The 227555-nt window shown below is 70.5% G+C and carries 211 protein-coding genes, 2 pseudogenes and 1 riboswitch (1 of these 214 only partly in view); of the genes and pseudogenes, 118 read left to right on the plus strand and 95 right to left on the minus strand.

The window, feature by feature from the left end:
* Positions 1–770, minus strand: a 770-nt coding sequence (locus AW270_RS04780) for an ice-binding family protein (RefSeq protein WP_218009085.1), incomplete at its 3' end; no start/stop codon positions are given.
* Between the two features lie 357 nt (positions 771–1127).
* Here AW270_RS04780 and AW270_RS04785 point away from each other — a divergent pair.
* Positions 1128–1949, plus strand: coding sequence for a L,D-transpeptidase (locus tag AW270_RS04785; protein ID WP_174549841.1), 822 nt, complete (start codon positions 1128–1130; stop codon positions 1947–1949).
* A gap of 220 nt (positions 1950–2169) precedes the next feature.
* On the opposite strand, the gene AW270_RS04790 is transcribed toward AW270_RS04785, so the two are convergent.
* Complete coding sequence (locus tag AW270_RS04790; RefSeq protein ID WP_061290997.1) at positions 2170–2397, minus strand: hypothetical protein; 228 nt, start codon at positions 2395–2397, stop codon at positions 2170–2172.
* Positions 2398–3192: 795 nt separating this feature from the next.
* Positions 3193–3744 (minus strand): MarR family winged helix-turn-helix transcriptional regulator, encoded by a 552-nt coding sequence (locus AW270_RS04795; RefSeq protein WP_157521697.1) that lies wholly within the window; start codon positions 3742–3744, stop codon positions 3193–3195.
* 123 nt (positions 3745–3867) lie between these two features.
* Here AW270_RS04795 and AW270_RS04800 point away from each other — a divergent pair, with 123 nt between their 5' ends.
* Together AW270_RS04800 and AW270_RS04805 are read left to right on the plus strand one after the other, a co-directional pair.
* Positions 3868–4806 carry an alpha/beta hydrolase gene (locus tag AW270_RS04800; protein ID WP_061291000.1) on the plus strand — a complete coding sequence of 313 codons (939 nt, stop codon included), beginning with the start codon at positions 3868–3870 and terminating at the stop codon, positions 4804–4806.
* Positions 4807–4838: 32 nt separating this feature from the next.
* Entirely contained in the window at positions 4839–5585 is a 747-nt protein-coding gene (locus AW270_RS04805) for an SDR family NAD(P)-dependent oxidoreductase (protein ID WP_061291002.1), read from the plus strand.
* A 518-nt stretch (positions 5586–6103) separates the two neighbouring features.
* Here AW270_RS04805 and AW270_RS04810 read toward each other — a convergent pair.
* The gene (locus tag AW270_RS04810; RefSeq protein WP_061291004.1) at positions 6104–6937 is read right to left on the minus strand and encodes an SDR family NAD(P)-dependent oxidoreductase; all 834 of its coding nucleotides are present in this window, start codon (positions 6935–6937) and stop codon (positions 6104–6106) included.
* A gap of 196 nt (positions 6938–7133) precedes the next feature.
* Between AW270_RS04810 and AW270_RS04815 the strand changes: the two genes are divergently transcribed.
* Positions 7134–7793 carry a TetR/AcrR family transcriptional regulator gene (locus AW270_RS04815; protein WP_061291006.1) on the plus strand — a complete coding sequence of 220 codons (660 nt, stop codon included), beginning with the start codon at positions 7134–7136 and terminating at the stop codon, positions 7791–7793.
* Between the two features lie 578 nt (positions 7794–8371).
* Here the strand turns inward: AW270_RS04815 and AW270_RS04820 are convergent.
* A complete protein-coding gene (locus tag AW270_RS04820; RefSeq protein ID WP_063819093.1) occupies positions 8372–12961 on the minus strand; it encodes a ThuA domain-containing protein in 4590 nt (1529 codons plus the stop codon).
* A gap of 303 nt (positions 12962–13264) precedes the next feature.
* On the opposite strand from AW270_RS04820, the gene AW270_RS04825 reads away from it, so the two are divergent.
* From AW270_RS04825 to AW270_RS04835, 3 genes are all read left to right on the plus strand, one after another.
* Positions 13265–13621: a hypothetical protein gene (locus tag AW270_RS04825; RefSeq protein WP_061291007.1), complete on the plus strand. Its 357-nt coding sequence runs from the start codon at positions 13265–13267 to the stop codon at positions 13619–13621.
* Between the two features lie 70 nt (positions 13622–13691).
* Positions 13692–14156, plus strand: coding sequence for an SRPBCC family protein (locus AW270_RS04830; protein ID WP_061291009.1), 465 nt, complete (start codon positions 13692–13694; stop codon positions 14154–14156).
* 94 nt (positions 14157–14250) lie between these two features.
* Positions 14251–15087: a MerR family transcriptional regulator gene (locus AW270_RS04835; RefSeq protein WP_061291011.1), complete on the plus strand. Its 837-nt coding sequence runs from the start codon at positions 14251–14253 to the stop codon at positions 15085–15087.
* A gap of 18 nt (positions 15088–15105) precedes the next feature.
* On the opposite strand, the gene AW270_RS04840 is transcribed toward AW270_RS04835, so the two are convergent.
* The 3 genes from AW270_RS04840 to AW270_RS40445 form a co-directional block, all read right to left on the minus strand.
* A complete protein-coding gene (locus AW270_RS04840; RefSeq protein ID WP_061291012.1) occupies positions 15106–18264 on the minus strand; it encodes an ATP-binding protein in 3159 nt (1052 codons plus the stop codon).
* Between the two features lie 2 nt (positions 18265–18266).
* Positions 18267–20189, minus strand: a complete 1923-nt coding sequence (locus AW270_RS04845) for an ATP-binding protein (RefSeq protein WP_061291014.1) — start codon at positions 20187–20189, stop codon at positions 18267–18269.
* A gap of 78 nt (positions 20190–20267) precedes the next feature.
* Complete coding sequence (locus AW270_RS40445; protein WP_061291016.1) at positions 20268–20969, minus strand: BTAD domain-containing putative transcriptional regulator; 702 nt, start codon at positions 20967–20969, stop codon at positions 20268–20270.
* A gap of 171 nt (positions 20970–21140) precedes the next feature.
* Between AW270_RS40445 and AW270_RS42070 the strand changes: the two are divergent.
* Together AW270_RS42070 and AW270_RS04855 are read left to right on the plus strand one after the other, a co-directional pair.
* Positions 21141–21344 (plus strand): annotated as a pseudogene (locus tag AW270_RS42070) (AfsR/SARP family transcriptional regulator); the annotation flags it as partial.
* Positions 21345–21552: 208 nt separating this feature from the next.
* A complete protein-coding gene (locus AW270_RS04855) occupies positions 21553–23961 on the plus strand; it encodes an ATP-binding protein (RefSeq protein WP_218009086.1) in 2409 nt (802 codons plus the stop codon).
* Here the strand turns inward: AW270_RS04855 and AW270_RS04860 are convergent.
* The 4 genes from AW270_RS04860 to AW270_RS04875 are packed head-to-tail and all read right to left on the minus strand — an operon-like array spanning position 23952 to position 28107.
* Positions 23952–24905, minus strand: coding sequence for a hypothetical protein (locus AW270_RS04860; RefSeq protein ID WP_061291018.1), 954 nt, complete (start codon positions 24903–24905; stop codon positions 23952–23954). The two genes, AW270_RS04855 and AW270_RS04860, sit on opposite strands and share 10 nt — an antisense overlap.
* A 26-nt stretch (positions 24906–24931) precedes the next feature.
* Positions 24932–25723 carry a nickel/cobalt transporter gene (locus tag AW270_RS04865; RefSeq protein WP_157521724.1) on the minus strand — a complete coding sequence of 264 codons (792 nt, stop codon included), beginning with the start codon at positions 25721–25723 and terminating at the stop codon, positions 24932–24934.
* Between the two features lie 5 nt (positions 25724–25728).
* On the minus strand, positions 25729–26379 hold the full coding sequence (locus tag AW270_RS04870; RefSeq protein WP_061291023.1) for a hypothetical protein: 651 nt from the start codon (positions 26377–26379) through the stop codon (positions 25729–25731).
* 57 nt (positions 26380–26436) lie between these two features.
* Positions 26437–28107 carry a purple acid phosphatase family protein gene (locus AW270_RS04875; protein ID WP_218009087.1) on the minus strand — a complete coding sequence of 557 codons (1671 nt, stop codon included), beginning with the start codon at positions 28105–28107 and terminating at the stop codon, positions 26437–26439.
* 241 nt (positions 28108–28348) lie between these two features.
* Here AW270_RS04875 and AW270_RS04880 point away from each other — a divergent pair, with 241 nt between their 5' ends.
* Genes AW270_RS04880 through AW270_RS04890 form a run of 3 tightly spaced genes read left to right on the plus strand, consistent with a single transcriptional unit; the run spans position 28349 to position 29610 of the window.
* Positions 28349–28825: a hypothetical protein gene (locus AW270_RS04880; RefSeq protein ID WP_157521698.1), complete on the plus strand. Its 477-nt coding sequence runs from the start codon at positions 28349–28351 to the stop codon at positions 28823–28825.
* 54 nt (positions 28826–28879) lie between these two features.
* Positions 28880–29206 (plus strand): hypothetical protein, encoded by a 327-nt coding sequence (locus AW270_RS04885; RefSeq protein WP_061291026.1) that lies wholly within the window; start codon positions 28880–28882, stop codon positions 29204–29206.
* On the plus strand, positions 29203–29610 hold the full coding sequence (locus tag AW270_RS04890; RefSeq protein WP_061291028.1) for a MerR family transcriptional regulator: 408 nt from the start codon (positions 29203–29205) through the stop codon (positions 29608–29610). The genes AW270_RS04885 and AW270_RS04890 overlap by 4 nt, the downstream gene beginning before the upstream one ends.
* On the opposite strand, the gene AW270_RS04895 is transcribed toward AW270_RS04890, so the two are convergent.
* From AW270_RS04895 to AW270_RS04905, 3 genes are all read right to left on the minus strand, one after another.
* Positions 29603–30577: an RNA polymerase subunit sigma-70 gene (locus AW270_RS04895; RefSeq protein ID WP_061291030.1), complete on the minus strand. Its 975-nt coding sequence runs from the start codon at positions 30575–30577 to the stop codon at positions 29603–29605. The two genes, AW270_RS04890 and AW270_RS04895, sit on opposite strands and share 8 nt — an antisense overlap.
* Before the next feature lie 70 nt (positions 30578–30647).
* Complete coding sequence (locus tag AW270_RS04900; RefSeq protein ID WP_061291033.1) at positions 30648–32102, minus strand: endonuclease/exonuclease/phosphatase family protein; 1455 nt, start codon at positions 32100–32102, stop codon at positions 30648–30650.
* 127 nt (positions 32103–32229) lie between these two features.
* On the minus strand, positions 32230–33153 hold the full coding sequence (locus AW270_RS04905; RefSeq protein ID WP_061291035.1) for an SDR family oxidoreductase: 924 nt from the start codon (positions 33151–33153) through the stop codon (positions 32230–32232).
* 103 nt (positions 33154–33256) lie between these two features.
* Here AW270_RS04905 and AW270_RS04910 point away from each other — a divergent pair, with 103 nt between their 5' ends.
* Genes AW270_RS04910 through AW270_RS04925 form a run of 4 tightly spaced genes read left to right on the plus strand, consistent with a single transcriptional unit; the run spans position 33257 to position 37143 of the window.
* A complete protein-coding gene (locus AW270_RS04910; protein WP_061291037.1) occupies positions 33257–34090 on the plus strand; it encodes a helix-turn-helix domain-containing protein in 834 nt (277 codons plus the stop codon).
* Between the two features lie 34 nt (positions 34091–34124).
* Complete coding sequence (locus tag AW270_RS04915; protein WP_061291039.1) at positions 34125–34643, plus strand: PadR family transcriptional regulator; 519 nt, start codon at positions 34125–34127, stop codon at positions 34641–34643.
* Complete coding sequence (locus tag AW270_RS04920; RefSeq protein ID WP_082801300.1) at positions 34640–35326, plus strand: ABC transporter ATP-binding protein; 687 nt, start codon at positions 34640–34642, stop codon at positions 35324–35326. The genes AW270_RS04915 and AW270_RS04920 overlap by 4 nt, the downstream gene beginning before the upstream one ends.
* Positions 35323–37143, plus strand: coding sequence for an ABC transporter permease (locus AW270_RS04925; protein WP_063819094.1), 1821 nt, complete (start codon positions 35323–35325; stop codon positions 37141–37143). Before AW270_RS04920 ends, AW270_RS04925 begins: the two co-directional genes overlap by 4 nt.
* A 7-nt stretch (positions 37144–37150) precedes the next feature.
* Here the strand turns inward: AW270_RS04925 and AW270_RS04930 are convergent, their stop codons facing one another.
* Positions 37151–38023, minus strand: a complete 873-nt coding sequence (locus AW270_RS04930) for an NmrA family NAD(P)-binding protein (RefSeq protein WP_061291043.1) — start codon at positions 38021–38023, stop codon at positions 37151–37153.
* 104 nt (positions 38024–38127) lie between these two features.
* Here AW270_RS04930 and AW270_RS04935 point away from each other — a divergent pair, with 104 nt between their 5' ends.
* From AW270_RS04935 to AW270_RS04950, 4 genes are all read left to right on the plus strand, one after another.
* A complete protein-coding gene (locus AW270_RS04935) occupies positions 38128–39801 on the plus strand; it encodes an acyl-CoA dehydrogenase family protein (RefSeq protein WP_061291045.1) in 1674 nt (557 codons plus the stop codon).
* An 11-nt stretch (positions 39802–39812) separates the two neighbouring features.
* Positions 39813–40457 carry a 2'-5' RNA ligase family protein gene (locus AW270_RS04940; protein WP_218009088.1) on the plus strand — a complete coding sequence of 215 codons (645 nt, stop codon included), beginning with the start codon at positions 39813–39815 and terminating at the stop codon, positions 40455–40457.
* A gap of 97 nt (positions 40458–40554) precedes the next feature.
* Positions 40555–42792 carry a catalase gene (locus tag AW270_RS04945; protein ID WP_061291047.1) on the plus strand — a complete coding sequence of 746 codons (2238 nt, stop codon included), beginning with the start codon at positions 40555–40557 and terminating at the stop codon, positions 42790–42792.
* A 38-nt stretch (positions 42793–42830) separates the two neighbouring features.
* A complete protein-coding gene (locus AW270_RS04950; RefSeq protein WP_061291049.1) occupies positions 42831–43064 on the plus strand; it encodes a DUF3040 domain-containing protein in 234 nt (77 codons plus the stop codon).
* On the opposite strand, the gene AW270_RS04955 is transcribed toward AW270_RS04950, so the two are convergent.
* The 12 genes from AW270_RS04955 to AW270_RS05010 form a co-directional block, all read right to left on the minus strand.
* A complete protein-coding gene (locus tag AW270_RS04955) occupies positions 43061–43747 on the minus strand; it encodes a siderophore-interacting protein (protein WP_061291051.1) in 687 nt (228 codons plus the stop codon). The genes AW270_RS04950 and AW270_RS04955 overlap by 4 nt on opposite strands.
* 3 nt (positions 43748–43750) lie before the next feature.
* A complete protein-coding gene (locus AW270_RS04960; RefSeq protein ID WP_061291053.1) occupies positions 43751–44812 on the minus strand; it encodes a VWA domain-containing protein in 1062 nt (353 codons plus the stop codon).
* Entirely contained in the window at positions 44812–45774 is a 963-nt protein-coding gene (locus AW270_RS04965) for a VWA domain-containing protein (protein WP_061291055.1), read from the minus strand. The genes AW270_RS04960 and AW270_RS04965 overlap by 1 nt, the downstream gene beginning before the upstream one ends.
* Positions 45771–46631, minus strand: coding sequence for a DUF58 domain-containing protein (locus tag AW270_RS04970; RefSeq protein ID WP_061291057.1), 861 nt, complete (start codon positions 46629–46631; stop codon positions 45771–45773). Before AW270_RS04970 ends, AW270_RS04965 begins: the two co-directional genes overlap by 4 nt.
* Positions 46632–46634: 3 nt before the next feature.
* Positions 46635–47627, minus strand: a complete 993-nt coding sequence (locus AW270_RS04975) for an AAA family ATPase (protein WP_061291059.1) — start codon at positions 47625–47627, stop codon at positions 46635–46637.
* A 12-nt stretch (positions 47628–47639) separates the two neighbouring features.
* A complete protein-coding gene (locus tag AW270_RS04980; RefSeq protein ID WP_061291061.1) occupies positions 47640–48401 on the minus strand; it encodes a S1C family serine protease in 762 nt (253 codons plus the stop codon).
* 56 nt (positions 48402–48457) lie between these two features.
* Positions 48458–48763 carry a winged helix-turn-helix domain-containing protein gene (locus AW270_RS04985; RefSeq protein WP_061291063.1) on the minus strand — a complete coding sequence of 102 codons (306 nt, stop codon included), beginning with the start codon at positions 48761–48763 and terminating at the stop codon, positions 48458–48460.
* A complete protein-coding gene (locus tag AW270_RS04990) occupies positions 48760–49173 on the minus strand; it encodes a hypothetical protein (protein WP_061291064.1) in 414 nt (137 codons plus the stop codon). Before AW270_RS04990 ends, AW270_RS04985 begins: the two co-directional genes overlap by 4 nt.
* Positions 49174–49217: 44 nt before the next feature.
* Entirely contained in the window at positions 49218–49826 is a 609-nt protein-coding gene (locus AW270_RS04995; protein WP_061291065.1) for an HNH endonuclease family protein, read from the minus strand.
* 77 nt (positions 49827–49903) lie between these two features.
* Entirely contained in the window at positions 49904–50845 is a 942-nt protein-coding gene (locus AW270_RS05000; protein ID WP_061291067.1) for a M56 family metallopeptidase, read from the minus strand.
* Complete coding sequence (locus AW270_RS05005; protein ID WP_061291069.1) at positions 50842–51195, minus strand: BlaI/MecI/CopY family transcriptional regulator; 354 nt, start codon at positions 51193–51195, stop codon at positions 50842–50844. Before AW270_RS05005 ends, AW270_RS05000 begins: the two co-directional genes overlap by 4 nt.
* Before the next feature lie 10 nt (positions 51196–51205).
* Positions 51206–51793 carry a dihydrofolate reductase family protein gene (locus tag AW270_RS05010; protein WP_061291071.1) on the minus strand — a complete coding sequence of 196 codons (588 nt, stop codon included), beginning with the start codon at positions 51791–51793 and terminating at the stop codon, positions 51206–51208.
* Positions 51794–51946: 153 nt separating this feature from the next.
* Here AW270_RS05010 and asnB point away from each other — a divergent pair, with 153 nt between their 5' ends.
* Complete coding sequence (gene asnB / locus AW270_RS05015; protein ID WP_061291073.1) at positions 51947–53791, plus strand: asparagine synthase (glutamine-hydrolyzing); 1845 nt, start codon at positions 51947–51949, stop codon at positions 53789–53791.
* Here the strand turns inward: asnB and AW270_RS37505 are convergent.
* Entirely contained in the window at positions 53775–54332 is a 558-nt protein-coding gene (locus AW270_RS37505) for a hypothetical protein (RefSeq protein WP_157521700.1), read from the minus strand. The two genes, asnB and AW270_RS37505, sit on opposite strands and share 17 nt — an antisense overlap.
* 303 nt (positions 54333–54635) lie before the next feature.
* On the opposite strand from AW270_RS37505, the gene AW270_RS05020 reads away from it, so the two are divergent.
* The 4 genes from AW270_RS05020 to AW270_RS05035 all read left to right on the plus strand — a co-directional run bounded on the left by AW270_RS05020 (position 54636) and on the right by AW270_RS05035 (position 65497).
* Positions 54636–55442: a fimbrial biogenesis chaperone gene (locus AW270_RS05020; protein WP_061291074.1), complete on the plus strand. Its 807-nt coding sequence runs from the start codon at positions 54636–54638 to the stop codon at positions 55440–55442.
* Positions 55435–64311, plus strand: coding sequence for a DUF7927 domain-containing protein (locus tag AW270_RS05025; protein WP_157521701.1), 8877 nt, complete (start codon positions 55435–55437; stop codon positions 64309–64311). Before AW270_RS05020 ends, AW270_RS05025 begins: the two co-directional genes overlap by 8 nt.
* Positions 64312–64372: 61 nt before the next feature.
* Positions 64373–64885: a hypothetical protein gene (locus AW270_RS05030; RefSeq protein ID WP_218009089.1), complete on the plus strand. Its 513-nt coding sequence runs from the start codon at positions 64373–64375 to the stop codon at positions 64883–64885.
* A gap of 51 nt (positions 64886–64936) precedes the next feature.
* The gene (locus tag AW270_RS05035) at positions 64937–65497 is read left to right on the plus strand and encodes a DUF11 domain-containing protein (RefSeq protein ID WP_061291078.1); all 561 of its coding nucleotides are present in this window, start codon (positions 64937–64939) and stop codon (positions 65495–65497) included.
* Here the strand turns inward: AW270_RS05035 and AW270_RS05040 are convergent.
* Positions 65487–66086 carry a TetR/AcrR family transcriptional regulator gene (locus AW270_RS05040; RefSeq protein ID WP_061291079.1) on the minus strand — a complete coding sequence of 200 codons (600 nt, stop codon included), beginning with the start codon at positions 66084–66086 and terminating at the stop codon, positions 65487–65489. The two genes, AW270_RS05035 and AW270_RS05040, sit on opposite strands and share 11 nt — an antisense overlap.
* A 90-nt stretch (positions 66087–66176) precedes the next feature.
* Here AW270_RS05040 and AW270_RS05045 point away from each other — a divergent pair, with 90 nt between their 5' ends.
* The 4 genes from AW270_RS05045 to AW270_RS05060 all read left to right on the plus strand — a co-directional run bounded on the left by AW270_RS05045 (position 66177) and on the right by AW270_RS05060 (position 71937).
* Positions 66177–68207 (plus strand): MMPL family transporter, encoded by a 2031-nt coding sequence (locus tag AW270_RS05045; RefSeq protein ID WP_082801303.1) that lies wholly within the window; start codon positions 66177–66179, stop codon positions 68205–68207.
* Positions 68174–69205 carry an LLM class flavin-dependent oxidoreductase gene (locus AW270_RS05050; RefSeq protein WP_245674569.1) on the plus strand — a complete coding sequence of 344 codons (1032 nt, stop codon included), beginning with the start codon at positions 68174–68176 and terminating at the stop codon, positions 69203–69205. The genes AW270_RS05045 and AW270_RS05050 overlap by 34 nt, the downstream gene beginning before the upstream one ends.
* A 65-nt stretch (positions 69206–69270) precedes the next feature.
* Entirely contained in the window at positions 69271–70566 is a 1296-nt protein-coding gene (locus AW270_RS05055; RefSeq protein ID WP_061291082.1) for an FAD/NAD(P)-binding protein, read from the plus strand.
* Between the two features lie 108 nt (positions 70567–70674).
* Complete coding sequence (locus tag AW270_RS05060; protein ID WP_245674570.1) at positions 70675–71937, plus strand: glycosyltransferase family 4 protein; 1263 nt, start codon at positions 70675–70677, stop codon at positions 71935–71937.
* Here AW270_RS05060 and AW270_RS05065 read toward each other — a convergent pair.
* Entirely contained in the window at positions 71879–72763 is an 885-nt protein-coding gene (locus AW270_RS05065) for an RNA polymerase sigma-70 factor (protein ID WP_082801340.1), read from the minus strand. The genes AW270_RS05060 and AW270_RS05065 overlap by 59 nt on opposite strands.
* A 95-nt stretch (positions 72764–72858) precedes the next feature.
* Here AW270_RS05065 and AW270_RS05070 point away from each other — a divergent pair, with 95 nt between their 5' ends.
* Positions 72859–73917 carry an NAD(P)/FAD-dependent oxidoreductase gene (locus AW270_RS05070; RefSeq protein ID WP_061291086.1) on the plus strand — a complete coding sequence of 353 codons (1059 nt, stop codon included), beginning with the start codon at positions 72859–72861 and terminating at the stop codon, positions 73915–73917.
* Between the two features lie 208 nt (positions 73918–74125).
* A complete protein-coding gene (locus AW270_RS05075; protein WP_157521702.1) occupies positions 74126–77260 on the plus strand; it encodes a glycosyl hydrolase family 95 catalytic domain-containing protein in 3135 nt (1044 codons plus the stop codon).
* A gap of 48 nt (positions 77261–77308) precedes the next feature.
* Here the strand turns inward: AW270_RS05075 and AW270_RS05080 are convergent, their stop codons facing one another.
* Positions 77309–77917: a hypothetical protein gene (locus AW270_RS05080; RefSeq protein ID WP_061291088.1), complete on the minus strand. Its 609-nt coding sequence runs from the start codon at positions 77915–77917 to the stop codon at positions 77309–77311.
* 157 nt (positions 77918–78074) lie between these two features.
* On the opposite strand from AW270_RS05080, the gene AW270_RS05085 reads away from it, so the two are divergent.
* Positions 78075–80084 carry a sensor histidine kinase gene (locus AW270_RS05085; RefSeq protein WP_157521703.1) on the plus strand — a complete coding sequence of 670 codons (2010 nt, stop codon included), beginning with the start codon at positions 78075–78077 and terminating at the stop codon, positions 80082–80084.
* Positions 80081–80725, plus strand: coding sequence for a response regulator (locus tag AW270_RS05090; RefSeq protein WP_061291092.1), 645 nt, complete (start codon positions 80081–80083; stop codon positions 80723–80725). Before AW270_RS05085 ends, AW270_RS05090 begins: the two co-directional genes overlap by 4 nt.
* A gap of 6 nt (positions 80726–80731) precedes the next feature.
* On the opposite strand, the gene AW270_RS05095 is transcribed toward AW270_RS05090, so the two are convergent.
* Both AW270_RS05095 and AW270_RS05100 read right to left on the minus strand, forming a co-directional pair.
* Positions 80732–81709 (minus strand): aldo/keto reductase, encoded by a 978-nt coding sequence (locus tag AW270_RS05095; protein WP_061291094.1) that lies wholly within the window; start codon positions 81707–81709, stop codon positions 80732–80734.
* Positions 81710–81746: 37 nt separating this feature from the next.
* Positions 81747–82412: an HAD family hydrolase gene (locus tag AW270_RS05100; RefSeq protein WP_061291096.1), complete on the minus strand. Its 666-nt coding sequence runs from the start codon at positions 82410–82412 to the stop codon at positions 81747–81749.
* Between the two features lie 97 nt (positions 82413–82509).
* On the opposite strand from AW270_RS05100, the gene AW270_RS05105 reads away from it, so the two are divergent.
* Positions 82510–83091 carry an HNH endonuclease family protein gene (locus AW270_RS05105; RefSeq protein ID WP_061291098.1) on the plus strand — a complete coding sequence of 194 codons (582 nt, stop codon included), beginning with the start codon at positions 82510–82512 and terminating at the stop codon, positions 83089–83091.
* 73 nt (positions 83092–83164) lie between these two features.
* Positions 83165–83596, plus strand: a complete 432-nt coding sequence (locus AW270_RS05110; RefSeq protein WP_063819114.1) for an ester cyclase — start codon at positions 83165–83167, stop codon at positions 83594–83596.
* Here the strand turns inward: AW270_RS05110 and AW270_RS05115 are convergent.
* Positions 83583–84302, minus strand: coding sequence for a GDSL-type esterase/lipase family protein (locus AW270_RS05115; protein WP_082801305.1), 720 nt, complete (start codon positions 84300–84302; stop codon positions 83583–83585). The genes AW270_RS05110 and AW270_RS05115 overlap by 14 nt on opposite strands.
* Positions 84303–84351: 49 nt before the next feature.
* Here AW270_RS05115 and AW270_RS05120 point away from each other — a divergent pair, with 49 nt between their 5' ends.
* Positions 84352–85527, plus strand: coding sequence for a cytochrome P450 (locus AW270_RS05120; RefSeq protein WP_061291104.1), 1176 nt, complete (start codon positions 84352–84354; stop codon positions 85525–85527).
* Between the two features lie 23 nt (positions 85528–85550).
* On the opposite strand, the gene AW270_RS05125 is transcribed toward AW270_RS05120, so the two are convergent.
* A complete protein-coding gene (locus AW270_RS05125; protein ID WP_061291105.1) occupies positions 85551–86531 on the minus strand; it encodes a polysaccharide deacetylase family protein in 981 nt (326 codons plus the stop codon).
* Between the two features lie 201 nt (positions 86532–86732).
* Here AW270_RS05125 and AW270_RS05130 point away from each other — a divergent pair, with 201 nt between their 5' ends.
* A complete protein-coding gene (locus AW270_RS05130) occupies positions 86733–88733 on the plus strand; it encodes a cellulose binding domain-containing protein (protein WP_061291107.1) in 2001 nt (666 codons plus the stop codon).
* Between the two features lie 184 nt (positions 88734–88917).
* Here AW270_RS05130 and AW270_RS05135 read toward each other — a convergent pair whose 3' ends face one another.
* Positions 88918–89649 (minus strand): hypothetical protein, encoded by a 732-nt coding sequence (locus tag AW270_RS05135; protein ID WP_061291109.1) that lies wholly within the window; start codon positions 89647–89649, stop codon positions 88918–88920.
* 230 nt (positions 89650–89879) lie between these two features.
* Positions 89880–90596: an SDR family NAD(P)-dependent oxidoreductase gene (locus tag AW270_RS05140; RefSeq protein ID WP_061291111.1), complete on the minus strand. Its 717-nt coding sequence runs from the start codon at positions 90594–90596 to the stop codon at positions 89880–89882.
* Positions 90597–90667: 71 nt separating this feature from the next.
* Between AW270_RS05140 and AW270_RS05145 the strand changes: the two genes are divergently transcribed.
* Complete coding sequence (locus AW270_RS05145; RefSeq protein ID WP_061291113.1) at positions 90668–91543, plus strand: LysR substrate-binding domain-containing protein; 876 nt, start codon at positions 90668–90670, stop codon at positions 91541–91543.
* 37 nt (positions 91544–91580) lie between these two features.
* Here the strand turns inward: AW270_RS05145 and AW270_RS05150 are convergent, their stop codons facing one another.
* Positions 91581–92747 (minus strand): endo-1,4-beta-xylanase, encoded by a 1167-nt coding sequence (locus AW270_RS05150; protein WP_061291115.1) that lies wholly within the window; start codon positions 92745–92747, stop codon positions 91581–91583.
* Between the two features lie 252 nt (positions 92748–92999).
* On the opposite strand from AW270_RS05150, the gene metH reads away from it, so the two are divergent.
* Positions 93000–96536, plus strand: coding sequence for a methionine synthase (gene metH, locus AW270_RS05155; RefSeq protein WP_061291117.1), 3537 nt, complete (start codon positions 93000–93002; stop codon positions 96534–96536).
* On the opposite strand, the gene AW270_RS05160 is transcribed toward metH, so the two are convergent.
* From AW270_RS05160 to AW270_RS05195, 8 genes are all read right to left on the minus strand, one after another.
* Positions 96533–96913: a YybH family protein gene (locus AW270_RS05160; protein WP_061291119.1), complete on the minus strand. Its 381-nt coding sequence runs from the start codon at positions 96911–96913 to the stop codon at positions 96533–96535. The two genes, metH and AW270_RS05160, sit on opposite strands and share 4 nt — an antisense overlap.
* Before the next feature lie 4 nt (positions 96914–96917).
* Entirely contained in the window at positions 96918–97727 is an 810-nt protein-coding gene (locus AW270_RS05165) for a sigma-70 family RNA polymerase sigma factor (RefSeq protein ID WP_218009091.1), read from the minus strand.
* A gap of 45 nt (positions 97728–97772) precedes the next feature.
* The gene (locus AW270_RS05170) at positions 97773–98612 is read right to left on the minus strand and encodes a hypothetical protein (protein ID WP_157521704.1); all 840 of its coding nucleotides are present in this window, start codon (positions 98610–98612) and stop codon (positions 97773–97775) included.
* 84 nt (positions 98613–98696) lie between these two features.
* Positions 98697–99467, minus strand: coding sequence for a hypothetical protein (locus AW270_RS05175; RefSeq protein WP_157521705.1), 771 nt, complete (start codon positions 99465–99467; stop codon positions 98697–98699).
* Positions 99431–100204 carry a phosphoribosyltransferase gene (locus AW270_RS05180; RefSeq protein ID WP_061291127.1) on the minus strand — a complete coding sequence of 258 codons (774 nt, stop codon included), beginning with the start codon at positions 100202–100204 and terminating at the stop codon, positions 99431–99433. Before AW270_RS05180 ends, AW270_RS05175 begins: the two co-directional genes overlap by 37 nt.
* Positions 100201–101109 (minus strand): DNA-processing protein DprA, encoded by a 909-nt coding sequence (locus tag AW270_RS05185; protein WP_061291129.1) that lies wholly within the window; start codon positions 101107–101109, stop codon positions 100201–100203. Before AW270_RS05185 ends, AW270_RS05180 begins: the two co-directional genes overlap by 4 nt.
* A 58-nt stretch (positions 101110–101167) precedes the next feature.
* Positions 101168–101584 carry a hypothetical protein gene (locus tag AW270_RS05190; protein WP_063819095.1) on the minus strand — a complete coding sequence of 139 codons (417 nt, stop codon included), beginning with the start codon at positions 101582–101584 and terminating at the stop codon, positions 101168–101170.
* Entirely contained in the window at positions 101496–103196 is a 1701-nt protein-coding gene (locus tag AW270_RS05195; RefSeq protein WP_157521706.1) for a CopD family protein, read from the minus strand. Before AW270_RS05195 ends, AW270_RS05190 begins: the two co-directional genes overlap by 89 nt.
* Positions 103197–103538: 342 nt before the next feature.
* Between AW270_RS05195 and AW270_RS05205 the strand changes: the two genes are divergently transcribed.
* Complete coding sequence (locus AW270_RS05205) at positions 103539–103865, plus strand: hypothetical protein (protein WP_061291136.1); 327 nt, start codon at positions 103539–103541, stop codon at positions 103863–103865.
* 4 nt (positions 103866–103869) lie between these two features.
* Here the strand turns inward: AW270_RS05205 and mmuM are convergent, their stop codons facing one another.
* The 3 genes from mmuM to AW270_RS05220 are packed head-to-tail and all read right to left on the minus strand — an operon-like array spanning position 103870 to position 105940.
* The gene (mmuM, locus tag AW270_RS05210) at positions 103870–104688 is read right to left on the minus strand and encodes a homocysteine S-methyltransferase (protein WP_061291138.1); all 819 of its coding nucleotides are present in this window, start codon (positions 104686–104688) and stop codon (positions 103870–103872) included.
* Positions 104685–105488 (minus strand): GNAT family N-acetyltransferase, encoded by an 804-nt coding sequence (locus AW270_RS05215; protein ID WP_061291140.1) that lies wholly within the window; start codon positions 105486–105488, stop codon positions 104685–104687. Before AW270_RS05215 ends, mmuM begins: the two co-directional genes overlap by 4 nt.
* Complete coding sequence (locus AW270_RS05220; protein ID WP_061291142.1) at positions 105485–105940, minus strand: GNAT family N-acetyltransferase; 456 nt, start codon at positions 105938–105940, stop codon at positions 105485–105487. Before AW270_RS05220 ends, AW270_RS05215 begins: the two co-directional genes overlap by 4 nt.
* Before the next feature lie 18 nt (positions 105941–105958).
* Here AW270_RS05220 and AW270_RS05225 point away from each other — a divergent pair, with 18 nt between their 5' ends.
* On the plus strand, positions 105959–106684 hold the full coding sequence (locus tag AW270_RS05225) for a GNAT family N-acetyltransferase (RefSeq protein WP_061291144.1): 726 nt from the start codon (positions 105959–105961) through the stop codon (positions 106682–106684).
* Here the strand turns inward: AW270_RS05225 and AW270_RS05230 are convergent.
* Complete coding sequence (locus AW270_RS05230; RefSeq protein WP_061291146.1) at positions 106656–107768, minus strand: alpha/beta hydrolase; 1113 nt, start codon at positions 107766–107768, stop codon at positions 106656–106658. The genes AW270_RS05225 and AW270_RS05230 overlap by 29 nt on opposite strands.
* Positions 107769–107803: 35 nt before the next feature.
* On the opposite strand from AW270_RS05230, the gene AW270_RS05235 reads away from it, so the two are divergent.
* The 4 genes from AW270_RS05235 to AW270_RS05250 all read left to right on the plus strand — a co-directional run bounded on the left by AW270_RS05235 (position 107804) and on the right by AW270_RS05250 (position 111204).
* Positions 107804–108370, plus strand: a complete 567-nt coding sequence (locus AW270_RS05235; RefSeq protein ID WP_061291148.1) for a class I SAM-dependent methyltransferase — start codon at positions 107804–107806, stop codon at positions 108368–108370.
* Positions 108371–108593: 223 nt separating this feature from the next.
* Positions 108594–109394 carry a molybdate ABC transporter substrate-binding protein gene (gene modA, locus AW270_RS05240; protein WP_061291481.1) on the plus strand — a complete coding sequence of 267 codons (801 nt, stop codon included), beginning with the start codon at positions 108594–108596 and terminating at the stop codon, positions 109392–109394.
* 44 nt (positions 109395–109438) lie between these two features.
* Entirely contained in the window at positions 109439–110176 is a 738-nt protein-coding gene (locus AW270_RS05245; RefSeq protein ID WP_082801308.1) for an ABC transporter permease, read from the plus strand.
* Positions 110173–111204: an ABC transporter ATP-binding protein gene (locus AW270_RS05250; protein WP_061291483.1), complete on the plus strand. Its 1032-nt coding sequence runs from the start codon at positions 110173–110175 to the stop codon at positions 111202–111204. Before AW270_RS05245 ends, AW270_RS05250 begins: the two co-directional genes overlap by 4 nt.
* Here AW270_RS05250 and AW270_RS05255 read toward each other — a convergent pair.
* The 3 genes from AW270_RS05255 to AW270_RS05265 all read right to left on the minus strand — a co-directional run bounded on the left by AW270_RS05255 (position 111192) and on the right by AW270_RS05265 (position 114149).
* Positions 111192–112355 (minus strand): UDP-N-acetylglucosamine--N-acetylmuramyl-(pentapeptide) pyrophosphoryl-undecaprenol N-acetylglucosamine transferase, encoded by a 1164-nt coding sequence (locus AW270_RS05255; RefSeq protein WP_061291151.1) that lies wholly within the window; start codon positions 112353–112355, stop codon positions 111192–111194. The genes AW270_RS05250 and AW270_RS05255 overlap by 13 nt on opposite strands.
* Positions 112356–112427: 72 nt before the next feature.
* The gene (locus AW270_RS05260; protein WP_174549842.1) at positions 112428–113327 is read right to left on the minus strand and encodes a sporulation protein; all 900 of its coding nucleotides are present in this window, start codon (positions 113325–113327) and stop codon (positions 112428–112430) included.
* A gap of 45 nt (positions 113328–113372) precedes the next feature.
* The gene (locus AW270_RS05265) at positions 113373–114149 is read right to left on the minus strand and encodes an ion transporter (protein WP_061291153.1); all 777 of its coding nucleotides are present in this window, start codon (positions 114147–114149) and stop codon (positions 113373–113375) included.
* A gap of 114 nt (positions 114150–114263) precedes the next feature.
* On the opposite strand from AW270_RS05265, the gene AW270_RS05270 reads away from it, so the two are divergent.
* Entirely contained in the window at positions 114264–114896 is a 633-nt protein-coding gene (locus tag AW270_RS05270; RefSeq protein ID WP_061291155.1) for a LysE family translocator, read from the plus strand.
* Here the strand turns inward: AW270_RS05270 and AW270_RS05275 are convergent.
* On the minus strand, positions 114893–115441 hold the full coding sequence (locus tag AW270_RS05275) for an SDR family NAD(P)-dependent oxidoreductase (protein WP_061291157.1): 549 nt from the start codon (positions 115439–115441) through the stop codon (positions 114893–114895). The two genes, AW270_RS05270 and AW270_RS05275, sit on opposite strands and share 4 nt — an antisense overlap.
* Positions 115442–115449: 8 nt before the next feature.
* Complete coding sequence (locus AW270_RS05280; RefSeq protein WP_218009092.1) at positions 115450–116166, minus strand: SDR family NAD(P)-dependent oxidoreductase; 717 nt, start codon at positions 116164–116166, stop codon at positions 115450–115452.
* Between the two features lie 86 nt (positions 116167–116252).
* On the opposite strand from AW270_RS05280, the gene AW270_RS05285 reads away from it, so the two are divergent.
* The 8 genes from AW270_RS05285 to AW270_RS40455 all read left to right on the plus strand — a co-directional run bounded on the left by AW270_RS05285 (position 116253) and on the right by AW270_RS40455 (position 124303).
* Positions 116253–117863, plus strand: coding sequence for an ABC-F family ATP-binding cassette domain-containing protein (locus AW270_RS05285; RefSeq protein WP_061291161.1), 1611 nt, complete (start codon positions 116253–116255; stop codon positions 117861–117863).
* 75 nt (positions 117864–117938) lie between these two features.
* Entirely contained in the window at positions 117939–118730 is a 792-nt protein-coding gene (locus AW270_RS05290) for a hypothetical protein (protein WP_061291163.1), read from the plus strand.
* Between the two features lie 23 nt (positions 118731–118753).
* Positions 118754–119836 carry a saccharopine dehydrogenase family protein gene (locus AW270_RS05295; protein WP_061291165.1) on the plus strand — a complete coding sequence of 361 codons (1083 nt, stop codon included), beginning with the start codon at positions 118754–118756 and terminating at the stop codon, positions 119834–119836.
* A gap of 159 nt (positions 119837–119995) precedes the next feature.
* On the plus strand, positions 119996–120307 hold the full coding sequence (locus AW270_RS38485; protein WP_061291167.1) for a hypothetical protein: 312 nt from the start codon (positions 119996–119998) through the stop codon (positions 120305–120307).
* Positions 120304–121227 (plus strand): alkaline phosphatase family protein, encoded by a 924-nt coding sequence (locus AW270_RS05305; protein ID WP_061291169.1) that lies wholly within the window; start codon positions 120304–120306, stop codon positions 121225–121227. The genes AW270_RS38485 and AW270_RS05305 overlap by 4 nt, the downstream gene beginning before the upstream one ends.
* 66 nt (positions 121228–121293) lie before the next feature.
* On the plus strand, positions 121294–122577 hold the full coding sequence (locus AW270_RS05310) for an RNA polymerase sigma factor (RefSeq protein WP_061291171.1): 1284 nt from the start codon (positions 121294–121296) through the stop codon (positions 122575–122577).
* Complete coding sequence (locus tag AW270_RS05315) at positions 122549–123196, plus strand: hypothetical protein (protein ID WP_061291173.1); 648 nt, start codon at positions 122549–122551, stop codon at positions 123194–123196. Before AW270_RS05310 ends, AW270_RS05315 begins: the two co-directional genes overlap by 29 nt.
* A 57-nt stretch (positions 123197–123253) precedes the next feature.
* Positions 123254–124303, plus strand: a complete 1050-nt coding sequence (locus AW270_RS40455) for a C40 family peptidase (protein ID WP_218009093.1) — start codon at positions 123254–123256, stop codon at positions 124301–124303.
* Here the strand turns inward: AW270_RS40455 and AW270_RS05325 are convergent.
* On the minus strand, positions 124293–124775 hold the full coding sequence (locus AW270_RS05325) for an inorganic diphosphatase (protein ID WP_061291178.1): 483 nt from the start codon (positions 124773–124775) through the stop codon (positions 124293–124295). The two genes, AW270_RS40455 and AW270_RS05325, sit on opposite strands and share 11 nt — an antisense overlap.
* An 80-nt stretch (positions 124776–124855) precedes the next feature.
* On the opposite strand from AW270_RS05325, the gene dacB reads away from it, so the two are divergent.
* The 11 genes from dacB (at position 124856) to AW270_RS05380 (ending at position 134567) form a co-directional block, all read left to right on the plus strand.
* Positions 124856–126241 (plus strand): D-alanyl-D-alanine carboxypeptidase/D-alanyl-D-alanine endopeptidase, encoded by a 1386-nt coding sequence (gene dacB / locus AW270_RS05330; RefSeq protein ID WP_061291179.1) that lies wholly within the window; start codon positions 124856–124858, stop codon positions 126239–126241.
* A 23-nt stretch (positions 126242–126264) separates the two neighbouring features.
* Positions 126265–127356, plus strand: coding sequence for a zinc-dependent metalloprotease (locus tag AW270_RS05335; RefSeq protein ID WP_174549843.1), 1092 nt, complete (start codon positions 126265–126267; stop codon positions 127354–127356).
* A complete protein-coding gene (gene tilS / locus AW270_RS05340; protein WP_061291181.1) occupies positions 127353–128330 on the plus strand; it encodes a tRNA lysidine(34) synthetase TilS in 978 nt (325 codons plus the stop codon). Before AW270_RS05335 ends, tilS begins: the two co-directional genes overlap by 4 nt.
* 11 nt (positions 128331–128341) lie before the next feature.
* Positions 128342–128899: a hypoxanthine phosphoribosyltransferase gene (gene hpt / locus AW270_RS05345; protein WP_061291183.1), complete on the plus strand. Its 558-nt coding sequence runs from the start codon at positions 128342–128344 to the stop codon at positions 128897–128899.
* Between the two features lie 259 nt (positions 128900–129158).
* On the plus strand, positions 129159–131165 hold the full coding sequence (ftsH, locus tag AW270_RS05350) for an ATP-dependent zinc metalloprotease FtsH (RefSeq protein WP_061291185.1): 2007 nt from the start codon (positions 129159–129161) through the stop codon (positions 131163–131165).
* A gap of 5 nt (positions 131166–131170) precedes the next feature.
* Positions 131171–131755, plus strand: coding sequence for a GTP cyclohydrolase I FolE (gene folE / locus AW270_RS05355; RefSeq protein ID WP_061291187.1), 585 nt, complete (start codon positions 131171–131173; stop codon positions 131753–131755).
* A 93-nt stretch (positions 131756–131848) separates the two neighbouring features.
* Positions 131849–132706 (plus strand): dihydropteroate synthase, encoded by an 858-nt coding sequence (gene folP / locus AW270_RS05360; RefSeq protein WP_061291189.1) that lies wholly within the window; start codon positions 131849–131851, stop codon positions 132704–132706.
* Positions 132693–133133 (plus strand): nuclear transport factor 2 family protein, encoded by a 441-nt coding sequence (locus tag AW270_RS05365; RefSeq protein WP_061291190.1) that lies wholly within the window; start codon positions 132693–132695, stop codon positions 133131–133133. The genes folP and AW270_RS05365 overlap by 14 nt, the downstream gene beginning before the upstream one ends.
* 103 nt (positions 133134–133236) lie before the next feature.
* Positions 133237–133599 (plus strand): dihydroneopterin aldolase, encoded by a 363-nt coding sequence (folB, locus tag AW270_RS05370; RefSeq protein ID WP_061291192.1) that lies wholly within the window; start codon positions 133237–133239, stop codon positions 133597–133599.
* Complete coding sequence (gene folK, locus AW270_RS05375) at positions 133596–134096, plus strand: 2-amino-4-hydroxy-6-hydroxymethyldihydropteridine diphosphokinase (RefSeq protein ID WP_218009094.1); 501 nt, start codon at positions 133596–133598, stop codon at positions 134094–134096. The genes folB and folK overlap by 4 nt, the downstream gene beginning before the upstream one ends.
* Positions 134097–134105: 9 nt before the next feature.
* Positions 134106–134567: a DUF3180 domain-containing protein gene (locus AW270_RS05380; protein WP_061291196.1), complete on the plus strand. Its 462-nt coding sequence runs from the start codon at positions 134106–134108 to the stop codon at positions 134565–134567.
* A gap of 7 nt (positions 134568–134574) precedes the next feature.
* Here AW270_RS05380 and AW270_RS05385 read toward each other — a convergent pair whose 3' ends face one another.
* A complete protein-coding gene (locus tag AW270_RS05385) occupies positions 134575–135720 on the minus strand; it encodes an NADH-quinone oxidoreductase subunit D (protein ID WP_061291198.1) in 1146 nt (381 codons plus the stop codon).
* A gap of 37 nt (positions 135721–135757) precedes the next feature.
* On the opposite strand from AW270_RS05385, the gene AW270_RS05390 reads away from it, so the two are divergent.
* Positions 135758–136939, plus strand: a complete 1182-nt coding sequence (locus tag AW270_RS05390) for a cytochrome P450 (protein ID WP_061291200.1) — start codon at positions 135758–135760, stop codon at positions 136937–136939.
* A gap of 26 nt (positions 136940–136965) precedes the next feature.
* Here the strand turns inward: AW270_RS05390 and AW270_RS05395 are convergent, their stop codons facing one another.
* From AW270_RS05395 to AW270_RS05405, 3 genes are read right to left on the minus strand one after another with little or no spacing between them, the layout of a single operon-like run.
* Positions 136966–138138, minus strand: coding sequence for a cation:proton antiporter (locus AW270_RS05395; RefSeq protein ID WP_061291202.1), 1173 nt, complete (start codon positions 138136–138138; stop codon positions 136966–136968).
* A gap of 8 nt (positions 138139–138146) precedes the next feature.
* Positions 138147–138629, minus strand: coding sequence for a cation:proton antiporter regulatory subunit (locus AW270_RS05400; RefSeq protein WP_061291204.1), 483 nt, complete (start codon positions 138627–138629; stop codon positions 138147–138149).
* A gap of 5 nt (positions 138630–138634) precedes the next feature.
* Complete coding sequence (locus AW270_RS05405) at positions 138635–139570, minus strand: SAM-dependent methyltransferase (protein WP_061291206.1); 936 nt, start codon at positions 139568–139570, stop codon at positions 138635–138637.
* Between the two features lie 106 nt (positions 139571–139676).
* Here AW270_RS05405 and AW270_RS05410 point away from each other — a divergent pair, with 106 nt between their 5' ends.
* The 7 genes from AW270_RS05410 to AW270_RS05440 all read left to right on the plus strand — a co-directional run bounded on the left by AW270_RS05410 (position 139677) and on the right by AW270_RS05440 (position 147125).
* Positions 139677–140567: a Rossmann-like and DUF2520 domain-containing protein gene (locus tag AW270_RS05410; RefSeq protein ID WP_061291208.1), complete on the plus strand. Its 891-nt coding sequence runs from the start codon at positions 139677–139679 to the stop codon at positions 140565–140567.
* A complete protein-coding gene (gene panC / locus AW270_RS05415; protein WP_061291210.1) occupies positions 140558–141388 on the plus strand; it encodes a pantoate--beta-alanine ligase in 831 nt (276 codons plus the stop codon). Before AW270_RS05410 ends, panC begins: the two co-directional genes overlap by 10 nt.
* Positions 141389–141459: 71 nt before the next feature.
* Positions 141460–141879: an aspartate 1-decarboxylase gene (gene panD, locus AW270_RS05420; protein ID WP_061291212.1), complete on the plus strand. Its 420-nt coding sequence runs from the start codon at positions 141460–141462 to the stop codon at positions 141877–141879.
* A gap of 48 nt (positions 141880–141927) precedes the next feature.
* Positions 141928–144429, plus strand: coding sequence for an L-aspartate oxidase (locus tag AW270_RS05425; RefSeq protein ID WP_061291214.1), 2502 nt, complete (start codon positions 141928–141930; stop codon positions 144427–144429).
* Between the two features lie 7 nt (positions 144430–144436).
* Positions 144437–145219 (plus strand): type III pantothenate kinase, encoded by a 783-nt coding sequence (locus AW270_RS05430; RefSeq protein WP_061291216.1) that lies wholly within the window; start codon positions 144437–144439, stop codon positions 145217–145219.
* Between the two features lie 54 nt (positions 145220–145273).
* Positions 145274–146731 carry a bifunctional lysylphosphatidylglycerol synthetase/lysine--tRNA ligase LysX gene (gene lysX / locus AW270_RS05435; RefSeq protein WP_061291489.1) on the plus strand — a complete coding sequence of 486 codons (1458 nt, stop codon included), beginning with the start codon at positions 145274–145276 and terminating at the stop codon, positions 146729–146731.
* Between the two features lie 178 nt (positions 146732–146909).
* Positions 146910–147125: a LuxR C-terminal-related transcriptional regulator gene (locus tag AW270_RS05440; protein ID WP_030452964.1), complete on the plus strand. Its 216-nt coding sequence runs from the start codon at positions 146910–146912 to the stop codon at positions 147123–147125.
* On the opposite strand, the gene AW270_RS05445 is transcribed toward AW270_RS05440, so the two are convergent.
* On the minus strand, positions 147122–148093 hold the full coding sequence (locus AW270_RS05445) for a C40 family peptidase (RefSeq protein WP_245674571.1): 972 nt from the start codon (positions 148091–148093) through the stop codon (positions 147122–147124). The two genes, AW270_RS05440 and AW270_RS05445, sit on opposite strands and share 4 nt — an antisense overlap.
* Before the next feature lie 2 nt (positions 148094–148095).
* Positions 148096–148214: riboswitch (cyclic di-AMP (ydaO/yuaA leader) on the minus strand.
* A 178-nt stretch (positions 148215–148392) separates the two neighbouring features.
* Between AW270_RS05445 and AW270_RS05450 the strand changes: the two genes are divergently transcribed.
* The 9 genes from AW270_RS05450 to AW270_RS05490 all read left to right on the plus strand — a co-directional run bounded on the left by AW270_RS05450 (position 148393) and on the right by AW270_RS05490 (position 157346).
* Positions 148393–148902: an amino-acid N-acetyltransferase gene (locus AW270_RS05450; protein WP_061291491.1), complete on the plus strand. Its 510-nt coding sequence runs from the start codon at positions 148393–148395 to the stop codon at positions 148900–148902.
* Positions 148903–149101: 199 nt separating this feature from the next.
* Positions 149102–150238 carry an RDD family protein gene (locus AW270_RS05455; protein ID WP_082801344.1) on the plus strand — a complete coding sequence of 379 codons (1137 nt, stop codon included), beginning with the start codon at positions 149102–149104 and terminating at the stop codon, positions 150236–150238.
* A 187-nt stretch (positions 150239–150425) separates the two neighbouring features.
* The gene (locus tag AW270_RS41725; protein ID WP_082801315.1) at positions 150426–151169 is read left to right on the plus strand and encodes an RDD family protein; all 744 of its coding nucleotides are present in this window, start codon (positions 150426–150428) and stop codon (positions 151167–151169) included.
* 465 nt (positions 151170–151634) lie between these two features.
* A complete protein-coding gene (locus AW270_RS05465; RefSeq protein ID WP_061291224.1) occupies positions 151635–151976 on the plus strand; it encodes a histone-like nucleoid-structuring protein Lsr2 in 342 nt (113 codons plus the stop codon).
* A gap of 291 nt (positions 151977–152267) precedes the next feature.
* Positions 152268–154778 (plus strand): ATP-dependent Clp protease ATP-binding subunit, encoded by a 2511-nt coding sequence (locus AW270_RS05470; RefSeq protein ID WP_061291225.1) that lies wholly within the window; start codon positions 152268–152270, stop codon positions 154776–154778.
* A gap of 292 nt (positions 154779–155070) precedes the next feature.
* On the plus strand, positions 155071–155988 hold the full coding sequence (locus AW270_RS05475; protein WP_061291227.1) for a TIM barrel protein: 918 nt from the start codon (positions 155071–155073) through the stop codon (positions 155986–155988).
* Between the two features lie 78 nt (positions 155989–156066).
* On the plus strand, positions 156067–156528 hold the full coding sequence (locus tag AW270_RS05480) for an SRPBCC family protein (protein ID WP_061291229.1): 462 nt from the start codon (positions 156067–156069) through the stop codon (positions 156526–156528).
* Positions 156529–156536: 8 nt separating this feature from the next.
* A complete protein-coding gene (locus AW270_RS05485) occupies positions 156537–156887 on the plus strand; it encodes an ArsR/SmtB family transcription factor (RefSeq protein WP_061291493.1) in 351 nt (116 codons plus the stop codon).
* Positions 156888–156902: 15 nt separating this feature from the next.
* The gene (locus AW270_RS05490) at positions 156903–157346 is read left to right on the plus strand and encodes an SRPBCC family protein (protein ID WP_061291231.1); all 444 of its coding nucleotides are present in this window, start codon (positions 156903–156905) and stop codon (positions 157344–157346) included.
* Position 157347: 1 nt separating this feature from the next.
* Here AW270_RS05490 and AW270_RS05495 read toward each other — a convergent pair whose 3' ends face one another.
* Positions 157348–158214 (minus strand): HhH-GPD family protein, encoded by an 867-nt coding sequence (locus AW270_RS05495; RefSeq protein ID WP_061291233.1) that lies wholly within the window; start codon positions 158212–158214, stop codon positions 157348–157350.
* A 77-nt stretch (positions 158215–158291) separates the two neighbouring features.
* Here AW270_RS05495 and AW270_RS05500 point away from each other — a divergent pair, with 77 nt between their 5' ends.
* Positions 158292–158963, plus strand: a complete 672-nt coding sequence (locus tag AW270_RS05500; protein WP_061291235.1) for a hypothetical protein — start codon at positions 158292–158294, stop codon at positions 158961–158963.
* A gap of 10 nt (positions 158964–158973) precedes the next feature.
* Here the strand turns inward: AW270_RS05500 and AW270_RS05505 are convergent, their stop codons facing one another.
* Genes AW270_RS05505 through AW270_RS05525 form a run of 5 tightly spaced genes read right to left on the minus strand, consistent with a single transcriptional unit; the run spans position 158974 to position 162962 of the window.
* Complete coding sequence (locus AW270_RS05505) at positions 158974–159180, minus strand: helix-turn-helix transcriptional regulator (RefSeq protein ID WP_061291237.1); 207 nt, start codon at positions 159178–159180, stop codon at positions 158974–158976.
* Positions 159181–159189: 9 nt separating this feature from the next.
* The gene (locus AW270_RS05510; protein WP_082801316.1) at positions 159190–159594 is read right to left on the minus strand and encodes a hypothetical protein; all 405 of its coding nucleotides are present in this window, start codon (positions 159592–159594) and stop codon (positions 159190–159192) included.
* A 48-nt stretch (positions 159595–159642) separates the two neighbouring features.
* Positions 159643–160728, minus strand: coding sequence for a DNA integrity scanning diadenylate cyclase DisA (gene disA / locus AW270_RS05515; RefSeq protein ID WP_061291242.1), 1086 nt, complete (start codon positions 160726–160728; stop codon positions 159643–159645).
* Positions 160729–160787: 59 nt separating this feature from the next.
* A complete protein-coding gene (gene radA, locus AW270_RS05520) occupies positions 160788–162221 on the minus strand; it encodes a DNA repair protein RadA (RefSeq protein ID WP_061291244.1) in 1434 nt (477 codons plus the stop codon).
* A 39-nt stretch (positions 162222–162260) separates the two neighbouring features.
* The gene (locus AW270_RS05525; RefSeq protein ID WP_061291246.1) at positions 162261–162962 is read right to left on the minus strand and encodes a class I SAM-dependent methyltransferase; all 702 of its coding nucleotides are present in this window, start codon (positions 162960–162962) and stop codon (positions 162261–162263) included.
* Positions 162963–163015: 53 nt separating this feature from the next.
* Here AW270_RS05525 and AW270_RS05530 point away from each other — a divergent pair, with 53 nt between their 5' ends.
* The 6 genes from AW270_RS05530 (at position 163016) to AW270_RS05555 (ending at position 169376) form a co-directional block, all read left to right on the plus strand.
* Positions 163016–163870, plus strand: coding sequence for a sugar phosphate isomerase/epimerase family protein (locus tag AW270_RS05530; RefSeq protein WP_245674572.1), 855 nt, complete (start codon positions 163016–163018; stop codon positions 163868–163870).
* A 13-nt stretch (positions 163871–163883) separates the two neighbouring features.
* The gene (locus tag AW270_RS05535; protein WP_061291250.1) at positions 163884–164624 is read left to right on the plus strand and encodes a class I SAM-dependent methyltransferase; all 741 of its coding nucleotides are present in this window, start codon (positions 163884–163886) and stop codon (positions 164622–164624) included.
* Complete coding sequence (locus AW270_RS05540) at positions 164621–165205, plus strand: TetR/AcrR family transcriptional regulator (protein ID WP_061291252.1); 585 nt, start codon at positions 164621–164623, stop codon at positions 165203–165205. Before AW270_RS05535 ends, AW270_RS05540 begins: the two co-directional genes overlap by 4 nt.
* Before the next feature lie 69 nt (positions 165206–165274).
* Positions 165275–167389, plus strand: a complete 2115-nt coding sequence (locus AW270_RS05545; protein WP_061291254.1) for a (Fe-S)-binding protein — start codon at positions 165275–165277, stop codon at positions 167387–167389.
* 131 nt (positions 167390–167520) lie between these two features.
* A complete protein-coding gene (locus tag AW270_RS05550) occupies positions 167521–168306 on the plus strand; it encodes a hypothetical protein (RefSeq protein ID WP_245674573.1) in 786 nt (261 codons plus the stop codon).
* Positions 168303–169376, plus strand: a complete 1074-nt coding sequence (locus AW270_RS05555) for a glycosyltransferase (RefSeq protein WP_061291258.1) — start codon at positions 168303–168305, stop codon at positions 169374–169376. Before AW270_RS05550 ends, AW270_RS05555 begins: the two co-directional genes overlap by 4 nt.
* Positions 169377–169440: 64 nt before the next feature.
* Here the strand turns inward: AW270_RS05555 and AW270_RS39435 are convergent, their stop codons facing one another.
* On the minus strand, positions 169441–169602 hold the full coding sequence (locus AW270_RS39435; RefSeq protein WP_169807253.1) for a hypothetical protein: 162 nt from the start codon (positions 169600–169602) through the stop codon (positions 169441–169443).
* A 219-nt stretch (positions 169603–169821) separates the two neighbouring features.
* A complete protein-coding gene (locus tag AW270_RS05560) occupies positions 169822–171183 on the minus strand; it encodes a hypothetical protein (protein ID WP_063819097.1) in 1362 nt (453 codons plus the stop codon).
* Positions 171184–171295: 112 nt separating this feature from the next.
* On the opposite strand from AW270_RS05560, the gene AW270_RS05565 reads away from it, so the two are divergent.
* Entirely contained in the window at positions 171296–172456 is a 1161-nt protein-coding gene (locus tag AW270_RS05565) for a mannosyltransferase family protein (RefSeq protein ID WP_169807254.1), read from the plus strand.
* On the plus strand, positions 172419–172970 hold the full coding sequence (locus AW270_RS05570) for a gamma carbonic anhydrase family protein (protein WP_061291262.1): 552 nt from the start codon (positions 172419–172421) through the stop codon (positions 172968–172970). Before AW270_RS05565 ends, AW270_RS05570 begins: the two co-directional genes overlap by 38 nt.
* A 5-nt stretch (positions 172971–172975) precedes the next feature.
* Here the strand turns inward: AW270_RS05570 and AW270_RS05575 are convergent, their stop codons facing one another.
* Positions 172976–173776, minus strand: a complete 801-nt coding sequence (locus AW270_RS05575; RefSeq protein ID WP_061291264.1) for an alpha/beta fold hydrolase — start codon at positions 173774–173776, stop codon at positions 172976–172978.
* A 138-nt stretch (positions 173777–173914) separates the two neighbouring features.
* On the opposite strand from AW270_RS05575, the gene AW270_RS41730 reads away from it, so the two are divergent.
* Together AW270_RS41730 and AW270_RS05585 are read left to right on the plus strand one after the other, a co-directional pair.
* Positions 173915–176677, plus strand: a complete 2763-nt coding sequence (locus AW270_RS41730; protein ID WP_061291266.1) for a helix-turn-helix transcriptional regulator — start codon at positions 173915–173917, stop codon at positions 176675–176677.
* Positions 176678–176687: 10 nt separating this feature from the next.
* Positions 176688–177464 (plus strand): SDR family NAD(P)-dependent oxidoreductase, encoded by a 777-nt coding sequence (locus AW270_RS05585; RefSeq protein WP_061291269.1) that lies wholly within the window; start codon positions 176688–176690, stop codon positions 177462–177464.
* 112 nt (positions 177465–177576) lie between these two features.
* Here the strand turns inward: AW270_RS05585 and AW270_RS05590 are convergent, their stop codons facing one another.
* A complete protein-coding gene (locus AW270_RS05590) occupies positions 177577–177912 on the minus strand; it encodes a hypothetical protein (RefSeq protein ID WP_157521709.1) in 336 nt (111 codons plus the stop codon).
* Between the two features lie 112 nt (positions 177913–178024).
* Positions 178025–178372 (minus strand): hypothetical protein, encoded by a 348-nt coding sequence (locus AW270_RS38490; RefSeq protein ID WP_157521710.1) that lies wholly within the window; start codon positions 178370–178372, stop codon positions 178025–178027.
* 726 nt (positions 178373–179098) lie between these two features.
* On the opposite strand from AW270_RS38490, the gene AW270_RS05600 reads away from it, so the two are divergent.
* Positions 179099–180148: a coiled-coil domain-containing protein gene (locus AW270_RS05600; RefSeq protein ID WP_063819098.1), complete on the plus strand. Its 1050-nt coding sequence runs from the start codon at positions 179099–179101 to the stop codon at positions 180146–180148.
* Between the two features lie 280 nt (positions 180149–180428).
* On the opposite strand, the gene AW270_RS37520 is transcribed toward AW270_RS05600, so the two are convergent.
* The 3 genes from AW270_RS37520 to AW270_RS05610 form a co-directional block, all read right to left on the minus strand.
* Positions 180429–180647, minus strand: a complete 219-nt coding sequence (locus AW270_RS37520) for a hypothetical protein (RefSeq protein ID WP_082801318.1) — start codon at positions 180645–180647, stop codon at positions 180429–180431.
* Positions 180648–180787: 140 nt separating this feature from the next.
* Positions 180788–181540, minus strand: a complete 753-nt coding sequence (locus AW270_RS05605; protein WP_061291274.1) for a GntR family transcriptional regulator — start codon at positions 181538–181540, stop codon at positions 180788–180790.
* Between the two features lie 178 nt (positions 181541–181718).
* On the minus strand, positions 181719–182243 hold the full coding sequence (locus AW270_RS05610) for a VanZ family protein (protein WP_061291276.1): 525 nt from the start codon (positions 182241–182243) through the stop codon (positions 181719–181721).
* A 185-nt stretch (positions 182244–182428) separates the two neighbouring features.
* Between AW270_RS05610 and kynU the strand changes: the two genes are divergently transcribed.
* Positions 182429–183646 carry a kynureninase gene (kynU, locus tag AW270_RS05615; protein ID WP_061291278.1) on the plus strand — a complete coding sequence of 406 codons (1218 nt, stop codon included), beginning with the start codon at positions 182429–182431 and terminating at the stop codon, positions 183644–183646.
* A 20-nt stretch (positions 183647–183666) separates the two neighbouring features.
* On the opposite strand, the gene AW270_RS05620 is transcribed toward kynU, so the two are convergent.
* Together AW270_RS05620 and AW270_RS05625 are read right to left on the minus strand one after the other, a co-directional pair.
* A complete protein-coding gene (locus tag AW270_RS05620; RefSeq protein ID WP_061291280.1) occupies positions 183667–184068 on the minus strand; it encodes a ClpX C4-type zinc finger protein in 402 nt (133 codons plus the stop codon).
* Between the two features lie 27 nt (positions 184069–184095).
* The gene (locus tag AW270_RS05625; protein ID WP_061291282.1) at positions 184096–184458 is read right to left on the minus strand and encodes an MmcQ/YjbR family DNA-binding protein; all 363 of its coding nucleotides are present in this window, start codon (positions 184456–184458) and stop codon (positions 184096–184098) included.
* A gap of 70 nt (positions 184459–184528) precedes the next feature.
* On the opposite strand from AW270_RS05625, the gene AW270_RS05630 reads away from it, so the two are divergent.
* Positions 184529–184810 (plus strand): YiaA/YiaB family inner membrane protein, encoded by a 282-nt coding sequence (locus tag AW270_RS05630; protein WP_061291284.1) that lies wholly within the window; start codon positions 184529–184531, stop codon positions 184808–184810.
* Here the strand turns inward: AW270_RS05630 and AW270_RS37525 are convergent.
* From AW270_RS37525 to AW270_RS05665, 7 genes are all read right to left on the minus strand, one after another.
* Complete coding sequence (locus tag AW270_RS37525) at positions 184807–185988, minus strand: L,D-transpeptidase family protein (protein WP_157521711.1); 1182 nt, start codon at positions 185986–185988, stop codon at positions 184807–184809. The genes AW270_RS05630 and AW270_RS37525 overlap by 4 nt on opposite strands.
* Positions 185989–186246: 258 nt before the next feature.
* On the minus strand, positions 186247–187266 hold the full coding sequence (locus tag AW270_RS05640) for a polysaccharide deacetylase family protein (protein ID WP_061291288.1): 1020 nt from the start codon (positions 187264–187266) through the stop codon (positions 186247–186249).
* Between the two features lie 212 nt (positions 187267–187478).
* On the minus strand, positions 187479–188309 hold the full coding sequence (fdhD, locus tag AW270_RS05645) for a formate dehydrogenase accessory sulfurtransferase FdhD (RefSeq protein WP_061291290.1): 831 nt from the start codon (positions 188307–188309) through the stop codon (positions 187479–187481).
* Positions 188302–189168: a 2Fe-2S iron-sulfur cluster-binding protein gene (locus AW270_RS05650; RefSeq protein WP_061291292.1), complete on the minus strand. Its 867-nt coding sequence runs from the start codon at positions 189166–189168 to the stop codon at positions 188302–188304. Before AW270_RS05650 ends, fdhD begins: the two co-directional genes overlap by 8 nt.
* The gene (locus tag AW270_RS05655; RefSeq protein WP_061291294.1) at positions 189165–191273 is read right to left on the minus strand and encodes an NAD(P)H-dependent oxidoreductase subunit E; all 2109 of its coding nucleotides are present in this window, start codon (positions 191271–191273) and stop codon (positions 189165–189167) included. Before AW270_RS05655 ends, AW270_RS05650 begins: the two co-directional genes overlap by 4 nt.
* A gap of 7 nt (positions 191274–191280) precedes the next feature.
* Positions 191281–193206: a molybdopterin oxidoreductase family protein gene (locus AW270_RS05660; protein ID WP_061291296.1), complete on the minus strand. Its 1926-nt coding sequence runs from the start codon at positions 193204–193206 to the stop codon at positions 191281–191283.
* Between the two features lie 64 nt (positions 193207–193270).
* Positions 193271–194254 (minus strand): 2-dehydropantoate 2-reductase, encoded by a 984-nt coding sequence (locus tag AW270_RS05665; RefSeq protein WP_061291298.1) that lies wholly within the window; start codon positions 194252–194254, stop codon positions 193271–193273.
* A gap of 73 nt (positions 194255–194327) precedes the next feature.
* On the opposite strand from AW270_RS05665, the gene AW270_RS05670 reads away from it, so the two are divergent.
* From AW270_RS05670 to AW270_RS05705, 8 genes are all read left to right on the plus strand, one after another.
* A complete protein-coding gene (locus AW270_RS05670) occupies positions 194328–195521 on the plus strand; it encodes a molybdopterin molybdotransferase MoeA (protein ID WP_061291300.1) in 1194 nt (397 codons plus the stop codon).
* A 142-nt stretch (positions 195522–195663) separates the two neighbouring features.
* Positions 195664–197346 (plus strand): thiamine pyrophosphate-binding protein, encoded by a 1683-nt coding sequence (locus tag AW270_RS05675; RefSeq protein ID WP_061291302.1) that lies wholly within the window; start codon positions 195664–195666, stop codon positions 197344–197346.
* Positions 197347–197356: 10 nt separating this feature from the next.
* On the plus strand, positions 197357–198583 hold the full coding sequence (frc, locus tag AW270_RS05680) for a formyl-CoA transferase (RefSeq protein ID WP_061291303.1): 1227 nt from the start codon (positions 197357–197359) through the stop codon (positions 198581–198583).
* A 1-nt stretch (position 198584) separates the two neighbouring features.
* On the plus strand, positions 198585–200711 hold the full coding sequence (locus AW270_RS05685) for an acetate--CoA ligase family protein (protein ID WP_061291305.1): 2127 nt from the start codon (positions 198585–198587) through the stop codon (positions 200709–200711).
* Positions 200712–200946: 235 nt separating this feature from the next.
* Positions 200947–202353, plus strand: a complete 1407-nt coding sequence (locus AW270_RS05690; RefSeq protein WP_157521712.1) for an Nramp family divalent metal transporter — start codon at positions 200947–200949, stop codon at positions 202351–202353.
* A gap of 1 nt (position 202354) precedes the next feature.
* The gene (locus AW270_RS05695; protein WP_061291309.1) at positions 202355–202912 is read left to right on the plus strand and encodes a hypothetical protein; all 558 of its coding nucleotides are present in this window, start codon (positions 202355–202357) and stop codon (positions 202910–202912) included.
* A complete protein-coding gene (locus AW270_RS05700) occupies positions 202909–203931 on the plus strand; it encodes a TerC family protein (RefSeq protein WP_061291311.1) in 1023 nt (340 codons plus the stop codon). The genes AW270_RS05695 and AW270_RS05700 overlap by 4 nt, the downstream gene beginning before the upstream one ends.
* A gap of 63 nt (positions 203932–203994) precedes the next feature.
* Positions 203995–204594, plus strand: a complete 600-nt coding sequence (locus tag AW270_RS05705) for an SMI1/KNR4 family protein (RefSeq protein WP_061291313.1) — start codon at positions 203995–203997, stop codon at positions 204592–204594.
* A gap of 726 nt (positions 204595–205320) precedes the next feature.
* On the opposite strand, the gene AW270_RS38495 is transcribed toward AW270_RS05705, so the two are convergent.
* From AW270_RS38495 to AW270_RS05715, 3 genes are all read right to left on the minus strand, one after another.
* Positions 205321–205497: a hypothetical protein gene (locus AW270_RS38495; protein ID WP_157521713.1), complete on the minus strand. Its 177-nt coding sequence runs from the start codon at positions 205495–205497 to the stop codon at positions 205321–205323.
* A gap of 1158 nt (positions 205498–206655) precedes the next feature.
* Positions 206656–207384 carry a GntR family transcriptional regulator gene (locus AW270_RS05710; RefSeq protein ID WP_061291315.1) on the minus strand — a complete coding sequence of 243 codons (729 nt, stop codon included), beginning with the start codon at positions 207382–207384 and terminating at the stop codon, positions 206656–206658.
* Between the two features lie 139 nt (positions 207385–207523).
* On the minus strand, positions 207524–208717 hold the full coding sequence (locus tag AW270_RS05715; RefSeq protein WP_061291316.1) for an MFS transporter: 1194 nt from the start codon (positions 208715–208717) through the stop codon (positions 207524–207526).
* A 193-nt stretch (positions 208718–208910) separates the two neighbouring features.
* Here AW270_RS05715 and sucC point away from each other — a divergent pair, with 193 nt between their 5' ends.
* The 6 genes from sucC (at position 208911) to AW270_RS05745 (ending at position 215929) form a co-directional block, all read left to right on the plus strand.
* Positions 208911–210062, plus strand: a complete 1152-nt coding sequence (gene sucC / locus AW270_RS05720; RefSeq protein ID WP_061291318.1) for an ADP-forming succinate--CoA ligase subunit beta — start codon at positions 208911–208913, stop codon at positions 210060–210062.
* A gap of 13 nt (positions 210063–210075) precedes the next feature.
* Positions 210076–210945 carry a succinate--CoA ligase subunit alpha gene (gene sucD / locus AW270_RS05725; RefSeq protein WP_061291320.1) on the plus strand — a complete coding sequence of 290 codons (870 nt, stop codon included), beginning with the start codon at positions 210076–210078 and terminating at the stop codon, positions 210943–210945.
* On the plus strand, positions 210942–211736 hold the full coding sequence (locus AW270_RS05730; RefSeq protein WP_061291322.1) for a hydroxypyruvate isomerase family protein: 795 nt from the start codon (positions 210942–210944) through the stop codon (positions 211734–211736). Before sucD ends, AW270_RS05730 begins: the two co-directional genes overlap by 4 nt.
* Positions 211733–212602, plus strand: a complete 870-nt coding sequence (locus AW270_RS05735; protein WP_061291324.1) for a 2-hydroxy-3-oxopropionate reductase — start codon at positions 211733–211735, stop codon at positions 212600–212602. The genes AW270_RS05730 and AW270_RS05735 overlap by 4 nt, the downstream gene beginning before the upstream one ends.
* Before the next feature lie 14 nt (positions 212603–212616).
* The gene (gene gcl, locus AW270_RS05740; protein WP_061291495.1) at positions 212617–214323 is read left to right on the plus strand and encodes a glyoxylate carboligase; all 1707 of its coding nucleotides are present in this window, start codon (positions 212617–212619) and stop codon (positions 214321–214323) included.
* A gap of 67 nt (positions 214324–214390) precedes the next feature.
* Positions 214391–215929, plus strand: a complete 1539-nt coding sequence (locus AW270_RS05745) for an aldehyde dehydrogenase family protein (RefSeq protein ID WP_061291326.1) — start codon at positions 214391–214393, stop codon at positions 215927–215929.
* A gap of 435 nt (positions 215930–216364) precedes the next feature.
* On the opposite strand, the gene AW270_RS05750 is transcribed toward AW270_RS05745, so the two are convergent.
* Positions 216365–216934: a dihydrofolate reductase family protein gene (locus AW270_RS05750; RefSeq protein ID WP_061291328.1), complete on the minus strand. Its 570-nt coding sequence runs from the start codon at positions 216932–216934 to the stop codon at positions 216365–216367.
* Positions 216935–217047: 113 nt separating this feature from the next.
* Here AW270_RS05750 and AW270_RS42075 point away from each other — a divergent pair.
* From AW270_RS42075 to AW270_RS05780, 6 genes and pseudogenes are all read left to right on the plus strand, one after another.
* Positions 217048–217539, plus strand: a pseudogene (locus tag AW270_RS42075) (MFS transporter); the annotation flags it as partial.
* 98 nt (positions 217540–217637) lie between these two features.
* A complete protein-coding gene (locus AW270_RS05760; RefSeq protein WP_169807255.1) occupies positions 217638–218210 on the plus strand; it encodes an MFS transporter in 573 nt (190 codons plus the stop codon).
* Positions 218211–218272: 62 nt separating this feature from the next.
* A complete protein-coding gene (locus tag AW270_RS05765; RefSeq protein ID WP_061291334.1) occupies positions 218273–218527 on the plus strand; it encodes a hypothetical protein in 255 nt (84 codons plus the stop codon).
* Positions 218528–218586: 59 nt separating this feature from the next.
* Entirely contained in the window at positions 218587–219654 is a 1068-nt protein-coding gene (locus AW270_RS05770) for a glycosyltransferase (RefSeq protein ID WP_061291336.1), read from the plus strand.
* The gene (locus AW270_RS05775; protein WP_061291338.1) at positions 219651–220790 is read left to right on the plus strand and encodes a glycosyltransferase family 4 protein; all 1140 of its coding nucleotides are present in this window, start codon (positions 219651–219653) and stop codon (positions 220788–220790) included. The genes AW270_RS05770 and AW270_RS05775 overlap by 4 nt, the downstream gene beginning before the upstream one ends.
* Positions 220777–221721: a DNA polymerase domain-containing protein gene (locus AW270_RS05780; RefSeq protein ID WP_061291340.1), complete on the plus strand. Its 945-nt coding sequence runs from the start codon at positions 220777–220779 to the stop codon at positions 221719–221721. Before AW270_RS05775 ends, AW270_RS05780 begins: the two co-directional genes overlap by 14 nt.
* Positions 221722–221809: 88 nt before the next feature.
* Here AW270_RS05780 and AW270_RS05785 read toward each other — a convergent pair whose 3' ends face one another.
* Entirely contained in the window at positions 221810–223084 is a 1275-nt protein-coding gene (locus tag AW270_RS05785; RefSeq protein WP_082801319.1) for a carotenoid oxygenase family protein, read from the minus strand.
* Between the two features lie 89 nt (positions 223085–223173).
* Here AW270_RS05785 and AW270_RS05790 point away from each other — a divergent pair, with 89 nt between their 5' ends.
* Entirely contained in the window at positions 223174–223743 is a 570-nt protein-coding gene (locus AW270_RS05790; protein WP_061291344.1) for a PadR family transcriptional regulator, read from the plus strand.
* Here the strand turns inward: AW270_RS05790 and AW270_RS05795 are convergent.
* Together AW270_RS05795 and AW270_RS05800 are read right to left on the minus strand one after the other, a co-directional pair.
* The gene (locus tag AW270_RS05795) at positions 223723–224856 is read right to left on the minus strand and encodes a HEAT repeat domain-containing protein (protein WP_061291347.1); all 1134 of its coding nucleotides are present in this window, start codon (positions 224854–224856) and stop codon (positions 223723–223725) included. The two genes, AW270_RS05790 and AW270_RS05795, sit on opposite strands and share 21 nt — an antisense overlap.
* 2 nt (positions 224857–224858) lie before the next feature.
* Complete coding sequence (locus AW270_RS05800) at positions 224859–225347, minus strand: NUDIX domain-containing protein (RefSeq protein WP_218009096.1); 489 nt, start codon at positions 225345–225347, stop codon at positions 224859–224861.
* Positions 225348–225384: 37 nt separating this feature from the next.
* Between AW270_RS05800 and AW270_RS05805 the strand changes: the two genes are divergently transcribed.
* Positions 225385–225774, plus strand: a complete 390-nt coding sequence (locus tag AW270_RS05805; RefSeq protein ID WP_061291348.1) for a cadmium resistance transporter — start codon at positions 225385–225387, stop codon at positions 225772–225774.
* Here the strand turns inward: AW270_RS05805 and AW270_RS05810 are convergent.
* The 3 genes from AW270_RS05810 to AW270_RS05820 form a co-directional block, all read right to left on the minus strand.
* The gene (locus AW270_RS05810; protein ID WP_061291350.1) at positions 225752–226084 is read right to left on the minus strand and encodes a YnfA family protein; all 333 of its coding nucleotides are present in this window, start codon (positions 226082–226084) and stop codon (positions 225752–225754) included. The two genes, AW270_RS05805 and AW270_RS05810, sit on opposite strands and share 23 nt — an antisense overlap.
* Before the next feature lie 14 nt (positions 226085–226098).
* Positions 226099–227259, minus strand: a complete 1161-nt coding sequence (locus AW270_RS05815) for an NAD-dependent formate dehydrogenase (protein ID WP_061291352.1) — start codon at positions 227257–227259, stop codon at positions 226099–226101.
* A 102-nt stretch (positions 227260–227361) separates the two neighbouring features.
* Positions 227362–227555: the final stretch of a LysR family transcriptional regulator gene (locus AW270_RS05820; protein WP_061291354.1), read on the minus strand. It continues 724 nt past the right edge of the window; only the last 194 of its 918 coding nucleotides appear in the window; its start codon lies beyond the right edge, outside the window — the gene reads right to left on this strand; its stop codon occupies positions 227362–227364.

The following is a 227555-nucleotide window of genomic DNA, read 5'->3' on the forward strand; positions in this document are numbered from 1 at the left end:
GTCGGGGTCGGAGTGGGTGTCGGTGTGGGCGTAGGTGTTGGGGTCGGTGTGGGTGTCGGGGTGGGCGTAGGTGTTGGGGTCGGCGTGGGGGCGCAGATGGTTCTGGTGATGACGTTGTTGTCGAGGGTGACGGCGCCGTTGCGGGCCAGGGCGCGGCCCAGGATCGTGGTGCCGGTGGTCACGGTGATCGACGTCAGGGCCAGGATGTTGCCGACGAAGGTCGAGCCGGTGCCCAGCGTCGCGGAGCTGCCGACCTGCCAGAACACGTTGCAGGCCTGGGCGCCGTTGATGAGGTTGACCCTGGAGGCCGACGCCGTGGTGAGCGTCGAACCGATCTGGAAGATCCAGACGGCCGACGGGTCGCCCTGGGCGTCGAGGGTGAGCGTCCCGGTCAGCCCGGCCGAGGTCGTGGCGTTGTAGACACCCGCGACCAGGGTCTGCCCGCCGAGGTCACCGACGATGGGTGCGTCCGGAGCTCGTCCGGCGGCGTCGTTGTAGGCGGTGACCAGGTCGTTCTGGGCCTGGAGTGCGACGGCGTCGGCGGCGTGCTGGGCGCCGACGACGATGCCGGGCGGGAAGCCCGTGATCGCCGCGCCGGGGCTCACGCCCAGGTCCCCGGTGATCACGCTGGGGCCGGTGTTGGTGACCGTCTGACCACCCAGCACCGCGAAGGCGAGCGTCGTGCCCAGGCCCACAGGGGCCGGCGCGGCATCCGCGGAACGTGGCAGGGTGAAGAGCACGAGCAAGGGGGCGAGTACGGCGATTGCCACCACCCACAGGAATCCCGGTCGGCCTGGCAAGCGCCTGCGTACGTCTTTCACGCGAATGTCTCTCTCGTCGGCCGATGCCACAAATCGGTACTCCAGTGGCATTTGGGCGTTATGGAGTAGCCCGTACCAAAAGAACGCCATGTGGGGTAATGGACAATCGAAAGCTTACGTAGCAGGCGAAAGATTTTCCGAGCAGGAATCATCGGGACGATGAGAAGAACATCCCATTTCTCTGCCATGCGCATGGAAACCACGTGAAAGAAATGCAGGGCGGCTTCATGCCTGGTGCCGTATTCACCGGACTGCGGCCTAAACTCAGCCCTCCGAAGTCGGCTCCAGTGCCAGCGGGAGTTCTCCTTGCACGACAGAACCAGATGCGGTCGGCCGGGGAACGCGATCGCCGCCCTGCTCGTGACGCTGACCGTCGGCGCCTGCGGAACGACGGTCCGGACACCCCAGCCCGGCGCGGTCCCGGTGACGCCACCCGTCGTCCTGCCGGATCTGGTGCCGCCCGAGCGGATGGCGGGACTACCGCTCGCGACGACGTACACGACGATCCCGACCGCGCCCCGCGATCCGGCACCGGCCGATCCCACCAGCGGGCTGGTGCTTCACCCGTCCACGACTCAGGTGGTGTACGCCCACCCGGGCGGCCCGCCCGTGGCGAAACTCCCCGCGACCCAGCTCAAGAGCCCGACGTGGGTGCCGGTGATCGCGACGCAGCCGGGATGGGAGCAGGTGCTGCTCCCGAGCCGCCCGAACGGATCGACCGGATGGATCTACGTCGGCGGCGGCGGGGTGCAGAAGGCGCGCAGCCCTTATCGAGTGGAGGTCGAGACGGTCACGCGCACCCTGACCGTCCACCACTCCGGCCAGAAGATGGGGTCATGGAAGGTGGCCGTCGGCGCGCCCGAGACGCCCACCCCCACCGGCAGAACCTTCGTCCTCGCGGCGGTGTCACCGACCTATTCGGGCTACGGCTCCCTCGTCCTCCCCCTGGGAGCGCATTCGACCACCCTGGAGACCTTCGATGACGGGCCGGCGACCGTGGCCATGCATGGGTGGGAGGACCAGGAGATCTTCGGCCGGCCGATCAGCCACGGGTGCATCCGGCTACCCGACGCCGCGCTGCGCGTGATGTCCCGCGTCCCCCTGGGCACCGCCGTCCTCATCTCCTGACCATCGACGCGAGGGCTCCAAGGCAAGGCAACCGAGCGAAGTGAGCCGAGCGCCTGGCCCGCCTGCTCCGCGCACACGCCAACGACCCGTGCCTACAGCACTTGCGATCCCCGGAGACCCGGACGCGAAGCGAACGTTTAAGAGAGCGCTCCGATACACAGCCGGAAGCCAGGTCAGTACGCCCTATAAATCGACCTGCTTCGGAGCATTGTCTGCCCGGTTAGTCCGCCAAGCCATGGGCAATTTCGGCGACGACATCTCGGGCCGCCTGATCAGCCGACTGGTGCAGACGGTCGCGAAGGTTCATCTCCAAGATAACGTCGCCCTCGGCCAACTTGGCGGCCAGTAGTCGGGTTGCCTCCCGGGCCGCTGGCGCGACAGCCTTCTCCACCTGACTACGAATGATCATTTCCACGATGGGACTGGAGCGGGCGATGTCCTGCGCCATTTCCTTGAGGGGTCGATGCGGTCCGAAAGATGGCGGGATATCTGGGCCGGCGGGTGTGCTGGAGATCAAGAACCTGGCCAGGTGACTTACCTCGAACGGAAAGATCTCCGTCTTGATCCTGGACTTCCTCATGACCTTGCTGCAGTTGGCTGGTGCCGGCGTCGGTCTGTACACGCGCTGCGTCGCCGGGGCCCGGCTTTCGCTCTTAGGCCATGTCTGAGGTAGCGAACGCGGGCAGCGTGGCGGTTGCAGTTGTGGTTGCAGTCCGTCGGCGTCCGGGAGTGACCGTGACTGAACTGCACTGCGGCGACCAGCCCGGATGGACATGAGCGAACACCTGCGGATGGCCCGCTAAGGCCGATCTTGGAGCTCGTAATGCGTAGGTCTGGGGTTCGATTCCCCAAGGCGGCTCTTTCGGAATGGCCCGTGGTTGACGCCCCTTCGGGGCGGCTTTCACGGGCCGTTCCTCGTTTCTACGGGGGGCGACCCCCGGACCCCCGATACGAGAGGGCTGCGCCCCCTCGCGCTCCCCCTGGCCGCTTCGCGTCCTCGCATCGCTGGCGCTCTGGGCCGGCGAAGGGCTTCGCCCCTCGCGCTCCCTGACATGGCCTCGCTTCGCTCGGGCCGCACTCGCTTCGCTCGGCTTTGATCTTGGGCGGGCTCGCCGACAGTCCCAGGCTGGCCCGACCCCCGTCATCCCGACCGGCGAACGCACAGGCCTGAACCCCTCGACCGCCGCGCATCTACCGCGCCTTCGCCGACCACGAGGAGGCCCGGGCCCATCCACCAGATGACTCAGCGAGTAGCGCGCCGGTCCGTTTCCGCGGCTCGGCCATCTTCGGTAGAGGCGGCAAGTCGTCGGTCGCTGGGGCGGCGACCATCCGGTGCGTCTGTGGCCGACTCCAGTTTCTGCCAGATCCGTGTCAGTGCGGTGATGTCGTCAGCGTCGAGAGGGTCGGCGAAGAACTCCTTGACCGACTCCTCGAAGGTCCGCGCCACGGTCTGGACGTAGCGACGCCCCTCCTCGGTCAGGCTGATCATGGAGATCCGGCCGTCACCCTGGTTGGCGCCACGCACCAGGACGCCGTCGTCGATCAGGTCCTGGATCAGCCGGGACGCCCGGGTCGGGCTGACGGTGACGAGCTGGCTCGCCAGGGCGCGGACGGGCTGAGGTTCGAGGTCTTTCAGGCAGCAGAGGATCTCGTAGGCGCTGAACGACAGACGGTGGCGCTCCATCAGTACGGCCTCGATCCGGGAGCGCATGGCGGCCTGGGCGTACATCAGCCCGAACCAGCCGTCCTGTTCCGCCTGGGAGATGAGTGTCGATGTCGTCCGGGGCGCTTTCATGCGGTCCATTTTATCAGGTACGTGCGTCCCGGTTTAGGTGCGCGTGCACGCATCAGATAGTGTGCCGACATGAACCGGACTCACTGAAGATCCGACATCTCCCCACCCGACATCGGAGGAACAGTGCTCAACATCGACGACGAACTCGCCGGAGTGGTTGCCGCGCTCGCAGCCGCCATCCCACCCTCGCCGCCGGTCGTCGGCGACTGGCAGACCCGGCGGGCGACCATCGACGGCCTCTACAGTTGGCTGGCCGCCACTGCGACCAGCGACGATCGCGTCGAGGTGGTCGACTTCACCGTGCCGGCTTCGGATGGGCATACCGTCCCACTGCGCCTGTACAAGCCGCCGACCGTACCGAGCGTCCTTGTCGTCTACCTTCACGGCGGTGGTCTCATCGCCGGAAGCATCGACGGATACGACCATGTCTGCCGCCGCTACGCCGCGGAAGCCGGGGTCGCGGTCATCGCGGTCGACTACCGCCTGGCGCCCGAATCGCCCTTCCCGGCGGCCGTCGAAGACTGCGTCGCGGCGGTTCGGTGGACGATCGACCACGCTCGGGAACGCGTTCCCGGCGCCCGCGTCGCGATCATGGGCGACTCCGCCGGCGGTGGCCTCGCGGCGGCGACCGCACTCGCGTGTCACGAGCGGGCGATCGGGCCGCTGGCCGCCCAGATCCTCATCTACCCCATGCTCGACGATCGCACCGCACACGCCGCGGAGGATGTCGCGCCCTTCCTGACCTGGTCGGCCGGCGACAACATCACCGGCTGGCAGGCCTACCTCGGCGACCGGTACGGCACCGACGATGTGCCCGCGTCCGCTTCGGTCGCCCGGGCCGGTTCGCTGCGCGGCCTGCCGGCGGCCTACCTCGAGGTCGGGCAGCTGGACCTCTTCTGCGCCGAGACGGTCCTCTACGCGACGCGGCTCATGGAGCACGGCGTGGCGGTGAACCTGTCGGTGCGTCCCGGCGCCTTCCACGGCTTCGACCAGTTCGCACCCGACTCCCTCCTGGCCTGGAAAGCGTTCGCGGACCGCGTGGCTTTCCTCCAGAGCCTGTGACTTCCCGAAGACCACTCACGCAGGAGACACCCATGAAGATCAAGACAGCCCTTGTCACCGGCTCGACGAGTGGAATCGGGCGCGCCACCGCGCTCAAGCTCGCCCAGGACGGCGTCCGCGTCGTGGTCTCCGGCCGCGATGCCCAGCGCGGCCGGGAGGTGGTGGAACAGATCCGGGCCGGGGGAGGGACCGCCCACTTCATCGACGCCGACCTGTCTGAAGCGGGGTCCGCGGCGGAACTCGCGGCCAAGGCCACCGCGTTCGCCGAGTCCACCGGCGGATCTGTGGACGTCCTGGTGAACAACGCCGCGATCGGGGCCGGCGGGCCGACGGCCGGCACCGAGGAGCCGATTTTCGACAGAGTCCTGGCGACGAATCTGAAGGCGCCGTTCTACCTGGTCGCGAACCTGGCACCCGCGATGGCCGCACGCGGCGGCGGCGCGATCGTCAACGTGTCCACGCTGGCAGCCGAGCGGGCGCTCCCCGGTCTGGGGGTCTACGGGGCGAGCAAGGCGGCGCTCGACCTGCTGACCAAGAGCTGGGCGGCCGAGTTCGGCCCGGCCGGAGTCCGCGTGAACTCGGTGACCCCCGGCCCGACCCGCACGCCGGGATCCGAGGTCCTGGGAGACGGGTTGCGGCAACTGGCGGAGCAGGCTCCGCTGGGTTTCGTCGCCGATCCGGGAGACATCGCGGCGGTGATCGCGTTCCTTGTCAGCGAGGAGGCTCGCTTCGTCACAGGGACGGTGCTCTCCGTCAGCGGGGGCCGTACGGTCGTATGACGAATCGTGAGGGTCATCTCAGCTGAACAGGCTGGTCAGGTGGGCGAGGCGCCGGGCTACGGGGCGGCTCCACTGCGCCGTGATGCCACCAGTCGTTGCTCACCGACCACCAACGCGGCGGTGCGGCGGTCAGGTTGAGCGCGTCGTGACGGTCCAGGGATGGGGATGAGCTGGGGAAAGTAAGCCAACGCCCTGCCGGGCGTGACGCCATCGACAAGGCGGTCAATCTCCTGGCCGCGCACCAAAACGAGCAGGCTGGTGTCGGGTGAGCGAGCTGGCTCGACGCACCAGTCTGAACAAAGTCCACGGGTTTCGGGTGCTCGGGCGCGCTCGAACCCACCGGGATGGTCGACCGCGTACATCGGATCGAGAAGATGCTGCGCCGACTCGGCCGTGACACGCTGGGACATCGGACAGATGGCCCCCACGTCGCGGATCTTGATCGGGTGAGTGCCTTCTGGCAAGGGGGCGTGGCCGAGTAGCTTGCGCCACGACGCCCCCTTGCCCGCATTGGGAGCTCAGGCCGGCGACGCCCCCTGGGCGAGCCGGGCGAGGTGATCCCACTCCTCCCAAACGGCGAGCCGTCGCGCATACTCCGGCCGGACGAGGGCCAGCCCGTTCGCGCCGAAGAAGACGCGCAACGGCGGATGGGGGTCATCGGCCAGGGCGAGCATCGCCCGCCCGGCCGCCGCCGGGTCTCCCGGCGCGATCCCCAGGCCTTCGAAACCGGCCATCACCAGCGCGCGGGCGTGGTCGTATTCAGGCATCGCAGACGCCATGGTCCCCAGCTCGCTCGGGAACGTGAGCGGCTCCACGAGCGTCACCCGCACGCCATACTCCGCGACCTCGGCCGCCAGCGCCTGGCTCAACGCCTCCAGCGCCCACTTGGTCGCGTGATAAGTCCCCATGGTGGGAAGCGCCACGACCCCGCCCATCGAGGAGATCTGAATGATCTGGCCACCGCGGCGCTCCCTCATGCGCGGCACGACTGCTTGGGTCACGTAGAGGGCACCGAAATAGTTGACCTCCATCTGCTCACGGGCTTGTGCGGCGGTCACTTCCTCCACCGCGCCCACCACGGCCTGTCCCGCGTTGTTGACCAGGATGTCGATTCCGCCGAGCCGCTCTTCGGCCGCCGCGACCGCCCGGTGCACCGCGGCCTCGTCCGTGACATCGAGCTCCAGCGGAAGAACCAGGTCCCCGTAGCGCTCGACGAGCGAATCCAGTGCTTTGACGGAACGGGCGGTCGCGGCAACCCGATCGGCGCGAGAGAGGGCCGCTTCGGCCCATTGGGCTCCCAGGCCTCGCGATGCCCCGGTGATGAACCACGTCTTCGCTACGTGAGCTGGCATATCGGTGATCTCCCTTTGTTGTCATCGCCCGCGCGCCCTGGTCGCAATGGCGGCGATCGTGGAACTGGCCTGGCCTCGTCCGGCTGCGGATGCCGAAGACGGCCACGGCAACGTAACGGAGAGGTATCTCCGGTACGGTCACGCTAGCATAAGCGGAGAACCATCTCCGATTCCGGTGTGACGCCAGGGGAGCCGTATGGACGAGAACGCGACGAACCCGCCAGCTGATCAACGGGCCCGACGCAAGGACGCGAAGAGGAACCGCGCCGCGCTGATCGCCGCCGGCGCGGAGCTGTTCGACGCGGCCGGACTGATGCCGACGCTCGATGACGTCGCGCGACATGCCGGCGTCGGGGTCGGCACCGCCTATCGGCATTTCCCCAACAAGTTCGTCCTGGCGCAGGCCGTACTCGCCGAGACCATGGAGGCGATGCTCGAGGCGGCGGAGCGCGCGGCGGAGATGGACGACGCGTCCGCCGGGCTTGAGGCCTTTTTTGAGGCCGTGCTCGAACCGCAGGCGAACAAGCGCGCCCTGGGGAGACTTCTGCGAGGTGCGCCGAATTCAGAACTCGACGCCGACGGTTTCCAGAGCCGGATCGAACGCTGTATCGAGGCGCTCTTGCGGCGCGGGCGCGAACAGCGGGTGGTCCGCGCTGACCTCGTAGCCACCGACATCGGCGTGCTGATGTCGGTCATGACCCATCTGATCGAGACCTTCGGCGACGCGGATCCACAGCTGTGGCGGCGCCTGCTGCCGGTTGTCCTGGACGGTGTCCGGGTGGACGCGCCCACGCCGCTCGCAGGACCGCCCTTGAGCCGATCCGCGTTCCTCCAACGACTTGGGGGTCAGTCGTGAACGTCCTTAGGCGAGTCTCCGACGGTCGAACTTTCGCGCCGGACCTCACGTCGCAGCGAGGGCTCATGAAAGCAGTACGGGCCTGCCCGGCCAGGCAGGCCCGTACTGCTTTGTACGTCAGCGCAGCTTCCTTGGTCATTGGGGTGGCGACATGGTGTGGCGCTGGGTGACCCGGATGTCCGAGTGCCTGAGAACCTCCATGACCATTCTCATGTGGACGCCCATCTCGATCACCGGACACCGGCTTTCTGGAGGATCTCCTTCCACTCGTCCCAGTCGTGTCCGGGGATGACGCGCCGCCGCATCCGTCGGGCCCACGTGAACGCGAGATACCGCCGCTTCGAGAAGATTCGCGCTGCTCACGGGCTGGCGCAGGTGGCCGGTGTGCCGTTGGTCAGGAAGCTCAAGGTGGTGCTCGCGTTCGCGCCCAGTGAGCGGACGCCGAGTTCCCGCCTCCAGCGCGTCATCACGGGTGACCGACGCGAGCCGGACCGTCGCCATGGCTCACCGCCACCCTGCCCGCCCGCAGTGTCGGCTCCGGAGGGGACGGGCGTCGTCCCCTCCGGAGTCCGGGCGGCTTATGAGGCGTAGACCTCGAATTCCGAGACCTGGCCCGCGGGCCAGCCGGTGTTCGCGGTGATGGTCAGGCGCAGGTAGCGCCTGCTGGTGGCCGGGAACGTGATGGTGGCCGTGTTCCCTGTGGACGGGTTGAAGGTGTACGCCGCCGAACCGACGACGTTGGTGAAGGTGGATCCGTCGGTGCTGCCCAGGACGGTGAGCGTCTGGGTGCGGGTTGCCCAGGCGGTGGCCGGGGGCAGCTTGAGGACGACGCGGCCGACGCTGACCGAGGAGCCGAGGTCGACGGTGATCGACTGCGGGAAGGCGTTGTTGACCGACTCCCAGTAGGTGCCGGTGTTGCCGTCCACGGCGTTGCCGGACGCGTAGGTCTGCACGTGGCTGGTTTCGGTGGTGGGGCGGCCTTGCGCCAGGTTGCTGACGGGAACCGCAGTGCCGGTGCCGCTGAGAGCGACGGTCAGCGGGCCGTTCGGGTCATTACTGGCGATGCTCAGGGTGCCCGTGCGGGTGCCTGTGGCGGTCGGGGTGAAGGTGACGTTGACCGTGCAGGACGCGCCTGACGCCAGTGAGGCGCCGCAGGTCCTGGTCTGCGCGAAGTCGCCGGTGGTGGCGACCGTGCCGAGCGTCGCCGTCCCCGTGCCGGTGTTGGTGACGGTGACGGTCTGCGCGGGGCTGGGGCTGCCGACGGTCCTTGCGGCGAACGACAGGCTGGTGGGGGAGGCCGTCAGGGTCACGGTCGGCGGCTGGTCGCCACCGCCCGGGAAGATCTGGAACTCCGCGACCTGCGCGGCGGACCAGCCGGTGTTGGCGGTGATGTTCAAGCGGACGTACCGGGTGCTGGTGGAGGTCAGCGGGATCGTGACGGTGTTGCCCGTCGCGGGGTCGAAGGTGTACGGGGCGGACGGCTTGAGCGTGGTCCACGTCGTGCCGTCGGTGCTGCCCTGGACCGACAGGGTCTGGGTGCGGGTCGCCCAGGCCGCGGGCGGCGGCAGCTTCAGCGTGATCGAGCCGATGTTCTGCGTGGAGCGCAGGTCGGCCTGGAGCCACTGCGGGAAGGCGTTGTTCGCCGACTCCCAGTAGGTGGCGGTGTTGTCGTCGTTGGCGTTGCTCTGCGGGTAACCGCCGTTGGAGCTGCCGGCGGTCATCGTCGCGCCGAGGGCGAGGTTGGTGGTCGAGGTGACGCCGGTGCCGGACAGCGCCACCGACAGCGGGCCGTTCTCGTCGTTGCTCGCCACGGTGAGCGTGCCCGTGCGGGTGCCCGCCGCGGTCGGGGTGAAGGTGACGTTGACCGTGCAGGACGCCCCGGCGGCCAGGGATGCGCCGCAGGTGGTGGTCCGGGCGTAGTCGCCGGTGACGGTGACGCCGCTCAGGGTCGCGGCGGCGGTGCCGGTGTTGGTGACGGTGACCGCCTGGGACGGGCTGGTCGTGCCGGTGGTGCGCGACCCGAAGGACAGGCTCGCGGGGTTGGCGCTCAGGGTGACGCCGTTGAGGCTCCTGCTGACGAAGTCGGTCCAGTTGACGTTGATCAGCGCGCCGGTGCTGGTGCTGCCCGTCGGCCTGCGGACGACGAAGTACAGCGGCCCGCTCGTCGTGGGCGGACTGGTCAGCGTGACCGAGAAGTTCTGGTAGGTCTGCCAGCCGCCGGTGCCGGTCACCGTGGCCCTGCCCACCAGCGTGCCGCTCACCGATCCCGCCCGGATCTCGATCGTGCCTCCAGCCGAGCCCGAGGCCGCGCGGAAGGTCAGGCGCTCGATCGCCGACAGGTTGACCGGGTCGTGGCTCCAGTAGTCGCCGTCCTCGATGGCACTGATGTTGTGGAAGCCGCCCTGGGTGTCGGAGGTCGTCTCCACCCGCACGCCGGGGTCGCCGGCGCCGGTGCCGTCGGGGGCGCGTCCGGTCGCCGTGAAGAACTCGGCCTGCTTGTGCTTGGGCTGCAGCAGCACCTGGGTTCTGGTGGTCAGCGGGCCGGAGGAACCCGCGCCGCCTCGGTCGGTGTAGCTGGCCTCCAGCACGTAGAAGACGTTGTCGCCGTCGCTGTGCCCAGAGGACAGGGTGGTCTGGACGGTGCCCGAGCAGCCGGTGTACTGGTCGAGCGGGTGGCCGTGGGTGTCGTGCCCCAGGATGGCCTGGATCTTGACGTTCGCGCAGGTGATCGTGCCGTCTTCGGGGTCGGTGACCGTGGCGGTGAAGCCGACCCGGTCGCCGAAGTTGAAGAAGCTCCCGTTGGGGGGCAGGTTGATCGTCACGGTGGGCGCGGTGTTGCCCGCCACGATCGGCACGTTGGCGGTGGCGGTCGCGCCGCTCTGGTCCTTCACGGTCAGCACGGCGGTGAAGTTGCCCGCCGTGGTGTAGGTGCGGGCAGGGTTCGCCTCGGTGGAGTCGACGCTGCCGTTGCCGTCGAAGTCCCAGGCGTAGGTGAGCGGCGTCCCGTCGGGGTCGATGGATCCGGTGCTGGAGAACTGCACGGTCAGCGGCACGGGGCCGTTGGTCCTGTCGGCCTTGGCCTGGGCGATCGGCGCCCGGACGCCCTTCGTGTAGTCGATCCGGTAGATGCCGGAGTCGGCGTTGTTGCCGCCGAAGCCCGAGCCCCAGTCGATGACGTACAGCGCGCCGTCGGGGCCGAACTTCATGTCCATCGGCTTCTTGAAGCTCATCGTGCTCAGCAGGGGGTTGATGTCGACCAGTTGGGAGCCGTCGGCGCTGAGCTGGAAGGAGTACAGGCGGTTCTGGTTCCACTCACCGAAGACGGCCTTGCCGTCCCAGTAGGCGGGCCACTTGCGGGCCGACACCAGCGCCGGGTCGTAGCGGTAGGCGGGCCCCGCATGGGGTGCGCCGCCGCCGCCGAGTTCGGGGAACGCGGGGTCGGCGGAGTAGTGGTAGTAGACCGTGGCGGCCTTGGCCGCGGGCAGGTCGGTGATGCCGGTGTTGTTGGGCGAGTCGTTCTTCGGCGCGGCGCAGTTGAACGCGCCCTTGGACGTGTTCGTCGCGAAGTCGAAGTCGACGTAGGGCTTGTTGTTCCCGATGCAGTACGGCCAGCCGTAGAACCCCGGGCCGTTGAGGATGTCCCACTCGACGGTGTTCTCCGGGCCGCGGGTGGCGCTGGCCTGGCCGGCGTCCGGGCCGTAGTTGGCGACCAGCAGCTTGTGCGTCTTGGGGTCGATGCCGATCCGGAACGGGTTGCGCAGACCCATCGCGTAGATCTCCGGGCGGGTCTTCGGCGTGCCCGGCGGGAACAGGTTGCCCGAGGGGATGGTGTAGGTGCCGTCGGGCTCGGGGTGGATGCGCAGCACCTTGCCGCGCAGGTCGTTGGAGTTGGCCGAGGTGCCCTGGGCGTCCCAGCTGGACCGTCCGGCGCGCTCGTCGATCGGGGTGTACCCGTCGGAGGCGAAGGGGTTGGTGTTGTCGCCGTTGGCGAGCCACAGGTCGCCGGTGGCCTTGTCGAACACCATGCCACCGCCGTGGTGGCAGCACTCCGCCCGCTGGACCGGCACCTCCAGCACGACCTTCTCGGTGGCCATGTCGAGCGTCAGGTCCGCCTTGACGACGAAGCGCGACAGCCGGTCCACGGCGGTGGACGGAGGCGAGTAGTACAGGTACATCCAGCGGTTGGTGGCGAACGCCGGGTCGAGGGCCAGGCCCAGCAGGCCGCTCTCGTTGGCGTTGAAGACGTTCAGGTGACCGGAGGTGACCACACCGCCGCCCGGCCTGACCGCTTTGACGTCACCGCTCAGGTCGATGTAGAAGACGGTGCCGTCGGCGGCGACGTCCAGCATCATCGGGTTGGCGGTGTTGTCGTCGACGGTGACCTTGGCGAACGACGAGTCCAGGCTCGCCGAGCAGTCGGCCGGCACCACGCCCGCGGCGGTCTGCAGGCCGCCGAGCAGCATCTTCAGGAAGTTGGGCTCGGCGAAGGACTCGTCGGCGTGACCCAGCGCGGTGTACCACGAGCGGCCGCCGTCGTAGTTCTGGCACCAGCTGGTGGGGTGGTCGGCGCCCATCGTGCCGCCGCTGTAGGTGGTCTCGTCCAAGGAGGTCAGGACGTGGACCGCGCCGCGCGGGCTGGTGCGGAAGTCGTACCACTCATCGGTGCGCGTCCAGCGCGCGGGCAGCCCGGCGGTGGAGGGGTGGGCGGGGTCCTCGACCTTGAGGGTGGCCTGCTGCGGCGCGGGGTGCTGCTTGAAGTAGGCGCCGACCAGCTTGCCGTACCAGGACCAGTCGTACTCGGTGTCGGAGGCGGCGTGCACGCCGGCGTACCCGCCGCCGCCCTTGATGTACTGCTCGAAGGCGGTCTGCTGGGTGGCGTTCAGCACGTCGCCCGTGGTGGAGAGGAAGACCACGACCTGGTATCTGGCCAGGTTGGCCGTGGTGAAGGCGGCCGAGTCCTCGGTGGCGTCGACCGTGAAACCCTGTTCCTGGCCGAGCTGCCTGATGGCGGCGACGCCCGCCGGGATGGAGGTGTGCCGGAAGCCGGCGGTCTTGGAGAAGACCAGCGCGGCGAACGGCGGTCCGGCGGCGGCCTGCGCCGGGGTCACCTGCGAGGGAATGACGAGGGTGGAGACGAGCAGCAGCAGGGCGGTGAGAACTCTTCTCATGCCGCACCTCGCGCGCCGCGCGGGTGAACGTCCATGTGCATGTGCATGTCGACCTGACCTCACGCATAAGTCAGGCAAGGCGCGCGCCGCCACGCTGATTGCCCGGGGGGATGTACGAGGGTCGGAGTGTGCCGACTCCGTAGTGCCGTCGAACGGTTGTAGGGCGTGCCAGGAGCAGCACTTTTACGCGGCGGACGCTAGCCAATGCGGTTTTAACACGTTCATGCCGGGCGTGTACAGACGAGGACCAGGTGCGTCGTTTCTGCGTTGTTTAGCGCGGTGGCTGAGGGAAGGGGTTCGGACATGACGCCGCTGCCCCGCATTCTCGGAGCGATCACCGCGCTCTACTCGGTCGCGATCATCGTGCGGCCGAGGCTGCTGGCCCGCCCGTGCGGGCTGGTCGACAAGGAAGGCGAACCCCTGCCCGGGACCTCCACCCTGGTCGCCGCCGTGGGCGCCCGCGACCTGGCGATCGGCGCGGCCATGATGGCCGCACCCGAGGGGGCGGCGTTGCGCACGGCCATCGCCGCCCGGGTGGCGTCGGATTGGGGGGACGCGGCGGTGTTCGGCACCACGCTGCCCGACCCCGCCGCCCGACGGCGGGTCGCCGGCGTCGCCCTTGCCTGGGGCGCGGTCTGCGCGGTGAGCGCCTTCGTCTGATCCCTTGCCTGAGCAGGCCCTGTGTTCGCCCGCTCGCCACGATCGTCGCGACAAGAGGGGAACAACCTGTATGAGCTCCATCACCGAATCCGTCGACGTCGCGGTCCCCGTCAGGACCGCCTACGACCAGTGGACCCAGTTCGAGTCCTTCCCCCACTTCATGGAGGGCGTGGAGTCCATCACGCAGTCGGGCGACACCATGACCCACTGGAAGATCAAGATCGGTGGGGTGGAGCGCGAGTTCGACGCCCGCATCACCGAGCAGCACCCCGACGAGCGGGTGGCGTGGGAGTCGGTCGACGGCCCCCGGCACGCCGGGGTGGTCACCTTCCACCGCCTCGACGACGACCACACCCGGGTCACCCTGCAGATGGACACCGAGCCCGAAGGCGTGGCCGAGAACGTGGCCGACGCCGTCGGCCTGCTGACCCACCGGGTCAAGGGCGACCTGCGCCGCTTCGGCGACTTCATCGAGAAGCGGGGCGCCGAGACCGGCGCCTGGCGGGGCGAGGTCGACGGACCCCACCAGCGCTGACCTCCCTGAACCGGGCTTGGGCCGATACGCCGTCCAGAGCGGGCGTGCCGGCCCAGGCCCTCCCGCATGCCCTGGCGGGTGCCACCATAGGCGCGTGACACAGCCCACTTTCGCCGCCGGCGCGGTGGCGCGCCGGCTGGGCCTGCCGGTCTCCACGCTGCGCAGCTGGAACAACCGCTACGGCATGGGTCCGAGCGGTCACGAGCGCGGACGGCACCGCCGTTACACCGAGTCGGACATCGCCGCCCTGATCGTCATGCGACGGCTCATCGCCCAGGGCACCCCGCCCTCGGCCGCGGCCCGCGCCGCCCAGGGACGGCGGCCCCACGACGTCAGCCTGGACAGTGACCTGGTCGCCCGGCTCGTCGACGCCGCCCACCGGCTCGACGGCCACGGCATGCTCACGCTGATCGGCCGCGCCCTGAACGCCCACGGCGTGAGCGACACCTGGCAGCTCCTGTGCGTGCCCGCTCTCCACCGGGTGCAGGAACCGGTCCCCGGCCGGGGCGACTGCGTCGACGCCGAGCACCTGCTGTCGTGGTCGATCACCGCCGGCCTGCACCAGGTGGCCACCGCCGTGGCGGGGGCGCCGGTCGCGATGCTCGCCTGCACAGCGGGCGAACACCACGCCCTGCCGCTGGAGGCGCTGAACGCCGCCCTCGCAGAACGGGCCGTGCCCGCCGTCATGCTCGGCGCGGACGTGCCCGACCAGGCACTCGCCGACGCGGCCGGCCGGGTCCGGCCGAAGGTGGTGGTGCTGTGGTCCCACACCTCCGCCACCGCTTCACCCGTCGCGTGTACGGCTGCCGCGGGCGAGGGCGCCGTCGTGCTCGCGGCGGGGCCCGGCTGGGCCGGGAAGCGCCTGCCCGACGGCGTCGTCCGGGTGACCGGCCTCGCCCCGGCCGTCGACCGGATCACCGCCGCGGTCTGAGCGGTGGTCAGCCAGCCCTTATCTGGCGTGGGTGGGGAGCTCGGTGAGCAGGCTGTCGGCGCGTGCCGCGAACAGGTGGGCTTCCCGTTCCCGCGACAGGGTGAGCGCCCGGTGGGCGGTGCTCGTGGCGGCGACGACGTCGCCGCCGGCGTGGAACGACTTCGCGCGGATGAGGAGGACCAGGCCCTCCGCGTACCGCTCGCCGTAGGCGTCGATGAACCGCTCGGCCTTGTCCAGGGCGCACATCGCGGCCGGGACGTCGTCGGCGAGGAGGCGGACCTCGGCGAGGAGCGCGTACCAGGTGGCCAGGTTCGACCGGGGCGGGTCGACCAGGGTCGCCTCGATGATGCGCTCCATCTCCGTGGCCGAGATGATCGGGTCGCCTCCGGACATGGCCTGAGCCCACTGGCGGGCGAGGCGGGGATAGCTGCCGGAGAAGGTGAAGGAGAAGTCCGGGTCGGCGTTGATCGTCCTGTCGGCCGCGCGCAGGGCCCAGCCGGGGTCCGCCGCGACGGCGGCCGCGGTGACGGCGAACGAGCCCCAGATGCTGAGGGCGTAGGGGTCGTCCCCCGCGTCGAGTTCCAGCACGTCGAAGAGGTGGCGGGCGGCGGGCAGGTCGCCGTGGAGGGCGGTGTTGAGCGCCAGCATGACCGGGGTCGTCATCTGCAGCCGGTGGCGCAGCGGCTCGGTGTCCCTCTCGGCGCGGATGAGCGAGTCCGACCGGCTCAGGTTCCGATAGGCCTCGCCGATGTTGCCCGAGCTCCACTGGTGGACGCCCCACGCGTGGTGGCCGGAGGCCTGGACGACCACGTCGTCGGAGCGCTCGCCGTTCTCCAGCAGGCGGCGCGCGAGCCGCCCGGCGGCGTCGAGCTGGATGCCCTGGGCGTGCGCGAGGAAGCGGGAGATCAGGAAGCCGGTGGCCTCCCGTTCGCGGCCGAGCGAGCGGGCGAGCTCCTGGGCGCGGTCGAGATGGTCCTTGGTGGCGCCGACGAAACCGGAGTGGATGCCCGCGACCGCGGTCAGCTCGGTGAGCGCGGTCAGTTCGAGGTCGGGGAGCGCGGCGCCCCGTGCGACCTGGGCCGCGGTGCCGAGATGCTTCTCCGCCGTCTCGTAGGCGGACCTTCGCGCCGCGATGCGGGCCGCGACGACGAGCGCCTGCGCCGTCCGCTCGGGGTCGGCGAGCGGGCCGGCCGAACACAGGTGGTGGGCGAGCGCCTCGGCCGACGGCCCGGTCCGCGGGAGCGCGTCGGCTATGCGCAGATGCAGGCGGCTCGCCTGCGATCGGGACATCGCGCGGGCCACCGACTCGCGGACGAGGTCGTGCACGAACCGCCAGTCGCCCGGGGCGGCGCGGGGCATCTCGACCAGGCCGAGCGCTTCGAAGGCCTCCAGGCGGCGGAGGCACTGCGCCGTGTCGAGACCGGACGCGCTCGCCAGCAGGCGGATGTCGACGTCGCGGCCCATCAGCGCCGCGATCTCGATGAGGTGGCGGTCGTCGTCGTCGAGCCTGCTCGTCCGGTCGCGGACGATGTCACGGACCGTGGACGGGACGGCGGCCTGGGCCGCGACCTGGTCGGCCAGGTGACCCTCCTCGGCCAGGAACCTGGCGAGCTCCCGTACGAAAAGGGGGTTGCCCTCGGTGCGGGCCTGGATGCTCCGGGCGACGCCCGGGCTCGGGCACTGCCCGGTCTCCTGGTGGACCAGATCGGCGACGTCCTGGGGGCCGAGAGGGCCGAGGGAGATGCGCCGATGACGGTCGTGGCGGGCGACGGCCGCCAGCATGCGCCGCACGTGGGGGCCGGGCGTCGGCGCGTGGTCGCGCAGGGTGCCCAGCAGCAGGCTCCGGTCCGGGAGCGACTCGGCCAGCCGCGCGAACAGCGCGAGCGTGGCCTGGTCGGCCCAGTGGAGGTCCTCGATGACCACGATCAGGGGCCGGACCGCGGCGACCGCGCCGAACAGCGCGACGACGTCGCCGAACAGCCGGAACTGCGCGAAGGCGTCCGCTTTCGGCAGGGCGTGGGCCTCGCGGGCGGGATCCGGCAGCAGGTCGCCGAGCGCGGCGGTCCAGTGTGCCCGGTCCTTGTCCGGCAGGGCCGCGACCAGGGCCTCGGCGATCTGCACCCAGGGCCACATCGACGGGGCGCCGTCTCCGTCGTGGCAGCGTCCCCAGAGGGTGAGGGCGCCGTTCGCGGCGGCCTCGTCGGTCAGTTCGGCCAGCAGCCGGCTCTTGCCCACCCCGGGCGGGCCCTCGACGAGGACGATCTGGCCTCCGGCGTGACCGGCCGAGCCGACGGCCTGACGCAGGAGGGTGAGCTCCTCCTGCCTGCCCACGATCCGATCGGCCCGGGTGTCGGCGGGTTCCGGCGTCGCAGACGGCGCGTGGACGGCCCCGCCCTGCCCCAGCACGTGCCGGTGCGCCTCGCGGAGCGCCGGGCCGGGATCGACGCCCAGCTCGCCGGCCAGCCGTGCGCGCACCGTGTCGAACACCGACAGGGCCTCCGCCTGCTGTCCCGAGGCCGCCAGCGTGGTCATGAGCGTCGCCTGGACGGTCTCGTCGACGGGCGCGATCCACGCCGCCAGGCGCAGGGGTTGCAGGATGCGTCGGGCGTGGCCGTGCGGCACGAGGGCGTGAGCGGCCTCGACGCAGGCGTGGAGCAGTTCACGGTTGACCGAGGCGAAGAGCGGATAGGCGGCGGTGGTGAGGTCCAGCCCGTCACCGGCGGAGCCGCGCCAGCGTGACAGCGCGTCCTCGTAGGCGTCGGCCGCGTCCTCGATCCGACCGACGTTCATCGCCGCGCGGGCGACGCCGAGGAGCCGGCGGAACTCGGCCAGGTCGAGGGTCACCCGGCTGTCGTCGAACTGGTAGCCGCCGCCGCGGCGGTGGAGGTAGGAGCCGGGCGAGCGCGCGGGCACGTCGGGTTCGAGCAGCCGCCGCAGCGCCCCGACGTACTTCTGGACGATGTTCATCGCCGACGTCGGCAGGTTGTCGTCCCAGACGAGGTCGAGGAGCTCGGCGGAGGTGACCGGCCGGCCCGCCCGCATCAGCAGGAGGGCCAGCAGGTAGGTCTGCTGGCGCGGCCCGGTGTCGACCTCGACGCCGTCACGCCATATGCGCAGCGGACCGAGGATCTGCGCGGTCAGCGGGCCGGAAGCGTCCGGGGCGGGGTTCGGCCGCATCGTCAGGTCGCCTCTCCTTCCTGGTCCAGATCGGCGATGAGTTGCCCGGCGCGGTGGGCGAACAGGATCGCCTCACGTTCGACGGCCAGCGTCCGGACCCGTTCGGCGGCGGCCCGCACGTCGGCCGGGGGTGCGCCCCGCGCCCGGAGCAGGCGCGCCCGCAGCAGGAGCAGCAGGCCTTCGCCGTCCCGCTCCCCATAGGCGTCGAGCACCAGATCGGCCCGGTCGAGGGCGTGCGCGGCCTCGTCGAGGCGGCCGGCCGCCAGCCACATCTCACCGAGCAGCCCGCACCAGGTGGCCAGCACCGAGCGCGGCGGGTCGGACAGGGTGGTGGCGATGATCGATCCTGCCTCCTCGGCGGCCCCGGCCGGGTCGTGGCCGAGCATCGCCCGCGCCCAGCAGCGCGCCAGCCGCTGGTAGCTGCCGAAGAAGCCGAAGTGGAAGTGGGGGTCCAGCGCGATGCCGCGCTCGGCCGCGCGGGCCGCCCATTCCGGGTCGCCCGCCTGCGCCGCCAAGGTGACCGCGAAGGCCGACCAGACCGTGAGCGCGTAGCGGTCGTCGCCGGCGGCGGTCTCCAGCCGGTCGAACATCGCGCGGGCGTGGACGACGTCGCCGCGCAGCCCGGTCATCAGGGCGAGCATCAGCGGGGAGAGGCTCTGCAGGTCGTGCCGGAGCGGATCGTCGTCGCGGTGCGCCAGGTCGTCGCGCATGGCCGAGGTCGACCGGATGAGGTAGCGGTAGGCCTGCCCGATGTTGCCGGTGGCCCATTGGTGGATGCCCCAGGCGTGCAGCCCGTGGGCGCGCACGATCGGGTCGGCGGACGCCTGGCCCTGGACGAGCAGCCGGAGCGCCAGCGGGCCCGACCGGTCGAGCTGGAGCCCTTGGCCGTGGGCGGCCCAGCGGGAGAACAGGAAGTCGGTGGCCTGCCGTTCGTGGCCGAGGTCGCGGGCGAGGTTCTCGGCGCGTTCGAGCACCTCGGGCGCCGACCCGGCATACCCGGCCCGCATGCCGTCGACCGCGGTCAGCATCGACAGAGCCGTCAGCTCGGGCTCGGCCAGCCCCGCCGCCTGGGCGACCTCGGCCGCCGCGCGTAACTGCCGGGAGGCGGCGTCGAGCGCGGACTTGCCGCCCGCGCACCGGCCGGCGCGGATCAGCGCGTCCACCGTCCGGGCGGGGTCGGCCAGCGGACCGGCGGCCCTCAGGTGGTGCGCCAGTTGTTCGACGGTCGAGTCGTCGTCCGGGCACCCGCTGTCGAGCGCGTCGGCCACCCGCAGGTGCAGCCGGGCCAGCCGCGCCTGGGGCGTGAGGTCGGAGACCGACTCGCGGACCAGGTCGTGCGCGAAGCGGACCGCACGTGGATCACCCGGCTGAGGTTCGAGCAGGCCGAGCCTCTCCAGCGGTTCGAGACCCTCCAGGCAGGCCCGCGTCTCCAGCCGCGCGGCCTTGGCCAGCAGCGCCAGATCGGTGTCGCGGCCGATGAGCGCGGCGACCTGCAACAGGTCCAGAGCGGCGGCGCTCAGGCCGGAGATCCGGTCTTCGACGATGTCGCGCACCGAGGAGGGCACCCCCTCGCCGAGCGCGCCTGCCCCGCTCACCTGCCGGGACAGCTCCCGGACGAAGAACACGTTCCCGGCGGTACGGGCGTGCACGGCGGTGACGACCTCGGGGGCGGGATCGCGGCCGCTCTCCTGGCGGATCAGCTCGGCCACCTCGTCCTGGCCGAACGGGCTCAGCCGGATCCTGCGGTGGGCGGTCAGCCGGCTCGCCGCGGCCAGCGTCCTGACCAGCTCCCGACCGGGCGCCGGCGCGCGGTCACGCAGCGCGCCGGCGACCACGACGCCGGACGGCAGCCACTCGGCCAGATGCCGGAACAGTTCCAGCGACGCGAGGTCGGCCCACTGGAGGTCGTCGACGACGAGCACCACCGGCCGCCCGTCCGCGACCTGCCCGATGAGGGCGACCGCCTGCTCGAACAGGCGGAACCGGGTGCCGCTGTCAGCCGGTCAGGGGCCGGGTGCCACGAGACGGCCCAGCTCACCGGCCTGCCACTCGGCCTGCGCCACGGCCGGGAGACTCGCGAGTGCCGCGCCGATCACCTCCAGCCAGGGCCACATCGAGGGCGTGCCGTCCCCCGGCAGGCAGTTCCCCCACAGGACCAGGGCGCCGCGCTGCTCGGCCTCGGCGCACGCCTCGCCCAGCAGCCGGGTCTTGCCCACCCCCGGCTCGCCCTCCACGACGACCAGCCCGGTGCCCTCGGCGAACATCCGGCGCAGCAGCGTGAGTTCCCGCCCGCGCCCGACCAGGTCGTGCACGGGTCCCAGCACCTCGCGGTGGGCGCCCAGCAGTGCCGGTCCGGGATGGACGCCGAGCTCGTCGGCCAGGCGGGCCCGGATCGCCCGGAACACCGTGACGGCCTCCGCCCGCTGCCCGGCGGCGGCCAGCGCGGAGATGAGGCTCGCCTGGACGTGTTCGTCCAGCGGCGCCATCCGGGCGGCCAGGTGCAGCGGAGGGAGGAGCTGCGCGATGCGGCCCTGTCTGACCGCGAGCCGGGTCGCGGTCACGCAGGCGTCGATGAACTCGTCGTCCGGCGTCGTGAACGGGGAGACGTCCTCCCGCCAGCTCGCCAGCGCCTCCACGTATCGGTCGAGCGCCAGGTCAGGTCGCTGCTCCGTGCGCGCCGCCCGAACCAGTTCCCGGAACGTCACACCGTCAAGAATCCCAGGATCGGCCGAACCGGATCAAGCGGACTTGACCGGCGAAGAAGGCAAACGCGAAAGTAGTCAGGGTGACTTCCCTGTCGGGTGGGAACTGGCGTGGATAGCTCCGTGCCGTCGGCTCGTGGCGAGCTGCGCCTGCAGATTCTCGGTCCGTTGCGGGTGTGGCGTGACCACGTCGAACTGGACACCGGGCCCCGGCAGCAGACCCACCTGCTCGCGCTGCTCCTCGCCCGCGCGGGCCGGCCGGTCAGCACGAACGAGCTGATCGAGCTGATCTGGGGCTCCGACGTTCCGGCCTCGGCGCTCAACATCCTCCAGAAGTACGTCAGCGCGCTCCGCCGGGTCCTGGAACCGGCGCTGCCGACCCGCGAACCCGGCCGGTATCTGCAGCGGCGCGGCAGCAGCTACCTGTTCGCCGCCGACCCCGGCATGGTGGACGTCGTCACCTTCCGGGAGCTCGTCGAGACGGCCAGGGCCCGCCTGGTGGAGAAGCGCTTCGACGAGGCGCTCGACTCCTACGTGGAGGCGCTGCGGCTCTGGCCCGGCGCTGCTCGCCGCTCACCGGCGGCTGGTGAGCCCGGCCGGCCACCCGCCCACCCCGCCGCGCGCCGAGAGGACGACCTCCACGAGTGGTCTGGTCGGCCGATCCGACGAGCTCGCGGTGCTGCGGCAGGCGGTCGGGTCGGCGCTCGACGGCGGCACGGGGCTGGTCGTCGTCGAAGGCGAACCCGGCGCGGGCAAGACCCGGCTCGTCGAGGAGGCCTGCGCCGAGGGACGCCGCCGGGGCGCGTCGGTCGTCTGGGGCCGCTGCCTGGAAGGGGACGGCACGCCGACGATGTGGCCGTGGGTGCAGGTGGTCGGCGCGGTCCTCGACGGGCTGCCCGACGCCGATCGGCGGAAGTGGCACGCCGGCGAACTCGGCCGCCTGGCCGGGCCGCACGGCGGCGTTCCGGCGACACCGGTGCTCCCCGACAGCGGCGCCCAGTTCCGCCTCTTCGAGCAGGCCGTCGCGCTCGTCGGCGCGGTGTCGGCGCTGCGGCCCGTGGTGCTCGTCGTCGACGATCTGCAGTGGGCCGACGCCGCCTCGCTGGACCTGTTCAGTCACCTGGCCGCCCGGCTGCCGGAAGGCGCCGTGGTCATCGGGGTGCTCCGCGACCGCGCGCCCCTCCCCGGCCCGGAGCTGGCCCGGATGCTCGCCGCGGCGAGCAGGGTGTCCCGGCACCGCCGGATCCGGCTGGGCCCGCTCGGCCCGTCCGAGGTGGCCGAGCTGGTCCGCCGCGAGACCGGCCAGACTCCCGGGCCGGACACCGCTCAGGGCATCTACGCGCGTACCGCCGGAAACCCCTTCTTCGTACGGGAGCTGTCCCGGCTCCTCGCCGACGGCGGTGTCCTCACCGAGGACGCCCTGACCCGGGTCGGGCTGCCCGCCACCGTGCGCGACGTGGTCCACAACCGGATGGCCGACCTCGACGACGACGCGACGGACCTGCTCCAGATCGCCGCCCTCATCGGCCGGGACGTCGACCTCGCCCTGCTCGCCCGCGCCGCCGGGATCGACGGCCCGACCTGCCTCGACCGGCTGGAACCGCTGGAGGCGCTCGGCCTGCTCGGCCCCGCGCCCGACGACCCGTACGCGAACCGCTTCCCGCACGACCTGGTCCGCGAGTCGGTCGTCGAGATCACCCCACGGGGACGGGCCACCCAGACGCACCTGCGCATCGCCGACGCGCTGGAACACCCCGCCCAGGACGACGAGCCGCTGGCCGAACGCCTCGCCTACCACCTGTCGGCGGCCGGCCCGCTCGCCGACCCGGCCCGGACCGTGCGCGCGCTGATGCGCGCGGGCCGTCACGCGGCGAACAAGTCGGCCTACGAGGCCGCCGAGCGGCAACTGCGGTCAGCCGCGCAGCTGGCCAGGACGACCGGCCTGGCGGAGCTGGAGCTGTCGGCCCTGTCGCAGCTCACCGTGGTCGTCGGGCGGTCGGGATACGTGGGGCTGGCACGCGAGCCGCTGGAGCGGGCCGAACAGCTGGCCCGCGAGCTCGGCCGCGAACGGGAGGCCACCGGTTTCCTGCTGTCGCTCTGGGTCTCCTACTCCCAGGGCCTCCAGCTCGACCGCGCCGGCCAGCTGGCCCGCCGCCTGCTCGACCAGGGTGAGGCGTCCGGCGACCCGACCCTGCGCGTCTACGGCTGGAACGCGTGGGGCTTCCACCAGTGGGACATCGGCAACATCGGTGAGGCGTTCCGCTACCTGACCCGGGCCGACCCGGCCGTGCTGGCCGAGATGGCGCAGAGCGAGCGCGACCCGCTCAGGCGCGACCTGTGGCTGCTCTGGCCCGTGATGCACGCGCTGATGACCGCGCTGCACGGCGACCTCGACACGGCACGGGCGCTGCTGGACACGATGGAGGCCGACGCCGGCGACGACCCTTATGTGATCACCGTCTGGGGCTCCTTCGCCGTGACGGTCGCGGCGCTGGCCGGTGACCCGGTGTGGGCGCTGCGCGCGGCCGAGCGGGGGATCGCGCTGGACCCCGACTTCTCCTTCGTCTGGCTCGGCAGCTACCAGCGGCTGGCCCGGTGCTGGGCACGTGCGGTGACCGGCGACGACCCGGCCGGAGCCGCGGCGGAGGCACAGCGGCTCATCGCCGTGGCGCTGGCCGACCCGCCGCGTTCGGGCCTGGCCACCTGGTCGGCGCTGCTCGGCGAGATGTGGCTGGCCGCCGGGAGGCCGGACGAGGCCGCCGCGGCCCTCGACCGGGCCGACTCCCACCTCGACACGTACGGCCAGCGCTACGCGGAAGGCCTCGTGCTCCTGGTCCGGGCACAGTTGCTACGGGCGACCGGCGCTCCTCCCGCCGACGTCAGGGCGGCGGCCGAACGGGCCCGCACGCTCGCCGTCGAACGCGAGGCGCACCTGTTCGCCCATCGCGCGGAGCGCCTGCTCGCCGACCTGGCGAACCGGCCCCTTCACGCGTGAGCGGCGATCCGGGCGAGCACGGCCTCATCACCGGCGTCGCCCAGCAGCCGATTGCCGAGCCGGAGCAGGTGGTCGGCGGTCAGCCGGTAGGGCGCCGGGGACCGCCCCGACTGGGCGGCCTGCTCGGGGAGTCCCTCGTCGTGCCACTCCACGGTCCAGCCGGGCCACCGTCGGGCCGGGTGTTCCAGGTCCCCGCGTCGTGGGGTGGGCCAGGCCCGGATGCGCCGGGTCCGGGCGTCGACGAAGACGCCCTCCCCGGCGCACAGTTCGTGGGGGAGCGGGTGACCGGTCTGGTCGGCCAGCGCCGCGAGGAGGCCGGGGCCCACGTCGAGGGCGGCGGCGACGGGGATGTCCCGGCCGCAGCTGAAGTCGCGGAGGGCGCCGTCGGGGAAACGTACGGTCAGGACTGTTTCGGCGTGGGGGCCGCCGAGGTCGGGGGGCGAGTCGGTGAGGTCCACCGAACGCCGGTAGTCCTCGGTGGTCACCGGCTGGTTGAAGACCGTGTACGCCACGCCGAGTCCCGCGACCACGTCGGCGGCGGTCAGCGCGGGCCGGTGGGGTGACCGGTCGCCGACCACGTTCTCCGGGTTCACCCTGAGGTGATCGACGAGATCCGCTTGGTCACGGGTGGCCCAGCGCACCTGCCAGCCGGGCCAGCGCTCCCGCAGCACGGCCAGGTACGCCCGCCGGAAGCCGAGGCTCTCCCGGGCGGGGCCGTGGTCGGTGTGCAGCAGCAGCAGCCTGGCGTCGTAGTCGGCCAGGATCGCCCCCTCGCACCACGTGTCGTCGGTGAGCGTGTCGCGGGTGTCCAGGCCACCGGCGTGGCCCGCGAACTCCCGCGGTCCGAGCAGGGCGTGCACGGCGGTGCTGAGCGCACCGAACTGGGAGTGGTGGATCGAGACGCGGCCCGACTCCACGATCACGTAGTTCGCCCGATGCCCCATGGCACCAGTATGTGAGCGCCGGGCCGTCAGGCGGTGAGCGCGCCGACCGCCGCGAACAGATAGAGGCAGCCGCCGATCGACACCGCCACGCCCGCGACGGCGGGGAGCCAGGCGGCCACCGCGGCGGCCGGTGACCAGCGGTGCGCGCGGCCGGCCAGCAGGCCGCCGCCCTTGATCGTCACGACGCCGACGGCGGTCAGAGTGGCCGCCATGCCGACCCCGAAGGCGATCACCAGGATGACGGCGTCCAGCGCCCGTCCGGTGAGCAGGCCGCTGACCAGCACGATGAACGCCGACGGCGAGGGCAGCAGGCCGCCCGACAGGGCGAGCGCGACCAGCCCGCGCCGCGACCACGGATCGGTCGGCGACTCCGCTTCGGTTCCTGGATGGCCGTGCCCGTGGCCATGACCGTGGCCGTGCCCATGTCCGTGGCCGTGCCCGTAGGCGGTGACGCTTCTCCGTTCGCGCAGGTGGCGGTGGACGAGGTGGGCGCCGACGCCGATCACGACCAGCCCGGCGAGGACCTGGAGCCAGGCGGTGATGCTCCTGGTGCCCAGACCGGCGACGTCGCTGAGTCCCACCCAGGCGAGCGCCAGGACCAGGACCGAGAAGGTGTGCATGACCGCCACGATCACGCCGAGCCGCACCGCGTCCCGGTAGCGGCCCCGGGTGCCGATCAGGTAGGCGGCGGTGATGCTCTTGCCATGTCCGGGGGCCACCGCGTGGACCACGCCGACGCCCAGCGCGACCGCCAGGACCAGCCAGAACGCCGCGCCGCCGTCGAACATCGCGATCAGGCGGCTGTCCGGTCCGCCCATCTCGTTCACGCCTGGCCGCCCTTCCGGCGGCGTACCCGCAGCACCACGAGGACCCCGGCGGCCGCGGCGGCGGTGCCGGCGGCGACGGTGGTGACGGCCGCCGTCGGGCCGCCGCCGGAGGCGGTGAAGCGGATCCGGGTGGTCTTCCGCTGCGCGGTGTAGAGCGTCTGGGCCGGGGTGGCGGGGGTCTCGGAGGTCAGCATGGTGCGGTAGTTCTCGTCGAGGTCGGTGAGGGCGTTCACCGTGACGTCGAGGTCTACGGCCGGGTAGGGGCAGTCGAAGGTGAGCCGGGCGCCCTGGGCGAGCACCTGCTCCAGCGACTCCAGTTCGCCGGGGCACGGCGTGCCGCCCTGCGCGACGGTGATGCGGCCGAGCAGGTAGTCCCGGACGGCCGTGGACCGCTGAAGTTTCTGCTCGCCGGTGAGGTCGGTGGACACCGGCCCGGTGACCGGGTTCTCGAACGCGCCGAGCGACTGGCCGAGCGCGACCCAGTCGTCCTCGGCGGCCAGCCAGGCGATGGCCACGCGCGAGCCGTCGACGCTGATCCGCGCCGTCGACGGCGGGCCGAAGGGGTGAGCGGCGGCGGGCGCCACCGGCACGGCGGCCACCGCCGCCCCGGCGAGCAGCGCGCCCGCCAGACGGGTACGGAAGGTCACGGGGTCTCCTGTCGGGCGGAGCCGGGCCGGCGGTAACGCGCCGGCCCGGTCCGGGTGCTACTTGACGGTGATCACCGGGCTGGTGATCTTCTGGGTGGCGCTCTCCAGGAGCACCCGGTAGGTGCTGTCCTTGTCGAGGTCGGCCGGCAGCGTGAACCCGTAGGTCAGCTTGCCCAGGGCGTCGGCGGTCTGGGTGCCGACGTAGGCGCGGCTGTCGACGGTGCCCTTGGTGCGGACGAGGTAGACCTTGACCTTCTCGGCGGGGTCGTAGCCGAACGCGGTGGCGGTGAGCTGCTCGCCCGGCTGGACGCTGGTCTTGTCCACGGTGACCTGCTCGCCGGTGTTGCCGGTGCCGAGCTCGGTGACGGTGCGCTCACCGGCGTCGTTCTTGCGGATCACGAAGCCGTCGTGGTGCTCGCCGTTGGCGTAGCGGGCCTCGAAGCGGATCTGGTCCTGGTCGACGTCGATCATCTGGTAGAGCTGCGTGTTCTCGCTGGTGCTGATCACCTCGGCGCCGTTGCCGGTCCAGTTCACGCCACCGTTGAGCTCGTACATCTTGCCGCCGGAGACCGACACCACGTACGAGACGCCGTTGTGCGTGGTCGCCGACTGGCGGGCGGACTTCAGGTTGCCGCGGCCGTAGGAGTGGTCGTGGCCCTGGAGCACCAGGTCGACGCCGTACTTCTCGAACAGCGGGGCCCACTGGGCGCGGACGACCGGGTTGTTGCGGGTGCCGGTGTTGGAGTAGACGGGGTGGTGGAAGGTCACCACGGTCCACTTGTTCGGGTTGTCCTTGAGCAGGCCCTCCAGCCACGCCGTCTGCTTGGTCATCAGCTCGGGGATGGACTGCACGTTGGTGTTCAGGCCGATGAACCGCACGCCCTGGTAGTCCACGTAGTACGCGGTCTTGGCGATGTTCTGGGCGCTCGGGTAGTCGGTCCAGGCCGGGCCGTTGTCCGGGTAGGGGAACTGCGGGACCCAGAACGACGACAGCGAGGTGCCGCTGTACTCGTGGTTACCGGTGATGGAGAGGTTGTTGACCTGGCTGTCGATGAAGCCGCCGGCCTTGAACCACTGGCCCCACTGCTCCTCGCTGTTGGCGGAGTCGATGAGGTCACCGGCGTTGACGATCATCTTCGCCTGCGGCCGGTCGGCGAACGCCTGGCGGAACACGCGGGGGAGGGCCGAGTCGATGTAGTTCTGCGCGTCGCCGTAGTAGATGAAGGAGAACGGCTGGAAACCGGCGGCGGCGGTGGTGAAGTCGTTCCACTCGGTCCAGTTGGTGCCGTCGCCGACGCGGTAGGTGTACCGGGTGGCGGGCTTCAGGCCGGTGAACTCGACGGTGTGGTAGGTCGAGGCGTACCCGAGGGTGGTGTTGACCGGGGTGCTCGACTGCGCCTTCACGTTGGTGACGGCGCCGGCGGCGGGGGCGACCTCGCCCAGCGCGCGAGGCGACTCCAGGATCTCGGCCTGGGCGAACTCGGCGGTGGTCTCGGCGCGCCAGGTGACCTTCTGCGACGAGGAGGGCGTCGTGGTCGGGGTGAGGATGACCCGGTCGGGCACCGGGGTGGGCTTGTGGATCTCGGCGGCGGGGAACTTCGGCGGTGCGGCGGCGCCGAACGCCATCGGGGTGAAGGCCAGACCGCCGACGAGCAGCGCGCTGGCGCCGATCACGGTCAGTTTGGCCTTCCGGGTCCGCAGGGACCAGGGTCGGGTGGCGTCACTCACGTCGAGCTTCACTCCTGAGTAAGGGGACTGCACCCCACCGAGGGAGCACGGGGGGATGTCCGAATCCACGCAGAATCGGTTGACCGGAGATCGGCCAGAACCTTGCCGCGACGTGAACTGACGATCTCCGCTGAGCCGTTGTGAGCAACGTCACCCCAGGTCAGGCTGGGGCAGCCGAGCCGTCATCCACCTGACACCCGGCGTTGGAGTGCTATTTCACATGATCCGCCAGCCTGAGCCGATGACTGCAGTCCGGTTCCGCATCCTGGCGATGGCGCCGGCCGTGCTGGCGCTCGGCACGCTCTTCGTCGTCCCTGTCCCGCCGGCCGTGGACAAGGGCGACGACTTCATGACGCCGGAGACGACCGGAGTGCTCAACCTGGAAGCGGGCGAGTGCTTCACCGATCCGGAGTACTCCCCGGCGGCGGGCGAGGAGATCGTCCTCTACACGCCCTGCGACCAGCACGCCGACAACCAGTCCTACGGTTTCGTGCATGCCGAGGACGGGACCTACGACCGCGCCGCGCTGGCCGAGTTCGGCTGGAGCAGCTGCAAGCGGGGGTTCGCGCACTACTGGCCGGGCGAGGCGGGGTCGGGGCTGGACTACTTCCCGATCCTGCCCACCGCCGAGACCTGGGCGGACGGCGACCGCGACGTCATGTGCGTGGTCTACGACCCCCGGGGCGAACTGGGCGGCTCGAAGCTGCCCCGGGCCTGATCCTCCTCGCCGGGACTTGCATCCGGTACCCGGGTACAGGCTTACCGTCGGGTCATGACCCACGACGCATGGGTGCCCGCCGCGTGCACCCTGCCGATCGCCGAGAGGCCGCTGCGGCTGGACGAGTTCGGCGGGCTGTTCGGCGAAGCGGTGACCTCGATGAGCAGGCCCCAAGCTGACCGGCTCAGGCTGGATCTCGTCTTCAGCCCGGAGACCGCCGCCCGGACCGCCGGCCTGATCACCCGGGAGAGCCGCTGCTGCTCCTTCTTCGCCTTCACCCTGACCGTCGCCGGGGGGAGTCTCGCGCTGGAGGTGGCGGTGCCGCCGGAGCGGATCCCTGTCCTGGACGCGCTGGAGGAGTCCGGGCGGGCCCGGACGTGAGGCCGTACCTGCGGAGCGGGGAGGTCGCCGAGCGGGCCGGGGTCAATCCGCAGACCCTGCGCTACTACGAGCGCCGGGGCCTGATCGCCGAACCCCGGCGCAGTCCCGGCGGGCACCGCGCGTACCCGCCGGAGACGGTCGCCCTGCTGAACGTGATCAAGGCGGCCCAGCGGCTCGGCTTCACCCTGGATGAGGTCGCCGACCTGATCGACACCGGGCGGCGCGGCCGTTCCACGCCCGATCTGCGGGCCCGCGCCGTGGCCAAGATCGCGGAGGTGGACGCGCGCATCGCCGACCTGACCACGGTCCGGGGCGCGCTCGACCAGGTGATCAGGGCGGGCTGCGACAGCCTGACCGACTGCACCTGCCCGGACTGCCCGCTGCCGCAGGCCGATCTCACCTGAGCTGCTCCGTGCCGTCGGCCGGGAGGCGCTCCGGCAGGCCCAGCGCGGGGAACCGGTCGGCGTGGAAGGTGAGGATCTCGGTGATCAGCCCGCCGGAGACGCGCAGGGCGTCGACCGTCAGCGGCAGGTACGCGCCCTCCCGCTCGCGCCAGTGGTAGAAGGCGACGGCGGGTTGCCGGTTCACGGCGGCGGGGACGGCGCGCAGGCCCGTCATCTCCGGGAAGCCGTCCTTTATCCAGTCGTTCACCACCGCTTCGCGGCCGACGCACAGGCCCGGGGTGGGCGGCATCGAGCAGCGGACGTCGTCGCGGAGCATCCCGGCGAGCGCGTCGACGTCGGTGGCCACGCTGGCGTCGGTGAAGCGGCGGACCAGGTCGCGGGTCGCGGCGTCTTCTTCACCGCCCGTCCAGTCCTGCCGTTCGGCGGGCAGGTGCTCGCGCATGCCGGCGCGGGCCCTTTGCAGGGCGCTGTTCACGGAGTTGACGGAGTCGCCGAGGAGCTCGGCGACGTCCTTGGCGGGCCAGCCGAGCACGTCGCGCAGGACCAGCACGGCCCTCGGGCGCGGTGCGAGGTGCTGGACCGCGATCAGGTAGGCCAGCTCGATCGTCTCCCGCGCGACGGCGACGGTCTCCGGCTCGTCGGCGTCCCCGGCGGGCAGCTCGTCGAGCAGCCGGTCGGGGTAGGGCTGGAGCCACGGCACCTCGCCGCCGGTCGCGGGCTGCGGGCGGAGCTTGGCGAGCAGGTCGAGGCAGGCGTTGGTGGCGATCCGGTAGAGCCAGGCCCGGAACGTCGACCTCCCCTCGAAGGTCTCCCGCCGCCGCCAGGCCCGCAGGAACGTCTCCTGCACGGTGTCCTCGGCGTCCTCGAACGATCCGAGCATCCGGTAGCAGTGGACGTGCAGCTCCCGGCGGTGCCGCTCGGCCAGCCCGGTGAACTCCAGCTCCTCCGACCGCGTGTCCGCACTCATCACGTCATCCTTTCTCGTCGGGTCCCTTCGTACATGTGACGGGTGCGGACGCGGGAACTCATCACTCGGGTCAGTTCACCTGGAAGACGGTGAGGACGGCGGCGTGGTCGGAGGTGGCGGTGTCCACCGTCTCGGAGGACACGACGGTGAGAGGGCCCCGGTAGTGGACGAAGTCGATGCGGTCCTGGGGTTCCGGCTCACCGGCGTGGGAGTCGTAGCCGTAGCCGCCGGTGAAGGTCGCGTAGACCGTGGACCAGGTGGTGCCCGGGTGGGTCGACGGGTTCGGGTGGGCCTGGCGGTAGGAGTCGGTGAGGCCCGCGCCGGCCGGGACCGTCGAGGTGGGCCACGGGACGGCGCCGTAGCCACAGCGGGAGTCGGCCGACGTCCAGTCGAGGTGGGAAGGGGCGTTGAAGTCGCCCGTCAGCAGGACCGGGGTGGTGGCCGAGGCGGCGAGATCGGCGGACATGGCCGTGACGATGCTGTTGATCTGTCCGGTACGACCTGAGCTCGACTCCCGCTTGAGCAGCTGCTGAACGGTCATCCGGCCGAAGCAGGCGTCGTACGGGCCGTAAGGGGTGTAGCCGAGGTGGGCGCTCCAGAGCCGGAGGGAGCGCGCGCCCAGATTGATCTTCGCGGCGACCGCGCTGCCCGCGACGGTCGGCGTGGTGCCGGTGATCGGATAGCGGCTGAGGACGGCGGTGTCGGAGTTCTGGAAGTACGACCAGCCGAGGGCCGTGGCGAGCGTCTGGGCGGCCGAGCCCTGGTTCTCCTGGATCCCGACCACGTCGACGTCGCGTTCGAGCAGGAACTTCAGCTGCTTCTCCAGCCCGCCGGCCACCTGGGTGCCGCCGTGCCAGAGGTTCCAGCTCACCGCCTTGACCTGCGGCACCAGCGGTCCCGACTGGACCCGGACGGTCACGGTCGCGGTGGCCGTACCGGACGAGGTGGTGGCCCTGATCCCCACGACGGCGTCGCCGGCGGCGGCCGGCGTCCCGCTGACGGCCCCCGAGGAGGAGACCGAGACCCAGGCCGGACCGGAGGTCTTGGCGAACGTGGCCCCCGGGACGAGCCCGCCGACCGTTGCCGCGTAGGCCGCGCCGACCTTGGCGTTGCGCAGGGTGAACGCGGAGGCGGGGAAGCGCGGTGCGGCGTCGCTGGTGATCCGCACCGGGACGGGCTGGGCCAGCCAGGTGTAGCCGTCGTTGTACAGGTAGTAGACGATGTAGTCGCCCGCGCTCAGCCCCGCCGTCGACAGGGCGGCCGAGCCGCTGGAGCCTGACGTGTAGACCCAGGTCAGCGAAGGACCGACATAGGCCTGGTTGACGGGCCCGTTGCCCGGGTTCCGGTAGAGGCCCACCCAGTTCTTGGCGTTGGGCCTGGTCGTGGTGTAACCGAACCGGATGTCGGACCCGGCCGTGACGGACGCCGACGTCACCGTCAGCGTCCCGTCGGCGGCGGCTCGGGCGGGGTGGACGGTCAGGGCGACGGCCAGGACGGCCAGCACCAGGGCGAGGAGGCGTCGCATGCGTGCTCCCAGGGGCGAGGATGGCGGGACGCCCGTGATCGTCCGCATCCGGCGTGCCCGCCACGTGACATCCGGGCCGCGCCGAGCCGAACCACGGCCCAACAGTGGGCGGCCTGCGGGCCAGGTGTCACCTCCTGACCAGGCTGTCCGCCGCCGCGAGGACGGCGTCCCTGGGCTCGCGCGGCCGCCAGCCCAGCACCCGCCGCGCCTTCTCGCCGGAGACCTTCCTCTCATGGTCGGCGGCGGCCCCGGCGTCCTCGAAGGGGACCTCCAGGAGGGCGGCGATCTCCGACACTCGGAGCGCCGGCCCGCCGGAGAGCAGGAACCGCTGTCCCGCCGCCTCCGGCGTGGTCATCGCCATGACGTGGGCCTCGGCGACGTCGCGCACGTCCACGATCGGTATCCACAGGTCGGGGAGACCGGCCGTCTTCCGGTCGAGGATCAGCTGGACGATGTGGTTGGCCCCGGAGACCTCCGCGCCCAACCGCGGTCCCATCACGGCGACCGGCAGCACGGTCACGAGTTCGGTCGAGCCGCCCTCGGCACCGATGAAGTCCCACGCCGCCCGCTCGGCCAGCGTCTTGCTCTTTCCGTAGGCGTCGATGCCCGGACCGTCCAGGACCGACCAGTCGTCCTCGGTGAAGACGTGGCCGGTCGGCGGGTGGCCCCAGCCGACGGCGTGGAAGGCCGAGGTGAGCACGACCCGCCTGACCCCGGCGTCGCGGGCGGCCCGCAGCACCCGGAGCGTGCCCTCGCGGGCGGGAACGATCAGGTCGTTCTCGTCGGTGACGGCTCCCGGGCGCACGGGAGAGGCCACGTGGAGCACGAAGTCGCAGCCGCTGACGGCCTCGGCCCATCCCTCGTCGCTCATGAGGTCGGCCTCGGCGAAGCTCAGGTCGTCGCTGTCGGTGAGCACCGTGCGGACGGCACTCTCTTTGGCCGGTGATCGCACGGTCGTACGGACCAGATAGCCCTGGTCGAGAAGGCGCAGAATGCAGTGCCCGGCGATGAAACCGGACCCGCCGGTGACGAGAACGCGTTGCTTGGTCATGGCCGTCACGTTCGTCCCGGCGCGGGGACGCAGCCAGGTCCCCCGCGACACTGGTAGTGACAGGGACAGTCAGGCGCCCGGCGGCCGACATTAGCGTGGAGACATGACCGACGAGCCGAACCTGCTGGGCGAGTACCTCCGCGCCCGGCGCGAACTCGTGACCCCTGAGCAGGTCGGCATCCCCGTCCTGGGCACGCGGCGGGTGCCGGGTCTGCGGCGCGAGGAGGTCGCGATGCTGGCGGGCATCAGCGCCGAGTACTACCTGCGGCTGGAGCAGGGGCGCGACCGGCGGCCGTCGGCGCAGGTGCTGACGTCCATCGCCCGGGTCCTCCAGCTCGACGACGACAGCTACCTGCTGAGTCTCGCCGAGGACCGGCCGAAGCGGGCCCGGCGGCGGGCTAGGAGGGAGACCGTCCCGCCGAGCACCGCGCGGCTGGTGGCGGCGCTGCCGTTCCCCGCGTTCGTCGAGGGCCGCTGTCTCGACGTGCTCGCCGCCAACGCGCTCGCGGCGGCCCTGTCACCCCGGCTGACGGTGGGGGGCAACCGGCTGCGGGACGTCTTCCTCGACCCCGCCGAGCAGGCGCTGTTCCCCGACTGGGAGCGCGCGGCGGCCTCTCTCGTGGCGGGGTTCCGGCAGTCGGTCGGCAGTGACATCGACGATCCCCGGTTCATCGAGCTCGTCGGCGAGCTCTCCCTGGCCAGCCCGCACTTCCGGCAGTTGTGGGCACGTCACGACGTCGCGGAGCGCCTCGGCGCGACCCTCAGCTTCAACCATCCCCAGGTCGGCGAGCTCCGCCTCGACCGCGAGAAGCTCGCCGTCAGCGGGACCGACGGGATCATGCTCGTCGTCTACCACCCCGAACCCGGCACCGGCAGCGCCGAGAAACTCGCCCTGCTCGCCTCCGCCACGATCTCGGTTGACGTTCCTCTTGCCTGACCGCTATTCATTACCTAGCCGTTAGGGGTGATGAATGCAGGACGCGATTCTGGCGATGCTCGCCAAGGAGCCGTCACACGGCTATGACCTGGGCCTTCGGCTTCGGCGGGCCCTCGGTCCGATGGGCGGGTCGATGAACGCCGGTCAGGTCTACGTCACCCTCGCGCGGCTGGAGAAGGCCGGTCTGGTCGTCGGCGAACGGGCCGAAGGGCTCCCGGCCAAGCCCGACCGCAAGGTCTACGCGCTGACCCAGGCCGGGCAGGAGCGGGTGGCCGCCTGGCTCACCGAGGTCGACTGGCCCAAGCCCGACCTGGTGGAGTTCCACCTCAAGCTCGCCGCGGCGAGCGCGTCCAGGCTCGCCGACCCGGTGGAGCTGGTGGGGGCGCAGCGGCGCGAGCTGATGCGGCGGCTGCACGAGACGCAGCGGGCGGTGCTGGCCGAGCCCGAGGGGTCGACGGGCGGGCTGCTGCTCGAAGGGGCCGCGCTGCGGCTGGAGGCCGATCTGCGCTGGCTGGAGGCCTGCGAGCGGGTCTGGATCAAGGAATCGAAATGAACGTGCTGCAGGTGCGCGGGCTGGCCAAGCGGCACGGCCGCGAGCAGACCCTGGTCCGGGCGGTCGACGGGGTCGATCTCGACGTCCCGGCCGGGCAGACGCTGGCCGTGATGGGCCCCAGCGGGTGTGGGAAGTCGACGTTGCTGCATCTGCTCGGTGGCCTGGAGCGGCCCAGCGACGGGCAGGTGTGGCTGGACGGCCAGCGCCTCGACAACGCCGGCGAACGGGCCCTGGCCCGGCTGCGGCGGCGGGCGGTGGGGTTCGTCTTCCAGTCGTTCCACCTGGTGGAGGAGCTGTCGGCGGCGGAGAACGTGGAGCTGCCGATCCTGCTGGCCGGAGGTTCGCCGCGGACGGCCAGGCGGCGGGCCCAGCTGCTCCTAGAGCAGGTCGGGCTGGCCCACCGGGCCCGCCAGCTGCCCTGGAAGCTGTCGGGCGGGGAGCGGCAGCGGGTGGCGGTCGCCCGGGCGCTGGCCAACGAGCCGCTGGTGGTGCTGGCCGACGAGCCGACCGGCAACCTCGACACGGCGGCGACCAACGAGGTCCTGCGGCTGTTCGGCCAGTTGCGGGCCCAGGGGCAGACCCTCGTGATGGTCACCCACGACGGGAGGGTCGCGGCCACCGCCGACCGGCTGATCTCGATGCGCGACGGGATGTTCGTCGAGGACACCTGGCTCGCGTCGTGACGGGCCGGATCCTGCTCGTTCTCCGTCTCGTGGCAGGGGACGTGCGGCGGCATCCCGGGCCGGCGGCGATGCTCGTGCTGTCAGTGGCCGTCGCGACGGCCGTGCTCAGCCTGGGGATGTCGCTGCCGGGGGCGACCGAGCGGCTCTACCTGCAGACCCGGGCCGCGACGGCGGGGCCCGACGTGGTGGCGCTGGCGCCCGGCGACGACGAGGCCGCGACCTCGGTGCTGACGTCGCTGGCGAACGCCCCCGGGGTGGTGGGGCTCAGCCGGACGTACCGGCAGTTCTTCGCGACCCTCACCCGGCGCGGGGGCGGCGAGGCGCGGGCGATCGTGCTGGGGGCCGATCGGAGACCCGGGCCGATCGACCGGCCGCTGGTGACCTCGGGCCGGTGGGTGCGTCCGGGCGGGGTCGTGGTCGAGAAGGGGTTCGCCGGGGCGCTCGGCGTGCACGTCGGCGACGGCGTCACCATCGCGGGTCGGTCCTACCCCGTGGTGGGGATCGCGGTGACCGCCGCCCGCACCGTCTATCCGTGGGCGGCGATGGGCGGGCCGGGCGGCGGGCCCGGTGACGGCTCCGGCCTGGTCTGGATGGACGAACCCGACACCCGGCCGCTGGCCGCCACCGACCTGCCCCGGACCTCGCTCGTCTACCTGCGGATGCGCGACCCGGGAGACACCGCGAAGTACATGGCGACCTACCACGACACCCCCAACTCGGCCGGTGGGCGCGTCGGCGACTCGGCGGCCCGGGTGAACTCGTTCACCTGGCAGTTCATGATCGGCCAGAACGGCGTCTACCTCCGCGACAGCCAGCCGATCATGATCATCGGCGGCTGGCTGCTCAGTTTCCTGGCCGTCGCGGGCATGACCACGCTGGCCGCCGGCCGGGCCGCCGGGCAGACCCGCCGGGTCGGGCTGCTCAAGGTCGTCGGGGCCACCCCTGGCCTCATCGGCGCGGTGCTGCTGACCGAATACCTGGCCCTGGCCCTGTTCGCCGACGCCCTGGGGCTGGCCGTCGCCCACGTGGCCGCGCCCGCGATCATCAACCCCAGCGGCAGCCTCCTCATGACCGCCGCCGGACCGGACGGCCCGGTCGTCGCGATGACGACCGTCATCGCCGTGGGGGTGGCGCTGCTGACCGCCCTCGGCCCCGCCGTGCGGGCCCTGCGCACCGACGCCGTGACCACGCTCTCACCCGCCGTCCGGCGGCCGGAGTACCTGGTCCTGCTGACCCGGGTGGCGGCGCTGCTGCCGATCCCGCTGCTGCTCGGGCTCCGCCTCATCGCCCGCCGCCCCGGCCGGGCGATCCTGCACGCCTGCGGCACCGCCGCCACGTCCATCGGCATCACGGTCCTGCTCCTCGTGTACGCGCAGCCCGAGCAGGGCTGGGACCTGGGCGGGGTCACCATGGCCGACCTGATGAACGACCAGACCCGCCACATGCTGCTGGCCGTCACCGTCGCCATGCTGACCCTGGCGCTGGTGAACACGGTCACGATGGCCTGGACCACGGCCAAGGAGTCGCAGGCCACCATGGCCATCGCCCGGACACTGGGGGCCACCCCCGGTCAGATCGCCGCGGGCCTGTCCACCGCGCAACTCCTGCCGACCCTGCCGGGCGCGCTGGCCGGGATCCCGTTCGGCATGTTCCTCCAGTGGTTCTTCGGCCCCGACGAGCCCTTCGCCCTCTCGGCCGGCTGGCTGCTGCTGATCCCGCTGCCCCTCCTGCTGGCCACGGCCCTCGTGACCGCTCTGCCCGCCCGCCTGTCGTCCCGCAGATCGGTGGCCGAGACCCTCAACACCGAGACGGCGTGAGCGCCGCTCAGGTGGGGAACAGGTCCCGGTTCGCGGTCACGTACTGCTCTACGGTCTGGGGTGGTTTGCCGGTGATGCGTTCGATGGTGTCGTCGGTGCCCTCGAAGACGCCGTCGCGGTAGTCGAGGGCGACCGCCGACAGGTGCTGAATCAGGTGTTCCGGGCGGCCCTGGGCTCTGAGGATCTCGGCGTAGGTGTCGGTGTCGACGGGGTCGTAGCGGACCGGGAGGCCCAAGGTCTCCGACATGGCGGCGGCGATCTCGTGGTGGTCCATCTCGACCGGGCCGTGGAGCTTGTAGGTCTGGCCGACGTGCCCGGTCGGGTTCGCCAGGATGGCGGCGATCAGGCGGGCCTGGTCGGTGGCGGCGATGGGGGCGTGGCGGCCGTCGCCGAAGGGGAGGCGGAGGAGGCCGGCGCCGTCGGCGTACTGCCAGTTGGTGGGGAGCCACTCGGCGAAGAAGGTGGGGCGCAGGTGGACGGCGCCGACCGGGGACCAGTCGAAGACGCGTTCGGCGAGCCAGTGCTGGCGGGCGGCGTCGCTGTGGGCGGTGCGGCGGGCGGAGATCTGCGACATGTTGACCACGACGTCGAGGCCCGTCTCGTCGCCGGCCTGGGCGAAGATCGTGGTCGCCTCGATGAGGCCGGGGCGGATCGGGTAGACGAAGTAGGCCCGGCGGACGTCAGCCAGGGCGTCGCCGACCGCGTCGATGTCGAGCAGGTCGCCGGTGGCGATCTCCGCGCCCAAGGCGGCGAGCCTCGTCGATCTCTCGTCCTCCCGGTGGACGAGGGCGCGGACCGGCAGGCGCTGCTCCAGGAGGTCGAGGACCACTTCGGCGCCCGTCTTCCCCGTCGCGCCGGTGACCAGAATCGGGTTGCGCATCACGTCTCCCCACGTCAACACCACTCTAGGACCGGTGTTCCGCCTGGCCGGATGCGGGGTGACCGATGGCCATTCCTTGATCACCAGGCGTGTTTACTGTCGTCATGGTCTTGGCTGAGGTGTTGTTCGGGGATCGGTACGCGGACGTGCACGCCCCCTGGCGGGCTCTGTTCGCCGGGTTCGATCCGGGTGAGCTCGCCGGGCTGGGCTACGAGGATCGGATCGCGGCCACCTATGAGTGGCTGCGGATCGTCGACCAGCACGTACCGGACGTGGAGAAGCTCGTCTGCGACCCGGAGGGCCTGGCGGCGCTGCACGAGTGGGCGGCGCCGATCGACGGAGGGCTGGCCACGGTCGCCGGGATCCACTACAACCTGTTCCTCGGCAGCCTCCTCGACCACGGCCGGGAGGTCGGCCAGCTGGGCCGGGCCGGGACCTTCCTGTGCACGGAGATCGGCCACGGCAACAACGCCGCCCGCATGGGCACCACGGCGACCCGCGACGGCGACGGCTTCCTGCTGCACACGCCCGACGTCGCGGCGACCAAGTTCATGCCGAACACCAGCGCCATCGGCGGCCCGAAGACGGCCGTGGTGGCGGCCCGGCTGATCGACGGCGCGACCGACCAGGGGGTGTTCCTGTTCGTCGTCCCGCTGGACGCCCCCGGGGTGACGGTCGAGCTGCTCCAGCCGAAGACGGGGCCGGCGGTCGACCACTGCCTCACCACGTTCGACCAGGTCAGGCTCGGCCGAGAGGCCCTCCTGGAGGGGCCGCACGGCGCGATCGGCGCCGACGGGGTGTTCGCCAGCCCGATCGGGAACCGGCGGCGGCGGATGCTCCACTCGATCGGCCGGGTCACCACCGGGAAGCTGTGCATGAGCGGCTGCGCGGTCGGGGCGCTGCGGCAGGTGCTCGCGCTGGCGGTCCGATATGCGCACATCCGCCAGGTCGCCGCGCTGACCGGCGGGAACGGCGCGAGCGTGCCGGCCTGGGCCTACCGCAGCCACCACGCGCCGCTGCTCGACGGGCTGGCCACCGCCTACGCCGCCACGCTGCTCCACCGCGCCGCCGTGGCGGACCCGGCCGACGGGACCAGGGCCGCCCTCACCAAGGCCTGGACGACCTGGCAGGGACGCCAGGCGATCATCGAGGCCCGGGAGCGCTGCGGCGCGCACGGCCTGTTCGACGCCAACGGCATCGCCCCCGCCATGACCGCCTTCGAAGGGCTGATCACGGCCGAGGGGGACAACCTCGCCATCATGGTGAAGGCCGCCGGGGAGCTGCTGCTGAACGGCGAGGACCCCGGCCCCGACCCCGATCACCTCCAGAACGGCCTCGTCCGGATCGAGAGGATCTGGCGGGACCGGGCGCGGACCGCGCTCCGGGCCAAGGGCCGCAGCGGGCCGCTCGACCGGTGGAACCACACCGTCACGGCCGCCCTCCGCCACACCGAGGCCATGGCCGGGCGGATGGCGGCGGGGGAACTGCTGGCCGCCGCCCGCCGGACCGACTCGGGTCTGCTGCACGCCCTCCACCGGCTGCTGGCGCTGCGGCTCCTGGAACCCGCCACGGGCGACCTGCTCGCGGCGGGCCGTCTGACGGCGGCCGAGGTCGAGGCGCTTCCCGCCCTGCGGGACGAGACCTACGCCGAGCTCGCGCCGCACGCGCTCACCCTGGTCGACGCGTTCATGATCCACGACGACGTGCTGGCCCGGCACCCGATCGCCGCCCCCGACGCCGCCGCCCACGCCCACCGCACCCTGGCCCTGTGCCGATGAACACTGTGCCGATGAACACTGTGCCGGTGAACGTGAGCGACGAGGAGCTGATGGCCGACCACTGGTGGTGGCGGCCCGGGTGGCGCGTCGGACGGCGCGGCTACGCCTGGCACCTGACCTTCCGGGACGCGCCCGAGGTCCACCGCATCGCCGAGGCCTACCGGCTGGGGCTCAAGGGCATCGCCGCGCTCGACCCGGTGCCCGACGCCTCGCTCCACCTGACCATGCAGCACGTCGGCTTCACCGACGAGATCCCCGAGGAGGACATGCGGGCCATGGTCAGCGCCGCCACCCGGCGGCTGGCGCTGCTGCCCGCGTTCGACGTCGTGATCGACCGGCCGGTGGTGACCCGGGAGGCGGTGCGCTGGGACGTCCTCCCGGCCGAGCCCGTGGCGGCCGTGCGGCTGGCGATCCGGCAGGCCATCGCCGAGGTGTGGCCCGCCGCGCCGGGGCGGGACGACGGGTTCGTGCCGCACATGTCGATCGCCTACAGCAACGCGGCGGTGCCCTACTCGACGGTCGCCGACGCGCTGGCGGCGGTGGTCGAGCCGCCGGCCGTCGTGCGGGTTGAGAACGCCGACCTGATCGTCCAGCACCGCGATCGGCGCATGTACGAATGGGAGCAGAACATCCCCGTCTGGCTGGCAACCGGCTGAGTCTTCTGGGGATATATGTCCTGATCAGGGCCGTCTGTTGGCTTCGTCCCGGGTACTACCCGTTTGGATCATCAAGCGGAGTGCGGGGGATGGATTCATGTCCGACGAGAGCAATCCGGTGGCCAGGGCCGTCGACAAGGTGATCGACGCGGTCACCGACCACTCGAAGAAGAGTGAGATCCCCGGGCGGCCCGGCGTCGAGCCGCCCGCGCTCGAGGAGGCCACCGAGCCGCGCGGTCCCCTGCCGCCCAAGCCCGACCAGCGCGGGCCCGACCCGTTCACGCCGACCGGGCAGCCGTCGGGGGAGAAGACCGAGACCCGCGCCCAGGGCGGATCGTTCCTGACCACGGCCACCGGGACCCGGCTGCCGGACACCGACCACTCGCTCAAGGCGGGCCCGCGCGGGCCGGTGCTGCTGCGCGACCACCACCTGCGCGAGAAGATCACCCACTTCGACCACGAGCGGATCCCCGAGCGGGTCGTGCACGCCCGGGGCGCCGCCGCCCACGGCGTCTTCCGCGCCTACGGCACCGCCGGCCAGGTCACCAAGGCGGCGTTCCTGGCCAAGGACGTCGAGACGCCCGTTTTCGTGCGGTTCTCCACGGTCCTCGGGTCGCGGGGGTCCGCGGACACCGTGCGGGACACGCGGGGGTTCGCGACCAAGTTCTACACCTCCGAGGGGATCTTCGACCTGGTCGGGAACAACATCCCGGTCTTCTTCATCCAGGACGGCATCAAGTTCCCCGACGTCATCCACGCCGGCAAGCCGCATCCCGACCGGGAGATCCCGCAGGCGCAGAGCGCCCACGACACGTTCTGGGACTTCGTGTCGCTGCACACCGAGGCGACTTTCCACACCCTGTGGAACATGTCCGACCGGGGGATCCCGAGGTCGTACCGGATGATGGAGGGGTTCGGCGTCCACACGTTCCGGCTGGAGGCGGCCGACGGGGCGACCACGCTGGTCAAGTTCCACTGGAAGCCGAAGGCGGGCGTCCACTCCCTGGTGTGGGAGGAGGCGCAGATCCTCGGCGGGGTCGACCCCGACTTCCACCGGCGTGACCTGGCCGACGCGATCGAGTCGGGGGCCTACCCCGAGTGGGAACTGGGCATCCAGACGTTCGCCGACGGCGACCAGACCTTCGAGGGCATCGACCTGCTCGACCCGACGAAGATCGTGCCCGAGGAGCTCGCGCCGGTCCAGCCCATCGGCCTGATGACGCTCAACGCCAATCCGATCAACTACTTCGCCGAGACCGAGCAGGTCGCCTTCCACGTCGGGCACCTGGTGCCGGGCATCGACGTGACCGACGACCCGCTGATGGCGGCCCGGCTGTTCTCCTACCTCGACACCCAGATCACCCGGCTGGCCGGGCCCAACTTCGACCAGATCCCGATCAACCGGACCCACGCGCCGGTCAACGACATGCAGCGGGACGGCTTCCACCAGACGGCCGTCCACGCCGGGGTCGCGCCCTACCGGCCCAACTCGCTCGACGGCGGCTGCCCGTTCCAGGCGGCCGACGGATACGTGGAGGTGCCGTTCCCGGTCGAGGCCGGGCCGCGCGGGCGGCTCGCCCCCGCGTCGTACGCCGACCACTTCAGCCAGCCCCGGCTGTTCTGGCTCAGCCTGACGCCGGTCGAGAAGGAGCACGTGATCGCCGCGTACACCTTCGAGCTGAGCAAGGTGTACGAACAGACCATCCGCGAGCGCCAGCTCCGCGTGCTGGCCAGGATCGACCCGGTGCTCTGCCGCGAGGTGGCCGCCGGGCTCGGCCTGCCCGCGCCCGACGAGACGCCCGGGGTGACGCCCGCGCCCAGCCCGGCGCTCTCGCAGGTGGGCCAGACCTGGCCGGTCAAGGGCCGGATCGTCGGCATCGTGGCCGGTCCGGACGCCGCCGAGCTCCAGGCGGTCCGCCGGGTCGTCCTCGACGGCGGCATGGTGCCGCTGGTCATCGCGCCCACGGGCGCCCCGGTCGACGGGGTGAGCGTGCAGCGCACGTTCGCGGCGGCCCGCTCGGTCGAGTTCGACGCCATCCTGGTGGCCGGCGCGCCCGCACCGGGGGCCGACGCCCTCGGGGCCCGCGACGCCAAGGCGGGGCTGCCCGGCACGGTCGATCCCCGGGTCGCCCGGCTGCTCGACGAGGCGTTCCGGCACGCCAAGCCGATCGGCGGCTGGGGCGACGCGGCGGAGGCGTTCACCGCCGCCGCGATCCCGCTCGGCTCACCGGGCGTGGTGATCGGGACCGAGGCCCTCGCCGTGCTCGGCGAAGTCACCACGCTGCTGGCCAAGCATCGGGTGTGGGATCGGTTCCCCAGCGCGCTTACGGGGTAGCAGGGCTACCGGTTGCCTCCAGGAGAAGGATCAGGCCCATGAGTATGTCGGCGGCGGAACAGCGCATCCTGACGGAGATCGAGCAGACCCTCCGCACCCAGGATCTTCGCTTCGCCCGGCGGATCGACGCGATGAACGCCGCCCATGCGCGGGCGGCGACCGGTCGCCCGGTGCGGAACGGCACGGCGAAGAAGGCGGCGTTACTGGTGGTGGCCGCCATCGCGGCGGGGATGCTGGTGGCCGTCGTGGTCCTGGCCATCTTCACTACTTAGTCGAGACCGGTGCGGCCCTCGGCCCAGTAGGCCTTGCCGAGGATCTTCGCCGGGCGGGGCGTCCGGTCGCGGGCGGCGCGCCGGATCGGCCCGACGGTCGCGGCGTCGCCGGTGACGACCAGGTCGTAGGCGCCTGAACCAGGGACGTCGAGCAGGTCGTGCCGCTTCTTCGGCACGACCGTCGCGGTGACGCCCAGCCCCGCCAGCACCTCGGTGTACTCGGCCGGGTCGGCGGCCTCCAAGACGTAGGTGACGCCGTCGGCCCTGGTCTCGCGGAGCGCGGCGGCCAGGCCGACGCTCGACTCGTCGCCGACGAAGACCACCGAGGACGCCAGGCCCGTCAGGTCGAGGGAGCGGCGCGGGCCCATCAGCTCACAGGGGTCGCCGGGCTTCACCTGGTCGAACCAGCGCGAGGCCGGGCCGGTGCCGTGGACGTAGCCGACCAGCGAGGTCGTGCCCTCGGCCGCGTCCCACGCGAACGGGGTGTAGGTGCGCATGCCCAGAGTGCCGGTCTCCGGCCGGAGCTGGACCTTGCAGCCGGGCGTCCACGACGCGGAGCGGAACTTGTCGGATCGCAGGTCGACGCGGACGAAGTGGTCGGACAGCGCCGTCTTCCGCGTGACGACCGCCTGGGTGAGGAACGCGCTCGCGAGGTCGGCGATGCGGTCGGAGATCCACGGCATGGCTCACCTTAGCGCCCGGCCCCGGTTCCACCACAGGGAGAGCCCGGCTCCGGCGAACGCCAGCAGAGTGCCGAACAGCACGAACCAGACCGTCGTCTCGCGCCTGGCCTCGTGGAGGCCGATCTCGCTCGGCAGGTCGGTGAGGACGTCGGTGAGCTGGCCCGCGTCCTCGGCGCGGAAGTACTTGCCGCCGGTGGTGTCGGCGACCTGGGTCAGCGTCTCCTCGTCGATCCGCATGATCCGGCGCAGGCCGCTGTCGTCGCCCCACCGGCCGAAGCCTCCGCCGCCGCCGCGCCAGTTGTCGCCGCTGACCTGGTCGGGCGAGCACACCATGGCGGCGGGCTCGGTCGTGCCGAAGCCGATCGTGAAGACCCGCAGGCGGCGGGCCGCGGCCTGCTCGGCGGCGGTGACGGGGTCGACGCCCGTGGTGTTGGAGCCGTCGGTGAGCACCACGATCGTGTCGGGCTCGTACTCGCCCGGGGCGCTCGGCGCGCTCAGGTCGACGCCGGTCTCGGTGACATTGGCGTTGTGCTCGGCGATCGTGTCGATCGAGGTGAGGATCGCCTGGCCGATGGCGGTGCCCCGCGAGGTCTTCAGCGACTCCAGGGCGTCGACGAGCTGGTCTTTCTCGGTGGTCGGCGGGACCAGCAGGCCGGCGATCCCGGCGAAGGCGACCAGGCCGATGCGGGTGCCGTCGTCGCTCTGGTCGACGAACTCGCGGGCCGCCTGGACGGCGGCCGTCAGGCGGTTGGGGTCGACGTCGGTCGAGCACATCGAGCCGGAGGCGTCCATGGCCAGGATGATCGAGGTGTTGTCGCGCGGGACCGCGACCATGGCCTCCGGGCGGGCCACGCCCAGCGCCAGCACCGCCAGCCCGGCCAGGAACAGCGCCACCGGGACCCGCCGCCGCCAGGCGGTCCGGCCCGGGAGGGCGGCCCGGATGAGCCCGACGCTGGAGACGGTGATCGCGGTGCGTCTGCGGCGGCGGTTGAACCACCAGCGGGCCAGCAGGAGTAACGGGACGACCAGGAGCGCGAGCAGGGCCAGCGGCCAGCCGAGCGACATCAGACGATCCTTCCGTGCCAGCGGGTGCCGAGCAGGCCGCCGAGCGTGAGCAGCAGCAGCGCGGCCCCGGCGAACGGAGCGGTCAGCTCCAGCGGCTCCTTCTTCATCGTGAGCCGCAGGTCGATGGCGTCGGTCGTGGCGGCGAGCCCCTGCGCGTCAGTGGCCTCGTGGTACTGCCCGCCGGTGATCTGGGCGACGGAGGTGAGCAGGCCGGCGTCGAGGGCGGTGGCCAGCCGGAAGCCGTCGACCTCGACGGTCGAGCCCCGCTCGGTGCCCACCCCCACGGTCTGGACGCGCACCCCCGACGCCGCCGCGAGCTCCGCCGCCAGCGCGACGTCGGGGCCGCCGGTCTCCTGGCCGTCGGAGAAGACGACGACCGTCGCCTCGGGGAAGTAGCCGAGGCTCTGCGGCTGCTGCCCCTCCTCGGGCAGGGTGACCTGCTTGCCGGAGATCGTGCCGAGCGCCACCAGGATCGCCCGGCCGAGCGAGGTGCCGCCGTTGGCCCCCGCCCGGTCGATGGCGGCCGTCGTCGCGGCGCGGTCGTCGCTCGGGGCCTGGGTGAGCAGCGCCTGGTCGCCGAAGATGATGACGCCGATGTCGACCGAGTCGGGCTGCTTCTCGACGAAGCCCTTGGCGGCGGCCTGCGCGGCGGCCAGCCGCGACGGCTGCACGTCGGTGGCCTTCATGCTGTTGGAGATGTCGAAGGCCAGCAGCACGGTGCCGGAGACGCGCGGCACGCTGACCTCGGCCTGCGGCCGGGCCAGCCCGGTCAGCAGGATCGGCAGCGCGGCGAGGAAGAGGGCGTAGGGCAGGTGCCTGCGCAGCCCCCCACCGGCCAGGCCGCCGAACCCCGCCGCCGCGAGGGCGGCGCTGCGCCGCTTCTGGACGATCGTGTACGCCGCCACCGCGCCACCCGTGAGCAGCACGGCCAGGACCAGCACGAGCGGTTGGTCGAAGGTCACCGAGATCTCCGTCCCCGTACGAGGCCGAGCAGGGTGGCCACGAGGTCGTGGTCGGTCGTGATGTGGTGCGCGTCGACCCCGGCGCGGCGCATGCTCTCGGCCAGTTCCCTCTCCCTGCCCTCGACCTGGGCGGCCAGTCGGCTGCGCAGCAGCGGATCGCTGGAGTCGACGAGCAGCTGCTCGCCGGTCTCGGCGTCCTCGACCACGATGAGGCCGAGGTCGGGGAGTTCGAGTTCGGCCGGGTCGGCGACGCGGACCACGACGACCTCGTGCCGGTGGGTGAGCATGCCGAGCGGCTTCTCCCAGCCGGGGTCGCCGATGAAGTCGGACATGACCACGACCAGGCTGCGCTGTCTGGCACTCGCCGCCGCCAGGCGCAGCATCCCGGCCAGGTCGGTGGTGGTCTTCGAGCGGACCGGCTCGCGCATCAGGTCCTTGGCGATGCGCAGCACCTGGTCTCTTCCGCCGCGCGGGGGGATGAGGCGGTGGTCGGTGGTGTCGTACAGGATGGCGCCGATCTTGTTGCCGCCGCGGGAGACGATCCTGGCGATGCTGACCGCCAGTTCGGTGGCGGTCCGGGTCTTCCCGGCGCGCATGGAGGCCGACCGGTCGACGACGAGCCAGGCGGTCATCTCCCGGTCTTCGGTGTAGAGGCGGACGTGGGGCTCGTCGAGCCGGGCGGTGACGTTCCAGTCGATGTGGCGGACGTCGTCCTCGGGCAGGTAGCCGCGCAGGTCGGTGAAGTCGATGCCGGCGCCGCGCCACACGGTGCGGTATGCGCCCTGCAACCGGCCGTCGAGACGTTTGCCGAGCCGCCACTCCAGGCGGCGCAGCAGCCGGTCGGGCGGGGTGGCCATCGGTCAGCGTCCCCGGCCGGCCGGCCTCGGCACCGGCAGGTTGGCCAGGATCTTCGACAGCACCAGGTCGGCGGTCACGTCGTCGGACAGGGCCTCGTACGACAGGACCAGCCGGTGGCGCATCACGTCGAGGGCCAGGTCGATGAGGTCCTCCGGCACGACGTACTCCCGCCCCCGGATGTAGGCCAGCGCGCGGCCCGCCAGGACCAGGCTGATCGACGATCGGGGGCTGGCGCCGTAGGTGACATAGCGGGCCAGGTCGCCCTGGCCGACGCGGGCGGGGTCGCGGCTGGCGTGGGCGAGCTGGACGGCGTACTTGATCAGGGACGGGTCGACGTAGACCTGGTCGGCCTCCTGCTGGAGCGCCGCCAGCGCCGGCGGTTCGAGGATCTTCTGGATGGCCGCCGTCGGCGCGAGGGACCGTTCGACGACCACGAACTCCTCGGTCACGCTCGGGTAGCCGACCAGGACCTTCATCATGAACCGGTCGACCTGGGCCTCGGGCAGCGGGTAGACGCCCTCGTTCTCGATCGGGTTCTGGGTGGCCATGACCAGGAACGGGTTCGGCACCCTGTGGGTCTCGCGGCCGATGGTGACCTGGCGTTCCTGCATCACCTCCAGCAGGGCGCTCTGCACCTTCGCCGGGGCGCGGTTGATCTCGTCCGCCAGCAGCAGGTTGGTGAACACCGGCCCGAGCTGGACCTGGAACTCGCCGGTCGGCTGGTGGTAGACGCGGGTGCCGACGATGTCGGCGGGCACCAGGTCGGGGGTGAACTGCACCCGCCGGAAGTCACCGCCCATCGCCTCGGCCAGCGACTTCACCGCCAGCGTCTTGGCCAGTCCCGGCACGCCCTCGACGAGGATGTGCCCCCGCGCCAGCAGCGCCACCAGCATGCGCTCCAGGAGGGCGTCCTGGCCGACGATGGTCTTCTTGACCTCGTACAGCAGCTTCTCGACGGGACCCGACGGTGCGTTCTCGGGGTCGTTCCAGCTCACGGGGGATCCTTCCTAGAGCGGCAGGGTCTCGCCCTCGCCCTCACCGCCGCCGCCCAGCGCGGCGCCGATGGGCATGGCGAAACCGATGCCGATGAACGTGCCGTCTTCGGTGGGGTTGGCGAGGGACACGACGATGCCGACGACCTGGCCCCGGTCGTTGACGAGCGGCCCGCCGGAGCTTCCCGGGTTGACCGACGCGTCGAACTGGATGTGACCCGCGGTGCCCGCGACCTCGCGGTTCAGCCCCGAGACGACGCCGCTGCTGGTGCTGAGGGTCAGGCCGAGCGGGTTGCCGATCGCGACGACGTCGTCGCCGACCTGCGTGCCGCCCCCGAGCGTGGCTGGGACGAGCGTGCCCGGCAGCTTCTCCGGTACGAGGGTGGCGATGTCCTTCTTGGGATCACTGCTGGCGACCTTGGCGGCGGTCCGGCTGCCGTCGGTGTAGGCGACCTCGATGGACGCGGCCTTCGCGACCACGTGGGCTGCGGTCAGGATGGTGCCGTCGGCGTTGGCGATGACGCCGGTGCCGACGGCCGAGGTGGTCATGCTGTCCTGGCTGGACTCGTCGCGCTTGGTCTCGATCCTGACCACCGAGGGGAGGAGCGTCTGGTAGACCTCGGCGGTGGTCAGCGGGGTGTCTGACGGCGATGGGGATGGACTCGGAGCGGCCGCTTCCGGTAAGTCGCCTCCTCGGAACAGGACCATTCCGGTGATCACCACGGCCCAGACCACGGCCGCCCCGACGAGCAACCATGCCTTCGGCCCTTTGGTCATGAGTCGACGGTACGTGCGCGGCCTGAAAATTGCCTTAAAGATGCCTCTTGATCCTTTTAGGGCATTCCCGCGCCGTCGGCGATGGCCCGCAGCGCGGCCAGATGACGGACGAACGCCTCGCGCCCTTCGGGGGTGAGCTTGAGCCAGGTCCGCGGTCTCTTTCCGGCGTAGCCCTTGATGACCTCGACGTAACCGGCCTTCTCCAGCGTGGTCACCTGCTTGGACAAGGTGGGATCGGTGATCTCGACGGCGTCGCGGACGAAGGCGAACTCGACCTGGTCGGCCGCCGCCAGCACGGCCACGATGGACATCCGCACCGGGGAGTGGATGACCTCATCGAGATCGTGACGGGGATGGTTCACTCGGCCCGGCTCTCCACGTAGGCGCCGACGAAGAAGGGCGCCGCCACGACAAGCGAACCGACGAGCGCGGGGACGGGGAGCCCGCGCAGCCCGGCCGCTGACAGGATCAGGACGTACGCGACGTGCAGGATCATGCCCGCTCCCAGGGAGATGGAGTAGCGCCGGACGTAGCCGCGCGGCCGGACGCTCTGCCGGTGGGCGTACCACCCCACCCAGATCGCGCAGACGGCGGTCCAGGAAACGGGGACGAACGTCCACGGGCCCGAGACGAACGCCACCGCGAAGTCGGTGGCGAAGACCGCGCACCCCAGCGCGACCAGCACCAGCACGGGCCACCTGCTCGCGGCCCGGACCGTCTCTCTGTGACCTTCGGCCGCCCTCAGGGCCGCGGCCGCCTCTTCTCGATCCATGCGTCGATGATGGCAATTACTTTCCAAGATGGCAAGTAGTTGCTCTAGCCGCATGTGGCGAGCATGTCCTGGAGAGCGGACTTCTCCCGCCAGGTCACCGACAGCCCGTAGTGGTGTTTGACGGCGATCCACTTGCGGGCGTACGCGCACCAGTACGCCCTGACCGGCGGCCGCCAGTTGGCCGGGCTGTGGCCGCCCTTGTCGAGGTTGACCGACTCGCTCACGGCGATGAGCTCGGGGCGGATCAGGTCGTGGGCGAAGGCGTGACGGCGGGCCGGGCTCCACCGCCACGCCCCCGAGATCCACGCGTTGGCCAGCGGGACCACGTGGTCGACGTCGATCTGGCCGGTGTCGGTCAGGGTGCGGCCGTCGTAGGGGCTGAACCAGAGGCCGTCACTGCTCCCGCAACCGCCGCCGGGGGACCGGTCGTCGCGCATCAGGACGATCTGGCGGGTGTCGCAGCCCCCGGTCCCGGGCCGCCGCCAGCCGGTCATGAACTTCGCGCGGTCGTAGCGGGCGAGGATCCGGGCGCTGGCCGGCTTCACCCGCAGCTCGGCCAGGGCCGAGAGGGTGGACGCCTCGGCCGGCGCGGGCAGGCTCGCCAGCGCGAGGAGAACCGTCAGGCAGGCCGCTCGCCGCCATGGGATCGTCATGACGCGAGCGATACCCGCTGATCACTCAGAGTAGTCAGCCGGGTCGGCGGGACATGCCGAGGACGGCCTCCGTCCCGCTAGTCGGGCACGCAGGAGAGCAGGTCGGCCGACGGGTGGCAGTCCCACCACAGCCACGGCGCGACCAGGACGACCACCGGCCCGCTCAGCACGGCCAGCGCCGAGGAGTAGACCAGCACCGACACCCACCACACCGCGTCGCGGCCCCGGGCCACCAGGCGGCCGACCCGCTCGACCACCCCGGCGTCGGCCGCCCCGAGCGCTCCGGCGGGTGACGGCTGGGCCATCGTCACCAGGGCGCGGGCCAGCGGGATCGGGTCGCGGGCGTGGTCGTCGGCGATCATCTCCAGCAGCACCGCCACGGCCTGCCGGGCGGTGCGGGCGAACGGCAGCCAGGCGAACGCCCGGCTCAGCGCGACGAACGGCAGCAGCACGAGGTCGTGGCGGCCCTTGGCGTGGGCGCGTTCGTGGTTCAGCACGGCCTGGAGCTCCGCCGCCGACAGCGAGTCGATGGCCCCCTGGCTGAGCACCACCCTGCCGCCCGCCCCCGGGACGCAGTAGGCGAGGCGGCGGGCGCTCGGGAGGACGTACACGTCGACGTCGGGCAGGTGCTCGGCCGCGACGTCGACCAGCAGGCGCTGCCTGCGGCGTTCGGCCATGGCCGCGAAGGACGCGCGGAGGGTGTGGGCGACCAGCCAGACCAGCACCCCGGCCGACCAGGCCAGCGCGGCGAACTCCGCCCAGCCCAGCCCGTGGAGGCCGTGGCCGGAGGCCAGCCCCCGGACGAAGGTGTGCATGCCGTGGGGGAACACCGCGTCGAGCGGGGCCACCGCCGCGACCAGCCCGGCGGTGATCGCGCCGAGCCCGGCCGACAGGGCGACGGCCTGCCACAGCGCCAGCGCGGCGCGCGGGTGGCGCCACGTCCATTCGGCTCTCGCCAGGCGGGCGGACAGGCTCATCGGCAGCAGGGCGACCAGGGCCGACAGTAACCAGGGGCTCATCGGGATTCCCTCGCGTCGAGCGCCTCGCGCAGGGCGGCGGCGACCTCGGGGGAGACCGTGCCGACGAAGCGCTGCACGGCCCCCTCGATGTCACCGGCGTCGTCGAGCGCGGCCCGCATCGCCTCGGCGACGACGGCGTCCTTGTCGACGGCGGCCCGGTAGAGGTGGGCCCGGCCGACCCGCTCGCGGGTGACCATGCCCTTGTTGCCCAGCCGCACCAGCACCGTGAGGACCGTGGTGGTCGCCGGCTGGGACGGCAGCTTCGCCGCCAGGTCGTGGGCGAAGATCCCGTCGGGATGCCGCCACAGGGCGTCCATGATCGAGCGCTCGAGGGTGCCCAGCCGTGCCATGCCTCCCAGATTAACGCCGGACGCGGTAGCGGAGGTGGGTCACGCCGGCGCCCTCGACCACCCGGACCGGCCCGTCGAACTGGACGGGCGCGGTGCCCAGCCCGGCGAACAGCGGGGTCCCGCCGCCGAGCAGCACCGGGACGAGTTCGACGCCGATCTCGTCGACCAGACCGGCTTCGAGGGCCTGCCGCGCCATCTGGCCGCCGTTGACCGCGACGTCCCTGTCCCCGGCGATCTCCTTGGCCTTGGCCACGGCCGCCTCGATGCCCTCGCTGACGAAGGCGAAGTTCGGCCGGTCCTCCGGGAGGCGGTGGGTCAGCACGACCGCCGGGACGCCCATCGGGTGCATGCCGCCCCAGGCGTTGGTCATGTCGTAGAGGTGGCGGCCGACGACCAGCGCGCCGATGCCGCCCCACTCCTCCTTGAGCAGCCCGGCGCTGGCCTCCGTCAGGCGCAGCGGCGGGACGTTCGGGCTCGCGCCCGGCACCTCGACGTCGCCGTTGCCGTACCACTGGAACAGCAGGTCGAAGCCGCTCTCGCCGGGGCCGGCGATGTAGCCGTCGAGGGACATGGTGGCGCCGGCGATGACCTTGCTCATGATGGTGTCTCCTTGGGTTTGTCGGTCCTCTGTCAGCGCGTCGTCCGGGTGACCGCGAATTCGACATCGGGTCTCCAAGAAATTTTTATCCGGGCATATCGCCCTCCGATCGCGGGTTTCCACAGGTGTGCGAGCGATGGGGGGATCGGGAGCATGTGTGGAATCACCGGCTGGGTGGATTACGAGCGCGACCTGACGGGGGCAAGGCCCAGGGAGATCGCGCAGGCCATGACCGACACGATGAGCTGCCGCGGGCCCGACGACGAAGGGCTCTGGCTCTCGCCGCACGCCGCGATCGGACACCGCAGGCTCGCCATCATCGACCTCGCCGGCGGACGGCAGCCGATGATCGCCGAGGACGCCGGGCGGGAGATCGCGGTCCTCACCTACAGCGGTGAGGTCTACAACTTCCAGGAGCTCCGCGACGAGCTGGTCTCCAAGGGGCACGCGTTCCGGACGTACAGCGACACCGAGGTTCTGCTCCACGCCTACCTGGAGTGGGGCGAGGACCTCGCCGACCACCTGAACGGGATGTTCGCGTTCGCCGTCTGGGACACCCGCACCGAGGAGCTCATCCTGGTCCGCGACCGGATGGGGATCAAGCCGCTCTACTACTACCCGACGCCGGGCGGGGTGCTGTTCGGGTCGGAGCCGAAGGCGATTTTGGCCAACCCGCTGGCCGACCGGGTGGTCGACGCCGACGGGCTGCGCGAGATGCTCTCGTTCGTCAAGACGCCGGAGAACGCGATCTTCAAGGGCATGTACGAGGTCCGCCCCGGCCAGATCGTCAAGATCAGGCGTGAGGGGATCACCAAGCGCCGCTACTGGCAGCTCAGCTCCTACGAGCATCCTGACGACGTCCCGACCACGGTCCTGAACGTGCGGGCGCTGCTCGACGACATCATCGCCCGCCAGCTCATCAGCGACGTGCCGCTGTGCACGCTGCTGTCGGGCGGGCTCGACTCCAGCGCCGTCACCGCCCTGGCCGCCAACGACCTCAAGGAGCAGGGCCTCGGCACGGTCCGGTCGTTCTCCGTCGACTTCGCCGGCTACACCAAGAACTTCAAGCCGGACGCCGCCCGCGCCACTCCCGACGGGCCCTACGCCCACGACCTGGTCCGGCACGTCGGGTCGGACCACACCGACATCGTGCTCGACTCGGCCGACCTGATGAACCCGGAGGTGCGCGCGGCGGTGCTGCGCGCCCGGGACCTGCCGGTCGGCATGGGCGACATGGACACCTCGCTCTACCTGCTGTTCCGCGCCATCCGCAGCCACTCGACCGTGGCCCTGTCGGGTGAGTCGGCCGACGAGGTGTTCGGCGGCTACCAGTGGTTCCACGACCCGAAGGCCGTCAACGCCGACACCTTCCCGTGGCTGGCCATGGGCGACGTCGTGGGCCAGATGAACCTCGGCCTGCTCGACCAGGACCTGCTGCGGCTGCTCGACATCCCCGGCTACCAGGCCGACAGCTACCACGCCTCGATGGCCGAGGTGCCGAGGATCCCCGGCGAGACCGGGCTCCAGGCGCGGATGCGGGAGATCAGCTACTTCAACCTGACCCGGTTCGTGCAGATGCTGCTCGACCGGAAGGACCGGATGAGCATGGCCGTCGGGCTGGAGGTCCGGGTGCCCTTCTGCGACCACCGCCTGGTCGAGTACGTCTTCAACGCGCCCTGGGCGATGAAGACCTTCGACGGCCGGGAGAAGAGCCTGCTCCGGGCCGCCTGCTCCGACGTCCTGCCCGACTCGATCCTGCGCCGGGTCAAGTCGCCCTACCCCTCGACCCAGGACCCCTCCTACGGGGTGGCGCTCCGGGACGCCGTCCGCGACCTGCTGCGCGCCGACTACCTGCCGAGCCAGGAGGTCATGGACCTGGTCGACGCCCGGAAGATGGTCGGCCGGACCGACGGCGAGCCCCTGCCGAGGGCGCCGCTGGAGCGGCTGCTCCAGCTCGACGCCTGGCTGAAGGACTACGACGTCAAGGTGAACGTCTGAACCGCCGCCGGGTCAGCACGATCAACGCGACGCCCTCGATCGAGGCGACCGCGCCCGCCAGGGCGAGGACCGCGAGGGCGTCGCCGTTCATTCCGGTGAAGGGCAGCTCCTCGGGCTTGGCTCCGCTGACTCCGGTATCGCGATCCGCCTCCGAATGGCCTTGAACGCCGGAATCACGCACCGCCTCCGAATTGCCCTGAACACCGGAATCGCGGTTGATGCCGGATTTATCTGACTCACCCTCGAAGTTCAGGCCGTCGACATTGCCGCGAATTCCGTCGACGCCGTCCTGGACATGATGGGTCACCGGCTTTCCGTGGTGCCCATCGGGTTCCTCGACCGGCGGATCCACCGGTTTCGGCGGGTCCACCGGGTCCACGGGGTCCACTGGGTCCACTGGGTCCACTGGGTCCACGGGTTCTCCCGGGGGCAGCACCCGGATCGAGACGCCCGTCGAGCCCGGATCCTCCGCCGCCAGCGCGGTTGCCGGCGTGGCGGCCGCGAACAACAGTCCCGCCAGTGCGGCGATGCTTTTTCTCATTTCTCCCCCGTATATCCCTGCACCCCGCCCATATACCCAATGGGGAGAACTATGGCGCATCGGGGGAATCTTTACGGAATATGACCCACATGGAAACCATGATGGGAGACTGGTAAACCACGGACGATCTTCAGCAGCCCTCTTGGCGGTCGATTGACTACTTTCTCGAATTGATCGCTATGGGGGGCATTGCGGATGGTCAATTCGGTTCGGGGTGGCACGGCGGCATTCCTCGTCGTGTTGTGTCTTTTCTTGACCCAAGGCACACCGGTTCGGGCGGCCGAGCCTGAGCCCTCCTTCTCCATGCAGGTCACGCCCACCCGGCTGGTCGTCCCGGCCGGGACCTCCGACCACCGGTTCGACGTGACGAACAAGGGCCGGGAGGCGTTCCAGGTCACCGTCGAGAAGTCCGACTTCGTCGCGGGCGAGTCGGGGGCGATGCGGTTCCAGCCCGGCGCTCCCTACGCGGCGGCGGCCTGGGCGACGGTGAGCCCGGCCCAGGTGACGGTGCCGCCGGGGGAGACCCGGCCGGTGACGCTGCGCGTGGCCGTGCCCGAGAGCCCCGAGCCCGGCGACCACCAGTTCGCGGTCATCTTCAAGGTCCCGGCGGCGAAGACCACGGCGAACATCCGGATCAACCGGGGGATCGCCGCGCCGGTGTTCGTCACCGTCCCCGGGGCGATCGACGCGTCGGCCGCTATCGCCGACCTCCAGGCGCCCGGGTTCGTGCTCGGCGGGCCGGTGCCGATCACCGCCCGGGTCCGCAGCACCGGCACCGTGCACCGGGACTTCCGGGGGCTGGACCGCCTCAAGATCCAGGCCGGTGGGTCGGAGCTGCTGTTCCCCGACTTCACCGTCGTGCGGGGGGCGACCCGCGAGGTGGCGGCCACCTGGGACCCGCCGTTCGTCTGCTTCTGCGACGTGACCGTGGCGGTGCCCGGCGGGAACACCCGGACGGTGCAGGTGGTGGTCTTCCCGCTGCACCTGGTGGTCGTCCTCGTCGCCCTCGTAATGGGCGGCGCGCTGATCTGGGTGGTCGCCCGGAACCGGTACCGGCGCAGGGTCGAGTCGGCCGCGCGTGAGCTGGCGGGAAGTGGGAGCCGTGTTTAAGCGGGTGCTCGCCGTCGCCCTCGTCGCGACGGCCGTCCACGTCCCGGTGTCGGTGTCGCACGCCGCCGGGTCGACGCTGTTCGTGCAGTCGTTCAAGAACAACACGATCGACCCGGCCTATCCGGTGACGATCCCGGCGCTGCCCTCGGGGTCGACCGGCAGCAACGTCGCCTGCCTGTCGGCCGCCGGGAACCTGACCGGGACCGGGCTGAAGAGCTGCCTCACCTCGACCGACGCCAACGGCTCGGGCACGCTGCGGCTGACCAGCGCGGTCACCGGTCTGCAGGGCGGGATCTTCGGCGCCACGTCGGTGCCGACCTCGCAGGGCATCGACGTGACGTTCAACATGTACCAGTACGGCGGCGGCGGGGCCGACGGCGTCGCGTTCGTCGCCGCGGCCGTCGACCCGGCCAACCCGCTGCCGCCCGCGACCATCGGGCGGCCCGGCGGTTCGCTGGGCTATTCGCCGTTCTCGTCCGGGGCGGGCCTGGCCAACGCCTACCTGGGGTTCGGGTTCGACGCGTACGGCAACTTCAGCAACTCCTCCTACCAGGGCACCGGCTGCCCGAACCAGCCCTACATCTCCACGACCGGGACCGTCCCCGGCCAGGTCGTGGTGCGCGGGCCCGGCGCGGGCACCGTCGGCTACTGCGCGATCAGCAGCACGGCCACCTCGACGAGCTCGGCCGCCCTGCGGCTGCGGGGCACCACCCGGGCGGCGTCGGTGGTCCCGGTCGCGGTCGCGATCAACCCGACGGCGAGCGCGCTGACCACCGCCGCCGGGCTGTCGGTCGCGGCGAACAGCTACGCGGTCCAGTTCACCCCGGTCGGCGGTTCGCCCCGCACGCTGACGGGCGCGCTGCCCACCGTGTCGTCGGGCCTCTATCCGTCGTCGACGTGGACGACCGCGGCGGGCATCCCCCGCCAGCTCGCGTTCGGCTGGGTCGCCTCGACGGGCGGCGTCACCGACTTCCACGAGATCGACAACGTCGTGGTCAACAGCCTCAACCCGGTGCCCGACCTGACCGTGACGCAGACCAGCTACAACGGCTCCGCACCCAAGCCGGGCGACCCGGTGACCTACACGGTCAGGCCGGTGGTGTCGGCGACGGGAGCCAACGAGACGCTGCCGATCTCGGTGACCGAGACGCTCCCGGCCGGGGTGGTGCCCGTGGGGGCGTTCGGCTCCGGCTGGGTCTGCGGGGCTCCGTCGGGCCAGAAGATCACCTGTACGAACTCCAACGCCCCCTTCGCCAGCGGCACGAACCTTCCCACGATCACCGTGGTCGGCATCGTCACCGGGAGTTCGGTGACGCCGTCGACCGTGCAGACCGGTTCGACCGTGACGGTCTCCTCCAACGACGGCAACCCGGGCATCGCGACGACCACCACGGCGGGCACGATCCCGGCGGCCCCGTCGGGCATCACGCTGTCGGCCACCAGCGGCACCATCGCGGGCGGCGGGAGCGTGACCGTCAGCGGGTCGAATCTGACCGGCGCGACCGCCATCGAGATCGGCACCACGGCCGAGCAGCAGGCCGGCACACCGGTCGTGCTGCTGCCGTGCTCCAGCGTGATTACCACGAACTGCTTCGTCGCCAACGCCAACGGCACGCTGACGATCCCGTCGATGCCGTCGCGTCCGTCGGCCGCCGCGGTGACCGTGACGGTGGTGACCCAGGGCGTCGCGGGAGCCGCCGCCTACACCTACACCTCCGCGCCCGGCACGCCCGCCGCGCCCACCGCGACGGCGGGCGCCACCAGCGCGACCGTGACCTGGGCGGCCCCGGCGCCGAACGGCAGCCCGATCACGGGCTACGTCGTCACGCCCTACCTGAACGGCGTCGCGCAGCCGCCGGTCTCCTATCCGTCGACCGCGACGACGCAGACGCTCACCGGGCTGACGGCCGGGGCCTCCTACACCTTCACCGTCGCGGCCGTGAACGCCATCGGGACCGGGACGGCGAGCCCGCAGTCGAACACGGTGGTGCCCTACACCGTGCCGGGGCGGCCGACGATCACCGCCGCGACGGCGGGAGACCTGTCGGCCACGCTGACCTGGTCTCCGCCCGCGTCCAACGGCGGCAGCGCGATCACCGGCTACGTCGTCACGCCCTATCTCAACGGGGTGGCGCAGACGCCGGTCTCCTACTCGTCCACCGCGACGACGCAGACGGTCACCGGGCTGACGGCGGGGGCGGCGTACACGTTCACGGTGACGGCGGTGAACGCGGCCGGCCCCGGCCTGCCGTCGACGCCGTCGGCGACCGTGACGCCGAACGCCAACCCGCAGCTCACCTTCGGGCCGCCGCCCGGCGGTCAGGTGAACGTGGCCTACAGCGTGCCGCTGACGATGACGGGCGGCACCGCGCCGATCACCTGGTCGATCAGCGCCGGGTCGCTGCCGCCGGGGGTGACGCTCAACCCGTCGACCGGCCTGCTGTCGGGCACCCCGACGACGGCGGGCACCTACAGCTTCACCGTCCGGATCGTCGACGCGAGCGGGCAGAGCGACACCCGGGCGGCGACGGTGACGATCGCGGCGGCACCCGTGCTGACCATCCCGCCGCCCCCGGCCGCGCAGGTGGCCGTGGCCTACAGCCTGCCGCTGTCGGTGTCGGGCGGCACCGCCCCCTACACCTACTCGCTCGCCTCCGGGGCGCTGCCGCCGGGGCTGACGCTGAACACCTCGACCGGCCTGATCTCGGGGACCCCGACCACGCAGGGCGCCTACGCCTTCACGGTCAAGGTCACCGACGCGAACGGGCAGAGCGACACCAGGTCGGCGACGATCAACGTCGGGGCCGGGCCGCTGGTCATCACCAAGACGGCCAACCAGTCGGCGGCGACGCCGGGGTCGGCCCTCTCGTACACGATCACCGTGGCCAACACCGGCCCGGCGGCGTTCACCGGGGTCACCCTGAGCGACGCGCTGGCCGACGTGCTCGACGACGCCACCTACAACGGCGACCTCGCCGCCTCGATCGGGAGCGCGTCGCTCGCCGGGCAGAACGTCACCTGGACCGGCAACCTGGCCGCCGGGGCGACCGCCACGATCACCTACTCGGTGACCGTGCGGACCGGCGGGAACGGCATCCTGACCGACACGGTCTCCTCGCCGACCTCGGGCACCAACTGCGCCCCGTCGAGCACCGACGGCCGCTGCCGGTCGACGGTCACGCTCCAGGCGCTCACCATCGGCAAGACCGCCGACACCGCCAACCCCACGCCGGGGGCGACCGTGACCTACACGGTCACGGTGACCAACACCGGGAAGACGGCGTACTCCCCGGCCACCTTCTCCGACGCGCTCGCTGGAGTGCTCGACGACGCGACGTACAACAACGACGCGGCGGCGACCTCGGGCACCGTGACCTACGGTGCGCCGACGTTGTCGTGGTCGGGCAACCTGTCCGCGGGCGCGTCGGCCACCATCACCTACTCGGTGACGGTCCGCGACCCCGACCCCGGCGACCGCTCGCTGACCAACACGGTGACCTCGGCCAGCCCGGGGAACAACTGCCCGTGCACGGTCAGCGTCACGACGCTGGTGCCTCGGCTCACCGTCACCACCGCCACCGACGTGTCGAGCACGACACCCACCGGGGTGGTGCGCTACACGGTGACCGCCACCAACACCGGGCAGACGACCTATCCGGCGGCCGACTTCACGCTGGCCCTGGCGGGCGAGGCCACCTACGACAACGACGCCACCGCCACCTCGGGCAACCTGACGCTGAACCCGAACGGGACGATCACCTGGACCGGCCCGCTCGCGCCCGGCCAGTCGGTGACCGCGACCGCCTCGGTCACCGTCAACAACCCCGCCACGGGCACTCTGACCAGCAACGTCACCTCGACGACGGCCGGCCTGAACTGCGTGTCGTGCACGACCTCCGTCCCCATCCTGCAACCCCGGCTCACCCTGACGAAGACCGCCGGTGCGCCGACCACCACACCCGGCGGCACGGTCACCTACACGATCACCGCCGCCAACACCGGCCAGACCCCCTATCAGGGGGCGACCTTCACCGACTCGCTGTCGGGCGTGCTCGCCGACGCCGTCTACAACGGCGACGCCTCGGCCACCTCCGGCACGGTCGCCTACAACGCGCCGGTGCTGTCGTGGACGGGCGACCTCGCGGTCGGGGGCTCGGTGACGGTGACGTACACGGTGACCGTGAAGAACCCCGACCCGGGCGACCGGCTCATGTACAACACGGTCGTGTCGCCGGTCCTGGGCAGCACCTGCCCGCAGGGCTCGTCGAACCCGAGCTGCACCGCCGTGGTGAACGTGCTGGTCCCGGGTCTGACGATCACACGGCAGGCCGATCGGGACAGCGCCGTCCAGGGCGAGGTGATCAACTACACGATCACCGCCCAGAACACCGGCCAGACGCCCTACACGGGCGCGAGCCTGACCGACCAGCTGGCCCAGCTCCTCGACGACGCGGTCTACAACGGCGACGCCGCCGCCACTTCGGGCACGGTGTCCTACACCGCGCCGAACCTGACCTGGACGGGGAACCTCGCCGTCGGAGCCACCGCGACGATCACCTATTCGGCGACGGTGCGGAACCCCGACCCCGGCGACGGGCTGATCACCGGCACGGTCGTCTCGACCGTCCCGGGGTCGACCTGCCCGACCGGCTGCCCGTCGACGGTCCGGCTGTCCCGGCTCGCCCTCAGCCAGGCCTTCACCGAGACGAGCACCACGCCCGGCTCGGTCATCCACCTGAGCGCGACGTTCGCCAACACCGGCCAGACGCCCTACACGGGCCTCACCGTCTCGGCCGCCAGCGCCGACGTGGTCGACGACGCCACTCCGAACGGCGACCAGGTCGCCACCTCGGGGAACCTCGTCCTGGGCCCGACCGGCATCAACTGGACGGGCGACATCCCCGTCGGCGGCACGGTGACCGTCACCGGCACGCTGACCGTGAAGAACCCCGACACCGGCAACAAGATCGTCCGAGGCACGCTCGTCGCCGACGCGCCGGGCAGCTCGTGCCCGACCGGAGGGACCGACCCGGCCTGCACCGCCCGGATCGACGTGCTGATCCCGGCCCTGACGATCACCACCACGCCCGACACCACCACGCAGGAGCCGGGAGGCGTCGTCCACTACACGACGACGATCACCAACAGCGGCCAGACGCCCTACACCGGGATCAGCGTGACCGACGACCTGACCGGCCTGCTCGACGACGCGGTCTACGGCGACGACGCCTCGGCCACCTCGGGCGCCGTCTCCTTCGCCACGCCGCAGCTGACCTGGACGGGGAACCTGCCCGTCGGGGCCACCGCCACCGTCACCTACAGCGTGACCGTCCGCGACCCCGATCCGGGCGACAAACAGCTCATCAACGGGGTCACCTCGGCCGCGCCGGGCAGCACGTGCGTCACGGCCTGCATGTCGCGGGTGGTCGTGCTGACCCCGGCGCTGACCGTGGACACCTCGGCCGACCGGCAGACCGCCGTCCCCGGCGACACCGTCACCTTCACCACGACGATCACCAACACCGGCCAGACGACCTACACGGGCACCACGGCGCTCACCGACCTGGCGGGCCTGCTCGACGACGCCGCGTACGGCGGCGACGCCGCGGCCACGTCGGGGTCGGTGGCCTACAACGCGCCCGCGCTCACCTGGACCGGGAACCTCGCCGTCGGCGCGAGCACGACGATCACCTTCACGGCCGTCGTGAACAACCCCGACCTGGGCGACAAGCGGCTGACCGCCGTCACCACCTCGGCCGCCAGGGGCGCCAACTGCGCGGCGGGGTCGGCCGACACCCCGTGCGCGGTCACCGTGGTGGTCACCGACGCCACCGATCTCACCTTCACCAAGACGGCCGACCCGTCGTCGGTGGTGCGGGGCGGGGTCGTGACGTACACGATCACCGTGGCCAACTCCGCCGCCACGCCCTATGTGGGGGCGACTTTCACCGACCCGCTTGCGGGGGTGCTGGACGACGCCTCGTACAACAACGACCTGGCCGCGACGTCGGGCAGCGCCGCGTTCACCTCGCCGAACGTGACCTGGACCGGGAACGTCCCCGCCGGGGGCACCGTGACGGTCACCTACTCGGTGACGGTGGATCCGGCGGGCGGCTCCGGCGACGACCTGCTGACCGGCACGCTCACCTCGCCCTCGCCCGGGGGCAACTGCCCGGCCGGGGGCACTGATCCGCGCTGCTCGGCCACGGTCACCGTGTCGGAGCTGGAGATCTCCGTGTCGTCCAGCGCCACCAGCGTCAAGCCGGGGCAGACGGTGCAGCTCACCGCCGTGTTCACCAACACCGGGCAGACGCCCTACCACGGGATCCGCGTGGCGATCCCGGCCGGCGACCTCGTCGACGACGCCATCCCGACCGGCGAGACGACGCTCACCTCGGGAACGCTGTCGGTCGAGGGCCTCGACCTCGTCTGGACGGGTGACATCCCCGTCGGCGGCAGCGTCACGGTGGCCTCGCCGTTCACCGCCAACGATCCGCCGACCGGGAACCGGCGGATCGCGAGCCGCCTGGTGTCGGCCGCGCCGGGGTCGAACTGCCCGGCGGGCGGCGCCGACCCGGCGTGCGCGCTGGACGTGCCCGTGCTGGTGCCGCAGCTCACCATCGCCAAGACGGCCGACCGCGCGACGGCCGAGCCGGGCGACGTGGTGGCGTACACGATCACGATCGCCAACACCGGCGAGACGCCCTACACGGGCGTCGTCGTCACCGACCCGCTGGCCGGCGCGCTCGACGACGCCGTGTACGGCGCGGACGCCGCCGCCACGACCGGATCGGTGGCCTTCGCCGACTCGGCGCTGACCTGGACCGGAGACCTGGCGGTCGGGGCGTCGGCGACGGTGACCTACACGATGACCGTGCGGTCGCCCGACCCGGGCGACAAGATCATGGCCAACACGGTGACGTCGGACGCCGAAGGGGTGTCGTGCGGGGCGTGCACCAGCAACGTCCAGATCCTCACCCCGGCGCTGACCATCGTGAAGTCGGCGAGCCCGACCTCGACGGTCCCGGGCGGGACGGTGACCTACACGGTCACCGTCACCAACTCCGGGCAGACCACCTACCCCGCCGCGAGCTTCACCGACGACCTGGCGGGGGTGCTCGACGACGCCGTCTACAACAGTGACGGCGACGCCACGAGGGGGACCGTCGGCTTCTCGGCCGGGGAACTCGCCTGGACGGGCGCGCTGGCCCCCGGCCAGTCGGCGACGATCACCTACTCGGTCACCGTCCGGGACCCCGACCCGGGTGACCGGATGCTGTCGAGCCGGATCACCTCCCCGACGACCGGGAGCAACTGCGGAACCGATCCGCGCTGCGAAACCGACGTGCCGGTCGCGGTCTTCACCGTCGTCACCGCCACCGACCGGACGGTCGCGATGCCGGGAGACGTCGTCCGCTACACCGTGACCGCCACCAACACCGGCCGGACCACCTTCTCGCCCGCCGACTTCACGCTGTCGCTGGCCGGCGCGCTGGCCAACGCCCAGTACAACAACGACGCCATGGTCAGCAGCGGCACCCTGACCTTCAACCTCGACGGCTCGGTCACCTGGAACGGCGCGCTGGCCCCGGGCGAGTCGGTTACCGCGACCGCCTCGATCACGGTGGTGGACCCGGGCGGCGACGGAGGCACGCTCACCAGCGAGCTCACCTCGACGACCCCGGGCCTCGACTGCCAGGCCTGCACGACCACCGTCACCGTCCTCATCCCGGAGCTGACCCTGACCACGGTCGCCGACCGGCAGACCGCGACACCGGGCGACGTCGTGACCTACACGATCACCGCCGCGAACACCGGAGAGGCGCCCTACCAGGGCGCGACCTGGAGCACGTCCCTGATCGGCCTGCTCGGCGACGCCGACTACAACGGCGACGCCTCCGCGACCTCGGGAGTGGTGTCCTACGCGGAGCCGACGCTGTCGTGGACGGGCGACCTGCCCATCGGCGCGGTCGCCACGGTCACCTTCTCGGTGCGGATCAAGGACCCCGATCCCGGCGACGGCCGGCTGGTCCAGCAGGTCGTGTCGACGACACAGGGCGCGACCTGTCCGGGCGGCCCGTCGTGCTCGACGACCGTGCGGGTGCTGACGCCCCGGCTCGCGATCACCAAACAGGCCGACGCGGCGAGCGTCGTGGCCGGGGGCATCGTCACCTACACCGTGACGGTGGCCAACACCGGGCAGACGCCGTACGTGGGCGCGACCTACACCGACCCGATCGGCACGGCGATCTACGGCGGCGACGCCTGGGCGTCCTCCGGCTTCGTGTCGCCGGTCGACAACGAGCTGATCTGGACGGGAGACCTGGCCGAGGGCGCGACCGCGACCGTCACCTACTCGGTGCGGGTCGCGCCGGCCGCCGGGAACGGCACCCTGGACACGACGATCACGTCACCCACCAGGGGCTCCAACTGCGCGGCGGGCTCGGCCGACCCACGCTGCTCGACGACCATCACCGTGATCGCCCAGAGCATCGCCGTGGCAGACCTGACCAGGAGCTTCACCTTGACCGGCCCGCCCGACACCACCCAGCGCGGCGACGGCATCGTGACGATGAACGTCATCACCAACAGCCCGACCGGCTACACGGTGACGGTGCGGTCGTCGGCGTCCGCGCTGACCTCACCGGTGACCGGGGCGTCGATCCCGATCTCCGCGCTGAAGGTCCGGTCGCCCGAGACGTCGGGCTTCGAGCCGCTGTCGGCCACGACGCCGATCGTGGTGCACCGGCAGACGGGGCCGTCGGCACAAATTGGAGATTCACTCTCGAACGATTATGAGGTGGATATTCCATTTGTCCCGACCGGCAATTATTCGGTGACCCTCGACTACATTGCCAGCACATCGTGAGTTTAACTACGGGAAAACGCGGTGATCATGGCTTCGAGGTTAATCGAAAGGGATGGCACAAATGCCTGACATGAAAATGGCGTATGCGGCTCTCGGCTGCCTGGCGAGCGTGCTGAGCACCGTGTCGCCCGCCGCCGCCGACACGGCCACCGGCAACACCGAGGCGATCGTCGTGGTCACCGACGAGATCACGCTCACCGAGCTGACCCCGTCGTTCACGCTGACCGGTGTGCCGGGCGCGGTGGTGACCACCGCGTCTCCGGTGACCATGCGCGTGACCACGAACAACTTCGCCGGTTACACCGTGACGGTGCAGCCGACGACGCCCAACCTGCTGCCGTCGATCGCCGGCAGCACCGACGTCATCCCGGCTTCGCTGCTCCAGGTCAGCGGCCCGGCCCAGGCGGGCACCTTCACCCCGCTGAACCCGGGGACGCCCGTCGTGGTCGACACCAAGGCGTCGGCCTCGGCGCCCACGGGAGACATCATCGCGAACAACTACCGCATCACCATTCCGTTCGTCCGCCCCGACACCTACACGGGCACGCTGAATTACATCGCCACCACGCTCTAATGCCGGAAGAATGGCCGGCGGAATATCCGTCCGCCGGCCTCTGGGGGGACCATGGCGTTTTGGGGAAAAGCCGCGGGAATTATCGCCGTACTGCTGGTCGCGGCGCCGGCCGCGCACGCGAAACCGAAAGCCCAGCTGACCATCGCGGTCGAGGGCGGCGGTGACGCGGTCAGGCAGGGGCAGCGGCTCACGTACACGACGACGGTGGTCAACACCGGCGCCGGCGACGCCAGGTCCCTCGACATCAGCCAGACGATCGACCCCGGCCTGACGCTGGTCTCGTCGTCGCCGCCGGGCAAGGCGGCCGACGGCCGGGTGCGCTGGACCCACCCGTTGCGAGCGGGCGAGACCGTGACGTTCAGCGTGACCATGGACGTGAAGCGGCTGAACCCGGGCCTGAAGCGCCTGGCCGTGGTCTCCTGCGCGGCCCGCGCGGGTGAGGCGCGGCCGCTGGTCTGCGCGACCGACTCGGCCCCTGTGGCCGCTCCCGCGCCGGTGGCCATGAAGACCCAGGGGTCGTCGGTGCCGCTGGCCATGGGGGCCGCCGCCGCCCTCCTGGCGGTGCTGACGGTGCTGGTCTGGCGTCGCCGGAAGAGCACCCCTAAGCGCTGAGCGACGTCAGATAACCCTTCAGCACCCGCTTGAGCTCGGCGATCTCGGCCGGGCGCTCCTCCTCCGGCGACGCCGCCACGAGCGGCGTCATGGCCTGGAAGATCCGCACGAGAACCCGGGCGCTCCTCGCCCGATCGGCCGGTTCCTGGCCCGGCACCCGGGCCAGCAGGATCGCCTCGACCTGGCCGAGCATCGCGGCCTGGATCGGCTGCGACGACCCGGCGAGCGCCGACGGCATGTCGGGCCGGGCGAACAGCGCCTTGAACCCCGGATTGGCGAGGTTGAACGCCACCAGCGGGTCGACCACCCGGTCGAGCAGCTCGTCGAGGTCCATCCCGGCGACCTCGGCGCCGGTGAAGGCGGCGGCGTGGGCCGCGCGCATGTCGGCGACGAAGCGGTCGGCCAGCGCGCGGGCCACCGCCTCCTTGCCCGGGAAGAACTGGTAGAGCGACCCCGGCGAGATCCCGGCCCGCGCGGCGATGGCGTTAGTGGACGCCTTCTCGTAACCCAGCTCGGCGAAGGCGTCGGCCGCCGCGTCGAGGATCTCGGCCATCCGCCGTTCGCCGCGCGCCTGTCTGCGTCGCTCCATCACGATCTCCCTTGAAAATGCGAGCGACCGCTCGTATTGTTCAAACGCGAGCGATTGCTCGCAAAACCTTACCAAGGGGATCGATGCGTCGTGCGCGGAGCCAGGTGGGTGCTCGTGCTGGGGGTCCTGATCACGCTCGCCGCCGGGGCCGTCGCCGCCGGAACGCTCGGCGCCCTCTCGCTCAACCGCTTCGAGGCCCCCGGCTCGGAGTCGATGCGGGCCAAGGCCCTGCTCGCCGACCGGTTCGGCACCGGCAGCCCCAACCTGGCCCTCCTCGTCACGGCCAAGCAGGGCACCGTCGACGACCCGGCCGTCGCGGAGGCCGGCCGGGAACTCACCCGGGAACTCACCGGCTGGGCGGGTGACGCCTGGTCCTACTGGACGCGCGGCTCGGCCACCCTGCGCAGCGAGGACGCCCGGCAGGCGCTCGTGCTCGCCTGGATCCCGGGCGACGCCCACACGGTCAGGCGGACCGTCCTGCCGGCGCTCACCCCCGAGTTCACCCGCGACGGCCCGCTGGTCAGGGTGGAGGTAGGCGGCGGCGACGAGGTGTTCCGGCAGGTCATGGAGCAGGCCAGGGCCGACTTCCTGCGGGCCGAGATCGTCGTGCTGCCGCTGGTGCTGGGCCTGCTCTGGCTGGTCTACCGGCGGTTCGCCGCCGCCCTCGTGACGCTCGGCGTCGGCGTCGCCGCCGTGGCGGGCGCGCTGGCGCTGATCCGCGCGGTCACCCTGTTCACCGACGTGTCCACGTTCGCCGCCAACCTCGCCCTCGTGATGGGCGTCGGCCTCGGCGTCGACTACGGCCTGTTCGTCGTGTTCCGCTTCCGCGAGGAGCTGGCGCGTGGTCTCCCCGTCTCCGATGCGGTCGGCCGGACCGTCGCCACCGCCGGGCGGACCGTCCTGTTCAGCGGCGTCACCGTGGCCGCCGCGCTCGCGGTCCTGCTGGTCTTCCCGTTCCCCTTCCTCCAGTCGTTCGGGTACGCCGGCCTCGCGGTCGTCCTCGCCGCCGTGCCCAGCGCGACGGTCCTGCTGCCCGCCGCGCTCCGGGTGCTGGGCCACCGCGTGGCCGGGAGGAGCCCCGCCCGGGAACGCGTCTTCTGGCGTGAGGTGGCCGCCCGGGTCATGCGGCGGCCGTGGTCGCTGGGCGGGGCCGCGCTCGCCGTGGTCCTGCTGCTCGGCTCGCCCTTCCTCGGCATCAGGTTCGGCGTTCCCGACGACCGCGTCCTGCCTGAATCGGCCCCCGCCCGGCAGTTGTACGACCAGGTCAGAGCGGGCTTCCCGGTGGAGGAGGCGGACGCGGTCCAGGTCGTCGCGGAGCAGGGCGCTCCCTCGGCCGGCTACGCGGCCACGCTCTCCCGGATCGACGGCGTCGTCCGCGTCGACTCGGCGGCCGGGTCGTTCGCCGACGGCCGGCCGGTCGAGGCCCCTGACGCGACCCGGTTCGCCGCGGGCGGCGGCACCTGGCTGTCGGTCGTGGCGTCCACCGGGCGGCTCGACCTGGTCGCCGACATCCGTGCCGCACCGGCCCCCTTCGAGGTCGTCGTCGGCGGTTATCCCGCCGAGCTCGCCGACTACCGCGACGGCGTGATCGGCAGGCTGCCGCTGGTCGCCGGGCTGATCGTGCTGATCACCTGTGTGGTCCTGTTCGCGATGACCGGCAGCGTCGTCGCGCCGCTGAAGGCGTCGGCGCTCAACCTGCTCAGCCTGTCGGTCATGTTCGGCGCGCTGGTCTTCCTGTTCCAGGACCGCACGGGCACGATCGAGCCGAGCATCCCCATCCTGATGTTCTGCGTCGCCTACGCCCTGTCCATGGACTACGAGGTCTTCCTGCTGTCCCGGATCAAGGAGGAGCACGACCGCACCGGGGACGTCGTGACCTCCGTACAGGAGGGGATCGCGCGGAGCGCGCCGCTGGTCACCGCGGCGGCCGCGATCCTGGCCGCCTCCTTCGCCGTGTACGCCACCTCCGGCGTCGTCTTCCTCCAGATGCTCGGCGTGGGGATGGCCCTGGCGGTCGTGGTCGACGCGACGATCATCAGGGGAGTGCTGCTGCCCGCCGCGATGGCCCTCGCGGGCGAGGCAAACTGGTGGGCGCCCCGACTACTGAGGAGACGCCCCTGACCCGCATCGGCATCTTCCTGGTCGGCGCGCAGTTCCCCGGCCAGACCTCGGGCGAGGTCCTGCGGAACACCGTCGAGACCGTCGTCGCCGCCGAGCGGGCGGGCTTCGACGACGCCTGGCTCGCCGAACACCACTTCATGTCCTACGGCGTCATCCCCTCGGCCGTCACCCTGGCCGGGGTGGCGCTGGGCCGCACCACCCGCATCCACGTCGGCACGGCGGTGAGCGTCCTGTCCACCCGCCACCCGGTGGCCCTCGCCGAGGAGGCCGCGATCCTGCACCACGCGTCGGGCGGCCGGTTCGAGCTCGGCGTGGGACGCGGCGGCCCCTGGGTCGACCTTGAGGTCTTCGGCACCGGTCTCCCCCGCTTCGAACGCGGCTTCGCCGAGTCCCTCGACCTGCTCTGCGCGGCCCTGACCCGGGACCGGCTGTCGGCGGAGGGCGAGTTCTTCCGCTTCCGCGAGGTCCCGATGACGCCCGGCCCGCCGGGCCTGCGCCCGGTCGTCGCCTGCACCTCCCCGGAGACCGCCGACCTGGCCACCGCCCGGGGCCTGCCGATGCTGCTGGGCCTGCACATCGGCGACGAGGAGAAGGCCGCGATGCTCACCGGCCGCCCCTCGGACGGCCACATCGGCGCGGCGGTCGGCTACGTGGCCGACACGACCGCCCAGGCCGTCGCCGACCTCAAGCGCGCCATGCCGCAGTGGCTCCGCCCGGGTCTGGCCGGTTACGTCCCCGTCGACGACCGCCCCCGCCCCGCGAGAGACGTCGACGCCTACGTCGACCTGCTCTGTCGCATTCACCCGGTCGGCTCGCCGGACCACTGCGCGCGCGTGCTGCGCGAGACCGTGCGGAAGACCGGCCTGAAGCGGCTGATCCTGCTGGTCGAGGGCTCGGGCGACCACCGCGGGACGCTGGAGAACGTCGCCCGGCTGGGCCGCGAGGTCCTGCCCCTGGTCAGGGACGCCGGCGGCATCGGGCCAGGTGACAGGGCGTAAATGATCTGCTGAACTCCTGGCGATTACCTATAAAACTTGTAGGTAAAGTTCTCTATTCTGGGGTCATGACTCCCGTCGTCGTGGTCGTCGGCGGCGGCGCCAGCGGAACCCTGGCCGCCGTCCACCTCCTGCACACCGCACGAACCCGCCGTCTCCCCCTGCACGTCGTGCTGATCGACCGGTACGCCCGCCACGGCCTCGGCCAGGCCTACTCGACCACCGATCCCGAACACCTCCTCAACGCCCCGGCGGCGAAGATGAGCGCCCTCGACCACGATCCCGCCGACTTCGTCCGCTGGGCCAGGGTCACCGGCTGCGAGTTCCTGCCCAGACGGACCTACGGCCACTATCTGCGGGACGTCCTGGAGCGTGCCCAGGACGACGAACGAACCGTCCAGAAGGTGACGGGCAACGTCGCGGCGGTGTCCCGGCGGCCCGCCCAGGTGCGGCTGGCCGACGGCCGTGCCTTCGACGCCGACGCGATCGTGCTGGCCACCGGCAACGCCGCGCCCGGTCTGAGGCTGCCCGAGAAGCGATGTACCAACGACCCGTGGGCGGCGGGCGCGCTCAACGAGGTCGGCAGAGGCGACGTGCTGGTCGTCGGGACCGGGCTGACCATGGTCGACATGGCCGTCACGCTCACCCGCACGCCCGGCCGCACGGTCTACGCGGTGTCGCGCCATGGGCTGCTGCCGCGCGTACACGCGGACGATCCCGTCAGTCCCCGCCAGGTCACGCTCCCCGAAGGGCCGCTGACGCTGCGGGTGCTCTTCCGGGCCGTGCGCGAGGCGGCCTCGGACGGTGACTGGCGCGGCGTGGTCGACGGGCTGCGCCCCAGAGTGCCGGAGCTGTGGTCCCGGCTGCCGCTCCGGGAGCAGCGGCGGTTCCTGGCGCTGGCGGCGCGCCACTGGGAGATCCACCGCCACCGGATCCCGCCGGCCACCGCCGCGAAGATCGAGAGGCTGGAGGCCACCGGGCGGCTGAAGGTGCTGAGCGGCTGTGTGGACGCCGTCACGCCCGGCCCCGAGGGCGTGCTGGTCCACCTCAAGGACCGCGACCTCCCCGTCTCGTGGGTGGTCAACGCGACCGGCCCGGCCTCGGTCTGCGCCCGCGACCCGCTGCTGGTCCGGCTGATGGGCGACGGTCTGGTGCGGGCCGACCGGCTCGGGCTCGGGGTCGAGGCCGACGAGCGCGGCCGCGTCGTCGACGCCACCGGCCGCGCCGACGACCGGCTCGTCACCCTCGGCCCGGTCCTGAGAGGCAGCCGGTACGAGACCACGGCCATCCCCGAGATCCGAGGTCAGGCCGCGGTTCTCGCCCCTCACGTCATCGACGAGATCAGCGGCCGGCTCGTGAGGTGAGCGGCGGCGGCGTCTCCTGGACAAAATGTGACCCAGATCACTTCAGCGAATCAGGCGTTCACTGCGTCTTAATACTGGGGAAATCGCACATTTTCAAAGGGGAAACTGTTGCCCATTTCGGGAGCTTTACGACGTGGTGTCGTTCGATTACTCGAGAAACGCGACGCACGTCGAGCGAGAAAGGCGCCGCCGCCCGACACCCGGGAGATCCGCATTCTCCTGCTCCACGCCTACGGCCTGGGTGGCACGATCCGCACCGTCTTCAACCTGGCCGCCCACCTGGCCGATGACCATGACGTCGAGATCGTCAGCCTCGTCCGCGAGCTCCCGGAATTCTTCTTCGAACCGCCGCCCGGCGTGCGGATCACGTATCTCGATGATCGGGTCGACGGCAGAAAAGGACTTCTCAACCGTTTCCGGAGCCGGCTGACGCCGCCCGACGAGGCCGCCGCCCACTGGTACACCCTGAAGACCGACCTCGCGCTCGCCAGGTACATCCGCAGTCGGCGCGGGGGCGTCCTGATCGGAACCCGGCCGGCCCTGAACCTGCTGATCGCCCGGTTCGCCGGACCCGAGGTGATCACCATCGGTCAGGAGCACGCCAACCTCCCGTCCCACGGGGAGGAGACCAGGAAGCAGATCGTCCGGCGCTACGGCCGCCTGACCGCCGTCGCCACGCTGACCGAGACCGATCTGGAGTCGTACCGGAAGGCGTTGAGGAAGAGGCCGCCGGCCCATCTGGTCCGCATCCCCAACGCTGTGCCGAAACTGAACGCCCCGCCCGCCACCCGCACCGCGCCGGTCGCCGTGGCCATCGGGCGGCTCGCCCACGTGAAGGGCTACGACCTGCTGATCCGCGCCTGGGCCCACGTCCACAAGGTCCACCCTGACTGGGAGCTGCGCATCTACGGCTCGGGCGCCCGCCACGACAAGCTCCAGGCGTCGATCGAGAAGCGCGAGCTCACCGGCTGCGTGAAGCTCATGGGCCCGGCCACCGACGTGGGCGCGGTGCTGGCCGAGGCGTCGATCAACGTGCTCAGCAGCCGCCGCGAGGGCATGCCGATGACCATCCTTGAGGCCATGAGCGTGGGCGTCCCGGTCGTCGCCTACGACTGCCCGACCGGCCCGGCCGAGATCATCAGCGACGGCCACAACGGCCTGCTCGTCCCGGCCGGGAAGATCCACGCCATGGCCGACGCCATCGGCCGCCTCATCGCCGACCCCGACCTGCGCACCAAGCTCGCCGAGAACGGGCTGGTCACGGCGGAGGAGTACGACATCAGCGCGGTCGGGCCCCAGTGGGAGGAACTGCTCAGCGCTTGCGCAGCGGCGTCTCCTCGGCCAGGCGGGACAGTTTCTCCGGGTTCCTGACGTAGTAGAGCTCGGTGATCAGGCCGTTCTCGGCGTGCATCGTCAGGATGCCGTCGAGTTCGCCCTCCAGGTAGCAGAGGAAGGCCGGCCAGCCGTTCGACTCGGTCGGCTCCATCGACATGACCGGGCCGAAGGACCGCAGCACGGCGGCGTAGAACCGGACCATCTTCGCGGCCCCCACCAGCGGCCGGGGCATGGCCTGCACGACGCCGCCGCCGTCGGCCAGCAGGACCACGTCCGGGGCCAGCACGTCGAACAGGGCCTGCATGTCGCCCGTCTCGATCGCCCGCTGGAAGGCGGCCATCGCGCCCCTCGTCTGCTCCCGCGAGGACGTGCCGCGCGGGCGGCGGGCGGCGACGTGCTCGCGGGCGCGGTGGGCGATCTGCCGGACCGCCGCCGGGTTCTTGCCGACGGCCTCGGCGACCTCGGCGTAGTCGAAGGCGAACACCTCGCGCAGCACGAAGACGGCCCGTTCCGTCGGGGTGAGGGTCTCCATGACCAGCAGCATCGCCGTCGAGAGGCTGTCGGCCAGTTCGACGTCCTCGGCGACGTCGGGCGTGGTCAGCAGGGGTTCGGGGAGCCACGGGCCGACATAGGTCTCCTTGCGGCGGCCGAGGGCGCGCAGCCGGCCGAGGGCCTGCCGGGTGGCGATGGTGACCAGGTAGGCGTGCTGGTCGCGGACCGCCGAGAGGTCGACGCCGCTCCACTTCAGCCAGGTCTCCTGGACGACGTCCTCGGCGTCGGCGGCCGAGCCGAGCAGCTCGTAGGCGACGGTGAAGAGCAGGGCGCGGTGGGCGACGAACGTCTCCGTCGCGGGATCGGTCATGTCCATCAGACGCCGGAAACCATTCTTTCGTGACATGTCACAGAAAGGGAGTTCGGAGCATCTCCTGTCTGAAGCGACCCGACAAGGAGATGACAATGAAGATCGTGGTGATCGGCGCCGGGTACGCCGGCACGTACGCGGCCAACATCCTGGCCAGGAGGACCAAGGCCGAGATCACGGTGGTCAACCCGCGCGGCCACTTCGTCGAGCGGGTGCGGCTGCACCAGCGGCTGTCGGGCACCTCCCCGGCGCGGGCCCCGCTCACGTCGATGCTGCGGGCCGGGATCACGACCCGGGTGGGCACCGTCGACAAGATCGGCGACGGGCTCGTCACCCTCGGCGACGGAGCCTCGCTCGCGTTCGACCACGCGGTGCTCGCCGTCGGCAGCACGGCCGAGCCGATGCCCGGCGCCATCGCGGTCGGCACCTGGGAGGGCGCCGAACAGGCCCGCGCGGCGCTCGCGGCGCTGGAGCCGAAGGCCGTCGTGACCGTCGTCGGGGGCGGCCCGACGGGCATCGAGACGGCCGCCGAGGTCGCCGCCGCCCGGCCCGACCTGCGGGTCCGGCTCGTGGGCAGCGCCGTCGCCGGTGGCATGGCCGAAGGAGCGCGGCGCCGCGTGCGCGCCGGGCTCGACAGGCTGAAGGTCGAGGTCGTCGAAGACGGCGTCACGGCGGTGGCCGACGGCCGGGTGGCGCTCCGCTCCGGCACGGCGCTCGCCTCCGACCTCACCCTGTGGGGCATCGTGTCGGGCGTCCCCGACCTCGCCGCGCGCAGCGGCCTCACCGTCGACGGGGAGGGCCGTCTCGTCGTGGACGAGTTCCTGCGCAGCGTCGACGACCCGCGGATCTTCGCCGCCGGCGACTGCGCGTCGGTGCCGGGGGCGCGGATGTCGTGTCAGGCGTCCGAACCCCAGGGCGCGACGGCGGCCATGAACGTGGCCCGGTCGATCCAGGGCCGCGAGCTGACCCCTCACGTCGTGCGGTTCGTCGCCGTCTGCGTCAGCCTCGGCCGGGCCGACGCGGTGGCCCAGTTCACCCACTTCGACGACTCCCCGCGCAGGGCCTACCTGGCCGGACGGGCCGGGGCCGTGCTCAAGGAGCAGGTGACCCGGGGGACCGTCTTCGGGGCGAAGGCGGGCATCCCGTTCAGATAACTCGAAATACATCCGACCTGTAGGTAGCTGCGACGGGATCAACCGGTCAGAAATCCGCTCGAAGTCGAGGAAACATCGGATGCCAACCCTTGTTTCAGGGTTGTTTCGATGCTATTTCCTTGACTGACCCCTCACCTGACCGGAGGATCCCGTGCGTCGCCGAAGATTAGGCATTGCCGGACTGACCGCGTTGGTCATGCTCACGGGCATGACCGCGATCACCCAGAGCCAGGCCGCGGCGCTGGCGCTCCCCCCGACCGACGACCTGACGCTGTGGTACAACTCGCCGGCGACGAACTGGGAGACCCAGGCGCTGCCGATCGGCAACGGCCCGCTGGGCGCGAAGCTGTTCGGCGGGGTGGCCTCCGAGCAGATCCAGTTCAACGAGAAGACCCTGTGGACCGGCGGCCCCGGCGCGCAGGGCGGCTACAACCACGGCAACTGGACGTCCCCGCGCCCCGGGGCCATCGACAACCTCCAGGCGCAGATCGACCAGCAGGGCCGGATCACTCCGCAGACCGTGGCCAACGCTCTCGGCCAGGGCAAGACGAACTTCGGCAGCTACCAGACCTTCGGCGACCTGTTCCTCGACTTCGCCAACCCGCCGTCGAGCACCACCGAATACCGCCGCGAGCTCAGCCTCCGCGAGGCCGTCGCCCGGGTCGGCTACACTGCCGGCGGCGTCGAGTACACCCGTGAGTACTTCGCCAGCAACCCCGGCAACGTTATCGTGGCCCGCATCTCGGCCAACCAGACCGGCCGGGTCTCCTTCACGCTGCGGCACACCTCGCCGCGCAGCGACAAGACCGTGACCGCCTCGAACGGCCGGTTGACCATCAAGGGCGCGCTGGCCAACAACGGCCTGAAGTTCGAGGCCCAGGTCCAGGTCGTCAACCAGGGCGGCACCCGCACCGACTCAGGCGACCGGGTCACCGTGACCGGGGCCAACAGCGTGGTGCTCGTGCTGTCGGCCGGCACCAACTACTCCGACGCCTACCCGGCCTATCGGGGCGCCGACCCGGCGGCGGGCGTCACCTCGCGGGTCACCGCCGCCGCGGCCCAGACCTACGACGCGCTGAAGGCCGCCCACCTGGCCGACTACAAGAGGCTGTTCGACCGGGTGAAGCTGAACATCGGCCAGTCGAACCCGACCGTGCCGACCAACACGCTGCGGAGCAACTACACCGGCGGCTCGTCGGCGCAGGACCGGGCGCTGGAGGCGATGTTCTTCGCCTACGGCCGCTACCTGCTGATCTCCTCCTCGCGGGAGAACGACATCCTCCCGGCCAACCTCCAGGGCGTGTGGAACAACGTGGTGAACCCACCCTGGGACGCCGACTACCACGTCAACATCAACCTGCAGATGAACTACTGGCCCGCCGAGCAGACCAACCTCCGCGAGACCACCAAGCCTTACGACCGCTACGTGAACTCGATGGTCGCCCCCGGCCGGGTCACCGCGCAGAACATGTACGGCGCCCGGGGCTGGGTGGTCAACAACGAGACCAACCCCTACGGCTTCACCGGCGTGCACAACTACCCGCAGTCGTTCTGGTTCCCCGAGGCCGCCGCCTGGACCACCCAGCACCTCTACGACAGCTACCGCTTCAACGGCGACCTCACCTACCTGCGCGACACCGCCTACCCGGCGATCAAGGGCGCGGCCGAGTTCTGGCTCGACTTCCTGCACACCGACCCGCGCGACAACCGCCTCGTCGTCTCGCCGTCCTACTCCCCGGAGAACGGCGACTTCTCGGCCGGGGCGTCCATGTCGCAGCAGATCGTGCGTGAGGTGTTCACCAACGCCCTGGCCTCGGCCCGTGCGCTGGGCGTGGACACCGCGCTCCAGGCCGAGCTCACCACCGCGCTGTCGCGGCTCGACCCGGGGCTGCGCATCGGCCGCTGGGGTCAGCTCCAGGAGTGGAAGACCGACTGGGACTCCCAGACCGACACCCACCGCCACGTCTCCCACCTGTTCGCCCTCCACCCGAGCAACCAGATCCTCCCGGGCACGGCCGAGGCCAACGCGGCCCGCGTCTCGCTGAACGCGCGCGGCGACGGCGGCACCGGCTGGTCGAAGGCCTGGAAGATCAACTTCTGGGCACGTCTCCTCGACGGCAACCGCGCCCACAAGCTGCTGTCGGAGCAGCTCAAGTCGTCCACGCTCGACAATCTGTGGGACACCCACCCGCCGTTCCAGATCGACGGCAACTTCGGCGCGACCTCGGGGGTGGCCGAGATGCTCGTGCAGAGCCAGCACGACACCGTCCATGTGCTGCCCGCCCTGCCCTCCACCTGGGCGAACGGCTCGGTGACGGGGCTGAAGGCGCGCGGCGACATCACCGTCGACACCACGTGGAAGTCGGGCGCGGCCGAGACGGTTGTCCTGCGGCCCGCGCGGACCGGCCCCGTCAAGCTCCGCACCGCCGCCGCCACGGGCGCCTACTCGATCAAGGACGAGGCCGGCGCGACCGTCACCGCCACCCGGACCGGCGACACGCTGAGCTGGACGGCGACCGCGGGGAAGACGTACACGATCAGTTTCACCACCACCGGCGGCGGGACCACCCAGACCGTCGAGGGTGAGGCGTTCACCTCGCAGTCCGGCGTCCAGGCGGCCGGCCACACCACCGCCAGCGGCGGCCAGACCGTCGGCTACATCGACAATGGCGACTGGGCGGCCTACTCGCAGGTCAGCACGGCGAGCCTGCGGACCTTCAGCGCCCGGGTGTCCTCCGGCGGGCCCGGCGGGACGATCACGATCAGGGCCGGGTCGCCGACGGGCGCCGTGCTCGGGTCGGTGGCGGTCGCGCCGACCGGGAGCTGGGACACCTTCACCACCGTGTCGACGACGCTGACCGGCTCGGGCTCCGGCCCGCTCCACCTGGTCTTCAGCGGCGGCGCGGGCAGCCTGCTCGACGTCGACATGATCACCGTGTCGACCCAGGGCGGCACCGGCCCGCAGCCGCAGACCGTCCAGGGCGAGGCCTGGACCTCGATGAGCGGGGTGCAGCAGGCCGACCACCCGAGCGCGCAGGGCGGCTACTCGGTCGGCTACATCGACAACGGCGACTGGACGGCCTACTCGGGCGTCAACACCTCGGGCCTGACCAGCTTCAGCGCCCGGGTGTCGTCGGCCGGGGCCGGCGGCACCATCCAGGTGCGGTCGGGATCGCCGACGGGGACCTTGCTGGGCTCGGTCGCGGTGAGCCCGACGGGCGGCTGGGACACCCACGTGACCGTCTCCACCACGTTGACCGGCTCGGCCTCCGGCCCGATCCACCTGGTCTTCGTCGGAGGCGCGGGGTCACTGTTCGACGTGGACTCCTTCACCGTCTCTTAACGCTTTCTGGAATGGGAGAGGCGCCCCTCCACGAGGAGGGGCGCTTTCTCATTTCTCCGTACGAACCAGCTCCGGCCGGAACGCGATGATCAGGCCGAGCGTGGCGTAGCCGACGAGCAGGTGGGCCGCGCCGACGAGGCTGCCCGCCTCCGGGCCGAGCAGGCCCATGCTGGGGATCGACACCACGGCCCAGCTCTCCGCGACGACCGGCCACACCCGGGCCAGACCGCGCCAGCGGCCGGCGAAGGCGACCTTCACCCCGATCACGAACATGCCGAGCATCGAGAGCGGCCAGAAGACGTCCAGGACGGCCAGCCAGTCGGCCTCCCGCTGACCGGGCAGGACGGCGTGCAGCAGGCTCCAGACCATGGCGGGGACCAGCAGCACCCGCTCGACCTGGAGCATGATCCGGGCGGTGCGGGAGGTCCCGGTCGCCCGGGTCCGGATCATGAGGGCCAGCAGGCACATCAGCCCGGTCTGAAAGGCCAGGCCGCCGAGGTCGGTGAGCAGCCAGCCGAGGTCCGTGGCGGGCTGGAAGCCGTAGGCGAAGCTGAGGGCCGACCACAGCAGGGCGCCGGTGGACAGCCCGAGGGCGAGCCGGCGGATCGTCGTGTCGGAGAGGGTCGCGGCGGGGGCGGGGGGTGCGGTGAGCGTCATCGTCAGTCCTTCGTTTTCGGGAACACCTGAATCCTGCGGACCCGGCGGCCTGGGCCGTCAGGGCGTGGCGTCCCGTTTCGGGGGCCCAGACGACGCCCGGAAAAAACAGGACACGCGTCCTAGGGACTTGGCTGACCAGCTCAGGCACACTTTGCAGGTGCAGAAGCTGAGGCCGGGGCCGGTGCTCTTCGCGGTCGCGCTGACCGCCCTGCCCGTCGCGGCCCTGCTCGACGTACGGGTCCCGGGCGCCCACCGCGCGGTGCTGCAACTCCAGGCGGGCTCGCTCGACTCGCTGACCGGGGTCGCGCTCGCGGCGGCCGGGATGACCGTGCTCGGCCGGTTCCCGCGCCACGCCCTCGGGTGGCTGATGTCGGTCTTCGGCGCGTGGTGGGCGATCGACGGGCTGGCGTCGTCGTGGCTGGCGTACGCGACGGCTTTCGACCTGCCGGGCGGTTCGGCGGCCTTCCTCGTCTACCAGCGGTTCGGCGCGGGCCTCGTGCTGCTGCTGCCGCTGGTCCTGGTGCTGTTCCCCGACGGCAGGCTGCCGACGGGCTGGTGGCGCGGGATCGCGCTGGTCAGCCTGGGGCTGACGAGCCTGCTGCCGCTGGCGCTGATCGCGGCGCCCTCCGAGATCGCCCAGGCCACCTCGGAGTCAGGGCCCATTCCGGCGCCGCTGCGGGCGTTGAACCTCGACCTGCTCTACCTGCCGCTGCCCGACGAGGTCTGGACGGTCCTGCTGCGGGTGGCCCAGCTCTGCGTGCCGCTGAGCCTGGTCGCCCCGTTCGTGGTGGTCGTCCGGCGCTACCGGGGGTCGGCCGGGCTCGACCGGATGCGGCTGCGCTGGCTGGTCTGGGCGGGCGTGGTCGACCTCATGGTCATGCTGACGTTCCGGCTGCTGCCCGGCTCGTGGACGGCCATCGGCCTGGCCGCCGGGGTGACCCTCACGGCCGGGGCGGTCGCGGTCGGCATCGTCCGGCCCGACCTGGTCGACGTCGACCGGCTGCTCGGCGGAACCGTCGTCTACGCGCTGCTGCTGGCGCTGACGTTCGTGCTCGACCTGGTCGTGCTGGGCAGCGTCGGGCAGTTCCTCGGCTCGCGGCTCAACGACGGGGAACGCCTGGTCATCGCGGTGTTCGCGGTCGCCATCGCCTACGCGCAGCTCCGCCACCGGCTGTGGCGGCTGGTCCGCCGCTGGGTCATGGGCGACCGCGACGACCCCTACCACGTGGTCTCCGGCCTGGCCGAACGGCTGGAGGCCACCGACGACTCCGAGGCCCAGCTCCTCACCCTGGCCCGCACCGTCCGGCGGGCGTTCCGGTCCTCCTACGCCGGCGTCGAGATCACCGACACGCTGCTCGTGGAGGACGGCGAGCGCCCGGCCGAGACCCGCGCCCTGCCCATCGCCTACCGGGGCGAGCGCATCGGCCGGCTGGTGCTGCCCGCCAGGGCCACCCGGCTCTCCGGCGACGAGAAGCTGCTCGCCGACGTGATCCGGCAGGCAGCGGCGGCGGCGAAGGCGGTCCACCTGGCGGAGGAGTTGCAGCGCGGCCGGGAGAGGATCGTGTCCGCGGTCGAGGACGAACGCCGGCGGCTGCGCCGCGAACTGCACGACGGCCTCGGCCCGACCCTTGCGGCGGTCGCCGCCCGCATCGACATGGCCAGGATCACCGCCCGCCGCTCCGGCGAGGACGCCGACCAGATCCTCGGCCAGGCCCGCCAGGAGCTGACCGGCCTGCTCGCCGAGGTGCGCCGCCTGGTCCACGGCCTGCGCCCGCCCGCCCTCGACGACGTGGGCCTGGTCGGCGCGATCCGCCAGCTGGCCCCAGGCCTGACCATGCGCGTCGAAGAGCACGGCGACCTGACCGGCCTCCCCGCCGCGGTCGAGGTCGCCGCCTACCGGATCGCCGCCGAGGCGATCACCAACGTCCGCCGCCACGCCCACGCGACCACCTGCACCGTGACCCTGACGCGGTCAGAGGGGGCCCTGGAGGTCGAGATCACCGACGACGGCGACGGCTTCGCCCCCGACGCGTTCGCCGGGGTGGGCCTGGTCTCGCTCCGCGAACGCGCCGCCGAACTGGGCGGCGCCTGCGTGGTCGCCCCCCGCGAACCGAGAGGAACCCGGGTGTGGACGCGCCTCCCCGCCCGCGACGAGGTGACGGTATGAGCATCACAGTCCTGGTCGTGGACGACCACCCGGTCTTCCGCGAGGGCTTCGCCGCCCTCCTGGGCAGCATCGGCGAGATCGACGTCCTCGGCACGGCCTCCAACGGCCGCGAAGCCGTGGACAAGGTCGCGCGCCTGCACCCCGACGTGGTCGTCATGGACGTCTCGATGCCCGGGATGGACGGCATCGAGGCCACCCGCCGCGTCCTGGCCGAACGCCCGGAGACCGGCGTCGTCGTCCTCACCATGTCGGAGGAGGACGGCACCATCTTCGACGCCCTCCGCGCCGGCGCCCGCGGCTACCTGCTCAAAGGCGCCGAACCCGACGAGGTCGTCCGCGCCATCACCACCGTGGCCGGCGGCGGCGTCGTCTTCGGCGCGGTCCTGGCCACCCGCATCGCCGACTTCCTCGGCCCGAGGCCCCCGGCCGTCTCCGGCGAGACCTTCCCGACCCTGACGGCCCGGGAGCGGGAGGTCCTCGACCTGGTCGCGGCAGGCCTGTCCAACAGCCAGATCGCCACCCGCCTCTTCCTGTCGCAGAAGACGGTCCGCAACCACGTCTACGCCGTGGTCACCAAACTCCAGGCAGCCGACCGAGCCGAGGCCATCATCCGAGCAAGGGACGCCGGCCTCGGCCGATAGCCGGGTCTACCAGCGGTCGGCGACCTGGGGGGCGATCAGTTCGTCGTAGATCTCGTTGACGGCGGCCAGGGTCTCGCCGGTCAGGGGGGAGAGGCCGGCGGCGGCGCTGTTGGCGCGGGCCTGGCCCGGGTTGCTCGCGCCGGGGATGACAGCGGTCACACCGGGCTGGTCGATGATCCAGCGCAGCGCGAACTGGGCCATCGTCGCGCCCTCGGGGACCAGCGGCGACAGTCGGCGGACCGCCTCCAGGCCGGTCTCGTAGTCGACGCCGGAGAAGGTCTCGCCGACGTCGAAGGCCGCGCCGTGGCGGTTGTAGTTGCGGTGGTCGTTCTCCGGGAAGGTGGTGCTGGCGTCGTACCGGCCGGAGAGGAGACCGCTCGCGAGCGGGACGCGGGCGATGATGCCGACCCCGGCCTTCTGGGCGGCGGGCAGGACGTCGGCGAGCGGGCCGAGGCGCAGCATGTTCAGGATGATCTGGACGCTGGCCACCCCCGGACGGGCGATCGCCTTCAGCGCCTCCTCCCTGGTCTCCACGCTGACCGCGTAGTTCTTCACGCGGCCCTCCTCGACCATGGTGTCGAGGGCGTCGAAGACCTCGTCGGCCGAGTAGACCGGGGTGGGCGGGCAGTGGAGCTGGACCAGGTCGAGGGTGTCGACGCCCAGGTTGCGGCGCGAGCGGTCGTTCCAGGCCCGGAAGTTGCCGAGGTTGTAGTTCTCCGGGACCTGCTCGACCCGGCGGCCCATCTTGGTCGCGACCAGGATGTCCGGGTGGTCCTTGATGAAGCGGCCGATGAACTGCTCGCTGCGGCCGTCGCCGTAGACGTCGGCCGTGTCGAAGAAGTCGACGCCGGTCTCGACGGCCGCCTCCAGGACCTCGAAGGCGGTCGACTCGCTGACGTCGCCCCAATCGGCGCCGAGCTGCCAGGTGCCGAGTCCGACCACGGACACGTCGCGACCGGTGCGGCCAAGTGTGCGGTGTTCCACGCGTTTCCTTCCTCAGTGGAATCTGCAGGTCCCGAGACTAGTCACCCGAGATCAGCGCTTCGGCGTCGAGGACGTCCCCGACCACGTGATCAGCCAGGGAATCAGCCAGGGAATCAGCCAGGGAATCAGCCAGGGAGCCGCCCGGCTCCCGGGTCACCCAGATCGTGCGGAGCCCGGCGGCGCGGCCTCCCTCGATGTCGGCGGTGAGGTTGTCGCCCACCATCCAGCCGCCCTCCGCGATGGAGGCCCCGCATCGGGTGGCGGCGATGGCGAACAGGGCCACGTCGGGCTTCCTGATCCCCTCGATCCCGGAGAGCGCGTATCCGTCGACCGCCGCCGCCAGCCCGGTGGCCTTGAGCTTGCCGAGCTGGTTGTCGGCCGTTCCGTTGGTCACGATGCCGACCTTCCAGCCCCGGCTCCGCAGGCGGGCCAGCATGGCGAGGACCTCGGGGCGGCATTCGACGAGCTGCGGCATCCGGGCGCGGTAGGCGGCCCACAGGTCGTCGGCCGACGCCCGGAGGTCGAAGTGGTACCGGATCCAGCGGAACATCAGGTCGCGGTGGGGGATGTCGAGGTCCAGGATCCACCGCAGCCCGTCGGCGCCCAGGTCGTGGGCCGCGGCGAACTCGGCGGCCCAGGCGCCGAACGCCCCGTCGAGGTCGATCAGCGTGTTGTCCATGTCGAAAAGGGCCAGCCGTTGCACGCGGCTGACTCTATAGAGGCGACACAGCCGGTCGCGCGGCCCAAGATGATCACGTTCGCCGGGCCACGGGGGCCGGCGTGGACGTGAGGAATCGCCGATGAGCTGGGTTCTTGCCGCTTTCCTGCTGACCGGAGTGCCGGGCATGCCGACCATGGCCGAGGCGGTGAACCAGCTCGGCGCCCTTGAGGTGGCCGAGGAACGGAACGCCTCGACCTACGACCGGGTGCTCTTCCCCCACTGGACGACCGTCGCCGGCACCTGCAACACCCGCGAGACCGTGCTCAAGCGCGACGGGGTGGACGTCGTCACCAACGCGGCCTGCCGGCCCGTCTCCGGCACCTGGCACAGCCCCTACGACGGCGGCATCTGGACCGTCGACTCCGACGTCGACATCGACCACATGGTCCCGCTCAAGGAGGCCTGGCGGTCGGGGGCCTGGGCGTGGACGACGGAGAAGCGCCGCCAGTTCGCCAACGATCTCGCCGGGCCGCAGCTCTGGGCGGTGACCGACAACGTCAACCAGGCCAAGGGCGACAAGGACCCGTCGGCCTGGAAGCCGCCGCTGCCGGAGTTCTGGTGCGCGTACGCGAAGGCCTGGATCGCGGTGAAGCACGCGTACACGCTGACTCTTCAGCCGGAGGAGAAGGCGGCGCTGCTGGACATGCTGCTCACCTGCTGAGGCAACGACTCGGGAAAATGCCTTCAAACCACCACGAAACGGTTGTTAGTTTCGGCAAGAGGAGGTGGTGGCGATGACCAGTGCCCGAGAGGTCAAAGATCGCTGTATCGAGGCCTACAACAGGCACGACGTCGAGCGGATCACCCAGGACTTCGCGCCCGGCGGGGTTCTGGTCACGCCGGCGGGGATCCAGGAGGGCCGGGAGCAGGTCGCCTGGTACTACGCCCACTGGTTCACGGCGTTCTCCGACATCAAGGTGACCGCGTGGACGCTCCCGACGACCGAAGATCCGGCCGTCACCGAATTCACCCTGACCGGCACCCATGACGGGCCGTTCCTGCTCAACGACGGCTGGGAACTGCCCGGCACGGGGAGGCGGATCGCGCTGCGCGGGGTCTCGGTGTCGACGATCGAAGACGGGTTGATCGTCAGCGACCGCGACTACTACGACCAGCTGGAACTGTTCAGCCAGCTGGGGATGCCGATGACCGTCACACCGGTCTGAGCTCGGCGACCTTCGGGAACGGGCGCGGGTAGGCCGCGCCCAGGCCGAACTGGCCCGCCAGGGTGTCGGCGAACGCCGCCGCGATGCGGAGTTCGCCGTCGCCGTTGGGGTGGGTGCCGTCCCAAGTGTGGGCCGAGGCGACGAACTCGGCGTGGGTGGCGGCGATGACGATCGGGGAGCGCACGGTCGTCATCTCGCAGGCCGTCAGGATCAACCGGCGGTTGAACTCCGACACGCGGGCGTTGAACTCGGGGTCGACGCTGGCCTTGTGGGTGTCGAGGAGGGTACCCAGGATGATCTTCACGTCGTTGTTGCCGGTGCGGGCGTTGGAGATGAAGGCGCGCAGGTTGGCCTCGTTCTGGTCGGCGGAGTGGCCGTACCAGAACAGGTCGTTGATCCCCAGCAGGACCAGCAGGTATTCGGGGCGGTGGGCGGCCACCTTCTGGGCGATCTCCGCCATCTCCAGGCAGTAGGGGCGGCCCCACTGGGCGTTGTGGTCTGGGTCGAAGTCGGGGTCGGCGTAGGTGAGATCGCCGTCGCCGACCTCGGGGGTGTCGATGGCGTCGAGGTCGTTGCGGGGGCCGACGAAGTCGAGGGCGATGCCGTGGTGCTTCAGGTGCTTGAAGAGCCGATAGCGCCAGGTCCAGTCGCCGCTGCTGCCGTGGCTGATCGAGTCTCCGACGATCATCATGGTGACAACGCTCATAATCACTGAATGTAGCCGCAAGAACACGGTTCGTCATTCAGGAGATCTCATGCTGCCTCTGCACATGCGCCGCGAGGAGTTCGATCCGCACCCCGAGCTGACCGGGCTGCTCCGGCAGGAGGGCCTGGTCCGGGTCCCGACGCTCTTCGGCGGGCCCGACGCGTGGCTCGTCACCCGCTACGACGAGGTGCGCGACGTGCTGCGCGACACCGAGACGTTCAGCAACGCCCGGAGCATGGAGCTGCGGCTGCCCGAGCTCCCCGAGCCGACGCCCGAGGAGAAGGCCCAGATGAGCGCGGGCGCGATGCTCATGATGGACCCGCCCGAGCACACCCGGCTGCGGCGGATGCTGACGCCCGAGTTCACGATGCGGCGGATCAGGCGGCTGGAGCCGAGGGTGACGGAGATCGTCCACGACCACCTCGACGCGATGGAGGCCAAGGGGTCGCCGGCCGACCTGGTCACCGACTTCGCGCTGCCGGTGCCGTCGCTGGTGATCTGCGAGCTGCTGGGCGTGCCCTACGAGGACCGGGTGGCGTTCCAGGAACGCACCGCCACGATCATGGACTTCGCCCGCACCCCCGAGGAGCGCCTCGACGCGCAGCGGGAGGCGCGCGTCTACATGGCCGACATGGTCGCCCGCCACCACGCCTCGCCGGGCGACGACCTGCTGGGGATGCTCATCCGGGAGCACGGCCATGACCTGGGCGTCGACGAGCTCATCGGGATCGGCGGGCTGCTGCTGATCGCGGGCCACGAGACGACCGCGAACATGCTGGCCTTGGGCACGCTCGCGCTGCTGCGCCACCCCGAGCAGCTCGCCCGGCTGGACGACCACGTCGACGGGGCGGTGGAGGAGCTGCTGCGCTACCTCAGCATCCTCCACGCCGGCGCCGCGAAGATCGCCACCCGCGACGTCGTGCTCTCGGGCACGACCATCCGCGAGGGCGAGGTCGTCATCCTGTCGCTCCCGGCCGCCAACCGCGACCCCGCGTTCGTCGACGACCCCGGCCGCCTGGACATCGGCCGGGAGAACCTCGCGCACGTCGCCTTCGGCTACGGCGCGCACCACTGCCTCGGCGCGCCGCTCGCGCGGATGGAGATGCGGATCGCCTTCCCCGCGCTCTTCGCCCGGTTCCCCGGGCTGCGCGAGACCGACCCGCCGGCCGAGTTCCGTCCCCATCACTTCGTGTACGGCCTCACGACGCTCCCCGTCGCCTGGTAGGGAGCGCCGCGAGCCCGAAACTTTCAGCCGACCCGGCAGGACACCGTGGGCCAGGTGCTGTTGCCGTTGCGCATGATCGTCACGCCCCAGTTGTTGCCGCTGCCGTTCGGGCGCGCGGTCAGCGTCTGGGCGTTGGGGTAGCTGGCGGAGATGTTCCACGTCGAGCTGATCTTCGCGGGTGACGGGACGTTCATCGTGACCGTCCAGTTGTTCGAACCGGTCACCGAGACGTTCAGGTTGTAGCGGTCACTCCACGACTGGCCCGCCGACAGGCTGGCCGTGCACGAGCCGCCGCCGGAGGTCGGCGTGGGCGTCGGGGTGGGGTTCGGGGTCGGGTTGTTCCCGCCGGTCGGGGCCACCGCGCGGCCCGTGGTCGGGGAGATCATCCCGGCGCACAGGTTGCGGCTGGCCAGGTTCTGGGCGATCTGCGGGACGGCGGCCACGGTGGTGGCGTACTGGTCGTGCATCAGGATGACCTGGCCGTTCTGCAACCGGCCGGCCGCCTGGACGATGGCCGAGGTGCTCGCGCCGTTCCAGTCCTGGGAGTCGACGTCCCAGAGCACCTCGGTCAGGCCGAGCTGCTGCTCGATCGAGCGCAGGGTCGCGTTGGTCTCGCCGTAGGGCGGGCGGAACAGGCGCGGGGCGGTGCCGGTGGCCGACTGGATGGCGGTCTGGGTGCGGGACAGTTCCGACTGGATCGCCGAGCTGCTCATCTGGGTCAGGTGCGGATGAGTGTAGCTGTGGTTGCCGACCCACATCCCGGCGCTGACCTGGGCGCGGACCAGCGAGGGGTTGGCGGCGGCGTTCTGGCCGGTGTTGAACATGGTGGCCCGCAGGCCGGCGTTGCGCAGCGCGTTGAGCAGGGTGTTGGTGTTGCCGCCAGGACCGTCGTCGTACGTCAGGCCGACGTAGCCGGCGCTGCAGTCGGCGGCCTGCGCCGGGATGGAGACCAGCGCCCCGGTCAGGGCGACGGCGGCGGTGAGCAGGATCGCTTTCAAACGCATCACGAAACCTCCGGGTGGTGCACGGCGGGTGGAGGTAGGGGAGCGGCTACCGATGCACATTCTGGGAACGTGTTACGAAAATTGTCAATCAGTAACAGAAACTTTCGGTACTTGACGGGGGAGGCGGCCCCGACGCACGATCATCGTGCCTTCTGGTCAGGAGGAGGCAGTCCGTTCACCGCTCCCGAGCCAGGTGTTGTGATGCCGAAAATCCTCCTGCGCGCTGCGTCGTTGCTGCTGCTGACGCCGCTTCTCACCCCCACCGCCGCCCATGCCGACCCGCCCGCAGCCGTTCCGGTGACCGTGAACGCGCGCGCCGGGCTGGCCGTCGTACCGGACACCGGAATCGGCGCCAACCACGCCGTCTGGGACACCACGCTGGGCGCCAACGACACCGCCGACCTGCTGAAGGACGCCGGGGTGCAGGTCGTGCGCTATCCCGGCGGCTCCTACTCCGACATCTACCACTGGGAGACCCACACCGCCCCCGGCGGCTACGTCGCCCCCAACACCGACTTCGACACGTTCATCGCGGGCGCCCGCCGGACCGGCGCGAAGCCGATGGTGACCGCCAACTATGGCACCGGCACCGCCGAGGAGGCCGCCGGTTGGGTCGAGTACGCCAACGTCACCAAGGGCTACGGCGTCAAATACTGGGAGATCGGCAACGAGAACTACGGCAACGGCCGCTACGGCACCCCGTGGGAGGCCGACGAGCGCGCCGACAAGAGCCCGGCCGAATACGCCCGCCAGGTGGTCGCCTACGCCGACGCGATGAAGGCCGTCGACCCGACGATCAAGATCGGCGCCGTGCTGACCACGCCGGGCGAGTGGCCCGACGCCATCACCGCCTCCGGCGACGCCGGGCCGTGGAACCAGGTCGTCCTGACCGACGCCGCCGCGAAAATCGACTTCGTGATCGTGCACTGGTACCCCGGCGCGACCAACCGCACCGACCGGATCGCCGACATGGTCCAGCTCACCAAGGAGCAGGTCGCCCGCTACACCGGCCGCTCGGACATCGGCATCGCGATGACCGAGTTCAACACCGGCAGCAGCGCCAACGGCGCGACCACCCAGCCCGGCGCGGTCGCCGCCGCCGACTCCTACGCCCAACTGCTCGCGGGCGGCGTCTTCTCGGTCGACTGGTGGAACGTCCACAACGGCATCGGCGCGGTCAGCCAGGTCGCCGGCCACACTGACTACGGCGACTTCGGCCTGCTGTCGAGCGCCGGCTGCACCAGCGACGGCACGGTGTGCGAACCGGCCTTCAACACCCCGTTCGCGCCCTACTTCGCCCTCCAGATGATGAGCAGGTTCATCCGCCCGGGAGACCAGTTCGTCAAGGCCACCACGGGCAACCCGGCCGTCGTCGCGCACGCCGCCCGCCGCCCCAACGGCGACCTCGCGGTCCTGCTGCTGAACACCTCCCACGACACCACCCACACGGTCAGCCTCGGCTACCAGGGCTTCACCCCGTCGGCCGCCGCCCCCACCGGCTGGCTCCACACCAACGGCGCGACCGCCCTGTCCCCGACGCCCTCGACCACCCTCGCCCCGCTGTCGATGACCACCTTCGTCGTCAAGGCCTCCTCGAACCCGAGCGGCCTGCCCGGACGCCCCGGCCAGCCGGTCGTCTCCGACGTCACCGGCACGACCGCCACCGTGACCTGGCCCGCCGCGACCGCCGGATCACGGCCGATCAGCAAGTACGAACTCCACAACCAGGCCGGCGGCCAGCTCGGCGAGACCCCCGGCACCACCCTCAACCTGGCCAACCTGATCCCGAACACCCGCTACACCCTCAACGTGATCACCCGCGACACCGGCGGCGGCACCTCCCGCCCGTCGGTCCCGCTGACCTTCACGACGGGCAACCCGGCGCCGGGAGGATGCAAGGTGGTCGTCACCGACGCGTCCAACTGGGGCAACGGCTACGTCGGCTCACTCGACATCACCAACCTGGGCGACCCGATCGACGGCTGGACACTGACCTTCACCTGGCCGCGCACCTGGCAGAGCCTCGGCAGCGGCTGGAACGGCACGTGGACCCAGACGGGCCAGTCGGTGACGGTGACCAACGCCGACTTCAACAAGACCGTGGCGACGGGCGCGACGATCAACATCGGGTACGTGGGCAACTACGGTGGCCCGAACATCTATCCCACCGGCTTCAAACTGAACGGCCGCGTCTGCGGCTGACCGCTCTCCGATGAGGTGCCGGACCGCCCGGACGGCCTGAGCCGGGGGGTCCGGCACCAACGTGCGCGTGGAGGTGGGTTGATCGCGGAGCGTTCGACGAAGTCGCCGCTATCCCGCGTGATGATGTACCCGATCGGGCCGCATGCCTTTCTGTCGGCAGAAAGGTTCGACATTGCGCAGGACTTCAGTTGAAGATGTCTTCTGCGCGTTCTGCGAGAATTGCCCGCTCCACCCACATGTCAAGCGTGTCCGTGTCGGCGCATTCGCTGATCTGTGACCGCGACTCGTCAGTAAGGGCAAGGCCGCGCTTCTCGATCAAGCGCACAAGGATCCTTCGCAGGGTGTCGAGTTGTCCGGCGGCCTGTCCGTCGGCGTAGTTCGTCACCGCGACGATGCTGTGGCGTTCGGGCTTGATCATCGTCATGAGAGTCTCCAACTCCCTCTTCGCGGCCTCAGACAGTCGCTTGGCCACGTACTCAACGTACAGGACGGTCTTTGACGGCTCGATGGCGTTCAACGCGTGAACGACGGCTTTCAGCACGTCACGGTTCTCGTTCCCGTGAATGGCACCGGACAGCAGAGTCAGTTCGGGCGTCTCGACGGCGGTCTCGGGATCGGTGATCACAGGGACGGCATCAGGGCCGATCACCAGCGGGGTCAAGGTCAGGCCGGGGTGGCCGATGGGGATGGGGGCGGCGCAGCGGCGGGCGGTTCGGCGCTCGGGGGCGTAGACCACGAGTGTGGTCGGGCAGCGGCGCCGCGCCCAGAGGTTCGCCACGTAGGGGAACCAGTCGTAGATCTTGTCCTTCTCATAACGGAGCTGGACTTCCACGATCACCGCCATGACGACTTTGTCGCCGTCAAGGAAGAGCACCACCGAGTCGCTGTGATGCTCGGTCACCTTGGTCTCGTTCATTCCGGAATGGTCGATCCGGAGCGAGGTGTGCTTCGGGGGACTGACTCCTAATTCGGTGAGAAATCGAGTGACAAGGGAAGGGGAATCCCGAATGAGCTCTAGAGGGATCTCATGCTCGGTCGACACCATGGCGAGGAATTTACCTCAGTCCAATCGAACTGGCGATCGAACATTTAAGATAAAACCCCCGCCAATCCCACCATTTCGCGAGTGAAATTTCATTCTCGGCGCTAGGCGGTCTGGCCGCCGTCCAGCGGAATGCGCGCCCCGTTGAGGTACCCCGACTCGTCCCCCGCCAGGAACACCGCCATGTCGGCGACGTCCGTCACGGTCCCGATCCGCCGGGACGGGATGGCCTCCAGGTCGACGTAAGGCTGGGCGTGCAGCGACATCGGCGCGTCGACGACGGGCAGCGTCAGGGCGTTGGCGGTCAGGCCGTACGGCCCGTACTCGTGCGCCCACGTCTGCGTCAAGTTCTCCAGCGCCGCCTTGCTGGCGTTGTACACGGACGACCCGGGCCAGGCCCGGACCACTCCCGTGCTGGAGATGTTCACGATCCGCCCGCCCGGCTTCTTGATCAGGTACGGCACCACGTCCCGCGTCACCAGATAGGCCGCCCGGAAGTTGAGCCCGACGATCCGGTCGAACTCCTCGTCGCTGACCTGGTCGGTCACCGTGTCACCGAAGGCGGCGGCGTTGTTGACCAGCACGTCGAGCCCGCCCCGCGCCTCGACGGCCGCGACCAGGGCCGCCCGGGTCGCGGCCCGCGTCAGGTCTCCCGGCACGAACGTGGCGTCACCGATCTCCGCGGCGATCCGTTCCCCGAGCTCGGCCCGGCGACCGGTGAACACCACGGCCGCCCCTTCGGCGCCGAAGCGCCGGGCGATGCCCTCGCCGATCCCGGACGTGCCGCCGGTGACGAGCGCGATCTTTCCTGAAAGTCTCATGCCCCCGACGCTAGAAGCGGGAGGTTCATAAGATCAAAGACTGATCATCGATACGTCGATAAGCTGAGCCTATGAACTTCGAGCTGCGCCACCTGGAGGGCTTCGTCGTCCTGGCCGAGGAGCTCCACTTCGCCCGCGCCGCCGAACGCCTCCACATCGCCCAGCCGGCCCTGTCGCAGCAGATCCAGAAGCTCGAATCGGTCCTCGGCGTCGAACTGCTGATCAGGGAGAAACGCCGCACCCGCCTCACCCACGTCGGCGAGCTGTTCCTGGTCGAAGCCCGCCGCACGCTCGCCCAGGCCAGGGTCGCCCAGTCGGTGGCCGACCGTGCCAGACGAGGGGAACTGGGCCGCCTCAGGGTGGCGTACATGCCGACGACCTCGTCGGGCCCGTTCCTGGCGATGCTCGCCGACTTCCGCGACCGCCACGCCGACGTCGAGATCGACCTCTTCGAGCTCCCCCTGGGGGCCACGACCCGGCCCCCCGACGTGGACGTCGCCTTCATCTCCCGCATCGGCGACATCGACTGCCCGGAGGGGACGATCCTCTCGGTCGAACCGTTCATCGCGGCCCTGCCGGTCAACCATCCCCAGGCGGCCGAACCGGTGATCGAGGTGGCCGACCTCTCTCACGATTCCTTCGTCGTCCTGGACCTGGCCGACTGCCCGCAGTGGGGCGAGACCGTCCACGGCATGTGCGCGACGGCCGGTTTCCGCCCCAACGTCACCCACCGCGTCTGCCAGGTCTCGACCCAGCTCATGAGCGTCGCGGCGGGGCTCGGCGTCGCCCTCGTCCCGGCCTCCGCGCAGGGCCTGCGCAGGGAGGGGGTGGCCTTCGTCCCGCTGAAGGGCCCTACGGCCACGATCAGCGCGGCGGCCCTGTGGCGGTCCGCCGACGCGTCACCGGTGCTGGCGAGGTTCGTCCACGACCTTCGCGCGAAGACGTGAGAGGGCCGTGCGGCGAGATGCCGCACGGCCCCGAGGGTCAGCGGCGCGGGCGGGGCTGCACGTACGGCGGCCCGGCGAACACCAGGTCAGACTTGATCGAGTTGTAGGCGCGCTTCGGCTGGTAGTTCTCGTCGTAGAGGGTCGCCAGGCCCTCCGGCGGGTTGGTGAACCACGTCGGCACCCACGAGTGCTTGTCCGTGAAGCCCCACACCGTGTACGACAGGCAGTTCCGGTTCAGCAGGCACGCCTGCAGCAGCACGCTGAAGTTCGACGCCGACGCCTGGAGGCGCGGGTTGATCTCGTTGGTGTCGCCGGCCTGGACCCCCGCGGTCATCTGGCTCCGCACGTCGACCTCGGTGAACGCCGAGACCATCCCCAGGTCGGAGAAGGCGTCGAGGGTCTCCTTCACCTGGAAGGCGTCGAAGTTGCCGTACTGGGTCCCCAGGTGGCCCTGGGAGCCGAAGCCGTCGATCGGGACGCCCTGGGCGCGCAGGTTCTTGATCAGGTTGTAGATGAACCACACCTTGTCGGAGGGCCCGCGGTCGCCGAAGGCCTCCATGTTGTAGTCGTTGTAGAACAGCAGCGCGTGGGGGTCGGCGGCGCGGGCCCAGCGGAAGGCGTCGGCGATGTAGGTCGGGCCGAGGTTCTGGGCCCAGAAGCCCTTCAGGTGGATCTCCGAGGGGGTGTCCCACGGGTCGCTGGCGGCCTCGTTGACGACGTCCCACTGCCAGATCTTGCCCTTGTAGCGCTTCACCACGGTCGTGATGTGCTTCTTGAGCAGGTCGCGCAGTTCGGTCTTGGAGATCGTGCCGTTGGCGACGCCCTCGGTCAGCCACGCCGGCAGCTGGTTGTGCCAGACGAGCACGTGCCCGCGGATCTTCTGGTTGTTCTTCCTGGCGAAGTCGATCAGCTTGTCGGCCTCGGCCCAGTCGTAGGTGCCGCGGGTGGGCTCCAGGCTCTCCCACTTCATGGCGTTCTCGTGGGTGACGCTGCTGAACTCGCGCGTCGCGATGGCCTTGTACTGGGGCTCGGCGAGGGCGTCGTTGCTGATCGCGGTGCCGATCGCGAGGTTGTGCCGGGCTGCTAAGGCTTTCAGGCTCTGGTCCTGTACGGCCGGAGGCCGTCCGTTGGCCGACACGGGCCCTTGGCTGAGCACCGCAACAAGTCCGAGCGCTGTGGCCGTGATGACCACCAGTCGTCTCATCGAACTCTCTCCTTGGGGGGTCAGGCTCCAAAATGTTTCGGAGATGTTCCGAAATCGAATGCTAACCAGAGTGTGCAAAGTGAGAAAGACCCAGTTTGAAGGACCGAAAAGTTTCATTGGTCTTGACAGGCGCGGTCTTTGTTAAACTGGTCCGCAGGTCGAGAGGCGCTGCAACGGGCCAGTCATAGCCCGCCACGCTCGGCTGGAACCACCCCGACAAGGTCGCCTCTTCCATCGTTCGGAGGAGGCTCAGTGGATCTTCGTCAGCTGCTCGCCGACCGGGTCGCGGTGCTCGACGGTGCCTGGGGCACCATGCTTCAGGGCGCCGGTCTCACCCCCGCCGACTACGGCGACGAGCGCTATGCGGGCGACCCCGACATGCTCAACCTGACGCGGCCCGACGTGATCCTCGACGTCCACCGGCAGTATCTGGCCGCCGGGGCCGACATCACCACGACCAACACCTTCACCGCGACCAGCATCGGCCAGGCCGACTACGGCGCCGAACACCTCGTGCGGGAGCAGAACCTCCAGGGCGCGCGGCTGGCCCGGCAGGCCGCCGACGAGTTCGGCGGGCGGTTCGTCGCGGGCTCGGTCGGGCCCCTCAACGTCACGCTGTCGCTGTCGCCCAAGGTCGAAGACCCCGCCTACCGGGCGGTCACGTTCGACCAGGTCAAGGCCTCCTACGCCGAGCAGATCGCGGCGCTCGCCGAGGGCGGGGTCGACCTGCTGCTGATCGAGACCATCTTCGACACGCTCAATTGCAAGGCGGCCATCGCCGCCGCCCGCGAGGTCGCGCCCCAGCTGCCGCTGTGGATCTCGGTCACCATCGTCGACCTGAGCGGGCGCACCCTCTCCGGGCAGACCGTCGAGGCGTTCTGGCGGTCGATCGAGGTCGCCGAACCGCTGGTGGTGGGGGTCAACTGCTCGCTGGGCGCGACCGAGATGCGGCCCCACGTGGCTGAGCTCTCGAAGATCGCGGGCGTGTACGTCGCCAGCCACCCCAACGCCGGCCTGCCCAACGCGTTCGGCGGCTACGACCAGACGCCCGAGGAGACCGGCGCGCTGCTCGGCGAGTTCGCCCGGCAGGGCATGGTCAACATCGCCGGCGGGTGCTGCGGCACCACCCCGGCCCACATCGCCAAGATCGCCGAGGCCGTGAAGGGCCTCAAGCCGCGTGAGGTGCCCGCTCCCGGGAAGGCCACCCGGTTCAGCGGCCTGGAGCCGTTCGCCATCGGGCCCGACACCGGGTTCGTGATGATCGGCGAGCGGACCAACGTGACCGGTTCGGCCAGGTTCCGGCGGCTCATCGAGGGCAACGACCACCAGGCGGCCGTCGACGTCGCCCTGGAGCAGGTGCGCGGCGGCGCCAACCTGCTCGACGTGAACATGGACGCCGACCTGCTCGACAGCGAGCAGGCCATGACGACCTTCCTCAACCTGATCGCGACCGAGCCCGAGGTGGCCCGGGTGCCGATCATGATCGACAGCTCGAAGTGGTCGGTGCTCGAAGCCGGGCTCAAGTGTGTCCAGGGCAAGGGCGTGGTCAACTCGATCAGCCTCAAGGAGGGCGAGGAGGTCTTCCTCGACCACGCCAGGCAGATCAAGAACTACGGCGCCGGCGTCGTCGTCATGGCCTTCGACGAGCAGGGCCAGGCCGACACGACCGAGCGCAAGGTCGCCATCTGCGGCCGGGCCTACGACCTGCTCACCCAGCAGGCCGGGTTCGCGGCCGAGGACATCATCTTCGACCCCAACGTCCTGGCCGTGGCGACCGGGATCAGCGAGCACAACTCGTACGCGAAGAACTTCATCGACGCCCTCCCGCTGATCAAGGAGCGCTGCCCCGGGGTCCGGATCAGCGGCGGCATCTCGAACCTGTCGTTCTCCTTCCGGGGCAACGACGTCGTCCGCGAGGCGATGCACTCGGCGTTCCTGTTCCACGCCGTCACGGCCGGGCTCGACATGGGCATCGTCAACGCCGGGCAGCTCGCCGTCTACCAGGACATCCCCGCCGAGCTGCTGGAACTCGTCGAAGACGTGATCTTCGACCGGCGCGAGGACGCCACCGACCGGCTCGTCTCTTACGCCGAGACCGTCAAGGGCAGCGGCACCGCCCGCGTCGTCGACCTCGCCTGGCGCGAGGCGCCGGTCAAGGAGCGGCTCGCCCACGCCCTGGTCCACGGCATCGTCGACTTCATCGTCGAGGACACCGAGGAGGCCCGGCAGCAGGCGGCCCGGCCGCTCGACGTCATCGAGGGCCCGCTGATGGACGGCATGAAGATCGTCGGCGACCTGTTCGGCAGCGGCAAGATGTTCCTGCCGCAGGTCGTGAAGAGCGCCCGGGTGATGAAGCGCTCGGTCGCCTACCTCGAACCGTTCATGGAGGACGAGAAGTCCGACTCCGGCCAGGGCACGGTGGTGCTGGCGACGGTGAAGGGCGACGTCCACGACATCGGCAAGAACATCGTCGGCGTGGTGCTGGGCTGCAACAACTACAAGGTCATCGACCTGGGCGTGATGGTCCCCGCCGCCAAGATCCTCGAAGTGGCCGAGGCCGAGGGCGCCGACGTGATCGGCCTGTCGGGCCTGATCACGCCCTCGCTCGACGAGATGGTCAGCGTCGCGGCCGAGATGAGCCAGCGGGGGATGTCGACGCCGCTGCTGATCGGCGGGGCGACCACCTCCAAGCAGCACACCGCGGTCCGCATCGCGCCCGCCTACGACGCGCTCACCCTCCACGTGCTCGACGCGTCGCGGGTGGTCGGCGTGGTGTCCGACCTGCTCGACCCGGCGCGGGCCAAGGAACTGGCGATCACCTCCAAGGCCGACCAGGACCGGCTGCGCGAGCAGCACGAGACCCGCATCCGCCAGCCGCTGCTCTCGCTCAAGAAGATCCGGGCCAACCGCACGGCCGTCTCCCACGACGACCTGCCGACGCCCGAGTTCACCGGCGTGCGCAAGGTCAGCCCCTCGATCACCGAGCTGCGCGAGTTCGTCGACTGGCAGTTCCTCGGCCTGGCCTGGGGTCTCAAGGGCAAATACCCGGCGATCCTGGAGCGGCCCGAGGCGCGGGAGCTCTACGACGACGCGTTCGCCATGCTCGACCAGATCATCGCCGACGGGTCGTTCCGGGCCGAGGGCGTCTACGGCTTCTGGCCCGCCCACTCCGAGGGCGACGACATCGTGGTCGGCGACCGCCGGTTCCCGATGCTGCGCCAGCAGACCCAGAAGCCCGAAGGCCGGCCCAACCGCTGCCTGGCCGACTGGGTGGCGCCCGAGGGCGACCACATGGGCGGCTTCGCGGTGGCGATCCAGGGGGCCGACGTGCTCGCGGCCCGCTACGAGGCCGACAACGACGACTACAAGTCGATCATGGTGAAGGCGCTGGCCGACCGGCTGGCCGAGGCGTTCGCCGAGTGGATCCACCTCAAGGCCCGCCGCGAGTGGTTCGAGCCCGGCGCCGAACCCGTGATCGAGGAGCTGCACGCCGAGAAGTTCCGCGGCATCCGGCCGGCGCTCGGCTACCCGGCCACGCCCGACCACAGCGAGAAGCGCGACCTGTTCGACCTGCTCGGCGCCGAGGCGGCGGGCATCGGGCTGACCGAGTCGTTCGCGATGACCCCGGCTGCGGCGGTCAGCGGCCTGATCCTGCAGCACCCCGACTCGCGCTACTTCACCGTCGGCCGCCTCGACCGGGACCAGATCCACGACTACGCCGCCCGCCGGGGCATGCCGGTCGACGAGGTGGAGCGCTGGCTGCGCCCCAACCTCGCCTACGAGCCCTAAGCCTGCTGGTGGGGGAACGAGTGGTGCTCGTGGGCGATCTGCCATGCCCCGTCGGCCTTCGTGAGGCCGAAGGTGAGGCGGAGCCGTACCGGAGAGTCGTCGCCCGCGTCGGCGCAGCGGGCGACGGCGAAGGCGAACGCCACGTCGGCCCCCTCGACGACCTGGAGCTCCTCGATGTCGAAGACCGCGCCCGAGCGCTGCCACTCGAAGAACCCGGGCCAGGAGGCCCGATAGGCGTCGATGCCGCGGACGCCCTCGTAGGGGGGCGGCACGTCGAACATCACGATGTCGTCGGTGTGGTGGGCGGTGACCTGGGCGAGGTCGCCCTCGTGGACCGCTCGGGCCCAGGTCTCGATCAGCTTGCGGATGTCGTCCATACCCCTACAACCCGAGGAAGCGCACGAATTCGTCGCTGACGAACGAGACGACCGCGGAAATCTTGGGGCCCCGGAAGACGAGCACGTCGACGCTGACGGGGCGCTCCACCCCGTCACTGATCATGTACGTCACCCACACCTTCGGCGACGCGGTCGCGACGAACCGCCAGCCGAACTGGAGCGGCCCGTCGACCAGGAACCCGCGGATCTCCGCGTGGCCGTGGTAGCGCTCGTCGAGCGGCGGCATCGTGTACCTGGCGTCCTCGGTCAGCATGGCGACGATGCCTTCGAGGTCGCCGGCGTGCCAGGCGGCGGCGTACCGGGCCGCCGCGTCGCGCTGCCCCTCCTCGCCGAGCGAGTCCTGCTCGGCGAGGGCGGCCCGGGCCCGTCTTACCGCGCTGTGCACGGCCGGGGCCGAGGTGCCGAGCATGTCGGCGGCCTCTTTCGCCGAGTAGCCGAGCACGTCCCTGAGCAGCAGGGCCGCCCGCTGCGGCGGGGTCAGGTGGTGGATGGCCGCCACGAAGGCGAGCTCCACGCTCTCCTGGACGAGCACCTTCGCCTCGGCGCTCTCTACGACGATGGGCGGCCCGAGCTCGATCGGCTGCCTGCGCTGCCCGATCATCGTCAGGGCGCGGTTGGTGGCGATCTTGTATAGCCAGGCGCGGAGGGAGCCCTCGAACCCGTCGAGGTTCCGCCAGGCCCGTTGCAGGGTCTCCTGGACGGCGTCCTCGGCGTCGTCCATCGACCCGAGCAGCCGGTAGCAGTGGGCCCGCAGTTCGTCCCGGTAGGCGGCGACCTCGTCGAAAGACGTCACCCCGCCGATTCTGCCGAACCGGCGGGGTGATTCACCGCTTGAGCGTCAGTCGCCCAGGTTGATGATGCCGACGACGTTCGGCTTGCCCAGGAGATCGTCTTCGAGGTCCTGCACGAACTTCTCCGCCGGAGCGTCGATCCAGACCTTCTTGCCCCACCCGGTGAGGTGGGTGTCGGAGCTCAGCACGACCTTGCTCTCCCGCTGGCCCGCGCTGGGGGGCGCGTAGAGGACGTCATGGGTCGCGATGCGGCGGATCAGGCCGTCTTGGGTGCCGATCCAGAGCTTCCAGTTGGTCGTCCAGATGAGGTCGAGGCCGATCTCGCTCAGGTCGAGCCGCTGCTTGCCGGTGTAGAGCGTGGTCGCCACCCCGTTGACGACCCCACCCGGCTTCTTCGACGTCGTCGACTTCAGCAGAGTGCGCAGTTCCTTGGGCGACAGGGCGTTGAGCGCGGTGCCGCCCAGGCCCGACGCGTTGCCCTTGCCCTTCAGACGGATCCAGCTCTTGCCGGCGGGCAGGTCGAGCCAGTCGACCAGGCCGCCGCTCATGTACGTGGCGCCCTTGAGGTTGATCGTCTGGGACGGTGTGTCGGAGAACTCGCCGAAGAGTTCGGTGAGCTCCTTCGGCGCCGATCCGTCGGAGGCGCTGACCGTGATGACGTCGCTGGCCGTCACCCGGGACCGGCCGAACTGGAGGTCGCCGTACGACCGGCTCTTGAAGCCCAGGTTCGGTTCGAGCTTGCTGACCGAGCTGAAGTGGACGCCGTGGGCGCTCTTGAGCTGTGCGGCCAGGGCCGCCACCGGGTCTGCCGCCTTGGCCTGCGCCGCCCCCGTGGTCAGCGCGGTCACCATGGCGAACGCCGCAGCGGTCGCGATTAATCGCTTCATTCTTGCCACCCCGTTTGTCGTGATTGCCGGTAACCCTGTCCTATTAGGACAGGGTTATCAAGACGTCGCGACAAAATTGTTCAGTCAGCTTTTCGAGGTGACAAAGCGCTGGTCAGGGGCGTAGATCCAGACCTGCTTGCCCCATTCCGTGAGATATGTGTCACGGACGGTCCGGTCTTTTCCATCATTTTTCGTCGTGTCACTCGTGACCCGTCGAATCAGGCCGTCACTGCCGATCCAGACCTTCCAGTCCGTCACACGGGTCTTCCCGCGTTTGCGGCCCTCGTAGACCGTCGTCGACACGCCGTCGATGACGGTCCCCGCGGTCTTCTTCTTCGCCGATTTCACCAGTGCGCCGATCTCCGCCACCGAGAGCGAGTGGACGGCCGGGTCGTCGAGCCCGGCGGCCACCACGTCGTCGTTGAGCTTCCATCCGCCGGCGCCGTCGTCGTGGTAGACGTCGTCACCCACCCAGATGGTCTCGCGGATCTTCTCGTGCACGTCCTCCATCGTGGCCGAGGGTCCGAGGACCGGCTCCACGATGGCGCGGTTGGCCTTCACCCGGGACCATCCGAACTGGAGGTCACCGTAGATCTTGAAGGTGGCTTTGTCGGTTCTCTGCACCGTCTCGTAGTGCACCCCGTGGGCGCTTTCGAGGGTGGCCGCGAGTGCCTGGAGGGGGTCGGCGGGCGCGGCGGCGGCCGGGGTGGCGAAAACCGTGCCCACCATGGCCGCACTCCCGGCGAATGCGATTAATCGCCTCATGGCGGACAGCGTATTGGTGCGAAGTCCTCGCGTGTTGAACTTCGCGCCCGCAATCACAAAACCTTCACGTTTTGCCCGGCTTGCGGACACCACTCACCTGTCACCGGGCAGGTGACCAGGGAGTAGTCGCGGCCCGGCAACACGTCGGGACGGGTCGGGATCCGCCGGGCGATGACCAGGATGGTCACCTCAGCGGCGCCGGCCTGGAGCAGCGCGGACGCCGCCGACTGGGCATGGCCGCCCTGCACCCAGGTGTCCTCGACCAGGACGACATGCCGCCCGCGAACCTCGTCGGGGGCGGGAACACGGAAATGGGCTGGGTTGAGGGCTCGCCGCTGATCCGCCGCGACATCGACGCCTGGGCGGAGTCCCACACGCTGCCAGCGGGCGGGCAGCACTTGTCCCACGATCTGTAGAGGATGAGGTTCGGGCCGTCCGCCTAAAGAAGGCACGAAGGCCAGACGGGAGACAGGCTGAGGGGACACCTGATCGACGCAGCCGCTGTGGACGAGGGCGAAACCCAGCACGAGCAGCTGAACACGCTGGTAGGAGGGGTGGTTGCGCCGCCCCTCCTCCGTCGTGGCGATCTTGTATTGGTGCATGTCGGTGTTGGCCTGGTGCCCGGAGTAGGCGTAGGAGAGAGGCACGACGCGATCGGCCACCGGGTGGGGGCTCCGTCTGTCCTGAAGACAGCGGGAACACCAGATGTACTTCTCCTCGATGGGCGTCGTGCAGGTCAGGCAGGTCCGGTGCCGCTGGCGTTCGGGGTTGCGCATGATCGCGCCGAGTCGGGCGCGGACGAGGTCGCGCAGCTCGGGATCGATCATCCGTTCATCGCACGGCGCATCAGGGCGTCGAGCTGGTTCGGCCGGTCGGCGACCGCGTCGATGACGGACATCGCCTCCTGGGCGGAGGACACCACGTGGACATCCGGGCGGGCGGCGATCTCCCGCCCCCAGGTCGTGTGTGTGGCGACGCCCCTCATGAGGACGACCGGGCGGCCGTGTTCGACTGCTTTCCTGGCCTGGATCCGGGTGCCGCTGCGCTCTCCCGCCTCCACGATCACGGTCGCGAGGGCGTATCCCGACATCGTGCCGTTGCGGATGGGGAAACTCGTCTTGGATGCGCCCTGGCCTGGCCAGAACTGTGAGAACACCGCGCCCTTCGTGGCGATCTCCCGTTGGAGCGCGGCGTTCTCAGGGGGGTAGTAACGGTCGACACCGGTCCCGATGACGGCGACCGTGCGCCCACCGGCGCGCAGGGCGCTGGTGTGGGCGGTGGTGTCGACCCCCGCCGCCAGCCCGGAGACGACCGTCAGACCGCGGTGTGCCAGCGCGGTGGCGATGTCGGCCGCCACACGCCGTCCGAAGTCCGAGACCTCGCGTGAGCCGACCACGGCGACACCCTGATCGGCGGGCACCACCTGCCCTTGGGCGAAGAGCAGCGCGGGTCGGTCGAAGGCGTCGCGCAGGCAGTGGGGATAGCGCTCCTCGCCCATGGTGAGCACGTGGACGCCTGCCGTCTCCCACGCCTCGACCTCGAGCCGCGCCGATTCGAGCGCGTCGTCGAAAGGGTCGCCGAACAGGTCGGCCGGGAGCCGCTCCCGCAACAGGGCCAGGGCCGAGGGTTCCTCGGTGAGGCGCTGAACGAGGTCGTGGTGGCTGCGCTCGCCGGGGTTCAGGCGAAGGAGCGCCACCAGCGCGGCGCGTTCGCTGTCGTCCCAACCAGGCATGAGGCCAGCATAAAGGTCCGGGCCTTTCCGGCTGGTCCGAACTGGTGAGCGGATGAGGCTAGCCGGAGTGTCCTCCGTGCTCTGCCACCTCGACATGGCCGCCGAGCCGCGGGATGAGCCCGGTCAGCTCCTTCTCCGGGCCGACGACGACCCAGCGCGTGCCGACCAGGTACGTCCCGCCGTAGGCCTGGGCGCCCTTCAGCCAGTCGGTCTGGTTCTGGTCGCCCTTGAAGGTCAGCACCACCGAGCGGTAGCTCGGGGCGGTGCACATCGCCTGGCGCATGTCCGGCTGCTGGCCCTGGATCTCGGGGGTGCAGCCGATGACGCCGGTGATCTCCTCCAGGGTGTGGGTGGGGGCGGTGGCGTGGTGGCCGGTGGCCTGGGACTCAGCGCCCCCGATCGCCCACCAGATCACGGGGATCGCCGCCAGCGCGAGGATCGGCAGCGTCCAGCGTCTGGTCACGACTAGAGACATGACCGTCCTCCTTCTTCGGTGAGAGTCGCGCCGTCGCCACCGCGACGGCCGCGATGGCGGCGTAGACCAGGGCGCCGAGCCACTGGTCGCCGGTGGGCAGCCAGGCGATGTCGTCGAGCTGGGCGTACCAGCCCGCGCCCTGGGCCGGGCCGTACAGCAGGTAGAGGGCGACCAGCGCCTGGGTGCCGGCCATCAACGGCCAGAGCCCCGAGCAGATGGTCGTGTACGCCGCCACGGCCAGCCCCAGCAGCACGACCAGCCGGACGGCCAGCACCGTCTGCGAGAGCTCGAACAGCGGCGTGGTGAACAGCGCCAGGCAGGGGATCGTGGCGGTGACGAGGCCCAGCCAGGCCGGTGGCCGCCACGGCCGCCAGGCCATGGCCAGCAGCGCCGGGACCAGCGCCCCCACGATCGCCCACTGGATGAGCTGGACGGAGACGAGCGCGCGGGCGTACGTCCCCAGGCCGCCCACGGTCGCGTAGGCGAACAGGGCCAGGCCGGTCGCCCACATCACCGGCCGCTGCCGGTCGGACCAGCGGAGATAGGCCGCGCAGGCGAGCGCGACGGCCAGCACCAGGATGGCGTCGGGCCGCCACTCGGTGAGGAAGCGGCCGGGGGCCATGATCGGCAGGTAGAAGCCGAGCGCCCCGTGGGACGGCGAGTCGCCGGGCGGCGGCGGGGTGCGGGAGAGCGCGACGGCCAGGCCCATCGTCGCGCCCATCAGGGCGAGCTCCCCGGCGGCCAGCTTCAGGAAGGGCGCCTTCGTGGTGGTGAGGGCCGCGATGGTGCGGGTCCGGTGGCGCACTCCGAACCACCCCAGTGCGACCACCGCGGCCAGCTTGAGGAGCACGAGGATCCCGTACTCGGACGTCCAGAGGAACTCCAGGCGGGCGAGCCGGACCGAGGCGTTCAGCAGGCCCGACAGGGCGACCGCGACGTAGCACCAGAGCGCCAGCGCGCTGAACCGCTCGACCGCCCTGACCGGGGCCGCGCGCATGAACGCCACCAGCCCGAACAGCCCGCCGACCCACAGGGTGACCCCGGCGAGGTGGACGAGCAGGCTCGACACCGCGAAGTCGTGGTCGACCGCCGAGGCCGAATGTCCCGCGTAGGCGGGCGGCAGCACCGCGAGCACAGCCGCCACGAGCAGCACCCACGGCCGGTCCCGGAGGAAGAAGCTGAACAGGGTGATGGCCAGCGCCAGGACGTACACGACCAGGAAGGCGAGCCCTTGGGGGACGTACAGGACGAAGGTCGAGAGCATCCCCGACCGCAGCGCCTCCGGCACCGGCGCGCCGACGAAGTCGGAGAGGGTCAGCAGCACGGTCGCCGCCGCGCTGCCCGCCCACGCCAGCGCCCACCGGGGGACGGCGCGGGCCAGGATGTCGCGGTCCTTCAGCAGGACGGCGGCGAGCAGCGACCCGACCGTGCCGACCGCGCAGAGGTCGTGGACCAGCCGCATGACCGGCAGGCCCCACGTGGTGAAGGCCCCCGGTGACGGGAGCCCCCGGATGGCGGGCAGGTCACGCGGCCCGCCGAGCGACTGGACGAGCACCAGCACACCCAGCCCCGCGGCCAGGGCCAGCGCGCACACGACAACGGGACGCCTCACGCCCGGAGATACGCCGCGCGGCGCGACCGGGTTCGGCCCGAAAGCGGCGCCGGTCCGATTTCCTCTCCGTCAGTTCATTGAGCTGCGCTTTTCCGCCACGCACAGTAGATGCATGGTGACCTCTTACCGTGACGTCGTCGACCGCATCTACACCCTGGCCCGGTTACATGCGCTGTCGGTCAGATGGCGCGAAACGACCACGTCGAGTCGCCTACTCTTGCTCTACGACGGAACCGAGGTGGTCGTGGGGCGCTCGATAGTGCCGATACGGAACATCACCAGAGCGGCTCTTGACGACGTAGAACACGATCTGGAACACGTCTTCGGAAGGGGCTGGTTGCGGTGACCACCGCTGGCCACCGGCTGACCGTCAGGGTCAGCAGGGAACGCGCACTCGACCGTGACGCCGAGGTCTGGTACGCCCGCCCGGTGGACGCCCCCATCCGCTCGGGCGTGTCGGCCGAGACCCTGACCGAGCTCCGCGAGGCCGTCGACGGCGTCAAGCACTTCATCCTCGACGTGTCCGCCGACACCCCGGTCGAGGTCGTCTACCACTACGACCTCCCGGGCGTCTCGCCCGAGGTCTGGCAGGCCCACCGCGAGCTCCTCGCCCACCTCGACAAGGCGGGCCTGTCGGCCGCCGACCGGGCGGCGCTGCTCGCGGGGTGACGCCTCAGCGTTGTTTCACGTGAAGCATGATTGCCGTGATCTGCTCGGGTTTGGTGCGGCAGCAGCCGCCCACGTGGGTCGCCCCGGCCCAGTCGGCGACCGGGAAGTCGTTGCCGACGCCCTCCCACGTCCGCTCCTGGGCGTTCCAGGTCTCGCCCGAGTTCGGGTAGACCACTCGCGCGCCCAGAGAGATCAGGTTGGCGATGTAGGCCGGATTGGTGCAGTTGGCCCCCACCGGGACGTCGATCTGGGCGGCGGCCTCGGCGAAGGGGGTGCCGTCGCTGATCGAGTGGTCGTCGCGGCAGGAGAAGCTGATCCAGCCGTCGGCCCCGGTCTCGTGGAACAGGCGCAGCAGGGCCCTGGCCTCGGGCAGCGAGGGGATCGTCTCGGCCACCACCAGGTCGGCGCCCGCCCCGGCCAGCAGGTGGAAACGGTCGCGGTGCCAGGCGTAGAGGTCGTCTTCGGTCAGGCCGCCGTATTCGCCGGTGTACTCCTGGCCGTCGGCCAGGAAGGCGCCGTAGGGCCCGACGCTGGCCGCGACCAGCCCGGCGCCGTGTTCGTCGCGGGCCTGCCGGGCCAGTTCGACCGACGACGCGATCAGACCGGCGGCGTCGAGGGCCGACAGGCCGCGCCGGGTGAAGCCCTCGATCGTCGCCTGGTAGCTGGCCGTGGTCGCAACGTCGGCGCCGGCCTCGAAGAAGTCGAGGTGGGCCCGCCGGATCACGCCCGGGTCGTCGGAGAGGAGCCGGGCCGACCAGAGGTCGTCGCTCAGGTCGCAGCCGAGGGTCTCCAGGTGGGTGGCCAGACCGCCGTCGAGGATCATGCCAGCGCCTGCATGACCGGGGCGTAGGTGCGGGAGAGGTCGGTGGTCATCGGCCTGCCGTGTTCCATGAGCGTGGTGCTGAAAGCGGGGGACAGGCCGTGGTCGCGGGCCCACCGCTCGGCGGCCGGCAGGAAGGCCTCGACCCGGATCGGGCCGGTCACGTCGGCGGCCAGGTCGTCGAGCAGGTCACGCGCGTCGGCGTCCGACCCGGCCACGAGCGGGCCGAGGATGGTCACGTGGCCGTTGTGCCACGCGCCGCCGAAGCCGCCCTCGGTCACCCGGAAGCTCTCGGAGAAGCCGGGCAGCCGGGCGAACAGCTCGGTGCGGGGCGCGCCGTAGACCTCCTCGTCGAGCTTGGTCACCGCGGCGATGTCGGTCACTCTCTCGGTACGGCCGGACGCCGCCACCCCGACCGGGTCTCCGGCGTAGACCTGGCAGGTGCCGGTCGCGCGGAAGCCGAGGCGTTCGTACAGGGGACGGCCGAAGGGCGTGGCGGTGAGGGTGGCCGTGTCGGTGCCCGCGACGTCGAGGGCGTGGCGCATCAGGCGACCGCCGAGGCCCTGGCGTTCGTAGCGGTTCGCCACCAGCATCATGCTGATCGCGGTCACGCGGGTGCCGAACCGGACGAGGGCCACCGTCGCCGCGAGGCCGTCTCCGTCGGGGGCGTCGATGCCGTGGACCTCGCCGATCTCGTAGAGGAGACGGCACTTCTCCCGTTCGGGGGTCCACGCGCGGTCGACGGCGAGGGCGAGGAAGTCGTCGAGACGGTCGACGCCGAGCCGGTGAATGGAAAACGTCATTCATCAATCAATCGGTCGAAACGGACGCGGTCTGCACCCGGGCCATCGTAGTCGTCGATCGGCTCGCTCACGCTGAAGCCCATCGCCTTGTGAAAGGCGATCGACCTCGTGTTGCGCGGCGAGGTGATCGCGGCCACGCGGGTGCGGCCGGCCGAGTGGACCAGGGAGAAGAACCGGCGGTAGAGCTCGCGGCCCACGCCGCTGCGCCGGAAGGTGGGGGAGACGCCCACATAGTGGATGTACGCGAGGTCGTGCTGTCCCTGGGAGAGGAAGCCGACGAGGAAGGCCACGAGGTGGCCGTGGGCGTACACGACGAAGCTGGTGTTGTGGAAGTGGTCGAGGAACAGGCGCGTCAGCCCGCCCTGGACCGGCGCGCCCCACCAGTCGTCGACGACCGCCTTGATGGCGTCGTAGTCGGAGGGCTTCGCCGGGCGAACCTCTATCTCGGACACCAGCCTATTGTGGGCCGCATGCGACAGATCAGGGCCAACGATCTCGGGGTGCCGGCGATCAGCTTCGTCGAGGGGGTCCGCGACGGCCGCCCGTGGGCCGACTACCTTGAGGTGATCGGCCCCGGCGCCATCGAGGTGATCATGGCGCAGCTCCAGGGCTGGGCGGTCTCAACCGACGTCGACCTCGGCCACGACCTGGTCGCGCGCGGCGCCCGCAGACTCCGGCACGCCCACTCCATGTACGCCGACCTCACGGCCCTCCCCTCCGCCCCCAGCGCCCCGCCCGAAGGGGTGCGCTTCACCCCGGTCGACCGCTCGCCCGAGGACATCTATCCGGCCATGAGCGCGGCCTACCCGCCCGGCCACGTCGACCACCACGCGCGCGACCGCGACCACGCCATCGCGACCGAGGTGGTCCCCCTCCTCGACGGCACCCTGGTCGGCCCGCTGATGCCGTGCAGCGCGCTGGCCGTGAACGACGCGGGCGCGGTCGTCGCGGGGGTTCTCGTGAACGACTTCAAGTCCGTCCCGTGGGTGACCGAGGTCTTCCGCCACCCCGCCCTGTCGGTCCCGGGCACCGGCGGGCGGCTGCTGCGTCACGTGCAGCTGCGGGCCGCCGCCGACGGGCTCGACCGGCTGGGGCTGGCCGTCAGCGACGGCAACCCGGCTCAGCGGGTCTACAGCCGGCTTGGGTTCGCCGTCACCCACACCTCGTTCACCGTGGTGATCGGAGAAACTCCGTGAGCGCCTTCTCGTAGAGGTCCCGGTCGACGTTCCACGACCCGGTGTGGCCGCCGCCCTTGGTCTCCACGAGCGTGGTGATGTCGGGCCGCGCGGCGGCGAACGCCCGCGCCCGGTCGACCGGCACGGTCGCGTCGTCGTGGTCGACGAAGATCAGAATCGGCACGTCGAACTCGGCGGCGTGCTCGACGTGGTCGAGGTCGTCGAAGCTCAGCCCGGTCCGCCCCATGATCACCCACTGGCCGACCGTGGTGAGGAAACCGGGCACCCCCATCTGCCGCGCGCCCTCCGCGATCGGCGACCGCCAGTCGAGCACCGGGCTGTCGAGGATCAGCGCGGTGATCCCCGCGCCGGGGAGCCGTCTGGCCGCCACGGCGGAGATGCCGCCGCCCATCGACCAGCCGTAGAGGACGAACTTACGCGCGCCCTGGGTGCGCGCGTAGTCCATGGCGGCCCGGACGTCCTCCCACTCGGTGTCGCCGAGGTGGAACCGGCCGTCGGGGCTCGCCGGAGCGCCCTCGTCGTTGCGGTAGGTGATCGCGAGCACCGGGTGGCCGAGCTCGCGCAGCGTGGGGATCACGCGCAGGGCCTCGCCCCGGCTGCCGTTGCGGCCGTGGACGGCGATCACCCACGTGTCGGAGGCGCCCTCGGTCCGCCAGGCCGGGAAGGCGCCCAGGGGTGAGGTCACCTCCACGTTCTCGTAGGGCACCCCGACGTCCCTGGGCGTCCCCTCGCTCCACAGTCCCCGGTCGAGATAGCCGAACACGCCCGGCCGCAGGTCGCCCCTGACGACCTTGTCGAGTTCGCGGGTGACCGTGCCGGCCCCGACCGAGATGGTCTCGCCGAGGACCACGTTGCCTCCCGGCCAGGTCAGGCCGTAGAAGCCGGGTGCGTCGGTGTCGAGGCCGCCTTTCAGCGTGATCCGTCCGTCGCCGACGGCGACGACCTCGATCGGGTAGTTCGACGTGTGGACGGGATCGATCACCAGGCCGGAGTAGTAGTACCCGGCGGCGCCCAGGGCGAGCGCCACGACGACGACCGTGGAGGTCGCGCCCAGCAGCGCGCGGCGTCGCCATTTTGTCGGCATGGGTGCAATTTATACGTGGCTCTAGCATCGCTGACATGGAAAAGGACGAGACCAGAGCCTTCTTCGCCGCCCGCGCCACGACCTGGGACGACACGTTCCCCGACGACGGCCCGGTGTTCGCGGCGGCCATCGCCCGCCTGGAGCTGACCCCGGGATCGGTGGCCCTGGACGCGGGCTGCGGCACGGGCCGGGCGATGCCCCTGCTGCGCGGGTTCACCGACCGGGTCGTCGGCCTCGACCTGACGCCGGAGATGGCGCTCGTCGCCCGCGGGCGCGGTGCGGTGCTGATCGGGGACGCGGGAGAGCTGCCGTTCGCCGCCGCGACCGTCGACGGCATCCTGGCCGCCGGGCTCATCGGCCATCTCGGCGAGCCCCGGGGGACGCTGCGGGAGTTCGCCCGGGTGGCCCGGCCCGGCGCCCGGCTCGCCCTGTTCCATCCCGTCGGCCGAGCCGTCCTGGCCGCCCGGCGCGGGCGCGAACTCTCCCCGGACGACATCCGCGCCGAGCCCCACCTCACCCCGCTGCTCCGGTCGGCGGGCTGGGAACCGGTCCACTTCCACGACGAGGACGATCACTATCTGGCCCTGGCACGCCTGGCCTGAACGCCACAGCGACCTCGTCGGGGCGCGAGGCGGGAGCGGCCGGTTGGCGCCGGTTGCGGGGAGGGCCGGGGGCGGTGGGCGGTGCCGAGGTGGGCGGAGCCGTAACGGAGAAGCATCTGCGGCTCTATTGGTTGAATACTGCGGCTTTTGCAAGGTTGTTAACTGATGACTGTTGGCATATGCGAGGTAAACTGAGCGTCCCGGATGTGAGGAGTGCTCGGTGCTGAAGCGTCTGTCCCTGATCGCCGCCGTCGCGTCGGTGTTCGCGCTGGGGGCCTGTGGATCCTCTCCCGCGGACAGCGGCGCGGCCCGCGCGTCGGCCGCCCCCGCCACCTCCGCCTCGGCTCCGGCGGAGAGCGAGCTGACCGTGTTCGCGGCGGCGTCCCTGACGGGGACCTTCACCGAGCTCGGCAAGCAGTTCGAGGCCGCCCACCCCGGCAGCAAGGTCACCTTCAACTTCGGGTCCAGTGCCACTTTGGCTCAGCAGATCACCCAGGGCGCGCCCGCCGACGTGTTCGCCGCCGCCTCGCCTGCCACAATGAAGACCGTGGCTGACGCAGGACTGGCCGGGGCCCAGACGGTGTTCGTGCGGAACAAGCTGGAGATCGCGGTCCCGCCGGACAACCCGGGCAAGGTCGAGAACCTGAAGGACCTGACCGATCCCAAGGTCAAGGTCGCGCTCTGCGCCGAGCAGGTGCCGTGCGGCGCCGCCGCGATCAAGGCGCTCGACGCGGCCGGGCTGAAGGTCACCCCGGTCACCCTGGAGCAGGACGTCAAGGCCACTCTCACCAAGGTCCAGCTCGGCGAGGTCGACGCCGCGCTCGTCTACCAGACCGACGTGATCGCCTCCGCCGGGAAGGTCACCGGCATCCCGTTCCCCGAGGCCGACCGGGCGATCAACGACTATCCGATCGCGCCGCTCGCCAAGGCCCCCTCGCCCGCGCTCGCCCAGCAGTTCGTCGAGCTCGTGCTGTCCCAGCAGGGCCGGGACGTGCTGACGAAGGCCGGTTTCGAAGCGCCGTGAGAGGCCGTCTTCCCTGGATTCTGGTCGTCCCGGCCGTTCTGGGGATGGCGTTCCTGGTCCTGCCGCTCGCGGGGCTGCTCATCCGCGCGCCGTGGTCGACGCTGCCGCAGCGGCTCGCCGAGCCGCAGGTGATCGAGGCGCTGCGGCTGTCGCTGGTGACGGCGTCCGTCGCGACGGTGGTCTGCCTGGTGCTCGGGGTGCCACTGGCGTGGCTGCTGGCCCGGACCGACTTCCCCGGGCGGCGGCTGCTGCGCGCGCTGGTGACGGTGCCGCTGGTGCTGCCGCCGGTGGTCGGCGGGGTGGCGCTGCTGCTGGTGTTCGGGCGGCGCGGCCTCGTGGGGCAGTGGCTGGAGTCGGCGTTCGGGTTCTCGCTGCCGTTCACGACGGCCGGGGTGGTCGTCGCGGAGGCGTTCGTGGCGATGCCGTTCCTGGTCATCGCGGTCGAGGGGGCGCTGCGGGCGGCCGACCCGCGTTACGAGGAGGCGGCGGCGACGCTGGGCGCCTCCCGGTTCACGGTGTTCCGGCGGGTGACGCTGCCGCTGGTCGCGCCGGGCGTGCTGGCCGGGGCGGTGCTCTGCTGGGCGCGGGCGCTGGGGGAGTTCGGCGCGACGATCACGTTCGCGGGCAACTTCCCGGGCCGGACCCAGACGATGCCGCTGGCGGTCTACCTGGCGCTGGAGACCGAGCCGGAGGCGGCGATCGTGCTCAGCCTGGTGCTGCTGGCGGTGTCGGTGGTCATCCTGGCCGGGCTGCGCGACCGGTGGGTGGGGGCGGCGGCATGACGTTGCGCGCCCGGATCGTGGTGCGGCGGCCGGCCTTCCGGCTCGACCTCGACCTGACGGTCGGCCGGGGCGAGGTCGTCACGCTGCTCGGCCCCAACGGCGCGGGCAAGACGACCGCCCTGCGGGCCCTCGCGGGCCTGATCCCGCTGACCGAGGGGTCGATCGAGCTCGACGGCGTCCGCATCGAGCGCGAACCGGCCGAGCGGCGTCCCGTCGGCGTCGTCTTCCAGGACTACCTGCTCTTCCCCCACCTGTCCGCGCTCGACAACGTCGCCTTCGGGCCCCGCTGCCAGGGCAGGTCCAAGGCCGAGGCCCGCGCGCGGGCCCGGGAGCTGCTCGACCGCATGGGCCTGGCGGAGTTCTCCTCCGTACGCCCCCGCAGGCTCTCCGGCGGCCAGGCCCAGCGGGTGGCCCTGGCCCGTGCGCTCGCGGTCGAGCCGCGCCTGCTGCTCCTCGACGAGCCGCTGGCCGCCCTCGACGCCCACACCCGCCTGGAGATCCGCTCAGAGCTCCGCCGCCGCCTGACCGCTTTCGACGGCGCGACCGTCCTGGTCACCCACGATCCGCTCGACGCGATGGTCCTGGCCGACCGGCTCGTGGTCGTGGAAGACGGCGCGGTCGTCCAGGAGGGCGCCCCGGGGGAGATCGCCCGCCGCCCCCGGACCGACTACGTGGCCCGGCTCGTCGGCCTCAACCTCTTCCGCGGCGAGGGTGACGGCGACCGGGTGACCGTCGGCGGCCTGGCCTTCGCCGCCGAGGAGCGGGTGAGCGGCCCGGCGTTCGTGGCGTTCCCGCCGCGCGCGGTGGCGCTCTACCGCACCCGTCCCGACGGCAGCCCCCGCAACCTGTGGGAGGGCCGGATCGACGGCGTCGAACGGCACGGCGACCACATCCGCGTCCACGTCGACGGCCCGGTGCCGGTGGCCGCCGACGTGACCCCGGCCGCCGTGGCCGAACTCGACCTGACGCCCGGCCGCCGTATCTGGGTCTCGGTCAAGGCCGCCGAGACACACGCCTACCCGGCCTGAACCCTCGCGGCGGACAGGACGGCGTCGGTCAGGCGTTCGGCGGCGTCCGGACGGCCGTGGCCGCGCGCCTGGGCGGCGAGCGCAGCGCGCCGGGCGGGCTCGGCCAGGAGCGGCCCGACGGCCGAGCGCAGCGCCTCGGGCGTCACCTCGCCGAGCAGCGCGACCGCCGCTCCGGCCTGCTGAAGATGGGAGGCGTTGTGCGCCTGCTCGTTCCCGGCGGAGCTGGCCAGCGGGATCAGCACGGCCGCCTTGCCCAGCGCGGTCACTTCGGCGATGGTGCCCGCGCCGCTGCGCGAGACCACCACGTCGGCCAGGGCGAGCACGTCGGGCAGCTCGGCGCCGACGAACCCCTGCACGCGATAGCGGGCGGCGAGCGCCGGCGGCAGGGCCGCGCCCGCCGCGGCGACCTGCTCCACCTCGGCCGGGCCGCACTGGTGGATGACGTTCGCGCGCTCCAGCAGCCAGGGCAGGATGGCCGTGACGAGCTGGTTGATCTGCCGGGCGCCCTGCGCGCCGCCGGTCACGTAGACGGTCGGCAGCCGGGGGTCGAACCCGTCGACGGGCGCGCGGTCGGCCCGTCCGGTCAGCACCTCGGCGCGGACCGGGTTCCCGGTCACCACGGCCCGTTTCCGCGCGGCGGCCGACAGCAGCTCCAGCGAGGCCTCGGCCGTCACCGCGACGCGGGCCGCCCCGCGCGCGAGCACCCGGTTGGCCAGCCCCAGGCGGACCGTCTGCTCGTGGATGACCAGCGGCACCCGGCACACCCGCGCCGCCACGCCGACCGGCACCGCGACGTAGCCGCCGGTGCCCAGGACCACGTCGGGCCGGAACCGCCGCACGATCGAGCAGGCCTGGAACACTCCCAGCGGCACGCGGAACATGTCCCGGACGTTCTGGGCCGACAGCATCCCCAGCGGGTTGCGGGACCGGCGCACCTTCCCGGTCGCCACCGCCGCGAACGCGATCCCCTCAGCCGTGGCCACCCGCTCCTCCAGGCTGCCCGCCGCCCCGACCCACAGCACGTCGAGCCCCCGCGCGCCCATCCGCGCCCGCAGCGCCCGGACGGTGGTCAGCGCGGGGAACGTGTGCCCCCCGGTCCCGCCGCCGGAGACGATCAGCCGGAAAGGTGCCTCGCCGCTCTCGAAGATCACGACCCTGGACGATAGCAGCGCCCCGGCCCACCCGGACTGCGGCCACAGGGGGTGGCCGCAGTCCGGGGTCCGTCACTCGTCCTCGAAGACCTCTTCGAAGGCCTCTTCCATGACCTCGCCGAGGATCATGCCGCCGACGACGCCCGCCGCCGCGCCGGCCACGACCCCGCCCATGCCGATGCCGCCGCCATGGTGGTCGTCGTCGTGGTGGCCGTAGTGGCCCCCGTGGTGGCCACCGTGATGACCGCCGTGGTGGCCGTAGGAGCGCTGGGAGAGCCACTCGCCGATGACCGAGGCCCAGTCGGTGTGGAGGGCCTCGTCATGGGTGGTCGGGAAGCGGCCGATCGCGTCGTGGCCGCCCTCGATCACCACCTCCAGGTGGTGGGCGTCGGCGATGAAGGTCACCTCGATCTCGCCGTACTGGTGGGAGGTGAACTCGATCTCCTGGTAGAACGGCAGCGTCTGCCGGGAGCCGCCGATGTGGCCGGCCTCCAGGTCGGCGGACCGGAAGTGGAAGCCCAGCCGCGACAGCGACTCCAGCACGTGGCGCTGGGAGGGCAGCGGCGCGACCTCGACCATGTCCAGGTCTCCCTTGTCGACGGCCTTGGCGATGGCGAGCTCGGTGCGGACCCCGATCGCCATGCCGCGCATGCCCTGGCTGATCGGCGTCTCCCACGGCACCGGGAGCTGGAACGGGATCGCCCGCTCCTCGCCCTTGCGGAGGGTGAACGGCCCGGAGACCGGGGCGCCGAAGAACTCGCGCAGCCCGCTGCTCTCGCCTTCGCTGTGCTCGATCTCGACCCGCGCGACGAGGCTGAGGGTGATGTGCTCGATCTCCGCGTCGACCTCGCCGCCCTTGATCCGCACCTCGCCGGAGAGGGCGCCGCCGGGCTGCGTGTGGGGGCTGTGCAGGACGGTGTCCACTGAGGGGGCGCCGACGCCGAATGCGCTCAGCATCCGTTTGAAGACCACGTTTTCTCCTGTCGAGTTGGACGTCTCGGCCGCACCCCAGAACGTTCAGCGCCGGCGTACGGTTCCGCGTTCGAGAAGAAGATCGATCTTCGCGTGGAGCGCCGCGACCTCGTCGCGGAGTTCGACCAGCTCAGCCTGGGCCAGCTCCTCCGACGGCGAGGGCTCGGCGTCGTTCATCGCGTTGACCACGACAGCGATGAACAAGTTCAAGGCGACGAAGGTCGAGATCAGGATGTACGAGATGAAGAACACCCACGCCCACGGCTTGTGCGCCATGACCTCCTTGGCGACCGTCCCCCAGTCGTCCCCGGTCATGATCTGGAACAGCGTGAACAGCGAGTCGGGCAGCTCGTCGAACCGCTCCGGCACGACCTCGCCGAACAGCTTGGTCGCTATCACGGCGGAGACGTAGATCATCAGCACCAGCAGCCCGATGATCGACGCCATCCCCGGCACGGCCGTGAGCAGCGCCCCCACCACCCGCCGCATGCTCGGCACGGTCGACACGAGCCGCAGCGCCCGCAGGATCCGCAGCGACCGCAGCACCGAGGCGGGCCCGGCCGCCGGGACGAGCGCGATCACCACGATGATCGCGTCGAACCAGTTCCACGGATCGGCGAAGAACGACCGCCGGTAGGCGTAGAGCCGGGCGGCGAGCTCGACCGTGAAGATCGCCAGCGCGACGTGGTCGACGGCGACGAGCAGGCCCCCGGCGTGAGCCATCAGGGTGGCACTGGTCTCACACCCGATGGTGACCGCGTTGACGATGATGACCAGGATGACGGCACGCTGGACGGCGGGGCGTTCGAGGAATTCGCGCACGCGTTCAGGCGGGACATGGAGGGCTAAAACCACCCGAAGATCATCCCACTGCGCGGGCGATCACCCGGCGTCGTCCCGTTGAAGGGTCGATGACGTCACCGCCATCATGGCCCGATGGACGTCCATCTCCTGGCGGCTTTCGCGGTCGCGACGCTTCTGCTCAGCCTCGCCCCCGGGCCCGACCTCCTCTTCGTCATCACCAACGGCGTGGCCGCCGGGCGGCGTGCGGGCCTGCTCGCCGCGCTGGGCATGTCGACGGGCCTCGCGGTGCACACCGTCGCCGCCGCGTTCGGGCTGGGGTTCCTGATCGCCCAGGCGCCGGAGGCGCTCACCGTGGTCAGGATCGTGGGCGCGGCGGTGCTGCTGTACCTGGCGTACACGACCTGGAAGGGCAGCCGGGAGCCGATGGAGGTGCGGGAGGTCGCGGCGAGGTCGCTGCGCCGGACCTATCTCATGGCAGCGCTCACCAACCTGGCCAACCCGAAGGTCATCCTGTTCTACCTGGCCTTCGTCCCCCAGTTCGTGACGAGGGGGGAGCAGGCCTGGCCCGTCACCGTCCAGATGCTGGTGCTCGGCCTGGCCTTCATCGTGGTCGGCCTCATGGTCGACGGATCGGCCGGCCTGCTCGCGGGCCACCTCTCGGAGCGCATCGCCCGCCGCCCCGGCTTCCGGACGTGGATGGAGCGCGTCTCGGCGGGCGTCTTCGCGGCGCTGGCCGCCCGCCTCGTCCACGAGTCGACCCGCTAGGGCGAGCGGTCCGACGCCACCATGGCGACGAGTTCCGCCACCTCCGACGAGGCCTGGGTGCTCTCCACCAACGTGACCTTGATCCCCTGCGGCGCGAGTTCCTCGGCCAGCGATCTCGTGTAGGTGTTCAGCGCCGCCTCCGGGCCCGTCGAGGCGTCGAGGCCGGCGGACGACACGTTCACGATCGCCGCCGAGCCGGACCGCCGCAGGGCGGGCATCAGGGCGGCGGTCATGCGCACCGCCGACAGGAAGCCGACGTCGATCGAGTCGTCCTCGGGGCGGGCCTCGACCACGCCGGCGTTGACCAGGATGTCGCAGCCGCCGAGCACCTCCAGCGCCTGCCCGGCCGTCGCCTCGACGCCGTCGGGCGAGACCATGTCGCCGTCGACGAACGTCGCCTCGCCCGGCGTCCCGGGCGTCTTCTGCCGCGCCGCCACCACCACCCGCGCGCCCCCGTCGAGCAGGCGCTGGGCGACGGCGGCCCCGATGCCCTGGGCGCCCCCGGTCACCACGGCGCGGCGGCCGAGGAACTCCTTGGTGCGCATCGATTCCCCTACAGCGCCGCGCCGCCGCCGTCGACGGGCACGACGGCCCCGGTCATGTACGACGCCTTGTCCGACGCCACGAACGCCACGACGTCGGCGATCTCCCTGGTCCTGGCGGCCCGGCCGAGCATCGTGCCCTCGTCGAACTCCTTGGCGCGCTCGCCCATGCTGTCGTACATCGCGGTCTCGACCGGCCCGGGGGCGATCGCGTTGACCCGCACGCCCCGGTCGGCGAACTCGGCCGCCCATGTCCGGGTGAGCTCGTTGATGGCGGCCTTGGTGGCGCTGTAGACGGACAGGAACGGGACGGCGATGAAGGAGGCGACGGTCGAGATGTTGACGATCACACCCTGCCCGCGCTCCATCATGCCCGGGACCAGCGCCTGGGTGAGGAAGTAGGGCGCCCGCAGGTTGAGCGCGACGGTCCTCTCGAAGACCTCCGGGTCCTGGCCGACGGTCGCCGACACCGGCGCCATCCCGGCGTTGTTGACGAGCACGTCGACGTCGCCCGCCTCGGCGGCGAGGTCGCGGAGCGCGTCCAGGCTGGACAGGTCGGCCGGGACGAACCGGGCCGAACCGCCGTTCTGGACGATCTGGTCGACGACCATCGCGCCCTTGCTGGCGTCGCGCCCGGAGACGATCACGTCGTCGCCCTGGGCCCCGAACACGCGGGCGCTCTCGGCCCCGATTCCGTCGGTCGAGCCGGTGATGAGTACAGATCTCATATGAGACATAACCGACAAATAGGTCAGGCGAGTTCCGTTCGGATAACTGTTGGCACCCGATCTCCCGTCTCAATACCCTCGACCCCATGGCCCACGTCGAGATCGCCCATATCACCCATGTGCTCCCCGATGGGCGGCCGCTGCTCAACGACGTCTCCTTCCGCGTCGGCGAGGGCGTCAAGGCGGCGCTCGTGGGCCCCAACGGCGCGGGCAAGACGACGCTGATGCGGCTGATCGCGGGCGACATCCAGGCGGTCGAGGGCTCCGTGGCCAGTTCCGGCGGCCTCGGGGTGATGCGCCAGTTCATCGGCAGCATCCGCGACGAACGGACCGTCCACGACCTGCTCGTCTCGGTCGCGCCGACCCGGGTCAGGGAGGCCGCCGACCATCTGGCCAAGGCCGAGCTCCAGATGATGGAGCGCGACGACGAGAAGACCCAGATGCGCTACGCCCAGGCGATCACCGACTACACCGACGCCGGCGGCTACGACATCGAGGTCCTCTGGGACACCTGCACGATGGCGGCGCTCGGCATCCCGTACGACGACTGCAAGTACCGCGAGGTCAACACGCTCAGCGGCGGCGAGCAGAAACGACTGGTCCTGGAGGCCCTGCTCCGCGGCCCCGACCAGGTCCTCCTCCTCGACGAGCCCGACAACTACCTCGACGTGCCGGGCAAGCTCTGGCTCGAACAGGCCATCAGGGAGACCCAGAAGACCGTCGTGCTGATCTCGCACGACCGCCAGCTCCTCGCCAACGCCGCCGACCGGATCGTCACCGTCGAGGGCGGCAACGTCTGGATCCACGGCGGCGGCTTCGGCACCTACGCCCAGGCGCGCCGCGACCGCAACGAGCGCCTCGACGAGCTGCGCCGCCGCTGGGACGAGGAGCACGCCAAGATCAAGCGCCTGGTCGTCATGCTCAAGCAGAAGGCCGCCTACAACGACAGCATGGCGGCCCCCTACAACGCCGCGGTGACCCGGCTGCGCCGGTTCGAGGAGGCCGGGCCGCCGGAGGTGTCGGCCAAGGAGCAGCAGATCACCATGCGCCTGCGCGGCGGCCGGACCGGCAAGCGGGCCGTCATCTGCGAGGACCTGGAGCTCACCGGCCTGATGAAGCCCTTCGACCTGGAGGTCTGGTACGGCGAACGGGTGGCTGTCCTCGGCTCGAACGGCTCCGGCAAGTCCCACTTCCTGCGGCTGCTGAGCGGCGGCGACGTGAGGCACACCGGCGTCGCCCGCCTGGGCGCGCGGGTCGTCCCCGGCCACTTCGCCCAGACCCACTCCCACCCCGAGCTGATGAAGCGCACCCCGGTCGACATCGTGATGAACGAGCACGCCCGGCTCAAGAACGAGGCCATGAAGGCCCTGTCCCGCTACGAGCTGGCCGGCACCATCGCCGAACAGCGTTTCGAGACCCTGTCGGGCGGCCAGCAGGCCCGGTTCCAGATCCTCCTGCTGGAGCTGTCCGGCACGACCCTGCTGCTGCTCGACGAGCCGACCGACAACCTCGACCTGGCCAGCGCCGAGGCGCTCCAGGAGGGCCTGGAGGCCTTCGAGGGCACCGTCATGGCGGTCACGCACGACCGCTGGTTCGCCGCCGACTTCGATCGCTACCTCGTGTTCGGCGCCGATGGGAAGGTCTACGAATCACCAGAGCCGGTCTGGGACGAGGGGCGGGTCGTCCGCGCGCGTTAAAGATTGCGTCCGCTGTTGGCGGGTCGAGGTGAACGCGCCGCGCGCACGAGTTATCACGGCCTGGTGACGCACCGTATGACAGTCCTGGCCCTGTCGCTCCTCTCCGTGACGCTCCTGGTTTCCGGGTGCTCGGGTGACGAAGAGGCCAAGAAGACCGAACTCGCCCCGCTCGCGCTCAAGGAGCAGACCTCCTCGGTCGTGCAGGCCAGTGGCGGCTACCTGGTCAACTGGGCCGCCGTGCTCAACAACGGCAACAAGTGGCACTTCGGGGAGAACGCGGTCGCCACGATCACCGGGAAGGACGCCGCCGGCAAGGAGGTCGTCCGGATGGAGCAGCCGCTCGACGCGGTCGCCCCCGGCGGCTCGATGGCCTTCACCGGGGAGGCGCTGGCGGTGGAGAAGCCGGTCAGCGTGAAGATCGACTACAAGCCGGCCTCGTGGCACCAGGCGGCGCGGGTGCCGTCGGCGTACAAGTCGTTCCCGGTCGAGCGGGTCTCCACCGAGAAGCTGAGCGCCTCGTCCTACCTGATCACCGGCTACGTCGAGTCGCCCTACACGCGCCCGGCCGGGAGCCTGGTGGTGACCGGGCTGCTGCGCGACGCGGCGGGCAAGCTGATCGGCGGGGGCACCGCCTTCGTCGACGACGTGCGGCCGGGGGTGAGCCGCCGGTTCATCATCACCGTCGAGAGCGTCAGCGGCGGGGTGGCCGCCGCCACGAACGTGACCGCGCGGACCTGGGGCGCCACCGCCAAACCCTACGAGGACCTGGCCGCCGGCGGCGCGCAGCCGATCTACACCCAGGCCCCGAAGACCGCTCCGTTCGCCAAGGACCGGGGTTACACCGTCATCACCGAACAGAAGCCGTGAAGCCGTGAGGTTACGGTAATGGCATGACCACCCCCCGTATCGTGCTGTTCGGGGCCACCGGGTACACCGGGCGGCTCACGGCCAAAGCGCTGGTGGCGCTGGGCGCTGAGCCGCTCCTGGCCGGGCGGGACCCCGCCCGGCTGGCCGAGCTGGCCGCCTCGCTGCCGGGGGCGCTGCCCACGGCGGTGGCCGACGCGACCCGGCCGCGTTCGGTGGCCCACCTGCTCGAACCCGGCGACGTGCTGGTCTCCACCGTGGGACCGTTCCTGCGGTGGGGCGACGCGGCGGTCATGGCGGCGATCGAGGCGGGCGCGGTCTACCTCGACTCGACCGGTGAGCCGCCGTTCGTCAAGCGCGTCTTCCAGCGCCACGGCCCCGAGGCCGCCGCGGCGGGCGCGACCCTGATCCCCGCCTTCGGGTACGACTACGTCCCCGGCAACCTCGCCGCCGCCCTGGCCCTCCGCAAGGCGGGCCCCGACGCGGTGCGGGTCGACGTGGGCTACTTCCTGCGCGGCAACATGGCCAAGCGGGCCAGCGCCGGAACCCGCGCCTCCGCGCTGAGCATGATCCTGGAGCCCATGTACGGCTTCCGCGACGGCCGCATCGTCCGGGAGACCGGCCGCACCCGGGCCTTCGCCCTCGGCCCGAGACGCCGCCACGGCATCGCCATGGGCGCGAGCGAACACTTCGCCCTCCCGCGCACGCACCCCCGGCTGCGCGAGGTCAACGTCTACCTCGGCTGGCTGGGCGGCCTGACCCGGGCGGCGGGGGTGTTCGCCCGGCTGACCCCGCTGGTGCGGGCGGTTCCGGGCGCTCGGAGACTGACCTCCCTGATGGCCGACCGGGCGGCCCGCCAGGACAGCCCCGACGGCCTGCCCGTCGCCTCCCTGACCATCGCCGAGGCCTACGCGCCCGACGGCACCCTGCTGGCCACCGTCCGCCTCAACGGCGGCGACCCCTACGACCTCACCGCCAAGATCCTCGCCTGGGGCGCCACGACCGCCCTGGTCGGCGGGGTGGGCGGCCTCGGCGCGCTCGGCCCGGTGGAGGCGTTCGGCCTCGACGCCCTGACCGACGGTTGCGCCTCCGTCGGCCTCACTCCGTGAATCGCCAAGAAACCGCGCGTCGCGGAGTGGTCACTCAGCGTTCGTGATATTCCCCCGGATAAGGCTCGATCTTTCTTCCGGGGGGCGATTTCCATGAAGAACCTCAAAGTACGGCCTACACCGCGATTCGGGCGTGGCACCGCCTCCACGAAGGACCTCATGAGCTCCTGGGCGCTCGTCGAGGCGGCGGTGGCCCGGCGCGACGCCCCGTACACCTCGGTCGTCTGGACCGCCCGGCTCGGCTACCTCTCGCTGCCGCTGCTCTTCCTGGGAGGCCTGGGCGTCCTGCTCGCCCTGGCGGCGCTGTTCACGGGCGTGCGGGCGCTGCGGGAGATCGCCGACGACCACCCGAGGTCGATCAACCGGGGCGTCGTGGAGACCGCCATGGTCTGCGCCGGGGTGACCCTCGCCCTGGGCGCCTCGGCCGCCGCCGCGGCCGGTCTGGCGATCATGGCCGGCGGCCTGGCGTGAGACCGCGCCTGTGGGCGGGGGCGCTGACGGTCGCCACGGCCGTGGCGCTGGGCTGCGGCCCGGTGACCACGGTCGAGCCGCCACCGCCGGAACCGGTCCCGAAGGTGCTCGTGATCGGCGTGGACGGCGTCCGCACCGACCGTGTCCTCACCACTCGGGCGACCTATCTGCGCGCCCTCATGAGCGAGGGCCTCTACGCCACCGGGGAACTCGACCTGACCCCCGGCGTGAAATCGCTGAGCGGTCCGGCGTGGTCGACCATTCTCACCGGAGTGAATCCGGAAAAGCACGGCGTACACGACAACACCTTTGACGGACGCCAATACACGAGATATCCCGATTTCCTGACTCGCATCGAACGACTGCACCCCGAACTCGACACCCTGGCCGTCACCCTGTGGCGGACGTTCTTCGACACCGGCCTGCTACACCAGGTCGACTGGCACGCGACCCTGCGCCCCGGCGTCGACTACGCCGAACACCTCAAAGACGAGATGATCATCCGCCGGATGACCGACCTGATCGCCCGCCACCAGGCCGACGTCGTCTTCCTGCACCTGGTCAACCCGGACAAGGTGGCCCACAGACACGGCCCTCTCGGCCCCGAGTACGCCACCGCGCTCGACACCATGGACCTGGCCGTCGGCCGCCTCGTGGACGCGGTGAAGCGTCGTCCGACGTACCCGAACGAGAAGTGGTCGGTCATCGTGGTGACCGACCACGGGCACCGCGACGAGGGCGGCCACGGCGGCGCGACCCCGGCCGAACGCCAGATCTTCCTGCTCGCCGCCGGCCCGGGAATCCGGCACGAACGCCGCCACGAGGCGAAACTCGTCGACGTCGCACCGACCGTTTTCGCCCAATTGGGGATACGAATTCCCGCCGACCTGGAGGGCGTTCCGCTCGGCGAAATGCCTTGAAAATAGCGGCCGAGAATGCGGCGGAAAGCCTGAACTCCAAGTTACGAATCCATTACCTTCGGTGACATGACCGATCGCGATCTGGTTCAGGCCCTGCGCGCCCGCGATCCGGGTGCTCTCGCATCTCTCTACGACGCCCACGCCGAGGGCGTCTACCGCTTCTGCTGGTTCCTGCTCGGCGCCGAGAGCGCCCAGGTGGCGTTACGCGACACGATGATCGCCGCCGAGGCCCACATCGAGGCGCTGCGCGACCCCGACCGCCTCTACGTCTGGCTGCTCGCGCTGGCCCGCGCCGAATGCCGGCGCAGGCGGCAGAGCGACCCCCCGGCCGAGCCCGAGGAGGCCCCCGACGCCGCCGCCTGGCACGCCGTCCACGGCCTGCCGGCCGACGACCGCGAGATCCTCGAACTGTCCCTGCGCCACGGCCTGGCCGCCGCCGACCTGGGCGCGGTGCTCGGCCTGAGCGCCCGCCACGCCGAGGCCCTGCGCGAGTCGGCCTCGCTCCGGCTGCAGGACGCGATCACCGCCGAGGTGCTGGCCCGCCGCGACCCCGGCGACTGCCCGGCCCGTTCGGTGTTGGTGGCCGACGCCGAGGGCGGCGACCCCGACGAACGCCGGGCCCGCGTGGTCAACCACATCTTCACCTGCGAGACCTGCCGCCCCCACCGCGCCCGCCAGGTCTCGGCGGGCAAGGTCTTCGCGCTGCTGCCCCTCCCGGTGGTTCCCGACACGGTCCGCGTCCGGGTGATGAGCTGCTTCATCGATCCCGAACTGCTCGCCTACCGCCGCTACGTCGCCCGCCGGGCCGGGCCGCTCGACGCCCAGGGCTTCCCCGGCGGGGAGAGCCGGCGCGGGCGTCACGTGGTCGTGGGCGCGCTGGCCGCCGTGGTCGCCGCCGCCGTGGTGGTCGCGCTGGTCATGCAGGTCACCGGCGAGCCGATGGAGAACCGCGGCAGCGTGGTCGCGCGTCCTGTCCTGACGCCGACCACCCCGGTCTCCGACTACCCGCCGAAGGTGCCGCCGACGATCCGCGTCCTGACCCCGGTCGACGAACCCTCCCCCGGCAGGACCGCGCGACCGCGCCCCCGCCCGACCGTCCTGGGCGTCCACTACCCCCGGCCGGAACGCGCCCGGCCCCCGCGCCCCACTCCCAGCAGGACTGCCCGCACCCGCCCCCCGGTCCCGCGTCCCTCGCCGACCCCCGTCGCGACGGTCACCCCGGCGGTCACGGTGAGCCCGGTCGCCCCGGTCGACGTCGACCTGGCCACCACCACGACCGAAACGCAGGAGCAGGAGCACACGCACGTGAAGGGCGAACGCCATGGCCGCCGTCGGCTTTGCCGTCCGTGATCGCCGGGTCTACCCCGACCTGCCGCCCGCGCCGCTGGCCGCGCTCGTGCCTAAGGCCCATGAGGCGGCCTGGCCCGTCTGGCTCGACCCGGGCCCTCGGATGCTGCGCGACGTCCTCGACCTCAGCCGCCTCCAGGCCGCCCGCGCCCTGGCCGTCCTGACCTGGCTGGCCGAGGGTCAGACCCCCGACGACGTCACCTGGCTCTGGTCCTCCCGCCGCCTGACGGGTCCCCGGCAGGATCGCATGTACAGCGAGGCGGCCAGGATCCCCGCCCCGGTCCTCAACCTGGTCGTCGCCAACTGGACGTGGGTGCAGAGCACCCCCCACGGCGGCCGGGTCACCGCGCCCTACCTGGCCGGCACCGCCTACCCCGACGACGGCTACGCCGCCGCCCACGCCGCGATCACCCTGGCCCAGATCCACGAACGCCACCCGGAGGCGCGACCGGCCCTGTCGGTCGCGTGGGCGGCCTGCCGGACCGCCGCCGACTGGTGCAAGGCGGCCGAGCTGCGGGCCACCCACGGCGGCGACGCCCCGGTGTTCGCCTACCCGCGCGGCCCCGACCCGCTCACCACCGGCATGCGCCCCTGGATCGCGCGACTGTTGAAACTCGTGTGAACTCCTTTGCCATTGGGGCCGGTGTTCCTTGAGTGACCTGCGGGAATGTGCCTGCGCATGTCGAACCGCAGGTCAAGGGCGCTGCCCGCGACGATCATCGTCGCCGGGCTGCTGGCCGGGACGCCGGGAGAGGCCGCCGCGACGCCGGTCCCCCGCGACACCATCGCCGCCCAGGTCCGGGAGCTCGCCCGGACCCAGGTGAGGCTGGCCCGCGCGAAGGAGCGCCGCCGCGAGCTCGTCAGGGACGCCGAACGCCTCATCGAGGCCTACAACGGCGAGCTCGTCAAGGTGAAGCAGGCCCAGGCCGAACACGCCGAGGTCACCGCTGGCCTGATGGAGGCCGAGAAGACCGTCGAGGAGGCCAGGAGCCGGGCCGCCGCCCTGGCCGCCGACTCCTACGGGGTCGACCTGGCCCGCCCGATGATGGCCCTGCCGGGCGCTCCGGCCGCGCTGATGCGCCGGGCCAGCCTGGTCACCCAGCTCGGCGACGAGCGCGCGGCCGTCATCGGCCGGCTCGACGACAGCCGCGAGGTGCTCCGGATCCTGCAGAACCAGGCCGCCGACATGCTCGCCGAGGCCCGGCGGGCGGCGGAGGAGGCCGGGCGTCTCAAGACGGCCGCGGAGGAGGCCGTGCGGACGCAGCTGGCCGAGACCAGGGACCTGCGGAAGGAGCAGCGGGAGATCGAGGAGCGGCTCGATCTGACCCGGTTCCGGATGAGGACGAGCGGGGCCCCTCTCTGGGCGCTGACCGCCGAGGGGCCGGGCGGGGAGGCGACCCGCTGGGCGCTGACCCAGCTCGGCAAGCCCTATGTGTGGGCGGCCGACGGCCCCGAGAGCTTCGACTGCTCGGGCCTGACCATGCGGGCCTGGGAACGGGTGGGGGTGCCGCTCGACCACTGGACCGGCACCCAGTGGACCTCCGGCCCGCACGTCGGCGACGACGACCTACGCCCCGGCGACCTGGTGTTCTTCGGCGACCCGATCCACCACGTCGGCCTCTACATCGGACGCGGCCTGATGGTCCACGCCCCCCAGACGGGAGACGTGGTCCGCATCGCGTCGATGTGGCGGCCCGACTACGTCGGCGCCACGCGGCCTAATGCTTGACCGCGCGCTTGTAGGAGCGCTCGATCTCCAGCTCGGCCTCGGCCCGGCCGACCCAGTTGGCGCCCTCGACGGACTTGCCGGGCTCCAGGTCCTTGTAGACCTCGAAGAAGTGCTGGATCTCCAGCCGGTCGAACTCGGGGACGTGGTGGATGTCGCGCATGTGCTCCTGGCGGGGGTCACGTGAGGGCACACAGAGGACCTTGTCGTCGCCGCCCTTCTCGTCGGTCATGCGGAACATGCCGACGGCGCGGCAGCGGATGAGACACCCGGGGAAGGTCGGTTCCTGGAGGAGGACGAGGGCGTCGAGGGGGTCGCCGTCCTCGCCGAGGGTGTTCTCGATGAAGCCGTAGTCGGCAGGGTACTGAGTGGACGTGAAGAGCATCCGGTCGAGCCGGATCCGGCCGGTCTCATGATCCACTTCATACTTGTTGCGTTGCCCTTTGGGTATCTCAACGACAACGTCGAACTCCACTGCCATTTCCTCCGCTCAAGCCATCCGAGTGGTCCCGGAGTGGCGTTAGTGTCTCGTAGGCGTAACTAGGGAGAGGTCACGTGGTACGACGCGAACGTTGGGTGGTGATCGCCACCCTCGCGCTGCTGCAGGTGTTCGTCATCGCCGCGGGCGTTTACCTCGTGGTCAACGGCACCGAGCGGATTCCGATACAGGCCGCCGCCCCCAGACCGGCCCCCACACCGATCGTCACGGCACCGCCTGTTCTGATCGCCGCGCTGGACGGCCCTCTCCCGGCTAAGAGTACTTTGACCACCCTCCTTCGTGACGCCATGGGTGACCCCGGAATAGGCGGCAAGGTCGCAGGTACGGTCATCGACACCGAAACCGGGGAAACCCTGTTCGACGGCGGCTCGACCACCGCGCTGACCCCGGCGTCCACCACCAAAGTGGTCACCGGCGCGGCGGCCCTCGCCTCGATCGGCGCCGATGTGACCTTCGCCACGACGGTCGTCCAGACCGCCCCCGGCAAGATCGTTCTGGTCGGCGGCGGCGATCCGACCCTCGCCGGGCCCAAGGCCGACACCCGCGACCACTATCCGCGCGCGGCCACCATGGCGGCCCTGGCCTCCCGCACCGCCAAGGCGCTCAAGGCCGCCGGGGTGACCTCGGTCACACTCTCCTACGACGCCTCGCTCTTCCAGGGCCCGGTGACTGCCCCCGGCTGGAAGCCGACCTACGTCCCCGAGGGGAGCGCGTCCCCGGTGACCGCGCTGGCCATCGACGAGGGCCGCGTCGTGCCCCGCCAGGACTTCCCGCGCTCGGCGAACCCGCCCGCCGACGCCGCCAAGGCGTTCGGCGGCCTGCTCGGCAAGTACGGCATCAAGGTCGGCAAGACGATCAAGCCCGGCAAGGCCGCGCAGCCCGCCCAGGAGCTCGCCCGCGTCGAGTCGGCCCCGGTCTACGCCCTGGTCGAGCGCATGCTCACCGAGAGCGACAACGACCTGGCCGAGGCGCTGGCCCGCCACGTCGCCATCGCCGAGAAGCAGCCCCACACCTACGCCGGCCAGGCCAAGGCCTACAAGGCGGTGCTGACCCGGCTCGGCATCACCGAGGGCGTCGAGGTCCACGACGGCAGCGGCCTGTCGACCACCAACCGGATCACCCCGGCCGCGCTGGCGAAACTGGTCGCCCTCGGCGCGTCCCCGCGCCATCCCGAGCTCCACTCGCTCGTCAGCGGGATGCCGGTCGCGGGCTTCACCGGCACCCTCCACGGGCGCTACGGCGAGGCCGACTCGAAGGCCGGCGCCGGATTGGTCCGGGCCAAGACGGGCACGCTCGACGGGGTGAACACACTCACGGGTCTGGTCCATTCGGCCGACGGAAGGCTGCTGAGCTTCGCGTTCATGGCCAACGGCGTCACCGACCCCGGCAAGACCGTCAAAGCGCTCGACCGGCTGGCGACCCTGGTCTCGCGCGCCGCGTGAACCGACGACATACGGTGGTGAACATGCAGGTGATCGACTGGGATCTCGCCGTCGCTACCGGAGTCAGGCTCGTCCGCCCGGGGCCACAGGTGAGCCGTGAAGAAGCGAAACAGGCCGTCAGCGAGCTTCGGCGCCTGTCGCGCGAGGCCGAGGTCCACGTCAAGGAGTTCACCGGGATCGACTCGGCGCCTCCCGAGGAGGCGACCGTCGTCGACCGGCCCGGCTGGATCCGGGCCAACGTCGAGGGATTCAAGGTCGTCCTCGAACCGCTGGAGGAGAAGGTCGGCAGCATGCCGGCCATCGTCAGCGCGGTCGGCTCCCGGATCACCGGCGTCGAGGTGGGCGCCGTCCTGGCCTTCCTGGCCAGCCGGGTCCTGGGGCAGTACGAACTGTTCCTACCGCCCGACCCCGACGGCAACCTCCCGATGGGCCGCCTCACTCTGGTGGCCCCCAACATCGTCAACACCGAGCGTGAGCTGCGCGTCGACCCGCGCGACTTCCGCCTCTGGGTCTGCCTCCACGAGGAGACCCACCGGGTCCAGTTCACCGGCGTCCCGTGGCTGCGTGAATACCTCCAGGCCCAGATGAAGGAGTTCCTCACGATCTCCGACATGGACCTGTCGACCCTGCTCAACCGCATGCGCGACGTCACCGACGCGGTCGCCGACGCCTTCCGGGGCGGCGAGGGCAACCTCATCGAGGCGATCCAGACCCCCGAGCAGAAGGCCGTGCTCGACCGCGTGACCGCCGTGATGACCCTGGTCGAGGGCCACGGCGACTACGTGATGGACGCCGTCGGCCCCACCGTGGTCCCGTCGGTGGCCGACATCCGGGCCAAGTTCCAGCAGCGCCGCGCGGGCGGCTCCCGCGTCGACCAGGTGGTCCGCCGCCTGCTCGGCCTCGACCTGAAGATGAAGCAGTACGCCGAAGGCTCCTCCTTCGTGACCACCGTGGTCCAGGAGGCCGGAATGGATGGCTTCAACCGGGTCTGGACCTCCCCGGAGACCCTGCCCACCCGCAAGGAGATCGGTGATCCCCAGGCGTGGATGCGCCGGGTCCTCACCGCCAACGCCCTTGAGCAGGGGCAGAACGGTTCCGAGCCCAAGTCCGCCTGATGGGCCCCCATCCGGCGGTCGCCGACGTCCGCCGGGCGATCCGCGAGACGCTCGCCGACGTGGAGAAGGGCCGGTTGGTGCTCGCCGCGTGCAGCGGCGGCGCCGACTCCCTGGCCCTCGCCGCCTGTCTCGCCTTCGTCGCTCCGCGCCTCGGCCTCCGCGCCGGGCTGGTCACCGTCGACCACGACCTCCAGCCCGGTTCCAGGGAAAGAGCCGAAGGTCTCGTACGGCTCTCGCCCCAGCTGGGCCTCGACGTCGCCGAGGCGGTGACGGTCGAGGTCGGCACCCTCGGAGGCCCCGAGGCGGCGGCCCGGATCGCCCGCTACGCCGCGCTCGACGAGATCTCCTCGCGGCTGGGCGCGCTGGTCCTGCTCGGCCACACCCGCGACGACCAGGCCGAGACGGTGCTGCTGCGGCTGGCCCGGGGCAGCGGCTCGCGCTCCCTGTCGGGCATGGCCGAGGCCACCGGCGTCTACCGGCGGCCCCTGCTGGGCGTCAGCCGTGCCCGCACGGAAGAGGCGTGCGCCGCGCTCGGCCTGACCCCCTGGCACGACCCCCACAACGACGACCCGCGGTTCACCCGGGTCAAAGTACGGCAAACCTTGCTGCCCCTGATGGAGGCCGAGCTGGGTCCGGGCATCGCCGACGCGCTGGCCCGCACCGCCCGCCTGTGCCGCGACGACGCCGACGCCCTCGACGACTGGGCCGACCGGGTCTACGCCGAGGCCAGGGACCTGGGCACCGGCCTGGCCACCGCCACGCTCGCCGAACTGCCCGCGGCGGTGCGGCGGCGGGTGATCCACCGGGCCGCCGTCGCCGCCGGGTCGCCGCCGTCGGCCCTCGCGGCCGTCCACATCGAGGAGGCCGAACGGCTGGTCACCAGCTGGACGGGGCAGAAGGGGGTGGACCTACCCGGAGGGGTGGGTGTGGTGCGGCGATATGGCAGGCTGATGTTCACCAGCTCCCTCTCGTAAGGAATTCGCAGGTGGACGCAGCCGACATGGGCAGAGACCTGTCCAAGGTCCTCATCTCCGAGGAAGAGCTCCAGGCCAAGGTCAAGGAGCTCGCCGGGCAGATCGACGCCGACTACGCCGGCCACGAACTGCTGATCGTCGGAGTGCTGAAGGGTGCCGTCATGGTGATGGCCGACCTCGCGCGGGCGCTCCACGTGCCGGTCCAGATGGACTGGATGGCGGTGTCCTCCTACGGCGCCGGCACCAAGTCGTCGGGCGTCGTGCGGGTGCTGAAAGACCTCGACACCGACATCGCGGGCCGCCACGTGCTGGTCGTCGAGGACATCATCGACTCGGGCCTGACCCTGTCGTGGCTGCTGAACAACCTCCAGTCGCGCAACCCGGCCTCGGTCGAGATCTGCACTCTGCTGCGCAAGCCCGAGGCGGTGAAAGTCCCTCTTGAGGTGAAGTACGTCGGCTTCGACATCCCCAACGAGTTCGTCATCGGTTATGGCCTCGACTATGCCGAGCGCTACCGGAACCTCCCATTCATCGGCACTCTCGCGCCACATGTCTATGGCGGCGAATAAGCCCTGAGCGAAGTGACCCCTCAAGGGGCTTGATATTTGCTCCGCGCGAGGGGAACACGTCTGTCCCTGACGTACGTTGGATGAGCAATGCCCGAGCCTGCCGTGCGGTGACCCTCACCGGCGGCTCGGTGTACCTTCTGATAACCCGGGGGCGGCCCCGGGAGTCAGTAGGAGCGGCAAAGGGTGCCGCGACCCCCTTTACCCAAAGGGGGCCAGGCCTTGGTCAGGAAGGGACGGGCCCGCCGGGGTTCCGCATCGGATGGATCTCAAGCGATTTACACGTGGGCCACTGCTGTGGATCCTGGGCATCGTCGTGCTTCTGCTGCTCGTCACGACGTTGATGAACACGGGCGGGAATTACACCTCCGCCGACACCTCCACGGTGCTCCAGCAGATCAACAGCGGCAATGTGGTGAGCGCCAAGATTGTCGACAAGGATCAGCTCGCCCAGGTGACGCTGGCCAAGCCCATCACCGTCGGCGGCAAGTCCACCGACCGCATCCAGTCCTCCTGGGTGACCGGTCAGGGCGTCCAGTTCACCGACTCTCTGGCGAAGGCGAACCCGAAGAACGGGTGGACGGTCGAGGTTCCCAAGGAGAACTTCTTCGTCACCCTGCTCATGAGCTTCCTGCCGATCATCCTGATCGTCCTGTTCTTCTTGTTCTTCCTGAACCAGATGCAGGGCGGCGGCTCTCGGGTGATGAACTTCGGCAAGTCGAAGGCCAAGCTCATCACCAAGGACACCCCGAAGACGACGTTCGCCGACGTGGCCGGGGCCGACGAGGCGATCGAGGAGCTCCAGGAGATCAAGGAGTTCCTGCAGGCGCCCGCCAAGTTCCAAGCCATCGGCGCCAAGATCCCCAAGGGCGTGCTGCTCTACGGCCCGCCCGGAACCGGTAAGACCCTGCTCGCCAGGGCCGTCGCCGGCGAGGCCGGGGTGCCGTTCTACTCGATCTCCGGTTCCGACTTCGTGGAGATGTTCGTGGGTGTCGGCGCGAGCCGCGTCCGCGACCTGTTCGAGCAGGCCAAGGCCAACGCCCCCGCGATCATCTTCATCGACGAGATCGACGCCGTCGGCCGTCACCGCGGCGCCGGCCTCGGCGGTGGGCACGACGAGCGCGAGCAGACCCTGAACCAGCTCCTCGTCGAGATGGACGGCTTCGACGTCAAGGGCGGCGTGATCCTCATCGCCGCGACGAACCGGCCCGACATCCTCGACCCCGCGCTGCTGCGTCCCGGCCGGTTCGACCGGCAGGTCACGGTCGACCGTCCCGACCTTGAGGGCCGCAAGGGCATCCTCAAGGTCCACGGGCGCGGCAAGCCGTTCACCGAGAACGTCGACCTCGACGTCATCGCCCGCCGGACGCCCGGTTTCACCGGTGCCGACCTGGCCAACGTCCTCAACGAGGCGGCCCTGCTGACCGCCCGCCAGGACAAGAAGCTCATCACGATGGAGATCCTCGAAGAGTCGATCGACCGCGTGATGGCGGGTCCCGAGCGCAAGTCGCGGATCATGTCCGACCAGGAGAAGAAGATCATCGCCTACCACGAGGGCGGCCACGCCCTGGTGGCCCACGCGCTGCCCAACTCCGACCCGGTCCACAAGATCACGATCCTGTCGCGCGGCCGCGCTCTCGGCTACACGATGACGCTGCCGATGGAAGACAAGTTCCTGGCCACCCGCTCGGAGATGAACGACCAGCTCGCGATGCTGCTGGGCGGCCGCACGGCCGAGGAGCTCGTCTTCCACGAGCCCACGACCGGCGCCTCCAACGACATCGAGAAGGCGACCTCGATCGCCCGCCGCATGGTCACCGAATACGGCATGAGCGAGAAGCTCGGCGCGCGCAAGTTCGGCTCCGGCAACGGCGAGGTCTTCCTCGGCCGTGAGATGGGCCACGAGCGCGACTACTCCGAGCAGATCGCCTCGTCCATCGACGACGAGGTGCGCCGCCTGATCGAGTCGGCCCACGACTCGGCCTGGGAGATCCTGGTCGAATACCGTGACGTGCTCGACAACCTGGTCCTGGAGCTGATGGAGAAGGAGACCCTGTCCCGCGAGCAGGTGCTGGAGATCTTCGCGCCCATCGTGGTCAGGGAGAAGCGGCCGTCCTACGCCGGTTACGGCAAGCGGCTGCCCTCCGACCGTCCTCCGGTGATCACTCCGAAGGAGGTCGCCGCGGCCAACGGCCACGGCACCGCCGCCATCGCCTCCGGCAACGGCTCCGCTGTCGCGCAGCCCGCACCCCAAAAGGACGAGGCGTAAGAAAAGTGGTTGGCAAGCCTCTCCAGGTCGACAACGCCCGGATCGAAGCGGCCGTTCGCGAACTCCTGATCGCGATCGGCGAGGATCCGGACCGTGAGGGCCTGGTCGAGACCCCGGCGCGCGTCGCCCGAGCCTACGCGGAGCAGTTCGCGGGGCTCGGGCAGAAGCCGGAAGACGTTCTGACGACGGTGTTCGACGCCGACCACGACGAGATGGTCCTGGTGCGCGACATCGAGATCTACTCCACGTGCGAACACCACCTGGTGCCCTTCCACGGGGTGGCCCACATCGGCTACATCCCCAACGCGAAGGGCCAGGTGACGGGCCTGTCGAAGCTGGCCCGCCTGGCCGACCTCTACGCCCGCAGGCCCCAGGTGCAGGAACGGCTGACCTCCCAGGTCGCCGACGCCCTGATGGACGTCCTGAAGCCCCGGGGCGCGATCGTGGTCATCGAGGCCGAGCACATGTGCATGACCATGCGCGGCGTCCGCAAACCGGGCGCCAAGACGATCACCTCGGCGGTCCGCGGCATCTTCCGCGAAGACGACAAGACCCGCGCCGAGGCGATGTCCCTGATCATCGGCCGTTAGGTTCGATCGTTATCCACAGGTGGCCCCCGGGCGGCTGATCGTGATGCCCGAACGCCTAGGCTTGATCCCGATCGACACCATGAGGAGCCGTTGATGAGCGCGTTCACCGTGCCGGGGCTGCCCGACGCCGGGCGCTGCCTCGTCATGGGCGTGGTCAACGTGACCCCCGACTCCTTCTCCGACGGCGGCCGGTGGTTCAACCCCGACACCGCCGTCGCCCACGGCCTGGCCCTGGTCGAACAGGGCGCTGACATCGTCGACGTGGGCGGTGAGTCGACCCGTCCCGGGGCGGCGCGGGTCTCCCTGGAAGAGGAGCTCCACCGGGTCGAGCCGGTGATCCGGGGCCTGTCCGCCGAGGGCGTCGTCGTCAGCGTCGACACCATGCGGGCCGAGGTCGCCGAGATGGCCGTGGCCGCCGGGGCGAAGCTGGTCAACGACGTGAGCGGCGGCCTGGCCGATCCCGAGATGGCCCGCGTGGTGGCCGCCTCCGGCGTCGCCTACGTGGTGATGCACTGGCGCGGCCACAGCAGAGACATGGAGACGCGGGCGATCTACACCGACGTGGTCACTGAGGTCACCGAGGAGCTGCGCAAGCGCGTCGACTCGGTGCTCGCCGAAGGCGTCCGCGAGGAGCAGTTGATCATCGACCCAGGCCTGGGGTTCTCCAAGCAGGCCGACCACAACTGGGCGCTCCTGGCCGGTCTCGGCCGGCTCCGCGAGCTGGGCCACCCCGTGATCATCGGGGCGTCCCGCAAGCGCTTCCTCGGCCGCCTTCTGGCCGGTCCCGGCGGCGAACCCCGTCCGTTCGCCGACAACGACGACGCGACCCTCGCGGTCACCGCGCTCGCCGCCCGCGACGGCGCCTGGTGTGTGCGTGTCCACGACGTCCGACCCAACGCCGACGCCGTCCGGGTTGCCGCGGCGTGGAGGGCAGCCGATGAAAGAGGTTGAAGACCTCAACCAGGCCTTTTACGCCGCGATCGAAAGCGCCGACCTGGATCGGATGTCGGAGATCTGGGTGGACGACGTGCCCGACCACCTGGTCGCGATGTGCGTCCATCCCGGCTGGCCGCTGCTGTCGGGCCGCGGCGAAGTGCTCCGATCGTGGGCGCTGATCATGGCCAACACGCCCTACATCCAGTTCGTGCTGACCGACGTGCAGACGACGGTGTTAGGGAATGTCGCGGTGCTGACCTGCGCCGAGAACATCCTGACGGCGGCCGACGCCGAAGACGTGGGCGACACGGGCTTCGCGGCGGGCCGGGTCGTGGCCACCAACACCTTCGTGAAGACGGCCGGGGGCTGGCGCCTGTGGCACCACCACGGGTCCCCGGTCCTGCAGACGGGCGACGACGACGAAGAAGAGGAAGCCTCGTAGATCTCCGTCCGGTGGAATGTCCGTTCGGGCGGGGGGCGTTGTGATGCTCGGAACCGGCTGCCTGTAGAAAGTGATCTCGGGCCGAGATGAGCGGGGAGGTGTCGTGGGTCTCGACACGGTGAGCTTGAGAGGGCTCCGGGCGCGGGGGCGGCATGGGTGCCTGCCCGCCGAGCGTGAGCTGGGGCAGGAGTTCGTCGTCGACGCGACGCTGTTCCTCGACGTGGCCCCGGCGGCGGCCGGCGACGATCTGACCAAGACGGTCGACTACGGCGCGCTGGCCCTGGAGCTGGTGGGCGTGGTCGAGGGTGAGCCGGTCAACCTCATCGAGACGCTGGCCGAGCGGCTGGCGGGGGTCTGCCTGCGGCACGAGCTGGTGGAGAGCGTGGAGGTCGCCGTGCACAAGCCGGCCGCCCCCATCCCGCTGCCGTTCGACGACGTGGTGGTGACGGTCAGGAGGTCGCGGTGAGGGTCGTGTTCTCGCTCGGCTCCAACCTCGGGCAGCGGATGGACTATCTGCAGAGCGGTCTCGACGCGCTGTTCGACGCGCCCGGCATGTCCTTCGTGGCGCTCTCGCCGGTCTACGAGACCGATCCGGTCGGCGGGCCCTCACAGGGGGCCTATCTGAACGCCGTGGTGATCGGGGAGACCTCGCTCGACCCCCGGACCCTGCTCGACCGGGCCAACGGGGTGGAAGACGCGTTCGGGCGGGTGCGCGCGGAGCACTGGGGGCCGCGCACGCTCGACGTCGACATCGTCATGGTCGACAACCTGATGTCCGACGACCCCGAGCTGACGCTGCCCCATCCCCGCGCCCACGAGCGGGCCTTCGTGCTGGTGCCGTGGTCCCAGGCCGACCCCGCCGCGGTGCTGCCGGGCCGGGGTTCGGTGGCGGCGCTGCTGAGCGGCCTCGACCAGAGCGGCGTGCGGCTCCGGGCCGACCTGTCGCTGGAACCCCCGCTTTAGGAGTCTGTCGTGAAGCCCAGCAACCCCGGTGTGCTCGTCGGCGTTGTGGTCGTGTTCGCCGTGGTGACCTGGGGATTCCTGCAGGGGGCCTATTCGAGTCTGCCGCAGGTGCCCTGGACGGCCATTCCGACGTTCCTGCTGCTGGCGATCGGCGAGGCCTACACGGGGTGGCTGACGCGCGCCCGGATCAACCGGAAAGAGGGCACCACCCCGCCCGAGCCACTGGTCGTGGCCCGGCTGGCCGCTCTGGCCAAGGCCACGGCCCTGGCCGCGTCGGGGCTCGCGGGGGTGTTCGCCGGGTTCTTCATCCACACCCTGGGGATGTTCGACATCCCCGGCCCGAGGCAGGACGCGCTCGTGGCGGCGGGGTCGCTGGTCTCGGCCGTCCTGCTGATCTGCGCGGCGCTCTTCCTGGAGTACTGCTGCCGGGTCCCCGAGGACCCCAACCACCAGGGCCAGCGCCCCGCCTGACCCTCGGCTATTTGTCGATGTCGCCGACGACGAAGAACATCGAGCCCAGAATGGCGACCATGTCGGCCACCAGGTGGCCGGGAAGCATCTCGCGCAGGACCTGGACGTTGTTGAAGCTGGCGCTTCTCAGCTTCAGCCGCCACGGCGTCTTCTCGCCCCGGCTGACCAGGTAGTAGCCGTTGATCCCCAGCGGGCTCTCCGTCCAGGCGTACGTGTGCCCTTCGGGAACCTTGAGGATCTTGGGCAGGCGCTGGTTGATGGGGCCGGGCGGCAGGTCGGCCAGGCGGTCGAGGCAGGCGTCGGCCAGGTCCAGGGAGACCTTGACCTGGTCGAGCAGGACCTCGAAGCGGGCGTGGCAGTCGCCGGCCTCCCGGGTGACGACCTTGAGGGGGAGCTCGCCGTAGGCCAGGTAGGGGTCGTCGCGGCGCAGGTCCCAGTCGACGCCCGAGGCGCGGGCGATGGGGCCGCTGACGCCGTACTGGCGGATCGTCTCGGGGGTCAGGACCCCCACGCCACGGGTCCGGGCCAGGAAGATCTCGTTGCCGGAGATCAGGTTCTCGATGTCGGGCAGGCGGCGGCGCACGTCGGCGACGGCCTGGCGGGTGCGGGACATCCAGCCTTCGGGGATCTCCTCCTTCAGGCCCCCGACGCGGTTGAACATGTAGTGCATCCGGCCGCCGGAGATCTCCTCCATCACCGCCTGGAGGGTCTCGCGCTCGCGGAAGGCGTAGAAGAGCGGGGTGATGGCGCCCAGTTCGAGGGGGTAGCTGCCCAGGAACATCAGATGGTTCAGGACGCGGTTCAGCTCGGCGAGCAGGGTGCGGGTCCAGACGGCGCGGACCGGGACCTCCATGCCGAGCATGCGCTCGACCGCGATGACCACGCCCAGTTCGTTGGCGAAGGCCGAGAGCCAGTCGTGCCGGTTGGCCAGGACGATGATCTGGCGGTAGTCGCGGACCTCGAAGAGCTTCTCGGCCCCCCGGTGCATGTAGCCGATGATCGGTTCGGCCGTGCCGATGCGTTCGCCGTCGAGGGTGAGGCGGAGGCGCAGGACGCCGTGGGTCGACGGGTGTTGCGGGCCGATGTTGAGGATCATGTCCTCGGTCGCGAGCTCCTTGGCGCCCGCGCCCATGCCGACCACGATCTCGCTCATGGTCTCATCGTGCCACGCCGCGATTAGCATGTGAAATGTGCGGTTTGACCCTTGGAACCCGGATTTCGTCGCCCATCCTTACGATGTCTACACCGATCTTCGTGCGGTGGGGCCCGTCTCCTACTTCGACAAGACCGATCAATATCTGATCCCGCGCTACGAGGACGTCAACGCCCTCCTGCGGGATCGGCGGCTCGGGAGGTCGTATCTCCATCTCGAGGACCACTCCGTTTTCGGCCACGTGCCGGAGCCGGAGTTCCAGGAGCCGTTCTGGCGGGTGATCCGGGCGGGGATGCTCGACGTCGAGCCGCCGGTCCACACGCGGCTGCGGCGGCTGGTGTCCAAGGCGTTCACGCCCCGGATGGTTGAGTCGCTGCGGCCCCGGATCAGGGCCATGGCCGCCGAGCTGGCCGACGCGCTGGCCGCCAAGGGCGGCGGCGACCTGATCGCCGAGGTGGCCGAGCCGCTGCCGGTGACGGTGATCGCCGAGATGCTCGGCGTGCCCGAGCAGGACCGGCGGCACCTGCGGCCGTGGTCGGCCGACATCTGCGGCATGTACGAGCTCAACCCGTCCCTCGACGCCCAGCACACCGCCGCGCGGGCGGCCGGGGAGTTCGCCGCCTACCTGCGCGACCTGGCCCGGCTCAGGGCCGAGAACCCCGGTGACGACCTGATCAGCGCGTTGACCCAGGTCGGGCTGACCGAAGACGAGCTGGTCGGCACCTGCGTGCTGCTGCTCAACGCCGGGCACGAGGCGACGGTCAACGTGACCGGCAACGGCTGGTGGTCGCTGTTCCGCAACCCCGCCGAGCTCCAGCGGCTCCGCGACGACCGCTCGCTGCTGCCGACGGCGGTCGAGGAGATGATGCGCTGGGACACGCCGCTGCAGATGTTCGAGCGGTGGGTGCTGGAGGACGTCGAGGTCGGCGGCACCCCGATCCCGCGCGGCAGCGAGGTGGCCCTGCTGTTCGGCTCCGCCAACCGCGACCCGTCGGTGTTCCCCGAACCTGACCGGTTCGACGTGGGGCGTACCGACAATCCGCACATCTCGTTCGGAGCGGGCATCCACTTCTGCCTGGGCGCGCCGCTGGCCCGCATCGAGCTCATCGAGTCGTTCGGCGCGCTCCTCGACCGGGGGATCGACCTGGTCGAGGAGCCGACGTGGAAGCCCGGCTACGTGATCCGGGGCCTCACCGAACTGCGGGTCTCCACGCACTGAGCAGTTGTCCACAGGCTGTGGACAACTCAGTGGGGGGCGGGCTTCGCCTTGGTCAGCGCCGCCACCAGCGGCGCCGTCAGACGGGCCGCCAGTGGACCGAAGGCCGCCAGGATCAGCACGTAGGCCGCCGCCAGAGGCCCCAGATCCGGGTGGGCCCCGGCCGCCACGGCCAGACCGGCGATGACGATGTTGAACTCACCGCGCGGGATGAGGGCGATGCCGGCCCGGACCCGGCCGGCCCGCCCGATGCCCGCCCGCCGGGCCGCGAACGAGCCCGTCGCCAGCTTGGTGACCATGCTGACCAGCGCCAGGATCGCGGCCAGCCACAGCACCGGCACGATCTTGGCGGGGTCGGTCTGCAGCCCGAAGAAGACGAAGAAGACCGCCGCGAACAGGTCCCTGATGGGCATCAGGAGCGCGCGGGCGTCGTGGGCCAGCTCGCCCGACAGCGCGATGCCGACCAGGAACGCGCCGACCGCCGCCGACACCTGGAGCTGCTGGGCCAGGCCGGCGACCAGCATGGCCAGGCCGATGACCTTGAGCAGCAGCACCTCGGAGTTCGGGCTGGCGACGAACTTCTCGATCCAGTCGCCGAACTTCAGCGCCACGACGAGGACCACCGTGACCGTCGCCAGCGCGATCGCGACCGTGATCGCGCCGCTCACCAGCGACACGCCGGCCAGCAGGGCCGTCAGGATCGGCAGGTAGAGCGCCATCGTCAGGTCTTCGAAGACCAGCAGCGACAGCACGACCGGCGTCTCGCGGTTACCGATCCAGCCCAGGTCCGACAGGACCTTCGCGGTGATGCCCGACGACGTCGCGTAGGTGACGCCGCCCATCGCGATCGCCGCGACCGGGCCCCAGCCGAGCAGCAGCGCGGCGATCACGCCGGGGGCGGCGTTGAGGACCAGGTCGACCAGGCCGCTGGGCGCGTTGCTCTTGAGGCTGGTCATGAGTTCGTCGGCGTTGTACTCCAGGCCCAGGGTGAGCAGCAGGAGGATCACGCCCAGTTCGGCGCCGGTGGCGATGAACTCCTCGCTGGTCGCGAGGGGCAGGATGCCGCCCGTGCCGAAGGCCAGACCGGCGACCAGGTAGAGGGGGATCGGCGAGATGCCGACGCGCAGGGCGAGCGCCCCGAGGATGCCGAGCGCGAGAATGACCCCGCCGAGCTCGAGGAAAAGTATTGCGGTGTGGTGCACTCGTCGACCTACCCGTCGGCCAGTATGTCGGCAACCGCCGCGGTGTTCTCGGCGTCGCCGACCACCACGACCACGTCTCCGGCCCGGAACCCGAAATCGGGCGTCGGGCTGGCGTGCACCTGATCACCGCGCACCACGGCCACCACGGAGGCGCCGGTGCGGGTGCGGATGCGGGCGTCCCCGAGGGTGCGCCCGTCGTAGGGCGAGCTCGGGGTCACCGGGATCTGCACGCTGACCAGGCCTTCGACCTCGCGGTGGAGGGCGTTGAGGCGCTGGACGATGCGGGGCGCGCCGAGGAGCTCGACGAGCGCGTCGGCCTCCTCGTCGGTGAGTTGCACGCTCTCACATGCCCGATCAGGGTCGTCGCGGTCGTAGATGATCAGATCGCGTCTGCCGGAACGGTGCGACACGATGCCGATGCGGCGGCCCGTGTGGGTCGTGAACTCGTGTTTGAGGCCAATCCCTGGCAGTGCGGTCTGTTCGATCTCCACACCCTTTACCGTACCTGTTCTAACCAGCCGAAACCTCCCAGCCCCTGGGGGTCGATGAGCTCGGCCTCGGCCGACGCGCGGGCCAGCGCGCGCAGGTAGCCGCGGGGGTCGGACGAGGCCAGCGCCAGCGGCGGGCGGGCCCCCGTGAGGCCGAGGGCGCGCAGGGCCTCGCGCTGGGTGGTGAGCAGGCCCTCTCCCCGGGCGCAGGCGTCGAGGGCGACGTGGGCGGTGATGTCACAGGTGCCGTCGGGGACCGGGGGCACGGCGTGGCCGTCGCGATAGCCGGTCAGGGTGCCCTGGTCGGGCCGGTCGGCCAGCACGTGGGAGTAGTCGACGGCGACGCACATGCCGCGCGAGAGACGTGCGAGAAGGGAGTTCCACGCCTCGTCGCGCGGACGGCCGATCTCGGCGCGCGACCCGACGCGGGGGAGCGGCCACCAGGCGGCGAGCCAGGCGAGGTCGGCGGGATCGGTGAGCGGGGGTCCCAGGCGCTCGGAACCGGTCTCGGGGTCGACCTCGACCAGGCAGGGGCCGTCGGGGGTCTGCTCGACCACGTCGACGGGCACGTTGTCGAGCCACTCGTTGGCCACGACCAGCCCGGTGATCTCCCCGGGAGGCTCCGAGGCCCACTCGACCCCCGGGGGCAGGCCGCCGGGGCGCGGCGCGAGATCGACCGCGACCACGCGCAGCCGCTCCCCGCCGAACGCCGCCAGCACCCCCGCCGCCAGCCGCCCGTCACCCGCGCCCATGTCGACGAAATCGAGCCGTTCCGGGTGCCCCAGGTCGGCGTCGACCCGGGCCAGCAACCGCGCCACGGCCTCGGCGAACAGCGGCGAGGCATGCACGGACGTGCGGAAATGCGCCGAAGGCCGCTCCTTGAGGTAGAACCCGCCGTCTCCGTAGAGCGCCCGATGGGTCGCCGCCCGCCACGAAACCCACATCCGCCCGACACTACCCGTGTCCGGATGTGGACACCCTTGATCAAGGCCAGGCCCCTAACGGCTTCCAGTCCGCGCCCGCCGTTACTCTGGCGGTCGGGAGGACGGCATGGACACAAGTGATCGCCCCGCGCGACTCACCGTGGGGGTGCTCGGAGCCGGACGGGTGGGTTCCGTTCTCGGTGCCGCTTTGGCCCAGGCGGGCCACCGGGTGGTGGCCGCCAGCGGCGTTTCCGACGCGTCCCAGCGGCGCGCGAACGACCTGCTGGGGATCGACCTGAGCAGGCCCGACGAGGTCATGCGCCGAGCTGAACTCATCCTGCTGACGGTGCCCGACGACGTGCTGCCCGGTCTGGTTTCCGGGCTCGCCGCCACCGGGGCCGACCTGCGGGGCAAGCTGCTGATGCACGCCAGCGGCGCCTACGGGCTGGGCGTGCTGCAGCCCGCGACCGAGCTGGGAGCCCTGCCGCTGGCGCTCCACCCGGTGATGACCTTCACTGGGCGCGGCGACGACTTCGGGCGGCTGAACGGCGCGACCTTCGGAGTGACCGCGCCCGAGCAGCTGCGCCCGGTGGCCGAGGCGCTGGTGATCGAGATGGGCGGCGAGCCGGTCTGGATCAACGACCGCGACCGGCCGCTCTACCACGCCGCCGTCGCGGGGGCCGCCAACCACATGGTCACCCTGATCGCCGAGTCACAGGACCTGCTGGAGCGCATCGGGGTCGAACACCCCGGCCGGATGCTGGGGCCGCTGCTGGGGGCCGCGCTCGACAACGTGCTCCGGCTGGGGATCAACGGGCTGACCGGGCCGGTCGTGCGGGGAGACGCCGAGACCGTGCGCAGACACGTCGACGCCCTGATCCTCGCCGCGCCCGAGGCGGCCGACGCGTACATCGCGCTGGCCAGGCTGACCGCCGACCGGGCCCTGGCGGCGGGTCTGTTGAAGCCCGAGGCGGCCGAACGGCTCCTCGACGCGCTGGGAGGCAACATATGGACCTGACGGTCGCCGGGAACCGCGCGGAACTCGAGGGCGCGCGCCGCCCCGGCTCCTACGCGCTGGTGCCCACGATGGGCGCGCTGCACGAAGGGCACCGGTCGCTGATCCGGCTGGCCCACGAGCAGGCCGACCGCGTGATCGTCAGCATCTTCGTCAACCCGCTCCAGTTCGGGCCCAACGAGGACTTCGGGCGCTATCCCCGGACGTTCGACAGCGACCTGGAGGTCTGCGGCGAAGAGGGCGTGAGCGTCGTGTTCGCGCCCGCCGTCGAGGACATGTACCTGCCCGACCGGCAGGTCTCGGTGTCGGCCGGGGCGATGGGCACGGTCGCCGAGGGCGCGTTCCGGCCGGGACACTTCGACGGCGTGCTCACCGTGGTGCTGAAGCTGTTCAACCTGACCCGGCCCGACGTGGCCGTGTTCGGGCAGAAGGACGCCCAGCAGCTCGCCCTGATCCGCCGGATGGTCGCCGACCTCGACGTCCCCGTGAGGATCGTCGCGGGTCGGACCGTGAGAGAGCCCGACGGCCTGGCCCTGTCGAGCCGCAACCGCTACCTGTCGGCCGACGACCGGGTCACGGCGCTCCACCTGTCCAAGGCCCTCGACGCCGGGGCCAGGAACCCGCAGAGGGCGAAGGAGGCGGCCAAGGCGGTGCTCGAAGAGGCCGCCCGGCTCAAGCCCCCGCTGCTGCTCGACTACCTGACGCTGGCCGATCCCGCCACGTTCGAGGAGGTCTCCCCAGGTCACCGTGGGGAGGCGATCCTCGCGGTGGCCGCCAAGGTCGGGACGACCCGCCTGATCGACAACGTCGTGCTCACCGTTTGAAGCGAGACGCGGACGGCCGAAGGCCGGCCGTGGCTCGCGTTTGTGAACCTGCCTAGAGAACAGGACCCCCGATGCTCCGGACCATGCTCACGTCCAAGATCCACCGGGCGACCGTGACCCAGGCCGACCTCCACTACGTCGGGTCCCTGACGGTCGACGAAGACCTGCTGGACGCGGCCGGCCTGCTGGCGGGTGAGCAGGTCCACGTCGTCGACATCGACAACGGGGCGCGGCTGGTGACGTACACCATCCCGGGCCCACGGGGGTCGGGGATCATCGGCATCAATGGGGCCGCGGCCCGCCTGGTCTCGCCGGGGGATCTGGTGATCATCATCGCGTACGGCCAGCTCAGCGACGCCGAGGCGCGGGCCTACACCCCGAAGGTGGTCCACGTCGACCGCGACAACCGGATCGTGGATCTCGGTGCGGATCTGGCCGCGTCCTTGCTGCCCGGCCTGGAGCGGGGCGACGAAGTGGCCACCCGGGGATGAGCCCCGGCATCGTGGGCGTTATCGTCATATTGACGAAAGGGGCTCGCGATGACCGACACCACCCTCCCCCGCAGACTGACCGCGCCACCTCCGGGCTGGACGACGTCCGCCGACGTGGTCGTGGTCGGCTCCGGGATCGCGGGGCTGACCGTGGCGTTGCGCTACACCGAGCTCACCTCCTCCGGCCGCGTGCTGGTCGTCACCAAGGACGTGCTGTCGGCCGGGTCGACCCAGTGGGCCCAGGGCGGCATCGCCGCCGTGCTCTCCCCGAACGACACCCCTGACGAGCACCTGAGCGACACCTTGCTGGCCGGTGCCGGGCTCTGCGACGAGGAGGCCGTGCGGGTCCTGGTCACCGAGGGGCCCGACGCGCTCAAGCGCCTGATGGAGCACGGCGCCCGCTTCGACCGCGACGCGCGCGGTGAGTTGCAGCTGACTCGCGAGGGCGGCCACCGGCGTAACCGGATCGTGCACGCCGGCGGCGACGCCACCGGGGCCGAGGTCCAGCGGGCCCTGATCGAGGCGGCCACCCACGAGCCGCGCATCGAGATCATCGAGCACGCCCTCGTCCTCGACCTGCTCACCGACGACAAGGGCCGGGCCTGCGGGATCACCCTCCACGTCATGGGCGAGGGCGCCCGCGACGGCGTCGGCGCGGTCCGCGCCGCGGCGGTGGTCCTGGCCAGCGGCGGCATGGGCCAGGTGTACGCCTCCACGACCAACCCCGTGGTCTCCACCGGCGACGGGGTGGCGCTGGCGCTGCGCGCCGGGGCGGTCGTCCGCGACCTGGAGTTCGTCCAGTTCCACCCGACGGTCCTGTGGCTCGGCGACGGCTCGACCGGCCAGCAGCCCCTGGTCTCCGAGGCGGTCAGGGGCGAGGGCGCGTTCCTGATCGACCGGAACGGTGAACGGTTCATGGCCGGCGTGCACGAGCTCGCCGACCTCGCCCCCCGCGACGTCGTGGCCAAGGCGATCATGCGGCGGATGGCCGAGACCGGCGACGACCACGTGTACCTCGACGCGCGGGCCTTCGGCGAGGACAAGTGGCAGGCCCGGTTCCCCACGATCCTCGCGGTCTGCCGGGAGCACGGCATCGACCCGGTGACCGAGCCGATCCCGGTCGCCCCGGCCGCCCACTACGCCAGCGGGGGAGTGCGGACCGACCTGTTCGGCCGGACCAGCGCCCCCGGCCTCTACGCCTGCGGCGAGACCGCCTGCACCGGCGTGCACGGGGCGAACCGGCTGGCGTCCAACTCGCTGCTCGAAGGGCTGGTGTTCGCCGAGCGGATCGCCTCCGACCTGATCACGCCGAGGGCGGTGCCGGGGGAGCCCGTCCTCGCCGAGGAGATCGGACTGATCGACCCCCGGGCGCGCGGCCGGGTCCAGGCGTTCATGAGCCGGGGCGCCGGGGTACTGCGCAGCGTGAAGAGCCTGGCCGGGGTCGCCAGGGCACTGCGCGACGCCCGGTGGACCCCGGTCGCGGTCGAGCCCTGCCTGGAGGCGTGGGAGGCGACCAACCTGCACACCGTCGCCTCGGCCCTGACCCGGGCCGCCGCGGCCCGGCAGGAGACCCGGGGCTCCCACTGGCGGGAGGACTTCCCCGACCGCCGCGACGACACGTGGCTCGGCCACCTCGACATCACGCTCACCGAGAAGGGCGAACTCGTCATGGAGCACGCACCGCACGTCAGCGCCGACGCCGACCTGCTGGCCGCCGGGCTCGACCCGGCGGAGATCCACACACTGATCAAGACCGCGTTCCGCGAGGACCTGTCGACCGGGCAGGACGTCACGTCGACCGCCACGATCCCGGCCGGCCAGAAGGCCGTCGCCGACATCGTGGCCCGCCGCTCCGGAGTGGTCGCCGGGCTGCCCGTGGCCGCCGCCGCCTTCCGCTACGCCGGCCTGGAGGTCGAACACCGGGTCAAGGACGGCGACCAGGTCTCCTACGGCGACGTGCTGATGACCGTCAAGGGCGAGACCAGGGAGCTCCTCACGGTCGAGCGCACCGCCCTCAACCTGCTCACCCACCTGTCGGGCATCGCCACCGCGACCGCCCAGTGGGTGAAGGCGATCGAGGGCACCGGCGCCCGCGTCAGGGACACCAGGAAGACCCACCCGGGCCTGCGCTCCCTGGAGAAGTACGCGGTCCGCTGCGGCGGCGGCGTCAACCACCGCATCGGCCTCTACGACGCCGCGTTGATCAAGGACAACCACGTGGTGGCGGCCGGCGGGGTCGCCGAGGCGTTCCGGGCGGTCCGCAAGGCCTACCCGGAGATCCTGATCGAGGTCGAGGTCGACCGCATCGACCAGATCGAGCCGGTCCTGGCCGAGGGTGCCGAGGAGATCCTGCTCGACAACTTCACGGTGCCGCAGCTCAAGGAGGCCGTGGAGCTGGTCGCGGGCCGGGCCCGGCTGGAGTCGAGCGGCGGGCTGACCTTGGCGAGCGCGCGGTCGGTCGCCGAGACGGGGGTCGACTTCCTGGCCGTCGGAGCACTGACCCATTCGTCCCCCGCGCTCGATATTGCCCTAGATCTTCGTGGTGCATAATCGGGGCATGCTCCTCACCATCGATGTCAGCAACACCCACACGGTGCTTGGTTTGTTCGAGGGTGAAGAGGTCATCGAGCACTGGCGCATCGCCACCGACGCCCGCCGGACCGCCGACGAACTCGCGGTGGTCCTGCAGGGCCTGCTGGCCCAGTCGGCCATCCTCAAGAACACCGACATCTCGGGGATCTCGATCTGCTCGACCGTGCCCTCGGTCCTCAACGAGATGCGCGAGATGTCACGCCGCTACTACGGCGACGTGACCTCGGTGGTGGTCGAGCCGGGCGTCCGCACCGGCGTGCCGGTCCGGATGGACAATCCCAAAGAGGTCGGCAGCGACCGTATCGTCAACGCGCTGGCCGCCATCAGCCTGTTCGGCGGCCCGTGCGTGGTCGTCGACTTCGGCACCGCGACCTCCTTCGACGCCGTCTCCGCCCGGGGCGAGTACGTCGGCGCGGTGACCGCCCCCGGCCTGGAGATCAGCGTCGACGCGCTGGCCGAGGCGGGCGCGCAGCTCCACAAGGTCGAGCTGATCCGGCCCCGTTCGGTGATCGCCAAGAACACCGTCGAGGCCCTCCAGTCGGGCATCATCTACGGCTTCGCCGGCCTGGTCGACGGCATCGTCGACCGGATGACCGCCGAGCTCGCGGCCGACCCCGACGAGGTGACCGTGGTGGCGACCGGCCCCGGCGCGCCGCTGGTGGTCAGCGAGGCGCGGACGATCGACGTACACGAACCATGGCTCACTCTTATCGGGCTTCGGCTGGTCTACGCCCGAAACACCGCTTAAACGCCGCTAATCTGTAGTGCCGTGAGCGAAGAGCTGAGCGAGCTTCCGGAGCAGATGCGCGTCCGCCGCGAAAAGCTGGACCGTCTGATCTCCGAAGGCGTCGACCCCTATCCGGTGAACTACCCGCGGACCGCGACCAACGCGGAGGTCCGCGAGAAATACACCGACCTCGAACCGGGCGCCGCGACCGGCGACACCGTCGGCGTGACCGGCCGCGTCATGCTCTCCCGGATCGGCGGCAAACTCTGCTTCGCGACCATCCGCGACGGCTCCGGCGACCTCCAGATCATGCTGTCGCTCGACAAGCTCGGCGAAGACGCGCTGGCGGCCTGGAAGCGCGACGTCGACCTCGGCGACCACGTCGGCATCACCGGCGAGGTCATCACGTCCCGGCGCGGCGAGCTGTCGATCATGGCCGACTCGTGGGCGATCACCGCCAAGTGCCTGCGCCCGCTGCCCGAGAAGCACGCCGGGCTGAGCGACCCCGAGGCCCGCGTCCGGCTGCGCTACGTCGACCTCATCGTCAACGACGAGGCGCGCAAGATGGCCCACGTCCGCAGCGCCACCGTGCGGGCGGTCCGTGACTTCTGGCACGAAGAGGGCTACCTCGAGGTCGAGACCCCGATGCTCCAGCCGATCCACGGCGGCGCGGCGGCCCGGCCGTTCAAGACCCACATCAACGCCTACGACATGGAGCTCTACCTTCGCATCGCGATCGAGCTCTACCTCAAGCGGCTGGTCGTCGGCGGCATCGAGAAGGTCTTCGAGATCAACCGCAACTTCCGCAACGAGGGCGCCGACTCGACCCACAACCCCGAGTTCACCATGCTCGAGGCCTACGGCACCTACCTCGACTACAACGACATGGCCGACCTGACGCAGCGCATGTACCAGAAGGCCGTCGTGGCCGCGCTCGACACCACGGTCGTCCGCCACGGCGACCAGGAGATCGACCTGGGCCTGGCCCAGTGGCCGAGGATCACTCTCTACGGCTCGGTCTCCGAGGCCCTCGGCGAGGAGATCACCACCGAGACGCCGCTCGACGAGCTGCGCAGGCTGGCCGACAAGCGCGAGATCCACTGGGACCCGAAGTGGGGCCAGGGCAAGCTCGTGCAGGAGGTCTTCGAGGCGCTGGTGGAGCACACGCTCATCCAGCCCACGTTCGTCATGGACTATCCGCTGGAGACCTCGCCGCTGACCCGTCAGCACCGGGACAACCCGCTGCTCACCGAGAAGTGGGACCTGATCGGCTTCGGCACCGAGCTCGGCACCGCCTACTCGGAGCTGGTCGACCCGATCGAGCAGCGCCGCCGCCTCACCGAGCAGTCGATCCTGGCCGCCGGCGGCGACGCCGAGGCCATGCAGCTCGACGAGGACTTCCTGCAGGCCCTCGAATACGCCATGCCCCCCACCGGCGGCATGGGAGCGGGCATCGACCGCATGATCATGGCTTTCACCGGAAAAAACATTCGCGAAACAATTCTGTTCCCGCTCGTGCGCCCCAGCCATTGATTCTCGTTTAGCAGCAGGTGGGCCCCCACGCAGCGTGGGGGCCTCACGTTACCGACCGTTCACAATGGGTCAGCAACGGGCCAGGCATAGTGAAACCCCTGCTTGACGTCCTTTCGACTCCCCGTTTACCTTCCCTGAGGGGTGGCGAGAATCATTCGTCGTGGGAGAGGGGCTCACGATGTCAGTTTCCGAGACCGAGCGCGTCGGCCTGACCGACGACGAGTTGCTGCTGCTGGCCGAGCTGGCCAAGGGCGTGACCGTCGACCGTGTCGGGCGGAGCCTTGATGTCAGCGGCCGGACGGTCCGCCGTCGGCTGCGCGGCATCTGCGACCGCATCGGCGTCGCCACCGCCATCGAGGCCGTCGCATGGGCGGCCCGACGGCGTTTGATTTAGTCGGCGATCCGAACGGCTCCCGCGAACGGCCTGTTGCCGATCGCCGCGACCCGCACGACATCACCTGTGCGGGGAGCGTGCACCATGTAGCCCCCTCCGATGTAGAGGCCGACGTGGTGCAGGTCGTTGTAGAAGAACACCAGGTCTCCCGGGCGCATGTCCTCGCGTGAGACGTGCGTGCCCGACGTCCACTGGCTGCCGGTGTAGTGGGGGATGCTGATGCCGACCGTGGCGTACGCCGCCATGATGAGGCCGGAGCAGTCGAACGAGTTGGGTCCTTCGGCGCCCCAGACGTAGGGCTTGAGCTGCTGCTTGAGCGCCCATCTGACCGCCTGGGCGGCCTTGCCGTCGCCGACGACGGGCAGGCTGAGCCGCTTCGCCACCGACACCTGGCCGGCGACCTGCGAGTAGAGCTCGCTCTCTGTCTTCTTGATCAGTCCACGGATCTCGCCCTCGCGCTTGTCGAGGCTCTTGATGAGCTTGCCCACTTCGTCCTGGCGGGCCTTGGCGCTGGCCCGCGCCCGCTGCGCCGCTTCCCGGGCCTTGGTGAGCTGGACGACCTCCTCGCCGCTCTGCAACTGCAGCGCGTAGGTGGTCGAGGCGATGTCCATGTAGGCGTCGGGATCGGGCGCGTTCATTAACGCGATCCCGCTGGCGCCGCCGGTCATGTAGGCGTTGGTGGCGAACACCATGGCGCGCTTGCGGCGGGACTCCAGATCGGCCTCGCTGGTGTCGAGGGTCTTCTTGGCCGCCGCGGCCGAGCGCTTGGCCTCGTCGAGCCGGATCTTCTCACCGTTGTACTGCTCGGTGAGCGACTCGATCTCCTCGTGCAGCTTCTCGACCTCGGCGGTGAGCTCTTTCAGCGTCGGCTCGGGGTCGGCGGTGGCGGACACCACCGGGGCGCCGATCGAGATGAGGGCCAGCGCCGAGCCCACGAACACGACCCTGCGGACGGTTCGGAAAATCAACCATGCTCCTTCCAGAGGGCCTGCCGGGTCAGCTGACGGGTTCGGGCGGAAGCAGCCCTACGTGTGGGGGATTCACCCGCCGGTTCGCCGCCTCGGGCGGAGGACTCGGCCGCCTGGACATTAGTGCACGTCATGTTCGTGCTCAACCGGAACTGCGATTTCTGTCTAGGTTCGACAACCGAACAATCACGGACAGATCACGCATGAGGCCACTGTAACCCAGGTGACCACGGGGGTTTCGGTCGCCACCTGTGATCAGGGGCTTCGTCGATTTGTGCTGGGCCGTTAAGGTGCTCGCCATGGTCAAGGTCCGCCGGGCGCGCACCCCGGACGTGCGGGCGATCCGCCGGTTCGTCGACTCCTACTCCGGATCGGGTCCCCGGCTGCTGAAGAAGAGCACCGTCACCCTCTATGAGGACGTCCAGGAGTTCTGGGTGGCCGAGGTCGACGGCGCGGTCGTGGGGTGCGGCGCGCTCCACGTGCTGTGGGAGGACCTGGCGGAGATCCGCACGGTCGCGGTCGACCCGGCCGCACGGGGGATGGGCGTCGGTCACGAGATCGTCGCGGCCCTCATCGCGACGGCGCGCGAGCTCGGTGTGCGCCGCGTCTTCTGCCTGACCTTCGAGGTCGCGTTCTTCGAACGCCACGGCTTCCGCGAGATCAACGGCACCCCCGTCTCTCCCGAGGTGTACGCCGAACTGCTCGCCTCCTATGACGAAGGTGTCGCGGAATTCCTCGATCTTGAACATGTGAAGCCCAATACTTTGGGCAATACACGCATGATCCTGCACTTGGAACCGCGTGCTTGACGGAGGCCATAACGGGCCGGGGAGGTGACTGTAGATCCGGCTATCGATACTTTTGGCTAAGTCAAGCGTGCGTGTCTCACGTGTACCGCATGCGTACTCGAAGTGAGGTGACACGGTGAGCGCCCAGCCGCCATACCGCCCGGACGACCGTGACGGGCAGCAAGGCCAGGACAAACCCGCGCAGGACTATGACCCCGACATGACGATCGTGAGCCGTAACCCCACCGGGGGCACCGGCCAGCAGCCTGTCTACGGCCAGCAGCAGGGCTACGACCCCTACGCGGCTCAGCAAGGTCAGCAGCAGGGCCAGCACTATGGCCAGCAGCAGGGCCACCAGGGTCAGTACGGCCAGCAGGGTTACGGCCAGCAGCAGCCCCAGCAGGGCTACGGTCAGCAGCAGCAACACCCCCAGCAGCCCCAGCCCGGCTACGGCCAGCAGCAGGGCTACGGTCAGCAGCCCGGTTACGGGCAGCAGCAGGGCTACGGTCAGCAGCAGCAGCCGGGTTATGGCCAGCAGCAGGGATATGGTCAGCAGCAGCCCGGCTACGGCCAGCAGCAGGGCTACGGTCAGCAGCCCGGTTACGGGCAGCAGCCGGGCTATGGCCAGCAGCAGCCCGGTTATGGGCAGCAGCAGGGCTACGGCCAGCAGCAGACGTCGCCCCAGGGCTACGGGCAGCAGCCGCAGACCCCCGGCTACCAGCAGCAGCCCGGCTACCCCGGCCAGCCCCAGGGCACCTACGGCCAGCAGCAGTACTCCGCCCCCGCCTACAACCCCGGTTACCCGGCCCACGCCCTTCCCCCGGGCGCGCCGGCTCCGCTCGCGGAGTGGTGGCAGCGGCTCGTGGCCCGCATCGTCGACGGCATCATCCTCGGCATCGCGTTCCTCATCCCGTCGATCGCCATCACCGCGCTGGTCGTGACCGAGCCGTCGATCAACCTCGACGAGCTCACGGTGTCGGAGGGCAGCGGGCTCGTCCTGGCGACCATCCTCATCGCGCTCGTGAGCGCCACGATCTGGTTCGCGTACGAGTTCTTCATGCTGAAGTCGCGCGGGCAGACCCTCGGAAAGATCGTCATGGGAATCCGCGTCATTCCGGTGGGCGGCAACCTCGCGACGCCGGGACTTTCCGTCGAGACCGCCGGAAAGCGGGCGGGGGTCCTGTATGGCCCGCAGTTCATCCGCGCGTTGGCTGTTGTTCCCGTGGTGGGCACCATCCTCAGCCTCGTCGCCGGAGTCTTCATGCTCATCAACGTTCTGTGGCTGCTGTGGGACAAGCCGCTCCAGCAGGCGTTGCACGACAAGGCCGCCAATACGATCGTCGTCAAGGTCAAGTAGTGACATAGAGCATCCGGAAAACGGTGCCAGGGGCCGATGGATCGCACCATCGGCCCCGTTTCATGTACACAGCGTGTTCGGCTCGTTCTATCCGAAATAACTCCCTAAAGCGGTATGCGCCAGGTGCTAGCGTTCCTTGGGACCATGAACACACATGTCCCCACTTAGAAGTGACGAGAGGTAACCAATGCACCCGGAACCGCCCCCCGGCCAGAACCCATATGGTTCCGTCCCGCCGCCGCAGCAAGGTGGTTACCCGCCGCCTCAGGGTTACCCGCCCCAGGGTGGTTACCCGCCTCCGCAGCAGGGCGGCGGTTACCCCCCGCAGGGCGGTTACCCGCCCCAGGGTGGATATGACGCTCCCCAGGGTTATGGCGCCGCTCCCGCTTATGGCACGCCGAAGGGTGCACCTCTTCCTCCCGGAGTTCCCGCGCCTCTCGCCGAGTGGTGGCAGCGTTTGGTCGCCCGCATCATCGACGGCCTAATCCTGGGCCTCGTGGTCACGCTGCTTATCGGCAGCCTGATCACCGGTGCGTTCACCACGACCGAGACCACCAACGTCGCCGGTTTCGCGGTCGAGATCCCGACGGTTTCGTTCGTCGGCCTTCTGATCCAGGCCGTGATCAGCTTCCTGCTGTACGCCGCGTACGAGTTCTTCCAGATCTCGCGCGACGGTCAGACAATCGGCAAGAAGGTTATGAAGATCCGGGTCGTTAAGCTCGGCCACCCTGCTCAGGGCGGCATCGACACGGAGACCGCCATCAAGCGCATTGGCGTCATGTTCGGCCCCCAGCTCCTCGGGTTCATCCCGCTTCTCGGCTGGGTCGCCAACGTGTTCCTGCTGGTCGACGGCCTGTGGCCGCTGTGGGACAAGCCGCTGCAGCAGGCGATTCACGACAAGGTCGCCGGAACTGTGGTCGTCCGGGCCTGAGGCTTCCGGAAGCGTTCCAAACAGAGGGGCGGTCGCTCGGCGACCGTCCCTCTGTCTTTTCCTCGGTACGATTGATATGCATCGGGTAAGACGCCTGACCACCCCGCGCGACCCACCGGTCCCGGGCTCCGCTATCGTCAGGTACGCCTCCGTGGACCATCTGACACGAAAGCCCCTATTTCGCAGGGGTTCCCGGTGTTTTCCCAGGGAAGGAGTGAGGTCGAATGTCAGAGGTATTGTCCGCCCTCATACCACCTCTCGTAGTCGGCGCCGCGGTCGTCTACGGCGTCGTAAAGTTGCTGCGTTCTGACGCCGCCGGCCTCCGTGGAAGGCGCGAACCGGACGAGAAGTCATCCGACAACACCTGAACCTGAACGCCGCCTGGGAATCGTGAATTGTCAGCGACGGAAACCGGGTATATGTTTGGCTGACGAATCAAACTATGCTCTGCGAAAGGATTGCCGGATGGCCAAGCACACGCAGGTGATTCTCATCGACGATCTCGATGGCGGCGAGGCCAATGAGACTGTCACCTTCGCGCTTGACGGCACGTCATATGAGATTGACCTCAGCGACTCGAACGCCAAGAAGCTCCGCGAAGCGGTCCTGCCTTTCGTCAACGGCGCCCGCCGTGCGGAATCCAGCCCCTCGCGTGGACGCCGTCGTGGTGGCGGTGGCTCGCAGCGCGCGATGACCCGCGAGAAGAGCGCGGAGATCCGCGCCTGGGCGAAGGCGAACAGCCACCCCGTGAGCGAGCGCGGCCGCATTGCCGCCTCGATCGTGGAGGCCTACGAAGCGGCCCACTAAGGGTTGCGAAGCGATCGTGCGGTTATACCGGTCGCCGGATGTCTCGAAGTTGTGGGGATGTCGCGGCAGTCGGGATGATCGCACGATCGTGTTTTGTGACCACATAAACGTCGTTCGCTTGCGGCGTATCGGGAACACCGCACCCTCCAGCAGTAGTTGGATGGAGGGTGAACGCCCTGCGCCCGGGGAACGTCTGCTCCAATTGACTTGACTGTTCTCCGTGCCGAGGCTGGCATGCGGAACGACGGAGCCGGACTCCCGGTCCGCCCGACCGCTCGTGAGGAGTGACGAATGTTCGAGAGGTTCACCGACCGTGCGCGGCGGGTGGTCGTCCTGGCCCAAGAAGAGGCCCGGATGCTCAACCACAACTACATCGGTACGGAGCACATTCTTCTTGGTCTGATCCATGAGGGTGAAGGTGTGGCGGCCAAGGCTCTCGAGAGCCTGGGGATCAGCCTTGAGGGGGTGCGCCAGCAGGTCGAGGAGATCATCGGCCAGGGCCAGTCGGCGCCGTCCGGCCACATCCCCTTCACGCCCCGTGCCAAGAAGGTCCTTGAGCTGTCGTTGCGTGAGGCGTTGCAGCTCGGTCACAACTACATCGGGACCGAGCACATCCTGCTGGGCCTGATCCGTGAGGGCGAGGGTGTCGCCGCTCAGGTCCTGGTGAAGCTGGGCGCCGACCTCAACCGGGTCCGCCAGCAGGTCATCCAGTTGCTGCACGGCTACCAGGGCAAGGAGCCGGCGGCCGCGGGCGGCCCCCAGGAAGCGGCGCCGTCCACTTCTCTTGTGCTCGACCAGTTCGGCCGCAACCTGACGCAGGCCGCTCGCGAGGGCAAGCTCGACCCGGTCATCGGGCGCGAGAAGGAGATCGAGCGGGTCATGCAGGTGCTGTCCCGCCGCACCAAGAACAACCCCGTGCTCGTCGGCGAGCCCGGCGTCGGCAAGACCGCCGTCGTCGAGGGCCTGTCCCAGAAGATCGTCAAGGGCGAGGTGCCCGAGACGCTGAAGGACAAGCAGCTCTACACGCTCGACCTGGGCGCGCTGGTCGCTGGTTCGCGTTACCGCGGTGACTTCGAGGAGCGCCTGAAGAAGGTCCTCAAGGAGATCCGCACCCGCGGCGACATCATCCTGTTCATCGACGAGCTCCACACCCTGGTGGGTGCGGGCGCGGCCGAGGGCGCGATCGACGCCGCCAGCATCCTGAAGCCGATGCTGGCCCGTGGCGAGCTGCAGACCATCGGTGCGACCACGCTGGATGAGTACCGCAAGCACCTGGAGAAGGACGCCGCTCTGGAGCGTCGTTTCCAGCCGATCCAGGTCGCCGAGCCCAGCCTCAGCCACACGATCGAGATCCTCAAGGGTCTGCGTGACCGCTACGAGGCCCACCACCGCGTCTCGATCACCGACGGCGCGCTGGTGGCCGCCGCGACGCTGGCCGACCGCTACATCAGCGACCGGTTCCTGCCCGACAAGGCGATCGACCTGATCGACGAGGCCGGCTCGCGCATGCGCATCCGCCGCATGACCGCCCCGCCGGACCTGCGCGAATACGACGAGAAGATCGCCGTGGTCCGTCGCGACAAGGAATCCGCGATCGACGCGCAGGACTTCGAGAAGGCCGCCGCGCTCCGCGACTCCGAGAAGCAGCTCATGCTCAAGCGTGAGCGCCGCGAGAAGGAGTGGAAGGCCGGCGACATGGACGTCGTGGCCGAGGTCACCGAGGAGCTCATCGCCGAGGTCCTCGCGACCGCGACCGGCATCCCCGTCTTCAAGCTGACCGAGGAGGAGTCCCAGCGCCTGCTGCGCATGGAAGACGAGCTCCACAAGCGCATCATCGGCCAGGACGACGCGATCAAGGGTCTGTCCCGGGCGATCCGGCGTACGCGCGCCGGTCTGAAGGACCCGCGCCGTCCCGGTGGCTCGTTCATCTTCGCCGGCCCGTCCGGTGTCGGTAAGACCGAGCTCTCGAAGGCGCTGGCGGAGTTCCTGTTCGGCGACGAAGACGCGCTGATCATGCTGGACATGTCGGAGTTCATGGAGAAGCACACCGTCTCCCGGCTGTTCGGCTCCCCTCCCGGCTACGTCGGCTACGAAGAGGGCGGTCAGCTGACCGAGAAGGTGCGGCGCAAGCCGTTCTCGGTGGTGCTGTTCGACGAGATCGAGAAGGCCCACCCCGACATCTTCAACAGCCTGCTGCAGATCCTGGAGGACGGCCGGCTGACCGACGCCCAGGGGCGGGTGGTCGACTTCAAGAACACGGTCATCATCATGACCACCAACCTCGGCACCCGGGACATCAGCAAGGGCATCGGGGTCGGGTTCGCCAAGAACAACGACGTCGAGGGCAACTACGACCGGATGAAGGCCAAGGTCCAGGAGGAGCTCAAGCAGCACTTCCGGCCCGAGTTCCTCAACCGTGTCGACGACACCGTGGTCTTCCACCAGCTGACGATGAACGAGATCATCCGCATCGTCGACCTGATGCTGGCCCAGGTGGACGCCCGCCTGAAGGACCGGGACATGGGCCTGGAGCTCACCCCGGCCGCCAAGCAGGTGCTCGCCGACCGCGGCTACGACCCGGTCCTGGGCGCTCGTCCGCTCCGCCGCACCATCCAGCGTGAGCTGGAGGACTCGCTGTCGGAGAAGATCCTCTACGGCGAGCTGCGCCCCGGCCAGCTGGTCAAGGTCGACGTCGAGGGTCAGGGCGAGGCCGCCAAGTTCACCTTCGTCGGCGAGACCAAGTCCGAAGGGGTGCCCGACAGCGCCGCCGCGATCGTCGACGCGATCACCAAGGGCGCGTAGGTCCCACGTCTCACCAGCGGGTCGTCCCTCCGGGGGCGGCCCGCTGTTTTACGTTCACGTCACAACTGGGTGAAGTGACGTGGCAGCGCCACCAAAGGTAGTACTACACTGCGTAGAGCGACACAGGCGCCGAAACGTCCGCCTACAGGCGTACCTGCGAATCAGCTGCGGGGTGGACGCACCGGAGTGCCGTACGACGGCATGCTCTGGAATCCCGGCGTCCCGGGACTCAGGCCCCATGCGATCAGGACAGATGGCGTGGGTGGATTGGGTCGGACCTTTGGAGGCATCGATGCGGCTGCGCCACGACGACGGAACCGTCGTCCATTTGGCCTACAACGCGGGCGTTCACCCGGCGGAGGATCTGGAGAACCTGATCGCCCACCTGACCCGCTACGCCGTGCCGGTCCGGCGCAAGCTCGGCGTCGACCGCCTGGGCATCGGCCTCTGGCTGGCCCCCTCGGTCGCCGACAACCTGATCTCCGACCGCATCGAGCTGGTCCGACTCCGGCGGTCGCTGGAGGAGCGGGGCCTGGAGGTCGTCAGCCTCAACGGCACCGGTGGCCGTCACCAGGAGGTGCCCGGCCCCGACTGGGCCAAGCCCGAGCGCTACCGCTACACGATGTCGCTGGCCAAGATCCTCGCGTTCCTGCTGCCCGACGACGTGCAGTTCGGTTCGATCTCCACCATCCCGATCGGCTGGCGCCGCGACTGGCCCGCCGACCTCCACGCCATCGCGTCCCGGCGGCTGGAGCGTCTGTCGCGCGAGCTGCGCGGGATATACAGCGTGACCGGCAAGCACATCCGGGTCGGTTTCGAGCCGTGGCCCGGCTGTGTGCTCGAGACGACGGAGCAGGCGCTCGAGCGGGTCTGCGGCATCGACTCCGAGCACCTGGGGGTGTGCCTGGACGCGTGCCATTTGACCTGTGGCGGCGCGGAGGAGGCCGGGAAGGCGCTGAGGGGCCTGGCCCAGGCCGGGGCCCCTGTCGTCAAACTGGGGCACGTCCACAACAACATGGACGAAATCCCCAACACGCTGAACGCGCTGCTGTCGGGCGCGGTCCACAAGAGCGCCCATCTCGAGGTCGAGGCCCACGAGTGGTTCGCCCCGAAGACCAAGGGCCCGGCGGCCCTGGTGGCCCGCCTCGCCGACGACCTCGACTGGACCCGGCGGAACCTGACGGCGCTGGGCCTGAAGCTCGCCGCCTGAACCAACGTGCAACCAATGGTTGCGTGATCCGTCACTCTTGCGTAGTCTGATGTGCAACCAAAGGTTGCAGGAGGATTCATGGAGTACGGAACCATCGAGCGCGAGATCTACATCGACGCGCCCCCGGAGATCGTCTTCGAGGTAGTGAGCAGTCCGGGCCACCTCAAGGAATGGTGGCCCGACGACGCCGCCTACGACACGGTCCCCGGCTCGCCCGGGGAGATCGTCTTCGGCGACCGCGACGCCGACGGGACCGTGGTCGGGTTCACCGTCGTCGACGCGCGCCCGCCGGAGAGCTTCTCCTTCCGCTGGACCCACCCGGTCGGCGAGGTCGCCGCGCCGGGCAACTCGCTGCTGGTCACCTTCGACCTCGCCCCGAAGGGCCAGGGCACCCTGCTCCGGATGACCGAGACCGGCTTCCGTGAGATGGGCTGGGAGATCGCCGTCCTGGAGGAGCAGTACCGGGAGCACAACACCGGCTGGGACTTCTACCTGCCGAGGCTCGCGCCGTACGTCGCACGGCTGGAGTCCTCGCGATGAGCGCCGGCGTGACCGCCAGTGGGACCGCCACGGTGGACGACGACCTCTGGTCGGCGATCGGAGACCCGACCCGCCGCCGCATGCTCGACTTACTGCTCACCGACGGCGAGGGCACCGCGACCACCCTCAGCCAGCGGCTCCCGGTCACCCGGCAGGCGGTGGCCAAGCACCTCGGCGTCCTCGACCGGGTCGGCCTCGTCAGGGCGGTGCCGGCGGGCAAGGAGAAGCGCTACCGCGTCGACGACGAGCAACTCGCCCGCGCGGCGGCCCAGCTCGCGTCGGTCGGATCGACGTGGGACGCCCGCCTCCAGCGCATCAAGCGCATCGCCGAGACGATCCACCAGAACCAGCAGGACTGAGAGAGGAGCACCGAGATGGTGGACATCCTGCACCGCGTCGGCGTCAAGAACGCGACACCGCAGGAGGTGTACGACGTCCTGACGACCGTCGACGGCCTGGCCGGCTGGTGGACGGAGGACACGAAGGGCGACGGCGGGGTGGGCGGAGTGGTGGAGTTCCGCTTCCCCGTCGGCGGCTTCGACATGGAGGTCACCGAGCTCAGGCCGTCCGAGAAGGTGGCCTGGAAGGTGGTCGACGGCCCGGAGGAGTGGGTCGGCACGACCGTCGACTGGGACCTCCGCCAGGAGGGCGACTACACGATCGTGCTGTTCAAGCACGGCGGCTGGCGGGAACCGGTGGAGTTCATGCACCACTGCAGCACGAAGTGGGCCACCTTCCTGATGAGCCTCAAGTCACTGGTGGAGACGGGCGAGGGCGAGCCCGCCCCCAGGGACGTGCCGATCAGCGACTGGCACTGAGTCAGCCGGGCAGCGCGTAGAGGTCGTCGTCGACCAGTTCGGCGAGGCCGTCGGCCAGCAGGCCGTCGAGGGCGCGTTCCCGCTGGACGGCGTCGGCCCAGACCGCGTCGAGCAGCGCCTTCTCCACCGGGCCGGGTGCGTCGCGCAGGACGGCCAGGAGGCGGCCCCGGCACTGGCGGTCGGTCCCGGCGTAGGTCTGGCCCTTGCGTTCCGGGCCGTCGTGGGCGGGTTTGCCGGCCAGCAGCCAGGCGCAGCGGCCGGACACCGGGCAGTCGGCGCAGCGGGGGGCGCGGGCCGTGCAGACGAGGGCGCCCAGTTCCATGACCGCCACCGCCCACCGGGGGGCGCCGACCGCCGGGATCAGCGACTCGGCCAGGCGTTTCTCGGGGGTGGTGGTGGCCTTGGGGGGATATTCCTCGCCGTTGATCGTGCGGGCCAGGACGCGGCGCACGTTGGTGTCGAGGACCGCGTGGCTCTTGCCGTAGGCGAAGCTGGCGACGGCCGCCGCCGTGTAGTCGCCGATGCCGGGCAGGCCGCGGAGTTCGTCGTAGGTGGCGGGGACCGTGCCGGCGAAGTCGTCGGTGATCGCCTTGGCGCAGGCGTGCAGTCTCAGCGCCCGCCGGGGGTAGCCGAGGCGGCCCCAGTGGCGGACCGCCTCGCCCGGCGCCTCCTTGGCCAGCGCCTCGGGGGTGGGCCAGCGGGTCATCCACTCCTCCCAGATCGGCAGGACGCGCACCACCGGGGTCTGCTGGAGCATGATCTCGCTGACCAGGATGCCCCACGGGGTCGCCTCGGGGCGGCGCCAGGGGAGGTCGCGGTTGTGCTCGGCATACCAGTCGAGGATGGGGGAGTGAAGCGGATGTGCCACGTTTCCGCACTGTAGTTGACCTCGCTCCCCGGCGAGGCGCGTCCGCCGAGACCTGCGGGTCTATTAATACTGTGAGTATGGATCCGGACACCTTCCGTGGTGAGGTCGTCGAGGGCCCGGACGTCTACTGGCGGCGGCGGGTGCTGGTGCTGACCGGCATGCTCGTCGTGGGGGCCGTGGTCGCGTGGGCCTGCACGAGCGGGCCCGACGCGCCGCTGACCGGCGCCGCTCCCGCCAAGGGCGCCTCCGACGCACTCATCGTCTCGCTGCCCTCGCCACCCGCCCCAACCCCTTCTTCTTCCGGTACGCCCTCGCCTTCGGCCACCCCCTCGCCCTCACCCTCGCCGGTGAAGCGCGAGGGCGACACGTGCAGCCCGAAGAACCTGGTCGTCAGCCTGACGGCGGGCCGGGAGGTCTACACCGGCGCCGACCGGCCGGGATTCATGCTGACCGTGGTGAACACGGCCAAGAACCCGTGCAAGGTCGACGTGGGCCCGCGCGCGCTGGAGATGCGCATCACCTCGGGCCCGGCCCGCATCTGGTCGACCGCCGACTGCGTCGCCGGCTCGGGCGTCGACCGGCAGACCCTGAAGCGCGGCGTTCCCTACGTCCGCTCGATCGAGTGGGACCGCAACCGCTCCGGCGACTCCTGCGCCGCCAGGACGAGCGCGGCCGGCAAGGGCACCTATGTCGCCATCGCGCGCGCGGGCGGTCTGCGCAGCAAGAAGAACGTCTTCCACCTGAGGTGACCGGCGGGCGTCAGCCGGGGTCTGGCCGGTCGGGATGGAAGATCTCCTCGATGGCAAGGCCGAAGACGTCGGCGATGGTGAACGCCAGGGGCAGGCTGGGGTCGTAGCGCTCGGTCTCGATGGCGTTGATGGCCTGCCGGGAGACCTGGCACCGGTCGGCCAGGTCGGCCTGGCTCCACCGGCGGGCGGCCCGCAGTTCGCGCAGTCGGTTCTTCACGGCGGGCCGTCACCGGTGGAAGCGGGTGCGCACGTCCGCCAGCAGCAGCCAGACCGCCAGGCCGCCGAGCAGGATCGGCTGCGCGGCCTGCCGCAGCGTGATGAGGCCCGCGGCGTCGAGCAGCGTGGCCACCTGGAGCCCCACGAGGACCACGGCGAAGGCGACGGCCATGCTCTCCAGCTGGATCCGGCGCAGGTATTCGTCCGCGCGCCGGAAGGCCCGCAGCAGCACCCAGGCGATCGCGAGGGTGAACACGACGGTGGCCGCGATCCACCAGGTCTTCTGCGCGGTGCTCTGGTCTGGGTCGCTGCCCATGGTCAGGGCGACCACGCCGAGGGCGGCCACCGGGATGCCGTCGATGAGGACGGCGCGGCGGGCCGCACGCGTCCTCTGGTCATGCTGAAGCTCTGCCATGGCACGAATGTAAGGTTCGCTTTCCATTGAGTCAAGCGTCCCTTACATTTAGACGTAGCGCTCCAAGATCGACGACTCGGCCAGGCGGGACAGCCCCTCGCGGACGCTGCGGGCCCGGGTCTCGCCCACGCCGCCGACCATCTGGAGGTCGACGATGCTGGCGGCGAGGAGTTTTTGCAGGCCGCCGAAGTGGTCGACCAGCCGGTCGACGATCGACGCCGGGAGGCGGGGCACCCGGGCCAGCAGCCGGAAGCCGCGCGGGCTCACGGGTGATTCGAGGGCCTCGGGGCCGGTGGCGCCGAGGATGCCGGCCACCCGGGACAGGTCGAGCAGGTCGGTCGAGTTGAGGTCGTCGAGCTCGCGGAGCGCGTCGCTGAAGCCGCGCTGCCTGGGGCCGAGGGCGTCGGGCAGGTAGTCGCGGACGATGAACGCGCGGTCTTCCTCGACCCCGGCCAGCAGTTCGTCGAGCTGGAGGGAGACCAGGCGGCCGTCGGTGCCGAGCTCGACGACGTAGCCCTCGATCTCGCGGGCGATGCGGCGGACCATCTCCATGCGCTGCACGGTCGAGGCCATGTCGCGCACCGTCACCAGGTCTTCGATCTCCAGCGCCGAGAGGGTGCCGGCGACCTCGTCGAGGCGCATCTTGTAGCGCTCAAGGGTGGCCAGCGCCTGGTTGGCCTTCGACAGGATCGCGGCCGACTCTTCGAGCACGTGTCTGACACCGTCGAGGTAGACGGCGATGATGCGCATGGATTTGCTGATCGCGACGACCGGATAGCCGGTCTGCCGGGCGACCCGCTGGGCGGTGCGGTGGCGGGTGCCCGACTCGTCGGTCGGCACCCCGGGGTCGGGGACGAGGTGGACGGCCGCCCGCACGATCCGGTGGTCGCCCTCGTCGAGCACGATCGCGCCGTCCATCTTGGCGAGTTCTCGCAGGCCGGTGGCGGTGAACTCGACGTTGAGCTGAAACCCGCCGGTGCACAGCTCCTCGACGGTCGGGTCGTATCCCAGCACGATCAGACCGCCCGTATGGCCCCGGAGGATGCGCTCGAGCCCGTCGCGCAACATGGTTCCCGGGGCGAGCATGGCCAGGACGGCACGCCTTCGTTCGTCGGCCTGTTTGTCGTTTTGCACGTAAGTGACCCCCGCTGGTTCACACGGCTACTACGCAGTTTACCGACGTAACGGCGTCCTCACCGGATGTGTGTCAGAGCGTCCCAGACGTTCTCGGCCTCGGTGACGGAGAACCCGGGGGCGAAGCTGGTGGTCCGCAGGGACTCCCGGACCGGCACGACCTCGCCCCGGCGGCCGCGCGGGGCCGGGTCGAGGCGGGGCGGCGTGACGGCCTCCATCGAGCCGGCCGGGACCAGGGCGCGGGTGAACCCCAGCCGGGCGGCCTCGGCGAGCCGGCGGCGGACGTCGCGGACCGGGCGCAGCTCCCCGGCCAGGCCGACCTCGCCCATGGCGATCAAGCCCTGGGGGAGCGGGTTGTCCCCGGCGGCGCTGACGACCGAGAGCATCAGGGCCAGGTCGACGGCCGGGTCGGTGAGGCGGATGCCGCCGACGGTGGCGGTGAAGACGTCGCAGCGGCCGATCTTGGCGTTGAGGCGGCGCTCCATGACGGCCAGGACCATCGCGACGCGGTAGGAGTCGAGGCCAGAGGAGGTGCGGCGGGGCTGCGGGGCCTCGGTGGGGCCGACGAGGGCCTGGAGCTCGGCGGGGATCGGGCGGGTGCCCTCGATCGTGACGGTCACGCAGGTGCCGGGGACCGGCTCGGGATGGCGGGAGACGAACAGGCCGCTGGGGTCGGTGATCCCGGTGATGCCCTTCTCGTGGAGGTCGAAGCAGCCGACCTCCTCGATCGGGCCGAACCTGTTCTTGATCGCCCGGACCATGCGCAGCCGCGAGTTGCGGTCGCCCTCGAAGTGGAGGACGACGTCGACGAGGTGTTCCAGCACGCGCGGCCCGGCGATCGAGCCGTCTTTGGTGACGTGGCCGACCAGGACGGTCGCCATGCCGCGCTCCTTGGCCAGCCGGACCAGGTTCCCGGCCACCTCGCGGACCTGGGTCACCCCGCCCGGCACGCCGGTCGCGTCGGCGGAGCCGATCGTCTGGACCGAGTCGACGATCAGGAGCCGGGGGTTGACCTTCTCGACGTGGGTGACGAGCGCGCCCAGGTCGGTCTCGGCCGCCAGGTAGAGGTTGTCGACGACGGCGCCGATGCGGTCGGCCCGCATGCGCACCTGGGAGGCGGACTCCTCACCCGTGACGTAGAGGACGGTCTCCTGGCGGCCCGCGTGGGCGGCGGCCTCCAGCAGCAGCGTCGACTTGCCGATGCCCGGCTCCCCGGCCAGCAGCACCACCGCCCCCGGCACCAGCCCTCCGCCGAGCACCCGGTCGAGCTCGCCGACCCCGGTCGGCCTGGCGTGGGCGACCTCGGCCTTGACCTGGCCGATCGGCACCGCCGGAGACGTGATCGCGCCGGCTTTCACCTCGGTGACCCCGGCCCGGACCCCGGCCTCCTCGACCGTGCCCCAAGCCTGGCACTCCCCGCAGCGGCCGACCCACTTGACGCTCAGCCAGCCGCATTCACCGCACCGATAGGACACCTTGGTCGCTTTAGCCACGCCCCGCAGGCTACCGGCGCTCCCCGACAGATCGAGGGCTCAGAAGAATCGCCATCTCAGGATGTTGGGGTAGGCGATCTCCAGGCCCTCGGTCTCGCGGATGGCCGCCCTGGCGACCGTGGGGGCGAACTCGATCTTCAGGACCGCTTCCAGGTCGGCCCGGCGTTCGAAGACCATCCGCAGGTCGAGCTCCTGCCGCGACCACCCTTGGCGGGCCCAGAACGCCTCGACCGCCGCCGGTGAGTAGGTCGGCGGCACGGTCGCAGAGAACCACCGGCCGAAGGAGCCCCGGGTCGCGTCGAGGTCGACGACGAAGGCCGCGCCGCCCTTGCGCACCACCCGGGACAGCTCCGCCAGGCCGGGTTCGCAGCCCGGCCCGAAGAAGTAGGCCCAGCGGGCCATCGCCACGTCGACGGAGGAGTCGGGCAGCGGGATCGCCTGGGCCGTGGCGGTGTGAATGGTCACATTCCCCTGTCGGGCGCAGCGCTTGCGGGCCAGGGCGGCCAGGTCGCCGTGGGGTTCGACGCCGATCACGGTGGCGGCCTCGGCGGCCAGGGCGGGCAGGTGGTAGCCCGTGCCGCAGCCGATGTCCAGGACCGTCGCCCCTGCCCAGGGGCGCAGGGCCCGCATCGCGGTCTCCACGTGGCGGTCGGGGTCGACGGCGTGGTTCTCCAGCTCGTACACCTGCGGGGTGTTCCAGATGTTGGGGCTGGGCACGGCGCCCTTGACGATGCTGGCCATGACGCAACCCTAGGTTCGCCTCGACCGGACACACGCCCGCTTAGGCTGGCATGGTGAGCAAGAGTCGTGGCGAGCGTACATATATCGGAAGGAGCGAGGTCGTCCGGGTGCCGAATGCGAAGATCGCATTGTCGACCGCATCGGTCTATCCCGAGCGAACCCCCGACGCCTTCGAGCTCGCGGCACGCCTGGGATACGACGGCGTCGAGATCATGGTCGGGCAGGATCCGGTCAGTCAGGACGTCGACGTTCTCCAGCGTCTCCGCGACCACTACGAGCTGCCCGTCCTCGCGATCCACGCGCCCTGTCTGCTGGTCACCCAGCGCGTGTGGGGCAAGGACCCGTGGCTCAAGCTGCGCAAGGCCCAGGACGCCGCCGAGCGGCTGGGCGCCCAGACCGTCGTGGTGCATCCCCCGTTCCGCTGGCAGCGTGACTACGCCCGTGACTTCGAGATCGGGCTGGCCCGCATGCGCGACGAGACCGACGTGACCTTCGCGGTCGAGAACATGTTCCCCCTCCGGGCCCGGGGCAACGAGGTCGTGCCCTACTCGCCCGACTGGAACCCCCTCGACTACGACTTCCCCCACGTCACCCTCGACCTGTCCCACACGGCGGTCTCCGGCTCCGACGCGATGGAGATGGCCACCAAGCTGGGCGACCGGCTGGCCCACCTCCACCTGGCCGACGGCATCGGCACCACCAACAAGGACGAACACCTCGTTCCGGGACGAGGCAACCAGCCTTGCGCTCCCATGCTGGAGCGGCTGGCCAACGCGGGCTATGGTGGGCTGATCGTGCTGGAGATCAACACGCGGAGGGCGGCGACCCGCAGCGAGCGGATCGACGACCTGGCCGAGGCGCTGGCCTTCGCCCGGCTCAACTTCGCCGCCTCGTCCGCGAGGAAATGAGCGCAACAACCCCATGAGTCACCTGGTCTTCGACGCGCCCAGGGTGGCCGAGGCGTACGACGCGGCCCGTCCGGAATACCCCGTCGCGCTGTATGACGCTCTGTCCGAACTGTCCGGAAGCTCGCTCGACGGGGCCGTCGTGGTCGACGTCGGGGCCGGGACCGGCATCTCCTCCAGGGGGATGATGCACCGGGGCGCCCGGGTGGTGGCCGCCGACCTGGCCGGACACATGCTGGCCTACCACGACGGCGCGGCGGTGCTGGCCGACGGCAACGTGCTGCCCTTTCGCGACGGCTCGGCCGACCTGGTGACGTACGCCCAGGCGTGGCACTGGCTCCATCCGGAGACCTCCATCGGCGAGGCCATCCGGGTCACCCGGCGAGCCGTCGCCGGCTGGTGGAACTCGGTCGACACCGCCAAGGCCGACTGGCTGGCGGCGTGTCAGATCAGGCTGTCGGGCGTGCCGGGCTACACCGGGCCCGAGGGGCGGGACCTGCCGGCCATCGCGCGGGCCATGGCGGCGGCCGGGCTCGACGTCCGCGAGCGGTGGGTCTACTGGACCCGCCACGTCGCGATCGACGTCTTCCTGACCAACCTGCGCTCCCACTCCTACATGGCCAGGCTCGACCCGGTTCAGGCCGACGAGCTGATCGAGCGTGAACGCACCGAGTTCCTGCGCGCGTTCCCCGGTGGTGATCTTGTCGTGCCGATGCGCGTTTACCTCGCGGTCGGCCGGAAAGAGCCCGCCGAATGACGGAACAGCGGCGCAGGCCTGGAAGACGTCCCGGATCGCTGGACACCCGGGGCGAGATCATCACGGCGGCCCGGGGGGTCTTCGCGGAGAAGGGGTTCGACAAGGCGACCGTGCGCGGCATCGCCCGTGAGGCGGGTGTCGATCCGGCCCTGGTCCACCACTACTTCGACACCAAAGAGGGCCTGTTCGTCGCGGCGATGCAGTTTCCGGTCGAGCCGAGCGTGGCGGTGCCCATGATCCTGGCCGGCCCCCGGGAGGAGCTGGGGGAGCGGCTGATCCGGTTCATCCTGACGGTCGCCTCCGACGAGGACCGGCGGGCGCCGATCATCGCGATGATCAGGTCGGCGATGTCGAACGAGCAGGCGGCCACGATGGTGCGGGAGTTCCTCGGGGAGGCGGTGCTCCAGCGGCTCGCCCAGGGGCTGGGCATCGATCCGATCAGGGTCGAGGCGGCGTTCGGGCAGATGATCGGCGTGGTGATGCTGCGGTATATCGTCAAGATCGAGCCCATCGCGTCGGCTTCGCCGGATGAGCTGGTCGCCCTGCTCGCGCCCACGTTGCAACGCTATGTCGACCCCTGACGGAGCGCCTTCTAGAGGTTTGTTCTAGGGTCTGATTATGGTGACCACGATGGCGATGAGGAGGCCCCAATGTTGCTGGTCTGCATAATCGGGCTGCTGATGACGGCGCTCACGATCGCGGTGGTGGCCAGGCGGGTGGGTTTCCTTTATCGGCTCGCCACCGTCGGCCAGCCGGCGCCCGAGCGCATCGAATACGCCCGCGCGAACATCGGGGCCGAGATAAAGGCCCAGCTCGTCGAGGTGTTCGGGCAGAAGAAGCTGCTCAAGTGGACGCCGTCGGGCATTGCCCACTTCTTTGTCATGTGGGCGTTTTTCATTCTTTTGACCGTTTACGTGGAAGCCTATGGCGCGATGATCCAGGGCGCGATCACCGGGCGGCCCGACTTCCACATCCCGCTGATCGGCCGCTGGCCGGTGCTGGGCTTCCTGCAGGACTTCATCGCCCTGGCGGCGCTGCTCGGCCTGGTCGCCTTCGCGGTGATCCGGATCAGGAACGCGCCCTCGAAGCTCGGCCGCGACTCCCGGTTCTCCGGGTCCCACCTGGGCGGCGCGTGGCTGATCCTCTTCATGATCTTCAACATCATCTGGTCGCTGTTCCTGTTCCGGGGCGCGGCGATCAACACCGGCAACTTCCCCTACCAGTCGGGGGCCTTCGTCTCCGAGCTGGTGGCGCGGGTCCTGCCGACCTCCTCGCTGCTGGAGGAGATCGCGCTGCTGCTGCACATCGCCCTGATGCTGGTGTTCGCGGTGATCGTGGTGAACAGCAAGCACCTGCACATCTTCACCGCCCCGCTCAACGTGCTGTTCTCGCGGCGGCCCGACGGCCTGGGCGCGGCCCAGGAGATGCGCAGCGGCGGCAAGGTGCTCGACTTCGAGGAGGCCGACCCGGAGACCGACGTCTTCGGCCGGGGCAAGATCGAGGAGACCACCTGGAAGGGCTTCCTCGACTTCTACACCTGCACCGAGTGCGGCCGCTGCCAGTCGCAGTGCCCCGCCTGGAACACCGAGAAGCCGCTGTCGCCCAAGATGCTCATCCTCGACCAGCGTGACCACGCCTTCGCGGTCGCGCCCTACCTGCTGATGAGCGAGGAGCAGCGCGCCCACGCCGGTCAGGACGTGCTGGCCCTGCTGGACAAGCCGCTGGTCGGCGAGGAGGGCGTGATCCACCCCGACGTGCTCTGGTCGTGCACCAACTGCGGCGCGTGCGTCGAGCAGTGCCCGGTCGACATCGAGCACATCGACCACATCCTCGACATGCGCCGCTACCAGGTCATGATCGAGTCGAACTTCCCGTCCGAGGCCGGCGTCATGCTGAAGAACCTCGAGAACAAGGGCAACCCGTGGGGCCTGCCCGAGATGAAGCGCGCCGACTGGATCGAGGAGCTCGACTTCGAGGTCGAGATCGTCGACGACAAGATGCCCGAAGACACCGAATACCTCTTCTGGGTCGGCTGCGCGGGCGCTCTGGAGGACCGGGCGAAGAAGACCACCAAGGCGGTCGCCGAGCTGCTGCACATCGCGGGCGTGAAGTTCGCGGTGCTCGGCCCGATGGAGGCCTGCTCGGGCGACCCGGCCCGCCGCCTGGGCATGGAGTTCCTGTTCAACATGCTGGCCCAGCAGAACATCGAGACGCTCAAGGAGGCCGGGGTCACGAAGATCGTGGCCACCTGTCCTCACTGCTTCAACACCCTGGCCAACGAATATCCGCAGCTGGGCGGGCATTTCGAGGTCGTACACCACACGCAGTTGCTGTCTCATCTGGTCGACACCGGGAAGCTGACCCCGATCACGCCGATCGAGGAGAAGATCACCTACCACGACCCGTGCTTCCTCGGGCGGCACAACAAGGTCTACTCGCAGCCGCGCGACATCATGGCCAAGGTCCCCGGCGTCACCACGCAGGAGATGCACCGCCACAAGGACCGCGGGTTCTGCTGCGGCGCCGGCGGCGCGCGCATGTGGATGGAGGAGCGGATCGGCAAGCGCATCAACACCGAGCGGGTGGACGAGGCGCTCACCACCGACCCCGACACGGTCTCCACCGCCTGCCCCTTCTGCCTCGTGATGCTCGGCGACGCGATCAACGAGAAGAAGAACTCCGGGAAGGCCAAGGAGACGCTGGAAGTGGTCGACGTGGCCCAGCTGCTGATCAAATCGGTCAAGGGGCAGACCCTTCCGGGCTGACTCGGCCGTTGATCGGTTGTCGAATCCGCTGGTCATGGCCACATGCGCGCCACCTCGTTCTCCACATAACGGGAGAATCACGGTAACCTCAACGTTGGCTCAATCAACGGGGAGGGGGCTGAACGGTGGGTGTGGTCGTCACTGACGCGGAAGTAACTCTTGCCGACGTGCTCTCCCTGCGGATGGCGATCGACCATCCGCTGGGGACGGGCACACATCTGGTGCTCCGGCACCGCGGCACCGGTTCGGAACGGAAGGTACGGCTCGGCACCCCGGGCCGTCCCACGACAGACGCCACCGTCGCCGTCTCGCTGGCGGGGCTGAAGCTGACCCCCGGCCGCTGGGACGCCTACCTTCAGCAGAGCGGCCCGCGCACCCGCATGCAGAGCGTCGACCCGGGCTTCTCGCTCGACCGCCTCGACGCCTACGCGCTGGGCCGCCGGACCATGTCCTACCGCGCCTACCGCACCCGCAACGGCTTCCTGGCCATCAAGATCGCCGAGGCCGAGCCGGTCGCCGACGTGCGGGCGGTCTGGTTCCGCGAGGGCCGGTTCGAGGTGACCGGGCTGCTGGCGTACACCGGGCTGGGAGACGACGACCAGCACCACCGCGCCCGCCTCTCGCTGAGGCACAGCGACGCCACCGTCACCGCGATTGCCACGGTCCAAGGCGTCCGGTTCCACGCCGCCCTGTCCCTGTGCGACGTGCTGGCGGCCACCCCCGACTCCGAAGGGGTGTGGGAGCCCTCCCTCGAAGTCGACGGGGTCGAGGGGCCGATGGCCCTCGGCGCGCTGCTCGACGACGTGGAGGGCAAGCGCCGCCGCGTCCACTATCCGGCCACGAAGATCGACGGCGTTCCGATCAAGCCGAGCTTCTCCCCTGCCGACCATCTCCGTCTCGAGGTGGGCGCGGCGTGAGGATCACGTTCCTGGTGCCGTCCGCGTATGGCATGCGTGGCGACATCCGGGCGACGCTCAACCTGGCCGCCGCGCTGGCGAGCGGTCACCACGTCGAGATCGTCAGCGTCAAGCGCACCAGGGACACGCCGTTCTTCCCGATCGACCCCACGATCCGGCTGCGCTGGCTGGTCGACGCCCGCCCCGGGCGGCACCTGCTGCCGCGCGGCCAGGTCAGGACCGAGGTCGCCCTCTGGCGGGCGCTGCGGGCGCTCCGCTCCGAGGTGCTGATCACCGCGCGGCCGGCGCTCAGCGTGCAGTCGGCGCGGTACGCCCCCCGCGAGGTCGTCAAGATCGCCCGCGAGTGGACCCGCCCGGCCGTGCCGGCGCCCGTCCAGCGTTACTACCCGCGCCTCGACGCCGTGGTGACCAGCACCGACACCGGCCGCGCCGAGTGGACCCGGCTGCTCGACGACGAGCTCAGCGTGCACATGATCCCCGACCCGCTGCCGAAGGGCCCGTGGCCGAGGTCGCGGATGGACAACCGGATCGTCAGCGCCGGGGGCCGGTGGGTGCCCGACAAGGCCTTCGACCGGCTGATCAGGGCCTTCTCGATGGTCGCCGACAAGCGTCCCGACTGGCGGCTGCGCCTCTACGGCGGCGGCTCGGAGGAGAAGCGGCTGCGCGCGCTGGTCGCCGAGCTGAGCCTGCACAACCACGTCTACTTCATGGGCACCACCCCCGACCTGCCCGGCGAGTTCGCCAAGGCGTCGATCGTGGCGGTCACCTCGCGGCGTGAGGTGCTCGGCATGGCCGTGAACGAGGCGCTGAGCTGTGGAGTGCCCATCGTGGGCTTCGACGGGCCCAAGGGGGTGGCCCAGTTCGTCCGGCCGGGGCTCGACAGCGTGCTGGTCGGCGAGGGGACCGGGGAGATCGAGGCCTACGCCGGCGCGCTGCTCTCGCTGGTCGACGACGAGCGCAAACGGATGACGCTGGCCGCCGGGGCGCTCGAATCGGCCGCGCAGCGCACCGCCCCCGCCATCGCCGCGCGCTGGCAGGATCTCATGTACGGCTTGCGCTCCCGCGCGTGATCCCCGTGGAATAGCAGATCCCGAGCTCCCCGTTTTCGGAAGCCCGGGACCGTGATCTTCGTCTTCAGCGACTCGCCGAAGTCCGCAACCCGAGCGCGTTGTCGAGCTCCTCCAAGGTCAGTCGGTCATCCGTGAAGTTGACGGCCTCCAGAACCTCGGCGTAGAGCGCGATTTCGTCCAACGCGACACGGTCATGGACCCGCAAGTCCAAGTCGTCGTGCCCCACCGCGTCGTCCTTCCTTCCGCAGCCCACACCCTCTTCGAGGTTACGTCCGCGTCGGTTTCGGCGACATGGCCCATCGGGACCATTCCCGCCGTCGGACCCCCCTCGACTAACCATTTCCCGGTTACCGCCATCACAATTCGGTCAATGTCGCAGGGTAGGTGGTACTTGATTGCTAAAGGATGATTTGTCGCTCTTTGCGGGGTAAGCGGGATGTGGCGGTCAGGAGTGGTACAACCACTCTGAGGTGATCTCCGAGACGGGCCTTCCGGGCATCCGCAACGGCGAAGGAACAGTGTCATCACGTTCGTGAATCAACTTCCCAGAGACGGCTGAAGCCGACGGGAATCCTCTTTCCGGCGCCGGTCTGCCGATCATGGCAGACCATGCCAGACCTGTGGCGTAGGCCGCGCCCAGCAGGATCGAGCCGGCCTCCCGGCCGGGCGGGGTGAGCACGTCGGGAAGCCTGGCGTCGACGGGCCAGAGGGCCCTCAGCGGGTGGGCCGAATCGTCAAGGGCTTGACGGGCGGCCCGGCGGACCTCGTCGTCGAGGAGGGGGAACACATCTGTCACCTCGGCGTCAGCCACCGTTGACAGGTCACACGCGAGGAGGCTCGCGGCGGCCATGCGCGGGTCGACGCCGCGCCCGGCGGTGTAGCCCAGTGCCTCGGCCAGGTCGTAGAAGGTGTGCTGGAAGTGGTCCTTCGGGGCGGTCTCGTGGATGGTCGTACTGGTCAGATGGGGTGGCAACCGGTGCAGCCAATGTCTGGCCAGGTCGGTCTGGCCATGGTCGAGCCAGGGCTGCCTGAGCAGGGGCTCGACCATCACCGTGAGGGCCTGGGCGCGGGGGCGGAAGCGCGGGTCGTCGCTCAGCACGGTCGCGACCTCCGCCGCCAGCCCGGCCAGGCGCAGGGCCGTCTCGTGGGCCCCGGCGGCGAGCCGTTCCCGGTACGGCTCCAGGAGGGTCTCCAGCCGCACCCCCGGCAGCCACCTGACCCAGTCGTCGCCCGGCAGCGGCTTGCCCAGGAACTCGCCGAACATGGTCAGCAGGTGTTCGTTGCCGTCGAAGGCCGGCGCGTAGGCGCACCACATGATCACGGCCCACACCATCGCGACGGGCGAGGTGACCTCGGGGGCGAACAGGTCTTTCAGCGGGCCGGGGCCGAGCGGGAAGTCCTCCTGGCCCAGCCCCCGGTGGGCGCTCAGGATCGCCCTGATGCGCTCGGTCACCTCGGGCAGCACGTCGGGCCCCACGAACCCCTGCGTCGACCCCCGGTCGGCCGCGAAGTCGGGCCCCTGCGGCACCAGCCACCACGGGATGGCGGGATTCACCCGTACACAGGTGTCGCGCATTGCGGGGTCGGCGGGCGGCGGCGACAGCATCCACTGGCCGTCGGCGTCGCGCCGGTACCACCGCGCGCCCAGCCCGAAGATCCAGCACGAGCCGTCGCGGGCCGCCAGGCCCCGGCGGGCGAGCGCCTCCGCGCGCACCTCCATGCGGCGGAGCGACCACTGCGGGTCGGCCACCATCGCGCGGACATCCTGTTCCACGGCTCCGAAACCGTCCACCTGCACGAGGGCCATGCTAGAACACATGAAACTTTCACCCCATTGAGCTGGATAAATGGCTCTGAGCTGGGGGACTCGCGACACAGCCTCTTGGCATGTCCGCTGTTGTTCCACTTCGATGGTCTTCGTGACGGAGACCCAGCAGGCCAAAAGCGACGCGGACCAGCCGGAAAACGCTCCCAAGAGCCGATGGGAGCGGTTCGTCCAACCCGGTGACGGCACGGCCCTGGGCATCTGGTTCTTCTGGCACGTGGCGACCTACATCTACATGGTCCTGGCCGCCCCCGGCCGGACCGAGGCGCCGCTGCTCGACCGGCTGACGCCGTGGGACGCGGAGAACTTCATCACGATCGCCCAATACGGCTACGCGGGCTCGCCGGGGATGACCGACGCGCCCAAGCTGGTGGCGTTCTTCCCCGGGCTGCCGCTGCTGCTGCGCGATCTCCACTGGCTGGTGCCCAACTACGACGTGCTGATCGTGCTGGTGTCGTTCGTCGGGAGCGCGGTCGTCGCCGTGGCGCTGTCGCGGCTGGGGAACTCCTACAAGGAAGGGGCCGGGACCTGGACGGTCCTGGCGTTCTTCCTGTCGCCGTTCGCGGTGTTCATGTGGGCGGGCTACTCCGAGGCGCCGTTCCTGGCCCTGGCGATCCCGGCCTGGCTGCTGGCCCGCAGGGGACGCTGGGAGTGGGCGGCGGTCTGCGCGGCGTTCGCCTCGTCGATCCGCATCTCCGGGCTGTTCCTCGCGCTGGGCCTCGCGGTGATGTTCCTGGTGGCCGAGAACGGATTCCGGGCCAACTGGCGGAAGCTGCCGTGGCTGGCGGTGCCGGGGCTGCCGGTGGTGGCGTACATGATCTTCCTGAAGGTCACCGTCGGCGAGTGGATGGCCTGGAACTCCGCGCAGGCCCAATATTGGGGGCGTTACCCCGAGGACCCCATTCAGGCGCTGGTCAACACGTGGAACCGCTCTCTGGAGGAGAGCGTGCTCCAGACCTCCTACCGCGAGGAGATCCTGGCCGCGTTCGTGCTGGTGGCCCTCATCCTCTGGCAGCTGTTCCGGCGGCAGTGGGCCGATTTCGCCTATCTGTTGCCGCAAGCTGTCGCGTTGCTGGCCATGTCGTCGTTCTACATGTCGGTCGGCCGGGCATCGTTGCTGTGGTGGCCGCTCTTCATCGGCATCGGCATCGCCGCCGTCCGCAACAGGTGGACGTTCATGGCGTATGTCGCCGTGGCGGCTCCGGTGATGATGATCAATGTCGGAAACTTCACCACGGGGGCTTGGGTTGGCTGAGGTATTCGCTCTGGACGACGACCTGCCGTCGATCGACCCGACGGCCTGGATCGCGCCGGGCGCGGTCGTGGCCGGCCGCGTCCGCGTCGGCACGCAGGCCAACGTCTGGTACGGCAGCGTGCTGCGGGGGGACGACGAGTCGATCGAGGTCGGCGCGCAGTGCAACGTGCAGGACCTGTGCTGCCTGCACGCCGACCCCGGGTTCCCGACGGTCCTCGAACCGAGGGTCAGCGTGGGGCACAAGGCCGTCGTCCACGGCGCCTATGTGGAGACGGGCGCCCTGATCGGCATCGGCGCGATCGTGCTGAACGGCGCCCACATCGGCGCGGGCACCCTGGTGGCGGCGGGCGCGCTGGTGACTCCGGGCAAGAAGTTCCCGGGCGGGGTGCTGCTGGCCGGAGCCCCCGCGAAGATCATCCGGGACCTCGACGAGGACGACATCGCGACCTTCGCCGAGACCCCCGACCGCTACATGGACAAGGCCCGCCGCCACGCACGCGCCCGGCGCTGGTGAACTGACTACCGGGTGACGCGGTCGGCCGCGGTGACGAGGTCGGCGGCGGCGTCCGCGTGGGAGACCAGGACCAGGTGCGAGGCGCCCTTGATCTCGCTGGTGTGCGCCCCGGCGCGCTTGGCCATGAACTTCTGGGCCGCCGGCGGGATGGCCTGGTCGGCGCCCGACACGAGGTACCACGACGGGATCTTCTTCCACGCCGCCGTCGTGGCCTTGGCGTCGAGCGCGGCGTAGGAGACCGGACGCTGGGTCGCGGCGATCAGGGCGGTCTCGCGGGCGGGCAGGTCGGCGGCCACGGCGGCGCGGAACTTGGCGGGGTCGACGTAGACGTCGGTGCCGCCCGGGTAGTCGCGGGTGAGCAGGCTGGTGGGCAGCTGGCTGCCCGGGAACTTGCCGGTGAGGTCGAGCGCCGACTCGCCCACCTCGGGGACGTACCCGGCGATGTAGACCAGCGCCTTGACGTTGGCGTGACCGGCGGCGGCCTGGCTGATGACCGAACCGCCGTAGGAGTGGCCCACCAGGATGACCGGCCCCGGCACCGTGGAGATGACGCTCGACACGTAGTCGGAGTCACCCTTGAGGTCGCGGAGGGGATTGGCGGGCGCGATCACCGGATAGCCGTCAGCCTGGAGCTTGGCGATGACCTTGGTCCAGCTCGACGCGTCGGCGAACGCGCCGTGGACCAGGATGACGGTGGGCTTGGCGGGCTTGGCCGCGTGGTGCCCCGTCGTGGCGGAAGCGGGCGTGGCCATGGCGGGGACCATCGCGGCGAGCGCGACGGCGGCCAGCAGCAGCTTTTTGGGCATGACGATCTCCAAACAGGATGAAGGGTTCTGCGGCCTAAGCTAGGAACGGGCCGGTTGGGGACGCATGCGTCACCTGACTGCGACACCGACTGCGGTCGGTTGGACAGGACCCTTCATCCGAGGCGAAAATACACACATATGCCACCAAAACTGACGCAAGAGGCACTTTTCGGGCGTGAGTTTGAGCAGGGCCGCCTCGCCGATCTCGTGGACGGTGTCCGCGAAGGCGGCGCCGCGCTCCTGGTCCGGGGCGACGCCGGGATCGGGAAGTCGGCCCTGCTGCTGGACACGGCCGCGACGGCCGCCGCTCGGGGCATGCGCGTTCTGCGGACGGCCGGGGCGCAGGCGGAGACGCACATGCCGTTCGCCGGCCTGCACCAGCTGCTGCTTCCGCTCCGCACCGAGATCGGGGAGCTGCCCGCGCCCCAGCGCGACGCCCTGGGAGCGGCGTTCGGGCTGGTCGACGCCCCGGCGCCCGACCTGTTCCTGGTCGCCCTGGGCACGCTGAACCTCCTGAGCGGGGCGGCGGCCCGGACCCCCGTGCTGCTGCTGGCCGAGGACGTGCACTGGCTCGACCGGCCGAGCGCCGAGGTGCTCGCGTTCGTCGCACGGCGGCTGGAGTCCGAGCCGATCCTGCTGGTGGCCGCGCTCCGCGACGGGTCGCAGAGCCCCATGGAGACCGCGGGGCTGCCGGAGCTGGTTCTCGACCGGCTCGACGACGACGCCGCCACCGCCCTGCTGGACGCCCAGAGCCCCACCCTCACCCCCGAGGCGCGCGGCCGGGTGCTCCGGGAGGCGGCGGGCAACCCGCTGGCCCTCGTCGAACTCCCGATCGCCGTGGAGACCCTGCGGCCCCAGCCCGGCCGCCTCCCGCTGACCACCCGGCTGGAACAGACCTTCACCGCCCGCATGTCGGGGCTGCCGTCCGCCACCCGGACCCTGCTGCTGGTGGTCGCGGTCAACGACGGGACCGCGCTGTGCGAGGCGCTCGACGCCACCACGCTGATCCTCGGCGCCGACGTGACGGCCGACGACCTCCTGCCGGCGGTGGCCGTCCGGCTGGTCGACGTCCACGAGACCGTGGTCTGGTTCCGCCACCCCCTCATCCGCTCGGCGATCCAGCAGGAGGCGAGCCGGTCCCGGCGGCACGCCGCGCACGCCGCCCTGGCGGACGTCCTGGCCGGCCAGCCCGACCGCAGCCGCTGGCACCGGGCGGCCTCGACCAACCGTCCCGACGAGGAGATGGCGGCCGAGCTGGAGACGGCGGCCCGCCGGGCCCGGCGGCGGGGCGACCTGCTGTCGGGCGTCGAAGGCCTCGAACGCGCCGCCCGGCTCAGCGAGGACCCCGCCCAGCGGCGCGAACGCCTCGTCCACGCAGCCGAATGGGGCGCCGAGGCGGGCCGCCGCGACCTCGCCACCCGGCTGGTCACCGAGGCCGAGCCCTGGACGCTGTCGCTCTCGCAGCGCGCCCGCGTGGTGTGGATCCGCGAGAGCTTCGAGGAGGACATCCGCGACGACGGCGCGGCGGTGCGCTCCCTGGTCGACCTCGCCGGGACCGTCGCCAAGGAGGGCGAGGTCGATCTGGCGCTGAAGCTGCTGTCGGCCGCGTCCCTGCGCTGCTTCTGGGCCCACACCGACCCGGAGTCGCGGGGCCTGGTCATCGCCGCGGCCGAGAACCTGCCCGTCGACCAGGACGACGGGTGGCTGCTGTCGATCCTGGCGTTCGCGGCCCCGATCGAACGCGGCCGGGTGGTGATCGAGCGGCTCCGCCGGCTGGCCGCCGACCGGCCCGGCGGCTGGGGGGCGGCCCGGCTGCTCGGCAGCTCGGCGATGATGGTGGGCGCGTTCGAGCTGGCGGAGGACTTCTGCGCCCTGTCGCTGCCGCGCCTGCGCGTCCAGGGCCGGCTCAGCCATCTGTGCCGCGACCTGGGGGCCCAGGCCTGGAGCGCCGCCCGGCTCGCCGACCTCGGCGTCGCGATGTCCGCCGCCGAGGAGGCCGCCCGGCTGGCCCAGGAGACGTCCCTGCCGCTGATGGACGCCATGGCCCACGCCTCGGGCGCCGTGATCGCCGCGCTGCGCGGCAACCAGGACCGGATGGAGGGCCTCGCGGCCGTGGCCGAGCAGGTGGCCCTGACCACCGGGGCGCGTCCGGTGCTGGCCACCGTGCAGCACGCCCGCGGCCTGGCCGCCCTCGGCGAGGGGCGCTACACCGACGCCTACGACCACCTGCGCCGGATACACGACCCCGCCGACCCCGCCTTCCACCCCGACCTGCGCTGCTACAGCCTGGCCGAGCTCGCCGACGCCGCGACCCACTGCGGCCAGGGCCACGCCATCGCCGGCATCGTGGCGGAGCTGGAGGAGGTGGCCCGCCTCACCCCCTCACCCGCCCTGCACGCCGACCTGCGCTACACCAGGGCCGTGCTGGCGGACGAGGCCACCGCCGAGGCCCTCTACGCCGAAGCGCTCGACGCCGACCTGCGCCGGCTGCCCTTCGTCCGGGCCAGGGTCCAGCTGGCCTACGGCGAATGGCTGCGCCGCCAGCGCCGCACGGCCGAGTCACGGGCGCCGCTGCGCACGGCCAGGGAGACCTTCGACGCGCTCGGCGTCATCCCGTGGAGCGAGCGGGCCTGGCAGGAACTGCGCGCCTCCGGCGAGAGCGGCCGCCGCCGCACCGGCGACGCCCGCGACGTCCTCACCGCCCAGGAGCTCCAGATCGCCCAGATGGCTGCCGACGGCCTGACCAACCGGGAGATCGGCGAGAAACTGCACATGTCCCACCGCACCGTCGGCTCCCACCTCTACCGGATCTTCCCCAAGCTCGAGATCACCTCACGATCGGCACTGGCCAAGGCCCTGCGCACGTCAGACGACTTCACGGAGGGCGACGCGGTCACCTGAGGGGGAAAAGATGGACCTGGAACTGAGGGACAAGGTCGCGGTGGTGACCGGCGCGAGCAGGGGGATCGGCCTGGCCGTCACCCGGGCGCTGGTCGAAGAGGGTGTACGTGTGATCGCAGGCTCCCGCACCAGCACGCGCGAACTGGAGGAACTCCCCGGGGTGCGCGTGGTCCGGGTGGACCTGTCGGCCGAGACCGGCCCGGCCGACCTCGTGACCGCCGCCCTCGAACACGGCAGCCTGGACATCCTGGTCAACAACGTGGGCGCCGTCACCCCACGGCTCGGCGGGTTCCTGGAGGTCACCGACGACCAGTGGACCCGGTCGCTGACGCTCAACCTGATGGCGGCCGTCCGCGCCACCCGCGCCGCGCTCCCGGCCATGATCGAGGCCGGGCGCGGCGCCATCGTGACGGTGAGCTCGGTCAACGCCTTCCTGCCCGACCCGCTGGTGATCGACTACGGCGTGGCCAAAGCCGCACTGACGAACTTCTCCAAGGCCCTGTCGAAGGAGGTCGGGGCCCACGGCATCCGCGTCAACACCGTCAGCCCCGGCCCGGTCACGACCGACCTGTGGCTCGGCGACCAGGGCATGGCCGCCACCGTCGGCGCAGCCAAGGACGCCGACCCGGCGGAGGTGGCCGAGGGGGTCGCCACCCAGTCGGAGACCGGCCGCTTCACCCACCCTCAGGAGGTGGCCGACCTGGTCGTGTTCCTGGCGAGCGACCGCGCGGGCAACGTCACCGGCGCCGACCATGTCATCGACGGAGGCCTCACCAAAACGGTGTAAGGCCGTTCGTCCTTTGCTGTTCGCGAGGGCAGAGGCCGCTTTGACATTTACCAGAACAATCCGGCGACTAGACCTGGAGCGGTGCGGCGGCATCTCCGTCTGACCTGAGAAGTCAGAAGCGCTCCACGAGACCGGCCCTCGCTCCGTCGGGAATGGCTCTCTCCGCATTCCCGTCAGTGACGTAGGCGCACCCGCCCAATTCCACCAGCAGCAGGATCCCGGGGAAACCCTCCTGCTGGATGCGCCAGATCTCCCAGGTGTCGGGGGCTGGGCATCTTCGCCTGCGGTCCGGCGGCGGGCCGTGCTTGATCTGGCGAGCGAGGGAAACGGCCTCGGATCCCTCGATGACCCTGGTCCCGATGAGACGGGCGCTCTCCATGTCGGTCTGGGTGTGGTATTTGCAGGCGGTCATCGTGATCGGCCCATCGGGAATCTCGTCGATCGTCACCGTCTGGCTGATCAGGACAGGAAGCCTTGGCGGGCACTGGAAAACGGTCGGATCTTGTCTCACATTCATTCCTCGGAAATCGAGACAGCAGCCTGTGCTTTTGCGTTGATCGCTAGAAGCGTCGTCGGTCGTCGAATTCCGGCAGGTCGCCATCTGCTGGTTCACGATCGAGGCGGCACCCGTACACGATGCGTGTGGAGAGCGGGTCGTGCCGCCGTAGATGCTCCAGAGAGACCGTCACCTCTGTTTGCTGGGCGAGATCGGCGAGTCGCTCATCACCGGTGGCTTCGGCGGCCAGCCGAAGGGTCTTCTGCATGCGGAACCCCACTTCGACGGTCAGCTCGTAGCGGCCGCCGGTCTCATCGAGTACGTCTTTCAGAAGATGCCCAGGCTTCTTCATCTGCCCCTCGGCTAACGGATGTTCTGGCGTGAGGACTTCGGCATAGGTGGAGAATTTCACTGTCGTCCTTTCTCAGGTGCTTCGGCACTTCACTGCGGAAGAAGGGCGATTCTCTCGCGTTGCCTGCCCTGTACGGCGGTGGCGGATGCTGAGGCCGGCTGATGCCTTAGGCACCTCGAAGGAGCGAGTTGGAACAGGCCGTGGCGCTCATGCAAGAGCGGGCATACCGGTATGCGAGCACACTTCGACGATCGATGATCCGTTCGTCGTGGATGAGGTGGCGCTCCTGACCGCCTACCAGCAGGACAAGGCGTTACGCCTTTCCACGATCATGGGGGCTCGGCCTCCAGATGATCAGCTTCCCGGTCCGTGCGTGGTCGACCGGACGCAGCCCTCCAAGGCACAGCCCGTGCGGGCGGCCATGTCCGTCTGACTCGCTGGGCGATCTTCGCTGGCCCATACTCCGAGTCGTCGGCGTCATCGATCAGCCGCGACGGTCACGCGGGTTGGCGGGGTCATGCGGACGTCTGCGCGTGGTGACGAACACCGAGATCCCCTGCTGCTCCAGCAAGTCGAGCATCGTCACCCACTCCGGCACCCGGCGCGGACTGAGGGACGCCGGAGGGCGAAGCGAACCGTGGTGACGAGGGAAGACGGGGGCTGGGAGCGCCCGAGCCCGCCGCGCCGGAGGCGCGGCCAATAAACAGGTTCGGGTTGCGGTCTCAAGCCGATAGCAGGAAAGTCGTGTCTTGATACGTCTTCCCGCCATCTCCCCCAAGGCTCTTCATGACGAACCAGACTGACAGTTTCCCCGACCTCATGAGCGACGACTCGTTCGAAGTCGTCATGCGTGGATACAGCCGCCGTCAGGTGCACGACTACATGATCCGTACCCGGAACCAGATTCGTGATCTTGAGGAGCGTCTGGCACGTACCATCGACCAAGCCGAGCAGAGCCGGCTGGAGCTCGCCGAGGCCCGCCGGAAACTGACCGAGGCGCCTCAGAGCCCGGATGAGCTGGGTGAACGGCTGAGCCAGATCCTCAAGCTCGCCCATGAGGAGGCTCGGGCCAACAAGGAGGCCTCGGAGAACGCGGCGTCGCAGACGCGTGACCTGGCGGCCAACGAGGCCGAGCGGGTGGTGACCAACGCGCGGGAGCAGGCCGACTCGATCAGGTCGGCCGCGCAGGAGGAGGCCGAGCGGCGCATCCACGACGCGACCGCGTCGGCCGAGCGCCTGCTGGCGCAGGCGGGGGCCGAGGCCGAGGAGAAGGTCGCCACCGCCAACGCCGAGGCCGAGGAGACGTTGCGGGACGCTCGGGCCGAGGCCGACCGGCGGGTCACCGCCGCGACGCTGGAGGCGGAGAAGCTGGTCGCCGACGCGAACGCGGTCTCCGAGCGGACCTTGACCTCGGCCAAGCAGCGGGCGGGTCACCTTGACGAGCACACCGGACGGCGTGTGGTCTATCTGACCGACACCCACACCGAGGTGATGCGCCGCCTCAACGAGATCGGCGCGGTGCTGGGCGATCTGCTCCACCGCGAGCAGGCCGCCGGGGCGCTGATCGACGAGTCGTCGGTGCTGCCGCCGGCCCCCTCGATCGACGAGGAGATCCCGGCCCAGAAGGCTGAGGACGAAGAGGTTCCGGCGCCGGCCGCGCAGCCGGCAGCCGCGCCTTCCCCGGCCGACGCCGGTCCTGATGTGCCTGCCGACCAGGCCGCCGAGGAGGATGACTCCGACGACGAGCACGTGATCGTCGATCGTGGCCCGGCCGTCGCCGAGGCGCCGGTGGACCTGCGACGCGGACTGCCTCCGATGGATGCCCGCGGCGCCTGACGTGTGGAGATGGGCCCGCCAATGGGGTGGCGGCGGGCCCATCGCCGATCGTGAGCGGGAGCGGCTGCCGGCCGTGCCCGCGTATCAGCTCCGGCCGACGTCGTCGGCGGCCGGTGTGGTGCCCCGTGAGAGCGCCCGTTTTGGCTGGCACCAGTGGAAAGCGCCCCCACGGGGGTCTGTTGGTTGTTTGTCGCACGAGAAAGCGGAAGCCTCCGCCCCCGATAGGGTCGGAGGCTTCCGCGCTTGGTGGGCTGGTCCGGTGAACCCGCCGCGAGCAGCGTCAAGGGTCTGCCGAGTTGGCACGTTCCTCCTGGTCGCGTAACAACTGGCGTAAACCCTCCGGCTCGTCCGCGTCGATGGTCATCGCGCAGCCGGCCTCCCGCTGTGCGGATGACAGCGGATGGTGCCGGGTGGCCCACCACCGTCCCGCATCGCTCCGCCAGATAGTCCATTCCGGATACTCGCGGGCAATTTCGGCAAGATGCCGGTCAAAGGACATCTGCCCACCTTTCCCTCGCCGAGCCGCCCCGGGTTTACCCCGATCTCCTTGACGTCTCCCTCTCAAGGTGCGGGACATCTCTAGAGAAGACAAGATCCTGGGAGGACAGGTCCACCTATCGTCCGATTTTTCAAGTTGAACTACGCATCGAAGTCGTACTGGAGTACATACGACGCGGCGTCGAGTGTCATCTCGTTGAGCTCAACCGGTATGCCTCCCGATGTGTACGCCGTGCGCACCACGACGATGATCGGGTTGCCCGGCGGCAGATGCAGGAGTTCCGCCTCCTGGGGCTGGGGCATGCGTGCACGTAACTCCTCGGTGAAGTGGGCCGGGAGGTAGCCCAGGTCGCCCAGACGGGCGTAGACGCCGCCGGGGCCCGTGTCGGGGAGCGTGATGGCGGTCCCCTCCACCAGGTCGGCGGGGAAGTGGGAGACGGCCAGCTGGACGGGCCTGCCGTCCACGTTGTAGCGCCTTCGCCTGATCCAGACCTCGTCGGCGTCGAGGACGCGCCCGATGTCCTCGCTCGCCGGCAGCCGTTCGATGTGGACCTCGTCCACGGTGTAAGCGCGACCCCTGGTGTCGGAGTCCCAGATCGCACGTCCCTGCCCCCACTGTTCACGGGACAGACGTCGTGACCCATGCCGTCTGATGGGTCGGAACAGCCTCACGTATACCCCCGAACCTCGCCGCGGAACAGCCAAGCCCTCATTGATCAGTACGGCCAGCGCCTGCCGTGCGGTGGCGCGCGCTATGCCGTACTCGGTCATGAGGGCGTTCTCGCCCGGTAGCCGCTCCCCATCGCGGAGTTCACCGGACAGGATCTGCGCGCGCAGCCGGTCGGCGATACGCCGGTAGATGGGGGGCTCGTGATGCACCGGGGACTCAGTCACGTTTGATCACCCTCTGTCACCAACGGGGGGTTAGCGTCTCCAGAGAACTTGCCCCGTCTTGTCCACGATCGCACAGTGAGAAAGGTTGGTCCCGAGCCGAATTTGAGCGAATCGTGCCCCTGTGGCGATCTTCAGCGGTTAGTGCAGCCCGTTACCATGGAACGGTGCAAGCCGGTATTCACCGGGCCCACCAACGCTGAGTCATTGCCGCAGCCAGGACGGCACCTGTTGTGTTCAGCAGGATGTCATCGACCGATGACACACGGTGGAGCTCCAGGCCGTATTGAAGTAACTCGACGGTAAGAGATCCGGCCGCCGCGACGGCCCCGACGATCTTCAAACGAGCCAACTTTTGAGACCTGAGGGGCAAAAGCGCGCCCAGTGCGGCGAACACCAGAAGGTTGCCTCCCACCTGCACGAACGCCGTCGAGGCGGGGTCGGTCACTACCTGTGCAAGATCGTGAAATGGGAGCAGACCGACCGCCCGGCCAGGAGTCGAGGGGTCACCCGGAGTGAGGATCATCCAGATCCACGGGGCCGTGCCGATCACCATGAAGACGTCCGCGTACGCCGTCCGCGCAGGTTCCGGGTGCTTGGAACGCTCCCGTGATCGAGTGAGCAGGTGGGCGACACCCCATCCAGCCGGAATGGTCAAGAGGGTGGCGAGGACGACATGTCCCCATAGGTCCCACGCCAGCAACATGACTGTGTCCTTTTTGGCATCCATCGGGCCGGTCGTTCCGGACACCCCATGGCACTTGCGGTCAGGGCTTAAAGCGACAAAAACCTTAGCCGTAAACAGTCACCAGAAGGTGGCCCAATGGGAAGCCAGCCATTGGTGACGCATTGGGCTGCCGAGTCAGGATATTTCTGGAGATGATGTCTCGCATGAGCATCACCCGCGCCGGCTGCGCCGCCCTCGACTCCGCCGACCCCCTTCGCGGTCTCAGAGCGGAGTTCGTCCTGCCGGAGAACACGGTCTACATGCTCGGCAACTCGCTCGGCGCGCTGCCGCGGCGCACGGCCGAGGCCGTCGCGCACACGGTGACCACCGAATGGGGCCGTGACCTGGGTCAGAGCTGGAACACCGCCGGGTGGTGGAACCTGCCCGAGGTGATCGGCGACCGGCTGGCCCAGTTGATCGGCGCGGGGCCGGGAACGGTGGTCTGCGGCGAGTCCACGTCGGTCTCGATCTTCAAAGTGATGTCGGCCGCCGTCCGGCTGCGTCCGGGCCGCCGGACCGTCGTCGTGGAGTCCGACGGATTTCCGACCGATCGGTATGCCGTGCAGGGGCTCGCGGCGGGCTTCGACCTGAACGTGCGGGATTTCGGTCCGGGTGATTCTCTCGCCGGGATCCTCGACGATGACGTCGCCGTGGTGCTGCTGTCGCACGTCGACTACCGGACCGGGGCGCTGCGCGACATGGCCGCCGACACCGCGCTCGTGCAGGCCTCCGGGGCGCTGGCGGTCTGGGACCTGTGCCACAGCGCGGGGGCGCTGCCCGTCGAGGTGGGCTCGGTCGACTTCGCGGTCGGATGTACGTACAAATATCTGAACGGCGGACCCGGCGCGCCGGCCTATCTCTACTGCGCGCCCGAGCACCTGGCCGCGGCCGAGCCGGTGCTGCGCGGCTGGCACGGCCATGCCGCGCCGTTCGCCTTCGAGCCCGACTACCGGCCCGCCGAGGGAATCCGCCGGTTCGCCGTCGGCACCCCGCCGATCCTGTCGCTGACCGCGCTGGGCGCCTCGCTGGACCTGTGGCAGAAGGTCGACATCCGCTCGGTCCGGGCCAAGAGCGTCGCGCTGACCGAGCTGTTCATCGCGCTGACCGAGCACCTCGGGCTCGACCTGGCCACCCCGCGCGACCCGTCGGGACGCGGCAGCCAGATCAGCTTCCGCCACGAGCACGGCTATCCGATCATGCGGGCGCTGATCGACCACGGGGTGCAGGGCGACTTCCGCGCCCCCGACATCATGCGCTTCGGGTTCACCCCGCTCTACCTGCGCTATGTCGATGTGTACGACGCCGCCGACACCCTCGCCGAGATCATCGGCAAGGGCATCTGGCGGGACGAGCGGTATCAGCGTCAGGTGACGGTGACGTAGTCTCCGCTACCTGGTCTTCGCTACTTGGTCTTCGCCTTGTCGGCGACGATCTCGGCGGCCAGGGCGACGCACTCGGCGCAGATCCGGCCGCCCTCGCCGTAGACCATGTGCAGGTGCGGGTTCGGCGGCTTGCGGCAGAACGAGCAGGCCGCCGCGCGCCGGACCTTGCGGGCGGAGAACGGGTGGGTGAAGTTGCGGGTGAAACGCTTGCGGGCGGCCTGCTTCGACACGCCGAGGCGGTCACCGATGGCCGTCCAGGAGGTGCCCGCGGCGCGGGCGTCGCGGACCGCCAGATCGATCAGGGCGTCGGCGTCGCGGGTCAGCTCCTGGCTCAGCTCGTTGGCCGCGGCCAGGGTTTCCAGCGGGTCAGAGGGGTTGGCCGCGCGTTTGCGTGCGCGGGCGAGTAACTCTGATGGCTCCATGTTGACAACTTTAGGTTGTCATATCTGTCAGAGCAACTTGCTGAGGCGTTTCGGCGCGACGAGCCGGTAACTCTCCTCGACCCAGTCCTGGAGCACGTCGAACGCGGGCAGGTCGGCCTCGAAGGGCACGGTCACCCAGCCCGACCGGCCCAGGCCGTAGCGGCTGGGGGCGGCGCCCGGCACGCTCAGCGCGTGGCCGTGGGCGGTGTTCAGCTTGACGCCGAACGTGGGGCGGTACTTCTCGGTCGGCTCGGTGACGCCCAGGAAGACGAAGATCTTCTTGTTCACCTTGACGACGGCGTCGCCCTCCCACGGGAAGTCCTCGAACGCCTCGGGGAGGCTGAGGGCGTACTCCCGCAGGGCCTCTCTGGTTTCTCGCCAGCTACTCATGTGCTACTCACCGGTAACTTGGGATGCGGGGCTCAGGCCCGGGTGCTGGATGGGCCTCCAGCATTGCCGCATGACCAAGCCTGTGCCAAACAAGACCACGTCCGCCTACTTCGTGCAGTCCGTCATCTCCTTCGGCCTGTCACTCGGCGCCCTCACGCTCGGGGTCGCCTACCTGCCCGTGAACCCCTGGATCCGCTCGTTCTTCGCCGTCGGCGTCTTCTACCTGGTCACCGCGTCGTTCACGCTGGCCAAGGTGATCCGCGACCGGCAGGAGGAGTCGGCCGTGGTGGCCCGGGTCGACCAGGCGAGACTCGACCGGCTCCTCGCCGAGCACGATCCGTATCAGAACTAGACATACTTGCTTTGGGCGCCGAGGACGTGAACCGGCTCGCCGGTTCTGACCATGGCGTACACGATCTTCGAGGTGTGGATCGGGATCCGGATGCATCCGTGTGAGGCCGGATATTTCGGTACCTCCGAGGATCCGTGCATGGCGATGCCGCCGTTGAAGTAGATCGAGTTGAACATCGTGCCCAGCGGGCTGGTCGTCCAGCCCGGGGCACGGGTCCCGGCCGCGTAGGTGCCCACGGGGGTGCGCGCGAAGCCGCAGTGGCCGTTGTCGCAGTAAGACCGGTTCGCGCCCGTCGAGATGTGGGTGGTCAGGTCGGGCTTTCCGTCGCGCCAGATGGTGAGCAGCTGGCGCCGGACGTCGATCTCCACCCGGTTGGTGAGCCTGGGGCGGACCAGCGGCCTCACCCGGCGCGGGTGGCGGAGCGCGCGCATCGTGTCCTGGTCGATGCGGTTGGTCATACGCAGGCCGTTGACCTTCTGGAACGCCCAGACGGCGTAGCGCGTCGTCTCGCCGTAGCGGCCGTCGTCGACGCCGGAGTCGAAGCCGAGCACCCGCAGACGCTGCTTCATCGCGCGGATCTGGGGGCTCTTCTCGCCGAACTTCATGACCTCGGGCCGGCGGTGCTCGTGCCGGTGGTGACCGGCCTGCTGGGCGTGGTGAACGTTGCCGTGGTGGCCGCCGTCGTGCCGGGCGTGCATGTTCGGATGATCGTGGTGGCCGCCGCCGTGGTGCCGGGCATGCGTGTTCCCGAGCTCGTGGTGCCGGGCGTGGTCGTTCCCGTGATCGTGGTGACCGTCGTGGCGCCTGTCGTGCATGTTCGGGTGCTCGTGATGACCCTCGTGATGCCGGGCGTGGTTGTTCGCACGGTCGTGATGACCCTCGTGGTGCCGGGCGTGCGTGTTGGGGTGCTCGTGGTGCCGGGCGTGGGCGTTCCAGCGCTCGTGGCGACCCTCGTGGTGCCTGGCGTGCTCGTTCGCCTGCTCCTCGTGACCCCGGGTGTGCATGTTCGGGTGTTCGCGTCGCGGGTCGTGGCGGCGGGTGGCGGTGCGGGTTTCGGCGTACCGGAAGTGGACCGCTCGGCGGGTGCCGCGGTCGGCGGTGTGCGGGCGGCTCACGGTGGGGCGCGCGAACTGGCCGGTGTCCGTCCGGCGGTATCCGGTGGTTTGGGCGCGCGTCACAGCAGGGCGCCGGTCCCGTGTGGTGTGGACGGTCGGGCGCCCGTGCTGCCTGTTCTCCTGAATGTGCTTGTGATGCCGATCCTTCACGGCGCGGTGGCCGTGCTCTCTATCCGCCGAATCGGCGAAGGCCGCCGACCCGGTGATCAACGCCAGCCCGAATCCGAGGCTGACGACCATATATGTCCGCATGGGGGCGAAATTCCCACGATGATCACCGGACAGACCGGACTTAGGCGATCTTGGCGGAAAGATGATCCTTTAGTAGGCGAGTGCCTTTGTCTTCGCCCCCGGAGCCAGCATCGTCTCCTGGAACTTCGGGAACGCGACCGTACGGGCGTCGCCGTCGCTGGTGTAGCGCTCGCCCGGGTTGGCCTTCAGCCAGTCGAGCCACCCCGTCGAGCAGAACTTCGCGCAGTCGCCCTTCTTGTCCATCGAGCGGATCCGTGGGATGCCCAGCGGGTCGAACGCGCTGCTGAACGGCGACTGGGCCGGCATGTATCCCGCCAGGAACACGCCGGAGTAGTTGTACTTCACTCCCTTCTCGGAGCCCTTGAGCGCCCACTCCTTGGTCGTCGGCTGGTTGCCGTAGGGGAGCGCGAAGGTGACCACCTCACCGCCGTTGAGGTCGGTGATCAGCTTGTGGCCCGCCGTGACCTCGTCGACCACGATCTTCTTCGACTTGCCCATCAGGTTGGTGTGGTCTTTGGTGTGGTTGCCGAGTTCGTAGCCGTGCTGCTTGAGCCAGGCGACGATCTGCGCCTGCTCGGACGGGCTGCTCTTGCCGAACATGTCCCGCGTCACATAGAAGGTCGCCACCGGGCGGAAGCCCGGGTTGCGCGCGGCCACCTCCTGCAGGATCGCCACCGCCGTGTCCTTCGCCGGGGTGCCGGTCCCGTCGAGGGTGACCTGCGACGGTGACGAGTCGTCGAAGGTCAGCACGACCGGGTGCTTCCCGGCCGGAATGTCGATCTTCCCGGTCACGTATTCGGCCGCCGTGACCGGCACGTAGCCTTCCTTGGCCAGTCGTTCCAGCTCGGTGCGGAACTGCTTGGGCGTACGGTCGTCCTGGGTCGCCGGGTTCTCGATGATGCGGTGATACATCAGAACCGGGATCTGACCCAGTTCGTTGGCCTTGACCGCCTTGGCGTTGGCCGCGCTCACGGGCTTGATCGCCGCCGGTTTGACGTCCACCGCCGAGGCGGGCTTCTGGTCCTGGTTGGCGCCACATGCCACACACCCGGCCAGCACGATCAATCCGACAGTCGCCGCGGCTCTCATCTGGTAGCCCCTCCGGTTCGTCACGTCATTGACACGGAGAGTGATCCCCTTTGGTGAGGACTAAGAGGGCTAAGAACTTTTAAAGTTCGCGTACAGGGCGAAATGTGGCATTCGGGATGCCGGTGGCGAGGGGGGCGAAGCGTCGCCGACCGGCATCCCGTCCGCCATCGTGAGGACGCCACCGGCCATGCCCCTGACCTGTGGCGGCGATCTCATGATGACGTCGTGATCCGCTCCTCTCCGGAGTAGACGTTCATGGACCGGCCACGGACGAACCCGAGCAGGGTCAACCCGGATTCGGCGGCGAGCTCCACCGCCAAGCTTGACGGCGCGGACACCGCCGCCAGCACCGGAACGCCCGCCATGACGGCCTTCTGGACGAGTTCGAACGAGGCCCTGCCCGACACCATGAGCGCCGTTTGCCGAAGGGGCAGCCGGCCGTCTCTCAGCGCCCACCCGACGAGCTTGTCGACCGCGTTGTGCCGCCCGACGTCCTCCCGGACGCACAGGGCCCGACCGGCCGGGGTGAACAGCCCGGCGGCGTGCAGGCCGCCGGTGCGGTCGAACACCTTCTGGGCGGTGCGCAGCCGCTCGGGCAGCTCGGCGACGACCTCCTCGGAGAAGGTGACGTCGTCGGGGGCGACGTCCCAGCGCGCGACGGTCCGGACGGCGTCGAGCGAGGCCTTGCCGCACACCCCGCACGACGAGGTCGTGTAGAAGTTGCGCTCCAGCGAGGTGGCGGGCAGGGTCACGCCCGTCGTGAGCCGCACGTCGAGCACGTTGTAGGTGTTCTGCCCGTTCTCCAGCGCGCCCGCGCAGTAGCGGATGGCCTCGATGTCGCCCGCCCCGCCGATGACGCCCTCGCTGACGAGGAACCCGGCGGCCAGGTCGAAGTCGTCGCCGGGCGTGCGCATCGTGATGGTGAGCGGCCTGCCGTTGAGCCGGATCTCCAGCGGTTCCTCGGCGGCCAGGGCGTCGACGCGGTGACTGGGCCCCGTCTCGCGCAGCCGCAGGATCCGCCGCTGGACGGTGACCCTACCCATCGGAGGCCACGTTCTGGACGTGCTGGAAACCGAACCGCCCCTTGATGCAGAGGTTGCCGTGGGTCACCGGGTTGTCATGGGGCGAGGTGACCTTGACGATCTTGTTGTCCTGGACGTGGAGGGTGAGGTTGCAGCCGACCCCGCAGTAGCTGCAGATCGTCGTGGTCTGCGTCTGGCTCTCCTGGTCCCAGGTGCCGTCGGCGCGCATGTCGAACTCGTTCTTGAACGACAGCGCGCCCGTCGGGCAGACCTCGACGCAGTTGCCGCAGAACACGCAGGCCGAGTCGGTCAGCGGGGCGTCGAACTCGGTGGAGATCGTGGCGTCGAAGCCGCGCCCGGCGACGGAGATGGCGAAGGAGTTCTGCCACTGCTCCCCGCACGCGTCGACGCACTTGTAGCAGAGGATGCACTTGCTGTAGTCACGCACGTAGAGGTCGTTGTCGACTTTCGGCGGCTCGGCGACCGTGGCGGCGTCGTCGCCGAAGCGGCCCGGATCGGCGTCGTATTCGGCGATCCACTCGGCCGCGCCCGGAGTCGTCGACAGGTCGACCGAGGAGGCGAGCAGCTCCAGGACCACCTTGCGGCTGTGGCGGGCCCGGTCGGAGTCGGTCGTGACGACCATGCCGGCCTCGGCCCTGCGGGAGCACGCCGGGGCGAGGGTGCGGGCCCCCTCGACCTCGACGACGCAGACGCGGCAGGCGTTCTTCGGGTTGAGGGTGTCGCCGTAGCAGAGGGTCGGGATGTCCTTCCCGGCCGCCTGGCACGCGTCGAGCAGGGTGTCGCCTTCCGGGACGCGCATCGCCTCGCCGTCGACGGTGATCTCGATGAGCCGCCGGGGCGGACGCAGAGGGACGCTCATGGGTTCTCCTTCGCCGTGAAGACACCGAGACGGTCGATCGCCGATTCGACGGCGTTCCAGGCGGTCTGGCCCAGACCGCAGATCGAGGCGTCGCGCATGGCCTGCCCGACCTCGCGCAGCAGCAGTAGATCGCCGTCACTACGGCGCTTGGAGAGCCGGTGGAGGGCCTCCTCCTGGCGGACCGTGCCGACCCGGCAGGGCACGCACTGCCCGCACGACTCGTCGCGGAAGAACTCGGCGATGCGCAGCAGCACACCCGGCAGCTCGACCGTGTCGTCGAGCACCAGCACGACCCCCGAGCCGAGCGTGGCCCCGGCGGCGCGGGTGCCCTCGAACGTCAGCGGGATGTCGAGCTCGTCGGCCCGGACGAAGGCCCCCGCCGCCCCGCCCAGCAGCACCGCCCGCAGCTCGCCGGTCGCGCCCCCGGCCAGCTCCAGCAGGTCGCGCAGGGTCGCGCCGAACGGCAGCTCGTAGATGCCCGGCCGCCCGACCGTGCCGGACACGCAGAACAGCTTGGTGCCCGTGGACGAGGAGGTGCCGACGGCGGCGTAGGCCGCGGCCCCCATCTCCAGGATGTGCGGGACGTTGACCAGGGTCTCGACGTTGTTGACGACCGTGGGCTTGCCGAACAGGCCCTTCTCCACCGGGAACGGGGGTTTGGTGCGGGGCTCGCCCCGGAAACCCTCGATCGAGTTGAAGATCGCGGTCTCCTCGCCGCAGATGTAGGCCCCGGCGCCGCGCCGGATCTCGATGTCGAAGGAGAACCCCTGGCCGAGGATGTCGTCGCCCAGCAGACCCCGTGACCTCGCGACGGCGATGGCGTTGTCGAGCCGCCTCAGCGCGCGGGGGTATTCGCCCCGGATGTAGAGGTAGCCGAGCGCGCAGCCGGTGGCGTAACCCGCGATCGTCATGGCCTCGATCAGGGCGAACGGGTCGCCCTCCATGACGACCCGGTCCTTGAACGTGCCCGGCTCGCTCTCGTCGGCGTTGCAGACGAGGTAATGGGGACGGTCGAGCTGACGCGCGGTCGCCTCCCACTTACGGCCGGTGGGGAAGGCCGCGCCGCCCCGCCCGACCAGCCCCGACTCCAGGACTTCCCGGATGACTCCGGTGGGGCCGAGCTCGAAGGCCCGGCGCAGGCCGGTGTAGCCTCCGGTGGCCCGGTAGTCGTCGAGACTCAGGGGGTCGACGACCCCGACGCGTCTGAGCAGAACCAGACCGGCTGGCGCGGAATGACCGGGTGACCGGCCGGAGCCCGCCGCAGCACCTGGGTCGGCAGCCGCCGCCGCAGCCGGGTCGGCGCTCGCTGCCGCACCTGGGTCGACGTCCGCCGCCGTACCCGGGTCGGCGCCCGCTGCCGCACCTGGGTCGACGTCCGCTGCCGCAGCCGGGTCCGCGCCCGCTGCCGCAGCCGGGCTCGCCGCGCCGGCCGAGACATGATCGGCCGACTGGTCAGCGGAAGCGGACTGCGGCGTGGTGTCGGTCGTGGTCTGGGGCGTGGTCTGGGGCGTGGTCTGGGGCCAGCTTTGGGGCACCGCCGCCTCGACCGGAGGTTCCTCCGTGACGTCGGGCCACGCTTGACCGACCGAGCATGGCCCGTAGACGGCATTGGCGGGGGGATCGCCTGCTTCGATCGCCAGGGCGGCCGGGGCGCGCTCGCACAGCCCCAGGCAGGGGCTCGGCTGCCACGAGACGCCGGGAGGGCCGAAGCGCTCCTCGACGTCGCGGCGGATCGCCTCGGCGCCCTTGGCCGCGCAGGCCAGGTCGGTGCAGACATGGAGCATCCGGGGCGGGCGCGGCTTGACGGAGAACAGCGAGTAGAAGGTCGCCACCGAGTAGGCCTCGGCCGGGGGGACGGTCAGGCGGCGGCAGATGTAGTCGAGCGCGCCCTCGCTGATCCAGCCGACCCGGTCGTTGACCGCGTGGAGGGCGGGCAGCAGCAGGTCGCGCCGGTCGCGTGCGGCCCGGGGGGCCTGGGCGGCGAAGCGCAGGTCGAACTCGGTGCGGTCGCCGCCGTCCCAGGCGGAGGAGGGCGCTCCGAGGAGCGCGTTGACGGCGGCGCGCTCCTCGGCGGTCAGTTCGGCGTCGCGGAACCGGAGATCCATGCGCCGGTCACCCGGCCTTCGCGGGCACGAGCCGGTCGATGCGCACCGCGGCGGCCTTGAACTCCGCGGTCCCCGCGATCGGGCAGGTCGCCTCGATCGTCAGGGCGTTGGTGTCGACCTCGTCGGGGAAGTGCATCGTCATGAACACCAGGCCCGGCCGCAGGGCCGGGTCGATCCAGACGGGGGCCACGACCGTGCCCCGCCGTGAGCTGATGCGGACCTCCTCGCCGGCGCTCACGCCGAGCCGCTCGGCGTCTTCGGGGGAGAGCTCGATGGTCTCGCCGCGCCGCAGCGGGGAGGCGAAGCCGGAGCTCTGCACCCCCGTGTTGTAGGAGTCGAGACGGCGGCCGGTGGTGAGGCGGAACGGGTATTCGTCGTCGAGCAGGTCGACCGGCGGCGAATGGCGCAGGATCGCGAACGGCGCCGGACGGCCGCGCTTCTCCGGATCGGTCTCCCACAGGCGGCCGTGGAGATAGGACGGTTCGAGACTGTCGGTCGAGGGGCACGGCCACTGGATGCCCTGGTGCTCCTCCAGCCGGTCGTAGGTCATGCCGAAGTGGGCGGGGGAGACGGCGCGCAGTTCGTCCCAGACCTGCTCGGAGGACTCGTAGGCCCAGTCGTGGCCGAGCCGGCGGGCCAGCTTGCACAGGATCCAGATGTCGTCGCGGGCCTCACCCGGCGGCACCAGCGCGGCGCGCACCCGCTGGACGCGGCGCTCGCTGTTGGTGAAGGTGCCGTCGGACTCGCACCACGCCGCCCCGGCGGGCAGCACCACGTCGGCCATCTGGGCCGTCTTGGTCAGGAAGATGTCCTGGACGACGAGGTGGTCGAGCATGCTGAGCCGCTTGACGCAGCTCAGCGAGTCGGCCTCGGACTGGACCGGGTTCTCGCCGATCAGGTAGCAGGTGGTGACCTCGCCCTCTGCCATGCCTTCGAGCATCTCGGTCAGGTTCCGCCCGTAGCGGGGCTGGATCGGGGCCTGCCAGGCCGACTCGAAGCGGGCTCGGATCGCGGGGTCGAGGATGTCCTGAAAACCGGGGAGGCGGTTGGGGATGGCGCCCATGTCGCCGCCGCCCTGCACGTTGTTCTGGCCGCGCAGCGGTGACAGGCCCGAGCCGTAGCGGCCGACGTGGCCGGTCAGCAGGGACAGGTTGATGAGGGCGCGCACGTTGTCGGTGGCGTTGTGGTGTTCGGTGATGCCGAGGGTCCAGACCATCTGGGCGCGGTCGGCGCGGGCGAAGGCGTGGGCCATCTCGCGGATCGCGTCGGCGGGCACGCCGGTGACCTGCTCGGCGGCCGACAGGGTCCACGGTTCGACGCTGGCGGCGAACTCGGCGAAGCCCTCGGTGGCGCGCTCGATGAAGGTCGTGTTGTGGAGCCCGGCGTGGATGATCTCGCGCGCCACGGCGTGGGCGAGCGGGATGTCGGTGCCGACGTTGAGCCCGAGCCAGCGGTCGGCCCACTGGGCCGTGCCGGTCCGGCGGGGGTCGACGGCGAACATCCTGGCGCCCTTGCGGATGCCCTTGAGGACGTGCTGGAAGAAGATCGGGTGGGCGTTGCGGGCCGCCGAGCCCCACATGAGGATCACGTCGGCGTCTTCGACCTCCTGGTAGGAGGAGGTGCCGCCGCCGCTGCCGAACACGGCCGACAGCCCCGCGACGCTGGGCGCGTGGCAGGTGCGGTTGCACGAGTCGACGTTGTTGGTGCCGATGACCACACGGGTGAACTTCTGGCCGATGTAGTTCATCTCGTTGGTCGATCGGGCGCACGACAACATGGCGAAGGCGTCGGGCCCGTGGGCCGCCACGTTGCGCCGGAACCCCTCGGCCGCACGGTCGAGCGCCTCTTCCCAGGTCGCCCGGCGTAACACCCCGTCTTCGCGCACCAGGGGATGGGTCAGCCGGTCGTAGTGTTCGGCCTTTCTCTTCTTCATGCCCTCACCGTTCTCCCAGGCAGATTCCACAACGTATTCTGTATGCAGACTACGGTATTCGAGCTCATGCCGCGCCAACAAGCCGGGCCTGGGTGTCGAGCAGGTCGGTGACGGCGTGGATCGCGCGGAGGGTGGGGACGGGGGTGCCGGTCAGATCGGCGAGTTCGACCACCGCCGCCAGCAGCACGTCGAGTTCGAGCGGCTTGCCCTTCTCCAGGTCCTGGAGTGTGGAGGTCTTGTGTTCGCCGGCCTTCTCGGCCCCGGCGAGCCGCCGCTCGATGGAGATGTGGGGGTTGCAGCCGACCGCCCGGGCCACCGCGACGGTCTCTTCCATCATGGTCCTGACCAGCTCGCGGGCGCCGTCGTGGCGGCAGATGCCCGCCATCGTGGCCCGCGCGAGGGCGCTGATGGGGTTGAAGGCGACGTTGCCCATCAGCTTCACCCAGATGTCCTGGCGCAGATCGGCTTCGACCGGGCACTTGAGGTCGCCGGCGACCATCGCGTCGCCGAACTCGACGCACCGGGCGCTCCGTTCGCCGCTGGGCTCGCCGATGGAGAAACGGGTGCCTTCGAGGTGGCGGATCACGCCGGGAGCCTCGATCTCGGTGGCGGCGTAGACGACGCAGCCGATGGCGCGCTCCAGCGGGAGGGCCTCGGTGACCGAGCCGCCGGGGTCGACGCTCTCGATGCGGTAGCCGTCGTAGGGGCCGCCGAGCCGGTGGAAGTACCACCATGGGATGCCGTTCTGGGCGGCGATGAGGCTGGTGGAGCCGTGGAGCATCGGCGCGACCAGCTGACCGGCCGCGGCGTAGGAGTTGGCTTTCAGGCCGAGGAAGACGTGGTCGACCGGGCCGACCTCGCGGGGTTCGTCGGTGACGTGCGGGTGGGCGGTGAAGTCACCGCGTGGGCTGAGCACGCGCACGCCTGACTCACGCATGGCCGCGAGATGCTCCCCGCGGGCGATGAGATGGACCTCGACGCCGGCGCGATGCAGGGCGGCCCCCACATACGCGCCGATGGCGCCGGCGCCAAGAACAGCGACCTTCACACTAGCTCCGTTCTCGCGTCGACAGTGCATTCGGTATACGGTATGGCAGCAGCGTCGTCAAGGAGGTCAACCCATGACCGTGCTCTCCCGCGCCCGCCCCGGACCCGCGGTCGGCCACGCCGACCTGCCCTGGGACCGGGCGCGCCGACTCGCGGCGGCGGCCACGCTGCCGCTGCCCGAGGCCGATGTGCCTCTCTCCTCCGCCCACGGCCGCCGGCTGGCGGCGCCGCTCCGCGCGCTCGTGGCGCTGCCGGGCGTCGACGTCTCGGCGATGGACGGCTACGCGGTCGGCGGCCCCGGTCCGTGGCTCGTCGTCGGCGACGTGGCGGCCGGGGGCGCGCCGTTCCCCCGGCGTCTCGGTCCCGGCGAGGCCGTGGAGATCGCCACGGGGGCGCCGGTGCCTGAGGGGGCCGTGTGCGTGGTGCCGTACGAGAAGACCGAACAGAGCGGGCTGTCGATCAGTGGTCACTGTGAGCCGGGCCGGCACATCAGGCGGCGGGGGGAGAACGTGTCCGAGGGCACGGTCGTGCTGACCTCCGGGACCGTGGTCACGCCTGTCGTGCTCGGGCTGGCCGCCTCGCTCGGCCACGACACGCTGCGGGTGCGGCCGCGGCCCTCCGTGTCGGTGCTGATCACCGGTGACGAGGTGGTGGGCTCAGGGGTGCCGGGGCCGGGGCTGGTGCGCGACGCCGTGGGGCCGATGCTGCCCCCGCTGATCGCCTCGGCCGACGGGAGGGCGCTGCCGCCCCGGCGGCTGGCCGACGGCGCCGACCCGCTGGAGGCCGCGATCCGTGACTCGGAGGGCGACGTCGTCGTGGTCTGCGGCGCGTCGTCGAAGGGACCGGCCGACCACCTGCGCGGGGTGCTCGGGCGGCTCGGCGCGGCGGTCCTGGTCGACGGCGTCGCGGTGCGGCCCGGCCATCCGCAGGCCCTCGCCCGGCTGCCGGGAGGGCGGCTGGTCGTCGGGCTGCCCGGCAATCCGTTCGCCGCGCTGGCGGCGGCGCTCACGCTGCTGGCGCCGGTGCTGCGCGCGCTCAACGGGCGGCCCGAACCCGAAGGAGAGCTCAGCGCCGTCGCCGGGCCGGTGCGCGGTCATCCGCGCGACACCCGCCTGGTGCCCGTGTGGAGATCGGCCCGGGGCGCCACCCCCGTGGGTCATGACCAGCCCGGATCCCTGCGCGGAGCGGCGATCGCCGACGCCCTGGCGGTCGTTCCCCCGGGCTGGGCCGGCGAGCCCGTCGAGTTGCTCGACCTCCCGGCCCGGTAACCGGTTCGAAATCTTGTAACCCGCCGGAAAGGTATGGACATCCTCGGAGCCCGGGGGTAACCATAATCCTCATACGGTATGCAGTATGGCGTAGACGCAATTCAGAACGTTCTGACAGAACGTCTTTGAGAGGACGGCCCTGATGACGGAACCAGCCCCGGACCAGATCTCCGGCGGTCACCTGGTCGCGAAGGCGCTCAAGGCGGAGGGGATCGACGTGATCTTCACCCTCTGCGGCGGCCACATCATCGACATCTACGACGGCTGTGTCGACGAGGGCATCGACGTGATCGACGTGCGTCACGAACAGGTCGCCGCCCACGCGGCCGACGGCTACGCGCGCATCACCGGCAAGCCGGGCTGCGCCGTGGTGACCGCGGGCCCCGGCACCACCGACGCGGTGACGGGTGTGGCCAACGCCTTCCGCGCCGAGAGCCCGATGTTGCTGATCGGCGGCCAGGGCGCGCTGAGCCAGCACAAGATGGGCTCACTGCAGGACCTGCCCCACGTCGACATGATGACGCCGATCACGAAGTTCGCCGCGACCGTCCCGTCCACCGAGCGGGTCGCCGACATCGTGTCGATGGCGTTCCGCGAGTGCTACAACGGCGCGCCCGGCCCGTCGTTCCTGGAGATCCCGCGCGACGTGCTCGACGCCAGCGTGCCGGTCGAGAAGGCCCGCATCCCCGAGGCCGGCCGCTACCGCGCCTCCACCCGTCAGGCCGGCGACCCCGACGCGATCGAGCGGCTGGCCGACCTGCTCGTCCACTCCGAGAAGCCCTGCGTGCTCCTCGGCAGCCAGGTCTGGACGACCCGGGGCACCGACGCCGCGATCGACTTCGTCCGCGCCCTCAACGTGCCCGCCTACATGAACGGCAGCGGCCGGGGCACGCTGCCGCCCGGCGACCCCCACCACTTCCAGCTCTCGCGGCGCTACGCCTTCAACGAGGCCGACCTGATCATCATCGTCGGCACCCCCTTCGACTTCCGCATGGGCTACGGCAAGCGGCTGTCCCGCGACGCGACGGTCGTCCAGATCGACCTCGACTACCGCACGGTCGGCAAGAACCGCGACATCGACCTCGGCATCGTCGGCGACGCCGGGCTCATCCTCGCCTCCGCCGCCCAGGCCGCCTCCGGCCGGGTCGACACCGGCGCCGCCCGGCGCAAGGAGTGGATCGAGGAGCTGCGCGCGGTCGAGACCCAGGCCTTCGAGAAGCGGCTCCCGCGCCAGCTCTCGGCCGCCCAGCCGATCGACCCCTACCGGCTGGTCCACGAGATCAACGAGTTCATCACCGAGGACACCATCTACATCGGCGACGGCGGCGACATCGTCACCTTCTCCGGCCAGGTCGTGCAGCCCAAGTCGCCCGGCCACTGGATGGACCCCGGGCCTCTCGGCACCCTCGGCGTCGGCGTCGCGTTCGCGATGGCGGCCAAATACGCCGAGCCCGACAAGGAGGTGCTGTGCCTGTTCGGCGACGGCGCCTTCTCCCTCACCGGGTGGGACTTCGAGACGATGGTCCGCTTCGACCTGCCGTTCATCGGCGTCATCGGCAACAACTCGTCGATGAACCAGATCCGCTACGGCCAGGCCGCCAAATACGGGAACGACCGCGGCCGCGTCGGCAACACCCTCGGCGACGTCCGCTACGACGAGTTCGCCCGCCTGCTCGGCGGCCACGGCGAGGAGGTCCGCGACCCCGCCGACATCCGCCCGGCCCTGGAGCGCGCCCGCGAGTCGGGCAAGCCCGCGCTCATCAACGTGTGGGTCGACCCGGACGTCTACGCCCCGGGAACCATGAACCAGACGATGTACAAGTAGGGAGCGCGGCATGCCCAAGGCCTTGGAGGGCGTCCGCGTCCTCGACATGACCCATGTGCAGTCGGGCCCGTCGGCCACGCAGCTGCTCGCGTGGCTCGGCGCCGACGTCGTCAAGCTGGAGGCGCCCACCGGCGACATCACCCGCAGCCAGCTGCGCGACGTGCCGGGCGTCGACAGCCTCTACTTCACGATGCTCAACTGCAACAAGCGCAGCATCACGCTGAACATGAAGAGCGAGCGCGGCAAGGAGCTGTTCGTCAAGCTCGTCCAGGAGTCCGACGTCCTGGTGGAGAACTTCGGTCCCGGCGCGGTCGACCGCATGGGCTTCCCGTGGGAGCGGCTCCAGGAGCTCAACCCCCGCCTGATCTACGCCTCCATCAAGGGCTTCGGCACCGGCAGATACGCCAAGTTCAAGGCCTACGAGGTGATCGCCCAGGCGATGGGCGGCTCGATGGCGACGACCGGGTTAGAAGAGGGCCCGCCGCTGGCCACCGGCGCGCAGATCGGCGACTCCGGCACCGGCGTCCACGCCGTGGCCGGCATCCTGGCCGCGCTCTACCAGCGCGAGTCCAGCGGCCAGGGGCAGCGGGTGCAGGTCGCCATGCAGCACGCCGTGCTGAACCTCTGCCGGGTCAAGCTGCGCGACCAGCAGCGCCTGGCCCACGGGCCGCTGCGCGAATACCCCAACCGGACCTTCGGCACCGAGGTGCCGCGCTCCGGCAACGCCTCGGGCGGCGGCCAGCCCGGCTGGGCGGTCAGGTGCGCGCCCGGCGGGCCCAACGACTACATCTACGTCATCGTCCAGCCCGTCGGCTGGAAGCCCGTCTCCGAGATCATCGGCCGCCCCGAGCTCGCCGACGACCCCGAGTGGGCCACCCCCGAGGCGCGGCTGACCAAGCTCGACAAGATGTTCCAGCTCATCGAGGAATGGTCGAGCCAGCACGACAAATGGACGGTCCTCGACCGGCTCAACGCGGCCAACGTGCCCTGCGGGCCGATCCTGTCCACCGCCGAGCTCATCGACGACGAGTCGCTACGCGCCGAGGGCGCGGTCGTCACCGTCCCCCACCCGGCGCGCGGGGAGTTCACGACGGTCGGCAGCCCCCTCCAGCTCTCCGACTCCCCGGTCGACATCACCACGCCGCCGCTGCTCGGAGAGCACAACCACGAGATCTACACCCGGCTCGGCGTCACGCCCGACGAGCTGGCCGAGCTGAAGACGAACGGAGTGATCTGACATGTCGGCAGAGGTTCGCGAGATCCTCGACAAGGCGCGCGCCGAAGGGCGCACCGCGCTGACCGCCCCCGAGGGCAAGCGCGTCTGCGACGCCTACGGGATCGCCACCCCCGGAGAGGGGCTGGCCACCTCGGCCGACGACGCGGTCACGCTGGCCACCTCGATCGGCTTCCCGGTGGTGCTGAAGATCGTCTCCCCGGACATCCTGCACAAGACCGAGGCCGGCGGCGTCCTGGTGGGCGTCGACTCGGCCGAGGCCGTCCGCGCCGGCTACGAGAAGATCCTGGCCAGCGCCCACGCCTACGACGCCGGAGCCGTCATCGACGGCGTCCAGGTGCAGCAGATGGTCGGCGGCGGCCACGAAGTGATCATCGGCGCGGTGACCGACCCCACCTTCGGCAAGGTGGTCGCGTTCGGCCTCGGCGGAACGTTGGTCGAAGTGTTAAAGGATGTGACCTTTCGGCTCGCCCCCCTAACAGTGCATGATTCCCTGGCGATGCTGGACGACATCAAGGCGGCCGAAGTGCTGCGTGGGGCCCGCGGAGCCGCACCGGCCGACCGGGCGGCTCTGTCGGCCATGATCGAACGCGTCGGCGCGCTGGTCGCCGACTTCCCCGAGATCGCCGAGGTCGATCTCAACCCCGTCTTCGCCTCCGCCGACGGTGCCGTGGCAGCTGACGTGCGCATCATCCTCTCCGCCGAGGCGCCGGTGGAGACCCCGCGCATCCCGCGCGAGGAGATCCTCGCCAAGATGAACCGCATCTTCCATCCCCGGGCCGTCGCCGTCATCGGCGCCTCCGGCGAGACCGGCAAGATCGGCAACTCGGTCATGCGCAACCTGATCAACGGCGGCTACCGGGGCAACATCTACCCGATCAACCCGAAGTCGGCGGAGATCCTCGGGTTACCCGCCTACCGGAGCATCGCCGACGTGCCCGGCGAGATCGACGTCGCGGTCTTCGCCATCCCGGCCGCGTTCGTGCCCGCCGCCCTGGAGGCCGCCGGCGAGAAGGGCGTCGCCGGGGCCATCATGATCCCCTCGGGCTTCGCCGAGACCGGCGACGTCGAGGGCCAGCAGGCGATCGTCGAGATCGCCCGCAAACACGGCGTGCGCATGCTCGGGCCCAACATCTACGGCTACTACTACACGCCCGAGAACCTCTGCGCGACCTTCTGCACCCCCTATGACGTGCGCGGAAGCGTCGCGCTGACCTCCCAGAGCGGCGGCATCGGGATGGCGATCCTGGGCTTCAGCCGCACCACCCGCATGGGGGTCTCCGCCATCGTCGGGGTCGGCAACAAGGCCGACGTCGACGAAGACGACCTCCTCACCTTCTTCGAGCAGGACGACAACACCAACTGCGTCGCCATGCACCTCGAAGACCTCAAAGACGGCCGCGGCTTCGTCGAGGCCGTCCAGCGGGTCGTCACGAAGAAGCCGGTGATCGTGCTCAAGGCGGGCCGGACCGCCATGGGGGCACGGGCCGCCGGATCCCACACCGGCGCGCTGGCCGGTGACGACAAGGTCTACGACGACATCCTCCGGCAGGCCGGTGTCGTCCGCGCACCGGGCCTCAACGACATGCTGGAATACGCCCGCTCCCTGCCGATCATGCCGACCCCCCAGGGGGAGAACGTCGTGATCATCACCGGTGCGGGCGGCTCCGGCGTGCTCCTCTCCGACGCCTGCGTCGACAACGGGCTGACCCTCATGGAGATCCCGCCCGACCTCGACGAGGCGTTCCGCGCCTACATCCCGCCGTTCGGAGCGGCGGGCAACCCGATCGACATCACGGGCGGCGAACCGCCGTCCACCTACGAGAACACCCTCAGGCTGGGCCTCACCGACCCCCGGATCCACGCGCTCGTGCTCGGTTACTGGCACACCATCGTCACCCCCCCGATGGTCTTCGCCGAACTGGTCGCCCGGGTCGTGGCCGAGGAGAGGGCGAAGGGCAACCACAAGCCGGTCGTCGCCTCACTGGCCGGTGACACCGAGGTCGAAGAGGCCTGCGACTACCTCTTCGACCACGGCGTGGTCGCCTACCCCTACACCACGGAGAAGCCCGTCGCCGTGCTCGGCGCGAAATACCGCTGGGCCAGGGCGGCGGGTCTCATGCCCGGCTGACGCACCACCCGCACACACCGCGGCGGCCCGCCGCACCTGAGCACGGCGGGCCGGCGCACGACGCTCCGGTGACCAGGGCCGGAGACCCAAGAGGGGGGCGAATCGGGGACAGGCGGGACCAATCAACTCCCGAGGAGGTCCATACGTGGACACGTCAAGTACACCGGCGACCGAACCCACGGCTGCCGCCGCAGGTCAAGAAGAGAAAGTGTGGCGGGCGGGCAAACTCGAGCCGATGCCCATCCGCACCCTGCCCGACGCGCCCCCGTCGGTGCACATCCTCGGGCCCACCGTGTTCCTCGTCGCGCTCGGCGTGGGCATGGGCGAGTCCTACATGTGGCCGCGGCTGGTCCTGCTGTTCGGGCCGGAGATCCGCTGGCTGTTCCTCGTCGGCGTGACCCTGCAGGCCGTCGTCATGCTGGAGATGGCCCGCTACGCCATGGCGACCGGCGAGAGCATCTTCTTCGGCGCGGCCCGCGTCTTCAAGCCGCTGATGTGGTTCTTCTTCGTCGTCGCCATAGCCGTCTACATCTGGCCCGGCCACCTGTCGGCGGGCGCGGCGGCGTTCGAGGAGATCACCGGCATCCCATGGACGGTGACCGCGGTATGCGGCCTGCTCCTGGTGGGGGTGGTCTTCAGCCTCGCCAAGGTGATCTACAGCCTGCTGGAGACCCTGCTGTCGATCCTGATCGGCGCCCTGGTCATCGGCACCGCCATCGTCGCCGCGATGGTCGGCACCTGGAACGACGTCGTCAGCACCGTCACGGGCATGTTCGCCATCGGCTACATCCCCGACGGGGCCATGACGGCCGCCTGGTTCCCGGTGATCGTGGGGTCGATCGCGTTCGCGGGTCCGTCCGGGATGCAGCAGATGTGGTACACCCTCCACCTGCGCGACTCCGGGGCCGGCATGGGCGCGCACATCCCGCAGATCCGCGGCCTGCGCCACGCCGGCGAGGAAGAGGCCATGCCCTCGCGGGGCTTCATGTTCGACACCGACAACCCCGAGGAGATGAAGAAGTGGCGCGGCTGGCGCCGCTGGGTCACCTTCGACGCGCTCCTGCTCTTCTGGGGCGTCACCATGCTCGTCACCATCTCGTTCACGGTGATCGCGCAGGCGGCGACCCGGCAGACGCCGGGCATCCGGGAGATCATCGCCAACGGCGAGCGTGAGGCGGCCCTGTCGGCCATGGCCGACTCGTTCGCCTCGGCGGGCAGTTCGGTCCTGGGCGTCATCTTCCTCGGCTTCATCTCGCTCATCGGCCTCAACGCGACCCTCGGCCTGTTCGACTCGTTCTCGCGCGGCCAGGCCGACATGACCTACCACTTTGTGAGGGGCGCCAAGAAGATGCGCATGTCGCATCTCTACGCGGCCTTCCTGTGGGGCGTCATCGCCTTCGGCATCCTGATCCTGCTGTTCGGCCCGGCCGACGGACCGAGCGGCATCCTCGACACGCTGGCGTTCCTGTCGACGTTCGCCATGGGCGCCTACTGCGTGACGTTGCTGCTGGTCAACAACCGCATGCTGCCGAAACCGATCCGCCCCAAGTGGTGGTCGAACCTGATCATCGGCTTCGGCGCCGTGTTCTACCTCGGCATGCTCCTCTACAGCCTGTTCGCCTACGGCGTCGTGGTCGGCTGACATGGCGCCCGGCCGACCCTCCATCCGGCACGCCGCGGAGCTCGCCCTCCCCGGCGTCGCGATCGGAGCCGTCGGCGGCGCCATGGCCGGCGGGCTGACCCTCATCACGGGTCAGCCCGCCGGTTGGGCCGCCGTCGCGGCGCTCACGCTCGCCCTCCCGCTGGCCCTGTTCGGCGGCGTCTTCAGCACGCTGTGCGGACTCGGCGGCCCCTTCCGCCCCGGCCTGTTCGCCCCCGCAGGGCTGTTCTGGCTGGTCGCCTTCCCGCTCTCCCGGCTGATTCAGCAGGTCAGCACCGGTCTCATCCTCGATGGCCAGGTCGTCCTCGCGGGCGGCGTGGCCGGATTCCTCGCCTACCAGGCGCTGGTCAGCCTCGGTTTCGCCATCGGATTCGTCTGGCTGCACGAACGGCTCATGCCCCATTGGCTGATCCGGTTAGCAGGGCACAACCCCGTGGCGCGTACCCTGCTTCAGCGCTATGTCGAGCACGCCGAAGCCCTCAACCACCACCGTCGTAGCCGGAAGGCGCGTGGAAAGGGTCCGACAAAAGGAGTCCGATGAACCTTCCCGCCTGGGTATGGCTTGCCACGATCGCGGGATTCGCCCTGGTGCTCGCGTTCGACTTCTGGCTGGTCGCACGCAACCCCCATGAACCCTCCTTCCGCGAATGCGTCGGCTGGGTCGTCTTCTACGTGGGCCTGGCCGCCGTGTTCGGAGTCGGCCTCTGGATCCTGTGGGGCGGTGACCACGGCGGGGAGTTCTTCGCCGGATGGATCACCGAATACTCGCTGAGCGTCGACAACCTCTTCGTCTTCCTGATCATCATGAGCCGCTTCCAGGTGCCGCGGCAGTACCGCCAGAAGGTCCTGCTGATCGGCATCATCATCGCCCTGGTCATGCGCGGCGCGTTCATCGCCGCCGGGGCCGGCGCGATCACCCGGTTCGACTGGCTCTTCTACATTTTCGGCGCCTTCCTGATCTACACGGCGTGGAAGCTCATCGGCCACGAGGAGGAAGAGGCCGAGTTCTCCGAGAACATCGCCCTGCGCACGGTCCGCCGCGTCCTGCCCTCGACGGACAAATACCAGGGCGCCCGGATGACGGCCCGCATCAACGGCCGCCGCGTGGTGACCCCGATGCTGATCGTCATGGTGGCCATCGGCACCACCGACCTGCTGTTCGCCCTCGACTCGATCCCCGCCATCTTCGGCCTGACCCGCGAGCCCTACATCGTGTTCACCGCCAACGCGTTCGCGCTGATGGGCCTGCGGCAACTGTTCTTCCTGATCGGCGGCCTGCTCGACCGTCTCGTCTACCTGAGCAAGGGCCTGTCGGTGGTGCTCGCCTTCATCGGCGTGAAACTGATCATGGAAGCCCTCCACCACGACGGCGTCTCGTGGGCCCCCGAGGTCCCGATCTCGGTCAGCCTGGGCGTCATCCTCGGCACCTTGATCGTCACCACCATCGCAAGCCTGATCAAGACCCGCATGGACGACCGCCGCGCCGCCTCCTCGCCCCCGCCCGCCCCGAAAGACGACGCGGGCGAGGAGGGCCGCCCGAAGGCCGACATCGACAGCTGACCCCTTCTGTCGCCGGCCTCCGCGGGATTGCCCGTCCTGCGGAGGCCTGGTGGTATCGGGTGCATGCTCCGACCTGACGCGGTGCGGCTCGGGCGGGAGGCCGCTCACAGGTTGGCCTTGCTGGGCCGGTGTGAGATCCGCCCGGGCCTGACCGATGCCGAGTTCGACCAGATCGAAACGACGTTTGGTTTCACGTTCGCCGACGATCATCGCGCCTTCCTCGCGGCAGGGCTGCCGATCAATGGGACGCGGCCCGAGGAGGGTGCGGTCCGGAAGCGGCCTTGGCCCGACTGGCGTGACGGAGACGAAGACGAGCTCCGCTCGCGCCTGACGTGGCCGAGCGAGGGCATCCTGTTCGCGGTGGAGGACGGTGCCTGGCCGGCCTCGTGGGGAACCCGGCCCGAAGATGGGACCGCTGCAGCTGAGGTGGCGGCGCAACGTCTCGCCACTGCACCGAGGCTCGTGCCGGTCTACGGTCACCGGTTCCTGCCTGCGGGACGGGGCACCTACGGCGGTCAGGTGCTGTCGATCTGGGGCGACGACATCATCGGTTATGGACGAGATCTCCCAGCATGGGTGCGCAATGAGTTCCGGCCGAACCGCGAGGAAGCGAGTGCTTGGGAGCGGGGCGTGCCCATTCCGTTCTGGGACGAGTTCATATAGGCCGCATGAGCACCGCCGACCAGCAAGGATGGCACCCGGATCGACCAAGCCGTCTCCGCCCTGGCTAATCCGAGACTGGCCGGCCCAGCCGGCGATGTCAGTTCGCCGAACTTAGCCTCCGCTCCAGCAGACGGCCTACCAGGCGAGCTTCAGCAGAAAGTCTACCGGGCGGGTCTCGGTACAGGGACTGCCGGGCGGATCTCAGCAGCGGGGCTGCCGGGCGGGCCTCGGTACAGGGACTGCCGGGCGGGCCGCAGCAGCGGGTCTACCGGGCGGGTCTCAGTACAGGGACTGCCGGGCGAATCTCAGCAGTGGGGTTGCCGGGCGGGTCTCGGTACAGGGACTGCCGGGCGGGCCTCAGCAGAGGGGCTGCCGGGGGTCTCAGTAGAGGCCTACCGGGCGCCCAGCAGACTACGCAGCAGAGGTCATGCAGGCGGTTTCACCCACGCTGGGCGGCTGCTCTGCGTCCTTGCTCATTACAGTCGCGACTTAGTTAGGCCGATGAGGGAAGCTGAATTGGCACGTCAGCCCTCTCCCTCAGGTGTCGGCTCGGTTCACCGGTCCTGGCTTGGCCGGATGAGGTCCCCGCTGAGCATCACGGGCACGCGATGCCCAATGTCGGCGGCTGCTGAGCGGTGGCGCCCGACGTTTGGGCATGCCGCCACGATGACGTCGGACCCTGGTGCTGGAGTGCACGCGAGTCCGACGCCGGGTGGCAGCGGGGGGTCAGCGCTGTTCGGCCTTGACGGGCTCGGTGGCCCACCGGCTGACGTGGCTTTCGACGCCATCGGCGGAACGCGCCTTGCGCAGTGCGGTGGCGAGGCCCAGCCCGATCGGGCGGCCGTCGGCCGAGGCGCCCAGCGGGCCCTCGAAGGCGCGGAGCTTCTCGAAGAACGACTTCATGCGAATACACCTCCTTCGGGGACTGTCTCAACTACCCGGGACGGTCCCGGGGAATCCAGGGGCGCCGACTGCTGGATGTCGGCTGGTCATGCGGGTTCAAGATGTTCGGTATGAGGCGCAAGCTTCCGGTTTCAAGCGGCTGGATGGTTCATCAGCCTGTTCGGTAACCGGAATCGATGGCCGCTGACATCGGGCATGTGAGGCCGGGTGGTGAGGCCGGGTGGTGAGGCCGGGTGGTGAGGCCGGGTGGTGAGGCCGGGTGGTGAGGCCGGGTGGTGAGGCCGGGTGGTGAGATCTGTTGTGGGTGCATCCGGTGCAGGTGAAACGGGGTGACATCGGGCTCTTGTCCAGAGCTCTGTGGCAAGTTTCCAGAAGCGGAACCTTGTCCGAGTTTCCCGCTAAAGCATTAGGTCTGCGTTTCAGGAGTGGAAACATCTCGGTGATCCTGGAGCCTCCTTGGTGCCTTGCTGGATTTGCTTGCCCTTTGCGGCGTCGAAGATGGGCAATCAGCCGTATCGTCAGGCACTGATTACGAGCAGTGACGATTTAACCTCGGCTGCTACTCACCCTTTACTGCTGGTTATTGCGACCGAGACGCCGGTTTCCTCCGCACCACGTCTCAGTAGATGTCCGAGCGGCAGTCATGTGGCGGATGGGTGCCGCCCTTTGTCGTTCGGTCTTTGTTATCTGAGACCTGACGCTCCTGCGGCGCAATGAGTGCCGAAGAGATTCAGTGGGGCAGCGTTCTCTGAAGCGCGGCCCTGGGTGCCACCTGGTCCGTCAAGCGTCGTCTCCGCGGACCTGATGTCTCGGGCTGTCAGCTGCCAAGTGAGCCAGCCGGCCGTCAGTCCTTGAAACCGGTGCTGGAACGGATATGCCGGGTCCGATCGAGCGTGATTTCTAGATCGGTGTCCCAGGAGCCCGCTTGGCAGCGGGGCTCGGATATCTGTCCCAGTGCGAGTGTCCGTCTCGAAGCACGATGCTTGAACTGCTCGCCGCAAGGCGAGTCGGTTTCGCGCGTGCATCGGCTTGGAGCTTGTCCGAAAGGCCAGGCTGCTTCTGCCCGTGAAAGCTGTCCCCTCGGCTCATCAGGCGGGGAAAGGTGCTCTACCGGGCGACCATTCTTTCCTCCTCCGGACTGGCTCGCTGAGCACCGGTTCAGCTGGATACCGCGCGCGGCCGGCGGCGGCGGATGGGGGCCGGGGGCTCCACTTCCGGGTGCTGGGCGCGGGACTCCAGGTAGGACTGGCGGGTGTGTTCGGTGTGGCGGCGCATGATGTCGGCGGCGACGTCCTCCTCGCCCGCCTCGATCGCGTCGATCAGGGCGGCGTGCTCCTCCCACGAGGCCTTGCCCCGGTGGCGAGCCACGGGGGTGTGGTACCAGCGGACCCGGCGGGCGACCTGGGAGGTCAGGTCGGCCAGGACGCGGTTGCCCGACATGTTGACCACTGCCGTGTGGAGCTCGCTGTTGGCGGCGACGGCGGCGTCGACGTCGTCGGCCACGCAGGCTTCCAGGCCGCGCAGGCAGATGTCGCGCAGCGTGGAGACACCGCTCTTGTCGGGGTTGCGGGCGGCGAGGCGGGCCGATTCCGCTTCCAGGAGGGTGCGGACGGCGAGGAGCTGGTCGGCTTCCTCGACCGTGGGGGAATGGACGTAGGCGCCGTGGCCGGGACGCAGATCGACCCAGCCCTCGCCGCTCAGCAACTGGAGAGCCTCCCTGACCGGCTGGCGGGAGACGCCGAGGTTGTCGGCAAGCTCGTTTTCGACAAGGTGCTGACCCGGCTTCAGGCTGCCGATGATGATGAGCTCGAGGATCCTCTCCAACACGCTCTCCCGCAGGGTTGTGGGACGAACGATCTTCGCGGTGGAGCCCTGGTTGGCCAGCATCGGGTTTCTCAACTCCTGGAAACGACCACTAAGTGTTTGTCGTCGACTGCCTACAGCATACATTCCTGGCATTCTTACCGACCGTGACATCGCTCACATCGGCCTGCCCATTTCCCCGGCCCTTACCGCTGAACGCCCCTCACAACGACGGCGCGGGCAGCGTCGCGGGTACTCCCGGGCGACGCAAAGTGGCGCAGAGTAGGGCGGTGGCGGCGGCGATGATCGTCGCGGCCACGAAGACGGGGGTGCCCGCGCTGCCGGGCAGGGCGGGCAGGGCCAGGAGCGCCAGGCCTACTCCGGCCGGGCCCGCGACGGCCTTGGCGGTGTAGACGAGGCCGTGGATCCCGTGGACGCGGTCCTCGCCGAAGTACTCCCGCACCAGCGCGGCGATGAGCGGATAGATGGCGCCTCCGCCCAGACCGGCGGGGACAGCGGCCACCACCGCGGCCGTGTCGGCGGCGGCCACCGCGGCCGCCGCGGCGAGCAGGCCCTGGGCCACTGCCAGCAGGGTCAGCGCCGCGGCGAGGACCCGCACCCGGCCGAAGCGTTCCGCCAGTGGGACCGCCGTCGAGCGGCCCAATCCGGTGAGGGTCAGCAGGACGGCCAGGGCGAGCCACAACGGCTCAGGGCCGAGGAAGGCCAGGGCGATCACGTCGAAGATCGCGACGGCGCCCGCGCCGACGAGGATCACGGTCAGCACCACCAGCGTGGGGGTGCGGGCGGCCTCGGCCAGGGAGAACTGTCGGGCGGCCCGGGGCTGCCGGTGCAGGACCCGGCGGTCGAGGGCCCACGCGCGCGGGTCGATCTCCGGGGGCCACCAGTTGGCGGGGGGCGTGCGGAGGACCGCCGCGGCCCAGGCGATCGCGGCCAGGCCCAAACCGGCCATGACGGGCCATAAGCGCAGGTCGAGGACCAGTGGAATGGCGCTGCACGAATAAGCGCCGGTGACGAGGGCGACGCGCACCCCCGGCCGTTCGGGATGCCAGCGGGCGAGGGTCTCGGTGCAGGCGGCGTACACGAGCCCTGCTCCGGTGCCGCCCAGCAGGCCGTAGCCGATCAGCAGAGGACCGCTGGGGACGGCCAGCGACGGGATGGCGAGCGCGCACAGCAGGGCGCCGAGCCACAGGGCGACGCGGACGCCGACGACCCCGCGCGACAGAAGGCGGGTGGCGGGCAGCGCGACGGCGGCCTGGCACGTCAGCCAGACCGCCAGGGGGAGCAGAACCTCGGCGGCGGAGAGGCCGTGGGCACGGGCGATCGACGGGGCGACGGCGGCATAGCCGTATTGCATCGGGCCGACCGCCGCCATGGCGGCCATGGCGGGCCAGAGCATCGCTGACCTGGGACGACCGGTGAGCTCTGGGGCTGGTGGGCCCACGCGATAGAGACGCCCGCGCCAGTCTCTCACTTCCAAAGTATCCTGCATACCGTATGGAATATCCCAGGACACCGACTCCTGTCGAGAGGCCTTTACGAGGCTCGTTCCATACGGTATACCGTCTACAAGATGCGTTGAGGGAGGCCCTGTGGACCTGTTCGAGCACCAGGCGAAGGAGCTGTTCGCGCGCTACGGCGTTCCCGTCCCCGAGGGGGCGGTGGCGGCGACGCCCGAGGAGGCGCGCGCCATAGCCGCCGAGCTGGCCGGGCCGGTCGTGGTCAAGGCCCAGGTGAAGACGGGCGGTCGCGGCAAGGCCGGCGGCATCAAGCCCGCTCCCGGCCCGGCCGCGGCGGAGGACGCCGCCCGCGCGATCCTCGGGATGGACATCAAGGGTCACCTGACCCGTAGTGTCCTGGTCGAGGTGGCCGACGTCCCGGCCGAGGAGTACTACGCGGCCTTCCTCGTCGACCGCGCGGCCGGGACCTTCCTGGCGATGTGCTCGGCCTCGGGCGGCATGGAGATCGAGGAGCTGGCCGCCACCGATCCCGGCGCGCTGGTCAGGGTGCCGATCGATCCGCTGCGCGGGGTCGACCACGAGACGGCGTCGTTCATCGTGACCGAGGCCGGGCTGCCCTCCGACGTCGCCGGTGAGGCGGCCGGCATCCTCGTCGGTTTATGGAAGGTGATGGCGGGCGAAGACGCCGTGCTGGTGGAGGTCAACCCGCTGGCCCGGACCGCCGACGGCCGCGTGCTCGCCCTCGACGGCAAGGTGACGCTCGATGAGAACGCCGGCTATCGGCACGACCGGCCCGCCGAAGCGGCCACGGGCGGCGACGACCTGGAGAGCCGGGCCAAGGGCAAGGGGCTCAACTACGTCAAGCTCGACGGCTCCGTCGGCGTGATCGGCAACGGCGCGGGGCTCGTCATGAGCACCCTCGACGTCGTCGCGCAGGCCGGCGCCAGGCCCGCGAACTTCCTCGACATCGGCGGCGGCGCCTCCGCCCAGGTCATGGCCGACGGGCTCGGCGTCATCCTGTCCGACCCCGACGTGAAATCGGTGCTGGTCAACGTGTTCGGCGGGATCACCGCCTGCGATGCGGTGGCCGACGGCATCGTGGCCGCCCTCGCCACCCTCGGCGAGCAGGGTGCGACCCACCCGATCGTGGTGCGGCTCGACGGCAACAACGCCGAGGCGGGCCGCCGGATCCTCGATCAGGCGGCACACCCCGCCGTCCGGCAGGTCCCGACCATGGACGGCGCCGCCGAAGAGGCGGCCAGGCTGGCCAACGCGGCCGCGTGAGGAGAACCCCAGAATGTCGATCTTCCTGAGCAAGGACAGCCGTGTCGTCGTGCAGGGCATGACCGGCGCCGAGGGCGGCAGGCACACCGCCCGCATGGTCGCGGCGGGCACCAATGTCGTGGCCGGGGTGACCCCGGGCAAAGGCGGCCAGGTCCACCAGGGCATCCCGGTGTTCTCGTCGGTCGCCGAGGCGATGGACTCGACCGGCGCCGACGTCTCCGTGGTGTTCGTGCCGCCCCGGTTCACCAAGGGCGCGGTCCTGGAGGCGGTCGACGCCGGGATCGGGCTGTGTGTGGTGATCACCGAGGGCGTGCCCGTGCACGACAGTCTTGAGTTCCTGACCGTGGCCAGGCAGGGCACGACCCGGGTCATCGGGCCCAACTGCCCCGGGCTGATCTCGCCCGGCGCCGCCAACGCGGGGATCATCCCGGCCGACATCACCGCTCCCGGGCGCATCGGCCTGGTGTCCAAATCGGGCACTCTCACCTATCAGCTGATGTACGAGCTCCGGGACATCGGGTTCTCCACAGCTGTGGGAATCGGCGGCGACCCCGTCATCGGCACCACCCACATCGACTGCCTCCGGGCGTTCCAGGACGATCCCGACACCGACGCCATCGTCATGATCGGCGAGATCGGCGGCGACGCCGAGGAACGGGCCGCCGCCTTCATCGAGAAACACGTCACCAAGCCGGTCGTCGCCTACGTCGCCGGGTTCACCGCGCCCGAGGGCAAGACCATGGGCCACGCGGGCGCGATCATCTCCGGATCGGCCGGCACCGCCCAGGCCAAGAAGGAGGCACTGGAGAAGGTCGGCGTCAGCGTCGGCCGCACGCCCAGCGAGACGGCCCGCCTGATGCGGGCGTTGCTGGAGGCGGCGTGAACGGGCTCCGGTTCGACGTCAACCTGTCGATCCTGTTCACCGAGCTGCCGCTGCTGGAGCGGTTCGAGGCGGCGGCCAAAGCGGGGTTCGACGCGGTCGAGCTGTGGTGGCCCTTCGACGGTCCGCAGCCGTCCGAGCCGGAGCTCGACCGGCTGCGGACGGCCATCGGCGACGCCGGGGTGCGGCTCGTCGGGCTCAATTTCGACGCCGGTGACATGGCCGGGGGCGACCGGGGGCTGGTCTCCTCGCCGGGCGGGTCGGCGCGGTTCCGGGCCAACGTCGAGGTCGCGGCGGGGCTGGCCGAGTCGCTCGGCTGCCGGCGGCTGAACGCGCTCTACGGCAACGCCGAGCCCGACGTGGCTCCGGAGGTCCATCGGGCGATCGCGGTGGAGAACCTGCTCCACGCCGCCGAGGTCGCCGACCAGGCGGGGGCGATGGTGCTGGTCGAGGCGCTCAACTCCCACGAGAGCCCCCGCTATCCGATCGTGTCGTCCGAGGAGGCGTTCCGGCTGCTCGACCAGGTCGGCGTGGCCAACGTCGGGTTCCTCGCCGACCTCTACCACCTTCACCGCATGGGAGAGGACGTCCTCGAACTGATCGACCGCCGGTGGGAGCGGTTCGGTCACGTGCAGATCGCCGACGATCCGGGGCGGGGGCAGCCGGGCACCGGCTCGATGCCCTATGACCGCGTCTTCGAGCGGCTGGCCGCCACCGGCTACGACGGTCACGTGGGCCTGGAATACCGTCCGGTCGGCCCGAGCGCCGACAGCTTCGCCTGGAGGAACGGATGAACATCGGCTTCATCGGGCTCGGCATCATGGGCACGCCCATGGCCGCCAACCTCGTCCGGGCCGGGCACACCGTGGTCGGCCACGACGTCAGCGCCGCCCGGCTCGACGAACTGGCCGAGCTCGGCGGCAAGGCTGCGGCGAGCCTGGGCGAGGCGGTCGCGCAGGCCCACGTGGTGATCACCATGCTGCCCGACTCGCCGCAGGTCGAAGAGGTGGTCTTCGGCGAGGGCGGCGTCCTCGACCACGCCCCGGCCGGGCTGCTCCTCATCGACATGAGCACGATCAAGCCCGAGACGTCCCGGCGGGTGGCGCAGGCGGCGGCGGTGAAGGGCGTCCACGCCATCGACGCGCCGGTCAGCGGCGGGGAGAAGGGCGCCATCGACGGCACGTTATCGATCATGATCGGCGGGCGGGCCGAAGACGTCGAGTCGGCCCGGGAGATCCTCCGGGTGCTCGGCACCACGATCGTCCACGTCGGGCCCGCCGGGGCGGGGCAGACCGTCAAGGCGGCCAACCAGCTCGTCGTCGGCGGCACCTATGCCCTGATCGCCGAGGCGATCGTGCTGCTGGAGGCGTCCGGGGTCGACCCGAAGGGGGGCCTCGACGTGCTCGCGGGAGGTCTGGCCGGGTCGCGGATCCTGGAGCTCAAGCGCCATTCCATGGTCGAGCGCAACTTCCAGCCGGGCTTCCGCGTCGACCTGCACCACAAGGACATGGGCATCGCCACCGCCGCCGCCCGCGAGGCCGGGATCGCGCTCCCCATGACCGCCCTGGTCGCCCAGCTCATCGCGGCGGCCAAGGCCCAGGGCCACGGCTCCCTCGACCACTCCGCCCTGCTGAAAGTGATCGAAAGGATCAATTCGTGAAGCGGATCCCCTGCATGGAGGCGGCGGTCGCGGTGATGGAGAGCGAAGGCGTCGACACCGTCTTCGGCATCCCCGGCGCGGCGATCCTGCCGCTCTACGCGGCTCTGCAGCACAGCTCGATCAGGCACATCACCGTCCGCCACGAAGAGGGCGGCACCCACGCCGCCGACGGCTGGGCCCGCGTCACCGGGAACGTCGGCGTCTGCATCGGCACCTCCGGGCCGGCCGGCACCAACATGATCACCGGGCTCTACACGGCGATGGCCGACTCGATCCCGATGATCTGCATCACCGGCCAGGCCCAGAAGGGCAAGCTCCACCAGGAGTCGTTCCAGGCGGTCGACATCGTCGAGATCGCCAAGCCGGTGACCAAGTGGGCGGTGCAGCTCAAGGAGCCCGCGCAGGCCGCCTGGGTCTTCCGCGAGGCGTTCCGCGTCGCCCGGTCGGGGCGGCCGGGGCCGGTGCTCATCGACCTGCCGATCGACGTCCAGCGCGGGACCTGCCTCTACGACCCCGAGCTCGACGCGCCGCTGCCGGTCGACGTGCCGCAGCCCCTGCCGAAGGCCGTCGCGGCGGCGGTCGACATGCTGTCGGCCGCCGAGCGCCCGCTGATCCTGGCGGGCGGCGGCGTCGTCATCGCCGACGCCTCGACCGAGCTGCGGGAACTGGCCGAACACCTCCAGGTGCCGGTGCAGGTCACGCTGATGGGCAAAGGCGCGTTCCCCGAAGACCATCCGCTGTTCGCCGGCATGGCGGGCATCCAGACCCAGACCCGGTGGGGCAACGCGGCGTTCCTCGAAAGCGACCTGGTCCTGGCCGTCGGCGCGCGCTTCGGCGACCGGCACACCGGCGACCTCGACGTCTACCGCAAGGGCCGCCAGTTCATCCACGTCGACATCGAGCCGACCCAGATCGGCCGGGTCTTCGAGCCCGACCTCGGGGTCGTCGGGCACGCCCGGCCGACGCTGGCGGCGCTGGCCGCCGAGGCGCGCGGTCGCGGCCCGGCCAGGCGCGCGTCGGGGTGGGCCCACCGGGTCGGCGAACTGCGGCGCACGCTGCCGCGCCGCGACGACTTCGACGACGTGCCGATCAAGCCGCCGCGCGTCTACCGCGAGATCAACGAGTTCTACGGCCCCGACACGACCTTCGTGACCGCCATCGGGCTCTACCAGATCTGGTCGGGCCAGTTCCAGAAGACCTATCTGCCGCGGCGCTACCTCGTCTGCGGCCAGGCCGGGCCGCTGGGCTGGGAGGTGCCGGCGGCGATGGGGGTGAAGTGCGCCTATCCCGAGCGTGAGGTCGTGGTGGTCGTCGGCGACTACTCCTTCCAGTTCCTGATGGAGGAGGTCGCGGTCGCCGCGCAATACCAGATCCCGTTCGTCATCGTCATGGTCAACAACGAGTGCCTGGGGCTGATCCGGCAGGCCGAGATCCCCTACGACATGAACTTCGCCGTCGACCTCCACTACGGCGAAGGCGGCATCGACCACGTCAAGGCCATGGAGGCCTTCGGCTGCCCGGCCCGCCGGGTCGAGGAGCCCGGCGACATCCGGCCCGCCCTCGAATGGGCCACCGCCGAGGCCCACCGGTCACGGCTCCCGGTGCTGGTCGAGGTCATGGTCGAACGCGAGGCCAACGCCGCCATGGGTCCGTCGCTCGACGCCATCAAGGAGTTCGAGCCGCTGCCCGTGCTGGCCGACGACATCGACTGGTCCGACTGAGGAGACGACGACATGCCGCCCACGCTCCAGCCCGGCGCCCGCCGGTCCGACTGAGAGGACGACAGCCATGCCGCTCATGCTCAAGCCGGGCACGGCCTGGTCCGACGCCTACGGCCGCTGTGTCGAGACCGCCCCCGAGGCGTTCAACGACGACCGCGTCCTCAACCACTGGGGAGGCATCTGGCACCGCGACGGGCGCACCACCCCCGCCGTCACCCCCGTCGACGGCACGTCCATCGCCGGTCCGCCCCGACTCGACCGGTCGGCGGCGGCGCGGGCCGTCCACGCGGCGGTCGACGAACACCGGCGCTGGCGGCACACCCCCGTGGCCGAGCGCGCCGCGCGGGTGTCGGCCGCGCTCGACGCGATGGAGGCCCACCGCGACCTGCTGGCGCTGCTGCTGGTCTGGGAGATCGGCAAACCTTGGAAGCTCGCGACCGCCGACGTCGACCGCTGCATCGAGGGCGTGCGCTGGTATGCCGGTGAGATCGCCCGGATGACCGACGGCCGCGTCCCCCTGGCCGGTCCGGTCTCCAACATCGCGAGCTGGAACTATCCGATGAGCGTGCTCATGCACGCCATGCTGGTCCAGGTCCTGGCGGGCAACGGGGCCATCGCCAAGACCCCGACCGACGGCGGCCTGTCCTGCCTGACCCTGGCGACCGCGCTCGCCGCCCGCGAGGGTCTTCCGCTGACCCTCGTGTCGGGGAGCGGGGCGGAGCTGTCGCGGGTGCTGGTGCGCGGCCAGGAGATCGGCTGCGTGTCCTTCGTCGGCGGGCGCGACACCGGCGGCCAGGTGGCCACCTCGCTCGCCGACCTCGGGCGGCGGCACATCCTCGAACAGGAGGGCCTCAACTGCTGGGGGGTCTGGGACTACAGCGACTGGGCCACCCTGACCGGGCAGATCCGCAAGACCTACGACTACGCCAAACAGCGCTGCACGGCCTACCCGCGGTTCGTCGTGCAGCGGTCAGCGTTCGGCGAGTTCCTGGCCGCCTATCTGCCGGCGGTCCAGGGCGTCCGGTTCGGGCACCCTCTCGCGGTGGAGTCGGCCGGCGATCCGCTGCCGGAGCTCGACTTCGGCCCACTGATCAACAACGCGAAGGTGAAAGACCTGACCGACCAGGTCGACGAGGCGGTGTCCAAGGGCGGCGTGCCACTGTTCCGGGGAGCGCTGGATGACGGGCGATTCCTGCCCGGGCAGGACATCTCGGCCTACATGGCCCCGGTGGCGATCCTCACGCCGCCCCGCTCGTCGCCGCTGTTCCACGCCGAACCGTTCGGGCCCGTCGACACGGTGGTGCTCGTCGACACCGAGGCCGAACTGCTGGCCGCGATGAACGCCAGCAACGGGGCACTGGTGGCGACCATCTCGTGCGACGACACCCGGACCGCCGCCCGGCTGGCCGGCGAGGTGCGGGCCTTCAAGGTCGGGCACAACGCGCCTCGGTCGCGGGGGGACAGAGAGGAGCTGTTCGGCGGGTTCGGCGGGTCGTGGCGGGGGGCGTTCGTGGGCGGTGAACTGCTGGTCCGCGCGGTGACACAAGGGCCGGCGGACGAACGACTGCCGGGGAACTTCGGGAACCAGACCCTCTTACCGGCGTAAGAGCCGCGGCCTGGCGGCGTCCAACGGCTCGGGCCGACCCACTGCCAGGCCGCGCCACGCGCTTCTCGGCAATGCCCAGCTCTTGGTGAACGCCGGGTCCAGCGCGCGGCGCTTCACGGGTGCTTCGTCCTCGGCCACCGCTTCGCTGGGGGTGGTCCGTGCGCAGGCCTCGTGCGGCTCGCCGCCCGATTTCAAACGCTTCTCCGTTACGGCTCCGCCTGATCTGCGCCTCCCGCCGCTCGGGGCGCGGCCAGTGGGCGGCGGCAACCGGCCGTTTCGGTTCGCGCCGTTTCGAGCCATGAGGGGGCACATCTTTTGGATCTGTCGAGGGGCCCGGCGAACAGGGGCGTGGATCCGCCCCTGGTTCGCTCCGCTGAAGGTCGGCTCAAGTGGTTCTTGGCGCTTGAGCTTCCTTGGCTCATCTGAGTTGGCTGGTCAGAAGCCCATCGGGTTCTCGGGGATGTCGGCCTTGGCGTAGATCTGGTGGGTCACGCCGTTCTTGAAGACCTTCAGGTCGACCAGTTCGAGGCCCAGGCGCTCGCCGCCGTCCCAGAGCTGCTTCTTGCCCTCGCCCACGATGATCGGGTGGACCAGCAGGCGCAGCTCGTCGAGCAGGCCGTGGCGCAGGAGCCACATCACCAGCGTGCCGCTGCCGGTGATCGAGATGTCCTTGCCCTCGGACGCCTTCAGCTCGCGGATCCCCGCCTCCACGTCGCCGGAGATGATCGACGAGTCGGCCCAGGTCGTCTCGGTCAGGGTGGTGGAGACGACGTACTTCTGGACGTTGTTGATGAAGCTGGAGAAGGGCACCTCCGGGCCCTGGCTGGGCCAGTAGCTCTGGAAGTCGGTGAAGGTCTTGCGGCCGAACAGGACCGCGTCGGCGTTGGCGACGGTGCTCTCGACCGCTTCGCCCATCTCGTCGCTGAAGTAGGGGAAGTGCCACTGGTCGGGGGCCTCGACGACGCCGTCGAGGGAGACGAACAGGCCCGAGATGATCTTGCGCATTTCTGCTCCTTGGTGTCGTTCTGCGTCGCGTTCTCCTGAAGCCTCTCACCGACAACTTTTTTTGTCAAGAAAGTCCGAGTGTTCGGCTGCGAGTGGGTGTTAGCGTCCGCGTCATGCGGGCGTTCCGGACCTATCTGGTCATCCGGGCGGTCGCCGGGTTCGCCATGGCCTGCGCGTTCACCCTCCAGCTCGTCTACCAGGCCCAGACGGCGGGGCTCGGGCCGCTGCAGCTCGTCCTCGTCGGGACGGTTCTCGAGGTCGTGATCTTCGCGGCGCAGGTGCCGACGGGGGTGCTGGCCGATCTGCACAGCCGCAAGTGGTCGGTGGTCGTCGGGTATGTGCTGATCGGTTCCTCGACCCTCGCGCAGGGGCTGGTGCCGACGTTTCCCGTCATCCTCGCCGCCTCGGCTCTCATGGGGGTCGGCTACACCTGTGTCGAGGGGGCCGAGGAGGCCTGGGTCGCGGGGGAGCTCGACGACGGCGCGGGGCGGGCGTTCACGCGGGGCGCCCAGGTCACCCAGGGCGGCACCGTCGTCGGGATCGTCGTCTCGGTTCTGCTCGCCTCGGTGCATCTTCGGGTGCCGCTGCTCGTGGGGGGCGGGGCGATGGTGTACTGGCCGGGGGTCTTGCCCTCGGTATGCGGGAGTCGCCTTTCGAGAAGGTCAGTGCGCCTCGGGAGCACCTCTCGGCCTCGGTCAGGGCGGTGCGGAAGCGGCCGGCGCTGTGGTTCCTCATGGGGGCGGTGGCCTGTTCGGCGGTCGCGTCCGAGGGGATCGACCGGCTCACCCAGCTTCACTTCACCCAGGCGTTCGGCACGCCGTTCGTCTGGTTCGGGGCCATCTCGATCGGGGCGATGGTGGCGGCCATCCTGCTGACGCAGGTCACCGACGGGACCGGGATGCGCGGACTCGCGGTCCTGCAGGTCGGGGCGGCGGTGTCGGCGTTCGTGCTGGCTGCTTCCGGGTGGTTCTGGCCGGCGGCGGTCGCCTCCGTCCTGCTGAGCGCCGTCCGGGACGCGGCGCGGCCGACGATGATCACGTGGATCACCGAGCGGACCGAGCCGGGGAGCCGGGCCACCGTGTTCTCCTTCCTCGGGCAGGTCGACGCCGCCGGTGAGATGGCCGGCGGGCCGCCGCTCGGGCTCACGGCGGAGCGTTACGGGATCCGGGTCGCGCTGGGCGCGGCGGCGGGGGCGCTGGCGGGCGGCGTGCCGCTGCTGGGTCTCGCGGCGAGTAAGAGCGAGAGCGCTTCGGTGCGACAGGCCGCGACTGAGTAGCGCCCAGATGCGATTGCTTTTCCCGCGTTCACCGGTCCTTTTCGGCGGGAACAATTCGGATCATGGCCACGGTTGAGCCCCATCACATACGTGATTTGCTTGAGTCCGACATTCCCGGTGCCACGCTGGTGCTGGACGAAGATCGGATCCGCGTCGTCGCCGAAGCCCACGTTCACCATGCCACTGTCGTGGTGGCCAGGGCGACGCTGGTCGACAAGCTCGACGCCGGGGGCATGTCCCTTGAGCAGCTCACCGACGACCATCTCCGGCATATGGCGTCGGCGCTCAACAACATGGTGCAGAAACCCAACGTTTAGCCTCGCTGCCGTCATTCGCCCTTTTCGGGTGATTTACTCTCGGTTGCCACACTCCAGCCGTGAAGATCGTGCGGCTCGCCAACTTCGTCACGGCAACCTCTGGTGGGCTGCGTACCGCACTGGCCGAGCTCGGGGCGGGATACGCCGCCTCGGGGCATGAGCCGTTCCTCGTCGTCCCGGGGCCGATCGCCTCGGTCCGGGAGTCGGAGTCGGGGCTGGTCATCACTCTTCCCGGGCGCATCGTGCCGGGGACCGGCGGCTATCACGTCATCACCGCGCGCGGGGCCGTCCGGCGCGTGCTCGAACAGATCAGGCCCGACCGGATCGAGGTGTCCGACCGGTCGACGCTGCGGTGGACCGGGCGCTGGGCGCGCGAGCGCGGGATCGGGTCGGTCATGGTCTCGCACGAGAGCCTGGCCGCGCTGCTGCCGCCGCTCGCCGATCCGCTGAACAGGGCCACCGCGCGGTCGTACGACACCGTCGTCTGCACGACCAACTGGGCCGCCGCCGAGTTCCGGCGGATCGGGGCGCCGAACGTCACCCATGTTCCGCTCGGGGTGGACCTCGACCGGTTCACCCCCGGCAACTTCGATCAGGCCGTGCGAGACCGGCTGGCCCGCGCCGACGAGGTGCTGCTGGTCGTCTGCTCGCGGCTGTCGATCGAGAAGAGACCCCACCGGGCCATCGACGCCCTCGCGGAGCTGCGGCGCCGCGGGGTGAACGCGGTGCTCGCGGTGGCGGGCGAGGGACCGTTGCGGGCCCGGCTGGAACGCCGGGCGGAAGGCCTGCCGGTCCGGTTCCTCGGCCACCTCACCGATCGGGCCGGTCTTGCCGCTCTGCTGGCGACCGCCGACATCGCCATCGCCCCGGGCCCCGCCGAGACGTTCGGCCTGGCCGCCCTGGAGGCGCTCGCCTCCGGGACCCCGGTGGTGGCGGACCGGCGCAGCGCTCTCGGGGAGGTCATCGGCCCGGCGGGGAGATGCGTCTTCGGTCATCCCGGGGCGTACGCCGACGCGGTGGAGGACCTGTTGCGCCGGGACGACCGCCGGGATCTGGCGCGCCTGCGCGCCGAACGATTCAGCTGGGCCGCCTCGGTGGCCGGATTCCTGAAGGTGCACTCGACATGAGGGTCGCCGTCATCTCCGAATCGTTCCTGCCCCAGGTCAACGGGGTGACGAACTCAGTCTGCCGCCTGCTCGACCACCTCGCCGCCAACGGCCACGAGGCGCTCGTCATGGCACCCGACCCCGGTCCGGCCAGCTACGCGGGGTTCCCCGTCGTGGCGACCCCGGCCCTGGCCCTGCCCTTCTACCGTGATTTCCGCGCCGGCCTGCCGAGCCGGTTGGTGCTGCGCACGTTGCAGCGGTTCCGGCCGGACATCATCCATCTGGCGTCCCCGGCGGTGCTCGGGGCGTCCGGGATCCGGGCGGCGAGCCGCCTCGGCATCCCCGTCGTCGCGGTGTTCCAGACCGATCTGGTGGGGTTCGCCCGCCAGTACGGCCTGCGCGCCGCCGGCCCCTTCATCTGGCGCCGCCTGCGCGCCATCCACGAGAAGGCGGCCCGCACGCTGGCCCCGTCGAGCGCGACGCTCAACGAGCTGCGCGCCAACGGCATCCCGCGCCTGGCCCGCTGGGGCCGGGGCGTCGACCTGACCGGTTTCCACCCCGGCCGCCGCTCCGAGGCTCTGCGCGCGGAACTGGCGCCGGACGGCGAGGTCATCGTCGGGTACGTCGGCCGGGTCGCCGCCGACAAGCGGGTGCACCTGCTGGCCGGGGTCGCCGACATCCCGGGCGTCAGGCTCGTGGTGGTCGGCGACGGACCGGCGAAGGAGGCGCTCGGCAAGCTGATCCCGCGCGCCGTCTTCACGGGTCTCAAGACCGGCTCCGAGCTGCACGAACTGGTCGCCTCGTTCGACGTATTCGTGCACCCGGGCGGCAACGAGACCTTCTCGCAGGCCGTTCAGGAGGCCCTGGCCTCGGGGGTTCCGGTGGTCGCGGCGGCGGCGGGCGGACCGCTGGATCTGGTGCGCGACGGTCGTACCGGACTGCTCTATCCGGCCCACGACCGCGCCGCGATGCGCGACGCGGTCGAGGAACTGGCCGCCGACCCGGAGAGGCGGCGGCAGATGGCGGAGGCGGCCCGCGCGTCGGTCGAGGACCGCACCTGGAACGCCGTCTGCTCCGAACTCATCACCCACTACCGGGAGGTGCTGCTCGAAACGGGCGCACGCCACGATCTAGTGTTGACGGATGGCCAAGGGTGAGGAACGTGACGGCGTCGAGCTGACCAACCTCGACGTCCAGCTGTTCGACGGCGCTGAGGCGACCAAGCGCGACCTGATCGACTACCTCGACGCCGTCTCGGCGCGGATGCTGCCCGGCCTGCGTGACCGGCCGCTGTCGGTCATGCGGGTCAGGCCGGGCCAGCCGCCCTTCATGCAGAAGAACCTGCCCAAATACGCCCCCGACTGGATCCGGACCGAGGCGATCTGGGCGGAGGCGTCCAAGCGCGAGGTGCGCTATCCGGTCTGCGACGACAGGCGCACCCTGCTGTGGTTCGGCAACCAGCGCGCGGTCGAGTACCACGCGCAGCTCTACCGCTCGGCCGACGACGTGCACCAGACCCACCTGGTCCTGGACCTCGACCCGCCGGAGGGCGCGGGTTTCGACGTGGTGGTCAAAGCCGCATTTCTTGTACGCCAGGCGCTCGCCGACACCAAGCTCGAAGCCGCGGTGAAGACGAGCGGGTCGAAGGGCGTCCACATCCTGGTGCCCCTGGCCGACGCGCTCCCCTTCGAGGACGTGGCCGCCGCCACCCGCGCGCTGGCCGTCCGGGCCGAGAAGCTGGGGCCCGAGATCGCGACGACGGCGTTCATCCGCGAGGACCGCGAGGGAAAGGTGTTCCTCGACTCGACCCGCGCGGGCGGCGCGACCATCGTCGCGGCCTACTCACCCCGGATCCGACCGCGCGTCCCGGTCTCCACCCCCGTGGCCTGGGACGATCTGGAGTCGATCACCCCCGCCGACTTCACGATCAAGACGCCGCTCCCCGACGAGGACCTGTGGGCGGCGCTGATGCCCAAGCCGCAGACGCTGCCCGCCGACCTGATCGACCACGGCCACACGATCCCGGTGGCCCGGGTGCAGGCCATGCACGAGGGCAAACGCCGCGCAAAAGCCCGCCGGGAAGGGTAGTCGCGGACCCCACCCGCCCGGGGTGTGGCCATCCTCCCGCCCCCTGCCGACGTTTCCGCCGGCCACGCCACCGCCTGTGGAAAACCGCTCAGTCGGCGAGCCAGTGGCCGTGGAAGCCGCGCGGCACGCGTCGGGGCAGGTGGACCGAGGCCACGTGGGCGAGGTCGGCGGCGTCGAGAACGAGGAGGTCCGAGCCGTGGTCGGTGAAGACGAGGGAGACGAGCCAGCCGTCGTCCTCGGCGGTTCCCCGGGGGACGAAGACGGCCTCGCCCGGACCTTTCGCCTCGTGGACCTTGGTGACGCCGGAGGCGAGGTCGTACTTGACGATCTCGTCGCCGCCCGCCGCGTAGATGTAGCGGCCGGGCAGGCCCGTGTGGCCGTCGTTGACGGTCGGGAACTCGACGGTACGGTCGTCGAGCTCCTCCTCCCTCGCGGTGGTGCCGCTGATGGTCCAGCGGTGGAGGCGTGAGCCGATCACCTCGTGGGCCGGGTCGGGGGCGCCGCTGATGTGGCCCCACATGCCGGTGAAGGTGCCCGGCGAGTAGCGGACGGCGTCGATCACGATGTTCCCCGCGGCGTCCTCGCGGGCGTTGCCGACGTGGAAGACGTAGCAGGGGTCGACGTCGACCCAGGTCACCGGGCCGCCCGACTTGCGCATGTAGCCGATGCGGGCGCCATAGGCGTCGTCCCAGCGGTAGGGCATGCCGGAGTCCTGGAAGGCCAGGTCGAGGTCGAAGACGACGGGCAGGTCGAGCCAGACGACATAGTTCTCGGTGATGGCGAAGTCGTGCATCATGGTCGGCCCCTTGACCGGGATCTCCCGGCTTTCGACCAGGACGCCGTCCTTCGTCAGGCGGTGGTAGGTGAGGTAGGGCGCGAAGAAGCCGTAGCCGAAGAAGAACAGGTCGCCGGTGATCGGGTCTTCCTTCGGGTGGGCGGTCATCGCCGTGGTGAGCCGGCCGCCGAAGTCGACGGGCCCGATGGTGTCGAGCTCGGGGCTCATCTCGTAGGGGAGGCCGGCCTCGACGAGGGCGTAGATGCGGCCGTCGTGGCGGATCACGTTGGTGTTCGCCGGGACGGCCGCCAGGTCGAGTCTGCCCTGGTCGTCGATGTACCGGCCGTCGCGGGTCCGCACCCAGCGGTTGCGGTACCACTCCGCGCGGCCGTCGCGGAGGCGGACGCCGTGGATCATGCCCGCGCCGGTGAACCAGTGGCCCGGGTCCTGGCCCGGGAGGGGGTTGGGGCCGTTGCGGAAGTAGCGGCCGGTCAGCTCGGGCGGCAGGGCGCCGGTGACGGGCAGGTCGAACGCCTCGATCTCGTCGGGGACGGGGGCGAGTTGGCCGTCCAGGTAGCTCTTCGTCATGGCGCGCTCCTCTGACATTCCATCAGTGACATGTCGAAAGTAGACCTTCCAATCCTGACATGTCAACGCATACAGGTAGAGTGCCGTCCATGAGCCTGCGCCACGCCCTGCTCGGGCTGCTCTCCGAGGGTCCGGCCAGCGGCTACGACCTGCTGAAACTCTTCGACAACTCGCTCGCCAACGTGTGGCCCGCGACGCAGAGCCAGCTCTACGGCGAACTCGGCCGCCTCGCCGACGCCGGGCTGATCACGGTGCAGTCGGAGGGGGCGCGGGGGCGCAAGGAGTACGCCGTCACCGACGCCGGGCGAGCGGAACTGCGCCACTGGATGCTGGAGGTGAAGCCGACCTGGATCCAGCGCTACGACATGCTGCTGCGGGTCTTCTTCTTCGGCCAGATCTCCACCGACGACGCCATCGCCTACCTGCGCGAACAGCAGCGCACCGGCGCGGAGGCGGTCGACCACCTGACGGAGGTCGGCCAGATGATCGCCGACTACGACGACGACTTCACCGTCTACGGACGGGTCGCCCTGGAATGGGGCCTCCGCTTCAACCGGCTCCACCAGGAGTGGGCCGAATGGGCCATCCAGGAGGTCAAGGCCCACGACCGCAGCTCAAGCGCGGACCCCTGCAAGCCGTCAGATGAGCATGGTGCGTAGCCGGTCTCTGGCCGGTCCTCGTAGACGGGAGAGCCAGCGGGTCAGGACCGTTTTGCCGAAGCCCTGGATCAGGACCTTCTCCTCGTTCGGGGTCAGGTCGCCCTCCAGGCGTTCCTCGACCGCCGGGAGCAGGTCGTCGGCGAACGGGGCCGCGGTGCGCAGGACCAGATCGCGGCTGACGTTCTGCTCCACCCAGTCGGGCGGGGCGTTGACGAAGCCGCTCAGCGGCCCGGCGATCATCCGCTGGAGTGCCGGGACACAGCGTGGGTCGCCCTGCTTGACCAGGACGCACATCGCGATCTCGCCCAGGTCCGGATCGTCGGCCAGCTCGGCCACCCGGTCGAGATAGCCCGGTTCGTCGATCCAGGCCACGATGTTCCGCAGCGCCGCCTGCCGGACGCTGAAATCGGGGTGATCCGTCAGCGCCAGGACAAGTGGCCCGAGCCGGCGGCCGTGGTCGCTCTGGGCGGCCAGCCCGGCCGCCTCCCAGCAGCACGCCGCCGGGGGCCGTTTCCGGCTCAGCAGGATGGACAGCAGGCGGCCGAGCGCCTCCGGCTGGAGGCGGAGCCGTTCGCAGACCACGCCGGTCACGGTGTCCCACTCGGGGTCCATCCACGGCACCCGCTCGGCGCAGTTGGCCACGCCGTTCTCGGCGCAGAGCGCGAGGGCCCGGACCACCTCCTCGTCGGCCAGGCAGGCGCGGATCAGCAGCCCGAACGCCGCCCCGAACCGCAGCTCGGGATGTTCGGAGCGCAGATATCCCCGGACGAACGGCACCTGGGCCGGGTGGCGGGCCAGCGCGACCAGGGTCGCCATCCTGGCGGCCGTGTCGGGCTCGACCTCCATGTGGTCGCGCAGCACCGGGCCGAGGGCGGGCTCGGGCACGTACGAGAGCGCGAAGGCCACCATGCGCCGAAGGCCCGGCGACGGGTGGCCGAGCAGCTCGACCAGCAGCGGGACGTCGGCCGTCACGGCGGCCAGCCGGGCGGCCCAGGGCCCGGCCGGGGGCGCGCCCACCTCGTCGGCGAGCCAGCGCAGCCCGGCCGCGCTGGCGGTGCCCGGTTCGTCGCCCGAGGTGCCGAAGTCACGGACGACGTCGTCGGCGGCGAACACGCCTACGTCGCGGCGAAGTGGGCGGCCATGACCTGCGTGTGCAGGGGGAACGCCAACTCTTGTGGTTCCTTCACGATCAGCCACTCCGAGGTCTCCGGGGTGGGGGTGAACACGGGGAGGTCGGTGCTGGAGACGGCGGGGGCGCGGCCGAAGATCAGGACCGTCCCGTCGGGGGCGCTCAGCACGTCGAACAGCGTCACGTCGGCGGCGGCGACCACGATGCCGGTCTCCTCGAACAGCTCGCGGGCGGCGGCCTGCTGCCACGACTCGCCGATGTCGATGAAGCCGCCGGGCAGGGCGAGCTGCCCGAGCCGGGGCTCGATCGCCCGCCTGATGACGAGGAGGCCCTCGTCGACCGGCAGGACCATGACGGCCACCGGCAGCGGGTTGAGATAGGCGGTGTTGCCACAGGCGGCGCAGAGGCGGGGCCAGGGCTGGTCGAGCGCGTATGAGGCGCCGCAGAAGGTGCAGTGTGAGTTCCGGATCGCCACGTGCTGAGAGTATCCGGAAAAGGTGCAGGATAGCCGGGTGAACGCGGGCACTGTCGGGCAGGCCATCGGGCTTTTCGCCATGACGAATGTGGACGATCTCGTTCTGATCGCCCTCTTCTTCACCCAGACCACAGCATTACGCATCGTTCTGGGGCAGTACCTCGGATTCGCGGCCATCCTCGCCATTGCCGGGATCACCTTCGCCAACGGCGGCGACAACATCGGCGTGTACGTCCCCGTCTTCGCCACCCAGGGCGTCGTCGTCTACGTGGTCGTCTTCCTGGTCATGGTCGGCGTGCTCTGCCTGGCCGGGCACTTCCTGGCGACCAGGCCGGTCGTCGCGAGGGCGCTGGCCAAATGGGGCCACGTCCTCTTCCCGGTCGTGCTCGTCGGGATCGGCGTGTTCATCCTCGTGGGGCATACATGATGACCAGCACCCCGAGCAGGCAGACGCCCGCCCCGATCAGGTCCCACCGATCGGGGCGGAAGCCGTCGAACACGATCCCCCAGGCCAGCGACCCCGCCACGAACACCCCGCCGTAGGCGGCCAGGATGCGGCCGAACTCGGCCTCGGGCTGGAGTGTCGCGACGAATCCGTAGATCCCGAGCGCGATCACCCCGGCCCCGGCCCAGAGGAGCCCGCGCTGTTCCCGGACCCCCTGCCAGACCAGCCACGCCCCGCCGATCTCGGCGACGGCGGTGAGGGCGAACAGCACCAGGGAACGGACGATCGTCACCCCGGCGACTGTAGCTACTTCTTGGTCGAGTAGGAGTGGGCGCCCGCCCCCGCGAGATGCCCGCCCTCGACGATCAGGTACTCCTCCCGGATGGGCGTGCCGGCGAAGAAGTTCTCCAGGATCTCCCTGGTGCCCGCCGCGTAGCGGGTCTGGGCCGACAGGGAGGAGCCCGACATGTGCGGCGTCATGCCGTGGTGCGGCATGGTCCGCCACGGGTGGTCGGCCGGGGCCGGCTGCGGGTACCACACGTCGCCCGCGTAGCCGGCGAGACGGCCGCTCCGCAGAGCGCGGACGATCGCGTCGCGGTCGGCGATCTTGGCTCGGGCGGTGTTGATCAGGTACGCCCCCCGCTTCATGGTCGACAGCAGTTCCTCGCCGAACAGGCCCTCGGTCTCCGGGTGGAGCGGGGCGTTGATCGTGACGACGTCGCACACCGGCACCATGTCGGCGGTGCTCTCGTGCCAGGTCAGGTTGAGGCTCTCCTCGACCTCTTTCGGCAGCCGGTAGCGGTCGGTGTAGTGGAGGTGGACGTCGAACGGCGCGAGCCGCCTCAGCACGGCCAGCCCGATCCGGCCCGCCGCGACCGTCCCGACGTGCATGCCCTCGAGGTCGTACGACCGCTTGACCACGTCGGCGATGTTCCAGCCGCCCTCCCTGACGACGTCCCAAGCGGGCAGGTAGTCGCGGACCAGGGAGAGGATCATCATCACGACGTGTTCGGCGACGCTGATGCTGTTGGAGTAGGTGACCTCGGCGACCGTGACGCCGTGCTCCACCGCCGCGTCGAGGTCGGTATGGTCGGAGCCGATGCCGGCCGTGACGATCAGCTTGAGGTTGGCCGCCTTGGCGAACCGTTCCGCCGTCATGTACGCCGGCCAGAACGGCTGGGAGATCACCACGTCGGCGTCGGGCAGCTCACGGTCGAACGTCGAGTCGACGCCGTCCTTGTCGGAGGTGACGACCAGCGTGTGGCCGTTGCCCTCCAGGTACTCACGGAGACCGAGCTCACCCGACACGCTGCCGAGCAGGACGCCCGGGGTGAAGTCGATCGCCGAGGGGGTCGGCAGGGTCTGCCCGCCGGGATAGCCGGACAGTTCCGGCAATCCATCGCGTGCGTACTCCTTCGGGTAGCCGTCGACCGGGTCGTCGTACAGCACGCACAGGACCTTGGCCATGGGAATCGCCTCTCGTCCGCGGGAAGGTGGTCAGATTCCACCCTTCGCGACGCTCCGTAGCAGGTCAAAGCGTATGTCCCTATCGTTGATAGGCCCTGCCTATCAGGCCAGGTGGCTCCGCAGGGTGGCGTCGAGCGCGGCGCGGAGGTCGAGCCCCCGGGCGACGTCGAGCAGCGCCCGCACCACCACGGGCTCCGGGGAGCGCTCGGCCGTGACCAGGCCGATCTGCGGCGACCGGGGCGGGGTGTCCATCGGGACGATCCGCATGCCCTCGGGGACGCCGATCATGTGGAGCC

The organism is Herbidospora cretacea, assembly GCF_001570605.1.
GTDB classification, from domain to species: Bacteria; Actinomycetota; Actinomycetes; order Streptosporangiales; family Streptosporangiaceae; genus Herbidospora; species Herbidospora cretacea.

What these genes read in the sequence shown, in the direction of transcription:
- AW270_RS04790 (WP_061290997.1), bottom strand. Translation starts at nt 2,397, where the DNA reads ATGGCGCAGGACATCGCCCGCTCCAGTCCCATCGTGGAAATGATCATT.
- AW270_RS04795 (WP_157521697.1), bottom strand. Translation starts at nt 3,744, where the DNA reads ATGAAAGCGCCCCGGACGACATCGACACTCATCTCCCAGGCGGAACAG.
- AW270_RS04805 (WP_061291002.1), top strand. Translation starts at nt 4,839, where the DNA reads ATGAAGATCAAGACAGCCCTTGTCACCGGCTCGACGAGTGGAATCGGG.
- AW270_RS04810 (WP_061291004.1), bottom strand. Translation starts at nt 6,937, where the DNA reads ATGCCAGCTCACGTAGCGAAGACGTGGTTCATCACCGGGGCATCGCGA.
- AW270_RS04815 (WP_061291006.1), top strand. Translation starts at nt 7,134, where the DNA reads ATGGACGAGAACGCGACGAACCCGCCAGCTGATCAACGGGCCCGACGC.
- AW270_RS04820 (WP_063819093.1), bottom strand. Translation starts at nt 12,961, where the DNA reads ATGAGAAGAGTTCTCACCGCCCTGCTGCTGCTCGTCTCCACCCTCGTC.
- AW270_RS04825 (WP_061291007.1), top strand. Translation starts at nt 13,265, where the DNA reads ATGACGCCGCTGCCCCGCATTCTCGGAGCGATCACCGCGCTCTACTCG.
- AW270_RS04830 (WP_061291009.1), top strand. Translation starts at nt 13,692, where the DNA reads ATGAGCTCCATCACCGAATCCGTCGACGTCGCGGTCCCCGTCAGGACC.
- AW270_RS04840 (WP_061291012.1), bottom strand. Translation starts at nt 18,264, where the DNA reads ATGCGGCCGAACCCCGCCCCGGACGCTTCCGGCCCGCTGACCGCGCAG.
- AW270_RS04860 (WP_061291018.1), bottom strand. Translation starts at nt 24,905, where the DNA reads ATGGGGCATCGGGCGAACTACGTGATCGTGGAGTCGGGCCGCGTCTCG.
- AW270_RS04865 (WP_157521724.1), bottom strand. Translation starts at nt 25,723, where the DNA reads ATGGGCGGACCGGACAGCCGCCTGATCGCGATGTTCGACGGCGGCGCG.
- AW270_RS04880 (WP_157521698.1), top strand. Translation starts at nt 28,349, where the DNA reads ATGACTGCAGTCCGGTTCCGCATCCTGGCGATGGCGCCGGCCGTGCTG.
- AW270_RS04885 (WP_061291026.1), top strand. Translation starts at nt 28,880, where the DNA reads ATGACCCACGACGCATGGGTGCCCGCCGCGTGCACCCTGCCGATCGCC.
- AW270_RS04895 (WP_061291030.1), bottom strand. Translation starts at nt 30,577, where the DNA reads ATGAGTGCGGACACGCGGTCGGAGGAGCTGGAGTTCACCGGGCTGGCC.
- AW270_RS04900 (WP_061291033.1), bottom strand. Translation starts at nt 32,102, where the DNA reads ATGCGACGCCTCCTCGCCCTGGTGCTGGCCGTCCTGGCCGTCGCCCTG.
- AW270_RS04905 (WP_061291035.1), bottom strand. Translation starts at nt 33,153, where the DNA reads ATGACCAAGCAACGCGTTCTCGTCACCGGCGGGTCCGGTTTCATCGCC.
- AW270_RS04910 (WP_061291037.1), top strand. Translation starts at nt 33,257, where the DNA reads ATGACCGACGAGCCGAACCTGCTGGGCGAGTACCTCCGCGCCCGGCGC.
- AW270_RS04915 (WP_061291039.1), top strand. Translation starts at nt 34,125, where the DNA reads ATGCAGGACGCGATTCTGGCGATGCTCGCCAAGGAGCCGTCACACGGC.
- AW270_RS04920 (WP_082801300.1), top strand. Translation starts at nt 34,640, where the DNA reads ATGAACGTGCTGCAGGTGCGCGGGCTGGCCAAGCGGCACGGCCGCGAG.
- AW270_RS04930 (WP_061291043.1), bottom strand. Translation starts at nt 38,023, where the DNA reads ATGCGCAACCCGATTCTGGTCACCGGCGCGACGGGGAAGACGGGCGCC.
- AW270_RS04935 (WP_061291045.1), top strand. Translation starts at nt 38,128, where the DNA reads ATGGTCTTGGCTGAGGTGTTGTTCGGGGATCGGTACGCGGACGTGCAC.
- AW270_RS04940 (WP_218009088.1), top strand. Translation starts at nt 39,813, where the DNA reads ATGAACACTGTGCCGGTGAACGTGAGCGACGAGGAGCTGATGGCCGAC.
- AW270_RS04945 (WP_061291047.1), top strand. Translation starts at nt 40,555, where the DNA reads ATGTCCGACGAGAGCAATCCGGTGGCCAGGGCCGTCGACAAGGTGATC.
- AW270_RS04950 (WP_061291049.1), top strand. Translation starts at nt 42,831, where the DNA reads ATGAGTATGTCGGCGGCGGAACAGCGCATCCTGACGGAGATCGAGCAG.
- AW270_RS04955 (WP_061291051.1), bottom strand. Translation starts at nt 43,747, where the DNA reads ATGCCGTGGATCTCCGACCGCATCGCCGACCTCGCGAGCGCGTTCCTC.
- AW270_RS04960 (WP_061291053.1), bottom strand. Translation starts at nt 44,812, where the DNA reads ATGTCGCTCGGCTGGCCGCTGGCCCTGCTCGCGCTCCTGGTCGTCCCG.
- AW270_RS04970 (WP_061291057.1), bottom strand. Translation starts at nt 46,631, where the DNA reads ATGGCCACCCCGCCCGACCGGCTGCTGCGCCGCCTGGAGTGGCGGCTC.
- AW270_RS04980 (WP_061291061.1), bottom strand. Translation starts at nt 48,401, where the DNA reads ATGACCAAAGGGCCGAAGGCATGGTTGCTCGTCGGGGCGGCCGTGGTC.
- AW270_RS04990 (WP_061291064.1), bottom strand. Translation starts at nt 49,173, where the DNA reads ATGGATCGAGAAGAGGCGGCCGCGGCCCTGAGGGCGGCCGAAGGTCAC.
- AW270_RS04995 (WP_061291065.1), bottom strand. Translation starts at nt 49,826, where the DNA reads ATGACGATCCCATGGCGGCGAGCGGCCTGCCTGACGGTTCTCCTCGCG.
- AW270_RS05000 (WP_061291067.1), bottom strand. Translation starts at nt 50,845, where the DNA reads ATGAGCCCCTGGTTACTGTCGGCCCTGGTCGCCCTGCTGCCGATGAGC.
- AW270_RS05005 (WP_061291069.1), bottom strand. Translation starts at nt 51,195, where the DNA reads ATGGCACGGCTGGGCACCCTCGAGCGCTCGATCATGGACGCCCTGTGG.
- AW270_RS05010 (WP_061291071.1), bottom strand. Translation starts at nt 51,793, where the DNA reads ATGAGCAAGGTCATCGCCGGCGCCACCATGTCCCTCGACGGCTACATC.
- asnB (WP_061291073.1), top strand. Translation starts at nt 51,947, where the DNA reads ATGTGTGGAATCACCGGCTGGGTGGATTACGAGCGCGACCTGACGGGG.
- AW270_RS37505 (WP_157521700.1), bottom strand. Translation starts at nt 54,332, where the DNA reads ATGAGAAAAAGCATCGCCGCACTGGCGGGACTGTTGTTCGCGGCCGCC.
- AW270_RS05020 (WP_061291074.1), top strand. Translation starts at nt 54,636, where the DNA reads ATGCAGGTCACGCCCACCCGGCTGGTCGTCCCGGCCGGGACCTCCGAC.
- AW270_RS05030 (WP_218009089.1), top strand. Translation starts at nt 64,373, where the DNA reads ATGCCTGACATGAAAATGGCGTATGCGGCTCTCGGCTGCCTGGCGAGC.
- AW270_RS05035 (WP_061291078.1), top strand. Translation starts at nt 64,937, where the DNA reads ATGGCGTTTTGGGGAAAAGCCGCGGGAATTATCGCCGTACTGCTGGTC.
- AW270_RS05040 (WP_061291079.1), bottom strand. Translation starts at nt 66,086, where the DNA reads ATGGAGCGACGCAGACAGGCGCGCGGCGAACGGCGGATGGCCGAGATC.
- AW270_RS05055 (WP_061291082.1), top strand. Translation starts at nt 69,271, where the DNA reads ATGACTCCCGTCGTCGTGGTCGTCGGCGGCGGCGCCAGCGGAACCCTG.
- AW270_RS05065 (WP_082801340.1), bottom strand. Translation starts at nt 72,763, where the DNA reads ATGACCGATCCCGCGACGGAGACGTTCGTCGCCCACCGCGCCCTGCTC.
- AW270_RS05070 (WP_061291086.1), top strand. Translation starts at nt 72,859, where the DNA reads ATGAAGATCGTGGTGATCGGCGCCGGGTACGCCGGCACGTACGCGGCC.
- AW270_RS05075 (WP_157521702.1), top strand. Translation starts at nt 74,126, where the DNA reads ATGACCGCGATCACCCAGAGCCAGGCCGCGGCGCTGGCGCTCCCCCCG.
- AW270_RS05080 (WP_061291088.1), bottom strand. Translation starts at nt 77,917, where the DNA reads ATGACGCTCACCGCACCCCCCGCCCCCGCCGCGACCCTCTCCGACACG.
- AW270_RS05090 (WP_061291092.1), top strand. Translation starts at nt 80,081, where the DNA reads ATGAGCATCACAGTCCTGGTCGTGGACGACCACCCGGTCTTCCGCGAG.
- AW270_RS05105 (WP_061291098.1), top strand. Translation starts at nt 82,510, where the DNA reads ATGAGCTGGGTTCTTGCCGCTTTCCTGCTGACCGGAGTGCCGGGCATG.
- AW270_RS05110 (WP_063819114.1), top strand. Translation starts at nt 83,165, where the DNA reads ATGACCAGTGCCCGAGAGGTCAAAGATCGCTGTATCGAGGCCTACAAC.
- AW270_RS05115 (WP_082801305.1), bottom strand. Translation starts at nt 84,302, where the DNA reads ATGAGCGTTGTCACCATGATGATCGTCGGAGACTCGATCAGCCACGGC.
- AW270_RS05120 (WP_061291104.1), top strand. Translation starts at nt 84,352, where the DNA reads ATGCTGCCTCTGCACATGCGCCGCGAGGAGTTCGATCCGCACCCCGAG.
- AW270_RS05125 (WP_061291105.1), bottom strand. Translation starts at nt 86,531, where the DNA reads ATGCGTTTGAAAGCGATCCTGCTCACCGCCGCCGTCGCCCTGACCGGG.
- AW270_RS05130 (WP_061291107.1), top strand. Translation starts at nt 86,733, where the DNA reads ATGCCGAAAATCCTCCTGCGCGCTGCGTCGTTGCTGCTGCTGACGCCG.
- AW270_RS05135 (WP_061291109.1), bottom strand. Translation starts at nt 89,649, where the DNA reads ATGAACGAGACCAAGGTGACCGAGCATCACAGCGACTCGGTGGTGCTC.
- AW270_RS05140 (WP_061291111.1), bottom strand. Translation starts at nt 90,596, where the DNA reads ATGAGACTTTCAGGAAAGATCGCGCTCGTCACCGGCGGCACGTCCGGG.
- AW270_RS05145 (WP_061291113.1), top strand. Translation starts at nt 90,668, where the DNA reads ATGAACTTCGAGCTGCGCCACCTGGAGGGCTTCGTCGTCCTGGCCGAG.
- AW270_RS05150 (WP_061291115.1), bottom strand. Translation starts at nt 92,747, where the DNA reads ATGAGACGACTGGTGGTCATCACGGCCACAGCGCTCGGACTTGTTGCG.
- AW270_RS05160 (WP_061291119.1), bottom strand. Translation starts at nt 96,913, where the DNA reads ATGGACGACATCCGCAAGCTGATCGAGACCTGGGCCCGAGCGGTCCAC.
- AW270_RS05170 (WP_157521704.1), bottom strand. Translation starts at nt 98,612, where the DNA reads ATGAAGCGATTAATCGCGACCGCTGCGGCGTTCGCCATGGTGACCGCG.
- AW270_RS05180 (WP_061291127.1), bottom strand. Translation starts at nt 100,204, where the DNA reads ATGATCGATCCCGAGCTGCGCGACCTCGTCCGCGCCCGACTCGGCGCG.
- AW270_RS05185 (WP_061291129.1), bottom strand. Translation starts at nt 101,109, where the DNA reads ATGCCTGGTTGGGACGACAGCGAACGCGCCGCGCTGGTGGCGCTCCTT.
- AW270_RS05190 (WP_063819095.1), bottom strand. Translation starts at nt 101,584, where the DNA reads ATGTCTCTAGTCGTGACCAGACGCTGGACGCTGCCGATCCTCGCGCTG.
- mmuM (WP_061291138.1), bottom strand. Translation starts at nt 104,688, where the DNA reads ATGATCCTCGACGGCGGTCTGGCCACCCACCTGGAGACCCTCGGCTGC.
- AW270_RS05215 (WP_061291140.1), bottom strand. Translation starts at nt 105,488, where the DNA reads ATGACGTTTTCCATTCACCGGCTCGGCGTCGACCGTCTCGACGACTTC.
- AW270_RS05225 (WP_061291144.1), top strand. Translation starts at nt 105,959, where the DNA reads ATGCGACAGATCAGGGCCAACGATCTCGGGGTGCCGGCGATCAGCTTC.
- AW270_RS05230 (WP_061291146.1), bottom strand. Translation starts at nt 107,768, where the DNA reads ATGCCGACAAAATGGCGACGCCGCGCGCTGCTGGGCGCGACCTCCACG.
- AW270_RS05235 (WP_061291148.1), top strand. Translation starts at nt 107,804, where the DNA reads ATGGAAAAGGACGAGACCAGAGCCTTCTTCGCCGCCCGCGCCACGACC.
- AW270_RS05245 (WP_082801308.1), top strand. Translation starts at nt 109,439, where the DNA reads ATGGCGTTCCTGGTCCTGCCGCTCGCGGGGCTGCTCATCCGCGCGCCG.
- AW270_RS05250 (WP_061291483.1), top strand. Translation starts at nt 110,173, where the DNA reads ATGACGTTGCGCGCCCGGATCGTGGTGCGGCGGCCGGCCTTCCGGCTC.
- AW270_RS05270 (WP_061291155.1), top strand. Translation starts at nt 114,264, where the DNA reads ATGGACGTCCATCTCCTGGCGGCTTTCGCGGTCGCGACGCTTCTGCTC.
- AW270_RS05275 (WP_061291157.1), bottom strand. Translation starts at nt 115,441, where the DNA reads ATGCGCACCAAGGAGTTCCTCGGCCGCCGCGCCGTGGTGACCGGGGGC.
- AW270_RS05280 (WP_218009092.1), bottom strand. Translation starts at nt 116,166, where the DNA reads ATGAGATCTGTACTCATCACCGGCTCGACCGACGGAATCGGGGCCGAG.
- AW270_RS05285 (WP_061291161.1), top strand. Translation starts at nt 116,253, where the DNA reads ATGGCCCACGTCGAGATCGCCCATATCACCCATGTGCTCCCCGATGGG.
- AW270_RS05290 (WP_061291163.1), top strand. Translation starts at nt 117,939, where the DNA reads ATGACAGTCCTGGCCCTGTCGCTCCTCTCCGTGACGCTCCTGGTTTCC.
- AW270_RS05295 (WP_061291165.1), top strand. Translation starts at nt 118,754, where the DNA reads ATGACCACCCCCCGTATCGTGCTGTTCGGGGCCACCGGGTACACCGGG.
- AW270_RS38485 (WP_061291167.1), top strand. Translation starts at nt 119,996, where the DNA reads ATGAGCTCCTGGGCGCTCGTCGAGGCGGCGGTGGCCCGGCGCGACGCC.
- AW270_RS05310 (WP_061291171.1), top strand. Translation starts at nt 121,294, where the DNA reads ATGACCGATCGCGATCTGGTTCAGGCCCTGCGCGCCCGCGATCCGGGT.
- AW270_RS05315 (WP_061291173.1), top strand. Translation starts at nt 122,549, where the DNA reads ATGGCCGCCGTCGGCTTTGCCGTCCGTGATCGCCGGGTCTACCCCGAC.
- AW270_RS40455 (WP_218009093.1), top strand. Translation starts at nt 123,254, where the DNA reads ATGTCGAACCGCAGGTCAAGGGCGCTGCCCGCGACGATCATCGTCGCC.
- AW270_RS05335 (WP_174549843.1), top strand. Translation starts at nt 126,265, where the DNA reads ATGCAGGTGATCGACTGGGATCTCGCCGTCGCTACCGGAGTCAGGCTC.
- ftsH (WP_061291185.1), top strand. Translation starts at nt 129,159, where the DNA reads ATGGATCTCAAGCGATTTACACGTGGGCCACTGCTGTGGATCCTGGGC.
- folP (WP_061291189.1), top strand. Translation starts at nt 131,849, where the DNA reads ATGAGCGCGTTCACCGTGCCGGGGCTGCCCGACGCCGGGCGCTGCCTC.
- AW270_RS05365 (WP_061291190.1), top strand. Translation starts at nt 132,693, where the DNA reads ATGAAAGAGGTTGAAGACCTCAACCAGGCCTTTTACGCCGCGATCGAA.
- AW270_RS05385 (WP_061291198.1), bottom strand. Translation starts at nt 135,720, where the DNA reads ATGAGCGAGATCGTGGTCGGCATGGGCGCGGGCGCCAAGGAGCTCGCG.
- AW270_RS05405 (WP_061291206.1), bottom strand. Translation starts at nt 139,570, where the DNA reads ATGTGGGTTTCGTGGCGGGCGGCGACCCATCGGGCGCTCTACGGAGAC.
- AW270_RS05410 (WP_061291208.1), top strand. Translation starts at nt 139,677, where the DNA reads ATGGACACAAGTGATCGCCCCGCGCGACTCACCGTGGGGGTGCTCGGA.
- panC (WP_061291210.1), top strand. Translation starts at nt 140,558, where the DNA reads ATGGACCTGACGGTCGCCGGGAACCGCGCGGAACTCGAGGGCGCGCGC.
- panD (WP_061291212.1), top strand. Translation starts at nt 141,460, where the DNA reads ATGCTCCGGACCATGCTCACGTCCAAGATCCACCGGGCGACCGTGACC.
- AW270_RS05425 (WP_061291214.1), top strand. Translation starts at nt 141,928, where the DNA reads ATGACCGACACCACCCTCCCCCGCAGACTGACCGCGCCACCTCCGGGC.
- AW270_RS05430 (WP_061291216.1), top strand. Translation starts at nt 144,437, where the DNA reads ATGCTCCTCACCATCGATGTCAGCAACACCCACACGGTGCTTGGTTTG.
- lysX (WP_061291489.1), top strand. Translation starts at nt 145,274, where the DNA reads ATGCGCGTCCGCCGCGAAAAGCTGGACCGTCTGATCTCCGAAGGCGTC.
- AW270_RS05440 (WP_030452964.1), top strand. Translation starts at nt 146,910, where the DNA reads ATGTCAGTTTCCGAGACCGAGCGCGTCGGCCTGACCGACGACGAGTTG.
- AW270_RS05450 (WP_061291491.1), top strand. Translation starts at nt 148,393, where the DNA reads ATGGTCAAGGTCCGCCGGGCGCGCACCCCGGACGTGCGGGCGATCCGC.
- AW270_RS05455 (WP_082801344.1), top strand. Translation starts at nt 149,102, where the DNA reads ATGACGATCGTGAGCCGTAACCCCACCGGGGGCACCGGCCAGCAGCCT.
- AW270_RS41725 (WP_082801315.1), top strand. Translation starts at nt 150,426, where the DNA reads ATGCACCCGGAACCGCCCCCCGGCCAGAACCCATATGGTTCCGTCCCG.
- AW270_RS05465 (WP_061291224.1), top strand. Translation starts at nt 151,635, where the DNA reads ATGGCCAAGCACACGCAGGTGATTCTCATCGACGATCTCGATGGCGGC.
- AW270_RS05470 (WP_061291225.1), top strand. Translation starts at nt 152,268, where the DNA reads ATGTTCGAGAGGTTCACCGACCGTGCGCGGCGGGTGGTCGTCCTGGCC.
- AW270_RS05475 (WP_061291227.1), top strand. Translation starts at nt 155,071, where the DNA reads ATGCGGCTGCGCCACGACGACGGAACCGTCGTCCATTTGGCCTACAAC.
- AW270_RS05480 (WP_061291229.1), top strand. Translation starts at nt 156,067, where the DNA reads ATGGAGTACGGAACCATCGAGCGCGAGATCTACATCGACGCGCCCCCG.
- AW270_RS05490 (WP_061291231.1), top strand. Translation starts at nt 156,903, where the DNA reads ATGGTGGACATCCTGCACCGCGTCGGCGTCAAGAACGCGACACCGCAG.
- AW270_RS05500 (WP_061291235.1), top strand. Translation starts at nt 158,292, where the DNA reads ATGGATCCGGACACCTTCCGTGGTGAGGTCGTCGAGGGCCCGGACGTC.
- AW270_RS05510 (WP_082801316.1), bottom strand. Translation starts at nt 159,594, where the DNA reads ATGGCAGAGCTTCAGCATGACCAGAGGACGCGTGCGGCCCGCCGCGCC.
- AW270_RS05525 (WP_061291246.1), bottom strand. Translation starts at nt 162,962, where the DNA reads ATGGCCAGCATCGTCAAGGGCGCCGTGCCCAGCCCCAACATCTGGAAC.
- AW270_RS05535 (WP_061291250.1), top strand. Translation starts at nt 163,884, where the DNA reads ATGAGTCACCTGGTCTTCGACGCGCCCAGGGTGGCCGAGGCGTACGAC.
- AW270_RS05540 (WP_061291252.1), top strand. Translation starts at nt 164,621, where the DNA reads ATGACGGAACAGCGGCGCAGGCCTGGAAGACGTCCCGGATCGCTGGAC.
- AW270_RS05545 (WP_061291254.1), top strand. Translation starts at nt 165,275, where the DNA reads ATGTTGCTGGTCTGCATAATCGGGCTGCTGATGACGGCGCTCACGATC.
- AW270_RS05560 (WP_063819097.1), bottom strand. Translation starts at nt 171,183, where the DNA reads ATGGCCCTCGTGCAGGTGGACGGTTTCGGAGCCGTGGAACAGGATGTC.
- AW270_RS05570 (WP_061291262.1), top strand. Translation starts at nt 172,419, where the DNA reads ATGTCGGAAACTTCACCACGGGGGCTTGGGTTGGCTGAGGTATTCGCT.
- AW270_RS05575 (WP_061291264.1), bottom strand. Translation starts at nt 173,776, where the DNA reads ATGCCCAAAAAGCTGCTGCTGGCCGCCGTCGCGCTCGCCGCGATGGTC.
- AW270_RS41730 (WP_061291266.1), top strand. Translation starts at nt 173,915, where the DNA reads ATGCCACCAAAACTGACGCAAGAGGCACTTTTCGGGCGTGAGTTTGAG.
- AW270_RS05585 (WP_061291269.1), top strand. Translation starts at nt 176,688, where the DNA reads ATGGACCTGGAACTGAGGGACAAGGTCGCGGTGGTGACCGGCGCGAGC.
- AW270_RS05600 (WP_063819098.1), top strand. Translation starts at nt 179,099, where the DNA reads ATGACGAACCAGACTGACAGTTTCCCCGACCTCATGAGCGACGACTCG.
- AW270_RS37520 (WP_082801318.1), bottom strand. Translation starts at nt 180,647, where the DNA reads ATGTCCTTTGACCGGCATCTTGCCGAAATTGCCCGCGAGTATCCGGAA.
- AW270_RS05610 (WP_061291276.1), bottom strand. Translation starts at nt 182,243, where the DNA reads ATGTTGCTGGCGTGGGACCTATGGGGACATGTCGTCCTCGCCACCCTC.
- kynU (WP_061291278.1), top strand. Translation starts at nt 182,429, where the DNA reads ATGAGCATCACCCGCGCCGGCTGCGCCGCCCTCGACTCCGCCGACCCC.
- AW270_RS05620 (WP_061291280.1), bottom strand. Translation starts at nt 184,068, where the DNA reads ATGGAGCCATCAGAGTTACTCGCCCGCGCACGCAAACGCGCGGCCAAC.
- AW270_RS05625 (WP_061291282.1), bottom strand. Translation starts at nt 184,458, where the DNA reads ATGAGTAGCTGGCGAGAAACCAGAGAGGCCCTGCGGGAGTACGCCCTC.
- AW270_RS05630 (WP_061291284.1), top strand. Translation starts at nt 184,529, where the DNA reads ATGACCAAGCCTGTGCCAAACAAGACCACGTCCGCCTACTTCGTGCAG.
- AW270_RS05640 (WP_061291288.1), bottom strand. Translation starts at nt 187,266, where the DNA reads ATGAGAGCCGCGGCGACTGTCGGATTGATCGTGCTGGCCGGGTGTGTG.
- fdhD (WP_061291290.1), bottom strand. Translation starts at nt 188,309, where the DNA reads ATGGGTAGGGTCACCGTCCAGCGGCGGATCCTGCGGCTGCGCGAGACG.
- AW270_RS05650 (WP_061291292.1), bottom strand. Translation starts at nt 189,168, where the DNA reads ATGAGCGTCCCTCTGCGTCCGCCCCGGCGGCTCATCGAGATCACCGTC.
- AW270_RS05655 (WP_061291294.1), bottom strand. Translation starts at nt 191,273, where the DNA reads ATGGATCTCCGGTTCCGCGACGCCGAACTGACCGCCGAGGAGCGCGCC.
- AW270_RS05660 (WP_061291296.1), bottom strand. Translation starts at nt 193,206, where the DNA reads ATGAAGAAGAGAAAGGCCGAACACTACGACCGGCTGACCCATCCCCTG.
- AW270_RS05670 (WP_061291300.1), top strand. Translation starts at nt 194,328, where the DNA reads ATGACCGTGCTCTCCCGCGCCCGCCCCGGACCCGCGGTCGGCCACGCC.
- AW270_RS05675 (WP_061291302.1), top strand. Translation starts at nt 195,664, where the DNA reads ATGACGGAACCAGCCCCGGACCAGATCTCCGGCGGTCACCTGGTCGCG.
- frc (WP_061291303.1), top strand. Translation starts at nt 197,357, where the DNA reads ATGCCCAAGGCCTTGGAGGGCGTCCGCGTCCTCGACATGACCCATGTG.
- AW270_RS05685 (WP_061291305.1), top strand. Translation starts at nt 198,585, where the DNA reads ATGTCGGCAGAGGTTCGCGAGATCCTCGACAAGGCGCGCGCCGAAGGG.
- AW270_RS05690 (WP_157521712.1), top strand. Translation starts at nt 200,947, where the DNA reads ATGCCCATCCGCACCCTGCCCGACGCGCCCCCGTCGGTGCACATCCTC.
- AW270_RS05695 (WP_061291309.1), top strand. Translation starts at nt 202,355, where the DNA reads ATGGCGCCCGGCCGACCCTCCATCCGGCACGCCGCGGAGCTCGCCCTC.
- AW270_RS05700 (WP_061291311.1), top strand. Translation starts at nt 202,909, where the DNA reads ATGAACCTTCCCGCCTGGGTATGGCTTGCCACGATCGCGGGATTCGCC.
- AW270_RS05705 (WP_061291313.1), top strand. Translation starts at nt 203,995, where the DNA reads ATGCTCCGACCTGACGCGGTGCGGCTCGGGCGGGAGGCCGCTCACAGG.
- AW270_RS38495 (WP_157521713.1), bottom strand. Translation starts at nt 205,497, where the DNA reads ATGAAGTCGTTCTTCGAGAAGCTCCGCGCCTTCGAGGGCCCGCTGGGC.
- AW270_RS05710 (WP_061291315.1), bottom strand. Translation starts at nt 207,384, where the DNA reads ATGCTGGCCAACCAGGGCTCCACCGCGAAGATCGTTCGTCCCACAACC.
- AW270_RS05715 (WP_061291316.1), bottom strand. Translation starts at nt 208,717, where the DNA reads ATGCTCTGGCCCGCCATGGCCGCCATGGCGGCGGTCGGCCCGATGCAA.
- sucD (WP_061291320.1), top strand. Translation starts at nt 210,076, where the DNA reads ATGTCGATCTTCCTGAGCAAGGACAGCCGTGTCGTCGTGCAGGGCATG.
- AW270_RS05735 (WP_061291324.1), top strand. Translation starts at nt 211,733, where the DNA reads ATGAACATCGGCTTCATCGGGCTCGGCATCATGGGCACGCCCATGGCC.
- gcl (WP_061291495.1), top strand. Translation starts at nt 212,617, where the DNA reads ATGGAGGCGGCGGTCGCGGTGATGGAGAGCGAAGGCGTCGACACCGTC.
- AW270_RS05745 (WP_061291326.1), top strand. Translation starts at nt 214,391, where the DNA reads ATGCCGCTCATGCTCAAGCCGGGCACGGCCTGGTCCGACGCCTACGGC.
- AW270_RS05750 (WP_061291328.1), bottom strand. Translation starts at nt 216,934, where the DNA reads ATGCGCAAGATCATCTCGGGCCTGTTCGTCTCCCTCGACGGCGTCGTC.
- AW270_RS05765 (WP_061291334.1), top strand. Translation starts at nt 218,273, where the DNA reads ATGGCCACGGTTGAGCCCCATCACATACGTGATTTGCTTGAGTCCGAC.
- AW270_RS05775 (WP_061291338.1), top strand. Translation starts at nt 219,651, where the DNA reads ATGAGGGTCGCCGTCATCTCCGAATCGTTCCTGCCCCAGGTCAACGGG.
- AW270_RS05780 (WP_061291340.1), top strand. Translation starts at nt 220,777, where the DNA reads ATGGCCAAGGGTGAGGAACGTGACGGCGTCGAGCTGACCAACCTCGAC.
- AW270_RS05785 (WP_082801319.1), bottom strand. Translation starts at nt 223,084, where the DNA reads ATGACGAAGAGCTACCTGGACGGCCAACTCGCCCCCGTCCCCGACGAG.
- AW270_RS05790 (WP_061291344.1), top strand. Translation starts at nt 223,174, where the DNA reads ATGAGCCTGCGCCACGCCCTGCTCGGGCTGCTCTCCGAGGGTCCGGCC.
- AW270_RS05815 (WP_061291352.1), bottom strand. Translation starts at nt 227,259, where the DNA reads ATGGCCAAGGTCCTGTGCGTGCTGTACGACGACCCGGTCGACGGCTAC.